The 226,017-nt window shown below is 69.4% G+C and carries 220 protein-coding genes, 1 pseudogene and 1 riboswitch; of the genes and pseudogenes, 120 read left to right on the top strand and 101 right to left on the bottom strand.

Annotated features, from left to right (window positions below):
* Nucleotides 1–341: 341 nt before the first annotated feature.
* The 7 genes from AC0685_RS22245 to AC0685_RS22215 form a co-directional block, all read right to left on the bottom strand.
* Nucleotides 342–1,088, bottom strand: a complete 747-nt coding sequence (locus AC0685_RS22245) for an SIR2 family NAD-dependent protein deacylase (RefSeq protein WP_478227281.1) — start codon at nt 1,086–1,088, stop codon at nt 342–344.
* 15 nt (nt 1,089–1,103) lie between these two features.
* Entirely contained in the window at nt 1,104–2,294 is a 1,191-nt protein-coding gene (locus tag AC0685_RS22240; protein WP_478227280.1) for a L,D-transpeptidase, read from the bottom strand.
* A 92-nt stretch (nt 2,295–2,386) separates the two neighbouring features.
* The gene (locus AC0685_RS22235) at nt 2,387–3,253 is read right to left on the bottom strand and encodes a patatin-like phospholipase family protein (protein WP_478227279.1); all 867 of its coding nucleotides are present in this window, start codon (nt 3,251–3,253) and stop codon (nt 2,387–2,389) included.
* Between the two features lie 9 nt (nt 3,254–3,262).
* Nucleotides 3,263–3,925, bottom strand: a complete 663-nt coding sequence (locus tag AC0685_RS22230; RefSeq protein ID WP_478227278.1) for a DedA family protein — start codon at nt 3,923–3,925, stop codon at nt 3,263–3,265.
* Nucleotides 3,926–3,986: 61 nt separating this feature from the next.
* Nucleotides 3,987–4,988 (bottom strand): lipoyl synthase, encoded by a 1,002-nt coding sequence (gene lipA, locus AC0685_RS22225; protein WP_400562947.1) that lies wholly within the window; start codon nt 4,986–4,988, stop codon nt 3,987–3,989.
* Nucleotides 4,989–5,025: 37 nt separating this feature from the next.
* Entirely contained in the window at nt 5,026–5,982 is a 957-nt protein-coding gene (locus AC0685_RS22220; RefSeq protein ID WP_478227277.1) for an oxidoreductase, read from the bottom strand.
* A gap of 43 nt (nt 5,983–6,025) precedes the next feature.
* A complete protein-coding gene (locus AC0685_RS22215; RefSeq protein WP_478227276.1) occupies nt 6,026–6,556 on the bottom strand; it encodes a hypothetical protein in 531 nt (176 codons plus the stop codon).
* Nucleotides 6,557–6,688: 132 nt separating this feature from the next.
* Between AC0685_RS22215 and AC0685_RS22210 the strand changes: the two genes are divergently transcribed.
* Nucleotides 6,689–7,306: a TetR/AcrR family transcriptional regulator gene (locus tag AC0685_RS22210; RefSeq protein WP_034324103.1), complete on the top strand. Its 618-nt coding sequence runs from the start codon at nt 6,689–6,691 to the stop codon at nt 7,304–7,306.
* 24 nt (nt 7,307–7,330) lie between these two features.
* On the top strand, nt 7,331–8,266 hold the full coding sequence (locus tag AC0685_RS22205) for an LLM class F420-dependent oxidoreductase (protein WP_478227275.1): 936 nt from the start codon (nt 7,331–7,333) through the stop codon (nt 8,264–8,266).
* A gap of 63 nt (nt 8,267–8,329) precedes the next feature.
* On the opposite strand, the gene AC0685_RS22200 is transcribed toward AC0685_RS22205, so the two are convergent.
* The 8 genes from AC0685_RS22200 to lpdA form a co-directional block, all read right to left on the bottom strand.
* Nucleotides 8,330–8,626, bottom strand: coding sequence for a hypothetical protein (locus tag AC0685_RS22200; protein ID WP_340687470.1), 297 nt, complete (start codon nt 8,624–8,626; stop codon nt 8,330–8,332).
* Nucleotides 8,627–8,686: 60 nt separating this feature from the next.
* Entirely contained in the window at nt 8,687–9,430 is a 744-nt protein-coding gene (lipB, locus tag AC0685_RS22195) for a lipoyl(octanoyl) transferase LipB (RefSeq protein WP_478227274.1), read from the bottom strand.
* A gap of 10 nt (nt 9,431–9,440) precedes the next feature.
* Nucleotides 9,441–10,055 (bottom strand): phosphatase PAP2 family protein, encoded by a 615-nt coding sequence (locus tag AC0685_RS22190; RefSeq protein ID WP_478227273.1) that lies wholly within the window; start codon nt 10,053–10,055, stop codon nt 9,441–9,443.
* On the bottom strand, nt 10,052–10,936 hold the full coding sequence (locus tag AC0685_RS22185) for a TIGR01777 family oxidoreductase (RefSeq protein ID WP_478227272.1): 885 nt from the start codon (nt 10,934–10,936) through the stop codon (nt 10,052–10,054). The genes AC0685_RS22190 and AC0685_RS22185 overlap by 4 nt, the downstream gene beginning before the upstream one ends.
* A 14-nt stretch (nt 10,937–10,950) precedes the next feature.
* Complete coding sequence (locus AC0685_RS22180; protein WP_478227271.1) at nt 10,951–11,442, bottom strand: ArsR/SmtB family transcription factor; 492 nt, start codon at nt 11,440–11,442, stop codon at nt 10,951–10,953.
* A 21-nt stretch (nt 11,443–11,463) separates the two neighbouring features.
* Nucleotides 11,464–12,546 (bottom strand): serine hydrolase, encoded by a 1,083-nt coding sequence (locus tag AC0685_RS22175; protein WP_478227270.1) that lies wholly within the window; start codon nt 12,544–12,546, stop codon nt 11,464–11,466.
* 198 nt (nt 12,547–12,744) lie between these two features.
* Nucleotides 12,745–14,514 (bottom strand): 2-oxoglutarate dehydrogenase, E2 component, dihydrolipoamide succinyltransferase, encoded by a 1,770-nt coding sequence (gene sucB / locus AC0685_RS22170; protein WP_478227269.1) that lies wholly within the window; start codon nt 14,512–14,514, stop codon nt 12,745–12,747.
* A gap of 56 nt (nt 14,515–14,570) precedes the next feature.
* Complete coding sequence (lpdA, locus tag AC0685_RS22165; RefSeq protein ID WP_478227268.1) at nt 14,571–15,944, bottom strand: dihydrolipoyl dehydrogenase; 1,374 nt, start codon at nt 15,942–15,944, stop codon at nt 14,571–14,573.
* 214 nt (nt 15,945–16,158) lie between these two features.
* Between lpdA and AC0685_RS22160 the strand changes: the two genes are divergently transcribed.
* Nucleotides 16,159–16,503, top strand: a complete 345-nt coding sequence (locus AC0685_RS22160; protein WP_020630431.1) for a hypothetical protein — start codon at nt 16,159–16,161, stop codon at nt 16,501–16,503.
* A 17-nt stretch (nt 16,504–16,520) separates the two neighbouring features.
* On the opposite strand, the gene AC0685_RS22155 is transcribed toward AC0685_RS22160, so the two are convergent.
* Together AC0685_RS22155 and AC0685_RS22150 are read right to left on the bottom strand one after the other, a co-directional pair.
* A complete protein-coding gene (locus AC0685_RS22155) occupies nt 16,521–17,504 on the bottom strand; it encodes an SMI1/KNR4 family protein (protein ID WP_478227267.1) in 984 nt (327 codons plus the stop codon).
* A 104-nt stretch (nt 17,505–17,608) separates the two neighbouring features.
* On the bottom strand, nt 17,609–19,111 hold the full coding sequence (locus AC0685_RS22150) for a leucyl aminopeptidase (RefSeq protein ID WP_478227266.1): 1,503 nt from the start codon (nt 19,109–19,111) through the stop codon (nt 17,609–17,611).
* A gap of 111 nt (nt 19,112–19,222) precedes the next feature.
* On the opposite strand from AC0685_RS22150, the gene AC0685_RS22145 reads away from it, so the two are divergent.
* Nucleotides 19,223–20,098, top strand: coding sequence for a hypothetical protein (locus AC0685_RS22145; RefSeq protein WP_478227265.1), 876 nt, complete (start codon nt 19,223–19,225; stop codon nt 20,096–20,098).
* The gene (locus AC0685_RS22140; RefSeq protein WP_478227264.1) at nt 20,091–20,717 is read left to right on the top strand and encodes a DUF402 domain-containing protein; all 627 of its coding nucleotides are present in this window, start codon (nt 20,091–20,093) and stop codon (nt 20,715–20,717) included. Before AC0685_RS22145 ends, AC0685_RS22140 begins: the two co-directional genes overlap by 8 nt.
* Here AC0685_RS22140 and AC0685_RS22135 read toward each other — a convergent pair.
* Nucleotides 20,714–21,025, bottom strand: coding sequence for a hypothetical protein (locus AC0685_RS22135; protein WP_478227263.1), 312 nt, complete (start codon nt 21,023–21,025; stop codon nt 20,714–20,716). The genes AC0685_RS22140 and AC0685_RS22135 overlap by 4 nt on opposite strands.
* Nucleotides 21,026–21,141: 116 nt before the next feature.
* Between AC0685_RS22135 and AC0685_RS22130 the strand changes: the two genes are divergently transcribed.
* Nucleotides 21,142–22,245: a branched-chain amino acid aminotransferase gene (locus AC0685_RS22130; RefSeq protein ID WP_378443085.1), complete on the top strand. Its 1,104-nt coding sequence runs from the start codon at nt 21,142–21,144 to the stop codon at nt 22,243–22,245.
* 175 nt (nt 22,246–22,420) lie between these two features.
* Here AC0685_RS22130 and cobT read toward each other — a convergent pair whose 3' ends face one another.
* Entirely contained in the window at nt 22,421–23,497 is a 1,077-nt protein-coding gene (cobT, locus tag AC0685_RS22125; RefSeq protein ID WP_125684478.1) for a nicotinate-nucleotide--dimethylbenzimidazole phosphoribosyltransferase, read from the bottom strand.
* Nucleotides 23,498–23,590: 93 nt separating this feature from the next.
* Between cobT and AC0685_RS22120 the strand changes: the two genes are divergently transcribed.
* Entirely contained in the window at nt 23,591–24,259 is a 669-nt protein-coding gene (locus AC0685_RS22120) for an IspD/TarI family cytidylyltransferase (RefSeq protein ID WP_478227292.1), read from the top strand.
* Here the strand turns inward: AC0685_RS22120 and AC0685_RS22115 are convergent.
* Nucleotides 24,256–24,660: a hypothetical protein gene (locus AC0685_RS22115; RefSeq protein ID WP_478227262.1), complete on the bottom strand. Its 405-nt coding sequence runs from the start codon at nt 24,658–24,660 to the stop codon at nt 24,256–24,258. The genes AC0685_RS22120 and AC0685_RS22115 overlap by 4 nt on opposite strands.
* A 170-nt stretch (nt 24,661–24,830) precedes the next feature.
* Between AC0685_RS22115 and AC0685_RS22110 the strand changes: the two genes are divergently transcribed.
* Genes AC0685_RS22110 through AC0685_RS22100 form a run of 3 tightly spaced genes read left to right on the top strand, consistent with a single transcriptional unit; the run spans nt 24,831 to nt 26,648 of the window.
* Nucleotides 24,831–25,580, top strand: a complete 750-nt coding sequence (locus tag AC0685_RS22110; protein ID WP_478227261.1) for a GntR family transcriptional regulator — start codon at nt 24,831–24,833, stop codon at nt 25,578–25,580.
* A complete protein-coding gene (locus AC0685_RS22105; RefSeq protein WP_340687485.1) occupies nt 25,577–26,428 on the top strand; it encodes a phosphoribosylaminoimidazolesuccinocarboxamide synthase in 852 nt (283 codons plus the stop codon). Before AC0685_RS22110 ends, AC0685_RS22105 begins: the two co-directional genes overlap by 4 nt.
* Nucleotides 26,421–26,648 carry a hypothetical protein gene (locus AC0685_RS22100; protein ID WP_219150104.1) on the top strand — a complete coding sequence of 76 codons (228 nt, stop codon included), beginning with the start codon at nt 26,421–26,423 and terminating at the stop codon, nt 26,646–26,648. Before AC0685_RS22105 ends, AC0685_RS22100 begins: the two co-directional genes overlap by 8 nt.
* Before the next feature lie 78 nt (nt 26,649–26,726).
* On the opposite strand, the gene AC0685_RS22095 is transcribed toward AC0685_RS22100, so the two are convergent.
* The gene (locus AC0685_RS22095; protein ID WP_340687486.1) at nt 26,727–27,716 is read right to left on the bottom strand and encodes an aldo/keto reductase family protein; all 990 of its coding nucleotides are present in this window, start codon (nt 27,714–27,716) and stop codon (nt 26,727–26,729) included.
* A 55-nt stretch (nt 27,717–27,771) separates the two neighbouring features.
* Nucleotides 27,772–28,428 carry a DUF3043 domain-containing protein gene (locus AC0685_RS22090; protein ID WP_340687487.1) on the bottom strand — a complete coding sequence of 219 codons (657 nt, stop codon included), beginning with the start codon at nt 28,426–28,428 and terminating at the stop codon, nt 27,772–27,774.
* A gap of 143 nt (nt 28,429–28,571) precedes the next feature.
* On the opposite strand from AC0685_RS22090, the gene AC0685_RS22085 reads away from it, so the two are divergent.
* A complete protein-coding gene (locus tag AC0685_RS22085) occupies nt 28,572–28,949 on the top strand; it encodes a HesB/IscA family protein (protein WP_007029861.1) in 378 nt (125 codons plus the stop codon).
* A 72-nt stretch (nt 28,950–29,021) separates the two neighbouring features.
* Here AC0685_RS22085 and AC0685_RS22080 read toward each other — a convergent pair whose 3' ends face one another.
* Entirely contained in the window at nt 29,022–29,210 is a 189-nt protein-coding gene (locus tag AC0685_RS22080; protein WP_101609500.1) for a hypothetical protein, read from the bottom strand.
* A gap of 141 nt (nt 29,211–29,351) precedes the next feature.
* Between AC0685_RS22080 and AC0685_RS22075 the strand changes: the two genes are divergently transcribed.
* Entirely contained in the window at nt 29,352–30,341 is a 990-nt protein-coding gene (locus tag AC0685_RS22075) for a carbohydrate kinase family protein (RefSeq protein ID WP_478227260.1), read from the top strand.
* Nucleotides 30,342–30,399: 58 nt separating this feature from the next.
* On the opposite strand, the gene AC0685_RS22070 is transcribed toward AC0685_RS22075, so the two are convergent.
* Both AC0685_RS22070 and asnB read right to left on the bottom strand, forming a co-directional pair.
* Complete coding sequence (locus AC0685_RS22070) at nt 30,400–31,053, bottom strand: alpha/beta fold hydrolase (RefSeq protein ID WP_478227259.1); 654 nt, start codon at nt 31,051–31,053, stop codon at nt 30,400–30,402.
* A 54-nt stretch (nt 31,054–31,107) separates the two neighbouring features.
* Nucleotides 31,108–33,042: an asparagine synthase (glutamine-hydrolyzing) gene (gene asnB, locus AC0685_RS22065; protein WP_478227258.1), complete on the bottom strand. Its 1,935-nt coding sequence runs from the start codon at nt 33,040–33,042 to the stop codon at nt 31,108–31,110.
* Between the two features lie 193 nt (nt 33,043–33,235).
* On the opposite strand from asnB, the gene ctaC reads away from it, so the two are divergent.
* The gene (gene ctaC / locus AC0685_RS22060; RefSeq protein WP_478227257.1) at nt 33,236–34,174 is read left to right on the top strand and encodes an aa3-type cytochrome oxidase subunit II; all 939 of its coding nucleotides are present in this window, start codon (nt 33,236–33,238) and stop codon (nt 34,172–34,174) included.
* Between the two features lie 40 nt (nt 34,175–34,214).
* Nucleotides 34,215–34,634 (top strand): cytochrome c oxidase subunit 4, encoded by a 420-nt coding sequence (locus tag AC0685_RS22055; protein WP_034321396.1) that lies wholly within the window; start codon nt 34,215–34,217, stop codon nt 34,632–34,634.
* A gap of 66 nt (nt 34,635–34,700) precedes the next feature.
* Here the strand turns inward: AC0685_RS22055 and AC0685_RS22050 are convergent, their stop codons facing one another.
* Nucleotides 34,701–35,588, bottom strand: coding sequence for a DMT family transporter (locus tag AC0685_RS22050; protein ID WP_478227256.1), 888 nt, complete (start codon nt 35,586–35,588; stop codon nt 34,701–34,703).
* Between the two features lie 82 nt (nt 35,589–35,670).
* Between AC0685_RS22050 and AC0685_RS22045 the strand changes: the two genes are divergently transcribed.
* On the top strand, nt 35,671–36,633 hold the full coding sequence (locus AC0685_RS22045; protein WP_478227255.1) for a GlxA family transcriptional regulator: 963 nt from the start codon (nt 35,671–35,673) through the stop codon (nt 36,631–36,633).
* Here AC0685_RS22045 and AC0685_RS22040 read toward each other — a convergent pair.
* Nucleotides 36,630–37,025: a cupin domain-containing protein gene (locus AC0685_RS22040; RefSeq protein ID WP_478227254.1), complete on the bottom strand. Its 396-nt coding sequence runs from the start codon at nt 37,023–37,025 to the stop codon at nt 36,630–36,632. The two genes, AC0685_RS22045 and AC0685_RS22040, sit on opposite strands and share 4 nt — an antisense overlap.
* A 52-nt stretch (nt 37,026–37,077) precedes the next feature.
* On the opposite strand from AC0685_RS22040, the gene AC0685_RS22035 reads away from it, so the two are divergent.
* A complete protein-coding gene (locus AC0685_RS22035; RefSeq protein WP_478227253.1) occupies nt 37,078–38,043 on the top strand; it encodes a helix-turn-helix domain-containing protein in 966 nt (321 codons plus the stop codon).
* Between the two features lie 223 nt (nt 38,044–38,266).
* On the opposite strand, the gene trpD is transcribed toward AC0685_RS22035, so the two are convergent.
* From trpD to AC0685_RS22020, 3 genes are all read right to left on the bottom strand, one after another.
* A complete protein-coding gene (trpD, locus tag AC0685_RS22030) occupies nt 38,267–39,298 on the bottom strand; it encodes an anthranilate phosphoribosyltransferase (RefSeq protein ID WP_478227252.1) in 1,032 nt (343 codons plus the stop codon).
* Nucleotides 39,299–39,302: 4 nt separating this feature from the next.
* The gene (locus AC0685_RS22025) at nt 39,303–39,713 is read right to left on the bottom strand and encodes a hypothetical protein (RefSeq protein WP_016336048.1); all 411 of its coding nucleotides are present in this window, start codon (nt 39,711–39,713) and stop codon (nt 39,303–39,305) included.
* Between the two features lie 61 nt (nt 39,714–39,774).
* Entirely contained in the window at nt 39,775–40,191 is a 417-nt protein-coding gene (locus tag AC0685_RS22020; protein WP_478227251.1) for a hypothetical protein, read from the bottom strand.
* A gap of 95 nt (nt 40,192–40,286) precedes the next feature.
* Here AC0685_RS22020 and ctaE point away from each other — a divergent pair, with 95 nt between their 5' ends.
* The 4 genes from ctaE to qcrB are packed head-to-tail and all read left to right on the top strand — an operon-like array spanning nt 40,287 to nt 44,578.
* Nucleotides 40,287–40,910 (top strand): aa3-type cytochrome oxidase subunit III, encoded by a 624-nt coding sequence (ctaE, locus tag AC0685_RS22015; RefSeq protein WP_478227250.1) that lies wholly within the window; start codon nt 40,287–40,289, stop codon nt 40,908–40,910.
* A 55-nt stretch (nt 40,911–40,965) separates the two neighbouring features.
* Nucleotides 40,966–41,784: a cytochrome bc1 complex diheme cytochrome c subunit gene (gene qcrC / locus AC0685_RS22010; RefSeq protein WP_192741101.1), complete on the top strand. Its 819-nt coding sequence runs from the start codon at nt 40,966–40,968 to the stop codon at nt 41,782–41,784.
* On the top strand, nt 41,781–42,914 hold the full coding sequence (qcrA, locus tag AC0685_RS22005) for a cytochrome bc1 complex Rieske iron-sulfur subunit (RefSeq protein ID WP_340687497.1): 1,134 nt from the start codon (nt 41,781–41,783) through the stop codon (nt 42,912–42,914). Before qcrC ends, qcrA begins: the two co-directional genes overlap by 4 nt.
* Nucleotides 42,911–44,578 (top strand): cytochrome bc1 complex cytochrome b subunit, encoded by a 1,668-nt coding sequence (gene qcrB, locus AC0685_RS22000; protein WP_340687498.1) that lies wholly within the window; start codon nt 42,911–42,913, stop codon nt 44,576–44,578. Before qcrA ends, qcrB begins: the two co-directional genes overlap by 4 nt.
* 77 nt (nt 44,579–44,655) lie before the next feature.
* On the opposite strand, the gene AC0685_RS21995 is transcribed toward qcrB, so the two are convergent.
* From AC0685_RS21995 to AC0685_RS21960, 8 genes are all read right to left on the bottom strand, one after another.
* Nucleotides 44,656–45,048, bottom strand: coding sequence for a hypothetical protein (locus tag AC0685_RS21995; RefSeq protein WP_478227249.1), 393 nt, complete (start codon nt 45,046–45,048; stop codon nt 44,656–44,658).
* Nucleotides 45,045–48,941, bottom strand: coding sequence for a nucleic acid/nucleotide deaminase domain-containing protein (locus AC0685_RS21990; RefSeq protein ID WP_478227248.1), 3,897 nt, complete (start codon nt 48,939–48,941; stop codon nt 45,045–45,047). Before AC0685_RS21990 ends, AC0685_RS21995 begins: the two co-directional genes overlap by 4 nt.
* 81 nt (nt 48,942–49,022) lie before the next feature.
* The gene (locus AC0685_RS21985) at nt 49,023–51,131 is read right to left on the bottom strand and encodes an AbfB domain-containing protein (RefSeq protein WP_478227247.1); all 2,109 of its coding nucleotides are present in this window, start codon (nt 51,129–51,131) and stop codon (nt 49,023–49,025) included.
* An 80-nt stretch (nt 51,132–51,211) separates the two neighbouring features.
* The gene (locus tag AC0685_RS21980) at nt 51,212–53,296 is read right to left on the bottom strand and encodes an AbfB domain-containing protein (protein WP_478227246.1); all 2,085 of its coding nucleotides are present in this window, start codon (nt 53,294–53,296) and stop codon (nt 51,212–51,214) included.
* Nucleotides 53,297–53,332: 36 nt separating this feature from the next.
* Nucleotides 53,333–54,412 carry a hypothetical protein gene (locus tag AC0685_RS21975; RefSeq protein ID WP_478227245.1) on the bottom strand — a complete coding sequence of 360 codons (1,080 nt, stop codon included), beginning with the start codon at nt 54,410–54,412 and terminating at the stop codon, nt 53,333–53,335.
* A gap of 54 nt (nt 54,413–54,466) precedes the next feature.
* Nucleotides 54,467–56,506, bottom strand: a complete 2,040-nt coding sequence (locus tag AC0685_RS21970; protein WP_478227244.1) for an AbfB domain-containing protein — start codon at nt 56,504–56,506, stop codon at nt 54,467–54,469.
* 140 nt (nt 56,507–56,646) lie between these two features.
* Nucleotides 56,647–56,931: an Lrp/AsnC family transcriptional regulator gene (locus tag AC0685_RS21965; protein ID WP_340687499.1), complete on the bottom strand. Its 285-nt coding sequence runs from the start codon at nt 56,929–56,931 to the stop codon at nt 56,647–56,649.
* A gap of 39 nt (nt 56,932–56,970) precedes the next feature.
* Nucleotides 56,971–58,689 carry a DEDD exonuclease domain-containing protein gene (locus AC0685_RS21960; RefSeq protein ID WP_478227243.1) on the bottom strand — a complete coding sequence of 573 codons (1,719 nt, stop codon included), beginning with the start codon at nt 58,687–58,689 and terminating at the stop codon, nt 56,971–56,973.
* An 85-nt stretch (nt 58,690–58,774) separates the two neighbouring features.
* Here AC0685_RS21960 and AC0685_RS21955 point away from each other — a divergent pair, with 85 nt between their 5' ends.
* The gene (locus AC0685_RS21955) at nt 58,775–60,163 is read left to right on the top strand and encodes an NYN domain-containing protein (protein ID WP_478227242.1); all 1,389 of its coding nucleotides are present in this window, start codon (nt 58,775–58,777) and stop codon (nt 60,161–60,163) included.
* Between the two features lie 263 nt (nt 60,164–60,426).
* Here the strand turns inward: AC0685_RS21955 and AC0685_RS21950 are convergent, their stop codons facing one another.
* Nucleotides 60,427–61,419, bottom strand: coding sequence for a hypothetical protein (locus AC0685_RS21950; RefSeq protein ID WP_478227241.1), 993 nt, complete (start codon nt 61,417–61,419; stop codon nt 60,427–60,429).
* A 194-nt stretch (nt 61,420–61,613) separates the two neighbouring features.
* On the opposite strand from AC0685_RS21950, the gene AC0685_RS21945 reads away from it, so the two are divergent.
* From AC0685_RS21945 to AC0685_RS21935, 3 genes are all read left to right on the top strand, one after another.
* Nucleotides 61,614–61,856, top strand: coding sequence for a hypothetical protein (locus tag AC0685_RS21945; protein ID WP_340687502.1), 243 nt, complete (start codon nt 61,614–61,616; stop codon nt 61,854–61,856).
* A gap of 445 nt (nt 61,857–62,301) precedes the next feature.
* Complete coding sequence (locus AC0685_RS21940) at nt 62,302–63,354, top strand: C40 family peptidase (RefSeq protein ID WP_478227240.1); 1,053 nt, start codon at nt 62,302–62,304, stop codon at nt 63,352–63,354.
* A 78-nt stretch (nt 63,355–63,432) separates the two neighbouring features.
* The gene (locus tag AC0685_RS21935; RefSeq protein ID WP_478227239.1) at nt 63,433–64,590 is read left to right on the top strand and encodes a glycosyltransferase family 4 protein; all 1,158 of its coding nucleotides are present in this window, start codon (nt 63,433–63,435) and stop codon (nt 64,588–64,590) included.
* A 4-nt stretch (nt 64,591–64,594) separates the two neighbouring features.
* Here the strand turns inward: AC0685_RS21935 and AC0685_RS21930 are convergent, their stop codons facing one another.
* Nucleotides 64,595–65,218, bottom strand: a complete 624-nt coding sequence (locus AC0685_RS21930) for a nucleoside/nucleotide kinase family protein (protein WP_478227238.1) — start codon at nt 65,216–65,218, stop codon at nt 64,595–64,597.
* 124 nt (nt 65,219–65,342) lie between these two features.
* On the opposite strand from AC0685_RS21930, the gene AC0685_RS21925 reads away from it, so the two are divergent.
* The 10 genes from AC0685_RS21925 to AC0685_RS21880 all read left to right on the top strand — a co-directional run bounded on the left by AC0685_RS21925 (nt 65,343) and on the right by AC0685_RS21880 (nt 77,267).
* Nucleotides 65,343–65,696 (top strand): SRPBCC domain-containing protein, encoded by a 354-nt coding sequence (locus AC0685_RS21925; RefSeq protein WP_478227237.1) that lies wholly within the window; start codon nt 65,343–65,345, stop codon nt 65,694–65,696.
* A gap of 24 nt (nt 65,697–65,720) precedes the next feature.
* Nucleotides 65,721–66,926 carry a cytochrome P450 family protein gene (locus tag AC0685_RS21920; RefSeq protein WP_478227236.1) on the top strand — a complete coding sequence of 402 codons (1,206 nt, stop codon included), beginning with the start codon at nt 65,721–65,723 and terminating at the stop codon, nt 66,924–66,926.
* 25 nt (nt 66,927–66,951) lie between these two features.
* Complete coding sequence (locus AC0685_RS21915) at nt 66,952–68,232, top strand: adenosylmethionine--8-amino-7-oxononanoate transaminase (protein ID WP_478227235.1); 1,281 nt, start codon at nt 66,952–66,954, stop codon at nt 68,230–68,232.
* 238 nt (nt 68,233–68,470) lie between these two features.
* Complete coding sequence (locus tag AC0685_RS21910; RefSeq protein ID WP_478227234.1) at nt 68,471–70,729, top strand: bifunctional SulP family inorganic anion transporter/carbonic anhydrase; 2,259 nt, start codon at nt 68,471–68,473, stop codon at nt 70,727–70,729.
* 438 nt (nt 70,730–71,167) lie between these two features.
* Nucleotides 71,168–73,375, top strand: a complete 2,208-nt coding sequence (locus tag AC0685_RS21905; RefSeq protein WP_478227291.1) for a SulP family inorganic anion transporter — start codon at nt 71,168–71,170, stop codon at nt 73,373–73,375.
* A 48-nt stretch (nt 73,376–73,423) separates the two neighbouring features.
* Complete coding sequence (bioD, locus tag AC0685_RS21900; protein WP_478227233.1) at nt 73,424–74,146, top strand: dethiobiotin synthase; 723 nt, start codon at nt 73,424–73,426, stop codon at nt 74,144–74,146.
* 84 nt (nt 74,147–74,230) lie between these two features.
* Nucleotides 74,231–75,247, top strand: a complete 1,017-nt coding sequence (bioB, locus tag AC0685_RS21895) for a biotin synthase BioB (protein WP_400562928.1) — start codon at nt 74,231–74,233, stop codon at nt 75,245–75,247.
* On the top strand, nt 75,234–75,437 hold the full coding sequence (gene bsaP / locus AC0685_RS21890; RefSeq protein ID WP_125684417.1) for a biotin synthase auxiliary protein BsaP: 204 nt from the start codon (nt 75,234–75,236) through the stop codon (nt 75,435–75,437). Before bioB ends, bsaP begins: the two co-directional genes overlap by 14 nt.
* Nucleotides 75,438–75,576: 139 nt before the next feature.
* The gene (locus tag AC0685_RS21885; protein WP_478227232.1) at nt 75,577–76,182 is read left to right on the top strand and encodes a DUF2567 domain-containing protein; all 606 of its coding nucleotides are present in this window, start codon (nt 75,577–75,579) and stop codon (nt 76,180–76,182) included.
* A gap of 44 nt (nt 76,183–76,226) precedes the next feature.
* A complete protein-coding gene (locus AC0685_RS21880) occupies nt 76,227–77,267 on the top strand; it encodes a M48 family metallopeptidase (protein WP_219150237.1) in 1,041 nt (346 codons plus the stop codon).
* A gap of 57 nt (nt 77,268–77,324) precedes the next feature.
* On the opposite strand, the gene AC0685_RS21875 is transcribed toward AC0685_RS21880, so the two are convergent.
* Both AC0685_RS21875 and AC0685_RS21870 read right to left on the bottom strand, forming a co-directional pair.
* The gene (locus AC0685_RS21875) at nt 77,325–78,041 is read right to left on the bottom strand and encodes an LON peptidase substrate-binding domain-containing protein (RefSeq protein WP_478227231.1); all 717 of its coding nucleotides are present in this window, start codon (nt 78,039–78,041) and stop codon (nt 77,325–77,327) included.
* 40 nt (nt 78,042–78,081) lie between these two features.
* Nucleotides 78,082–78,717 (bottom strand): NUDIX hydrolase, encoded by a 636-nt coding sequence (locus AC0685_RS21870; protein WP_478227230.1) that lies wholly within the window; start codon nt 78,715–78,717, stop codon nt 78,082–78,084.
* 115 nt (nt 78,718–78,832) lie between these two features.
* Here AC0685_RS21870 and nadA point away from each other — a divergent pair, with 115 nt between their 5' ends.
* From nadA to AC0685_RS21850, 4 genes are read left to right on the top strand one after another with little or no spacing between them, the layout of a single operon-like run.
* The gene (gene nadA / locus AC0685_RS21865) at nt 78,833–79,843 is read left to right on the top strand and encodes a quinolinate synthase NadA (protein WP_037344779.1); all 1,011 of its coding nucleotides are present in this window, start codon (nt 78,833–78,835) and stop codon (nt 79,841–79,843) included.
* Nucleotides 79,840–81,495, top strand: a complete 1,656-nt coding sequence (locus AC0685_RS21860; protein WP_478227229.1) for an L-aspartate oxidase — start codon at nt 79,840–79,842, stop codon at nt 81,493–81,495. Before nadA ends, AC0685_RS21860 begins: the two co-directional genes overlap by 4 nt.
* Nucleotides 81,492–82,382, top strand: a complete 891-nt coding sequence (nadC, locus tag AC0685_RS21855) for a carboxylating nicotinate-nucleotide diphosphorylase (RefSeq protein ID WP_478227228.1) — start codon at nt 81,492–81,494, stop codon at nt 82,380–82,382. The genes AC0685_RS21860 and nadC overlap by 4 nt, the downstream gene beginning before the upstream one ends.
* 46 nt (nt 82,383–82,428) lie before the next feature.
* On the top strand, nt 82,429–83,598 hold the full coding sequence (locus AC0685_RS21850; RefSeq protein ID WP_478227227.1) for a S8 family serine peptidase: 1,170 nt from the start codon (nt 82,429–82,431) through the stop codon (nt 83,596–83,598).
* A gap of 63 nt (nt 83,599–83,661) precedes the next feature.
* Here the strand turns inward: AC0685_RS21850 and AC0685_RS21845 are convergent, their stop codons facing one another.
* The 6 genes from AC0685_RS21845 to AC0685_RS21820 form a co-directional block, all read right to left on the bottom strand.
* A complete protein-coding gene (locus AC0685_RS21845) occupies nt 83,662–84,039 on the bottom strand; it encodes a hypothetical protein (RefSeq protein ID WP_478227226.1) in 378 nt (125 codons plus the stop codon).
* A 10-nt stretch (nt 84,040–84,049) separates the two neighbouring features.
* Nucleotides 84,050–85,396, bottom strand: a complete 1,347-nt coding sequence (locus AC0685_RS21840) for an alpha/beta hydrolase (protein WP_478227290.1) — start codon at nt 85,394–85,396, stop codon at nt 84,050–84,052.
* A gap of 30 nt (nt 85,397–85,426) precedes the next feature.
* Entirely contained in the window at nt 85,427–86,731 is a 1,305-nt protein-coding gene (locus AC0685_RS21835) for a WXG100 family type VII secretion target (protein WP_478227225.1), read from the bottom strand.
* Nucleotides 86,728–87,132: a hypothetical protein gene (locus AC0685_RS21830; protein WP_125684396.1), complete on the bottom strand. Its 405-nt coding sequence runs from the start codon at nt 87,130–87,132 to the stop codon at nt 86,728–86,730. The genes AC0685_RS21835 and AC0685_RS21830 overlap by 4 nt, the downstream gene beginning before the upstream one ends.
* A 111-nt stretch (nt 87,133–87,243) precedes the next feature.
* Nucleotides 87,244–87,546, bottom strand: coding sequence for a hypothetical protein (locus AC0685_RS21825; protein ID WP_005155348.1), 303 nt, complete (start codon nt 87,544–87,546; stop codon nt 87,244–87,246).
* A 21-nt stretch (nt 87,547–87,567) separates the two neighbouring features.
* A complete protein-coding gene (locus AC0685_RS21820) occupies nt 87,568–87,909 on the bottom strand; it encodes a WXG100 family type VII secretion target (protein ID WP_125684394.1) in 342 nt (113 codons plus the stop codon).
* Between the two features lie 230 nt (nt 87,910–88,139).
* Here AC0685_RS21820 and AC0685_RS21815 point away from each other — a divergent pair, with 230 nt between their 5' ends.
* Together AC0685_RS21815 and AC0685_RS21810 are read left to right on the top strand one after the other, a co-directional pair.
* Nucleotides 88,140–89,093 (top strand): hypothetical protein, encoded by a 954-nt coding sequence (locus AC0685_RS21815; protein ID WP_478227289.1) that lies wholly within the window; start codon nt 88,140–88,142, stop codon nt 89,091–89,093.
* Nucleotides 89,094–89,161: 68 nt separating this feature from the next.
* Nucleotides 89,162–89,917 carry a hypothetical protein gene (locus AC0685_RS21810; protein WP_478227224.1) on the top strand — a complete coding sequence of 252 codons (756 nt, stop codon included), beginning with the start codon at nt 89,162–89,164 and terminating at the stop codon, nt 89,915–89,917.
* A gap of 61 nt (nt 89,918–89,978) precedes the next feature.
* Here the strand turns inward: AC0685_RS21810 and AC0685_RS21805 are convergent, their stop codons facing one another.
* Nucleotides 89,979–90,677, bottom strand: a complete 699-nt coding sequence (locus tag AC0685_RS21805; RefSeq protein ID WP_478227288.1) for a S1 family peptidase — start codon at nt 90,675–90,677, stop codon at nt 89,979–89,981.
* Between the two features lie 204 nt (nt 90,678–90,881).
* Between AC0685_RS21805 and cpt the strand changes: the two genes are divergently transcribed.
* On the top strand, nt 90,882–91,403 hold the full coding sequence (cpt, locus tag AC0685_RS21800) for a chloramphenicol phosphotransferase CPT (RefSeq protein WP_478227223.1): 522 nt from the start codon (nt 90,882–90,884) through the stop codon (nt 91,401–91,403).
* A 386-nt stretch (nt 91,404–91,789) separates the two neighbouring features.
* Here the strand turns inward: cpt and AC0685_RS21795 are convergent, their stop codons facing one another.
* The 3 genes from AC0685_RS21795 to eccCa all read right to left on the bottom strand — a co-directional run bounded on the left by AC0685_RS21795 (nt 91,790) and on the right by eccCa (nt 98,071).
* Nucleotides 91,790–92,821 carry an HNH endonuclease signature motif containing protein gene (locus AC0685_RS21795; RefSeq protein ID WP_478227287.1) on the bottom strand — a complete coding sequence of 344 codons (1,032 nt, stop codon included), beginning with the start codon at nt 92,819–92,821 and terminating at the stop codon, nt 91,790–91,792.
* Between the two features lie 385 nt (nt 92,822–93,206).
* The gene (locus tag AC0685_RS21790) at nt 93,207–93,950 is read right to left on the bottom strand and encodes a serine hydrolase domain-containing protein (protein ID WP_478227222.1); all 744 of its coding nucleotides are present in this window, start codon (nt 93,948–93,950) and stop codon (nt 93,207–93,209) included.
* A 179-nt stretch (nt 93,951–94,129) separates the two neighbouring features.
* A complete protein-coding gene (eccCa, locus tag AC0685_RS21785; RefSeq protein WP_478227221.1) occupies nt 94,130–98,071 on the bottom strand; it encodes a type VII secretion protein EccCa in 3,942 nt (1,313 codons plus the stop codon).
* Nucleotides 98,072–98,224: 153 nt separating this feature from the next.
* Between eccCa and AC0685_RS21780 the strand changes: the two genes are divergently transcribed.
* Genes AC0685_RS21780 through eccD form a run of 6 tightly spaced genes read left to right on the top strand, consistent with a single transcriptional unit; the run spans nt 98,225 to nt 103,659 of the window.
* Nucleotides 98,225–99,004, top strand: a complete 780-nt coding sequence (locus AC0685_RS21780; protein WP_340687526.1) for a WXG100 family type VII secretion target — start codon at nt 98,225–98,227, stop codon at nt 99,002–99,004.
* 21 nt (nt 99,005–99,025) lie between these two features.
* A complete protein-coding gene (locus AC0685_RS21775; protein WP_478227220.1) occupies nt 99,026–100,069 on the top strand; it encodes a hypothetical protein in 1,044 nt (347 codons plus the stop codon).
* 17 nt (nt 100,070–100,086) lie between these two features.
* Nucleotides 100,087–101,436 carry a WXG100 family type VII secretion target gene (locus tag AC0685_RS21770; protein WP_478227219.1) on the top strand — a complete coding sequence of 450 codons (1,350 nt, stop codon included), beginning with the start codon at nt 100,087–100,089 and terminating at the stop codon, nt 101,434–101,436.
* 5 nt (nt 101,437–101,441) lie between these two features.
* Complete coding sequence (locus AC0685_RS21765) at nt 101,442–101,960, top strand: hypothetical protein (RefSeq protein WP_478227218.1); 519 nt, start codon at nt 101,442–101,444, stop codon at nt 101,958–101,960.
* Nucleotides 101,957–102,286 (top strand): YbaB/EbfC family nucleoid-associated protein, encoded by a 330-nt coding sequence (locus AC0685_RS21760; protein WP_016336001.1) that lies wholly within the window; start codon nt 101,957–101,959, stop codon nt 102,284–102,286. The genes AC0685_RS21765 and AC0685_RS21760 overlap by 4 nt, the downstream gene beginning before the upstream one ends.
* On the top strand, nt 102,283–103,659 hold the full coding sequence (eccD, locus tag AC0685_RS21755) for a type VII secretion integral membrane protein EccD (RefSeq protein ID WP_478227217.1): 1,377 nt from the start codon (nt 102,283–102,285) through the stop codon (nt 103,657–103,659). Before AC0685_RS21760 ends, eccD begins: the two co-directional genes overlap by 4 nt.
* A 142-nt stretch (nt 103,660–103,801) precedes the next feature.
* On the opposite strand, the gene AC0685_RS21750 is transcribed toward eccD, so the two are convergent.
* Nucleotides 103,802–104,875, bottom strand: a complete 1,074-nt coding sequence (locus tag AC0685_RS21750; RefSeq protein WP_478227216.1) for a type VII secretion protein EccE — start codon at nt 104,873–104,875, stop codon at nt 103,802–103,804.
* A gap of 100 nt (nt 104,876–104,975) precedes the next feature.
* Between AC0685_RS21750 and eccB the strand changes: the two genes are divergently transcribed.
* The 3 genes from eccB to AC0685_RS21735 are packed head-to-tail and all read left to right on the top strand — an operon-like array spanning nt 104,976 to nt 107,841.
* Nucleotides 104,976–106,451 (top strand): type VII secretion protein EccB, encoded by a 1,476-nt coding sequence (gene eccB / locus AC0685_RS21745; RefSeq protein ID WP_478227215.1) that lies wholly within the window; start codon nt 104,976–104,978, stop codon nt 106,449–106,451.
* A complete protein-coding gene (locus AC0685_RS21740) occupies nt 106,448–107,188 on the top strand; it encodes a response regulator transcription factor (protein WP_478227214.1) in 741 nt (246 codons plus the stop codon). Before eccB ends, AC0685_RS21740 begins: the two co-directional genes overlap by 4 nt.
* Nucleotides 107,185–107,841: a response regulator gene (locus tag AC0685_RS21735; protein ID WP_034319368.1), complete on the top strand. Its 657-nt coding sequence runs from the start codon at nt 107,185–107,187 to the stop codon at nt 107,839–107,841. The genes AC0685_RS21740 and AC0685_RS21735 overlap by 4 nt, the downstream gene beginning before the upstream one ends.
* A gap of 61 nt (nt 107,842–107,902) precedes the next feature.
* Here AC0685_RS21735 and AC0685_RS21730 read toward each other — a convergent pair whose 3' ends face one another.
* Nucleotides 107,903–108,799, bottom strand: a complete 897-nt coding sequence (locus AC0685_RS21730) for an SMP-30/gluconolactonase/LRE family protein (RefSeq protein ID WP_478227213.1) — start codon at nt 108,797–108,799, stop codon at nt 107,903–107,905.
* 68 nt (nt 108,800–108,867) lie between these two features.
* On the opposite strand from AC0685_RS21730, the gene AC0685_RS21725 reads away from it, so the two are divergent.
* Nucleotides 108,868–109,356, top strand: coding sequence for an Lrp/AsnC family transcriptional regulator (locus tag AC0685_RS21725; protein WP_478227212.1), 489 nt, complete (start codon nt 108,868–108,870; stop codon nt 109,354–109,356).
* Here the strand turns inward: AC0685_RS21725 and AC0685_RS21720 are convergent.
* Nucleotides 109,304–110,098: a carbon-nitrogen hydrolase family protein gene (locus AC0685_RS21720; protein WP_478227211.1), complete on the bottom strand. Its 795-nt coding sequence runs from the start codon at nt 110,096–110,098 to the stop codon at nt 109,304–109,306. The genes AC0685_RS21725 and AC0685_RS21720 overlap by 53 nt on opposite strands.
* Nucleotides 110,099–110,182: 84 nt before the next feature.
* Here AC0685_RS21720 and hisD point away from each other — a divergent pair, with 84 nt between their 5' ends.
* The 3 genes from hisD to hisB are packed head-to-tail and all read left to right on the top strand — an operon-like array spanning nt 110,183 to nt 113,201.
* Nucleotides 110,183–111,508: a histidinol dehydrogenase gene (gene hisD / locus AC0685_RS21715; RefSeq protein ID WP_478227210.1), complete on the top strand. Its 1,326-nt coding sequence runs from the start codon at nt 110,183–110,185 to the stop codon at nt 111,506–111,508.
* Nucleotides 111,505–112,605 carry a histidinol-phosphate transaminase gene (locus AC0685_RS21710; RefSeq protein WP_478227209.1) on the top strand — a complete coding sequence of 367 codons (1,101 nt, stop codon included), beginning with the start codon at nt 111,505–111,507 and terminating at the stop codon, nt 112,603–112,605. Before hisD ends, AC0685_RS21710 begins: the two co-directional genes overlap by 4 nt.
* Nucleotides 112,602–113,201, top strand: coding sequence for an imidazoleglycerol-phosphate dehydratase HisB (hisB, locus tag AC0685_RS21705; protein WP_007029930.1), 600 nt, complete (start codon nt 112,602–112,604; stop codon nt 113,199–113,201). Before AC0685_RS21710 ends, hisB begins: the two co-directional genes overlap by 4 nt.
* Before the next feature lie 58 nt (nt 113,202–113,259).
* On the opposite strand, the gene AC0685_RS21700 is transcribed toward hisB, so the two are convergent.
* The 3 genes from AC0685_RS21700 to AC0685_RS21690 are packed head-to-tail and all read right to left on the bottom strand — an operon-like array spanning nt 113,260 to nt 114,640.
* Complete coding sequence (locus tag AC0685_RS21700) at nt 113,260–113,829, bottom strand: dihydrofolate reductase family protein (RefSeq protein WP_478227208.1); 570 nt, start codon at nt 113,827–113,829, stop codon at nt 113,260–113,262.
* On the bottom strand, nt 113,829–114,299 hold the full coding sequence (locus tag AC0685_RS21695; protein WP_478227207.1) for an SRPBCC family protein: 471 nt from the start codon (nt 114,297–114,299) through the stop codon (nt 113,829–113,831). Before AC0685_RS21695 ends, AC0685_RS21700 begins: the two co-directional genes overlap by 1 nt.
* Nucleotides 114,300–114,301: 2 nt before the next feature.
* Complete coding sequence (locus AC0685_RS21690; protein ID WP_478227206.1) at nt 114,302–114,640, bottom strand: ArsR/SmtB family transcription factor; 339 nt, start codon at nt 114,638–114,640, stop codon at nt 114,302–114,304.
* Nucleotides 114,641–114,728: 88 nt separating this feature from the next.
* Here AC0685_RS21690 and AC0685_RS21685 point away from each other — a divergent pair, with 88 nt between their 5' ends.
* Nucleotides 114,729–114,884, top strand: coding sequence for a hypothetical protein (locus AC0685_RS21685; RefSeq protein WP_016335988.1), 156 nt, complete (start codon nt 114,729–114,731; stop codon nt 114,882–114,884).
* 642 nt (nt 114,885–115,526) lie between these two features.
* On the opposite strand, the gene AC0685_RS21680 is transcribed toward AC0685_RS21685, so the two are convergent.
* Nucleotides 115,527–117,707, bottom strand: coding sequence for an MMPL family transporter (locus AC0685_RS21680; RefSeq protein ID WP_478227205.1), 2,181 nt, complete (start codon nt 117,705–117,707; stop codon nt 115,527–115,529).
* Nucleotides 117,708–117,867: 160 nt separating this feature from the next.
* Here AC0685_RS21680 and AC0685_RS21675 point away from each other — a divergent pair, with 160 nt between their 5' ends.
* Together AC0685_RS21675 and AC0685_RS21670 are read left to right on the top strand one after the other, a co-directional pair.
* Complete coding sequence (locus AC0685_RS21675; protein WP_478227204.1) at nt 117,868–118,437, top strand: TetR/AcrR family transcriptional regulator; 570 nt, start codon at nt 117,868–117,870, stop codon at nt 118,435–118,437.
* A gap of 46 nt (nt 118,438–118,483) precedes the next feature.
* Nucleotides 118,484–119,356 (top strand): hypothetical protein, encoded by an 873-nt coding sequence (locus AC0685_RS21670; protein WP_478227203.1) that lies wholly within the window; start codon nt 118,484–118,486, stop codon nt 119,354–119,356.
* Here AC0685_RS21670 and AC0685_RS21665 read toward each other — a convergent pair.
* Nucleotides 119,353–119,901, bottom strand: coding sequence for an RNA 2'-phosphotransferase (locus tag AC0685_RS21665; protein WP_478227202.1), 549 nt, complete (start codon nt 119,899–119,901; stop codon nt 119,353–119,355). The two genes, AC0685_RS21670 and AC0685_RS21665, sit on opposite strands and share 4 nt — an antisense overlap.
* Nucleotides 119,902–119,947: 46 nt before the next feature.
* Nucleotides 119,948–120,409 carry a redox-sensitive transcriptional activator SoxR gene (soxR, locus tag AC0685_RS21660; protein WP_016335982.1) on the bottom strand — a complete coding sequence of 154 codons (462 nt, stop codon included), beginning with the start codon at nt 120,407–120,409 and terminating at the stop codon, nt 119,948–119,950.
* 52 nt (nt 120,410–120,461) lie between these two features.
* Between soxR and AC0685_RS21655 the strand changes: the two genes are divergently transcribed.
* From AC0685_RS21655 to AC0685_RS21645, 3 genes are read left to right on the top strand one after another with little or no spacing between them, the layout of a single operon-like run.
* Nucleotides 120,462–121,154 (top strand): transketolase, encoded by a 693-nt coding sequence (locus AC0685_RS21655; protein WP_478227201.1) that lies wholly within the window; start codon nt 120,462–120,464, stop codon nt 121,152–121,154.
* 4 nt (nt 121,155–121,158) lie between these two features.
* Nucleotides 121,159–122,049 carry a transketolase family protein gene (locus AC0685_RS21650; RefSeq protein ID WP_478227200.1) on the top strand — a complete coding sequence of 297 codons (891 nt, stop codon included), beginning with the start codon at nt 121,159–121,161 and terminating at the stop codon, nt 122,047–122,049.
* Nucleotides 122,050–122,059: 10 nt separating this feature from the next.
* Nucleotides 122,060–122,488: an NUDIX hydrolase gene (locus AC0685_RS21645; RefSeq protein WP_478227199.1), complete on the top strand. Its 429-nt coding sequence runs from the start codon at nt 122,060–122,062 to the stop codon at nt 122,486–122,488.
* Here AC0685_RS21645 and AC0685_RS21640 read toward each other — a convergent pair.
* The 3 genes from AC0685_RS21640 to AC0685_RS21630 form a co-directional block, all read right to left on the bottom strand.
* A complete protein-coding gene (locus tag AC0685_RS21640) occupies nt 122,474–123,142 on the bottom strand; it encodes an NIPSNAP family protein (RefSeq protein WP_478227198.1) in 669 nt (222 codons plus the stop codon). The genes AC0685_RS21645 and AC0685_RS21640 overlap by 15 nt on opposite strands.
* Nucleotides 123,143–123,182: 40 nt before the next feature.
* A complete protein-coding gene (locus AC0685_RS21635; RefSeq protein ID WP_478227197.1) occupies nt 123,183–124,355 on the bottom strand; it encodes an acyl-CoA dehydrogenase family protein in 1,173 nt (390 codons plus the stop codon).
* Nucleotides 124,356–124,427: 72 nt separating this feature from the next.
* Entirely contained in the window at nt 124,428–124,607 is a 180-nt protein-coding gene (locus AC0685_RS21630; RefSeq protein ID WP_478227196.1) for a hypothetical protein, read from the bottom strand.
* A 136-nt stretch (nt 124,608–124,743) separates the two neighbouring features.
* Here AC0685_RS21630 and hisH point away from each other — a divergent pair, with 136 nt between their 5' ends.
* From hisH to AC0685_RS21615, 3 genes are all read left to right on the top strand, one after another.
* Nucleotides 124,744–125,367: an imidazole glycerol phosphate synthase subunit HisH gene (gene hisH / locus AC0685_RS21625; protein ID WP_478227286.1), complete on the top strand. Its 624-nt coding sequence runs from the start codon at nt 124,744–124,746 to the stop codon at nt 125,365–125,367.
* A 9-nt stretch (nt 125,368–125,376) separates the two neighbouring features.
* Nucleotides 125,377–126,114, top strand: a complete 738-nt coding sequence (gene priA, locus AC0685_RS21620; RefSeq protein WP_007029948.1) for a bifunctional 1-(5-phosphoribosyl)-5-((5-phosphoribosylamino)methylideneamino)imidazole-4-carboxamide isomerase/phosphoribosylanthranilate isomerase PriA — start codon at nt 125,377–125,379, stop codon at nt 126,112–126,114.
* A gap of 80 nt (nt 126,115–126,194) precedes the next feature.
* Complete coding sequence (locus AC0685_RS21615) at nt 126,195–126,542, top strand: DUF1330 domain-containing protein (protein ID WP_219150319.1); 348 nt, start codon at nt 126,195–126,197, stop codon at nt 126,540–126,542.
* A gap of 47 nt (nt 126,543–126,589) precedes the next feature.
* Here the strand turns inward: AC0685_RS21615 and AC0685_RS21610 are convergent, their stop codons facing one another.
* The 8 genes from AC0685_RS21610 to AC0685_RS21575 are packed head-to-tail and all read right to left on the bottom strand — an operon-like array spanning nt 126,590 to nt 132,157.
* Nucleotides 126,590–126,976 (bottom strand): PPOX class F420-dependent oxidoreductase, encoded by a 387-nt coding sequence (locus tag AC0685_RS21610; protein ID WP_340687671.1) that lies wholly within the window; start codon nt 126,974–126,976, stop codon nt 126,590–126,592.
* 9 nt (nt 126,977–126,985) lie between these two features.
* Nucleotides 126,986–127,720: an ABC transporter permease gene (locus AC0685_RS21605; protein WP_478227195.1), complete on the bottom strand. Its 735-nt coding sequence runs from the start codon at nt 127,718–127,720 to the stop codon at nt 126,986–126,988.
* Nucleotides 127,717–128,439 (bottom strand): ABC transporter ATP-binding protein, encoded by a 723-nt coding sequence (locus tag AC0685_RS21600; RefSeq protein ID WP_478227194.1) that lies wholly within the window; start codon nt 128,437–128,439, stop codon nt 127,717–127,719. The genes AC0685_RS21605 and AC0685_RS21600 overlap by 4 nt, the downstream gene beginning before the upstream one ends.
* A 49-nt stretch (nt 128,440–128,488) precedes the next feature.
* Nucleotides 128,489–129,049, bottom strand: a complete 561-nt coding sequence (locus tag AC0685_RS21595) for a putative glycolipid-binding domain-containing protein (protein WP_478227193.1) — start codon at nt 129,047–129,049, stop codon at nt 128,489–128,491.
* Nucleotides 129,046–129,969, bottom strand: a complete 924-nt coding sequence (locus AC0685_RS21590) for an NADP-dependent oxidoreductase (RefSeq protein WP_478227192.1) — start codon at nt 129,967–129,969, stop codon at nt 129,046–129,048. Before AC0685_RS21590 ends, AC0685_RS21595 begins: the two co-directional genes overlap by 4 nt.
* Before the next feature lie 28 nt (nt 129,970–129,997).
* A complete protein-coding gene (locus AC0685_RS21585) occupies nt 129,998–130,996 on the bottom strand; it encodes a hypothetical protein (protein ID WP_478227191.1) in 999 nt (332 codons plus the stop codon).
* Nucleotides 130,993–131,502, bottom strand: coding sequence for an RNA polymerase sigma factor (locus AC0685_RS21580; RefSeq protein ID WP_340687677.1), 510 nt, complete (start codon nt 131,500–131,502; stop codon nt 130,993–130,995). The genes AC0685_RS21585 and AC0685_RS21580 overlap by 4 nt, the downstream gene beginning before the upstream one ends.
* A 28-nt stretch (nt 131,503–131,530) precedes the next feature.
* Entirely contained in the window at nt 131,531–132,157 is a 627-nt protein-coding gene (locus AC0685_RS21575; RefSeq protein WP_478227190.1) for a TetR/AcrR family transcriptional regulator, read from the bottom strand.
* A 39-nt stretch (nt 132,158–132,196) separates the two neighbouring features.
* Between AC0685_RS21575 and hisF the strand changes: the two genes are divergently transcribed.
* The 5 genes from hisF to AC0685_RS21550 all read left to right on the top strand — a co-directional run bounded on the left by hisF (nt 132,197) and on the right by AC0685_RS21550 (nt 134,675).
* Nucleotides 132,197–132,970, top strand: coding sequence for an imidazole glycerol phosphate synthase subunit HisF (gene hisF, locus AC0685_RS21570; RefSeq protein ID WP_340687679.1), 774 nt, complete (start codon nt 132,197–132,199; stop codon nt 132,968–132,970).
* On the top strand, nt 132,967–133,356 hold the full coding sequence (locus AC0685_RS21565; RefSeq protein WP_478227189.1) for a hypothetical protein: 390 nt from the start codon (nt 132,967–132,969) through the stop codon (nt 133,354–133,356). Before hisF ends, AC0685_RS21565 begins: the two co-directional genes overlap by 4 nt.
* Nucleotides 133,346–133,708, top strand: a complete 363-nt coding sequence (gene hisI, locus AC0685_RS21560) for a phosphoribosyl-AMP cyclohydrolase (protein WP_340687681.1) — start codon at nt 133,346–133,348, stop codon at nt 133,706–133,708. The genes AC0685_RS21565 and hisI overlap by 11 nt, the downstream gene beginning before the upstream one ends.
* The gene (locus tag AC0685_RS21555; RefSeq protein WP_478227188.1) at nt 133,705–134,067 is read left to right on the top strand and encodes a DUF1304 domain-containing protein; all 363 of its coding nucleotides are present in this window, start codon (nt 133,705–133,707) and stop codon (nt 134,065–134,067) included. Before hisI ends, AC0685_RS21555 begins: the two co-directional genes overlap by 4 nt.
* A gap of 296 nt (nt 134,068–134,363) precedes the next feature.
* The gene (locus AC0685_RS21550) at nt 134,364–134,675 is read left to right on the top strand and encodes a hypothetical protein (protein WP_478227187.1); all 312 of its coding nucleotides are present in this window, start codon (nt 134,364–134,366) and stop codon (nt 134,673–134,675) included.
* Nucleotides 134,676–134,877: 202 nt separating this feature from the next.
* Here AC0685_RS21550 and AC0685_RS21545 read toward each other — a convergent pair whose 3' ends face one another.
* Entirely contained in the window at nt 134,878–135,483 is a 606-nt protein-coding gene (locus AC0685_RS21545; protein WP_478227186.1) for a TetR/AcrR family transcriptional regulator, read from the bottom strand.
* A gap of 95 nt (nt 135,484–135,578) precedes the next feature.
* On the opposite strand from AC0685_RS21545, the gene AC0685_RS21540 reads away from it, so the two are divergent.
* From AC0685_RS21540 to trpA, 5 genes are all read left to right on the top strand, one after another.
* A complete protein-coding gene (locus AC0685_RS21540; protein WP_478227185.1) occupies nt 135,579–137,141 on the top strand; it encodes an anthranilate synthase component I in 1,563 nt (520 codons plus the stop codon).
* Nucleotides 137,134–137,691, top strand: a complete 558-nt coding sequence (locus AC0685_RS21535; RefSeq protein WP_478227184.1) for a Trp biosynthesis-associated membrane protein — start codon at nt 137,134–137,136, stop codon at nt 137,689–137,691. The genes AC0685_RS21540 and AC0685_RS21535 overlap by 8 nt, the downstream gene beginning before the upstream one ends.
* A 192-nt stretch (nt 137,692–137,883) precedes the next feature.
* Entirely contained in the window at nt 137,884–138,693 is an 810-nt protein-coding gene (trpC, locus tag AC0685_RS21530) for an indole-3-glycerol phosphate synthase TrpC (protein WP_340687687.1), read from the top strand.
* The gene (gene trpB / locus AC0685_RS21525) at nt 138,672–139,919 is read left to right on the top strand and encodes a tryptophan synthase subunit beta (RefSeq protein ID WP_478227285.1); all 1,248 of its coding nucleotides are present in this window, start codon (nt 138,672–138,674) and stop codon (nt 139,917–139,919) included. Before trpC ends, trpB begins: the two co-directional genes overlap by 22 nt.
* Nucleotides 139,916–140,707 carry a tryptophan synthase subunit alpha gene (gene trpA / locus AC0685_RS21520; RefSeq protein WP_478227183.1) on the top strand — a complete coding sequence of 264 codons (792 nt, stop codon included), beginning with the start codon at nt 139,916–139,918 and terminating at the stop codon, nt 140,705–140,707. The genes trpB and trpA overlap by 4 nt, the downstream gene beginning before the upstream one ends.
* 73 nt (nt 140,708–140,780) lie before the next feature.
* Here trpA and AC0685_RS21515 read toward each other — a convergent pair whose 3' ends face one another.
* Nucleotides 140,781–142,154: a type I glutamate--ammonia ligase gene (locus AC0685_RS21515; protein WP_478227182.1), complete on the bottom strand. Its 1,374-nt coding sequence runs from the start codon at nt 142,152–142,154 to the stop codon at nt 140,781–140,783.
* 96 nt (nt 142,155–142,250) lie between these two features.
* On the opposite strand from AC0685_RS21515, the gene AC0685_RS21510 reads away from it, so the two are divergent.
* The 3 genes from AC0685_RS21510 to lgt are packed head-to-tail and all read left to right on the top strand — an operon-like array spanning nt 142,251 to nt 145,629.
* Nucleotides 142,251–143,393, top strand: coding sequence for an amidohydrolase family protein (locus AC0685_RS21510; protein ID WP_478227181.1), 1,143 nt, complete (start codon nt 142,251–142,253; stop codon nt 143,391–143,393).
* Nucleotides 143,390–144,559 (top strand): M20 metallopeptidase family protein, encoded by a 1,170-nt coding sequence (locus AC0685_RS21505; protein WP_478227180.1) that lies wholly within the window; start codon nt 143,390–143,392, stop codon nt 144,557–144,559. The genes AC0685_RS21510 and AC0685_RS21505 overlap by 4 nt, the downstream gene beginning before the upstream one ends.
* A gap of 29 nt (nt 144,560–144,588) precedes the next feature.
* Nucleotides 144,589–145,629: a prolipoprotein diacylglyceryl transferase gene (lgt, locus tag AC0685_RS21500; RefSeq protein WP_478227179.1), complete on the top strand. Its 1,041-nt coding sequence runs from the start codon at nt 144,589–144,591 to the stop codon at nt 145,627–145,629.
* Between the two features lie 72 nt (nt 145,630–145,701).
* Here the strand turns inward: lgt and AC0685_RS21495 are convergent, their stop codons facing one another.
* From AC0685_RS21495 to AC0685_RS21485, 3 genes are all read right to left on the bottom strand, one after another.
* The gene (locus tag AC0685_RS21495; RefSeq protein WP_478227178.1) at nt 145,702–146,766 is read right to left on the bottom strand and encodes an NAD(P)H-dependent amine dehydrogenase family protein; all 1,065 of its coding nucleotides are present in this window, start codon (nt 146,764–146,766) and stop codon (nt 145,702–145,704) included.
* Nucleotides 146,767–146,955: 189 nt separating this feature from the next.
* Entirely contained in the window at nt 146,956–147,741 is a 786-nt protein-coding gene (locus AC0685_RS21490; RefSeq protein WP_478227177.1) for an SDR family oxidoreductase, read from the bottom strand.
* 65 nt (nt 147,742–147,806) lie between these two features.
* The gene (locus tag AC0685_RS21485) at nt 147,807–149,555 is read right to left on the bottom strand and encodes a hypothetical protein (protein ID WP_478227176.1); all 1,749 of its coding nucleotides are present in this window, start codon (nt 149,553–149,555) and stop codon (nt 147,807–147,809) included.
* A gap of 391 nt (nt 149,556–149,946) precedes the next feature.
* Here AC0685_RS21485 and gltB point away from each other — a divergent pair, with 391 nt between their 5' ends.
* Genes gltB through AC0685_RS21470 form a run of 3 tightly spaced genes read left to right on the top strand, consistent with a single transcriptional unit; the run spans nt 149,947 to nt 156,683 of the window.
* Nucleotides 149,947–154,515 (top strand): glutamate synthase large subunit, encoded by a 4,569-nt coding sequence (gene gltB, locus AC0685_RS21480; RefSeq protein ID WP_478227175.1) that lies wholly within the window; start codon nt 149,947–149,949, stop codon nt 154,513–154,515.
* Nucleotides 154,508–156,016 (top strand): glutamate synthase subunit beta, encoded by a 1,509-nt coding sequence (locus tag AC0685_RS21475; RefSeq protein ID WP_478227174.1) that lies wholly within the window; start codon nt 154,508–154,510, stop codon nt 156,014–156,016. Before gltB ends, AC0685_RS21475 begins: the two co-directional genes overlap by 8 nt.
* A 28-nt stretch (nt 156,017–156,044) precedes the next feature.
* Nucleotides 156,045–156,683 carry an alpha/beta hydrolase gene (locus tag AC0685_RS21470; protein WP_478227173.1) on the top strand — a complete coding sequence of 213 codons (639 nt, stop codon included), beginning with the start codon at nt 156,045–156,047 and terminating at the stop codon, nt 156,681–156,683.
* Here AC0685_RS21470 and AC0685_RS21465 read toward each other — a convergent pair whose 3' ends face one another.
* Complete coding sequence (locus tag AC0685_RS21465) at nt 156,684–157,088, bottom strand: hypothetical protein (protein ID WP_478227172.1); 405 nt, start codon at nt 157,086–157,088, stop codon at nt 156,684–156,686.
* A 177-nt stretch (nt 157,089–157,265) separates the two neighbouring features.
* On the opposite strand from AC0685_RS21465, the gene AC0685_RS21460 reads away from it, so the two are divergent.
* Both AC0685_RS21460 and AC0685_RS21455 read left to right on the top strand, forming a co-directional pair.
* Nucleotides 157,266–158,198 carry a trypsin-like serine peptidase gene (locus AC0685_RS21460; protein WP_478227171.1) on the top strand — a complete coding sequence of 311 codons (933 nt, stop codon included), beginning with the start codon at nt 157,266–157,268 and terminating at the stop codon, nt 158,196–158,198.
* Between the two features lie 78 nt (nt 158,199–158,276).
* Nucleotides 158,277–159,668, top strand: a complete 1,392-nt coding sequence (locus tag AC0685_RS21455; protein WP_478227170.1) for a class II 3-deoxy-7-phosphoheptulonate synthase — start codon at nt 158,277–158,279, stop codon at nt 159,666–159,668.
* Nucleotides 159,669–159,743: 75 nt separating this feature from the next.
* Here the strand turns inward: AC0685_RS21455 and AC0685_RS21450 are convergent, their stop codons facing one another.
* Nucleotides 159,744–161,048: a wax ester/triacylglycerol synthase family O-acyltransferase gene (locus AC0685_RS21450; protein ID WP_478227169.1), complete on the bottom strand. Its 1,305-nt coding sequence runs from the start codon at nt 161,046–161,048 to the stop codon at nt 159,744–159,746.
* 222 nt (nt 161,049–161,270) lie between these two features.
* Here AC0685_RS21450 and AC0685_RS21445 point away from each other — a divergent pair, with 222 nt between their 5' ends.
* Entirely contained in the window at nt 161,271–161,780 is a 510-nt protein-coding gene (locus tag AC0685_RS21445) for a DinB family protein (protein ID WP_340687703.1), read from the top strand.
* A gap of 158 nt (nt 161,781–161,938) precedes the next feature.
* Here AC0685_RS21445 and AC0685_RS21440 read toward each other — a convergent pair whose 3' ends face one another.
* Nucleotides 161,939–162,724 carry a DUF1295 domain-containing protein gene (locus AC0685_RS21440; protein WP_478227168.1) on the bottom strand — a complete coding sequence of 262 codons (786 nt, stop codon included), beginning with the start codon at nt 162,722–162,724 and terminating at the stop codon, nt 161,939–161,941.
* On the bottom strand, nt 162,724–163,995 hold the full coding sequence (locus AC0685_RS21435) for a class I SAM-dependent methyltransferase (protein WP_478227167.1): 1,272 nt from the start codon (nt 163,993–163,995) through the stop codon (nt 162,724–162,726). The genes AC0685_RS21440 and AC0685_RS21435 overlap by 1 nt, the downstream gene beginning before the upstream one ends.
* Nucleotides 163,996–164,082: 87 nt before the next feature.
* On the opposite strand from AC0685_RS21435, the gene AC0685_RS21430 reads away from it, so the two are divergent.
* From AC0685_RS21430 to AC0685_RS21380, 11 genes are all read left to right on the top strand, one after another.
* On the top strand, nt 164,083–165,360 hold the full coding sequence (locus tag AC0685_RS21430) for an NAD(P)/FAD-dependent oxidoreductase (RefSeq protein WP_478227166.1): 1,278 nt from the start codon (nt 164,083–164,085) through the stop codon (nt 165,358–165,360).
* A 5-nt stretch (nt 165,361–165,365) separates the two neighbouring features.
* Nucleotides 165,366–166,094, top strand: coding sequence for a DUF1365 domain-containing protein (locus AC0685_RS21425; protein ID WP_478227284.1), 729 nt, complete (start codon nt 165,366–165,368; stop codon nt 166,092–166,094).
* A gap of 19 nt (nt 166,095–166,113) precedes the next feature.
* Nucleotides 166,114–166,695: an ECF RNA polymerase sigma factor SigK gene (gene sigK, locus AC0685_RS21420; RefSeq protein ID WP_478227283.1), complete on the top strand. Its 582-nt coding sequence runs from the start codon at nt 166,114–166,116 to the stop codon at nt 166,693–166,695.
* Entirely contained in the window at nt 166,692–167,462 is a 771-nt protein-coding gene (locus AC0685_RS21415) for an anti-sigma factor (protein WP_478227165.1), read from the top strand. Before sigK ends, AC0685_RS21415 begins: the two co-directional genes overlap by 4 nt.
* A gap of 425 nt (nt 167,463–167,887) precedes the next feature.
* Nucleotides 167,888–169,210: a cell division protein FtsZ gene (ftsZ, locus tag AC0685_RS21410; protein ID WP_126733686.1), complete on the top strand. Its 1,323-nt coding sequence runs from the start codon at nt 167,888–167,890 to the stop codon at nt 169,208–169,210.
* A 76-nt stretch (nt 169,211–169,286) separates the two neighbouring features.
* Nucleotides 169,287–169,994, top strand: coding sequence for a peptidoglycan editing factor PgeF (pgeF, locus tag AC0685_RS21405; protein WP_478227164.1), 708 nt, complete (start codon nt 169,287–169,289; stop codon nt 169,992–169,994).
* Nucleotides 169,991–170,722 carry a YggS family pyridoxal phosphate-dependent enzyme gene (locus AC0685_RS21400; protein WP_478227163.1) on the top strand — a complete coding sequence of 244 codons (732 nt, stop codon included), beginning with the start codon at nt 169,991–169,993 and terminating at the stop codon, nt 170,720–170,722. Before pgeF ends, AC0685_RS21400 begins: the two co-directional genes overlap by 4 nt.
* An 82-nt stretch (nt 170,723–170,804) precedes the next feature.
* The gene (locus AC0685_RS21395) at nt 170,805–171,419 is read left to right on the top strand and encodes a cell division protein SepF (protein ID WP_478227162.1); all 615 of its coding nucleotides are present in this window, start codon (nt 170,805–170,807) and stop codon (nt 171,417–171,419) included.
* A 114-nt stretch (nt 171,420–171,533) separates the two neighbouring features.
* Nucleotides 171,534–171,809 carry a YggT family protein gene (locus tag AC0685_RS21390; RefSeq protein ID WP_005155180.1) on the top strand — a complete coding sequence of 92 codons (276 nt, stop codon included), beginning with the start codon at nt 171,534–171,536 and terminating at the stop codon, nt 171,807–171,809.
* Between the two features lie 54 nt (nt 171,810–171,863).
* Nucleotides 171,864–172,721 carry a DivIVA-like cell division protein Wag31 gene (wag31, locus tag AC0685_RS21385; protein ID WP_478227161.1) on the top strand — a complete coding sequence of 286 codons (858 nt, stop codon included), beginning with the start codon at nt 171,864–171,866 and terminating at the stop codon, nt 172,719–172,721.
* Nucleotides 172,722–172,818: 97 nt separating this feature from the next.
* Nucleotides 172,819–173,379 (top strand): hypothetical protein, encoded by a 561-nt coding sequence (locus AC0685_RS21380; protein ID WP_478227160.1) that lies wholly within the window; start codon nt 172,819–172,821, stop codon nt 173,377–173,379.
* Here the strand turns inward: AC0685_RS21380 and AC0685_RS21375 are convergent.
* Nucleotides 173,376–175,184, bottom strand: a complete 1,809-nt coding sequence (locus AC0685_RS21375; RefSeq protein WP_478227159.1) for an FUSC family protein — start codon at nt 175,182–175,184, stop codon at nt 173,376–173,378. The two genes, AC0685_RS21380 and AC0685_RS21375, sit on opposite strands and share 4 nt — an antisense overlap.
* 249 nt (nt 175,185–175,433) lie before the next feature.
* Nucleotides 175,434–175,646, bottom strand: coding sequence for a hypothetical protein (locus AC0685_RS21370; RefSeq protein WP_478227158.1), 213 nt, complete (start codon nt 175,644–175,646; stop codon nt 175,434–175,436).
* 402 nt (nt 175,647–176,048) lie between these two features.
* Between AC0685_RS21370 and ileS the strand changes: the two genes are divergently transcribed.
* The 9 genes and pseudogenes from ileS (at nt 176,049) to AC0685_RS21325 (ending at nt 187,967) form a co-directional block, all read left to right on the top strand.
* Nucleotides 176,049–179,210: an isoleucine--tRNA ligase gene (gene ileS, locus AC0685_RS21365; protein WP_478227157.1), complete on the top strand. Its 3,162-nt coding sequence runs from the start codon at nt 176,049–176,051 to the stop codon at nt 179,208–179,210.
* 212 nt (nt 179,211–179,422) lie between these two features.
* Nucleotides 179,423–181,028 (top strand): annotated as a pseudogene (locus tag AC0685_RS21360) (penicillin-binding transpeptidase domain-containing protein).
* Nucleotides 181,029–181,071: 43 nt separating this feature from the next.
* A complete protein-coding gene (locus AC0685_RS21355) occupies nt 181,072–181,755 on the top strand; it encodes an ArsR/SmtB family transcription factor (RefSeq protein ID WP_478227156.1) in 684 nt (227 codons plus the stop codon).
* Nucleotides 181,756–181,867: 112 nt separating this feature from the next.
* Entirely contained in the window at nt 181,868–183,346 is a 1,479-nt protein-coding gene (locus AC0685_RS21350; RefSeq protein ID WP_478227155.1) for a potassium/proton antiporter, read from the top strand.
* Nucleotides 183,347–183,477: 131 nt separating this feature from the next.
* Nucleotides 183,478–184,161: a M23 family metallopeptidase gene (locus AC0685_RS21345; protein WP_478227154.1), complete on the top strand. Its 684-nt coding sequence runs from the start codon at nt 183,478–183,480 to the stop codon at nt 184,159–184,161.
* A gap of 128 nt (nt 184,162–184,289) precedes the next feature.
* A riboswitch (SAM riboswitch) is annotated at nt 184,290–184,404 on the top strand.
* Between the two features lie 32 nt (nt 184,405–184,436).
* Nucleotides 184,437–185,801 (top strand): aminotransferase class V-fold PLP-dependent enzyme, encoded by a 1,365-nt coding sequence (locus AC0685_RS21340; protein ID WP_478227153.1) that lies wholly within the window; start codon nt 184,437–184,439, stop codon nt 185,799–185,801.
* A gap of 19 nt (nt 185,802–185,820) precedes the next feature.
* Entirely contained in the window at nt 185,821–186,456 is a 636-nt protein-coding gene (locus tag AC0685_RS21335) for a hypothetical protein (protein WP_478227152.1), read from the top strand.
* A gap of 24 nt (nt 186,457–186,480) precedes the next feature.
* Nucleotides 186,481–187,044 carry a signal peptidase II gene (gene lspA / locus AC0685_RS21330; protein WP_034319164.1) on the top strand — a complete coding sequence of 188 codons (564 nt, stop codon included), beginning with the start codon at nt 186,481–186,483 and terminating at the stop codon, nt 187,042–187,044.
* Nucleotides 187,041–187,967 carry an RluA family pseudouridine synthase gene (locus AC0685_RS21325; protein WP_340687722.1) on the top strand — a complete coding sequence of 309 codons (927 nt, stop codon included), beginning with the start codon at nt 187,041–187,043 and terminating at the stop codon, nt 187,965–187,967. Before lspA ends, AC0685_RS21325 begins: the two co-directional genes overlap by 4 nt.
* Nucleotides 187,968–188,069: 102 nt before the next feature.
* On the opposite strand, the gene AC0685_RS21320 is transcribed toward AC0685_RS21325, so the two are convergent.
* Nucleotides 188,070–189,053 carry an AsnC family protein gene (locus AC0685_RS21320; protein ID WP_478227151.1) on the bottom strand — a complete coding sequence of 328 codons (984 nt, stop codon included), beginning with the start codon at nt 189,051–189,053 and terminating at the stop codon, nt 188,070–188,072.
* A 136-nt stretch (nt 189,054–189,189) separates the two neighbouring features.
* Between AC0685_RS21320 and AC0685_RS21315 the strand changes: the two genes are divergently transcribed.
* From AC0685_RS21315 to AC0685_RS21300, 4 genes are all read left to right on the top strand, one after another.
* Nucleotides 189,190–192,501, top strand: a complete 3,312-nt coding sequence (locus tag AC0685_RS21315; protein WP_478227150.1) for a DUF885 domain-containing protein — start codon at nt 189,190–189,192, stop codon at nt 192,499–192,501.
* Between the two features lie 80 nt (nt 192,502–192,581).
* The gene (locus AC0685_RS21310; RefSeq protein WP_478227149.1) at nt 192,582–193,622 is read left to right on the top strand and encodes an LLM class F420-dependent oxidoreductase; all 1,041 of its coding nucleotides are present in this window, start codon (nt 192,582–192,584) and stop codon (nt 193,620–193,622) included.
* 203 nt (nt 193,623–193,825) lie between these two features.
* On the top strand, nt 193,826–194,782 hold the full coding sequence (locus AC0685_RS21305) for a Ppx/GppA phosphatase family protein (protein WP_478227148.1): 957 nt from the start codon (nt 193,826–193,828) through the stop codon (nt 194,780–194,782).
* A 39-nt stretch (nt 194,783–194,821) separates the two neighbouring features.
* Nucleotides 194,822–195,001: a hypothetical protein gene (locus AC0685_RS21300; protein ID WP_478227147.1), complete on the top strand. Its 180-nt coding sequence runs from the start codon at nt 194,822–194,824 to the stop codon at nt 194,999–195,001.
* Between the two features lie 81 nt (nt 195,002–195,082).
* On the opposite strand, the gene AC0685_RS21295 is transcribed toward AC0685_RS21300, so the two are convergent.
* From AC0685_RS21295 to AC0685_RS21285, 3 genes are read right to left on the bottom strand one after another with little or no spacing between them, the layout of a single operon-like run.
* Nucleotides 195,083–197,443 (bottom strand): glycoside hydrolase family 65 protein, encoded by a 2,361-nt coding sequence (locus tag AC0685_RS21295; RefSeq protein ID WP_478227146.1) that lies wholly within the window; start codon nt 197,441–197,443, stop codon nt 195,083–195,085.
* Nucleotides 197,440–198,174, bottom strand: a complete 735-nt coding sequence (locus tag AC0685_RS21290) for an HAD family hydrolase (RefSeq protein WP_478227145.1) — start codon at nt 198,172–198,174, stop codon at nt 197,440–197,442. The genes AC0685_RS21295 and AC0685_RS21290 overlap by 4 nt, the downstream gene beginning before the upstream one ends.
* A 44-nt stretch (nt 198,175–198,218) precedes the next feature.
* A complete protein-coding gene (locus AC0685_RS21285; protein ID WP_478227144.1) occupies nt 198,219–198,776 on the bottom strand; it encodes a TetR/AcrR family transcriptional regulator in 558 nt (185 codons plus the stop codon).
* 72 nt (nt 198,777–198,848) lie between these two features.
* Here AC0685_RS21285 and AC0685_RS21280 point away from each other — a divergent pair, with 72 nt between their 5' ends.
* Complete coding sequence (locus AC0685_RS21280) at nt 198,849–199,355, top strand: PaaI family thioesterase (protein ID WP_478227143.1); 507 nt, start codon at nt 198,849–198,851, stop codon at nt 199,353–199,355.
* Here AC0685_RS21280 and AC0685_RS21275 read toward each other — a convergent pair.
* From AC0685_RS21275 to AC0685_RS21265, 3 genes are all read right to left on the bottom strand, one after another.
* Nucleotides 199,352–199,705, bottom strand: a complete 354-nt coding sequence (locus tag AC0685_RS21275) for a nuclear transport factor 2 family protein (RefSeq protein WP_478227142.1) — start codon at nt 199,703–199,705, stop codon at nt 199,352–199,354. The genes AC0685_RS21280 and AC0685_RS21275 overlap by 4 nt on opposite strands.
* Before the next feature lie 136 nt (nt 199,706–199,841).
* Nucleotides 199,842–201,044: an ROK family transcriptional regulator gene (locus AC0685_RS21270; RefSeq protein WP_478227141.1), complete on the bottom strand. Its 1,203-nt coding sequence runs from the start codon at nt 201,042–201,044 to the stop codon at nt 199,842–199,844.
* A gap of 208 nt (nt 201,045–201,252) precedes the next feature.
* On the bottom strand, nt 201,253–201,981 hold the full coding sequence (locus tag AC0685_RS21265; RefSeq protein ID WP_478227140.1) for a zf-HC2 domain-containing protein: 729 nt from the start codon (nt 201,979–201,981) through the stop codon (nt 201,253–201,255).
* 58 nt (nt 201,982–202,039) lie between these two features.
* On the opposite strand from AC0685_RS21265, the gene sigC reads away from it, so the two are divergent.
* From sigC to AC0685_RS21240, 5 genes are all read left to right on the top strand, one after another.
* Nucleotides 202,040–202,609, top strand: a complete 570-nt coding sequence (gene sigC, locus AC0685_RS21260; RefSeq protein WP_034324554.1) for an RNA polymerase sigma factor SigC — start codon at nt 202,040–202,042, stop codon at nt 202,607–202,609.
* A gap of 245 nt (nt 202,610–202,854) precedes the next feature.
* Complete coding sequence (locus AC0685_RS21255) at nt 202,855–205,101, top strand: xanthine dehydrogenase family protein molybdopterin-binding subunit (RefSeq protein ID WP_478227139.1); 2,247 nt, start codon at nt 202,855–202,857, stop codon at nt 205,099–205,101.
* Nucleotides 205,102–205,128: 27 nt separating this feature from the next.
* Complete coding sequence (locus tag AC0685_RS21250; protein ID WP_340687736.1) at nt 205,129–205,584, top strand: (2Fe-2S)-binding protein; 456 nt, start codon at nt 205,129–205,131, stop codon at nt 205,582–205,584.
* 140 nt (nt 205,585–205,724) lie between these two features.
* Nucleotides 205,725–206,966, top strand: coding sequence for a PucR family transcriptional regulator (locus AC0685_RS21245; RefSeq protein ID WP_478227138.1), 1,242 nt, complete (start codon nt 205,725–205,727; stop codon nt 206,964–206,966).
* Between the two features lie 9 nt (nt 206,967–206,975).
* The gene (locus AC0685_RS21240) at nt 206,976–207,788 is read left to right on the top strand and encodes an aldo/keto reductase (RefSeq protein WP_478227137.1); all 813 of its coding nucleotides are present in this window, start codon (nt 206,976–206,978) and stop codon (nt 207,786–207,788) included.
* A 32-nt stretch (nt 207,789–207,820) separates the two neighbouring features.
* Here AC0685_RS21240 and AC0685_RS21235 read toward each other — a convergent pair whose 3' ends face one another.
* The 3 genes from AC0685_RS21235 to AC0685_RS21225 are packed head-to-tail and all read right to left on the bottom strand — an operon-like array spanning nt 207,821 to nt 210,618.
* Entirely contained in the window at nt 207,821–208,567 is a 747-nt protein-coding gene (locus AC0685_RS21235; protein WP_478227136.1) for a class I SAM-dependent methyltransferase, read from the bottom strand.
* Nucleotides 208,568–208,616: 49 nt separating this feature from the next.
* On the bottom strand, nt 208,617–209,651 hold the full coding sequence (mgrA, locus tag AC0685_RS21230; RefSeq protein WP_478227135.1) for an L-glyceraldehyde 3-phosphate reductase: 1,035 nt from the start codon (nt 209,649–209,651) through the stop codon (nt 208,617–208,619).
* A 10-nt stretch (nt 209,652–209,661) separates the two neighbouring features.
* Nucleotides 209,662–210,618, bottom strand: a complete 957-nt coding sequence (locus tag AC0685_RS21225) for a helix-turn-helix transcriptional regulator (protein ID WP_478227134.1) — start codon at nt 210,616–210,618, stop codon at nt 209,662–209,664.
* A gap of 62 nt (nt 210,619–210,680) precedes the next feature.
* On the opposite strand from AC0685_RS21225, the gene AC0685_RS21220 reads away from it, so the two are divergent.
* The 3 genes from AC0685_RS21220 to AC0685_RS21210 are packed head-to-tail and all read left to right on the top strand — an operon-like array spanning nt 210,681 to nt 214,366.
* Entirely contained in the window at nt 210,681–212,120 is a 1,440-nt protein-coding gene (locus AC0685_RS21220) for an MFS transporter (protein WP_478227133.1), read from the top strand.
* Nucleotides 212,121–212,141: 21 nt separating this feature from the next.
* Entirely contained in the window at nt 212,142–213,023 is an 882-nt protein-coding gene (locus AC0685_RS21215) for an AAA family ATPase (RefSeq protein WP_478227132.1), read from the top strand.
* Nucleotides 213,020–214,366, top strand: coding sequence for a vWA domain-containing protein (locus AC0685_RS21210; RefSeq protein WP_478227131.1), 1,347 nt, complete (start codon nt 213,020–213,022; stop codon nt 214,364–214,366). Before AC0685_RS21215 ends, AC0685_RS21210 begins: the two co-directional genes overlap by 4 nt.
* A gap of 41 nt (nt 214,367–214,407) precedes the next feature.
* On the opposite strand, the gene AC0685_RS21205 is transcribed toward AC0685_RS21210, so the two are convergent.
* Nucleotides 214,408–215,229, bottom strand: a complete 822-nt coding sequence (locus AC0685_RS21205) for a lytic transglycosylase domain-containing protein (protein WP_478227130.1) — start codon at nt 215,227–215,229, stop codon at nt 214,408–214,410.
* Nucleotides 215,230–215,503: 274 nt separating this feature from the next.
* Between AC0685_RS21205 and AC0685_RS21200 the strand changes: the two genes are divergently transcribed.
* Nucleotides 215,504–217,207: a cellulase family glycosylhydrolase gene (locus AC0685_RS21200; protein WP_478227129.1), complete on the top strand. Its 1,704-nt coding sequence runs from the start codon at nt 215,504–215,506 to the stop codon at nt 217,205–217,207.
* Nucleotides 217,208–217,277: 70 nt separating this feature from the next.
* Here the strand turns inward: AC0685_RS21200 and add are convergent, their stop codons facing one another.
* Complete coding sequence (gene add, locus AC0685_RS21195) at nt 217,278–218,252, bottom strand: adenosine deaminase (protein WP_478227128.1); 975 nt, start codon at nt 218,250–218,252, stop codon at nt 217,278–217,280.
* A gap of 153 nt (nt 218,253–218,405) precedes the next feature.
* Between add and AC0685_RS21190 the strand changes: the two genes are divergently transcribed.
* Nucleotides 218,406–218,621, top strand: coding sequence for an antitoxin (locus AC0685_RS21190; RefSeq protein ID WP_340687748.1), 216 nt, complete (start codon nt 218,406–218,408; stop codon nt 218,619–218,621).
* Here the strand turns inward: AC0685_RS21190 and recQ are convergent.
* From recQ to AC0685_RS21175, 3 genes are read right to left on the bottom strand one after another with little or no spacing between them, the layout of a single operon-like run.
* A complete protein-coding gene (recQ, locus tag AC0685_RS21185; protein WP_478227127.1) occupies nt 218,618–220,450 on the bottom strand; it encodes a DNA helicase RecQ in 1,833 nt (610 codons plus the stop codon). The two genes, AC0685_RS21190 and recQ, sit on opposite strands and share 4 nt — an antisense overlap.
* A gap of 48 nt (nt 220,451–220,498) precedes the next feature.
* A complete protein-coding gene (locus tag AC0685_RS21180) occupies nt 220,499–221,323 on the bottom strand; it encodes an SMI1/KNR4 family protein (protein WP_478227126.1) in 825 nt (274 codons plus the stop codon).
* Between the two features lie 10 nt (nt 221,324–221,333).
* Nucleotides 221,334–221,681, bottom strand: a complete 348-nt coding sequence (locus tag AC0685_RS21175) for an ArsR/SmtB family transcription factor (RefSeq protein WP_478227125.1) — start codon at nt 221,679–221,681, stop codon at nt 221,334–221,336.
* A 98-nt stretch (nt 221,682–221,779) separates the two neighbouring features.
* Here AC0685_RS21175 and AC0685_RS21170 point away from each other — a divergent pair, with 98 nt between their 5' ends.
* Entirely contained in the window at nt 221,780–222,292 is a 513-nt protein-coding gene (locus AC0685_RS21170; protein WP_478227124.1) for a mycothiol transferase, read from the top strand.
* Nucleotides 222,293–222,349: 57 nt separating this feature from the next.
* Complete coding sequence (locus tag AC0685_RS21165; protein WP_478227123.1) at nt 222,350–222,913, top strand: hypothetical protein; 564 nt, start codon at nt 222,350–222,352, stop codon at nt 222,911–222,913.
* Here AC0685_RS21165 and AC0685_RS21160 read toward each other — a convergent pair.
* Entirely contained in the window at nt 222,910–223,779 is an 870-nt protein-coding gene (locus AC0685_RS21160) for a hypothetical protein (protein WP_478227282.1), read from the bottom strand. The genes AC0685_RS21165 and AC0685_RS21160 overlap by 4 nt on opposite strands.
* 279 nt (nt 223,780–224,058) lie before the next feature.
* Between AC0685_RS21160 and AC0685_RS21155 the strand changes: the two genes are divergently transcribed.
* A complete protein-coding gene (locus AC0685_RS21155) occupies nt 224,059–225,009 on the top strand; it encodes a hypothetical protein (protein ID WP_478227122.1) in 951 nt (316 codons plus the stop codon).
* Here the strand turns inward: AC0685_RS21155 and AC0685_RS21150 are convergent.
* Entirely contained in the window at nt 224,999–225,625 is a 627-nt protein-coding gene (locus tag AC0685_RS21150; RefSeq protein WP_340688614.1) for a TetR/AcrR family transcriptional regulator, read from the bottom strand. The two genes, AC0685_RS21155 and AC0685_RS21150, sit on opposite strands and share 11 nt — an antisense overlap.
* A gap of 92 nt (nt 225,626–225,717) precedes the next feature.
* Nucleotides 225,718–226,017 (bottom strand): cupin domain-containing protein (locus tag AC0685_RS21145; protein ID WP_478227121.1); only part of this gene is annotated, 300 nt, incomplete at its 5' end.

Genomic DNA, 226,017 nt, shown 5'->3' with positions numbered 1-226,017 from the left:
GGTTGTGGGAGAGTAGGACACCGCCGGACTAACCTTGATAAAGGGTCCAGGCCCCGGTCGAGAACCACGAGTTCTCCCGGGGCCTGGACCCTTTTTTCATACCCGAAACCCGTCACACCCGTGCCTGAACCCGGAACACACGAGTTCCGGGTTCAGGCACGCGAGTTCCGGATTCAGGCACGCGAGTTCCGGATTCAGGCACGCGAGTGACGGGTTTGGGCACGCGAGTGACGGGTTCACGCACGTGAGATACGGATTCAGGCATGTGAAGGACTGGGTTGGGCACGTGAGGGAGGGGCAGGGCGCGTGCGAGGCGGGGCGGGCCGGACGCATTTAGAGGACTAAATGCGGGAGGGGGCGAGGGCCGGGAGGGTTTCGCTGAGGGGGCCGCGGACGACGGCAGTGGCCATGGAGTCGTAGGGGGTTTCGGAGCCGTTGCAGATCACGACGGCGGATCCGGACCGTGAAGCGACACTCACCAGCGAGGCGGCCGGCTGTACCCGTAGCGAGGACCCGGCCACCAGCAGGAGGTCGCTGTCGGAGACGGCGGTCCGCGCGGCCCGGAGCAGGTCCTGCTCCAGGTGCTGGCCGAACGAGACGGTGGCCGACTTGAGGATGCCGCCGCACACCAGACAGGTCGGATCGGTCTCGCCCGCTCGGACCCGCTCCAGTGTCGAGCGCATGTCCCGGTGGTCGTCACAGGACAGGCAGACGGACTCGAACATCGTCCCGTGAAGTTCCAGCACCCGCTCGGGCGGCGAGCCCGCCTTCTGATGGAGCCGGTCGATGTTCTGGGTGATGATCCGCGTCGGCGACAGGCGCTCGAGCGCGTAGTGCGCGGCATTCGGTGTCGCGTCCCAGCCGGGGTGCACCAGCCGAGCCTGCCAGGTCCGCTCACGGACCTCACGGCTGCCTTGGTACGCCTTGAGGTTCGACATCTTCTCCGCGGCCGGGTCGCGGGTCCACAGGCCCTGCGGGCCGCGGAAGTCGGGAATCCCCGAATCCGTGGAGATCCCGGCGCCGGTCAGTGCGACGACCCGGCCGGCGCCGGCCACGAGTGAGCGGGCGGTGTTCAGGGTGCTGGTCACCGGCCCATCATGCCTCTACTTGAGCGCGCTGCCCGCCTGCCAGTCCGCCCACGACTTGGACCAGTCGCCGTAGAGGTCCCATACCGGCAGCTGCGGGCCGCCGGAGTTGGTCACCTCGACGACGTCGCCGAGCCCCATGTTCTGGTAGAACCACTGGGCGTTGGCGGCGTTGAGGTTGATGCAGCCGTGCGACACGTTGGAGCTGCCCTGCGCGCCGACACTGTTCGGGTTCTCGTGGACGAACTCGCCGTCGTTGGAGATCCGCAGCGACCACTTCTCGTTCGCCTTGTAGTACCCCGGCTGGCCCTGGCAGACGCCGTAGGTGCACGAGTCCATCACGTAATTCTCGTGTTTGTCCGAAATGACGTGTGCGCCCAAATGCGTGGGTGTGGCGTCCTTGCCCATGGAAATGGGCATCGATTTCGCCAGTTGACCGTTATGGAAGACCTGCATCTGTTCGGTGTTGCCGTCGGCTTTCGCGACCCACGAATCGTGCGCTTTGTACGTTTCGGTGCGATCGGTCGCACCGTAGACGCCATTGCCGAAATCGACGCCGTAGATCATCGCCGAAACCTTGAGCGTCGTCCCCGGCTGCCAGTACTCCTTGGGGCGGTAGTGGACGTTCTTGTCGTCGATCCAGTACCAGGAGCCCTCCTGCTTCGGCGTGGACTCCACGGACAGCTTCTTCTCGACCTCGGCCTTGTTCTTCACCGGCTGGCCGAAGGCGAACACGATCGGCTGCCCGACGCCGACGCCGGCGGACGCCACCGCCGAGGGGGCCGGGATGAGGTTCGGGTTCGCCTGCTGCTTCGGACTCAGCGTGGAGACCCTGCTCTGCTGCTCGACGGGCTTCCCGTCGGTGCCCTGGGCATGCGCCACGATCTTGTAGGTGCTGCCGTAGCCGAGCGGTTCGGTGGTCTTCCAGCTGAGCCCGTCGTTCGCCAGCTCGCCCTTCACCTGGTTGCCCTTGTCGGCGTTGGTGACGGTGACGTCGATCAGCTTGCCGTGCTCGGCCTTGACCACCACCGGGGTCGCCGGATTGACGTTCGCCCCGCCTGCCGGATCGATGGTCACCGAAACCGGGCTCGTGTCCGGCTCGGAGCCGGTGCCGGGTGAATTGGTGCCGCCCGAGGGCGAACACGCCGCGATCACCAATACTGTGGCGAGTATTCCGGCGGTCGAAAGTAATGTCTTCTTGGGAAACATATGATTCTCTTTTTACGTCGCGCTATCAGCGGAAAGTTCTCTTTCAAAACTACGCGACGAAGAAGACGTGATCGATGCCGGTCGGTTGCTCGTCACGCCACGACGAGACCAGGGGCACCATAAAGACCGGGGCCATCGACATTCAATTCGCCCAAATAGGTCTTCGCGGCCTCATAAGCCTCGGCGGTGAGTGTCGTGGTGTGGCTGAAGTCCAGCGGGCTGACCCGCACCGGCTTCGGCCCGGGCACGTACACCACGGGCACTTCGGCCGCGGCGATCGGCGCCTCCAGGACCGCCTGGTTCCGCATGCTGATCATCGCGGTGAACATCAGCACCTCGGCGAAGGTCTGCGGAGTGCCGGGCATCTTGCCGGGGAAGGCGCAGTCGAGGACGACGAGCGATTTCGCGCCCATGGCGAGCGCCTGGCGCATCGGCACGTTCGCGACCAGTCCGCCGTCGTAGAGCATGCGCTCCCCGAGCGGCACCGGCGGATAGATTCCCGGAATCGCGCAGCTGGCCAGCAGGGGTGCCAGAACGGGTCCTGTGCGGATGAGCAGCGGCTCGGCGGTGTCGACGTCCGTCGCGACGACACCCAACGGCAGCGCGAGATCCTCGAATCGGGCGCCCTCGCCGATGTGCTCGTCGACGATCGCGGCGAGACCGGTGTTGGGGAACAGGTTGGTCTTGCTGTGCCGGAGCGTCCGCACCTGGCTGAGCACGCCACCGGGGAACGCCTCGTGCCGTGTCATCCGGGACCAGATCCGGTCCAGCCGGTCACCCGATTCATCCCCGAGTGCGAGCACGGCGGCGTTCAGCGAACCCACCGAGGTGCCGACGACGAGGTCCGGGGTGATCCCGGCTTCGGTCAGGGCACGCAGCATCCCGACCTGCATGGCACCGAGACTGCCGCCGCCACCGAGGACGAAACCGATGGGCTGGGGCAGGTTCAGGGCGGCCATGCCCGGAATCTAGTCCTCCGCGCCGACCTTCGCCGGGGTGGCTTCCTCGGCTGTGACGCCGAGCGCCTTCTTCTTTTTGTAGCGCAGCAGGAAGAACACCGCGACGCCGACGAGGACGCCGACGATCACCAGGCCGCCGGTGTTGAGCGCGCCTTCGACCTTCTTGGCGGCCTCGCCGAGAGCGGCGCCGATGCCGATGTGGATGGCCGACCAGCAGGCCGCGCCCGCCGCGGCGGCGGGCAGGAACTTGCGGAAGGGCAGGCCCGACGTGCCCGACGCCGCCGGAGTCAGCGTGCGGATCACCGGGAGGAACCGCGCGAAGAACACCGCCCACGCGCCTCGCCGTTCGAGCACCCCCGTCGCCTTGTCCCAGGCGTCGAGGCCGTACTTGCGGATCAGTTTCGTCTCGCGCAGACGCGGACCGAAGCGTTTGCCGATCGCGTAGCCGAGCGAGTCGCCGAGTGCGGCGCAGACCGTCACGACGGCCCACAGGGTCAGGAAGCGGGAGACCGACGTCGCCGTCGTGGCCGCGACCAGCAGCCCCGATTCACCGGGGGCGATGAAGCCGAGCCCGATGGTGCACTCGGCGAACACCAATCCGCCGGTCGCCGCGACCAGCCCCGGTTCCGGGAGACTCTGCAGCCAGTTCAGAAGATCAGTTACCAACGCCACCAGGTCACTTTACTGATTCGTGACCTGGTGGGTGGCGATGTCGCGAAGAGGGTGACCGGAGTCACCTGGCCAGCAGCGAGCTGGCTTCCTGCGCGGCCGGCCCTTCGGCGGCGAGATGGGCCAAGTTCTCCGACAGCGGCTCACCGCGGTGGGCCTTCGTCTGGGCGAACAGCCGCCCGGCGCGGTACGAGGAACGGACGAGCGGCCCGGCCATCACGCCGGCGAAGCCCATCGCCTCGGCGGCGTTCGAGTGCTCGACGAACTCTTCGGGCTTGACCCACCGGTCCACCGGGTGGTGCCGGGGCGAGGGGCGCAGGTACTGGGTGATCGTGAGGATCTCGCAGCCGGCGTCGACCAGGTCCTTCATCGCGGGCGCGACCTCTTCCGGGGTCTCGCCCATGCCGAGGATCAGGTTCGACTTCGTCACCAGGCCGGCCTCGCGAGCACGCGTGATCACTTCGAGCGACCGCGCGTAGCGGAAGCCCGGCCGGATCCGCTTGAAGATGCGCGGCACCGTCTCGACGTTGTGCGCGAGCACCTCGGGGCGGGAGCCGAAGACTTCGGCGAGCTGGTCCGGGTCGGCGTTGAAATCCGGGATCAGCAGCTCGACGCCCGTGCCCGGGTTCAACGCGTGGATCTGGCGAACGGTCTCCGCGTACAGCCACGCGCCGCCGTCTTCGAGATCGTCACGCGCGACGCCGGTGACAGTCGAGTACCGCAGGCCCATCGCCTGGACGCTCTCGGCGACCTTGCGCGGCTCGGTACGGTCCAGCTCGGCGGGCTTGCCGGTGTCGATCTGGCAGAAGTCGCAACGCCGGGTGCACTGGTCCCCGCCGATCAGGAACGTGGCCTCACGGTCTTCCCAGCATTCGTAGATGTTGGGACAGCCTGCTTCTTCGCAGACGGTGTGGAGGCCTTCACGGCGCACCAGGCCTTTGAGTTCGGTGAACTCCGGACCCATCCGGGCGCGCGTCTTGATCCAAGACGGCTTCTTTTCGATGGGAGTCTGGGAATTCCGGACCTCGAGCCGCAACAGCTTGCGGCCATCTGGGGCAGCACTCACACCGCCACCCTACGCCCGCCGGAGTAGTGGCCGCCGCTCACGCGGGGTCGGGGGTGACGCCCGTCAACTTGGTGGTCACGTCCCACAACGCGGCGCCCAGCGACTCGCTCCTCGCGGCGGCCAAAGGGCGCACCTTGACCGGCGCGCCGCGAAGCCCGCCGAGCCCGCGCGGGCCGATGTAATCGCCGCCTTCGGCCTCGGGGGAAGTCGCCGCGAACAGCTGCGGGAGCGTGCCCTGGCGGGCGTTCTGCGCGATGAAGATCTCGCCGATCCGGTTGCCGCCGGCGACGAGCGCGCGCACCACGGGGTTGCGGTAAGAGCGGGCCATCCCCGAACCGAGCCCGGTCCACGTGTAGCCAGGATGCGCCGCCACGCTGATGACGTCGTCGCCCGCGGCGCGCAGCCTGCGGTCCAGTTCCAGCGCGAACACCTGATTGGAGAGTTTCGACTGGCCGTAGGCCGAGCCGGGGTTGTACATCCGGCGCTCGAAGTTCGGGTCGGCGATGTCGATGCGTGCGCCCGTCGCCGCGACACTCGACAAGGTGACGACACGCGCTCCGGAGCCGTTCCGCAGGGACGGCATCAGCAGCCAGGTCAGCACCGCGTGCCCGAGATGGTTAGTGCCGAACTGGGTCTCGAAGCCGTCCTTGGTGTGGCCTCGCGGGGTCGCCATGACTCCCGCGTTGTTGACCAGGACGTCGAGCTTGCCGCCCGTGAGTTCCTGGACCTTCTTCGCGGCTTCGCGGACCGAGTCGATGTCGGCGAGGTCCAGCCGGACGAGTTCGGGCGCTTCCCCGGTCGCGGCCGTGCGCACCTGGTCCAGCGCCTTGGCGCCGCGCTCCGGTGATCGGCAGCCGAGCAGCACGCGGGCCCCCTTGCCCGCGAGCACCTCGGACATGCGCAGCCCGAGCCCCGAGTTCGCCCCCGTGACGAACACGGTCCGGCCGGTCTGATCCGGGATGTCGGCCTCGGTCCAGCGCGCGTGAGCAGCCATGCCGGTCACCTAACTACATCGTCGCCTGTGCCGCTACGCCAGGTCAGGCGCTCGGCGCGAGCAACCGGAGCAGGTGACCCATGGGGCTGCGGCGGCGGGCGGGCTTCGCGTGCCGTCCGTGCCGGAGCAGGGTGGCGAACGCGCTGCCGACCTTGGTGATCTCTTCGGCCGGTTCGTTGCCGTCGGCCAGCCCCGCCGTCAGCGCGAGGGTGCGCAGTTCGGCTTCGTGCGACGGGATCAGCGCGGGGCACCGTTCGAGGGCCGCGTCGAGAACGGTGCGGAGGGTCTCGTGCTCGGCCGTGGCGCTGTTCCAGGCGCGGGTGACGGCTTCGACCCGGTCGAGCGCGAGATCCTGGTCGGCGTAGTCCGGATCGGTCATCTCGGCGCGGAGACGACCTGCGAGCACCTGGTTCCACTTGTACCGAAGCGCGACCAGAAGCTCTTCCTCGGTCGCGAAGTACTGGGTGGCGCCAGGGATTTCTTCGAGTGAGATCGCGTCGGACGGGTGGTGACCCGCCTGGCGCAGTGCGGCTTCGAGGATGTCGCGCCGCCGGTAGAAGTCGTTCCAGCTCATGATGTGGGCTCCCCTCCGTGACCCGGTTCATACCGCAGGTTTGCGGCATACTCCCGGTACGGACCTGACAGCAGTCAACATACCATGGGTATGGAGTGGGACCGGCGGCGTAAAGTTGTGAAGGTGGCGACAATGAGGTCAAGGCGGCTGGACTATTCCGAGTCCACCCGGTCGGCACTCGTCGAGAGTGCCGTGGAGCTGTTCACCAAACGCGGGTACGCCGGCACGTCTCTCGACGAGATCGCCAAACGGGCCAGGGTGACGAAGGGCGCGCTCTACCACCATTTCAGTGGGAAGCAGGCGCTGTTCGAGGCCGCCTTCGACACGGTCGAGAGCCAGGTGTTCGACCGGCTCGAGAAGATCATGAACGGCCCGGCCTCACCGTGGGAGCGGGCGCTCTCCGGGCTGCGTGGCTTCCTGCAGAGCTGCCTCGACCCGGCGTACCAGCGCATCGCGATCCACGAGGCGCCGGTGGTGATGGGCTGGGAACGCTGGCGCGAGGCCGAGGAGCGGTGCAGCTTCGGCCTGGTCCGCACCGGGATCCAGTCGCTCATCGAGGTCGGCGAGGTCGACGACGTCCCGGTGGACGTCACCGCGCGGCTGCTGTTCGGCGCGCTGTCGAGCGCCGCCATCGAGATCGCGAGCTCGCCGGAGCCGAAGAAGGTCAGCGCCCAGGTCGAGGAGGTCCTGGTGCGGCTGCTCGTCGGATTCCGCCGTGTCCCGCCCGCCGAGCACGGGAAAGCGAGCTGACCGCGCCCTGGCTAGGGTGGCGGCGTGGACCTCAGGATCTTTACCGAGCCCCAGCAGGGGGCCAGTTACGAAGACCTGCTCCGGGTGGCCAAGGCCACCGAGGACGCGGGCTACGACGCCTTCTTCCGCAGCGATCACTACCTGAAGATGGGCTCGGCGACCGGGCTGCCGGGGCCGACCGACGCGTGGATCACCCTCGCGGGTCTCGCCCGTGAGACCCGCCGCGTGCGGCTGGGAACCCTCGTCACCGCCGCCACCTTCCGGCATCCGTCGGTGCTCGCGATCTCGGTCGCGCAGGTGGACCAGATGTCGGGCGGCCGCGTCGAGCTCGGCCTCGGTTCCGGCTGGTACGACGACGAGCACACCGCGTACGGCCTCGACCTGCCGCCGATGAAGGAGCGCTTCGACCGCTACGCCGAGCAGCTCGCCGTCGTCACCGGGCTGTGGGAGACGCCGGAGGGGGAGACGTTCTCCTTCGACGGCGAGCACTACAAGCTCGTCGACTCGCCGGGCCTGCCGAAGCCGGCGCAGCGGCCCCGGCCGCCGGTGATCATCGGCGGAGGCGGCAAGAAGCGCACCCCGGCGCTCGCAGCGCGTTACGCGGACGAGTTCAACCTGCCGTTCGTGGGCCCGGACGTCGCCGCGGCGCAGTTCGGCCGCGTCGACGACGCCGCCCGCGAGATCGGCCGCGACCCCAAGGAGATCATCCGCTCGGCCGCGCTCGTCGTCGCCGTGGGCCGTGACGACGCCGAGGTCGCCAAGCGCGCCGGCGTGCTGGGCCGCGAGGTCTCCGAGCTGCGGGAGAACGGGCTCGCGGGGACGCCGTCGGAGGTCGTCGAGAAGGTCGGGCAGTGGCGGGAGAAGACCGGGATCACCCGGCTCTACCTGCAGCTGCTGGACCTCTCGGATCTGGACCAGATCGAGCTGATCGCTTCCGACGTCGCACCTCAGCTGGACTGAAGTACATGAAGGCCCCCTTCCTTGCGTCAGGCGCAAGGAAGGGGGCCTTCATGTACTGGCGGGTCACTGAATGTCGACGCCGATGTCCAGGATCTTCGCCGGCCAGGTGATGGTGAGGCGGGACTCCGCCCCGTGGACCGCCCATTCGCCCACCGCGTTGCCGCAGACCGGGCTGCAGTTGTACGCGGTGACCCGGTACATGCGGTCGCCATACGCGGTACAGCTGGCCCAGGCGTACTTCGCCCCGTCGTGCCCGCCGGTGCAGCCGGGCGGCGGCGTGGCCGACGCCGCACCGGGCAGGCTCACCGAAGCGGCGACCGCGATACCGGCCGTCGCGAGAACGCGCGAAAACTTGCGCATGACTTCCTCCAGTACGACCACCGGCGTTTCCGGCGGTCGTACCGGTGATCTTCGCAGAGGTCAGTTCTGCAGAGCGAACGTGACGCCAGGGGCCGCGGGTGCCTCGGGGCGCGGCAGCCAGCGCTCGTCGCTCACCGGCAGGTTACCTTCCAGTGCCGCGAGCACGGCTTCGCGCGCCATCGGCAGCACCGACGCCACGGTGACCTCGCGGTCGAGCTCGTAGGAAAGCGACGTCACGCCCGCGTCCCGGATGCCGCACGGGACGATCTTGTCGAAGGCGCCCAGGTCGGCGTTGCAGTTCAGCTCGAAACCGTGCATGGTCACGCCGCGCTGGACGCGGATGCCGATCGCGGCGATCTTCCGCTCCGGGCCGCGGTCGTCGGCAGGGATCCAGACGCCGCTGCGGCCCTCGACCCGGCCGGTGTGCACGCCGAGCTGATCGCAGACGGTGATCAGTGCCTCTTCGAGACGCCGCACGTAGTGCACGACGTCGATCGGGTCGGCGAGTTTGATGATCGGGTAGCCGACCAGCTGGCCCGGCCCGTGCCAGGTGATCTTGCCGCCGCGATCGACGTCGATCACCGGGGTGCCGTCGGTCGGCCTGTCCTCGGCTTCCGTGCGCTTGCCCGCGGTGTACACCGACGGGTGCTCCAGCAGCAGCATGGTGTCCGGGCCATCACCGTCGGCACGGGCTGTCACGTGCTTTCGCTGGAGTTCCCAGGCTTCGGTGTAGTCGATCGTCCCGATCTCGCGGACGTCGACGGGCTCGGCGGAGGCGCGGCATGACGTGGTCGAAGAGCTCACGTCAGCGACACTACGCCGGGTCTTTCGGCAGGGGGAGCAGGCCCAGCCCGGCCGCCGCGATCAGGCCGACGCCACCCACCGCGAGCACGGATCCCGCGGTGTCGGTCAGCCAGTGCACGCCCAGGACGATGCGGCAGAGTGCGCCGGCCACCGTCGCCGCGGCGGCGACCGTGATCGCCAGGCGCGCGAGGTGCGGACGGGTCCAAGCGCACAGCAGTACCGCGACGAACCCGGTGCACGCGACGGCGACCACGTGCCCGCTCGGATAGCTCAGATCGGGGAATTCGCGCGGCCGCTCCCGGTAGAAGGCCGGTTTCGCGATCAGGCTGGTCATCCGGCACAGCAGCAGGACGACGGCGAGTTTGACGCACAACGCGGTCAGGTCCCGGCGGCGCCAGGCGAGTACCACCAGCACCGCGCCCAGCACGAACGGCAGGACCGGGCCGAGGACGTTCGTGACCAGGCCCGCCACCTGACCGGCGGGCCGGGTGTGCTGACCGCGGAACGCGTCGGCGAGCGCGACGTCCACCGGCGGCGGACGCTCGTCGACGGACAGCCCGAGGAGGACGAAACCGATCAGCAGGACGGACCCGGCGAGGGTGTACAGACCGCGCCGCACGGTCATGTCGCGGCGGCCAGCGCGTCCTCGAGGGTCGGATGGCGGAACGCGTAGCCCGCCTCCTCCAGTACACGCGGCAGGGCGCGCTGCCCGAACAGCGCCATCTCCTCGGCCGCCTGCCCGAGGGCGAACTTCATGGCGAAACCGGGTACCTGCCAGATCGCCGGCCGGTGCACGGCGCGGCCCAAGGCCTTCGTGAAGGCGGCGTTCGTGGCGGGCTGCGGTCCGGAGAGGTTGACCGGGCCGGACAGCGATTCGTTCTCCAGCGCGAAAACGATCGCGCCGACCTCGTCGTCGAGCGAGATCCACGGCATGTATTGCTTGCCGTCACCGAGTTTTCCGCCGAGCCCCAGGCGGAACAGCGGTCGCAGGACATCCAGGAGCCCGCCTTCGCGCGCGAGCACCAGCCCGGTGCGGATACGCACGACCCGGGCACCGGCGGTGGCCGCGGTCTCGGTGGCGCCTTCCCACGCGGTGCAGAGCCCGGCGAGGAAACCGCGTCCGACCGGGCTCGTTTCATCCACAAGGGACGGACCGGCGTCGCCGTAGTAGCCGACGGCGGAAGCGTTGACCAGCACGGGGATCCCGTGTTCGACGACGGCTTCCGCGAGGACCTCCGTCGGTTCGACCCGGCTGTCGAGGAGGACCTGTTTGCGGGCCGCGCTCCAGCGCCCCGGGAGCAAGGGCGCTCCCGCGAGGTTCACGACGGCGTCGACCCCGTCGAGCGCGCCGTCCGCGATCTCGCCGGCGGGGGGATCCCAGCGGCGTTCGTCGGCCGCCCGCTCCTCCCGGCGGACGAGACGGACCACTTCGTGCCCGGAACGGCGTAACCGTGTCGTGAGGGAGGCGCCGATCAGCCCGCTCGCGCCCGCGATCAGAACTCGCATGATCCGATCGTGTCCTATCCGCGATCCGGGCGCACGCTCAGGTTCTTCAGTTGCCCGGCGACGTCGGACGCGGCGGTGAGCAGCACCAGCACCGGGATCGTCGCGGAGGGCCGGAGCCGGTAACTGCCGCGTTTGTCCTGCTCGACGATTCCGGCGCCGGTCAGCGCTTTGAGGTGGTGGTACAGCTGGCCCGGCGATCCGAGTTCGGCGGCCTCCTGAAGGGTGGGCGCGGTCTGCGCGCCCTTTTCGGCCAGCGTCCGCACCAGTGCCACCCGTGCGGTGCTGGACAGGGCCGCGAGCACTTCGACCCGCGGCCCGTCCGCGAGCGCCAGCATCGGGCCGGGCGTGACGTTGATCGCCCAGCTCAGTTCGAACGGCTCGGTCAGCTCGCCCTGATAGCCGACCAGCCCGCCAGGGCCTGTCACCGGTTCGGCCTGCTGCTCGCCTTCAAGCGCGGCGACCCGTGCTTCGAGTGCGGCGATCCGGTCGGCGAGCTCAGCGTCCATATCGGTTATCTATACCGTCGATCAGCGGAGCGCTCGTTCCAGGGCGGTGAACCGGGCCGGGTCGGACAGCGCCGCGAGTACGAGTTCGATGAGCGGCAGGGCGTTCTGCATGTCCTGGTCGCTCACGCCGGTGAGCAGGACGGCCGCCGTGCCCGAACGCCCGCCCGGCCAGCGGACGGAAAGCCCGAGGGTCAGTGAACGCGGCAGGCTTCCGCCCTTGAAGAGCACTTCGTTCGCTCCGGGCGGTACGCGGTCCGCGAGCGGCTTCGCGAGGATCTCGCGCGCGGGTGCGTACATGCCCTTCGCGATGCTGCGGTGAAGCGTGAACAGATCCGACGCCGAGCCCTGGCCGTGCCCCTTGATCCACGGCCATTGAGCGTCGGAGGTGCCCGGCATGTCGGGCCAGCGTTTGAAGGCTTCGGCGCGGAACCCCGGATCGCGCACGAACCGGCGCGCGACCGCGTCACCCATCGCCCGCCGGACGGCGACCGGGCTGCCGGGTGAGGGCCCGTACTCCGGCATCATCAGCATCAGGACCTCGCCGCCGAGAGATCGGGTGTCCGGCCGGAACCAGCCGCCCCGCGCCGCCGTCCGCTGGAGGGCGGGGTCGCCGAGGCGGATACGGAGATAGTCCGTGGCGGCGTTGTCGCTGAAAAGGATCATCGCTTCGGCGAGCCTCGCCAGGGGGACACACTGCTCGGGATCCTTGGCGATGCCGTACTCGTCGCAAGGGACGCCCAGCCAGTTGAGCGCCTGGAAATGCGCGCGGCCGTCGGCGACGAAGGGATGATGGGCGTCCCAGTCGCCCACCCGGATCTGTTCCTTCGGGTCGAGCCTGCCCTCGGCGACCGCGACGGCGTACGCGCTGAGATGCACGACCTTGACCGACGAGGCCAGAACGCGCCGGACGTCGGCGTCGCGCGCGGCGCGGCGGCCCGCGCCGTCGTCGATCAGGACGGAGACATCGCTTCGATGGGTGGCGATCCAGTCGAGCCAACCCTGTTCGGTCTTCGTGTCCGGCTGGGCCGCGGTCGCGGTTCCCGGTAGCAGCAACGCGGCCGATCCCGCGGCGGCACCGGCCAGCAGATGGCGTCTGGTCAGCATGGGCGGCTCCCTCCTCTTGTTTTCCGTAATTCCGGAATACTAGAGTTCCGGCTGCCTGTCAAACCCTCGCATTCAGTCCTCTGAATGCGGTGGTTCGCGATGCCAACTACCGCATCGAGAGGACTAAATGCGGGAGAAAAGAGGAAGGCCCCCGCCCCGCCGAAGCGGAGCGAGGGCCTTTCGCGGACTACCGGAGGATCAGAGACCGAGCTCGTCCTCGAAGTTGCCCTCTTCCAGACGCTGCTTGATCGTGGTGACGAAGCGGCCCGCGTCGGCCCCGTCCACCAGGCGGTGGTCGTAGGTCAGCGGCAGGAACGCCATCGACCGGACGGCGATCGTGTCGTTGCCGTCGGCGTCCGCGATCACGACCGGGCGCTTCACGACCGCGCCGGTCCCGAGCATGCCGGACTGCGGCTGCACGATGATCGGCGTGTCGAACAGGGCGCCGTTGGAGCCGATGTTCGTGATCGTGAAGGTGCCGCCCGACAGCTCGTCCGGCTTGATCTGGCCCGAACGCGCGCGGCCCGCCAGGTCGGCGATGCGGTGCGCGAGACCGGCGAGGCTGAGCTCACCCGCGTCGTGGATGACCACCGACAGCAGACCCTTTTCGGTGTCCACCGCGATCCCCAGGTGCACCGCACCGTGGTAAGTGATCTCCTTCGTGTCCTCGTTGTAGGACGCGTTGACGTTCGGGTGCTGCTTGAGCGCCTCGACGGTGGCCTTCGCGAAGAACGGCAGGAACGTCAGGTTGACGCCCTCGCGCTCCTTGAAGGCCGCCTTCGCCCGCTGGCGGAGCTTGGCGATCTTCGTGACGTCCACCTCGTGGACCTGCGTGAGCTGCGCGGAAACCTGCAGCGACTCGCGGGTCTTCGTGGCGGTGATCTGGCGGATCCGGCTGGCCTTCTGGACGGTGCCGCGCAGGGCCGCGAGCTCCGGCGAAACCGCGGCCTTGCGCGGAGCCGACGGGGCGGCGGCGGGAGCCGGGGCGGCGGCAGCGGGCTGCGTGGCGGGAGCCGGGGCGGCCTTCTGCTTGGCCTCGGCGGCCGCGAGCACGTCCTGCTTGCGGATGCGGCCACCGACACCGCTGCCGGTCAGCGACGACAGGTCGATGCCGTGCTCCGAAGCGAGCTTGCGGACCAGCGGCGTCACGTACGGCGCGTTGTCCGAGCCGTTGTCGCTGCTCGCCGCCGGCTTCGGGGCCTCGGCCTTGGGAGCCGGGGCGGCCTGAGGAGACGGGGCGGGCTTCGGCGCGGGAGCCGCTTCGGCCTTGGGCTCGGGCTTCGGTTCCGGCTTGGGTTCCGGCTTCGGCTCGGGCTTGGGTTCCGGCTTGGGCTCGGCCTTCGGGGCCGGGGCGGAACCGGCGGCCCCGATCACCGCGAGCACACCGCCGACCTCGACGGTCTCGTCCTCACCGGCGCGGATCTCCAGCACGGTGCCGGCGACCGGGGACGGGACCTCGGTGTCGACCTTGTCCGTGGAGATCTCGAGCAACGGCTCGTCGACCTCGACGCTCTCGCCGACCTGCTTGAGCCACCGGGTGACCGTGCCCTCGGTGACGCTCTCGCCCAGCTCGGGCAGCTTCACCTCGGTGCCTTCGCCGCCCGAAGCCGGCGCGGTGTCCGGCTGGGACGGCGCGGAGGCCTCCTCCTTCGCGGGCTCCGGCTCCGGCTCGGGCTGCGCCTCTTCGGCGGCCGGCTCGGCGGAACCGGAGGACTCCGGCACCCCGCCGGTCCCGTCGTCGATGACGGCGAGCACACCGCCGACCTCGACGGTCTCGTCCTCCTGAGCGCTGATCTTCACGACCTTGCCGGCGACCGGGGACGGGACCTCGGTGTCGACCTTGTCCGTGGAGATCTCGAGCAACGGCTCGTCGACCTCGACGGTGTCGCCCTCCTGCTTCAACCACCGGGTGACGGTGCCCTCGGTGACGCTCTCACCGAGCTCCGGCAACGTGACGGAGTAGGCCATCGTTCGCTGACTCCCTTGATATGTCTTGCTTGGTCTGGTTCTTCGACGGTGAGACGTCAGCTGTGGACGTGCAGCGGCTTGCCCGCGAGGGCGAGGAACGCTTCACCGAGGGCCTCGGTCTGGGTGGGGTGCGCGTGGATGAGGGGAGCCACGTCCTCGGGGAACGCCTCCCAGCTGTAGATCAGCTGCGCTTCGCCGATCAGCTCGCCGACGCGGTCGCCCACCATGTGCACGCCCACGACCGGTCCTTCCGGAGCCTTGATCAGCTTGACCCCACCGGAGGTCTTGAGGATCTGGCTCTTTCCGTTGCCACCGAGGTCGTAGGTGAAGGTGGTGACGCCGGAGCCGTACTTCTCCTTCGCCTGCGACTCGGTGAGGCCGACCGAAGCGACCTCGGGGTGCGAGTAGGTGACGCGCGGGATGCCGCTCTCGTCGATCATGCGCGGCTCCTGGCCGGCGATCTCCTCCGCGACGAAGATGCCCTGCTGGAACCCGCGGTGCGCGAGCTGCAGGCCGGGGACGATGTCACCGACGGCGTAGACGTTCGGCAGGTTGGTGCGCAGGCGGTCGTCGGTGAGGACGAAGCCGCGCTCCATCTTGACGCCCGCCTCCTCGTAGCCGTGCCCGGCCGAGTTCGGGCCACGGCCCACGGCGACCAGCAGCAGGTCGGCTTCGAGCGTCTCGCCGGACTCCAGCGACACGCTGACGCCGTTGTCGTCCTGCTTGGCGCCGGTGAACCGGACGCCGGTCTTGAAGGCGATCTTGCGGCGGCGGAAAGCGCGCTCGAGCTGCTTGGACGCGTACTCGTCCTCGTTCGGGACCAGGCGGGGCAGCGCCTCCACGATGGTGACGTCGACGCCGAAGGACGCCCAGACGGACGCGAATTCGACACCGATGACACCACCGCCGAGGACGATGGCCTTCTTCGGGATGTAGTCCAGCGAAAGCGCCTGCTCGCTCGCGATGATGCGGCCGCCCAGCTCCAGGCCGGGCAGCGTCTTCGAGTACGAGCCGGTGGCGAGGATGACGTTCTTGCCGGTGTAGCGGGTGCCTTCGACCTCGACGGTCGTGCCGCCGACGAACGTCCCGGTGCCCTCGACGAGGTTCACCTTGTGCGCCTTGGCCAGACCCTGGAGGCCCTTGTACAGGCGCGAGATGATCCCGTCCTTGTACTTGTTGACGCCGGCGATGTCGATGCCTTCCAGCACGGCCTTGACACCGAAGGTCTCGGCGTCGCGGGTCTCGTCGGCGACCTCCGCCGCGTGCAGGAGGGCCTTGGTCGGGATGCAGCCTCGGTGGAGGCACGTCCCGCCAAGCTTGTCCTTTTCGATCAGGGTGACGGAAAGGCCCAGCTCGGCCGCGCGGAACGCGGCGGCGTAGCCGCCCGATCCGCCACCCAGGATCACAAGGTCGGCGGAGGTGTCGGTCACTTCAGTAACTCCTCGGCAAGCGGTAGGGGTGGTGCTCTGGCGCCGCTTCGCGCGGTATACGCGCGCGCGGACACTCGCCATCTTGTCACTACGTGCGGAGAGGCTGCGACCTAGGCCGCGTCCTGTGACCCACGGGACACGACCCGCCAGGGTCGCCACGGTGAGCACACACCCGAGTCGGGATAATGGACACTGGACGCGACTGGGAAGTGAGGTGGTCGGAGTGGGTCTGTTCGACTCGCTGCGCCGGCGCTCTAAAGGTGGGCAAAAGCCCGGCACGCTGCGGAAAGCCTCTTCAAACGACTTCAAGCATCTAGAGGAGTGGGCCTCTTCACGGACCGGCGTCGAGGCCTATGTCGAGCCGAAGACCAACGTCACGGAGACCACCGTCGTCCTCATCGCCCACGATGGTGAGTGGACCCGGCGCCGGATCGAGAGCCTGGACGCGGCGCAGCAGTTCGGTCACAAACGGTCGATCCCGGTGTACGAGGTGGCGCGGGTCGGCTACCCGAAGAGGATGCGGGAGTACACCGAGCGGAAGAAGCGCGGCGAAGCCTGAGGCGGGCCCGGCGGAGTTCACGCGGATTGCGCCAGAAGGAGTAGGTGCCGCTCCAGCAGCGCCCGGAACGTCGGATGCACCGTCGTGCCCAGCGCCGGGTCGATTTCGACCGTCCGCCACTCTTCGCCGGCGGCCGTCAGCAGCACGACGGCCGGCTCCGCGATCACGACGACACCGCCTTCGGCGCGGAGTTCCGCGGTCCCGAGCAGCCGCGGGAAGACGACGTCGGCGGGCAGGCCGTCGCAGGTCTGGAGGAACTCGCGGTAGTCGCCGGGCAGCCGGAGGCCGAGCCGCGCCTCGACGGCGCCGATGGTGCGAAGGGAAGCGGCAGGGGGAGCGGTGCCTCCGCCGCGCAGCCGCAGGATGCCCGCGATCATCTCGCGCCAGGAGCCGGTGTCCGGCGGGTAGCGTTCGTACAGCGCCGCGACCAGTGCCCCGGCGCAGACTTCCGGCCACTCGCCGAGCCCGAGCGGGTCGGCTCCCGCGACCAGACGTGGTGCGAGCCGTCGTGTCGCGGCCGCCATTGCGACGTCCGGGCGGCTCTGGCGCGACGCGATCTCCGCCCAGGCGTCCAGATCGCCTCGCGCGACGGCTTCGCGCAACCGGTCCGGGCGCGACGGCCCGAGACGCGTGACGGCCTCGCCGATCGGAGAGCCGCCGAACAGACCGTCGAAATCGGACGCCCGCCGGGCGAGGTGCTCGTCGTGCGCGCGTTCCTCGGCGTCGAGATCGAGCGGAGTCAGCGCCTCGGCCCACTCCGGCCGCGTCCCTTGTGCCTCGAAGAGCATCGCCCACGCGCGGGCCTGCAGCCCGCCGGGCACGAGTGCGGTGACGGGCCGTTCGGTGAGCGCGTGCCAATGCGTGATCAGCCTGTCGGCCTCCGCCATCGTCCCGGACGCGGCGAACAGCAGGGCCGCGTGCGCGATCCGATCGTCGAGCGCCGCGTCGTCACCGCTCAGCACGTCCCTGATCGCGCCTTCGAGGTACGCGTCCCTGTCCACGGAAACGACCTTGCCACACCACCGGACCGCGGTGGCCGTGAAGCGCGTGAAGGCCCCTTTCCCTCGGCTCAGCCGAGGGAAAGGGGCCTTCACGCGCGAAAGGGTCAGCCGTTCGCGGCGATGTCCGCGAGGACCGCGGCGATGGTGCGGACCGGGACGCCGGTGCCGCCCTTGCCGGTGTAACCCCACGGCCCGGAGGTGTTGAACGACGGGCCCGCGATGTCGATATGCGCCCAGGGCAGGCCCTCGGTGACGAACTCGCGCAGGAAGATGCCCGCGGCGAGCATGCCGCCCCAGCGGTGCCCGGTGACGTTGGCCAGGTCGGCGAGGCGCGAGTCGAGGTCGGCGCGCAACTCCTCCGGCAGCGGCATGGCCCAGCCGCCCTCGCCGGTGGCCTGCGCGATCGAGGCGACGCGGTCGCGGAACTCGTCCGAACCCATGACGCCCGCGGTCCGGTTGCCCAGCGCGACGACCTGCGCGCCGGTCAGGGTCGAGGTCTCGATCAGGTAGTCGGGGTTCTCCTCGCCCGCGCGCACGATGGCGTCGGCCAGCACGAGACGGCCTTCGGCGTCGGTGTTGAGCACCTCGACGGTCTTGCCGCCGTACATGCTGAGCACGTCGCCCGGCCGGTACGAGGTGGCCGAGGGCAGGTTCTCCGCCAGCGGGATGTGCGCGACGACCTCGAGCGGGTACTTCAGCTTCGCGGCCAGCACCACGGAAGCGAGCACGGCGGCCGCGCCCGACATGTCCGAGGTCATGTGGTCCATGTTCGCGGCGGGCTTGATCGAGATGCCGCCCGAGTCGAAGGTGATGCCCTTGCCGACCAGCGCGACCTTCTTCGAGGCCTTCGCGGGCTTGTAGGCGATGCGCAGCAGGCGCGGCTGCCGCGACGAACCGCCACCGACGCCGAGGATGCCGCCGAAGCCCTTGCGCTTGAGGGCCTTCTCGTCGAGGACCTCGAAGTCGAGGTTGTTCGCCTCGGCCAGCGTCTTCGCGCGGTCGGCGAAGGAGGCCGGGAACAGGTCGTTCGGCGGGGTGTTGATCAGGTCGCGGGCGATGATGACCGATTCGGCGATCAGGCCGGCGGCCTTCAGCGTCGCCTTGTGGTCCTTGGCGGTGCCCTCTTCGGGGCTCACGAAGTCGACCTTGGCGACCGGGGCGTCACCCTTCTCGGAGCGGTACTCGGTGAAGGAGTACGCGCCGAGCACGGTGCCCTCGACGGCGGCCTGGAGGTCGAGCGCCGACAGCGTGACGAACGCGCGGTCGGTCCCGCTCAGCGCCCGCGCGGCGGCCCCGGCGCCCCGGCGGACCTGCTCGGCGGTGACGCCGTCCGTGCCCGCCTTGCCGAGGCCGACGGCCAGCACGACACCGGCGGACAGCTTGCCCAGCGTCGGTACCTTGACGATCTCGTCGGCCTTGCCGGACGCGCCGAGGGTGCCGAGGACGTCGGCGAGCTTGCCGTCGAAGGCGGCGTCGGCGACGGAGGAGCCGGCGGCGAGCGCCAGGCCGTCCTCGCCCTGCAGGGTTCCGATGACGACGACGTCGGCGCGCGTCTTGGCAAGCGCCGCTTCTGCGTTCTCGGTCAGGGCAAGCTTCGGCACGGTCACTTCTGGCTCCTCGCGCGTTCGCGGTGGTACCGGGCGGCCGCCCGGTTGGATCGTGAGCCATGCTAATGACAGCGGGACCTGGGGTAACAGCGGGGCCGATCGGGTCACTCGGTGTACAGGAAGGGAGACGGCGTGCGGCTGGCGGGCGGTCTGCTCATCGCACTGGCGGCGGGCACCTCCGGAGCGGATTACTGGGTACTCGCCGCCGCCGTGGTCGCGGCCGTGCTCGCCGTCGCGGCGGAGGCGCTGCTGCCGCCGGTGGGCGACACCCGGCCCGATCGGATCGCGGGCTCCGTTTCGCGGCTGGGCCTGGTCCTGGTCTTCGCGACGACGTTCGGCCAGTACCTCTTCCCGTCCGCGCCGGGAGCCGCCGCCGCGGTGTTCGCCGCCGTGGTGACCGTCGCCGACCTGGCCGGGGTCCGCCTCGGCGACTACGCCGCCCGCTGGGTCACCGGCCTGCTGCTGGCCGCGGCCGTGTCCCTGATCGCGATCTGCGTAGGGATCCCGCCGCTGGCGCAGTTCATCGCGCCGGACCCGCCGTCCGTGCCCGGGCTCGGCCTCGCCGTGCTGGTGCTGCTGCCGTTCCTGCTGCCCCGCCGTCCCGGCGCGGGCCGCGCCGCCGCGGTGGGCGCCGTGGCCGTCGCGATCACCGCCGTCGCCCTCTATCAGCTGGGCCCGATCCGGCTGGGGCTTTCGGCGACGTCGTTCCGTGAGCTCCTCGCCGCGGCCGACGCGGTTTCGCTGCTGCCGGTGCTGACCGTCGTGGCCGCCGTGGCGACCGTCCCCGTCGCGGTGGACGCCTTCACCGACGGCCGCGAGCGGCTTTCCCCGGAACGTCCGAAGGCGACACTCGCTTGTGGACTGATCGTGGCCGTCGCCGCGGCCTTCGCTGGGCCGGTCGTGGCCCTCGGGCTCGCGGGAGTGGGAACGCTCGCCGAACTGGTTCTGCGGGTCCGCGCCCGTCGGTACCGTTCAAGGCGTGCGTGATCCTCACTGGACCCCGGGCGACACGGTCGTCGAACGCTTCCTGCGACCGGACGGCTCGATCGGCCAGCATCACCCGCTTCGCGTCATCTCCGACGACGGCACCGTGCTGCTCGGCTGGCTGCCCGCGGACACCCCGATCGTCGGCAGCAGGCTCGCCGACGGGCGCCTCTTCCGCGAGGCGCCGCTGGAGGAGCGGTTCCGGGTGCCGAGGGTGCGCGTGGCGGACCTCTGGCGCGACACCTCGACGCTGCGCCGCATCGCCGACGACGAATGGTCGTCGGTCTGGTGGTTCTTCGACGGCGGCGGCCGCTTCCTGAACTGGTACGTCAACCTCGAGGTCCCGCTGGGGCGCACGGCGTCTGGACCCGACCGCATCGACGGCATCCTCGACGTCGCCGTCGAGCCCGGCGGGCGATGGCAGTGGAAGGACGAGGACGAGGCCGAGGAGGCCGTCCTCGCCGGCCGCATCACCGCGGGGCAGCTCGAACGCCTGCGCGCCGAGGGCGAGCGGATCGGGGCACTCGCGGACGCCGGGCGGTTCCCCTTCGACGGGACGTGGACCGACTTCCGGCCCGACCCGGACTGGCCCGCGCCCGGCCTTCCCGACGGGTTGCTCTAGCTCACCTGCAGCAGCAGGAGCAGCACCAGCACCACGTTGATCACCGTCAGGATGACCACCGATTTGGTGGACAGCTCGCGCGGGAACACCTTGCCGTGGATGCTCTTCCACCAGAAGATGCCAAAACCGCCGGCGACCAGGCCGAGGAACGCACCGAAGCCGCTGTCGAGCAGGGCCCAGCCGTCCATCATCAGCACGCCGGTGCCGAAGGTGAGCAGCACGGCCGTCGCGAAGGTCTTGACGTCTGCCCCCGCGCCGGGGGCGGCGGGCTGGGCCGGTTGGGCGGGCTGCATCTGGTTGTACGTCACGCCGCCATCCTAGGGCGAAGGCCCTCCCGTGTTCGTCGTGACGGACAGATCGCGGGAGGTAAAGATATGCGGACGTCCGACTAACGTGGGTCCGACCAAGCGTTATCGTCTTAGCCATGACGACCTCGACGCAGTTCACCCACCTCCCGCACCCGAGCCCCGCGAGCCCGGAACGCGTCGCGGACGTATTGGCCGCACCCGGCTTCGGCCTGCACTTCACCGACCACATGGTGACCGTGAAATGGAGTGCCGAGCAGGGCTGGCACGACGCCACCGTCGGGCCGTACGCGCCACTCACGCTCGACCCGGCGACCTCCGTGCTGCACTACGGCCAGGCGATCTTCGAAGGCCTCAAAGCGTACCGCCAGCCGGACGGCACGATCGCGGCGTTCCGTCCCGACGCGAACGCGATCCGGTTCCGCAACTCGGCCGAGCGCCTCGCCATGCCGCAGCTGCCGGTGGAGACCTTCCTCGACTCGATCCGCGAGCTCATCGCGGTCGACGCCCGCTGGGTCCCGACGAAGCCGGGCGAGTCGCTGTACCTGCGGCCGTTCATGATCTCCACCGAAGCCGGGCTCGGCGTCAACCGGCCCGCGAACGAGTACCTCTACGCGCTGATCGGCTCGCCCGCCGGCTCGTACTTCGCCGGCGGCGTGAAGCCGGTGAGCGTGTGGCTCTCGACCGAGTACGTGCGCGCCGTCCCCGGCGGCACCGGCGAGGCGAAGTGCGCGGGCAACTACGCGGCGTCCTTCGTCGCGCAGGCGCAGGCCGTCGAGAAGGGCTGCGACCAGGTCGTGTGGCTCGACGCGGTCGAGCGGCGCTGGGTCGAGGAAATGGGCGGGATGAACCTGTTCTTCGTCTTCGGCTCCGGTGACGAGGCCCGCGTCGTGACCCCGGAACTGACCGGCTCGCTCCTGCCGGGCGTGACCCGCAAGTCGCTGCTGGAGCTGGCGAAGTCGTTCGGGCACCAGGTCGAGGAGCGGCGCGTCTCCACCGACGAGTGGGAGAAGGCGGCGGCCTCGGGCGAGCTGACCGAGGTGTTCGCCTGCGGGACCGCGGCGGTCATCACGCCGGTCGGGCACGTGAAGCACGCGGGCGGCGAGTTCTCCGTCGCGGGCGGGCAGCCCGGCGAGCTGACGATGAAGCTGCGCGGCGCGCTGACCGGGATCCAGGAGGGCACCCGGCCCGCGCCGGAAGGCTGGATGTACCCGCTGGGCTGAGGTTTCGGCGCCGGCAAGTCCGTGAAGGCCTCCTTCCCTACCTTGAGCGTAGGGAAGGAGGCCTTCACCACTTCGGTGGCCGGAGGTGCTCGGGATGCGATGAAAGGCTCCTTCCTTGCAAAATTTGCAAGGAAGGAGCCTTTCATCGCATCCCTGAGGCGGAGCGAACAGCGCGTCAGGAAGCGGGGGCCTCGATCAGCGGCCCGCTCACCCCGGCCTGCTCGTGCGTGGCCATCTCCGCGAGCACCCGCGTCGCCATGAACACCAGCGGCAGCGCCGCGACCGCGCCCGTCCCCTCGCCGAGGCGCACGTCCAGGTCCAGGATCGGGTCCAGGTCGAGGTGCTCCAGCGCCAGCGCGTGCGCGGGTTCGCCGCCACGCTGGCCCGCGGCCCACCACTGCCGCGCGCCGGGAACGAGTTCCTCGGCGACCAGCGCGGCCGCGGAGGCGACCAGGCCGTCCAGGATCACCGGCGTCTTCCGGAGCGAGGCCTGCGCGAGGAAACCCGCCATCGCGGCGATGTCCGCGCCCGCGGCGGTGCGCAGCAGCGCGACCGGGTCGGCCAGTACGGTCCGCGCGCGCCGCAGCGCGTCCCGGACCGCCGCGGCCTTGCGCATCCAGGCGTTGTCGTCGATCCCGGAACCGCGGCCGACGACGGCCACCGGTTCGCTGCCGGTCAGCGCCGCGACCAGCACCGAGGCCGGGGTGCTGTTCCCGATCCCGAGGTCGCCCGCGATGAGCAGGTCGGCCCCGCCGTCGACCTCGGCGTCGGCGATCGCCCGGCCCGCGCGGACGGCGGCACGCGCCTCCTCGTCGGTCAGCGCGTCCTCGACGTCGATCGAGCCGGAGCCGCGCCGCACCTTGAACTCGCCGATCGACCGCGTCGCGGGAGCGTCGCTGTCGACGGCCATGTCGACGACCCGGACGCTCGCGCCCGCCGAGGCCGCCAGGACGTTGATGGCCGCGCCGCCGGTCAGCATGCTGCCGACGAGTTGCGCGGTGACCTCACCCGGATAGGCCGAGACGCCCTTCGCGGCGATGCCGTGGTCCCCGGCGAACACCACGACCCGGGGCCGCGTGAACGGCCGTGGCGGCGACTGGCCCTGGCAGGCCGCGACCCACACGCCCAGTTCTTCGAGCCTGCCCAGCGAACCCGCCGGTTTGATCAGTTTCGAGTGCAGGGCGATCGCCGCCGAGCGCGCGTGTTCATCAGGCTGCTCGACTTCGGCGAACTCGAGGATTTCGTCGTCCAACGCCCTGCCCCTTCGGATCGCTTCGGTGGCCGGGCCCAACCTACCCACCCGCCTGTGCCAGAGTTGCCTGTGGCTCAGACGAAGGCCGCCGGGGTGGTGCTCGCGAGCGGAGCGGGCACCCGGGTCGGCGCCAAACTCAACAAGGTCTACCTGCCGGTGGCGGGCAAACGGGTCGTCGCGTGGTCGCTCGGCGCCTTCGCCCGCGTGCCAGGGATCGACGTGCTCGTGCTGGTCATCCGGCCGCAGGACACCGAACTCGCGCACGAGGTGCTCGCCGCGCATCCGGGCGAGGTCGAACTCGTCCACGGCGGCGCGACGCGCCAGGGCTCGGAGCTGAACGCCTTGCGCCACTTGGCTTCCCGTATCGAGAGCGGAGAGATCGACGCCGTACTGCTGCACGACGCGGCCCGTCCGCTCGTCACCCCGGAACTGATCGCGGACGTCCTCGCCGGCACGCGGCGCCACGGGGGAGCGGTGCCCGGCGTCGCGGCCGACGACATCGTGCGCGTCGACGGCGACACCGTTTCCGGCGCGCTGCCCGGGGCGATCAGGGTGCAGACGCCACAAGGCTTCCGCGCCGCCCCGTTGCTCGAAGCCTACGAAACGGCCGAGCGAGAGGGTTTCGTCGGCACGGACACGTCTTCGTGCATGGAAAGGTTCTCCGCGCTGCCGGTGCGGTGGGTTCCGGGCAGCGCGGAGAACCTCAAGATCACCTACCCGCACGACCTCGTTGTCGCCGAGCAGGTGATCGGCCGAGGTTAGGGATCTCCCTGGTCGGCCTTGGCCGGTATGGCGGGCAGGATGGTGACCGGCCGGCGCGCTTCCATCGGGATCACGCAGTCCGGATGTGGTTGCAGCAGCTGGATCGGCGCGGCGGACTCGCCGGGAGCCGGGATGGTGAGCACGGCGCGCAGGGTCCAGTCGGCCGTGGAGTGGTACTGCCATGAGACGAGTGCCGGCCGGAAGACATCCGTGTCGGCGACCGTGGTGACGCGGAAGGCGCTCGCCCGTTCCTCACCGCGGAGGATGAGGACGTCGGCGCAGGTGTCCCACTGGAACACGGCGGCCCAGACCTCCGGTTCCTCCCGGGGGCCGAAGATGTAGACGACCCACCGGCGTCTTCGAAGCTCTTCGAGCAGTTCGTCGATGCTCAGGTGGTTCATCGAGCCCCCTAACGGGTTTCGGGAACTTCTCGGAGAGTAACAGGTGTGCTAGAGCACCGTCCAGAATGTGTACTAGTACGTAATAATGGGGTGTGAGCAGGATCCTTGGTGCTCGCCCATTGGTGTGCTAGAACGCTTGTGCGCACCGCGCGACCTTGTGAGGAGTCACCTTGCCCGCCGTCGATCGACCCGAACCGCCGTATCTCCAGATCGCGGGAAGCATTCGCGACGACATCGTTTCGGGCAGGCTCAAGGAAGGCGACACGGTCCCGTCCGCGCGGGAGATCGCCAGGAACTGGAACGTCGCGATGGCGACGGCGATGAAGGTGCTCTCGACGCTCCGCGCCGAAGGTCTGGTCCGCGCGGTACGCGGGGTCGGGACAGTGGTGCAGACCAAGGCACTGCACCGCTCCGCGCACGATCGGACGATCTCGATCGCGCGAACCGGCAAGGTCTATCCACCGGGCCACTACGCGAAAATCCGCGAAGCAGGCCTCCTGTCCGCACCGGACCGGGTGGCGGGCGCGCTCGGAATCGATGAAGGTACTCCGGTGATCCGTCGGCGACGGACCACGTATGCGGGCGAAGGCCGGCCGGTGTCGACGTCGGTCTCGTGGTTCGACGGCGCTGTCGCGTCGAAGGCCCCGTTGCTCTTCGAGCCGGTGCGGATCGTCGAAGGCACGGTCAAATACGTGGCGGACCGGACAGGCCGTGTTCTGGCGTCGACTCATTCTCAGCACGCCGCGGGGCTGGCGGGTGCCGAGGAAGCGGCGGAACTCGGCGTGGCCGAAGGTTCGGCGATTCTGTTGAGTCGCAACAGGTTTCTGTCCGCCGAGGGTGACGTACTCGAGTACGGCGAATCGGCGGCCTTGCCGGACCACTGGATTTTTTACGAATACAACATCGAGGACGGGGCATGAAGCACATTCACGCGGGTAAGGTCCGGGACCTTTACGAAATCGACGGCGACATTCTGCTCGTCGCCTCGGATCGCGTTTCGGTCTACGACGTCTCGCTGCCGACCCCGATTCCGGACAAGGGCGCGCTGCTGAACCAGCTTTCCGCCTGGTGGTTCGAAAAGATGGCCGACGTGGTGCCGAACCACGTCATCTCCACGACCGACGTCCCCGCCGAATTCGCCGGCCGCGCCATGCGGTGCAAGCCGCTGAAGATGATCCAGGTCGAGTGCATCGCGCGCGGCTACCTCACCGGTCTCGGAATGCGTGAATACCGGCGCGACGGCAAGGTTTCCGGCGTCGAACTGCCCGCCGGTCTCGTCGAGGCGGACAAGCTGCCCGAGCCGATCTTCACGCCCACCACGAAGATCTCCGACACCGGCCACGACGAGTTCATGACCTTCGCCGACGTCGTGAACGAGATCGGCCAGGAGACCGCGGACCGCATCCGTGACCTGACGCTCGAGGTCTATACCAAGGGTGCGGAGCACGCGGCGAAGAACGGCATCATCATCGCCGACACCAAGATCGAATTCGGTTTCGACGCCGACGGTGTGCTGACACTCGGGGACGAGGTGCTCACGTCGGACTCGTCGCGTTTCTGGCCCGCCGACGAGTACGAGCCGGGCCGCACGCAGCACGCGTTCGACAAGCAGTTCGTCCGCGACTGGTCCACGACCACCGGTTGGGACAAGACGCCGCCCGGCCCGGCCATCCCGGACGAGATCGTCGAGGCGACCCGCAAGCGCTACACCGAGGTCTACGAGCGGATCACCGGGAAGACCTGGGCTCCCGGTGGTGCTCATGCCTGAGCAGCAGGTCTACGACCCGTACCGGTTGATCGACGACGTCGAGGGCCTGCTGATCCAGCGGGGTCACCGGCCGGAGCGGCTCGACGGCCGGACCGGCGACCGGGTCGCCGGCGCGAGCAGGTTGCTGCGGGGCTTGGGCATCGATCCCTTGCGCGCTCCCGGTGACGCCCTCGACCTCGACGGTCAGGTCGCGTATCACTCGCGCGTGCACGGCGACTGACGCACGGCGACCGTCGCGGTTAGCCGGCTGAATGCGGGAAAAGCGTCCGCATTCAGCCGGCTAACCGCGTTGCGGGGATCAGGGGGAGCGGGTCAGCGTCGGGTCGGTCTCGGCGACGCCGTCGAGGGCCTCGTCGATCGCGGCGAGCAGATCCGCGTCCAGCTTCACGCCTGCCGCCTTCACGTTCTCGTGCACCTGCTCCGGTCGCGAAGCGCCGATGATCGCCGAGGCGACGTTCGGGTTCTGCAGCACCCACGCCACGGACAGCTGGGCCATCGTCAGTCCCGCCTTGTCCGCGATCGGCTGAAGCCGCTGGACGCGCTCGAGGACGTCGTCGTTGAGGAAGCGGGCGACCATGTTGGCGCCGCCCTTCTCGTCGGTCGCACGGGAGCCCTCGGGCAGCGGCTGACCGGGCTTGTACTTACCGGTGAGCACGCCCTGCGCGATCGGCGACCAGACGATCTGGCTGAGCCCTTCGCGTTCGGAGGCCGGGATGACCTGCGCCTCGATCACCCGCCACAGGGCGTTGTACTGCGGCTGGTTCGAGATGAGGGGCACCTTCAGTTCGCGTGCGATCGCCGCGCCCTGGGTGATCTGCTCGGCGGTCCACTCGGAGACGCCGACGTAGAGCACCTTGCCCTGGCGCACGAGGTCGGCGAAGGCGAGGAACGTCTCTTCGAGCGGGACGGTCCGGTCGAACCGGTGCGCCTGGTAGAGGTCGACGTAGTCGGTGCCGAGCCGCTTCAGCGAAGCGTTCGCCGACTCCATGATGTGCTTGCGGCCGAGACCCTGGTCGTTCGGGCCCTTGGGGCCGGTCGGCCAGTAGACCTTGGTGAAGATCTCCAGGCTTTCGCGGCGCAGGCCCTTCAGGCCGCGGCCGAGTACCGATTCGGCGGCCGTGTTGGCGTAGACGTCAGCGGTGTCGAACGTGGTGATGCCGACGTCGAGCGCCGCCTTGATGCAGGCCTGGGCCTGGTCCTCTTCCACCTGGGACCCGTGGGTGAGCCAGTTGCCGTACGAGATCTCACTGACATTGAGGCCGCTGCGGCCCAGTCGTCGAAACTCCATGGGCGCGACTCTACCCCAGGCCGTTAGGCTGGCTAACGACCTGGGTTTCCCCTGCTCAGACCTTGTCGCCGGGGCTGACCCGCGGCTTCGGAACCCGCAGCTTGCGGATCTGGCTGGCGCGGATGAAGGAGTACCAGCCGACGGAGGTGCCCTTGATCGTCTCGTTCGGGAACTTCAGGCGGACCATCTTCGCGATCCGGCGCCCGCTGAGGAAACCCTCGACGATCATGCCGAGCAGCATCACGGTGCACAGGAGCGTCGCGTACCGCTGGACCTCGGGGTACGGCAGGATCAGCGCGACGAACACCAGGATCGCCAGCGGCATGAACAGGCCGAGCAGGTTGCGCCGCGAGTCGACCAGGTCACGGATGTACGCCTTGACCGGGCCGCGGTCACGGGGGAGCAGGTACTTGTCCTCGCCCGCCATCATCCGCTCACGGCGTTCCTTGGCGGCGTTGCGCTGCTTGAGCTTGTACTCCGGGTCGGCCTTCGCGGACTTCCGGAGCTCCTTGTTGCGCTTCATCGCCTCCCGCATGGTGGTCGGCGGGGGCGCCACCGGGCCGCGGCGCTTGGCCTCGGCCTCACGCCGCTTGGGCGTGGCCTTGCCCTTTCCGGGCGTGTACGACTTGGCCTGGACCTCGACGGCCTCGTCGCCGGGGGTCTCGGTGTCCGTCGTGGCGGAGTCTGTGGTGCTACGGCGCAGGAACCTCACCCCTCCAGGGTAGTCGCGGGCGTCACGGTGCCACGCACCAGGCCGAGCGATATGTCACCATGGAGGGGAACAGATCGGGACTCCGACGTGTTGGACCATGTGCAAGACGAGTACCCGCAGCGAGTTCGACCAGAGGGAGAACCATGACGACCGCTGAGCAGGCAGCCGCAGCTCAGGCCGAAACCGCCGAGGAGACCCACGGCGTCACGTTGACCGACGCCGCCGCCGCCAAGGCGAAGGCCCTGCTCGAGCAGGAGGGCCGCGACGACATGCACCTGCGCATCGCCGTCCAGCCCGGTGGGTGCGCGGGCCTGCGCTACCAGCTGTTCTTCGACGAGCGCACGCTCGACGGCGACCTGTTCCGTGACTTCGACGGGCTCCGCGTGGCCGTCGACCGGATGAGCGCGCCGTACGTGTCGAGCGCCGTGATCGACTTCGTCGACTCGATCGAGAAGCAGGGCTTCACGATCGACAACCCCAACGCGACCGGCAGCTGCGCCTGCGGCGACAGCTTCCACTGACTCGCGTCGAGGCATGAAGAAGGGCCGCGAACCTCGCTCGGTTCGCGGCCCTTCTTCATGCCCGGAACGGGATCAGACGTAGGCGTCCAGATCGGCGACCTGTGCGAGACAGCGCTCGTCCACGGTCCAAGGCGGAGCGATCTGCCGGGGCAGGGGCAGGTTCTCGGCCTGGAGGGACGACGGGATACCGGCACAGTCGGCGATGAGCTCGCCGATCGATTCCGGTTCGAGGTGATACGCGGAAGTGGTCACGAACGACAAGTTAATGACTCAGGTTGGAGTAGGACACCACTACCAACCGGTAGTGTTGATGGCCGTGCCCGAAGCAACCCGTATGGGGCATGACCTGCGGGTAACTTAGCCGTCCTCGCCTCGGCGGGGCCGACCGATCAAGGAGAACCGGTGGCAGACAGCGCCAGGATCGCAGTATCCGGCAGTATCGCAACCGACCACCTCATGCACTTCCCGGGCAGGTTCGCCGAGCAGCTCATCGCCGAGCAGCTGCACCGGGTGTCCCTGAGCTTCCTGGCCGACGACCTCGTCGTCCGGCGGGGCGGGATCGGCGCGAACATCGCCTTCGGCCTCGGTGTGCTGGGCAAGCGCCCGATCCTGGTCGGCGCGGTGGGCTCGGACTTCGCCGACTACCGCTCATGGCTCGAGCGGCACGGCGTCGACACCGCCGGTGTGCTGGTCTCCGAGATCGCGCACACCGCCCGCTTCGTCTGTACCACCGACGAAGACCTCTGCCAGATCGCCACCTTCTACGCCGGCGCGATGGCCGAGTCCCGCAACATCGAACTGGCGCCGGTCGCCGCGCACGCCGGTGAGCTGTCGCTCGTGCTGATCAGCCCGGACGACCCCGCAGGCATGCTCCGGCACGCCGAGGAGTGCCGCCAGCGTGGCTACACCTTCGCCGTCGACCCCTCACAGCAGCTGGCACGGATGGACGGCGCGCAGGTGCGCGCCTTCATCGAGGGCGCGAAGTATCTGTTCAGCAACGACTACGAATGGGAACTGCTGCTGCAGAAGACCGGCTGGTCGGAGGCCGAGATCCTCGACCGCGTCGGCATGCGGATCACCACGCTCGGGGAGAAGGGCGTCGAGATCGTCGGCAAGGACGGCCTCGCGCTGCAGATCGGCGCCGTCCCGGAACGCGGCAAGGTCGACCCGACCGGTGTCGGTGACGGCTTCCGCGCCGGGTTCATCGCCGGTATCGACGGCGGGCTCGGCCTGGAGCGTGCGGCACAGCTGGGCTCGCTGATCGCCGTGCTGGTGCTGGAGACCGTGGGCACGCAGGAATGGTCCTTCGACCGGGCCGACGTCCTGGGCCGCCTCAAGGAGGCCTTCGGACCGGAGTCCGCCGAGGAGATCGCGGCGATCCTGCCCGCTTGAGCTGAGTCCTAGCGCGTGAAGGCCCCCTTCCCTCGGCTCAGCCGAGGGAAGGGGGCCTTCACGCGCGGCGGGTCAGGATGGCGGCGACCTCGGCCGGCCGGGACATGTGCGGGCAGTGCCCGGCGTCGATCTCGATCGCGGTGACGCCGAGCCGCTCCCGCGCGGCCCGGCGCATCCACTCCGGCCGGAGCGTGCGGTCGCGGGTGGGGACGATCACCGTCGACGGGATCTCCGGCGCGGCTCCTGCCGGATGCGATGCAAGCACCGCGGGGTTGAACAGCCGCAGACTGTCCACCGCCAACCGTTCGGTCTCGGGATCGCAGTCGTGGAAGAGGAATTCCGACGCTTTCGCGGGATCCGCCGTCGGGTCCACGCCGATCCAGTCGGGTTCGAGCACGGCCGGTGCCTCGTCGCGCGGGCTCCGGCCGCCGGCGAAGTCGGGGATGTAGGCGGCGACCCACACCATGGCCCGCGCGTCGAGCGCTTCGGCGATCGCGGGAAGCAGCACCCCGGATCCGGAATGGGCCACGACGACCGGCCGTCCGCCGTCGTACTGGTCCCGCGCGTGCTGCGCGTAGCCCTCGATCGGCAGGTCCACCGGGGTCAGCAGGTCCACGGCGATCGCGCGGTGCCCGGCGGCGGTGAGCAGCTTGGCCACGCGGTCCCAGCCCGCCGGGCTCTGCGTCGTGCCGTGCACGAGGACGAAGTCCATCCCTCCATGCTGGCCTTCACCAGGTGACCGGTGAAGGCCAGCACGGAGTCGTGACTAGAGCTTCACCGGGTAGACGGGTTCCGGCACCTCGGGCTTGATGCGGTTCTCGACGAAGATGCCGTGCCACAGCATGAACACCAGCAGCGCCCACAGCTGACGGCTGCGGTCGAGCTGCCCGGCCTTGTGCTCTTCGAGCAGCGCCAGGACGGCCTTCTTGTCGAGCAGCGCGTCGGTCCGCGAGTCCGAGATGATGCCCTGCGCCCAGTCGTACATCTCGTTGCGCAGCCACAGCCGGATCGGCACCGGGAAGCCCAGCTTGCGCCGGTTCAGCACGTGTCCCGGGATGATCTTCGCCAGCGCCTGGCGCAGCGCGTACTTCGTGGTGCCGTGCGCGAGCTTCTGGTCGAGCGGGATGGTCGAGGCGACCTTGAACACCTCGGCGTCGAGGAACGGCACGCGCAGTTCCAGCGAGTTCGCCATGGTCACCTTGTCGGCCTTGACCAGGATGTCGCCGCGCAGCCAGGTGTAGAGGTCGACGTGCTGCATCCGCGCGACCGGGTCCCAGTTCTCGGAGATCTTGTACCAAGGCGCGGTGACGTCCTTGAAGCCGATCCCGTCCTCATACGTGCGCAGTACCTTGCGGAGCTGGTCGTCGCGGAAGTTGCGCGCGTTGCCGTAGTAGCGGTCTTCCAGCGGCAGCGCCCCGCGCCGCAGCAGGTCCTTGCCGCGGGTGCCTTCCGGGATCTTCGTGGAGACCTTGCCGATGATCTTCCGCATCCCGCCCGGGATCTTCTCGAACGGAGCCAGCGAAATCGGCTCGTTGTAGATCGTGTAGCCGCAGAAGAGCTCGTCGGCGCCTTCGCCGGACAGCACCGCCTTGACGTGCTTACGTGCTTCGCGGGCGATGAACCACAGCGGCACGAGCGCCGGGTCTGCCACCGGGTCGTCGAGGTACCAGACGATGAGCGGCAGCGCCTCCATCATCTCGTCCGCCGACACCGTGCGGACCACGTGCTTCACGCCGATCGCGGCGGCCGATTCGGCGGCGACGTCGACCTCGGAGTAGCCCTCGCGTTCGAAACCGGTGGTGAACGCGATCAGGTTCGGGTTGTGCTCCTTGGCCAGCGTCGCGGTCGCGGTGGAGTCGATGCCGCCGGACAGGAACGCGCCGACCGTGACGTCCGGGTCGGAGATCATGTGCTTGCCGACCGAGTCGCGCATCACATCGGCGATGCGCTCGTACAGCTCGTCGGCCTCGGCCTGGTTGTTGACCGGCTTCGCGTTGAACTGCGGGTGGAAGTAGCGGGTGAACTCGACCTCACCACCGGGAACCACCCGGAACGACGTGCCGGACTCGACGCGGCGGATCCCGGTGTGCATCGATTCGGGCTCCGGCACGTACTGCAGCACCAGGTAGTGCTGCAGGGCCGTCTTGTCCAGCTTGTCCTCGACCCCGAGCACGCCCGAGAGCTCCAGCAGGCTCTTCTTCTCGCTGGAGAAGGCGACCTTGCCGGGGCCGGCGGAGTAGAACAGCGGCTTGATGCCGAACGGGTCACGCGCGCCGAAGACGACCTTCTCCTGGGAGTCCCAGATCATGAAGGCGAACATCCCGCGCAGCTTCTTCACCGCGTCGTCGCCGAGGTAGTGGTACGCCGCGACGATCGCCTCGCCGTCACCCTCTGTGGCGAATTTCGCACCGTGCTCGGCGGCCAGCTCGTCGCGCAGCTCTTTGTAGTTGTAGATCTCGCCGTTGAAGTTCAGCGTGTAGCGCTCGGGTGCCTCCGGCGGACCCCAGATCAGCGGCTGGTGGGCGTGGTCGACGTCGATGAAGGCCAGCCGGTTGAAGCCGTAGACGACCTCGGCGTCGGCCCAGGTGTCGTGCTCGTCGGGGCCCCGGTGCCGCTGGCAGCGCATGGCCGCGTCGACGGCGTCACGGGCGCTCGCCGCGTCGGCTTCGGTCGAACAGATCAGTCCAAGCAGGCCGCACACGTCTAGTTCACACACCTCTTGTTGGCCGAGCGGGGGAGAAGGGCCCAGTATGCCGGTGGGTGTGTACACCCGGATGTGGTGGGGGATACGCGTGTTGGGGTCACCCCTTAGTCAGCGCGGCGCCGCAACTCGGCTAGGCTCCGCCTGTCACGAAGATCGGTCGAGGAGGCTCTGGGTGAAAGGGCAAGGCGCAGTGGGAAATCCAGAGCGCATCCCAGTTAAGCGGGCTGGTCGCGTCGCAGCGCTCGCCGCGCTGGTGATGCTGACGGCGACGGGCTGTTCCGGGGACGAGATCCTCCGCTTCGGCTGGCCGGTCGGGGTGACCCCGCAGGCGCACGACATGCGCACCCTGTGGACGTGGACCGTCATCGCCGCGCTGGTCGTCGGTGTGATCGTCTGGGCGCTGATCTTCTGGACCGCGATCTTCCACCGCAAGAAGAAGACCGCCGACGGCGCGGAGGAGGAACTGCCCCGTCAGTTCCAGTACAACATCCCGCTGGAGATCTTCACGGTCGTCGTCCCGACGATCATGGTCTGCGTACTGTTCTTCTTCACCGCGACCACCGAGAACCGCGTGCTCGCCGAAACGGAGAACCCGGACGTCACGGTCGACATCGTCGCGTTCCAGTGGAACTGGGAGTTCAAGTACAAGAGCGACTCCAAGAACCACGACGACCCCGAGATCACCACGGTCGGCAGCTCGACCGAGATCCCGCTGCTGGTCCTGCCGACGAACAAGACGATCCAGTACAACCTGCGGTCGGCCGACGTCATCCACTCGTTCTGGGTGCCGGAGTTCCACTTCAAGCGGGACGTCATGCCGGACCCGGAGAAGAACAACCAGGACTTCACCTTCCAGAACTCGATCGACAAGGAAGGTTCGTTCGTCGGCCGCTGCGCCGAACTGTGCGGCACCTACCACTCGGGGATGAACTTCGAGGTCAGGGCGCTCTCGCCGGACAAGTACGCGCAGTACATCCAGCTCCGCGGCACGGTGAACCCGAAGAGCGGCAAGCCGAACACGGCCTCCGAGGCGCTGACGGCGATGAACTGCGGCGAACTGTGCTCGCCCTACGCCGTCACCACCACCCCGTTCAACACCGACCGCACCGCGCGGGTCGCGTCCAACTGACCCGGCTGTTCGAGCCCGAAACAGGAGTGAGGCAACGTCCATGAAGGTCGAAGGACGGATTTTCTTCCTCGTCGCGGTCTTCTCCGTCGTCGTGGCGGGTATCTACGCGTACATGACCGGAACGATGACCCGGGACGGCGTCGAGCCGGTCGGTGTGGTGGCCCTGATCCTGACCGGTGGCCTGGCCTTCCTGGCCGGGAGCTACCTGCAGTTCGTGGCGCGGCGCATCGAGCCGCGCCCGGAGGACCGGGAAGACGCCGAGATCAGCGACGGCGCCGGTGAGCTGGGCTTCTTCAGCCCTGGCAGCTACTGGCCGGTCGGTCTCGCGGCGGCCGCCGCGCTGACCGGCGTCGCGCTCGCGTTCTTCCACATCTGGCTGCTGATCATCGCGCTGGGCCTGGTCATCGTCGCCATCGGCGGGCTGGTGTTCGAGTACCACACGGGCCCGAACCACGAGTGACGTCTTGACGCCGAAACGGCGCCCCGCTCCCCGGTGGAGCTGGGCGCCGTTTTCGCATTCAGAGGACTAAACGCGGGCAGGCCGGGGCTCGGGTTCAGGGGCCGGCGTGCGTTTCGGGGCCAGCGCCGCGGCCAGGACGGCCAGCATCCCGACGACCTCCGGCCACGTCGGCCGGTGCCGGTAGGCGAGGATGTCCACCACCACCGCGACCACCGGATAGACGTAGGACAGCAGCGCCACCGTCGTGGTCGGCAGTTTCCCGATGCTCGCGTACATCAGGACGTACATCAGCGCGGTGTGCACGGTCCCGAGTAGGACCAGCCACAGCAGGCCCGAGGTGTCCGTGGGCAGCGGCGTGACGAGCAGGGCGGGTGCGAGCACGATCGTGCCGGTCACCAGCTGGACGGCCGCCAGGACGTGCGGGCGAACGTGTTTGAGCTGCTTCGCGACGAAGGAAGCGCCGGCGTACAGCGCGGCCGCGCCGAGGGCGAGCGCGATCCCCTCCAGCCGCACGGGTTTGCCGTCGATGCCGTGCGCGGACAGCGAGATGAGCGTCACTCCGCCGAACGCGATCAGTGCCCGGACCAGCTGGCTCTTCGCCATTTTCTCGCCGAGGAACGCCGCCGCGAGACCGACCAGCATCAGCGGCTGGGTGTGGTACACGACGGTGCTGACCCCGATCGACGACAGCGTGTACGAGGCGAACAGCAGGACCCAGTTCCCGACCAGGAACAGCCCGCCGAGGATGGCGAGCAGCAGGTCGCGGCGGCTGAGTGTCCACGGGTGGAGCCAGCCTCGGGCGGCGCTCCACACCAGGAGCAGCAGGCCGCCGACAAGGCTCCTCGCGAACGCCACGGCGGGGGCGTCGGCGCCGCTTTCGAGAACGACGGCACCGATCGTGCCGGAGAGTGCCATCGCGGCGGTCCACTGCAACACGGGGTTGTTCTTGTTCATGGCGACCACTTTCGCGCTCGCGTCCGCGTTCAACCAGTGTCAGAGATGACATCGACCGCAAAACTTGTGACACACTGCCTCGATGGATGTGAAGAAGGTCGCGGTCGTGCTCGCCGACCAGGTGTCGCCGTTCGAACTCGGCGTCGCGTGCGAGGTCTTCGGCACCGATCGCAGCGCCGACGGCATCGAAGGCTGGGATTTCGCGGTGTGCTCGCCCGGCGGCGCGAACGTCCTGAGCTGGTCCGGCTTCGGGCTCGATGGCCTGGAGAGCCTGGACTTCGCGGCGTCGGCGGACCTGCTGATCGTCCCGACCTGCGCGCCGCGCAGCGCGAGCCCGCCGGAGCCGGTGCTCGAAGTCCTGCGTGACGCGGCGAGCCGGGGTGCCTGGGTCGCGGGCTTCTGCGCGGGTGTCTTCTCGCTCGGGTACGCGGGGCTGCTCGACGGGCGCAACTGCACCGTGCACTGGGTGTACGAGCAGGAGTTCCGGTCGCGCTTCCCGACGGCGAAGGTCGATCCGAAGGCGTTGTACGTCGACGACGGCGGCGTCCTCACCAGCGCGGGAACCGTCGCCGCCGTCGACCTCTGCCTGCATCTGGTGCGCGAATTGCGCGGCGTCGCCGCGGCCACCACGCTGGCCAGGCGGATGGTCGCGGCGCCGCACCGGGCCGGCGGGCAGGCGCAGTTCGTGCAGGCGCCGGTGCCCGAGACCGCCGCGCCGGACGACACCGTGCTCGCCGAAGCGCTCGAATGGATCGAGCGGCGCTTGGACCGGCCGTTCACTGTCGCGGAACTCGCCCGGCGCAGCGGATTGGGGGAGCGCACGTTCCTGCGCCGGTTCTCGGCGGCCACCGGGACGACGCCGCACCGGTGGCTCACCGAACGCCGCCTCGACCGCGCACAGTCCCTGCTCGAAGAAGGCCGTCTGTCCATTGAGGACATAGCGGTCGCCTGTGGATACGCCTCCGCCGCGGCGCTGCGGCATCAGTTCGGCAAGCTTCGCGGGACCAGCCCGAGTGCTTATCGCAGGACGTTTTCCGCCGGCTAGAAGGAGATTTCCTGCCCCACGGTGACGTGGACATGGTCGGGGACCTCGTCGTGCCGGTCGCCGACGGACAGCGTCCCGGTCGGCTCGAACAGCATCAGCGACGCACCGTCCACTGAGGACGGTTTGTGGAAAGTGCCGCGCGGGACGACGAACACGGAGCCGCGGGGGAGCGTGACGACCCGTTCGCCGCCCTCCTCGCGCAACGCGATGTCCACGGTGCCGTCGAGGACGAGGAAGAACTCGTCGGTGTTCTCGTGGACGTGCCAGACGTGCTCGCCCGCGACCTTGGCGAGGCGGACGTCGTAGTCGTTGACGTGGGCGACGATGCGCGGGCTCCAGATCTCGTCGAAGCCGGCCAGCGCGGTGCCCAGATCGATCGGTTGCTTGCTCATGTCCCGATCCTCGTCACTGGACCGCCGGAGGAGTGAGTGCTAGGAATCGCATATGTCGCATGATTCCTCGCACGAGGTCGCCGTCCTGGTCGACGAAGGGTCCAATCCCTTCGAAATGGGCGTCGCGACCGAGCTGTTCGGCCTTCGGCGGCCGGAACTGGGCAGGCCCTGGTACGGCTTCACCCTGTGCGCCGCCGAGCCGTCCGTGCGCATGCACCTGGGCATGTTCACGCTCACCGGGGTCGCCGGGCTCGACGCCGTCGAGACCGCGGACACGGTGATCGTGCCCAACCGGCCCGATCCGGAGAGCCCGGCCAGGGAGCCGGTACTGAGCGCCATCCGCGCCGCGGCCGGGCGGGGTGCCCGGCTGGTGAGCTTCTGCACCGGCGCCTTCACCCTCGCGCAGGCGGGCGTCCTGGACGGGCGGCGCGCGACGACCCACTGGAAGTGGGCGGGACTCTTCCGCGAGCTGTATCCCGAAGTACTGCTGGAGCCGGACGTCCTCTTCGTCGACGACGGCGACGTCCTGACCGCGGCGGGCAGTGCGGCCGCGCTCGATCTGGGGCTGCACCTGATCAGCCGTGACCACGGCGCCGAGATCGCCAACGCGGTGAGCAGACGGCTGGTGTTCGCCGGACACCGCGACGGCGGCCAACGGCAGTTCGTCGAGCGTCCACTGCCGCCGGTGCCGGACACCTCGCTGGCGCCTGTGCTCGCCTGGGCGCGTGAACGGCTGGACCGCCCGCTCACCGTCGCCGACCTCGCCTCGCGAGCGGCGGCCAGCCAGGCGACGCTGCACCGGCGGTTCCGCGCCGAACTGGGGACGACGCCGCTGGCGTGGCTCACCACGGAACGGATCGCGCTGGCGTGCCGGCTGATCGAGCGCGGGGAGCAACGGCTGGACAGGGTGGCGCGGGCATCGGGGTTCGGTACCGCCGCGAACCTGCGTACGCAGCTTCGGCGGGCTACGGGACTGACGCCTACGGCTTACCGGGCGCGGTTCAGCACCGCTTCGTAGCCGCTCGCCCGTGCAATGAAAGGTCCCTTCCTAGCAAAATTTGCTAGGAAGGGACCTTTCATTGCACGTCGTGAGTGGTACGCGCGAAGGAATTCTTCGTTGACCACGGGCTCCTGGAGCAAGAGAGCGCCGATGCTATGAAAGGTCCTTTCCTTGCAAATTTTGCAAGGAAAGGACCTTTCATAGCATTGCCAGGAGAGCGGACACTTGCGAGACCCAGGGGTCAGGCGAAGGCGATCCACCGGTTCAGCAAGTCGGCCGCCGCACCCGAGTCGATGGCCGAGGCCGCCCGCGCGAGCCCGGCGGCCAGGTCGTCTTCCAGCGATCCCGAGAACCCGGTGAAAGCCGCCAGCGCGGCCGCCGAGTTGAGCAGTACCGCGTCCCGTACCGGCCCGGTCTTCCCGGCCATCACCTGACGGAACACCTCGGCGTTGTGCGCCGCGTCGCCGCCACGCAGGTCCTCCGCGGTCACCCGGGGGATGTCCAGCGACGCGGGATCGAAGCTGCGCTCGGTGATCTCGCCGCCGGAGACCACCCACACCGAACTCGTGGTCGTGGTCGTGATCTCGTCCAGCCCGTCGTCGCCGCGCACGAGCAGCACGGTCATGCCGCGCCGCGCGAACACCTCGGCCAGCACGCGGGTCTTGTCCTCGTAGGCGCAGCCGATCAGCGAACTGCGCGGCTGCGCCGGGTTGGTCAGCGGGCCGAGCAGGTTGAACGTCGTCGGCACGCCGAGTTCGCCGCGGGTCGGGCCGGCGTGACGCAGGGCGGGGTGGAACTTCGGCGCGAAGCAGAAGCCGATGCCCAGTTCGTTCACGCTGCGCTGGACCGTCTCGGGCGGCAGGTCGATGGTGACGCCCAGCTCCTCCAGCACGTCGGCCGCGCCGGACTTCGACGACGCGCTCCGGTTGCCGTGCTTGGCCACCGGGGCACCTGCCGCGGCCGTCACCACCGTGGCCATGGTGGAGATGTTGACCGAGTTGGACCGGTCGCCGCCGGTGCCGACGATGTCCACCGACGGCCCGTCGATCGTCACCCGCCTGGCGTGCGCCAGCATGGCGTCGGCCATGCCGGAGATCTCCGCCGGTGTCTCACCCTTCGCGCGCAGCGCGACGGCGAACCCGGCGATCTGGGAGGGTGTCGCCGCCCCGCTCATGATCTGGTCCATCGCCCACGCGGTGTCCTCCTCGGACAGGTCCGCGCGCGCGATGAGCTGGTTGAGCAGGGACGGCCAGGTCTTGGCGGCCGAGCTCATCGGCTCAGCCGTGCACGGCCGGCACCCGCCGGGCGCGCAGCACGTCGGCGACGGTTTCGGCGGCGGTCAGCGGGTCGAGCGGGTGGACCAGCACCGCGTCGGCCTGCGACCAGGTCGCGAGCCAGCGGTCGTCCTTGCGCCGGACCGAGACCACGATCGGCGGGCAATCCTCGATCTCGTTCTTCAGCTGACGGGTCAGCCCGATGCCCCCGGTCGGCTGCGCCTCGCCGTCGAGGATGGCCAGGTCCACGTTGCCCGCGTCCATCTCGACGAGGACCTCGGAGATGCCGGACGCCTCGGTGTAGTCCACCCGGCCGAGGTCGGCGGCGGGCCTGCGGCCGACGGCGTTGATGATCGCCTCGCGCACCTCCGCCTTGTGGCTGAACACCAGGATCCGCATCGCCTGCTCGCCCATGAGCGCGCCTCCGCCTCGTCTAGTCATGTCGACCCCGCGATGTTATCCGCCATGACCGACATCACGTGGACGCACCCGACGGCTGGAGCGCGTCCCAGCCCAGCGAATCCCCGCCGAGCCGCTGCGCGAGGCCCGCCATCCGTGACCGTTCCTGCGCGCAGTGCAGCGCGTCGAGGGTCTGGACCCGCACCGCGTGCGTGAGGGCGAAATCCCCGTCGGGACCCTGTTCTCGCAGCTCCCAGCCGTCCTGGGCGAGGATCGAGGCCGCCTCTTCCACCTTTTCGGGCGGCAGTTTCAAGTGATGGCGCAGGATCGCGGGCGCTTCGGCGACCCAAGCGGGTGATCTCGCCAACGCCGAAGAATCCGCCTCGGCGGGATCGAAGGCCTCCACGACGATCTCCACGCCGGGCGTGTCGACCGTCAGGCCTGGGAGCTTCGGCTTCTTGACCAGGTCACGAAGCCGATCTAGTAAACCCATGAGTAGCCCTGTTCCCACTTTCGTTCAGATGTGACCCGACACGCACGCGACTTGCCGTGGACCCACCCGGCGGGCCCCGTGCGTGAGAGGACATAATGCGACGCGTGACAACGGCAGCTCCCACCATCAGCCAGCGGGTCCACTCGCTGAACCGGCCGAACATGGTCAGTGTCGGCACCATCGTGTGGCTGTCCAGCGAACTGATGTTCTTCGCCGGACTGTTCGCCATGTTCTTCACCGTGAAGGCGCAGAACGCGTCCGGCCAATGGCCGCCGCCGCTGCACGGTGAGCCCTTCCACCTGAACATCGCGCTGGCGATCCCGTTCACCGTGATCCTCGTGGCGTCGTCGTTCACCTGCCAGTTCGGCGTGTTCGCCGCCGAAAAGGGTGACGTGTTCGGCCTCCGCCGCTGGTACATCATCACGTTGATCATGGGCACGATCTTCGTGGGTGGCCAGGCTTACGAGTACCTGAACCTGATCCACGAGGGGCTGACCATCCCGTCCGGCGCGTACGGCACGGTCTTCTACCTCGCGACCGGGTTCCACGGCCTGCACGTCATCGGCGGGCTCATCGCGTTCGTGTACTTGCTCATCCGCACCAAGCTGAGCAAGTTCACCCCGGCTCAGGCCACCTCGGCGATCGTCGTGTCGTACTACTGGCACTTCGTCGACATCGTGTGGGTGGGCCTGTTCGCGGTGATCTACATCCTTCCGTGAACGAAGCCGCCACCACGACCTATCGGCCTGAACTGACAGCAAGGGTTGCCGCAAGATGACCTCCAGCAAGAACAACACGGAGCGCCGCTTCCGCAAGCGGTCGAAGGCTCGCAGGCGGTTCGCCGGCGCGCTGGCGCTCGGGATCGCGCTGCTGAGCGTGGGCGGGTTGTACGCCGTTTTCGCCCCGGAGCCGCAGACCGCGCAGGCGCAGGGCGAGTCCGCCCTCCTGCGTGAGGGCGAGAAGCTCTACAACAACACGTGTATCGAATGTCACGGGCCGAAGCTCGAAGGTGTCACCGACCGTGGCCCGAGCCTCATCGGCATCGGCGACGCGGCCGTGTACTTCCAGACCTCCACCGGCCGCATGCCCGCGGTGCGGCAGGAAGCCCAGGCGCAGCGGAAGCCGCCGAAGCTGACCGAGGCCGAGATCAACGCGCTGGGTGCCTACATCCAGGCCAACGGCGGTGGCGCACAGCGTCCCGCCGAGAAGGGTGACGCGCTGCGCGGCGAGGACGTCGCGCGCGGCAGCGAGCTCTTCCGTCTCAACTGCGCCTCCTGCCATGGCTTCACCGGCCGCGGCGGCGCGCTGTCCTCGGGCAAGTTCGCCCCGAACCTGGACCCGGCCACGGAAGAGCAGATCTACACCGCGATGCTCACCGGGCCGCAGAACATGCCCAAGTTCTCCGACCGGCAGCTGTCGCCGGAGGAGAAGAAGGACATCATCGCGTTCGTGAAGTCCGTGAGCAACGGGAACAACTCACCCGGCGGTAACTCGCTCGGCGGTCTTGGCCCGGCCTCGGAGGGCGCGATCGCGTGGATCGTCGGGATCGCCGCGCTGATCGGCGTGACGTTGTGGATTGGATCGAAGGCATGAGCGCCGAAGGGCCGAAGCCGCCGACAGAGGCGGAGTTGGCGGACATGGATCGCGACCAGCTGGTCAAGCTGGGTACCGCGCTCGACGGGGTCGAGATCGTCGAATACCCGACGCCCTGGCCGGTCGAGGGGACGAAGGCGGAGAAGCGCGCCGAGCGCGCCGTCGCCCTTTGGTTCGTGCTGGCCGCGCTGTCCGGCCTCGCGTTCGTGGTCCTCATCGCGTGGCCGCACTGGTTCGAGTACAAGGAGCCGGGCACGCACGGCTACACCCAGTACACGCTGTACACGCCGCTGCTCGGGATCACCCTCGGGCTGGCCGTGCTCAGCCTCGGTATCGGTGTGATCCTCTACACCAAGAAGTTCATCCCGGCCGAGGTCTCGGTCCAGGAGCGCGGGGACGGCGGTTCCAAGGAGGTCGACAAGGCCACCATCATCGCCCAGCTCGCCGACTCGGGCAGCCGCAGCACCATCGCGCGCCGTTCGATGATCAAACGGTCCGCGGGCGCCGGTGCCGGTGTGCTCGGCCTCGCCGTCGCGGCGCTGCCGGTCGCTTCCTTCATCAAGGACCCGTGGAAGGACACCGAGAACCGCGACTCGCTGTGGCACTCGGGCTGGAAGAAGAACTTCCCGGAAGAGAAGGTCTACCTGCGCCGCAACACCGGCCGTCCGCACGAGATCTCCCTGGTCAAGGCCGAGGACCTCGACGCGGGCGCGATGGAGACGGTGTTCCCGTACCGCGAGTCCGAGAAGGACGACGAGCACGCGCTGTCGGCCGCCTTCAAACGCGTCGACAACCCGGTCATGCTGATCCGTCTCCGCCCGACCGACGCCGCCAAGGTCGTCAAGCGTCAGGGCCAGGAGGACTACAACTTCGGCGACTACTACGCGTACACGAAGATCTGCAGCCACGTGGGCTGCCCGACCTCCCTGTACGAGCAGCGGACCAACCGCATCCTCTGCCCCTGTCACCAGTCCCAGTTCGACGCGCTCCACTACGCCAAGCCGATTTTCGGGCCGGCGACCCGGCCCTTGGCCCAGCTTCCGATTACAGTGGACTCTGAGGGCTACCTGATCGCGCGCGGAGACTTCAACGAGGCCGTCGGACCGGCCTTTTGGGAGCGTAAGTCATGAGTTCACTCACCACCCCGACGAAGGGGACGAACCCGGTCGAGAAGGCCGCGGGCGCTGGTGCGAAGTGGGCCGACGACCGGTATCACCTGGCCAAGGGCATGCGGCACCAGCTCAACAAGGTGTTCCCGACGCACTGGTCGTTCCTGCTCGGCGAGATCGCGCTCTACAGCTTCATCATCCTGTTGCTGTCGGGTGTCTATCTCACGCTGTTCTTCGACCCCTCCATGGAGGAGGTCGTCTACAACGGCAGCTACACCGGCCTGCAGGGCGTCGAGATGTCGCGGGCCTTCGCGACCACGCTGGACATCTCGTTCGACGTCCGCGGCGGTCTGTTCGTCCGCCAGCTGCACCACTGGGCCGCACTGATCTTCGTGGCCTCGATGATGGTGCACATGTTCCGGATCTTCTTCACCGGCGCGTTCCGGCGCCCGCGTGAGGCGAACTGGGTCATCGGCGCGCTGCTGCTGGTCCTGGGCATGTTCGAGGGCTTCTTCGGCTACTCGCTCCCGGACGACCTGCTCTCCGGTACCGGTATCCGCGCGACCCTCTCTGGCATCGTGCTCTCCGTGCCGGTCATGGGCACGTGGATCCACTGGGCGCTGTTCGGCGGGGAGTTCCCCGGCAACGAGATCATCCCGCGCCTGTACACGATCCACATCCTGCTGCTGCCGGGCATCATGCTCGGCCTGGTGGCCGCGCACCTCGCGCTCGTCTGGTACCAGAAGCACACGCAGTTCCCGGGCGTGCGCCGCAAGGAGACCAACGTCGTCGGCGTCCGCATCATGCCGGTCTTCGCGCTCAAGGGCGGTGCGTTCTTCGCGCTGGTCACCGGCATCATCGCGCTGATGTCGGGCCTCTTCCAGATCAACCCGATCTGGAACATCGGCCCGTACAACGCGGCGCAGGTCTCGGCGGGTTCGCAGCCGGACTGGTACATGGCCTGGGCCGACGGCATGCTGCGGATCTGGCCCGCGTGGGAGCTCTACCTCGGGAACTACACGGTCCCGGCCGTGTTCTTCCCCGGCGCGGTCGGGATGCCGCTGCTGATCGGGTTGCTGGTGATGTACCCCTGGATCGAGCGAAAGCTGTCCAAGGACACCGCGCACCACAACCTGCTGCAGCGTCCGCGCGACGTCCCGGTGCGGACATCGCTGGGCATCATGGCCCTGACGTTCTTCGCGGTCATCATGCTCTCGGGCTTCAACGACATCATCGCGTTCGCCTTCGACATCTCGCTGAACGCGACGACGTGGGCGGGCCGGATCGGTGTCCTGCTGCTGCCGCCGATCGCGTACTACATCACCTACCGGATCTGCCTCGGTCTCCAGCGGGCCGACCGCGAGGTGCTGGAGCACGGTGTCGAGACCGGCATCATCAAGCGCCTGCCGCACGGTGAGTTCATCGAGATCCACCAGCCGCTCGGCCCGGTGGACGACCACGGCCACCCGATCCCGCTCGAGTACCAGGGCGCGTCGGTGCCGAAGAAGATGAACAAGCTCGGCTCGGCCGGACACGCCGTCGCCGGTTCGACCTGGTCCCCGGACCCGGTCGAGGAGACGATCGCGCTGGAGCGCGCCCGGTCCAACGGGCACGGCAACGGCAAGGTCGACGACATCGGTGGCGAGCCGTCCGCGGAGCGCAAGGAGATCACCTCCGGGCACTAGCCTCGGTCACCGGAAAAGGCCCCCGCTCCCCGGCACTGCCGGGGAGCGGGGGCCTTTCCCGTTCCGTCACGCGACCGTCAGCCGAGGACGTGCAGCTCCAGCGGTCGCATACTGTCCTCGCTCGGCACCACGGTGAGGCCCGCGGCGGTGAGGACCGCGGTGAGCGCCGCCCTCACCGCCGCGTGTGCCGCGTTCAGTTGCCGCACCCTTGGGTGCTCGGTCTCCCCGGCCGTCAGGTGCCGGTAGACCTCCTCCTGCCAGGCGACGTTCATCAGCCAGTTCACGTAGACGCCGCCGGCTCCTTCGAAGAGGTCCACGTCGATCGCCGCGCCGCCCTCGTCGCTGAGGCCGGACAGGTCCGGTTCGGCGATCACCCGGAAGCCCGCCTCCCGCAGCACGGCCGCGGTCCGGCCGCCCAATGCGAGCAGCCGTTCCTGTTCGGCGGGGGAGACCCGTCGCGGCGACGTCATCCGGCACCCACGAGCACGCGTTCCTCCTTGGTCTCGGCGATCAGCGCGCCGGGGAAGTTGATGCCACGGTTCTTGTACGCCTTTCGCATGTAGCCCTGCAACATCTGCTTGTACGCCGAATTGAGCAGTTTGTCGTCGGTCCAGGCCACCGAGAAGGAAACCTTGAGATCGTCCCCCATTTCGGGCAACCAATCCCGGTCACAGTTCGGGCACGGCTCTCGTTCGGAGTACAGGGCCTTGATGTCCTTCGGGTTCTTCCCCTTGGCCCGCACCTTCTGGACGATGTCCCGCTCGGAGTGCCGGTCGTCGCCGTCGCTGTAACCGATCACGTAGTTCGGGTACTTGCCGTCGGGGTTGGTCCAGCCTTCCAGATAGGCGACCGCGATGTTGTGCCCGAGCCCGAAGCCGGACCCGACCCGCGCGTCCATCGCGATGGACGACATCCCGCCGCTGTCGTAGTCGACGAGTCCGCAGGTGAAGTCCGGCAAGTCCGCGGTTCTCGCCGCGGCCACCGGGACTTCGGAGAGCCGCTTGCACCATTTGCGGATGGTCTTGAAGACCGGCGTGACCTTCTCCACGACCTTGCGGAAGAGCGCGGATTTGCTCACGAACTTCTTGATGTTCTCGACGATCTTCACGACCGCCGAAGCCACCTTCGGCAGCTTCAGGAACACCGCGACCACCGACGCGACGTTGAGCACTGTCCAGATGCAGGCCTCGATGTTGCCGTCGCCGAAGCACCGTTCCGCGTCGCGCCAGCCGATGACCTCCAGCAGCACTTCGGCGCCGATCTCGACGAGGAATTCGAGGACCCCGCCGCCGTTCTGGGCCTTGTCCCTAGCCTGCCGGTATTCGTCCAGGAGCAGACGCCCGAAGTCGGACGTCGAGAGCATCGCGGCCTCTTCCGGCGTCAGGTCCGGGAGCTGCCCGGACGCCTCGGCCGCCTTGCGCCTTTCCTCCTCCTCTTCCTGACGTTGCCGTTCTTCGGCGCGGTCCGCGGCCTGCTGGGCCTCGGTCGCGCTCTGCCTGGCCCTCTCGGCCGCGGCGGCGGCGTTACGGGCGTGTTCTTCCGCGCGGTCGGCGGCGTCCCTGGCCTCGGCCGCCGACCTTTCGGCGTTCGTCGCCGCTTCCCTGGCCAGCCGCGCGTCGTTCTCGGCCCGGCTCGCGGCGTCACGGGCGGCCTGGGCCTCCCGCTCGGCGGCGGCCGCGCTCCGGCCCGCGATGGCCGCGTCGGCGTTCGCCTCGTTGGCGGCGGCCCTGGCGGTCTGCGCGTCGGCCCTGGCGGCCGCGTCGGACGCGTTGGCGCGCTCACCCGCCGCTCGGGCGAGTGCGCCTTCGCTCGCCGCGCGTGCCGCCGCTTCCTGTGCCTCGGCGGCGGAATTCGCCGCCGCCGCGGCCGACGACGCCGCGCGTGCGGCGGCCTCGAAGGCCGGTTTCACCGTGTCCGCCGCTTGCCTGGCGGCCTCCGCGGCGCGCTCGGCGGCCAACTGGGCCTCGCGGGCCCGGTCCCGGGCCGCCCTCGCCTGCTCGTCGCCGACGGCCCTGGCCTGGGCCGCGACCAGCATGACGAAGTCCGCGTCGATGTCCGTGCCCGCGTAGGGCGCGACGACGCGGATCGCGGTGTTCGCCGGATCTGTGATGGCCGCCGACGAAGAGCTCGCCGCCGTGGACGCCCGAAGTGCGACGGAGGCCTGCGTGGCCGCCGAAACCGACTCGTTGAAGGCCGCGTCGGCCTCGGCGCGGGTCCGTTCCGCCGCCATCAGGGACCGCATCGCCTCCTGGGAGGCCTGTTCGGCCAGCTGGACGGCCGAACGCGCGGCCTCGGCCGCCTTGGCCTCCTCCGCGGTCGCTTCGCTGGCTTTGACGTTGGCCTGGGTCGCGTGCTGGTGGGTTTCCGCCGCCGACGACTCGGCCTGACCCGCCGCCCTGTTCGCGGCCGAGGCGGCTGCCTTGGCCTCCTGTGCGGCCGCGCGCGCCCGGGCCGCGGCCCGGGTCGACTCGGTCGCCGCCTCCCGGGCGACCACGGCCGCCCCGGTCGCCAGGTTGGCCGCGTTCCGTGCCGCGGTGGCGGCCGACGCGGCCTGGCCCGCCTCCGCACGGGCCGCGTCGGCCGCCCTGCGCGCGTCGCCCTCGGCCGTCGTCCCGCGGGCCGCCGCCTCGGCCGCCGTGAGCGCGTCCGCCTTGGCCTGGGCCGTCTGCTTCCGCTGCTCGGCAGCGTAGGCGTTGTCACGGGCCGTCCGCGCGTTGCCTTCCTCGGTGACCGCCCGCTGTTCGGCGTCACTCGCGAGCCGCTCCTGGTGCTGCGCCCGCTGGTTGGCGTCCTCCGCGATCCCGGCCTGACGCTGGGCCTCGCCGCGTTGCCGCCGCGCTTCCGCCGCGGCCTGGTCGGCGCGCTGCCGGGCGTTGGCCGCGTTGACGCGTTCCGCCTCGGCGACCTGCCGGGCGCTCTTCGCCCGGTCTCGCTGACGCTGCGCCTCCTCCCGGTGCCCTCGGGTGCGATCCGCGGCGGCCCTGGCCGCCTCGGCCGCGGCTTCCGCCTGTTCGCGAGCGGACTTGGCGCGGACGGCGGCGTCCTTGGCCGCCGCGGCCTGCGCGGCGGCGGCATCGGCGACCGCCTTGGCCGCCTGCGCGTGCTGTTCGGCGTGCAGGCCCCACTGACGTGCCTGTTCCGCGTGCCGCTCCGCGCGCTCCTGGGCGTTGCGGGCCTGATCGGTCGCCTCGGTGGCGTCGATCGCGTGCTGCGCGGTCTCCGAAGCGTGCACGGCGCCCTGGGCGGCCGCGGCCATTCCCCGGGCCATGTCGCCCCACTGCGTGCCGTAGGGCAGGCCGGCGGCGATGAGTTCGGCCGCCTGGACGCCCGCCCGCTCGGCGGCACTGACGGCGTCGGTCGCCGCGGTCCGGGCGTTGGCCACCTGACGCGCGGCTTCGGCCTTGACGAGGGTGAACGAATCCGCCGGGTGGTTCCCCGCCGCGTCGTTGGCGTCGAGGATCTGCTTGGCCTTACGGGCTTCGTTGCCCGCCAGCACCATCGCGTTGGCCACCCGCTGCAGCGCCCGCAGCGCGTCTCCGTGTGCCACCACCAGCTGTCCGCGTGCGGTCATCGCCCTGGCGGACCGCCGGGCGAGATCGCTCAGCTGGTCGGCCGCGCGTTCGGCGGCTTCCTGGTCGCGGATCTGTTTCTCGCGATCTTCGGCGTCGCGTTTCGCGGCCGCCAGATAACCGGTGGCGAGGAATTCGGCGATCGCCGCGTCACCGGCGTCGAGCGCGGCCTGCGCCGCGGTCTTCACGTGGTGCCCGGCGACGCCGAGCAGGGCGGTGACCCGCGCGCGCAGCTGGTCGGCCCTGGCCTGCGTCCCGGCGGCCATCTGCGCGTCCCGTTCCTCCGCGATCTCCTTGCCATAGGCGAGGAACTGCTCGCGATCGGTGTCGGTGCCCGCCAGCACCCGCTGGACCTCGGCCCGGAAGATCGGGCCGCCGGTGCCCGTCATCGCCTGGATCGTGGCCCGGTTCTGTCTCGCCGTCTCGGTCACGCGTGCCGCGGCGCGGGCTCTGGCCGCGTCGAGACCGCGTTCGAGGAATTCCTCCAGCGCGGCGGCGGTGCCCGCGGCCAACGCGGCCGCGGCCGCCTCGCGGACTTCCGGCTCCTCCGCCAGTTCCGCGTGGTCGGCGACGATCTGACGGACGAAGGGTTCGCCCGCGAGCGGGGGGACACCCGCTTGCCCGTCCCAGTTGCGGTACGGGTCCTCCGGCATCGGCCGCGCGGGTGACGTCGGCGGCGGGGTGACCGGCGGTGGATCGTCGGCCGAGGCGGAACCGGGCTGGATCAGCCCGGCGAAAACGGTCAAAACCAAGAAGAGAACGAGCGCTCTCAGCGCGTGTTTCGTTCTGGACATCAGAAAACCCCCGGAAAATTCGATTCCTGGAAAGGGCGGGAGAAAAGGCGGCCTCGCCGATTCCCGGCGAGGCCACCGGCGTCACCTGCGGTACGCCCATGCTCCTTGCTGCGCGGTGTGGTCGATGTTCCCGAACTGGAACATGCTCCGGCGCTTGCCCGGTTCACCCGGGACGTCCATCTCGTCGGAGATCGGATAGCCGAGCCAGCTTCGTTCCCAGCCCATCTTTTCGTAGAGATCGCGGATGGCGCCGTAGATCAGCCGCGAATCGGTGTTGGGACTCCAATAGATGGAGCGGCCGCTTTCGAGATGGGTCGCCCGGCCGATCCCGTCCGGGAGGAAGAGATTGTCGACGACTGGCAGGTTGGCCGGGAGCTTGTGCCCGCCCATGGACCAGTACTTGGTCAGGATCGGGTACAGGATGTTCTTCGGCCCCTGCGTCGGGTTCCAGAAAGCCGCGCCGTTCTGGAACTTCCGCAGCCGTACTCCGTTTTCGATGTACTCCGGCGTGGTCGCCGGCCCGAAGTACTCACGCCACCAGTCCTCGTTGAGCAGGCGGAGGTCGATCTTCGTGGAGATGTTCGGGTTCGGGTCGACGGTCTTCCACGACGCGTCGGTCGCGAAATTGCCCGTGGTGTCGAAGTTGTTCTCGTTGCTCTGGCCGTGCGCGGCCCACAGCTCGCCCCAGAACTGCCGCAGGTACCGGCCGGGGTGCGCCTTCGACTGCAGGCTCACGTTGCCGGCACTGTTGTCCAGGCCCGGCCGCGCGCACCAGGTCGCGTTGAGTTTGAACCCGTCGGTGCCGTCGTTGCCCGCGAGCTGGACCCGCAGGTTCGCCCCGACCCGCAGGTAACTGCCGACCCGGGTGGCCGATTCGAGCGAGAAGCAGTTCGGGTCCGCCAGCCCGGTGACGACCTTCCAGCTGGCCTCGCCGAGCGGAGCGGTGACGGTGTTCGCCGGCTGCGTCCCCGGGGTCGCCCACGCGTCACCTCCACCGCTGCGCACGTGCCAGCCGCGGGTGTTCACGGTGACCCCCTGGAAGCCCTGGTCCAGCGGAACGTACTGGCCCTTGGCGAGGAAGTCCTTGACCTGGTCCCAGGTCCCGGTCGCCGCGACCGAAGCCGCCGCGGCCGAGAGCCGAGGACGCAGCCTGCTCGCGTCGGCCTTCGCCTTGATGTCCCGCACCTTCTGACGGTCGGCTTCCTCGCGCTCGCGCAGGATCCGGGCGTCGTCGCGGGCGCGGGCCTCGCCGATGCCGGTGGTGATGAACCGCGCCCAATCGGCCGCTCCGGCGATCAAGGCGGCGTTCGCCGCGTTCTTGATCTCGCGGTGCGCGGGATCGGCCAGCTCCGGGGTCTTCAGCAGTTCGCGGATGAAGTCGTCGTCGGTCATCACGAGCCAGCTCGCGACGGCGACGACCGGGATCTTGTGGCAGGCGTCCTTCTTGGCCGCGACGGCCTCGGCGCGGCGGCCTTCTTCCTCGCCCTTCTGTTTCTCCCGCTCGATGTAGTCGAGCTGGTCCTGGTGATGCAGCTCCCGGATCTTGTTCTCGATGAAGTCCTTCCAGACCGCCGCGTCGCCACCGAAGGCATCGAGGGCGCCGAGCTTGAGCTTGGTGCCGGCCGGGGCCCGTTGGTAGACCTTGTAGACGAAGTTCTGGTCGTTGTCGTTGAGGATGACGTCGTCGTAAGGGAGTTCGGCGTCGATCAGCACCTCCCGCCGGATGCGGACGGTCTCGTTCCACGCGTCCTGGCGGCGCTGCCGTTCGATCCGGTCCCGCGCGGCGAAGTCGAAGACCCCGGTGCGGATGAACGCCGTCGCGTCCGGCGCCGTGGGCGTCTGCACCATGATCCGGTAGACGCGGTACGACTCCTCCCTGGTGAGCGGGAAGTCGGTGCCGTTGATCCGGTCGTAGACCTTGAAGACGAAGTTCATGTCGGTGGCGTTGCGCCATTCGGCCGTCGCGTCGCCGACCTCGATTTCGTGGACCGCCCTGACCTTTTCCAGTTCGGTCGCGGCGGGGAGTTCGGCCGCCGCCGCGTCCGGGCTCTCCAGCGGTGCCTCGGGTGCGGGCGGTGGCGGTGCGGCGCTCGCGCCGGCCGGGGCGAGCAGTCCGGTCAGCGCGGTGGCGACGGTCAGGATCGCGAGGGTTCGGGTAAGTCTTCCGGTGTTCCCCAGTGTTCTTCGCATTTCGGAATACCTTCGTCGAGGTGAAAGAAGACCGGCCGGGGATCGGGATCGCCCGATCCCCGGCCGGATTCGGGCTGGACTCAGCCGATGGGGACGACGACGCGGCGAAGCACCTTCATTTCGCCGTCGGCCGCGTTCCAGGTGATGTACCAGCCGTTCTGGAAATCACTGCGGCGCCCGCCCGGGATGTCGTACTCGTCGCTGGTCGGGAAACCGAGCTGACCGGTCTCCGCGCCGAGCGAGTCCCATTTGCCGCGGATGGCGCCCATCACGAGCTTGGCCCCGGTCGCCGGGGTCCAGTAGATCGCGACGCCTTGCTGCAGCGAGATCTTCGCCGAACCGTTCCCGGTCACCTGATGGGTCAGCGGCAGCAGCCATTTGTGCCCGCCCATCGCCAGGTACCGCGCGTGGACCTCGCCGGTGACGAACCTGGACCCGGTGTCGGGACCCCAGTAGACGCGGCCGTTCTGGAAGTCCCGGTAGCGGACGCCGGCGTCGTGGACCTCGGCGGCCTTCGGGTTCCCGGCCAGGGCGCGCAGCTGGTCGTCGTTGTACCAGCCGAGCATCAGCGGGGTCGAGACCTCGGGGTTGGGGGCGACGACCTTCCAGCCCGAGTCCTCGTTGAACAGCCGGTCGGTGTCGAACCAGTTGCCGCCGCCGAGCTGGGCGACCCACAGCTGCGCGTCGATGTGCCGCAGGACCCGGCCCGGCTGCGCCTTCGACTCCAGCGCGATGCCCCAGCCGGTGCGCTTCGGGCACCAGGTCGCGTCCCGTTTGAACGCGTCCGTGCCGTCGTTGCCGTGCAGTTTGACCCGGAAGTCCTGCTGCCGCAGGTAGTTCCCGGTGCGATCGACGGATTCGAAGGAGTAGCAGAGCGGGTCGGCGAGCCCGTTCGCGACCTTCCACGTCGCGTACGGCAGCGGTTTGGTGCCGTCGGTGCCCGCCTGCCCGGGCGTGATCCAGGCGTCGCCACCGCCGCCGTGCGCGTACCAGCCCCGCACCCCGGGCGTCACGGTCTGGAGGGACTGGTTCAGCACCTGGTACTGGCCCTCGCGCAGGAACGCGACGACGTCGGCGCGCGAACCGGTGAGCGCGGTGTCGGCGGCCGCGACCAGCCGGGGCCGGACACCGCCGTTCTCCGCCCTGGTCTTGATCTCGCGGACGACGCGGCGGTTCGCCTCGTCCTCCTCGCGCTCACGGCGTGCCTTGCCGCGGTCGGCCGCCTCCTTGAGGCCGGTGTTGACGAACGTCCGCCACACGGCCGGGTCGATGCTGCGCGAAGCGAGATCGGCGGCGTCCTTGATCTCGACGTTCGCCGGGATCGCGAGTTCGGGCAGGCGCAGCAGCTCACGGATGAAGACGTCGTCGGGGGCCTGCAGCCAGACGGTCTGGAAGGTGGCGGGGATGGCGGCCACCGCCGAACGCCGCTTGAGTTCCCGCTCGACCCGCTGGGCCTCTTCCTCACCCTGCTGACGCGCCTTTTCGATGGCCGCGAGGTCGTCCTGCTCGGCGAGTTCGAGGACGGTGACCTCGATGAAGGTCTTCCACGCGGCGGCGTCACCCTGGTACGCGGTGGCGGCGCCCGCCTTGACCTTGCTGCCGGTGGCGGCCCGGCTGAAGACCTGGAACACGAAGTTGCGGTCGGTCAGGTCGAGCATCGCCGGGTCCGGGGCGATGTGCGCGTTCTCCATCGCCTTCATCCGCGTGGTGACGCGATGCTGCTTTTCGGCGTCGCGCAGCACCTGTTCGTCCTGGTCGCGCTGGACGAATTCGTGGACGCCGGTGCGGATGAACACCGAGGCGTCGGGCACGGTGAGCCCGTAGACCCGGGAGGCCTCGGCCTTGGTGCGGGGGAACGTGTCGATGCTGATCTTGTCGTAGATCCGGAAGACGAAGTTCTTGTCGGACAGCCGGAGCCAGTCGTCGGTCGGTTCCCCGACCTGGATGGCGTTGACGGCGTCGACCTTCTCCCGTTGCGTGGCGGCGGGAATGACCGTAGAGCCGACATCGGGTTCGGCCGTCGGGATCGCCGGCGGCACGGCCTGCCCTGGCGGTGGTTCGACCGCGTGGGCGGGAGAGCCCAGCAGTCCGGAAAAAGCGGCGGCGACGGCGGCCACCGCCAGGCCACGGCTCAACCGTGACGTGGACATAGTCGTTCTTCGCATACCCCAGTCACCTTTTCTCGAGTGAGACGGTCGTGATCAGCTCGGGTTCTTGATCCGCTGTTCGCCTTCGAGTGCCTGCCGCAGCAGCGATTCCCAGTACGCGGCCTGGTCGACGGCCATCGAGCGGTTGTTCTCCCAATCGGCCTCGGTCGTCTTCGCCGGGTCGATGATCGCGTTCCAGTTCGGGTTCTGCGCCTGCTGGGCCGCGAGCAGGATGGCGCGCCACGTTTCGGCCTGCTGCCGCGAGAAATCGCGCGCCTCCTCCCATTTGGACTGCGCGGGCGAGGCCTGCGTGCCGACGGTCCGCCAGGCCACCGCGGCCTTGTCCCTTGCTTCCTTGCCGGCTTCGCCCTCGGTCTCCCTGGCGGCCTTCTCCGCGGCTTCCGCGTCGGTGATCAGCCTTGCGATGGTGTGCAGCCACTGCTGGTTCTGGTCGAGCACCCGCTCACGGAACGACTCGATGTCCAGCCGTGCCGCGTGCGCCCAGCCCCAGGCGAAGAAGTCGGTCAGATCGTCGTCGGTCGACCCCGTCCGCACGGCGTAGGAGGCGGCGAACCGCACCTGCGCCCCGGGGTCGTTCTGCGCCAGCATCCGGATGTAGCGGCGATCCTCTTCGACCAGCGCCCGTTTCTGCTCACCGAGGTCGGCGCGGAACTTCAGGTCGCGGGCCTTGGCGGCCTCGTAGCCGCCGCCGTGGCAGAACTCTTCCCGTTTCGACGGCGTCTGGGTCAGGTAGTACGAGGCAGCTTTGTGGACCTCCGGCGAATACTGCCTGGTATGCGTTTCCAGCAGCCTGTTCAGGAAATCGATGTTGCGTTTGTCGAGGTTCTGCGCCCTTTCCTTCGCGAAGACGAGCCCGCCATCGGGAAGCCGCAGGAACTCGATGGCCGCCGCGTCCGGATCCTCGCTCAGCAGCGCCACCCACGCGTCGGTCCTCACCGTCGCGTACACGCCGTATTTCGCGTGGTACAGCACTTCCCTCCGGGCGACCTCACCCGGCGTCGAGGCCGCGACCGAGACGACGCCCGGCACGGCCGCGACCGCCACCGGGACGGAGACCGTCCCGGTGAACAGGACGGCCGCGCACAAGGCACAGGACAGCATTCGTTGATACACGGAAGCCCCCAATAACTTCGGTGCAGAATGGATATTCGGTTGTGTGTGGAATGGTCAGCGGCGATAGGCGAGCGTTTGCCCGGTCGCCGGATAGTGGACGATCCAGCCGCCCTGGAAGTCGCTGCGCCTGCCGTTGTCGATGGCGTACTCGTCACTGGTCGGGTAGCCGAGATAGCCCGTCCCGCCGCCTTCGGCGATCCACTTGTCCTGGATGGCGCCGTAGACGAGTTTCGGTTCGATCGACCTGTCGCCCCGGTAGAGGCTCGCCCCGTTCCGGAACTTCACGCGTTGCGCGCCGTCGGGGAGGGTCTCCTGGTCGGCCTCCGGGAACGAGAACTGGAGACTGCCGAAGGCGACGTACCTCGCGACGAACGGCGAGCCCATCCACCTCGTGGCCGCACCGAGCCGATCGTGGTAGTACATCCGGCCCTTTTCGAAGTCGCGGTACCGGAACCCGTTGCCGTCATAGCCTTCGAACACCTCGGGGGCGACGGGAGCGCCCACCGCCGAGGCGGCCGCGGCGTCGTTGTACCACCGGAGCATGAGGACCGTGGTGACCTCGGGATCCGGTTCCCGTGCCGTCCACGCGGTGTCGTCCATGAAGGACGGGCCGCCGTCGAAGGCGTTGGGCCCGGTCCGTGCCGCCACCCAGAGCTTGTTCTGGAAATGGCGGAGGAACCGGCCCGGCTGGGCCTTCGATTCCAGCGCGACGTGAGCCGAGACGGGTTTCGGGCACCAGGTCGCGTCGAGTTTGAACTGGTCCGTGCCGTCATGACCCTGCACCTTCACCGCGAGGTTCTGCTGCCGGAGGTAGGTGCCCACCTGACGGGTGGATTCCAGCGAGTAGCAGCCCGCGTCGGCCAGTCCGGTCACCACCCGCCAGTTCGCCGCGGGGAACGGCCTGGTCCCCGTCGGCCGGTTCGGGTTGTCCCCGGTGCTGATGGTCCCGTCGCCGACGACGTTGCCGGTCACGTAGAAGCCACGCCGCCCTTGGCCGGTGGCCATGAGCGACTGTGCCAGCGGCAGGAACTGCCCGTCCCGCAGGAACGCGGTGACTTCGGCGGGCGTGCCCCGCAGTGCCGCGTCGGCGGCTTGGACCAGCCGCGGCCGCAGCCGGGAGGTCTCGGCCTTCGCCCTGATGTCCCGTACCTTCTGGCGATCGGCCTCGTCGCGCGCGGCCTGGTCACGGGCGTTGTCCCGTTTGACCGCGTCGTGGACGCCGCGGTCGATGTACGCCCGCCACACGAGCCTGTCGCTGCTCTGCAGCGCGGCCAGCGCCGCGGCCCTGACCTCCGCGTGGACCGGATCGGCGAGCTGGACGGTCTTGAGCAGCTCGCGGATGAAGTCGTCGTCGGTGACGCCGAGCCACGCCGGGTTCAGCGTGATCGGGACGGCGTTGACCGCGTTGGTCCGCGCGAAGTCGGACTCCAGCTTCTTCGCGGCTTCTTCGTCCCGCTCGCGTTCGCGGGCGATGGCGTCGAGCTGATCCTGTGTGTGCAGGTCGTAGACCGCGGTGGTGATGAACGTCTTCCAGCCGGCTTCGTCCCCGCCCCAGGCTTCGAGCGCGCCGTTCTTCACCTTCGGACCGGCGGCGCGCTTCCAGACCTGATAGACGAAGTTCTGGTCGGTACCGTCGAGCATCGCGGCGTCCGCGGTGATCCCGACCCAGCGCGCCGCGTCCTCCCTGGCCTTCCTGGCCAGCGCGAGCGCGCGGTCACGCCTGATCTTCTCGTCGTGGTCGCGTTCGACGAATTCGTGGATCCCGGTGCGGATGAACGCCGACGCGTCGGCGACTTCTAGTTTGTAGACGCGGTACGCCTCGGTCCTGGTCAGCGGGTACTGCGCCGGGTCGGCCCGGTCGTACACGCGGAACACGAACGCCTTGTCGTCCAGTGAGGTCCAGTCGGCGGTGATCTCCTCACCGATGGCCGTGACGGCCCTGGCCTTTTCGAGAAGGCTGGCGGGCGGGACCTCCGACGCGGTGGCGCCGGTCGCACCTTCGGCGGCCGTCGGTGACACGATCGCGAGGTTTGCGGACAGGAAAACGGCAGCGGCCATCGCCGCGATCCCCAACGGGATCGATCTTCGATACATTTTCGGTTATCCCCAGTTTCCGAGATTCCCCCAGTGAAATCCCGGTCGAGGTTCACCTAACCGCTGATGTCCGATTCGCGCAAGATCCGCTTGGACGAGTCAGGAAATCACTCTTGTGGCGAGTGTCCGGACAGGAATTCTCAGGCGCCTTCGACGCCGATGTCGAACGCGGACTCGCTGTCGGCCTTCGAGTACGAGCGGAACGCGATATGCGTGACCGTGTTCAGCACGCCGGGGACCTTGCCGATCTTCGCCGGGATCAGATCCGCGAGGTCTTCGTGGGCCGCGACGCGGACCGAAGCGATCAGGTCGACGTCGCCCGCGCAGGAGTAGACCTCGCGGACGCCCTCGATGTCCGCGATCGCCTGTGCCGCCTCGGGGATGGCATCGGCCTCGACCTGGACCAGCACGATCGCGGTGATCACTACAGCGCCTCCTACGTCAATGAATCCGGTGCCGGAATCCTAGCCCGCCACCCGTTCCAGTGCCGTCGCGCTCGCCGCCAGGTCGAGCCACTCCTGCCAGCCGCCCGCGGCGGCGGGCTCCGCCCACGGATGCGTCGTGCGCACGAGCCGGACACCCGGGCGGGTCAGCCAGCGCAGGAGGATGCCGATCTCCTCGGGGATCGCGCCGAAGAGCGGGCCGGGTCCCGGGATCACCGTCTCCGCCGAGGCCACGAGCATCTCGACGACCGGCATCGGCGGCACCCCGCGCCGCGCGACACCCGCCGACGCGAGCCTGCCGTGCCGGATCACCGCCAGTTCCCAGCCGCCGTTCCCGTCCGGCCCGGCGGCGATCAGCTCCGGGATGCCCGCCAGCGCCGACTGCCGGTGCGCGCGGCCGACCGCGCGGATCAGCCCGGCCAGGTGATCGCGATGCTGGGCGGCCTGTTCGTAGTGTTCCGCCGCGGACAGCCGGGCCAGGTGATCGGCGGCGGCCCGCAGCGGACGTCCGTCCGTCCCGGCGATGAGCCCGGACACCGCCAGCACACTCGGCCGGTACGCCTCGACCGTCTGTTTGCCGGCGCACGGCGCCCCGCAGCGCCCGAGCTCGGCGAGGACACAAGGCGTCCCGTTCGGCGCGGTGGCCGAGATGCGCTGGGTGCACGTCCGCAGGCCCGAGGCACCGGCGAGGGTGTCCGCGGCGGTCCGGGCGTCGATCTGGGTGCGAAAGGGCCCCAGCATCCCGTCTCGCGGCATGCGGACCACCGACAGGCGGGGGAACGCCTCCTCGGTCAGCGCGACCCACCACGCGTGCCGTGGGTTCTTGGAACGGCGGTTGTACATCGGGCGGTGGGCGGCGATCAGCCGCAGCTCCCGGACGGCGGCCTCCAGCGCGTGCGCGCATTCCACCGCGTCGACCCGTTCGGCCAGCGCGACCATCTCCCGGATCCGGCCGCGGCTCTCCGAACCGGTGAAGTACTGCCGGACCCGGCGGCGCAGATCGGACGACGTCCCGACGTAGAGGACCTCGTCGCTCGGGCCGCGGAACAGGTAGACGCCGGGCCTCGATGGCAGATGCTCGGCCAGCGAGCGTTTGCGGCGCTGGGCGGCGGTCACCTCGGGCAGGTAGTCCAGCAGTTCCTCGAGAGTGTGGACGCCGAGGTTGCCCACCCGTTCCAGCAGGGCGTGCAGGACGTCGACGGTGGCGCGCGCGTCCGCGAGCGCGCGGTGGTTGGGCGTCGTGCGCGCGCCGAACAACGCGGCCAGCGCGGAAAGCCGGTAGCTGGGCGTCTCGTCGCGGGAGATGACCCGGCGGGCGAGCCGGACCGTGCAGACGACGGCCGTCTTCGGCCAGTGGTAGCCGTGGCCTTCGCAGGCCGCGCGCATGAAGCCGGTGTCGAAGGCGGCGTTGTGCGCGACGAGCACGGCACCGGAGATGAACTCGAGGAAGGCGGGCAGCACGCGCTCGATGCGGGGAGCGTCGTAGACCATCGCGCCGGTGATGCCGGTGAGCTCGACGATCTGCGGCGGGATCGGCATCCCCGGATTGACGAAGGTGGCGAATTCGCCGACGACCTCGCCGGCGCGGATCTTGACCGCCCCGATCTCGGTGATCCCGTCCGGACCGGGTTTCGTCCCCGTGGTCTCCAGGTCGAATACGACGAAAGTGATGTCCCGCAAGGGAGTTCCCAGCTCGTCGAAGGCGAGTTGCGCCGCGCCGGGCCGCCGTCCGGTGTCCATGGTCGGGCACAGTAGGGGCGGGCACCGACAATCCCGGGGTGTCCCATCGAGCGCGCCCCGAGGGGATGGGGCCTACGCTGGAGCGATGCAACCGCAGCCCGCAGTGCCCGAATCGCCCGAGGACGCCATCGGCGGCCTCTCGGGTGTCGTGGCGTCCGCGGGCGCGCAGGAGCCGTCCGAAGAGGTGCCCGCCGAAGGCTGGACGTCCTTGCCGGAGACCGTACGCGAGCGGATCGCCGAGCTGGCGGCCGCCGCCGTCGGCAAGCTGCCGGTCGCCGACGTGCCGAGGCAACTGCGCCCGGTCGCGAAGTTCGCCCCGGCGAAACGCGCGAAACTCGGCGGGACGGCGTTGCTCGCCGCGTTGGGGGAGTCGTCGCAGTTCCGGGTCGCGGTCACCGAATGGCTGCGCGACCACCGCAAGGACGCCCTCGACCCGAACGCCCCCGATTCCGTCGCCGCCGCGGCCGCCGCCGTGCTCCTCGGCGAGGCCGGCGCGGCCGGACGGGTCCGGCTGGTGGCGAAGAACGCCGAGGAGACGGCGTTGCGCGCCGAACGCGACGCCGCGCTGGCCCGCAACCAGCGGCTGGAGACCGAACTGGCCCAGCTGCGCGAAGAGTTGCGCGAGGCCAAGGAAATCGCCAGTGGTGCGCGGGGAGAACGCGACGCCGAGGTCGAGAAGCTGCTGAAGCGTTTGCGGGAACAAGGTGTCCAGCTGCGCCAGGCGAAGGACGCCGTCGCCGAGGCTCACGCTCGGATGGAGAGCGGAGGCGCTGAGAGCGCGGAGGAGATCAAGGCGCTGAAGGCCCAGCTGGACCGTGAGAGGCAGCGTGTCGCGGCGGAGCGGGCGCGGGCCGAGAAGGCCGTCACGGACGCCGAGATCGCCCGGCAGTCCGCCCGCGAGGCGCGTCAGGCCGACGAGGTCAGGCTCGGGCTGCTGCTGGACACGATCGAAGGCGCGGTCGGCGGGCTGCGCCGGGAACTTTCGGTGAGCGCGCGGGGGCAGCGACCGGCGGACATGGTCCGCGGCGCGACGTCGGGTATCGGGGCGGGCGGCAAGATCCAGGACGTCACCGGGCTCGACCGGCATCTCGCGCTGCCCAACGTGCACCTGATCGTCGACGGCTACAACGTCACGAAGACCGGATATCCGGAGCTGGCGCTGTCCGACCAGCGCGACCGGCTGATCCACCAGCTCTCCGCGCTCGCCGCGCGGACTTCGGCCGAGGTCACCGTGGTGTTCGACGGCGCCGGTGTGCTCTCCGTGCCCGCGGCGGTGCCGCGAGGGGTGCGGGTGCTGTTCTCCGAACGCGGTGTCCTCGCGGACGACGTCATCCGGTCCCTGGTCGCGGCGGAGCCGCCCGGGCGGCCGATGGTGGTCGCGAGCACGGACCGGGCGGTGGCGGACTCGGTGCGGCGCAAGGGCGCGCACCCGGTGCCTTCCGCGGTGCTGGTGTCGCGGCTCAGCCGAGTGTGAGGTGTGATCGCCACTTGAGCGATCGCGCGTCGAGTGGGCGTTGGGGCGCGTCTCGTGAGTGGTAATGACGGTTAGAGCCAACGGTGTCTTGCGTACCTACCGGAGGCGGCTGCCGGTCGGTCGCGGGTCCGTGAAGGCCTCCTTCCCTACGCTCAAGGTAGGGAAGGAGGCCTTCACGGACACCAGAACGCCGGCAACGGCACGTTAAGGCTGGTCCAGGTCCCCTCGTGAGTGGTAAGGACGGTTAGAACCGTCCTTACCACTCACGAGCAGGTCGGGCAGGTGACGCGTTCGGCCGTCGGTCGCCACCCCTCCCGCATGAGGACCATCCGCACCTCGGCCGCGACCTGGCACGGCGAATTCCGGACGTCCTGCCAGCCGTAGACCAGGCGTGCCCGGCCGGCGAGTTCGGCCGCGTTGTCCCGCCGACGGTCCCGGAACGCGACGGCGGCCATCGCGTGGGTGGCTCGCCCGTCCAGACGGACGGTCAGCGCCGCGCCTCGCGAGTCGTAGGTGACGTCCTCCCACAACGTCTTTCCGTCGACTTCGACCGCTGTCTGCCGGTCCCCCGGCGGCAGGCCGTGTCTTTCCTCGACCTGCTCCTTGAACTCCACTTCGAGTGCTGACATGAGACCTCCGGCCACCAGTTCGAGACCTCGCTGGATCTCGGCGCGGAAGCGGAAAGGCGGACGCATCGAGACGCAGTCCCGCATCGCGGAGACCGGGACTTTGCTCCGGCTGACAAGGTCGACGACGACGTTCACCGCGTCTCGTGCGTTGGCCTGGGAGGCCGCCAGATCGACGATCGTGTCCGTGGGTTTGGTACGCGGCGGCCATGCCTCGGCGGCGGAGTACGGGAGCGCTCGCGACCGGTGCACTTTCACCAGTGAAGGCTGGGAAATCGCGGAACTGGAATAGGGCACGGTGATCTCGATCGGCCCCTCCTGGACCGGCAGGAGGCGCCATTCCTCAGCCGCGGTGCGATGGCTCAGCACCGCGTGCCCGCCTCCGTAGCGGAGCGCGGCATGAATCCTGGCCGACCTCAGGAGAAGGCCTGTGAAAGTCGCGTAGACCCGCGGCAGAACACGCTGCCAGCGCCCTGCCTGCAAGTTCGCGACGATGTCGGCCTTGCTGTGTCCATAGGCCAGAAGCTGGGCCCTGGTCACTATGCCGTGCTGTTCCTGCAGGAGGACCGGCCAGCTCGGTCGTTGTTCGGCCGGGATGGCTTCTTCCGACCAGCGTTTGTGTAGGGGCACACGTCCACGGTGGCTGGGGAGGGAGGCCGAAAAGGAGGTACGGGCGAAAGTTGTGGATGGTGGGAGAGGTTGTGGACAACTCGGGCCTCGTGAGCGGTAAAGACGGTTCTAACCGTCTTTACCACTCACGAGGCCCGAAACTGTCGGTGGTCGCTCTTAATGTGCACCTCACCACTGAAAGTGAGGAGTCCGAGATGCATGACAAGGCCATCGCCGACATAGCGGACATAGAGACGCTCGTCATCGATTGCGACCGGTGCGCGGTCCGCGGTGACGCATGTCATGACTGTGTCGTCAGCGTCCTCCTCGGCGCGCCGCCGGCGCTCGAATGGGACGCCGACGAACGGAAAGCGGTCGACGCGCTCGCGGAGGCGGGGATGATCCCGCGCCTCCGGATGGTCGCGATCGTGGAGCAGGAGCGCCGGAAGTCGGCCTGAGACACGCCACTACCGGGACATTCGACGAGTGGTCGATCCGATCGGGTGAACGGTAGGTAGTCGCGACAGGTCCCAGGATGTAACGCCCGTCACATCTTTCCGCTCATGCTGGTCCGAAGGTGTTTCGGCGCATCACGGAGAGTTTTTGCGCCCGCCATGGTGGACGTCGTGCCCGCGGTTTCGTAACCTGTCCGAGATCTCGTGGCCGGAAGTCGTCGCCAGACGACGACACGGGATCGCCACCGAGGCAGCTTTGTCGGGGAGTTGCAGCAGAACCAGCCGTGCGTCAAACCTGTTGCGATAGCTCTCGGCCAGGCGCAAGGCGGGAACGCGGGGAACCGCGCGGGTCTCACGGCCGGCGTCGCGGCTCCGCGGAAGAGGGCCCCCGACCTCTTCGTTCCGGGTTCCGAGTCGGTGGCCGACAGCAAAGGAGACACGCGCGACCGTGCAGTCGCATCCAGTGAAGCGCGTGGTGTCAGGAGCTTTGGCCGCGGCCGCGGTGATCACCGCGGTGACCGTCGTCCAGGCCCCCGCCACTGCCGCCCCAGGCCCCGCCCTCCAACAACCCCCGTCCGGCTCGGACGCGCTCGCCAAGTACCGCGACCTCGCGGCACAGGCGGAGAAGGCGAACGAAGACCTCCTCAAGGCGAAGGACGACCTCGCCGCGAAGCAGAGCGAGCTCGACAAGGCGACCGCCGACGCCGCCGCCGCCAAGGAACTCGGCGTCAAGGCGGCCGGTGACGAGAAGACGTTCCAGGCCGAGGTGAACCGGTTCGCCGGTGCGTCCTTCACCAGCGGTGTGCAGCTGAACAAGCTGTCGTCGCTGCTGTCGGGCGCCTCGACCCAGGACTTCCTGGAGCGCTCCTCGGCGCTCGAGGTCCTCGCCGCGAACAAGAACACCGCCCTGAACAACCTGAGCGGTGCCGTCGCCCAGGCCGCGGCCGCGGCCAAGCAGGCGGCGGACGCGCAGAACGCGGCCACCGCCGCCCGTGACACGGCCGCCAAGCTGACCACGGACATCGAGGCGCGGCAGAAGACGCTGAACGACCAGCTCGCGGAGATCCAGCGGGCCAGCAACAACCTCAGCGCTTCGGACCGCAACGCCCAGAAGGACAAGGGCGGCGCGTTCCCCAACGTGCCCGCTCCGGGTCCCGCCGCGGCGACCGCCCTCTCGGCCGCGAAGAGCAAGCTCGGCAGCCCGTACGGCTGGGGCGACACCGGCCCGTCGTCCTTCGACTGCTCCGGTCTGATGCTCTGGGCGTACAAGCAGGCTGGGCTCACCCTTCCGCGGTCCAGCCGCCAGCAGTCGACCTTCGGCGCCGCGGTGCAGCGTTCGCAGCTCCAGCCGGGTGACCTGGTGTTCTACAACTCGCCGGTTTCGCACGTCGGCATGTACGTCGGCAACGGCATGATGGTGCACGCGCCGACCACCGGTGACGTCGTCAAGGTGTCGCCGCTGCAGAACAACTACGTCGGCGCCCGTCGCCCGACGGCCTGACGAACGACCGAAAACGGGGCGGTACCGCGCAGGCGGTGCCGCCCCTTTCGCGTGCCAGGGGCCAAGTAGCCTGCAGGGGTGCTGAGGACCCTGCTGGTGACCAACGACTTCCCGCCCCGGCCAGGCGGTATCCAGAACTACCTGAACTCGCTGGCCACCCGCCTGCCCGCGGACGACCTGGTCGTCTACGCGCCGTCCTGGGAATCGAGCACCGGCTCGCACGGCGAGTTCGACGCCGCCGCCCCCTTCGAGGTGGTGCGCCATCCGACGTCGCTGATGCTGCCGACCCCGGACGTCCTCAAACGGGCCAAGGAGATCATGCGTGCCCGCGACTGCGAGGCCGTCTGGTTCGGCGCCGCGGCGCCGCTGGCGCTGCTGGGGCATCCGCTGCGGTCGGCGGGCGCCCGCCGGGTGCTGGCGTCGACGCACGGCCACGAGGTCGGCTGGTCGATGCTGCCGGGCTCCCGGCAGGCGTTGCGGCGGATCGGCGACACCGTCGACGTGATCACCTACGTCAGCAAGTACACGCGCTCCCGGTTCTCGGCCGCCTTCGGCCCGATGGCGGGGCTGGAGATGCTCCCGTGCGGTGTCGACACCGCGCTCTACCGCCCGGATCCGGCCGCGGGCAAGGAGATCCGCGAGCGGCACGGGCTCGGCGACCGTCCGACGATCGTATGCGTTTCGCGGCTGGTCCCGCGCAAGGGCCAGGACATGCTGATCAACATCCTGCCCGAACTCCGCAAACGGATCCCGGACGTGGCGCTGCTGCTCGTCGGCGGCGGCCCGTACCGCAAGACACTCACCGGGCTCGTCGAGGCGCTGGGCGTCGAAGACAGCGTCGTCATCACCGGCTCGGTGCCGTGGAAGGAGCTGCCCGCGCACTACAACGCGGGTGACGTCTTCGCGATGCCGGCGCGGACGCGCGGGAAGGGGCTCGACGTCGAAGGCCTGGGCATCGTGTACCTGGAGGCCTCGGCGACCGGGCTGCCGGTCGTCGCCGGGAATTCCGGTGGCGCGCCGGAAACGGTGCTTGACGAGGTCACAGGGCACGTGGTCGACGGGCGTGACGGGCAGCAGCTGCGGGAGACGCTGGCCGCGTTGCTGGCGGATCCGGTGCGGGCGCGGCGGATGGGTGCCGCGGGCCGCGAATGGGTCGGCGAGAACTGGCGCTGGGACACCATGGCGGGCAGGCTTTCCGGGCTGCTCGACGGCGACCCCGTCGCGGCGGTGCGCTGAGGAGTCAAGGTTCGTAGCGCGCCGGATGCTTCGGATCGTCGACGCGGATCACCACGTCGGACAACGCTGACGGGCCGACTTCCCGTTCGTAGCGTTCGTAGGCGGGGAGCGCCCATTCCTCGGGCACCCGCCGCTTGAGTGCCGCGGGCGAGAGCCACAGGTGCACGCTCAGGTCGAAAGGGAGCCCGGCGCCGAAGAGAAACTCACCGTCCAGCAGGACGACGCCGCCCCCGGGCAGTGTGACGCGTTCGGCACGCGTGGCGCGATCACGGACCGGGTCCCACAGCGACGGGAGAACCAGGCCGCTGCCGTCTTCGGCGAGCGGGTCCAGCACCTCGCGACGCAGGGCGCCGAGGTCGAGCCAGTCGCTGTAGCGAGAATCCGGGTCCTCCTTGCCGCGTTCGAAGCGCAGCGAGGCCGACCTGAGGAAGTCGTTCGCCGAGACCCGCAACGCCGCGTGACCGGCGATCCGCAGGGGATCGACCAGGGCATCGGCGAGTTCTGTGGTGTTGGTCGCACCGGCCGCGCCGTCGATCGCGACCGCGATCCGGCGGCGGCCCGTGATCGCCGTGATGCGCTGGGTCAATTCGGAGACCAGCAGAGTGGGAGAAATCGGACGGTAGCGCACAGACAGAGATCCTCCACCCGGACCGGTGACTGTCGCACGGTACACCCGATGGGATGATGGCCCGGTGGCAAAAGCAACGGCCAAAACAGCCGGAAGTGGTTGGCAGGTAGGCGTTTCCCAGACGGTGCCGTTCACCAGCACCCAGGTCTGGGACTTCCTGGTCGGACGCGAGGGCGTGGGGATCTGGCTCGGCCCGGGCGCCGAGCTCGGCACCGAGCTGGGCGCGGCGTACGAGACGGCGAACGGGACGACCGGCGAGATCCGCGGCCGGTCCGAGGGCGACAAGCTCCGGCTGACCTGGCGACCGAAGGACTGGGACCACGACTCGACCCTGCAGATCACGGTGAGCGGCACCGAGCAGAAGACCACGCTCCGGTTCCACCAGGAATGGCTCGCGGGCGCCGACGAGCGCGAGGAACAGCGGGCATACTGGACGGAAGTGACCGAGCGAGTGGTGGCCGCGCTGGCCGAACGCTGACCCGCGCGCCGGGGAGGCGTACCGATGGGGGCAGCCGAAAGCGTGCGGAACCTGGCCGACGATCTCGTCCAGGAACACCGGGTCTCCGAGCTGTTGCGAGCGGAAGGCCCGGCCCGCAAGGTGCGGATGCCGCGCGGTCTGGACGTCTGGATCGTCACCGGATACGCCGAGGCCCGCGCGCTCCTTTCGGATTCCCGCGTGGGCAAGGATCCGGCGGCCATCCGGCGGCTCTTCGACCGGGACGGCTTCGAATCCGCGGCCGACAACGCCGTACGCGCGCTCGGCGGGCACATGCTCAACTCGGACCCGCCGGACCACACCCGGCTGCGCAAACTGGTCAACCAGGCCTTCACTTCGCGTACCGTTTCCCGGCTGCGGCCCAGGATCGAGCAGATCACCGCGGAACTGCTGGACGGCATCGACGACGCGGAGCGTGCCGACCTGCTTCCCGCTTTCGCGGTTCCGCTGCCGATCCGGGTGATCTGCGAGTTGCTCGGCGTCCACGCGGGCGACCAGCCGGCGTTCGCGACGTGGTCGAACACGATGGTCGCCTGGTCGACGCCGGAGGAACTCCAAGCCGCGGCGGCGAAGATGCACGCGTATCTCGTGGACCTCATCGAGGAAAAGCGCGCCGAACCCGCCGATGACCTGCTTTCGGGCCTGATCCACGCCAGCGACGAAGGCGATTCGCTCTCCGCGGAGGAATTGCTGGCCATGGCGTTCCTGCTGCTGGTGGCGGGGTTCGAGACGACGGTCAACCTGATCGCGAACAGCGTTTTCGCGCTGCTGCGCGAGCCGGACCAGCTGGCCGCGCTCCGTGCCGATCCCGCCCTGCTGCCCGGCGCGATCGAGGAGTTCCTGCGCTACGACGGCGCGATCCACCTGGCGACCATCCGGTTCACCCGTGAACCCGTCCCGGTCGGTGACGTCGAGATCCCGGCGGGTGAATTCGTGCTCGTCTCCGTGCTCGGCGCGAACCGTGACGCCGGGCGGTTCGAAGACCCGCACCGGCTGGACGTCACGCGGTCGGCGACGGGGCATCTCGCGTTCGGGCACGGTATCCATTACTGCGTCGGTGCCCCGCTGGCCCGGTTGGAGGCCGAGATCGCGTTGCGCGGGCTGCTGGAGCGGTTCCCGGCGCTGAGCCTGGACGCCGAGCCGGAAACCTTGCGGTGGCGGGAAAGCACTCTCGTCCACGGGCTGGAAACCCTCCCTGTGCGCCTGCGCTGAGGAGAGGGTGTCGTAGGGTCGCCGGATGGACGCCGCCGAACTCCTCGCGCTCGACGCGGAACACGTCTGGCACCCGTACGGGCCGATGCCGAGCACGATCGATTCCCTGCTCGTGCGGGAGGCGAGCGGGGTCCGGCTCACCCTCGACGACGGCCGTGAACTGGTCGACGGCATGTCGTCCTGGTGGGCGGCGATCCACGGCTACCGGAACCCGGTGCTGGACGCGGCGCTGGCCGAGCAGGCGGGCCGGATGAGCCACGTGATGTTCGGCGGGCTCACCCACGAACCGGCGATCAGGCTGGCGAAGACGCTGGTCGACCTCGCGCCGGAGGGCTTGCGGCACGTCTTCCTGTGCGACTCGGGGTCGGTGTCGGTCGAGGTCGCCGTCAAGATGTGCCTGCAGTACTGGCAGTCGTTGGGGCGCAAGGAAAAGCGGCGCCTGATGACCTGGCGCGGCGGTTACCACGGCGACACGTTCACGCCGATGAGCGTCTGCGATCCCGAGGGCGGGATGCACTCGCTGTGGCGCGGGATCCTGCCGGACCAGCTGTTCCTGCCCAAACCGCCCGGCGGTTTCGCCGACGAGCCGGATCCGGCGTACCTCGAACTGCTCGCGACCGAGATCGGGCGGCACGCGGGCGAGCTGGCCGCGGTCATCGTCGAGCCGGTCGTGCAGGGCGCCGGCGGGATGCGGTTCCACCCGCCCGCGTACCTGCGCGCGCTGCGCGAGATCACCGAGGCCAACGACGTCCTGCTCGTCTTCGACGAGATCGCCACCGGTTTCGGCCGCACCGGCACGATGTTCGCCGCCGAGCACGCCGGCGTCACGCCGGACGTCCTGTGCCTCGGCAAGGCGCTGACCGGTGGTTACCTCACGATGGCGGCGGCGTTGTGCACGCCGGAGATCGCCGACGGGATCTCGCGCGGTGAGCTGCCGGTGCTGGCGCACGGCCCGACGTTCATGGCGAACCCGTTGTCCTCGGCCGTCGCCAACGCCTCGCTGGGGATCCTGGCCGAAGGCGGCTGGAAGTCCGACGTCCCGCGGATCGAGGCGGCGCTGAAGGCCGGGCTCGAACCGGCTCGCGAGCTGCCCGCGGTCGCCGACGTGCGAGTGCTCGGCGCCATCGGCGTGGTGGAGCTGGACCATCCCGTGGACATGGCGGTGGCGACCGAGATCCTCACCGCGAACGGGGTCTGGCTGCGCCCGTTCCGGAACCTGATCTACACGATGCCGCCTTACATCTCCGAGGCGGACGACCTCGCCGCGATCACCTCCGCAATGGTCTCCGCCGCACAAAAAGCGTAAAACGGCGAAATTCAACCCAAAGAGTGTGACTGCGGCCACAGCAAACCGGAGAGGCCACGCTGGGTACAGAGCGTGGTCGCGAGTTGATCTTGGTCAAGCGAACGGGCGAGTCCGATCGAGGTCCAACTCGGGTGCTTTGTCGTGAAAGCGTGATATGTCCTAGTTCCCCGGCGCACAAGCAAACCTGAGAAACCTTTGCGTAGCGGACTTTTGCGCGCCGATCGGGTTTCCTGCCCCCATGATCGACATCGTTGGTGACGAGCACGACACCGGACCTCCGGGCCGCCGCAATCCCGCATCGACCCTCCTGAAGAACCTCCGCCACGACCTCCCGGCTTCGGTCGTCGTCTTCCTCGTGGCAGTCCCGCTTTCCCTCGGCGTCGCACACGCCGCCGGCGCACCCTTGCTCGCCGGACTCATCTCCGCCGTCGTCGGCGGAATCGTCGCGAGCCTCTTCGGCGCCTCCGTTCTGCAAGTCAGCGGTCCCTCCGCCGCGTTGACCATCGTCATCGCGGAGACCATCGCCACCTTCGGCTGGGCCGCCACCTGCGCGATCACCGCCGGGGCGGGCCTGGTCCAGATCCTCTTCGGCGTCTGCCGCGTCGCGCGGGCGAGCTTGGTGATCTCACCTGCCATCGTGCACGGCCTGCTCGCCGGGATCGGCCTGATCCTGGTCCTCGGCCAGCTGCACGTCGTGCTCGGTGGCACGCCGCGGAGTTCCGCGATCGAGAACGTCCTCGCGCTGCCGGGCCGGATCGTCGGGCACCACGACCAGGCCGCGCTGATCGGTGTCGTCACCGTCGGTGTTCTGCTGGCCTGGACGCGGATGCCGCGTTCGGTGCGCCGCGTCCCCGGCCCGCTCGCCGCCGTCGCGCTGGCGACCGGCCTTTCCGTCGCGGCCGGGATGGACCTGCCGCGCGTCGACCTCCCGAACGGCTTGCCAGGGCTGGGTTTCGTCCCCGAGGCGCCGTCCGGGTCCTGGGCCGCGATCATCGCCGCCGTCCTCTCCATCGCGCTCATCGCCAGCCTGGAGAGCCTGCTTTCCGCCGTCGCCATCGACAAACTCCGCGAGGGGCCACGCACCGACCTCAACCGTGAACTGATCGGACAAGGCCTGGCGAACGCCGCTTCCGGGTCGCTCGGCGGATTCCCGGTCACCGGCGTCGTCGTGCGCACCATGACCAACTTCGAAGCGGGCGCCCGCACCCGGATGTCGGCGATCCTGCACAGCGTCTGGATCCTCGGCTGCTGCCTGTTCCTGGCGGGCGCGCTGCGGCTGATCCCGCTCGCCGCGCTCGCCGGTCTCCTCGTCTACGTCGGCGCCAAACTGGTCAACCTCGCCAACCTCCGTGAGGTCCGCCGCCACGGTGACGTGCCGGTCTACCTCGCGACCCTGCTCGGCGCGGTCGCGGTCAACCTGCTCACCGGTGTCGCCGCGGGGATCGTGGTGGCGCTCGCGCTGATGCTGCGCCGGATGCTGTTCTCCGGGATCCACGTCGAACGGGACGGCCCGCGGATCCGCGTCGTCATCGAAGGGGCGCTCACTTTCCTTTCCGTGCCAAGGCTTACGACCGTCCTGGCCGAAGTCCCCGAAGATTCGGAAGTCACGCTCGAACTGTTCGTCGACTACCTCGACCACGCCGCTTTCGATTGCCTGCGCGGCTGGCAGCGCGCGTACGAACGCGCAGGGGGAACCGTGATCGTCGACGAGATCGGGCATCCGTGGTTCGGGCGCGGGAAGGCGGGCGTCCCGACCGTGCGCCGCGGCGTCGCCTCTCGCGTGGTGCCGCGATGGCTCGCGCCGTGGTCGCAATGGCAGGCCGAACATCTCGAACTGCCTAGCCAGCGCGGCGGCAGCGTTCCGTTGTGCCGTGGCGCTTCGGAGTTCCAGCGGCGGACGGCGCCGCTGCTGCGGAGCACGTGGGACGGACTGGCGAACGGGCAACGGCCGCACACGTTGTTCGTCACCTGTGGCGACGCGCGGATCGTGCCGAACCTGATCACCACCAGCGGGCCGGGAGACCTGTTCACCGTGCGGAACATCGGAAATCTCGTCCCGCACGCCGGCGCCGAAGCGGATTTCTCGGTGGGGGCGGCGATCGAGTACGCCGTCGGGCTGTTGCGGGTGCGGGAAGTGGTGGTGTGCGGGCATTCCGGCTGCGGGGCGATGAAGGCGCTGCTCGGTGACGCGCCCGCCGGTCTCACGCGCCTCGGTGGCTGGCTGCGCCACGGCGAGGCGACGGTGCGGCGAAGGGAAAGCGAAGGGCCGGTGCTGCTCGACGGTGTCCATCCCGGCTACGAGGCGGACCTGCTCGCGTTGCACAACGTGGTGCAGCAACTGGAAAACCTGCGCTCGTACCCGGTGGTGGAAGCCGCGCTGGCGCGTGGCGAACTCCGGCTGACGGGGATGTACTTCGACGTCGGGAAGGCGAACGTGTACCTGCTCGACGAGGCGCTGCGGTCGTTCACTTCGGCGGCGAGCCCGGTGAAGTCCTGAGCTTGCTGGGGTCGTGAGTGGCGATTCGGGTCAGGGCCGAGAGCGTCGTGGGTGCCTACTGGGTTTGGCTGGGGCTGATCATGTGTCCGTGAAGGCCTCCTTGCTTACCCTGAGGGTAGTGAAGGAGGCCTTCACGGACTTCAGGCGGGCACGGGCGCCGGTGCCGAGTGGGTCACCGGGGTCGTGAGTGGCGATTCGGGTTCTAACCCGAATCGCCACTCACGACCAACCCGACCCACCACGGTCCGGCGCTTGGTCATTGGCCGGGCGGCCGACCGATACATCCCAGGATTCGGGAGTCCGTAAGGCTTTTCGCAACGAGCGAGACATCTCCGGGCAACGAAACGGGCCGAAAGTGGGCCACACCACTCTCCTGTGGGGTGATATTCACTCGATAGGGTGGTGCATATCGGACAATTCACCAGTTTCCTGGTGATCATGATGGTGATCATCAAAAAGCCCCTCGCCGTGCTCCGGTACGACCTGCCCGCCTCGTTGGTGGTGTTCCTCGTCGCCGTCCCGCTGTCACTCGGGATCGCTCTCGCGTCAGGGGCGCCGATCGTCGCGGGGTTGATCGCCGCCGTGGTGGGAGGTGTGGTCGCCGGAGCCCTCGGCGGCTCACCGCTTCAGGTCAGTGGTCCGGCCGCCGGGTTGACGGTGATCATGGCCGAAACCATCGCGACCTTCGGCTGGGCGACCACCTGCGCGATCACCGTCGCCGCGGGCGCGCTTCAGATCCTGCTCGGGCTGAGCCGCATCGCCCGCGCGGCGCTCGCGATCTCGCCCGCCATCGTCCACGGCATGCTCGCCGGTATCGGCGTCACGATCGTCCTCGGCCAGCTCCATGTCGTACTGGGCGGAACGGCCCAGAGTTCGGCACTCAAGAACATCGCCGAACTGCCCGCGCAGATCGTCGGCCACCACGACACCGCCGCGTTGATCGGCGTGCTCACCATCGGTGTCCTGCTGCTGTGGCCGCGGCTTCCCGAGTCCGTCCGCAAGGTGCCCGGCCCGCTCGCCGCGATCGCGCTGGTGACCGTGCTGTCCGTCGCCGCCGGGATGACCCTGCCCCGCGTCGACCTGCCGGGTGATCTGCTCAACATCCGCTTCGCGCCGGAATTCCCGGACGCGGGCTGGGGCGCCTTCGCCGTCGCGGTCATCACCATCGCGCTGATCGCCAGCGTGGAAAGCCTGCTGTCGGCGGTCGCCGTCGACAAGATGCACACCGGGCCGCGGTCGAACCTCGACCGCGAGCTCATCGGGCAGGGCGCCGCGAACATGACTTCCGGCGCGCTGGGCGGCCTCCCGGTCACCGGCGTGATCGTCCGCAGCTCCACGAACGTCGCCGCCGGCGCCCGCACCCGCGTGTCCGCGATACTGCACGGCGTCTGGATCCTGGTGTTCGTCGCCGCGTTCGCCGGGCTGATCCAGAACATCCCGCTCGCCGCGCTGGCCGGCCTGCTCGTCCACGTCGGCGCGAAACTGGTGAACCCCGGACACATGAAGCAGGTCCTCAAACACGGCGACCTGGGGCTGTACCTCGTGACGCTCGCCGGGGTCGTCGTCTTCGACCTGCTTACCGGCGTCCTGCTCGGGATCGCGCTTTCGGTACTGCTGATGCTGCGCCGCACGGTGTGGTCCGGGATCCACGCCGAACGCGACGGCGACGATTGGCGCGTCGTCGTCGAGGGCGTCCTGACGTTCCTTTCGGTGCCGAGGCTCAGCCGGGTGCTCGCGACCGTGCCCGACGGCGCGAAGGTGACCCTGGAGCTGGTCGTCGACTACCTCGACCACGCCGCCTTCGAAAGCCTGTCGAACTGGCAGCAGGCGCACGAACGCTCCGGCGGGCAGGTGACCGTCGACGAGATCGGGCATCCGTGGTTCGCCAACGGCAAATCCGGTGATCCCACGCTGACCAGGACGGCCGCGATGCGTTCGGTACCGCGGTTCCTCGCGCCATGGTCGGACTGGCAGGCCAAGGACATCGAGGTGCCCGGCCAGCGTGGCGGGCCCACCCTGCGCGGGGCGACCGAGTTCCAGCGGCGCACCGCCGCGCTCATGCAGCCCGCGCTCAGCAAACTGGCGGGTGGCCAGTCGCCGCACACGCTGTTCATCACCTGCGGTGACGCTCGGATCGTGCCGAACATGATCACCACGAGCGGTCCCGGCGATCTGTTCACCGTCCGCAACATCGGGAACCTGGTGCCCGCCCGCCGGGCCGACCCGTCGATGGGCGCCACCGTCGAGTTCGCGGTCGGGGTGCTGAAGGTGCGCGAGATCGTGGTCTGCGGGCATTCCGGCTGTGGCGCGATGCAGGCGCTGGCCACCGGCGCCCCGGACGGCGCGCCGATGCTGGCTTCGTGGCTGCGGCACGCCGAGCCGAGCGCGAACCGCAAGGTGGCGGTGACCCTCGACGGCGAACGCCCGGAATCCGAGGTCAACCGGCTGGCCCTGCAGAACGTGCTGCAGCAGCTGGAGCACCTGCGCCACTACCCGCTGATCGCCGAGGCGGAGGCACGCGGCGAACTGCATCTGACCGGGATGTACTTCGACGTCGGGGCGGCGCAGGTCTACCTGTCCGACGACGAGAGCCCGGCGTTCACGCCGGTCGGTGTCGTCGCGGCGGTGCCCGAACAGGGGAGCTGACGGTCCCGTTCAGCGTTCCTTCACTCCGACCCACTAGATTCAACGCACGTGAGCATGCTGGTCATGACCGGCACCGGTACGGGTGTCGGCAAGACGATCTCCACCGCCGCCATCGCCGCTCTGGCCGCCGGTCAGGGCCAGCGTGTCGCCGTGCTGAAACCGGCGCAGACCGGAGTGGGCCCGGACGAACCGGGCGACCTCGCCGACGTGCTCCGGCTCGCCGGTCCGGTCACCACCCGTGAGCTGCGGAGATATCCGGATCCGCTGTCGCCGGAGGCGGCGGCCAGGCTCTCGGGACTGCCGACGCTGGGCCCGAGCGAGATTTCCGCCGCGGCGAGCGACCTCAACGGCGAGCACGACCTCACGCTCATCGAGGGCGCGGGCGGCCTGCTGGTCCGTTTCGACGCCGACGGGGCCACGCTGGCCGACGTCGCGTGGTCGCTGGGCGCGCTGGTCATCATCGTCGCCGAGGCCGGGCTGGGCACGCTCAACGCGACCGCGCTGACCGCCGAGGTCGCCACCAAACGCGGGCTCACCGTGGCCGGGGTGATCATCGGTTCGTGGCCGGACGAGCCGGATCTGGCGGCGGTGTCGAACCTGCGGGACCTGCCGGTCGCCGCCGGCGCCCCGCTGCTGGGCGTGCTGCCCGCCGGGCTGGGCACGGCCGGGCCCGAGGAGTTCGCCGACCGGGCCAAAGCCGGACTCTCGCCGTGGTTCGGCGGGGAGTTCGACCCGGAATGCTTCGTCGGCCGCGCGTCGGCGCAGAAGTGACCTGCGTCGCTGTGGCCGAGGCCCCCGGTCGTGCACGATGATGTGCCTTTGCTTCACCGCCCCACCCCGAACAGGAGCCGCCTCGTGACCACTGCCCCGGAGACCGTCGACATCCTCGCCGTGGCGCGTGACCAGGTCCTCGAGCGTGGTGTCGGGCTCAGCGAAGAGCAGATCCTCGAGGTCCTGCGGCTCGGCGACGATCACCTGACCGACCTGCTGGCCCTGGCCCACGAGGTCCGGATGCGCTGGTGCGGCCCCGAGGTCGAGGTCGAGGGCATCATCAGCCTCAAGACCGGCGGCTGCCCGGAGGACTGCCACTTCTGCTCGCAGTCGGGCCGCTTCCCGACGCCGGTGCGGTCGGCGTGGCTGGACATCCCCGGCCTGGTCAAGGCCGCCCGCCAGACCGCCGAGACCGGCGCGACCGAGTTCTGCATCGTCGCCGCCGTCCGCGGCCCCGACAAGCGGCTGCTCTCGCAGGTCCGCGAGGGGATCAAGGCCATCCGCGAGGACGGCAACGACATCCAGATCGCCTGCTCGCTCGGCATGCTCACCCAGGAGCAGGTCGACGAGCTCGTCGAGATGGGCGTGCACCGCTACAACCACAACCTGGAGACCGCGCGCTCGCATTTCGCGAACGTCGTCACCACGCATACGTGGGAAGAGCGCTGGGAGACCCTGCGCATGATCCGCGAGGCGGGCATGGAGGTCTGCTGCGGCGGCATCATCGGCATGGGGGAGAGCATCGAGCAGCGCGCCGAGTTCGCCGCGCAGCTGGCCGAGCTGAACCCGGACGAGTGCACGATGAACTTCCTCATCCCGCAGCCGGGTACGCCGTACGAGGGATACGAGGTCGTCGAGGGCAAGGACGCGCTGCGCACCGTGGCCGCGTTCCGGCTGGCGATGCCCCGCCCGCTGCTCCGCTTCTCCGGCGGCCGTGAGCTGACCTTCGGCGACCTGGGCACCAAGCAGGGGATGCTCGGCGGCATCAACGCGATCATCGTCGGCAACTACCTGACCAACCTCGGCCGCCCGGCCACGGCGGACCTGGCGATGCTCGACGAGCTGAAGATGCCGGTGAAGGCCATCAGTGACGTCCTCTGACCGACCGGCGTTCTGTGTCCACTGTGGACAGCCGTCCGACGGTGGCGCGGAACATCCCGCCTGCCACAACCCGAGAACGGCGCTCGAACCGCCGCGCTACTGCACGTACTGCGCGCGGCGGATGGTCGTCCAGATCACCCCGGTCGGCTGGACGGCCCGGTGCAGCCGTCACGGCGAACTCGCCGGCTGACTTCGCCCATTTCGTCCTCTGAATGCGGTGGTTGCACGCGCAACCACCGCATTCAGAGGACGAAACGCGGTGGAGGCGCGTGCGCTGGGGGCGTCATTGGTTACGCTCTGCACAAGCAGCACGAGGGAGGAGTCCGGGGTTGGGCGAGACGACCGGTAAACCGGCGCACCTGTCTTCCAGCGTGCCCGACCCCTGGTCGGTGCCCGTGCTGCCGAGGCCGCGCCGTCCGTACCCCAAGGTCGTCGTCAAGGCCGATCTGCTGCCGGCGGTCAGCGTCCTGTCCACGGCGGGGCTGCTCGGCTTCCCGCTGGCCTGGCTGTGGTCGAGGCTCGCGCCGCCCCAGCGGATGCGCGTGATCAACGACCGCGGCACCCTCGCCCCGCTGGAACTGGAAAGCTGGCACCGCTTCGACGACCTGGCCGTCTACGGTTTCCTCGCGCTCGGCGCCGGGCTGCTGATCGGCATCGTGACCTGGCTTCTTCGGGAGCGCCGCGGCCCGGTCGTGCTGATCGCCGCGACCGGCGGCGCGACCCTCGCGGGCTGGCTGGGGACGACGATGGGCGTCGCGTTCGCCAACGGCCGTTACGAGATCGCCGCGGCGCCCGCCATCGGCGACGTCATCGCGAAGGCGCCGCAGATCGAATCCCCGTGGATCATGCTCGCCGCGCCGTTGATGACCACGCTGGCGTACACGTTGCTGACCGCGTGGAACGGACGGGAAGACCTGGGCCGCCGCCTCGGCTGACGAATTTCCTCTAGGGTGGGCGGCAACTTCTCTAGGGGGCTTTCTTGACCGACGACATCGAGGTTTCCCGGCACAACGCCGTCCGCTTCCCGGGTATCAGCCCGCGCGCCTACGAACACCCCGTCGACCGCGGCGCACTGGCCACGCTGCGCGCCGTTCCCGGGTTCGCTCAGGTCGTGAAGGCGGTTTCGGGCTTCTACGCCGAACGCGGGGAGCGGCTGATGGCGCTCGCGTCCGCGATCAGGGTCGGCCCGAAGCAGTATCCGGAACTGGACAAGCTGCGCAACGAATGCGCCGAAACGCTCGACCTCGACCGCGTGCCGAACCTGTTCGTCGCCCGCAGCCCCGAGGTCAACGCGCAGACGATCGGCATGGACGAGCCGTTCATCGTGCTCAACACCGCGGCCGTCGAGGCGATGGACCTCGCGTCGCTGCGGTTCGTGATCGGGCACGAGATGGGGCATGTGCTTTCCGGGCACGCGGTGTACCGCACGATCATGATCCGGCTGATCGGCCTGCAGATGTCGATGTCGTGGACGCCGGTGAGCGCGATCGGCATCCGCGTCGTCATCGCGGCGCTGCGCGAGTGGTATCGCAAGGCCGAACTGTCCTGCGACCGCGCCGGGCTGCTGTGCTCCCAGGACCCGACGGCGGCGCTGCGCTCGCAGATCCTGGTCGCGGGCGGGATCGATCCGTCGAAGATCGACATCCCGGCCTTCCTGCAGCAGGCGGCGGAATACGAGTCGGTCGAGGACATCCGGGACAGCTACCTGAAGCTGCGCTACGTCGAGACGATGTCGCACCCGCTGGCCGTCGTGCGCGCCGCGCAACTGCAGAAGTGGGCCGCGTCGGAGGAGTACCGGGGGATCCTGGCCGGCGAGTACCCGCGCCGCGACGAGGACGCGCCCTCGTCCAACTGGACCGACGACCTGAAGTCGGCCGCGAAGTCGTACAAGGATTCCTGGAACAGCTCGGCCGACCCGTTGACCAAGGTTTTCAGCGACGTCGGCGAGGCGGTGTCCGGGGCGGCGGGCAAGGTGTGGAGCAAGTTCGGGTCCGAGAAGGGGCCGGAGTCCGGTAAGTAGTGGGTCTCGTGAGTGGTAAGGACGGTTAGAACCGTCCTTACCACTCACGAGGTCCGCTCAGTTCAGGTTCGAGGGGCGCGTGAACTCGCCGAGTTCCCCCGGCGGCATCGGGACCGCGCCGAGCGTGCTGAGGAACCCGGCCTCCCGCGTCAGCAGCCGGCACGCGATCCGCAGCCGCCGCAGCGGGTTGGTCTCCTCCAGCAGACGCTGCCGGTCCTCCAGCGGGAGCAGGCAGTCCGCGGTGAGCCGGTACGCGAGTGCCGCGATGTCACCGTCGTCGGGCGGCGTCGTCCAGTCGTCGGCGTCCCAGGCGGATTCGCAGTAGCGCCGGTGCGCGGCCTTCGCGACGTCGGCGAGCCTGGTCACGGTGTCGCCGTGCACCGTGGCGACCTTGTCGTCGGGCACCCACTCGACCGAGCCGATCAGGTACGGCGCGGAAACGCGGTCGATCTCGAGCAGGCGGAACCGGCGCCGCGCGGTGGTGACGACGTCGAATCTGCCGTCCGGCAGCCGTTTCGCCTCGCGCAGCACCGTGCTGCAGCCGAACTCGTGGATGTGCTCCGGCCCGCTGACCTCCCTGACCATCGCCGAACGCAGGGCGACGACCCCGAACTCGCGGTCCGGGACGACCTCGCCGACGAGGTCGGCCATCAGCTGCCGGTATCGCGGTTCGAAGATGTGCAACGGAAGGTGTGTTCCGGGCAGCAGCACGGTCTGTAGCGGGAACAGCGGCAAGATCGCCTTCCCGGTGGACTCCTCGCTCGGCTCGGTCACCCGTTCAAGGTACGGGGACCGGGAGGACTTCGCAGGACGGTCACTTCGCGGTGGGCGGGCGGAAGACCGCGAACGGGTCGGTGATCTGCATCCCCTTGCCCGCGAAGGAGAAGAGTGCCGCCGGACGTCCGCCGCTGCGCCCGGGTGGGGCGGTGTGCCCGGTGGGGACGAGCAGCCCGCGCCGGGACAGCACCCGCTGCAGGTTCGTCGCGGACACCCGGTAACCCAGCGCAGCCGAATACAGGCCCCGCAACGCCGATACGGTGAACTCTTCCGGGGCGAGCGCGAACCCGAGATTCGTGTAGCAGAGCTTCGAGCGCAGCCGGTCCCGCGCGCGCAGCACGATGGACTCGTGGTCGAACGCCGTCCGCGGCAGCTCGGAAACGTCGTGCCACTCGGTGTCTTCGGGGACCTCGGGGTCCACATCGGACGGTACGAGGCCGAGGAACGCCGTCGCGACCACGCGGGGTCCCGGCACCCGGTCCGGCGCGCTGAAGACCGCCAGTTGCTCCACATGCTTCAACTGGCGTACGTCGACCTTCTCCGCGAGCTGCCGCCGGATGGACGCCTCGACGTCTTCATCCGGGCGAAGCCTGCCGCCGGGAAGGGACCAGCGGCCCAGATGCGGATCGAGCGCGCGCCGCCACAGCAGGACCCGGAGTGTGTCGGAGCGCACTTGCAGGACCGCTCCCAAAACCTCGTGGGCGAGGGGGGTCTGGGTGTTAAGATGACTTCGCACGGTTTTCGATTGTAAGGCGAAAACCGGAGATCGGTCCAGGAGGGCCAGAACGATGACGAGCACCCTGCAGAACGACCTGACCCCGTACGGCGGAGTTGTCGCCGACGCCGCTTGGGCGGAGGAGGTGCGGAGTCTCGCTCGCAAGCGTGACGCCGTCCTGCTCGCGCACAACTACCAGGTCCCCGAGATCCAGGACATCGCCGACTTCACCGGCGACTCCCTCGCGCTCAGCCGCATCGCGGCGAGCAGCGACGCGTCCACCATCGTCTTCTGTGGCGTGCACTTCATGGCCGAGACGGCGAAGATCCTGGCGCCGGAGAAGACGGTCCTGATCCCGGACGCGCGGGCGGGCTGCTCCCTCGCGGACTCGATCACCGGCGACCAGCTGCGTGCTTGGAAGGCCGAGCACCCGGGCGCGGTCGTCGTGTCGTACGTGAACACCACGGCCGAGGTCAAGGCGGAGACCGACATCTGCTGCACCTCGTCGAACGCCGTCGACGTGGTCGCCTCCATCCCCGCTGACCAGGAGGTTCTCTTCCTGCCGGACCAGTTCCTCGGCGCGCACGTCAAACGCGTGACCGGCCGGGAGAACATGCACATCTGGGCCGGGGAGTGCCACGTGCACGCCGGGATCAACGGCGCCGAACTGGCCGAGCGTGCCTCGGAGAACCCGGACGCCGACCTGTTCATCCACCCGGAATGCGGCTGCGCGACCTCGGCGCTGTACCTCGCCGGCGAGGGCGCCGTCGCCCCCGAGCGGGTCAAGATCCTCTCGACCGGCGACATGGTCCACGCCGCCCGCGACACCAAGGCGAAGTCGGTGCTCGTGGCCACCGAGATCGGGATGATCCACCAGCTGCGGAAGGCCGCGCCGGAGATCGACTTCCGCGCGGTGAACGACCGGGCCTCCTGCCGGTACATGAAGATGATCACGCCGGCGGCCCTGCTGCGGTCGCTGCGCGAGGGAGCCGACGAGGTCCACGTCGACGCCGAGACCGCCGCCCGTGCCCGCGCTTCCGTGCAGCGCATGATCGAGATCGGGCAGCCTGGCGGCGGAGAATGACCGACTCGGTTACCGCTCTTCAGGCGAAAACCCACCCGGTCTGGGAGGCCGCCGCCGATCTCGTGGTGATCGGCAGCGGCGTGGCCGGGCTGACCGCGGCGCTGCGCGCACAGGAGCTCGGCCTGCACGTCCTGGTGGTCACCAAGGCCGCGGTCTCCGACGGGAACACCCGCTGGGCGCAGGGCGGGGTCGCGGTCGTGCTGGAGAACGAGCACGAGCGAGGCGACTCGGTCGGCAAGCACGCCGCGGACACGCTCACCGCCGGTGCCGGGCTCTGCGACGAGGACGCCGTGCGGTCGATCATCGCCGGTGGCCCCGCCGCGGTGGCCAGGCTGCGCGCCGAGGGCGCTCGTTTCGACCCGGCGGCCGAAGGACGGCCCGAGCTCGCCCGGACGCGGGAAGGCGGGCACAGCGCGTTCCGCGTCATCCACGCCGGTGGCGACGCGACCGGCGCGGAGGTCGAGCGGACGCTGGTCGCGACGGCCGGTGACCGGCGGATCCCGGTACTGGAGCACCACATCGCCGTCGATGCGATCCGCACGCCCGCGGGCGAGGTCGCCGGCGTGACCGTCCTGGACCGCAACGGCGTGCCCGGGGCAGTCCGGGCGCCGGCGGTGCTGCTGGCCAGCGGCGGGCTGGGGCAGCTCTACCAGGCGACGTCGAATCCGGAGATCGCCACGGGGGACGGGCTGGCGCTCGCGTTGCGCGCGGGGGCGCAGGTCGCGGACGTCGAGTTCGTCCAGTTCCACCCGACGGTCCTGTTCACGCCCGGCGCGCGCGGCCGTCTCCCGCTGGTCACCGAGGCGGTGCGGGGCGAGGGCGCGACGTTGCACGACGCGACGGGCGCTTCGGTGATGCGGGGAGTCCATCCGCTCGGCGATCTCGCGCCACGGGACGTCGTGTCGGCGGCGATCACGCGCCGGATGGTGCGGGCACCCGGCGGTATCGACGACCACGTGTTCCTTGACGCGACTGGGATCTCCGGGTTCGCCAAGCGGTTCCCGACCGTGCACGCGGCGTGCGCGGCGATCGGATTGGACCCGGAGAAGGAGCCGATCCCGGTCACGCCCGCGGCGCATTTCGCCTGCGGTGGTGTCGTGACCACTGTGGACGGACGCTCCGGCGTCCGCGGTCTCTACGCGGCGGGCGAGGTCGCCAGGACCGGTCTGCACGGCGCGAATCGGCTGGCCTCCAACAGTTTGCTCGAAGGACTGGTCGTCGGGCAGCGGGTGGCGGAAGCGGTCGCCATCGATCTCGCCGCCGGCTTGCTGGCCGACCCGCGCCGCGGCGTGCTCATGCCTCCGGCGAAGGTCGCGGTGGCCGATCGTGACGCGTTGCAGCGGGCGATGAGCCGGTACGCCGCCATCGGCCGGGACGCGGAAGGTCTTTCGGTCGTGGGTTCGGTGCTGGATCTCTCGGTCATCGAAAGTCCTTTGTGGACTCCGCAGGTCGTGGAGGACGCGGCGCTCACCTTGGTGGCGGAGGCACTGGTCGCGGCGGCGGCGCGCCGGACGGAGTCCCGCGGCTGCCACGTGCGGACCGATTTCCCCGAACGCGACGACAACGTCTGGCAACGCGGCCAGCTCATCCGGCTCAGTCCGTCGGGGCAGCCGGTACTGGCCGATCCGATCGCTTTGGAGGGTGTGGCATGAGCGAATTCTCCCCGTGGGTCACCAAGGCGCTGGCCGATCACGGTCTCGACGTCGCCGATGTGCACCGTGTCGTCACGACGGCGCTGGCCGAGGATCTGCGGTACGGGCCCGACGCGACGACGGACGCCACCGTGCCCGAATCCGCCCGCGCGCTGGCCGAGCTCACGCCGAGGACGGCCGGTGTGGTCGCCGGGATCCCGGTGGCGCTGGCGGTGTTCGACGTCGTGCTCGGCTCGTGCCTGGAGATCCTGGCCGCCCGTGACGACGGCGACCGGCTGACCGCCGGCGAGCCCGCGCTGGTGCTCCGCGGCCCGGTGCGCGGTCTGCTCACCGCCGAACGCACCGCGCTGAACCTGCTCTGTCACCTGTCCGGTATCGCCACCGCGACCGCCGCCTGGGTGAGCGCCCTGGAGGGAACGGGTTGCCGGGTCAGGGATTCCCGCAAGACACTGCCCGGGCTGCGGTTGCTGGAGAAGTACGCCGTGCGGGCGGGCGGCGGGGTGAACCACCGGCTCGGGCTCGGTGACGCGGTGCTGATCAAGGACAACCACGTCGTCGCCGCCGGTTCGGTGACCGCCGCGCTCACGGCCGCGCGCGAGCACGCGCCGGAACTGCACTGCGAGGTCGAGGTCGACGACCTGGCCCAGCTGGAGGAGGCGCTCGCCGCGGGCGCCGACGAGGTGCTGCTGGACAACTTCACCCCCGACGAATGCGCGAAAGCCGTCGACCGGCGAGACGAGGTTTCGCCGAAGACGAGGCTGGAATCCTCGGGCGGCCTGCGGCTGGACGTCGCGCGGGCGTACGCGGAGTCCGGTGTGGATTTCCTCGCCGTCGGAGCGCTCACGCATTCCTCGCCCGCGCTGGACCTCGGGATGGACCTCCGCTGACCTCCGGCACTAGAATTCCCTTGTGTGACAAGGGAATTCTGGAGGAATGGTGGGCTTTGCCGGTAAAAGTGCCGTCGCGGGATGCGTGGCTTTCATGGCATCGCTCGGCATCGGAGTCCCGTCGACGGCGGTCGCCGAACAATGCGCGAACCCGACGGGCACCTACACCGCGGCGGTCCCGTGGGGACAGCGGCTGATCGATCCCGTGCGGATCTGGCCGCTGTCCCGCGGCACCGGCCAGCTGGTCGCGGTGATCGGCACCGGGGTCGACGGCGGCAACGGGCAGTTCGCGCCCGGTCAGCTCCTCGGCGGCCAGGGCACCCAGGCCGACGACTGCGACGGCCGGGGCACCATCGCCGCCGGGATCGTCGGCGCGCAACCGGATCCGTCCACCACGTTCACCGGTATCGCGCCCGGCGCCAAGATCCTGCCGATCCGCTACACCCAGGTGAACGGCGGCGGTGACCCCGGGCAGCTCGCGTCCGCCATCGAAACCGCGCTGAACCGCGGCGCCGGGATCATTCTGATCGCCGTCCCGGCCGCTTCCGACAGCCCCGCGCTGGCCGGTGCCGTATCGCGTGCCAGGGAGAAGGGCGCGCTGATCGTCTCGCCCGCCGCGGGGTCGCAACAGGGCCAGACTTCCTACCCGACCGCGACACCCGGCGTGCTCGCCGTGGGATCGACCAACCAGGCCGGTGAGGCGGTGCAGACGGAAGCCGGTTCCTACGTGGGGATCTCCGCACCCGGCGCCGAACTGGTCAGCACGTCCGCGGGCGCGGGTGGGACGGTGGCGCACCGGTGGCCGGTGAGCGACCCGAGCCTGGCCGCCGCGCATGTCGCGGGTGTCGCCGCGCTCGTGCGCGCGTATCATCCGGGGCTGTCGCCGGAGCAGGTCGTCACGCGGCTGACGCTGACCGCGCACCGCGGCCCGAGCGGCGGGCACGATCCCCGGCGGGGCTGGGGCGCGATAGACGCCTACGCCGCCGTTTCCGCCTCGATCCCGGCCGGCACACCCGGTCCGGGAGGGCCGCCGAGTACCGGCCCGGACACCTTCGTCGTCCCCGCCGCCGCGCCCGCGCGGGCCAACGCGGACAAGGTTTCCGGTGTGCTCGCCATTTCCGGGGTGGCCGCGGCCATCGCGGCGGGCGTGGTGGTGGCCGCGGTCCGGCGGGGCAGGCGCCGGGGTTGGAAACCTTCGCGATTCCGTGCCTCGTGAGCGGCAGCGGTGTACTGGGGGACACCGCCGCCACTCACGAGGTCTTTTCGCGACCCCTGGGGTTTAGGGGACGGATACGCAGGCCGTCGAGCCCACGATGGCCACGCCGTCGCCGGCACGGGAGACGTGCACGTTGAAGTCGGCGCCGTCGCGGCTGAACTGCGCGATCAGCTCACGCGGGTTGCTGCGGTCGCGTGAGCGCCAGCCCTGGCTTTCCAGCATCGGCAGGACGACGTCGACGAGTTTGCGGATCGCGTCGGTCGCGTCGTCCACCCGGAGGCCGTACTGCCAGCAGAGCAACCGGCCCGGCTGGGTCGGGTCGCAATCCAGCTCGCCTTCCACGGTGCGCTCCGCGGCGGAGCCGAAGGTGCCCGCGACACCGTCGATGACCGCCGTCAGGTCCTCGGCCAGCGGGTCGAGCTCGGTGTTCCTGGTGATCATGACCAACCCCTCACAAGCCTCGTCCGACGCCTTCGATGACCATCTCGCGCAGCGAGCCACCGGTGAAGCCCTCGTGCGTGACCGCTCCGCCCGTGATCACACCGTAGATGTTGTTCCACGAATCGGAACCCGGCTTGAGCACACCGCTGTGGGACTCGAAGCCCCACTGCAGATCGCCGTTCGCGTCGCGGCCGGTTTCCAGTTCGACGACGCCGGGGAAGCGGTCGGGGTCCGCTCCGTGCCCGGCGCCGAGCCATTCGAAGAGCCCCGCGTTGCCCTGTGCCACCACGATCGGGTCGAAGGGGGCCGTCATGGAGTACCGCTGCACACCGGCCTGGCTGGCCGGGAGGTCGTCCGGGCTCCAGATCCCGTGTCCCATCCCCGCGGACTCGACGTGCAGCACCTGGTCGGCCCTGAGCCCGAGCTGCTCGGCGAGCCCCACGGTCGCGCCGCCGTAGCTGTGCCCGACCGCCGTGACCACGACGCCCGGCCCGGCGTGGCTGTCGATCTGGCCGCGCAGTTCGTCGCCGAACGCCTTGAGATCGGGCGCCATCGTCTGCGCGTAGTGCGCGGCCGGCCCTTCGGTGACGACGTTCTGCGGGAAGACTCCGTCGGCCCAGACCACCATCGCGGTCCGTCCGGTGGCGTCCGCGGCGACCAGGCTCTTGCCGAGGTCGGCGTAGCTCTGGAAGTTGTCGAACGAGGTGTTGACGCCGGGGACGAACAACCCGACGTTGCGCGTGCCCGGCTCGATGCGGCCGACCAGTTCGACGATGCGCCCGTTGCCAGACGGGTCGAACCGCAGGATCTGCCGGTCGTTGGCGAGGATGTCCTCGTACAGCGCGATCCGGGTGCGGGCGCTCGCGATGTCGTCGGCTTTTCCGCCGTGTGCGAGGAGGTTCGCGAGCCGTTCGCGTTCGGCGGTCAGCGCGTCGGTGACCTTCGTGCGGTTTTCGGCGATCGCGGTGGCCCACGAGCCGGTGTCGGCCGCGCCGCCGACGCCGGACGGATTCCCGGCCTTGGGCAACGGGTTCTCCGGCATCAGCGACCGGTACGCGGCGGCGATCTGGACGTCGGTGCGCCGGTAGCCGCCACCCGCTGAGGTGAGGCCTTGGTGGATCACCGTCGCCTTGGTGATCTGGCCGTCGAGTTTGCCGGCGACGTCCTTGATCGTCTTGGTGTACGTCGCCGAAGCCGCGCTGGAAGCCGAAACCTGGCCGAACGCGGTGGCCGGGACGTTCTCACCCGCCAGCGCGGTCTGCGCGGTCTTGAGCACACCGGCGCGCTGTTCGAGTTCGGCCGCCGCCGCTTCGAGCCTGGCGGGGGCGACTCGGTAACCGCCCGCACTGGATGCCATCACCGAGCCGCCTCTCCTGTTCGGGAAAAATCAGTACTGTTCGGGTTCTTCGCCGAGCACGGCGGGAGCGACCGGGGACGACTGACCCCAGACGTTCTCGGTCTCCACGAGCCACGGCGGGATACGCCGTCCGGAACCCATGTCGCCGCCGGCGCCCATGCCCATCGGCATCATGGGCATCATCGGCATCGCGCCCTTGGCCGCCGCCGCGCCCGCGGCACCGGCCGCTCCGCCCGCCAGGCCGCTCATCGCGCTGCCCGAGCCGCCGTCGCCTGCCAGGCCGGAGAACGCGGCCGGGACCTCACCGGGGCCGGAGACTCCGCCGCCGCCCGCGCCGATCGCGCCGCCGTCCAGCGACGGCGCTCCGCCACCGCCGATCGGGATGCCGCCGCCGGCGCCGCCCGCGGTCGCGCCCGCCGCACCGGCGCCTCCGCCCGCGGGTTCGCCGTTCTTGTCCTTGCCGTCGTTCTTGCCGCCGGCCCACGGGGGCACCCGCGGCATGATCGAACCGAACCGGCCGAACGCGGCGGCCGAGGCCGCGGCGAGACCGGCGGTGAACATGTCGCCGAACAGCGGATTCGACTTGGGGACCTGACCCGGCTGCCCGGTGGTGGGCGGCGTGGAGCCGTCCGAGGGCAGCGGGTGTGTGTTGTCGCCGGGAACCAGCCCGACGCCGGGCGTTCCGCCGATGTTGTTGCCGACCGAGCCACCCGGGGCGGTGCCGCCACCGGTGACCGGCGGCGGGGTGACGGCGTTCGGCGAGGCCGGAATGGACTCCTCCACGGAGGAGTACTCACCCGCGAGCTGGGTCATCACCACGATCGCCTTGCTGTGCGCCGCGCTGGCCGCGCCCGCGGCCTGCTGCTGCGCTTCGACGTTCGCGATGGCCTGCTGCCGCTGCTGGGCGGCGCTGATGATCGTCGACGGCGACGAATCCGGGGGCAGGAGCGGAGGATTGACGGCCAGCGCGAGGTCGGCGGGGGAGACGTCGGGCACCGCGACCGGCGGCGGCATCTCCTTCTTGGCCTTCACCAGCGCGTCCGCCGCGTCCTCGAGGAGGTTGTTCATCGCGTGCGCGGTCTGGGCGACCTTGCGGATTCCGCCGACGAGGTCGCTGATCATCGTGTGGTACTTGTCGGCGGCGCCACCGGTCCAGTTGCCGGAGAAGTCCTTCAGCTCGCCGGTCAGGTTCTCGGCCTGTTCGAACAGCCCGGTGCCGGTGGACTGCCATTTGTGGGCCGCGTGACGCGCCGTGTTGGGGTCGCCCGCCTGCAGCATCGCGTAGAGCTGCTGGTGCGAGTACGCGGCGAAGTTCGTGTGCGCGGTCTCGGTCATCCCTTGTTCCCCCCGCCGTTCGAGCCGCTGTTACCGCCCAGCACGCCCCCGAGGACGTTGAGCAACGGATCGAGCAGCCCGGTCTGCTGGCTCGAGTGGTGCATGTCGCCCGCCACCGAGTCGTCCGCCGCCGCGTAGCCGTCGGCGACGGTCGTCGTGACGTCCTGCGCGAAGGTGATCGCGCCCTTGACCTGGTCCAGCAGGCCCTGCATCTCGGCGACGGCCGCCTGGTGCGCCTTGTTGAGTGAGCCCGCCTCCCCGAACTCGCCGAACAGCAGCGGCTGCTCGCCGAGGGTCAGCAGGAAGTCGTTCGGCTTGGACATCGCGTGGATCTGGGTCTCCAGTTCCCGCACGAAGTCCTTCAGTGATTCCAGATGGACGTAGTACGACTGGTCTTGCATTGATCCCGGCTCTCTCGTGAACGGCCACGCCGACAAGGGGGACGACTACGCGCAAAGCCGGCCGGCCGGTGCCGAGGGGGGTGAAAGCACCGGCCGGCCGACGGATGGGGATCAGCCGGCGAACAGGCCCTGGTTACGGTTCTCCAGGCTGTGCTGGAGATCGTGGGCGTCGCCGACCTTGCCACCGAACTGCGCGATGATCGCCACGATGTCCGCGGTGGCCTGGCGCAGGCGGGTTTCAGACGCACGGGCGGCCTCACCGGCGGAGCTGCCGGAGGCGTACCAGGTCTGGGTGATCGGCTGCAGGTTCGTGTGCAGCTGTTCGAGCTGGGACGTGAGCGCCTTGGCCTTGGCGGCCAGCGAGGCCGAGCTGTGCTGCAGCGCGGCGAAGTTGATTTCGACGACGTCAGCCATGATTGGTGGTCCTCTCGCGGATCAGGGGTTCAGCCGGTGGATCACGGTCTGGTCGACGACTCCGCTGACCCCGGTGAGGCTTTCCCGGACCTGCTCGTCACCCGAGTTGTAGTTCCGGTTGCTCTCGTGCACGAGGCGCGACATCGTGTTGAGCTCGTTCACGGCGATGGTCATCTTCTCCTGCAGACGACGCTGCAGGTCCCAGAACGCGATCGCCTGGTCACCCTTGTAGTTGTGCAGGGTCTGGGTCAGCTCGCTCTCCAAGCTGGCCATCGTGGTCTTGGCGTTCGACGCGGTCTCCTCGAACCCCTGGACGGCGCGCGCCATCGCAGCTGCGTCTGCCTGATATCCCGTACCGGTCATTGATGGGCCACCTCCTCTCATCTCGCTGGAAATCCCGGTGAGCACCAGGGGACGCCCTGTCTGCTCTTGTGAAGGACACGCTAGAAAAGAGGTGAGTGCGGTCAAACGGCACAACTGCCGGTCGCACTGACGGCACTATTACCCACAGGTCGGTGGTAGGGCCTTCCCCACCCCCGATCAGGGGGAGCGCTCCAGTGTCCGGATCGGAGCTTCCCGGCACGCTCGATCCCATGGTGGACAGGGGAACCAGGGTTGTTCTGCATCGACCGTTGATGATCTTGGCGGCGGCGATGGCGGTACTCGGGGTCATCGCGCTCGGCGGTCTCGTTTTCGACGACCGCAGCCTCGTCAACGCGCCCATTTGGCTCAAACCGCTCAAGTTCACGATTTCCGTGGGACTCTACGCGGTGACGCTGGCCTGGCTGATCGGGCAGCTGACCCGGGGTAAGCGGCTCGGCTGGTGGCTCGGGACGGTGTTCGCCGCCGGGCTCGGCCTGGACATGGCGTTGCTGTTCTGGCAGATCGCCATCCGCGGCCGGACACTCCACTTCAACCGGGAGACACCCGCCGACCAGTGGATCAACAACATGGTCGCGAACGGCGCCTTCACCGGCTGGGGAGCGACGGCGGCCATCGCGCTTCTCCTGCTGTTCCAACGTCTTCCCGACCGGGCGATGAACTCCGCGTTACGCGCGGGTGCCGCATTGTCGGTCGCCGGAATCGGGGTCGCGTTGCTGATGTTCGGGCCGAACGAGCAGCAAATGGCCCAGTTCCGCGCCGGCGAACGGCCGTCGATCCTCGGCGCCCACGCGGTCGGTGTACCCGACGGCGGCCCGGGATTGCCGGTGCTGGGATGGAGCACCGTGGGCGGGGACATGCGGATCCCGCACTTCTTCGGCATCCACGCGATCCAGGTGCTGCCACTGGTCGCCTTCGGGCTGCTCAAGCTCGCCCGGCGGTATCCGGTGCTCGAATCGGAATTCGTGCGGCGGAATCTGGTGCGGACCGCTTCGGCGGGCTTCGCGGGGGTGCTCGTGCTGCTCACCTGGCAGGCTCAGCGAGGACAGTCCATCGTGCACCCTGATTTCTGGACGCTGGTCGCGGGTGCGGGAATCATCGCCGTCGTGGCCGCCGGTTCGGCACTTTCGCTTCGGGCTTCGCGGCCGATGCATCACTTGACGTGACCACTCGCGAAATCCACTCGGGACTTCCTTCGTGATCGGCTAGTTTTCTGGTGATGAAGGGGGTATGCGTGTACAGAACACGTACGATCAGGCGGATTTCGGGCGTGGTGTTCACCGCCGCGGCGGTGGTGATCGGCGGGACGGCTTGTTCGTCGGCTTCGCCCGGCGCGGGCGCTCCGGCGGCACCGGAGTCCTTCGGCCCGGCCGGCTATCGCGGGCTGGCCTTGGGGATGGCCAAGGACGCCGCGTTGGCAGGCGGGAAGCTCGCCACGGCGCCGACGTCCACTTTGGACGGGTGTGCCGATTTCTCCTACACCGGCGGTCCGGCACCCGACCCGGCGCGGATGAAGGCGGAGACCGACGCCGAGACCAAGGCCAAGGAGCTGAACAAGAAGGCCGACGAACTCCAGGCCGATCCGGAGCCGAAGCCGGGTGCCTCCGCGGAGGAGAGCGCCAAAGCGGCGGAGAAGTCAGCCGCGGACACCCGGTTGTTCGCCGACGCCGCTCAGGCGTCCGCCGATCTGGCGGGCAAGCGGGAGGAACGCGACAAGGCCTTCGTGGCCGCCGGTGGTGCCTCGTTCGGCAAGGACGGGCTGCGTGAACTCGCCGCTCCTCCGGACGCGAAGACGGCGGAAGGGATCGGGGCCGGTTCGTCGCTGGCGGAACTCAAGGCGGCCTACGACGCCAAGGGATTGAAGGCCGGCGACAACGGCCGGTTCCAGGCGCCTGTCGACGGGAAGCCGGACCGGGTCTACGAGTTCACCGTCAACGGGGAGAAGGTCGGCTCGGTGTCGATGATCGACCCGAAGGCGAAGTGCGCCTGAGCCATCCGGGTTTCGGGCAGGGAAAGGGCTGCTCGTTCCCGGACGGCCCTTTCCCGTCGGCTCAGACTCCTGCGGTGGTGCGGATCCAGTCGCGGCTCGCCGCGACGCTGGCGTAGTTCTGGGTGCCCTGCGGGTTCGTGCCGGAGTTGCTGCCGGTCGAGCAGACACCGACCTGGACGCCGTTCGCGAGCTGCGGGCCGCCCGAATCGCCGTGCCAGGCCGAACCGTTGACGCCGACACTGGCGATGGCCTGGCCGCCGTACGCGTCGCTGCTGGTTCCGGTGATGCGCACGTTCGCGGTCTTCAGGACACTCGACGGCGGGTTGTTGCCCTGGGTCCGGCCCCAGCCGTAGATCTGGTTCGTGGTGCCGTTGGCCGGGTTCGCGGTGCCGAGCTTCATGTACGTCGTGCTGACCGCGGTCGTGAGGTGCAGCAGCGCGACGTCGCCGCTCGGGGCGGCCTTCTGCTGGTCGACGTCGGCCTCGGTGCCCTGGTTCAGGTTGACGTCGCCGACCTTGACGTGCATGCCGGGCTCGTTGAGGCAGTGCTTCGCGGTGAGGACCCACTGCGGGGCGATGATCGTGCCGGAGCAGTTGAAACCGCCGAACGCGGTGGCGTCGTCCCAATAGATCTGGGCGCCCCACGGCGCGGAACTCACGGTGCCGCCGCCGATGATGTCCTGGCTCGCGTTCGCGGCGGGGGTGGCGGCGAGGGTCAGCGCCGCGGCGGCACCGGCCACCGTGGCGACGATCTTGGACATACGCATGAATAAGCCCTTCAGCCTGCGTCGGGGATTCCGTGTCGAGTTGAAACGGTTTCACCAAGTTAGGACGCGGTAAGGATTTTTGTAACCTACCGAAGTCGGTTGTCCGTCCTGTGTGAATTCCATAATTGGGTGGATGCCGCCTTTTGCCGTGGACGTCCGTTGTATCCGGATTCGCGGGCCGGCGTCTAGGGTGTTCGCGTGACGACAGTGATCGTGCTGAACGGCGGCTCCAGTTCGGGTAAGTCGGGAATCGCCAGGTGCCTGCAAGCGGTGTTGCCGGATCCCTGGCTCACCCTCGGCGTGGACACCCTGATCGACGCCATGCCGTCCACTGTGGACGACGGGATCGACTTCGCGGCGGACGGTGCGGTGAATGTCGGATCCGGTTTCCGGCGGCTCGAGAACGCATGGATGGTCGGTGTCGCGGCGATGGTCCGGGCCGGGGCCCGGGTCATCATCGACGACGCGTTCCTCGGTGGGGCCGCGTCGCAGCAGCGGTGGCGTGACGCGCTGGACGGGCTCGACGTGCTGTGGGTCGGGGTCCGGTGTGCCGGCGTCGTGGCCGCCGGGCGGGAGATGGCGCGGGGGGATCGGGTCACGGGGATGGCGGAGACGCAGGCCGAAATCGTGCATCGAGGCGTGGTTTACGACTTCGAAGTGGACACTGGGGTGAATGAAGCCTTGGTCTGTGCGCGGGAGATCGCCGCACGGATCGGGTGATTTTCCCTGGGGCGAGGCGGCGATCGAGAGGGTCTCCGAGCGTGTCGCCGCTTCTTTGTTCAGCGTGCAGAGCCGGGCTCCGCCCGCGTTTTCGCTCGTCGGCGGTTTGAAGGTCCCGTAGGACGCCAGGTCCGCCGGGCTGACGAGCGAACACGGGTCGATCGACGCGGTGTCCTGCGCCGGAGGAGCCGACGGCCTGCTTACGGCAGGTGGACTGGCGGTGATCTGCCGTGGCGTCGACCGAGGCCGAGGAAGGGCGCAGTGCCAGCGCGACGCATCTTGACGGCCTGTCTTGCTCGTGGCTCCAAAGTGGACAGAGTTGACAGGGCATGCCCCATCCACGAAGGCGCCTCAAGAGTGCCTTCGTCGAAGTCTGGCGCCACGCTTCAGAAGGGTGGGGTGTCGTCCTCCGGTCGTGGGTCGTGGAGTGGCTCCGGGGTTGCGGTGTAGGTGCGGCCGGTGGGGGTGGTGATGGTCATGCCGCCGTTGCCGGTGGGTTCGGTGGTCCAGCCGGGTTCTTCTTTGAGGAGGTTGTGGATCTTGCAGGCGGCGTGGCAGTTGTGGTGGTCGGTGTTGCCGTGGCGGGCCCAGGTGGTGATGTGGTCGATTTCGGAGAACTCCGCCGGGCGGTGGCAGCCGGGGTGGGTGCATTCGCGGTCGCGGGCTTTGATGAGGCGGGCGAGTGAGGCGGGGGATCGGTAGGTGCCGGGGCTGGCTTCGAGGAGTTGCCCGGTGGCGGGGTCGGTGATCAGCCGGGACCAGGTGGAGGCGGGGTCGGCGGCGATCTCGCGGGTGAGCCAGCCGGGAACGGGGCCGTAGCCGGCGAGGGTGGCGGGGTCTTCGCGGGCGCCGGTCAGGGTCAGTAAGTCGACATAGACGTGGACGTGTGCCCGCGGTGTGCCGTGGCCGTCTTCGGCGAGCAGCCGTTCGGCGAAGACGTCCGCCCGGTGCTGATCCAACGTCCGGGACATGTCGGCCTTGCGGCGTTTCTTGGCCGCGTGGCTGAGCGACGCGTAAATCGAACTCGCCACTTCGGCGGGCAGCCAACCGGACAGCTTCGACATGGTCTCGTCCTCGTGCTCCAGCGACACATGCCGTAACGCGCGTTTGGCCGCGGCGCGTTCCCGGTAGCCGCCGGGATCGAACTTCTGCACTGCGTGATCCACCGATTTCCGGATCGCCCCCGGATCACGCCCGGCCAAACGCGTGGCCATCCACGCATCCACCCGGGCGGCGACCTCATCGGAGACTTCACGGGTCAGCTGGGACACCTTCGACGCCTTGTACAGATCGATATCACCGTTCTCCAACGCCGCCAACGTGGCCGGCAACCGCGCCACTAACGCACACGACGTTTCGACCAGCAGATACGCCTGATTACGAGAGACCGAGAAAGCCAACGCGACCTCCTCGGTCACCGATCTTCGCGAACCACCCACCCCAGCGAACCCCGCTATCGAACGCACCTGCCGCCCCTGCGCACGACGAAGCACAACCTCCTCGCTATACGCGGCATCCAGCAAACGAGCAGCCATCGGATTGAAAACAAAAGACGTGGTCATGACCAAGATCATACTCGAACATAAGTTCGACCGCTACTGAATCGATGGCTTCGCGGAAATTGCGCGAGATTCTCTTGGGGGTAAGGCAAATGTGGTGTGATCCGGTAGTGAGAGTGGGCTAGTCAAAAGATGTCTGGCTGGACATGGCCGACGTTATTCCGGGTCGGCGAGCCCGATTTGGAGTACTGCGCGTGTTCGCGAGGAGATATGCGCCGGAGCTACCGATCGACCGAAGGTCACCTCACAACAGGAACAGCATCCGAAACAGCGCGAACCAGTTCCTCGACGCCCTGCCCCACCGGGAAACGATCACGAGATCACGATCGGGATCGATCCACAACAAGTGCTGATCCGCGCTGCCACGCGCGAACCGGCCGGTCGGCGGCGCGGACGGGAACCCGTTGAGCCACCAGAGATAGCCATAGTCGGGGTTCCGGGGACAGGGCGTCCAACTGCGCTCGATCCAGCTCTTGCTGAGCAACCCGTTGTGGAGAAAGAGCAGCCCGAGCAGGGAGAGGTCGGCGGCGGAGATCCAGAGCCCGCCTCCCCAGTGGGCGCCACCGCTGACCACCGGGACGGTCTCGCCGTCGATGGTGGTCAGCGAGTTCCGGTAGCCGTGCCAGGACCACGTATCGGACGCGCCGAGCGGGCCGAGGACGTGTTCCTCCAGCACCGAAGGCAACGCTCGGCCGAAAAGGTGAGTGAGGGCAGGGCAAAGAAGGTTGGCGCGAACGTCGTTGTACTCCCAGGCCGAGCCCGGCGTGCCTTCTCGGTGAGGGCCGTCCAGCCGGGCCGGTTTACCCCAGAGTTCGCCGTCCCATTCGCTGGTCTGCTGCAACAGGTGATGCCAGGTGACCGAGGTCCCGGCCAACTCCGGCAGGTCGACGGTGTCCGCCATGGGCCGGTGCGGGTCGGGGATCAGCCCGCGGTCGAAGGCGATCCCGGCGACGATCGATACGACGCTTTTCGTGACGCTGAAGGCCATTTCCGGCGTATCGGGATCACCCCGCTGGTTCCGGACGCCGGCAGCAGCGGTCCCAGCACCTCACGGTGAGTACGTTCTCTCACCTGACTCGCCAGGTACGCGCTCATGTTGTCGATGCCCGGCGTGACGCGCTCGGCCTGTGCCGCCACGGCGGCCTGAACAGCGGACAGATCCAGTGCCTAGTCCTCCACAGGCTTCGTCCAGGCAACCTGAACGAGCCCGGTCCCATGCCGCCGCGACACCAGCACGCCCCGTCCCGCGGGCTGAGGCCCGGGCTTCACGTCCCCGAGCAGTGCCCCTTCGTCCCGCGACCCGGACATCACGAGGCCAGGGGAGCCCAGCTCCCGGATCCGTTGCAGCACAGGTTCGAACAGGGAACGCCCGGCACCGCCGCTCCCGCGCGCGATGACGAGGTGGAGCCCGATGTCCCGCGCCTGTGGCAGGAATTCCAGCAGCGGCTGCAACGGGTTCCGGCCGACGGTCGCGACCATTTCGTAGTCGTCGACGAGCACGAACAGCTCCGGCCCTCGCCACCACGACCGGTTCCGCAGCTGGTCCGGCGTGACGTCCGCGCCGGGGAGCCGGTTCCGCATGGCCTGCTGGCATTGGTCGATCAGCCCGGTCAGCACGGTTTCGGAACCCGCGTAGCCGAGCAGATGCGAATCCGGCACCGCGCCCAGCATCCCCCGCCGATAGTCGGCGACGACGATCGCGGCTTCTTCCGCCGAATACTTCGACACGATGCCTTGCGCGATGGCGCGAAGGAGCGAGCTCTTGCCGGATTCCACGTCACCGAAGGCCAGGAAATGCGGTTCGGTGGCGAAGTCGAGGTGCACCGGCCGCAGATTCGATTCCGCGATACCGAGCGTGACCTGCTTGCGCGGACCGGCTTCCAGCGAGTCCAGCGGCACTTCGGCGGGCAGCAGACGGACGGCGGGCGCGGGATTCCCCTTCCAGGCGGCGGAAATCCGGCGGTTCAGGTCCAGGCCACCGGCGCCGACGGTGTCCGGGCGCTGGTCTGAGTCGATACGCGGGAGCGCCGCGAGGAAGTGCAGCTTGTCGGCGGTCAGCCCTCGGCCCGGCCGGTCCGCCGGGACGTTCTGCGCGATCTTGCGGTCGATGAGCGAGTCCGCCGGTTCACCGAGCCGCAGTTCGAACTTGGTGCCGATGGCGTCGCGCAGCGTCGCCCGCATGCCCATCCACTGGTTGATCGAGACGACGACGTGGATGCCGAAACCGAGCCCGCGCGAGGCCAGGCTGGTGATCTGTTCCTCCAGCTGTTCGTATTCCTGGCGGATCGTGGTCCAGTTGTCCACGAACAGGAAGACGTCGCCGAACTCGCGGCCTTCCGTGCTCTCCCGGAACTCCGAACGCCGCTGGCGGAACGCCGTGATCGACTCGATCCCGTTGGCGGAGAAGAACTCCTCGCGCTGTTCGAGCAGGGTCGTCAGTTCCGCCACCACCCGGCGGCAGCGCTGGGCGTCGCGCCGGGTCGCGTAGCCGGACACGTGGGGCAGCCCGGCGATCGGCGCCAGCGCGCCACCGCCCATGTCCAGCACGAACAGCTGGACCTCTTCCGGCGTGTGGGTGAGCGCGAGCATCGCGGCGATGTCGCGCATCAGCGTGCTCTTGCCGCTCTGTGGCGCCCCGACGATCAGCGCGTGCCCGGCGGCACCGGAGAAATCGGCCCACAGCATGTCGCGCCGCTGTTCGAAGGGCTTGTCCACCAGGGCGACCGGGATCATCAGCTTGCCGTTGCCACCCCAGCCCAGCGGGCACAAGCCGCGCACCGGGTCTTCGCCGAGCGGAGGCAGCAGCTGGTCCAGCGTCGGCGGTTCGGCCAGCGGCGGAAGCCAGATCTGGTGCGCTTCCGGGCCTTTGCCTTCGATCCGCGAGATCATCGCGCCGATGATGGTCTCGCCGGTGCCCTTTTCGACCGGCGCCTCGGCCTCGACGGTCACCGGGATCTCGACCGGTGCCAGTGTGAACGGCATCAGCCCGAGACTCTGCCCGTCCTTGCGCACGATCTTGCTGCGCGGCGGCAGTTCCCCCGAGACGTACGCGGCCTTGAGCCGGATGAGGGTGTCGTTGTCGGACTTCAGATACGCCGAACCCGGCACGGGCGGCAGCTGGTAGGCGTCGGCGACACCGAGCACCGCGCGGCTCTCCGACGCGGAGAACGTCCGCAGGCCGATCCGGTAGGACAGGTGCGAATCCAGCCCGCGCAGCCGTCCCTCCTCCAGCCGCTGCGAGGCCAGCAGCAGGTGGATCCCGAGACTCCGCCCCAGCCGCCCGATCGCGACGAACAGGTCGATGAACTCCGGCCGCGAGGACAGCAGCTCGCTGAATTCGTCGATGATCACCAGCAAGGACGGCAACGGCCGCAGGTTGGCGCCCGATTCCCTGGCCTTCTCGTAGTCCCGCACGGACGCGTAGTTCCCGGCCGCGTGCAGGAGTTCCTGACGCCGCAGCAGTTCGCCGTTCAGCGCGTCCGCCATGCGGTCGACCAGCGCGAGATCGTCGGAAAGGTTGGTGATGACGGCGCAGGTGTGCGGCAGCCCGGTCATCCCGGCGAACGTCGCACCACCCTTGAAGTCGATCAGCGCGAGGTTCAGCTTCTCCGACGAATGCGTCACGGCGAGCGCGGTGACCAGCGTCCGCAGCAGCTCGCTCTTGCCGGATCCGGTCGCGCCGATGACCAGCCCGTGTGGCCCCATCCCGCCTTCGGCCGATTCCTTCAGGTCGAGTTCGACCGGCCTGCCTTCGGGGTTCACGCCCAGCGGGATGCGCAGCCGGTCCCGCGCGGACCGCGGCGCCCAGGTGACCTCGGTGTCGGTGTCGCGCGGATCGCCGATACCGAGCAGCCCGGCCAGTCCGAACGTCGCCGACATCGGCGCCTCACTGACCACCGCCGTGCCCTGGAACAGCGGCGTCAGCATCCGGGACAGCGCTTCGGCGGCGCCGCGGTCCAAGGTGTCCGGCTTGCCGAGGAAACCGAGCCGTTGCTCCGTACCGTCACCGACGACCATCCCGAGCTGCTCCGGGCTCATGTGCAGGCTCAGCAGCCGTTCCGACGAGACCGACCGCGGCTGCTCCGCGCCGATCTCGATCACGGTGACACCGAGCCTGCCCTCCTCGGCGACGAGCCGCGTGTCGCCGTGGGTGTGCCCGCCGTCCACGATCACGACGATCTGGGGCAGGTCCAGCCGGGCGTCCGGCCGCCGGGTGAACGCGGGCCGGTCGCCGAGGTCGGGGCCGAGCAGGTCGGCGAGCTTCCCGGAGCCAGCGTCGACGAGCCGCCGCGGACCGGCGGCGTCGGCGGCGGTGGAGGCGACGTGCGGCAGCCACTTCGCCCATTCCCAGTCGTGCAGCCGGTCGTCCTTGACACACAACGCGATCCGCAGATCGCCGGGCGAGTGGAACGTCGCCAGCTGGGTCAGCAGCGCCCGCGCGGTCCCGAGCGTGTCCGGGCGGCGGCCGGACAGGACGACCTGCGCGAACGACCGCAGCGAGACCGCGACCGGGAGCCCGTCGACCGTCGAATAGGTGCGGATGAAGTGCTTGAGGTTCGTCGAACACACCGGATCGAGGTCTTCCAGCGGGACGGTCTGCGGCGCCTTCAACGGTGTCGCCAGCCGCTGCGGCCCTGTTCCGATCCGCACCTGCCCGAACTGGGCGTCGGACCGGCGGCGATCCCACAGCCTGCCCGTCTCGACGTAGGCCCACAGATCCGCCGGGTCGGGTTGCAGCGCCGCCATCGCCGCTCGCTGGTTGTCCGCGATATCCCGGACCTGGCCGCGCAAACCGGTCAGATACCGCTGGTAGTCCCGGCGTTCCTCGTTGATCTGAGCCTTCTTCTGTGCGCCGCCGCGGCCGAGCGACATCACGACCATGCCCACCATCGCGGTGAGGAACAACGCGCCGAAGATGTACGTCATCACGCCACCGTCGCGTCCGATGTAGACGAACGACATGGCTCCCATGCCCAGCATCATCGGCATGAACATCAGCAACTGCATGGCTCCGCCGGAGGAGCCCTTCGGCAGCATCGGCGGGGACTGCAGGACGATTTCACCGGGCTGCTCGCCCAGGGCCGGCAGGCGGTCGCGAGTGGCGCTCATCAGGGTCTTTCTGGCCGCTTGTGGGTAATCCTGCCGATCATTCTGGCCACTCGTGCCGCCCTCTTGGTGGGTACTTTTGCCGTCCGCTCACGTCTGGTGGCGAACTTACGCTGCTGGTCAACGCAGACGTGGGGGAAGAGAGTAAGGAGAGCCATGGTCGGCACGGGCGAGTACCGGGCGGAGCCCGAGGCCATGCGCTCGGCGGTCGGGAACCTGGGCGGCATCATCATGCAGGGCATCAACGTCGTCGCCGACCTCGAACGCACCGTCCTCCAGCCGATGTCGTTCGCCACGTTCGGCAGCGCGGTGGCGGCGGCCAACACGGCCATGCAGAGCCAGCAGGTGGTCGCGGTCCGGACGCTCCTGCAACTGCTGCAGCAGATCAACGGCTTCATCAAGAGCAGTGCCGACGCCTACCAGGCCGCCGACGAGGCGGTCGCGGGCGGATACGGCGGCCGTCCGGGCGGCGGCGCGGGATCGACGTCGTCGTCGATCTGGGGCAACTCGCACGCCTCCGAACTGGCGACGCTGGCCATCAACGACAGCGCCGGCGGCGAGGGCGAGCCGTCGTCGGTCGGCAACGTGCTGCGCTACCTGGGGGACGCGCGGCTGGGGCAGCTCGGCGACCACCCGATCACCGACACGCGGTTCCACGGCGTCTCGGATTTCAACGACTGGCTGGCCGGTGACGCCGACAACCAGGCGCGGGTCGGGGTCATCGAGGTCTACGCCGGTACGGCGCGCAACTTCGGCGACGTGCCGGGCGGGGTGCACAGCGGCGACGTCGTCGTGGTCGAACCGCTCCTGTTCTCCGACAGCAAGCCGATCATCGCCATCGCCGGAGAGGGCGGGCTGCTCTACAACCACGGAATCGTCGACGCGGACATCAACGGCCTGGCGAAGGTCAGTGTCTACCGCCCGGCTTCCGTCTGACTTCCGGCCTGAGGAGCGACCATGCTGACTTACCCCAATTCCAGCGCGATGGACGCCACGGCGTCCTCGGGCGGACCGATCACGATCCTGCCGCAGATCCTCACCGGTCAGCCGGAGCAGATCGCGAAACACGTCCTCGAAGTGCTCAAGAAGGCCAACGAGTTCCTCACCATGTACAACGAGGTGACGAAGGCCGCCGAGCAGCTGGGCAAGATCTGGTCCGGCGCCGCGTCGGATTCCGCGTTGAAGAAGATCACCGACTCCCTGAACTCGCTGACCAAGATCATCCAGGTCGTGCAGAAGGGCGCCGAACTGCTCGGCATCGCCGGGACGCTGATCAAGACCGCGCAGACCGCCTACAAGGCGGTGGTCTCGGCGGTGAACCCGACGGTCGCGGGCCTGATGTCGAATCCGTGGACCTACGGCGCCGCCGTCGCGCTTTCCACCGCCACCAGTGCTTCGCTGCGCGCGTTCATCACCGCGATCGGCGCGCTGCTGAAGGCGCTCGGCGTGGTCGACCTCGCCAACCAGATCACCCAGATCGCCACCATCATCGGCGAGGTCCAGAAACTGTTCGGGCACAACGACGCCGGTGACAACGGCGCGGCGGGCAACTCGGCGGTCTCGGGCACCCCGGTCACCAACCCGCAGGCGCCGGGCTCGGTCGCCAGCGGTTCGGGACAGGCCGCCATCGGCGGTTCCGGTGGCGGTGCGGGCGGTGGTTCGACGCCGGGCGAGACGCCACCGTTCACCCAGTACCGGCCGCCCGCGCTGGGCGGGAACGGCTCCCAGGGCAACTGGCCCGGCGGCGCCGACGCCTGGATCCCGGTGGACAGACCCTCGGGTGGCGGTGCGGGTTCCGGATCCACCGGTGGAGCGCTGCCCAGCGCGGGCAACGGGAACACGGTCACCATCACCACCGACCTGAGCACCGGGAAGTCCACCGTGCAGGCGCCGGGTGGGCAGGACATCGATATCGACATCGACATGAACTACGGCGGCAAGCACTTCGAGCAGCACATCGATATCGATGCGGGAGCTGACTCACCGGCGAAGGGCAGGTAGCCGTGTGGGGGAGCGGTGTGGTCGACGCGTCGGGCGTCGTCAGTTCGATCCTGTCGAATTACCGGCGGCTCGTGGTCGAATACCAGCGGCGGGTCACCGGTGATCCTTCGGCGCTGACCGCGGCGGGCCAGCGGTGCGGCGATCGAGCGTCGACGGTTTCGGGCCGGGCGGACGAGATCGGCAAGGCGGCGAAGGCGCTCAACGCGTCTTGGGAGGGCGACGCCTACACGGCGTTCTCCACCTCCGCCGCGAAACTGAGCCAGGAACTCGGGGAGCTCGGCGCGAAACTGAGCGACCAGTCGAGCCGGCTGCGGGCGGGCGCGCAGGCCCTGCAGGGTGCGAAGTCCTGTGTGGACTCGATCCTCGCCCAGTTCGACCAGTACGCCGCGCAGCTCATCAGCCAGGCGCGGACGGCGAACGCGAACGCGGTCAACGCGTTCATCTCCGCCGCCCGGCAACTCGGTGAGCGTGCCGCGCAGGCGGCGCAGGAGATCGCCGACGAGCTGAGCGAAGAACTCGCGCTGCTGTTCCCGCCGGAGGGCGCCGGCCGGATCGAGCACGAGCTCGGCAAATGGGGCCGCGGCCCGTTGTACTGGCTCAACGGTGAAGCCCTCGACGGCCGCAAACGTCCGCGCTCGCATCCTTCATGGTTCGGCAACTCGGGCTGGAAGAAGCTCACCTGGGACGGTCTCGAAGGCACGCGCGCCCCGCGCGCGGGTGACACCCCGTTCGGCAGGCCGAAGCCGGAAGGCCTGCGCGACAAGGCCTGGGGCAACACCGAGATCACCTACGCCAAGTGGAAGCAGGAGCAGGACGGCTTCACCCCGGGTTGGGACGCCAAGATCTCCTCGCAGGGCTGGGACGTCAAGGCGTCCGGGCACGCGGAACTGGCCGCCTTCAAGGAAGAACTCGAACGCAAGGGCGAGTGGGGCGTCGCTTCGGGCAGCGCCAAGGGAACCGCGTTCGTCGGCGGTGAGGTGAACGGATCGCTGCAGGCGGGCGCGCACGGGGTCGGTGTGCACGCCAACGCCTTCGTCGGCGGCAAGATCGAAGGCGAAGTCGCGGCGGACGTGGCCGGCGTCGGCGTCGGCGCGAGCGGAACCCTCCAATATGGACTCGGTGCGCAGCTCGACGGCCAAGCCGTCTACGACGCCGGGCATATCAAGGTCAACTTCAAGGCGGGTGTCGCGCTCGGCCTCGGTGCCGGGATCGGCGCGAAGATCGACATCGATCTGCCGAAGATCGCGGACACCGTCGGCGAATACGGCGGCGCGGCCGTCGACGCGGTGAGCGGCGCGGCGGGCCAGGCGGCGGACGCCGTCGGCGAGGCGTGGGACGACGCGATCACCTACGTGGGCACGTGGTGACGGGGATGGGCGAAACGATGACGCAGGACCGGGTCTCCCTCCCGCTCGGATTCGACATCCCCGAGGGCTGGGTGCCGGTCGAGCCGGCGTCCGTCGGTGCCGAGGGCGCGGTCTTCGTGGCGGTGCACTCCGGGACGTACGCGGAGTTCACCCCGAACATCACCCTGAGCATCGGGCAACGGCCCGACCCGGCGGAGATCACCGGCATCGCCGACGAGGCCGTCGAACGTCTCGGCCGGTCCATGGCCGCGCTCGAAGTGGTGCGGCGCAAGGTGATCGGCACCGGGATCGCGCCAGGGGTGACGCAGGTGCTGCGCATCCGCACCGGCGAAGGACAGGATCTCGTACAGACGCAGGTGCTGCTGACCGTGCCGGGGGCGACCCCGGCCGAGCGGCTGATCCTCGAAATCGCTTGTACCGCAATGCCCGAGGCGGCCCGTGGCCTCGGTGACGACTTCCGGCGGTTCGTGGGCAGTGTCCACGTCCGGCGGGATTTCACCGCAGATGAAGGAGAAGACTCGTGACCACCGACCCCTACGCCATGCCGGACATGGACGAGTTGCTGGACCAGGTCCGCAAGCAGACCGAAGAGGTGCAGCGCATCCAGCGTTCGGTCGAGGCGATGGAGGTCAAGGCGCACTCGCGGCAGAACGAGGTCACCGTCGTGCTGCGTGGTGACGGCCGGTTCACCTCGATCGACATCGACCCGCGCGCGGTGCGTCAGTACGACGCGCGCAACCTCTCGGAGATCGTGCTGGAGGCGGTCAACAACGGGCTGCAGAAACTGGCCGAGGCCAGCAGCGCCAAGTTCGCCCCGGTCATCGAGTCCGCCAAGTCGATCGAAGCATGACGGCCGCGATCGCGGGCTCCACCCGGCGCGTCACGGTGGTGACACCGCGGGCGCGCGTCGATGTGGCCCTGCCGCAGCAGAGCACGTTCGCCGAACTCGTCCCGCAGCTCGTGCGGCTCGCGGGCGCGTCGGGGCAGGCGTCGGCCGAGCATCCCGGCTGGGTGCTGTCCCGGCTCGGCGGCGCTCCGCTCGCGCTCGGGCTCACGGTCGCCGCGGCACAGGTGCGCGACGGCGAAGTCCTCCATCTGACCCCGCGGGAACGCCCGCGGGGTCCGCTGCTGTTCGACGACGTCGTCGACTCGATCGCCAGCGTCGCCGAGTCGGGCACCGGGCGGTGGGGGCCGCCGGTGGCGCGCAAGGCGGGCATCGTCGCGTCGGTGGTGCTGCTGCTCGTCGGTGGGTTGCTGGTGCAGGCCGCCGCGTCCGGCAGTGTGCTGGCGCCGATCGGGACCGGGCTGCTCGCGCTCGTCCTGGTGCTGGGCGGCGGCGCGCTGAGCCGCGCGTACGGCGACGCGGAGGCCGGTGCCGCCGGCGCGCTCGCCGGGGTCGGCGCGGCGCTTTTGGCGGGGATGTCGATCCTGCCGCCGCATCCGCTGTTCTCACTGTCGGCCGGACCGCTCGCCGCCGGGCTCGCGATCGTGACCGTCTATGGCGTGATCGCGGCCGTTTCGGTGGCGGACCGGTTGCCGTGGTTCGTCGCGGTGACCGTGTCGGCCGGGCTCGGCGCGATCACCACCGCCATCGTCCTGCTGGCCGATGTCCGCCCGGTTTCGGCGGCCGCCGTGGTCGCCGTCGTGGCGACGGCGCTGGCCGCGGTCGCGCCGATGATGGCGCTGCGGCTCGGCAGGCTGCCGCTGCCCCGGGTGCCCGACGACATGGACTCGTTCCGTGCCGACGAGAACCCTTCGCTCGGCGAGGACATGGTCGGCGGCACGACGTACGCGCAGGCGTTGCTGACCGGGCTGCTCGTCGCGCTCGGGCTCGTCGTGGTTTCGGCGTCGGTGGTCCTGTCGTCCTCCGGCGGGGCTTGGGAAGCGGGCTTGTGCGCGCTGCTGGGGCTGGCGCTGATGCTGCGCTCGCGCGCCTTCGCAGGCCGCTCGCAGCGGGTCGTGCTCATCGGTTTCGGCGCGGCGGCCCTGGCGGCGGCCGGATTCTGGCTCGCCGCGAGCGGTCCGCGTTCGTTCGTCTTCGCCGCGGGCTGCGCCGTCGTCGTCGCGGCGGGCGTCTGTCTCACCTACGCGACGCGTGTCGTGAAGGGACGTCGTTCTCCTTATTGGGCAAGGACTCTCGATATCGTCGAGTTCCTGGTGCTGCTCTCGCTGATCCCGTTCGTCGGCATGATCGCCGGGGTCTACGAGGCCGTGCGGGGCTGACCCCTCTCTTCACGCATTTAGTCCTCTGAATGCGGTACTTGCGTCACGCAACTACCGCATTCAGAGGACTAAATGCGTCACGTCCGTGAAGGACTCCTTCCCTACCCTCAGAGAAGAAAGGAGTCCTTCACGGACCGTCCCCTCAGTTCTCCAGCGCCAGCGGCAGGGTCCGCCGGACCGCCGCCGCGTGCCGTCCGTGCAGCGGGGTCACCGCGATCCCGCTCGGCCGCACCGGTTCCGCTCCCGGTCGTCCGCCGACCCGGATGGCCACCTCGGACTTCTCGCGTCCGCCGGGCGAGCGGTACAGCGTGTACGAAGTCGCGGTGAACGCCGAGCCAGGGACGTGAAGATCCAGTGTCCGCGCGAGATCCCGCTCCGACCGGGGCCGGTAGCAGACCTGCGACGCCCCGCCCCAGTCCCAGGAACGCCAGCCGTCCACCGGCGCGTCCTGGCCGCTGCCGAGCGCGACGCGCAGGTTTTCCGTCACCTCACCGGCTTCGAGCACGGTGCTCTCGAACCCGGCTTCGGCGAGCGCGCCCATCAGGGAGAGCGCCGCGCAGGCGGTGCTACGCAGCGCGCCGAGTTCTCCGCCGCCTCTGGCGAGCGCGGCGATCGGCGCGTCCTCGGGACGGTACCGGACGGTGAGCCAGCGGACGCGCAGCAAGGACTGTCCATTGGGGACGGTCCAGGTCAGCAGTTGCGCGCTGGACAAAGGGATCCCGGTGCTCGTGTACGCCTCGCGCAGGATGCCGACGAGCGTGTCCGGCGCGGGTGCCACGGCGCCGGGGGTGAGCCGGACGATGGCGCTCCACCCGTCGCTGACCTCGGCGACCCCGAAGCGGTTGCCCGCGCGGTCGACGTGCTGGCGCACCCGGACAGGACCGGCGAGCCGGTGCAGCGGATCGGGGACTTCGTGTTTGTCGCGGCCCCTCAGTCGATACGCGGCCCAGGTGAGCGCCCAGCCGGCGGCGTGGTGTCCGGCGAAGCGGACCGAAGTCGTCAGCACGAGGACGCCGGCGACGGCGACGATGCTGATCCACGCGGCCTGCGGGATCCCGTCGACGGTGAGGGCCAGCAGGATCGCGATCCCGGCGATCTCCCAGAGCGCCGCCTGCAGCGGACGGATCGGCAGCAGCCAGGGCAGCGGCGCCGCGCCCGCGATCCCGCGCGCGGGCGCCTGTTCCGGGACCGGGCGGGCCGGGGCTTCAACCGACAAGGAATTCCCCTCCTCCGTGCACGCGCACGACGGTAGCCCCGCCCCGCGCGGGGGAGGGGCGTAAAAAATACCCTCACCGCGAACCTGGCCGGAACCTAACGTGAGCACCCTCGAAACGGGTGGGCTCGAACGGCGGGGGACGGGGAGCGTGTGGACGCAGCGGGACCAGATCCAGGCCTACCAATTCCTCCGCAGGAGACTGGTTTCGGCACTGGTCTCGGCTGACGCCAACCATCCGGTCGCCCCGAGCCGCAGGCTCGTCATCGGGACTCTGTGCGGGCTCGGCGTGGCGCTGCTGGTCACCGCGGTCTTCGGCGTGATCGGCCTGCTGAACCCCTCCGGCGGCAAGGACTGGCTGGCGGGCGGCAAGGTGATCGTCGAAGAGGGCACGGGCGCGCGCTACATCCTCGGCCAGGACGGCGCGCTGCACCCCGTGCTCAACTACGCCTCCGCACGGCTGATGGCGGGCGGCAACGGTGAGGCCACCGTCACCGTCCCGTCGGACAAGCTCGCAAAGGCGCCGCGGGGTTCGCAGATCGGCATTCCCGGCGCCCCCGATTCGCTGCCCGCGGCGGCCGCGCTGGTGAACACGCCGTGGACGAGCTGCTCGCGGACGACCCAGGACGCGCCCGCGTCGGCCGAACCGGAGACGACGGTGCTCCTCGGCGCGCCCGCCGCCGGGGTCGACCTGCCGAGGGACCAGGCCGTCGTGGTCCGTGTCCCCGACGGCGAGCGCTACCTCGTCACGGCGGGACGCCGCTACAAGCTCACCCCGGAGGCCGCCACGGCGCTGCAGTTCGACACCTACCCGGTGATCGCGGTGTCCTCCCGGTGGATCGGTACCGTCGCCGCCGGACGCGATCTGGCCTACCGCGCGGTCGAAGACGCCGGGCGGCCCGGCCCGAAGGTCGGCGGCGCCGCGACGAAGGTCGGTTCGGTGCTCGGCGTCATCGACGCGATGGCGTCGCCCAGCGACGCGACGTCCTACTACCTCGTCCGTGCCGAAGGGCTCGAACCGATCGGCCAGACCGAGGCGAGCCTGCTGATCAACACGCCGGAGAACGCGGACGCCTACACCGGCGTCCCGGCGCCCGTCGCGGTGCGCGCGGCCGACGTGGCCGCGGTGCCGAAGGTCGCCAAGGCGAGGACGGGCGGGGCCGATCCCGCGGAGTATCCGGACCGAATCCCGCGAAAAGCGCCCGTTACCGGACAGTCCGTGACCTTATGCGCACAGGGTTCTCGAATCGTTATCTCCGCACAGGTCCCGTTGCCGCAAGGTGCGAAGGCGATCCCGGTGACGGCGCGCACGGACGCGCTGGTCGCCGACGCCGTCTTCGTGCCTCCGTCGGGAGGCGCGGTGGTGGCGGAATCCGGTTCCGGCACGGTCTACGTCGTCACCGACACGGGCCTGAAGTACCCGGTGGCGAGCACTGAGGCACTCGCTTCCCTCGGGTACGGCCAGGCCGAACGGCAACCGGTTCCGAATGGATTGCTGGCGCTGGTGCCGCGCGGGCCCGCGCTGGATCCGGCGCAGGCAGGCCGTGCGGTGTCCGCGGCGGTGGGTGGGACGGGGTGATCGGGAACGTGCAGAGGACCGAAGACAGGCCGGAGACCGACCGGATCGACGTCGCGGTGATCGAGGACCATCCGCTGTACCGGCACGCCGTGGTGCGGGTCCTCACCGAGGCCGAAGGGATCGAGCTGGGCGCCGTGGTCGATTCGGTCGCCCGGTTCCACGTCCATCCGCAGCCGCCCGGCAGCGTGGTGCTGCTCGACCTCGGCCTGCCGGGGATCGCCGGGTCGGCCGCCGTGCTGCAGGTGGCCGAACTGGGACATCACGTGCTCGTCGTGTCCGCGCAGGCCGAGCCCGAGCAGGTGCTCGGCGCGATCGCCGCCGGCGCCAAGGGTTTCCTGTCCAAGGACGTCGACGTCGACGAGCTGCTGACCGCGATCAGGACGGTCGCGCGGGGCAGGGCCTACGTTTCCGCGGTGGTGGCCGGGATGATCATCAAGGACAACGCCGACCGTCCCGCGCCCGCTCCGGACGTCGCGCTCTCCGCGCGGGAGAAACAGGTCCTGCGGCTCGTCGCGGCGGGCGAACGCGACGTCGACATCGCCCGCAGCCTGGGCATCGGAGTTCGGACGGTCCGCGGTTATCTGGACCGGATTCGTGACAAACTCGGAGAGAGAAGGCGGGCCGGTCTGGTCCGCAAGGCCATCCAGTTCGGGCTCGCGTCTCCGCCGGAGGTGCCCGGCCCGTCTCGGCCGGTCGCGCCCCGCGCCGACGCGGGCGGATTCGAAGGACGCCGGTGAACGCAGACGAGCAGCAGCCGAAACGCACCACGCCGATCAACGTCGGGGTGATCGAAGATCATCCGCTGTACCGGGACGCCGTCGCGCGTGTTCTCACCGAAGCGCCCGACATCGCGCTGGGCGCCGTCGCCGACTCCGTCGCGCGGTTCGCCGTCCAGGAGCAGCCGCCCGGCAGCGTCGTCGTCCTCGACCTCAAGCTGCGCGGCGTCCAGGACGCCGCCGCCGTGCTCGAAGTGGGGCAGATGGGGCACAAGGTGCTCGTGGTGTCCGCGCACGCCGAGCAGCCCGAGGTACTGGGCGCCATGCAGGCCGGGGCGAAGGGCTTCCTGTCCAAGGACGTCGACGGGGACGAACTCCTGCGCGCCATCCGCACCATCGCCGAGGACAACGCGTACGTGTCGCCGACGCTGGCCGGGATGATCATCCAGGACAGCGAAGACCGCCACGCCGGGCCCAAGATCGTCCTGTCCGAGCGGGAGAAGCAGGTCCTGCGGCTGGTCGCGGCGGGCGAACGGGACGTCGACGTGGCGGAGATCCTGAACATCAGCGTGCGGACCGTGCGGTCCTATCTCGACCGGATCCGGGACAAGACCGGGGAACGGCGGCGGGCCGGATTCGTGCGCGTCGCGATCCGGGAAGGCCTGCTGCGCTAGACCCCCGCATTTAGTCCTCTAAATGCGGTACTTGCCAAGCGCAAAGACCGCATTCAGAGGACTAAACGCGGGGGGCCGAGAAGTTCACCCGCAGCGTGTAGACCGAACTGCTCGCCGTGATGAACAGATCGTTCCGCCGCGGCCCGCCGAAGGTCAGGTTGGAACAGACCTCCGGCACCCGCAGCTTCCCGATCCGCGTGCCGTCGGGCGCGAAGCAGTGCAGGCCGTCGTGTGCGGCGGCCCAGACCCGGCCCGCGGCGTCCACGCGCACGCCGTCGAAACCGCCGGCGTCGCAGGTGGCGAAGATTCCGCCGCCGGAAAGCCGCCCGTTGCCCACCGAGAAAACCCTGATGTGGCTGGGTTTCTGCCGCGTGTCCGCGATGTAGAGCAGCGATTCGTCCACCGAGAACGCGAGCCCGTTCGGGCGCGAGAAATCGTCCGCGACGATCCGCACCGCACCGTCCACCGGATCGACCCGGTAGACGTGGCAGGCGCCGATCTCGCTTTCCGCCTGATGACCTTCGTAGTCGCTGTCGATGCCGTAACTCGGGTCGGTGAACCAGATCGCGCCGTCCGAGGACTCGACGACGTCGTTGGGGCTGTTGAACCTCTTGCCCTGATAGGTGTCCGCGAGGACGGTGGTCGTGCCGTCGTGTTCGGTGCGCGTCACCCGGCGGCCGCCCTGCTCGCAGCTGACGAGCCTGCCCTGACGGTCGACGGTGTGCCCGTTGTGGAATCCGGCGGGTTCGCGGAACACGCCGACCGCGCCGGTGGTCTCGTCCCAGCGCAGGACCCGGTCGTTCGGGATGTCGCTGAACACCAGGTACCGGCCTGCCGGGAAGTAGGCGGGCCCCTCGGTCCACCGGCAGCCGGTGTGCAGGCGCTGCATCCACTCGTCCCCGTTGACGCGGGCGAACCGCTCGTCGAGCATCTCGAAATGTGCCTTGACCATGTCCATGAGAACCCCAGTGTTCCGAATGAAATATTGCGATCATCATGAAACGCCGAACTTGATATGGTCAACCCATGGATGACGTGGATCGCATGTTGCTCACCGCGTTGCAGCAGGACGCGACCCAGGCGTACGCCGCGCTCGGCAAGGCGGTCGGCCTGTCCGCGGGCGCCGCGCACGAACGGGTCCGCAAACTACGCGAACAGGGCGTCATCCGGCGCACGACCGTCGACGTCGACCCGGCGGCGGTCGGCCGGGGAGTGATGGCGTTCGTGCTGGTCGAGGCGGGCTCGTGGATGGGCGACGCACCGACCAAGGCCGCGCTGGAGGCGCTGCCGGAGGTCGTCGAGGCGCATATCATCGCGGGCCCGGCCTCGCTGCTGGTGAAGCTGCGCACGCCGACCACCGAGGAACTGCAGGCGTCACTGCGCAGGCTGTACGCGATCGAGGGCGTCACCGGGACGCAGACGATCGTGGTGCTCGAATCCTTCTTCGAGCGATCCGTGGACGCTACAGCCGGCGGTTCGCCAGAACGCCCGTCGCCGCCCGCGCCTTCCCGCTGACCGCGGGGTCCACGTCGACGACCACCAGCTCCGGCCCGGCGCCCAGCTGGGTGTGGACGCGGCCGAAACCGTCGGACACCGTGGAGTAGCCGATCCCGGTGGGCGCCTTCGGGTTCACCGGGGTCGAGGTCGTGGCCGGATCGGCCTGCCCGCAGCCGAGGACCCAGCAGCCGGAGTCGAGCGCGCGGGCACGCACCAGTACCTCCCACTGCTCGCGTTTACCCTCGCCCGCACCCCAGGACGTCGGCACGAGGACGATGTCGGCGCCGTCGTCGGCCAGCTTCCGGAACAGTTCGGGGAAGCGGATGTCGTAGCAGGTCGCGACGCCGAACGTGATCTCGTCGACCTCGAAGGTGGCAGGCGCGGTACCGGGCGCGACCGTGTCGGACTCCGCGAACCCGAACGCGTCGTACAGATGGATCTTGTCGTAGCCGAAGTGATGCCCCGCGCCGGTGACGAGCAGGGTGTTGCTCACCCGCCCGTCGGGTGACGGCGTGAACATGCCCGCGACGACCACGACGCCGTGTTCCTCGGCGAGCGCGGCCACAGTGGACGCCCACGGCCCGTCCAAAGGTTGCGCGACGGGCCCGAGCGGGATGCCGAAGCGCGCCATCGCCGCCTCCGGGAACACGACGACCCGGGCGCCTTCGCCCGCCGCGGCCGTCACGCCCTCGCGAATCAGCTTCAGGTTCGTCTCGGGATCCTCGGCGGCCGTGAGCTGGCACAACCCGATTCGCGGCACGGAGGCCTCCCTCATCGTGGGATCGCTGGTCACCACCCCAGTGTGCCTGCTCGGGGCGATCCGGCCACCTCGTACCCTTGACCCATGCTGAACCGTACCGACCTGCGTGGACAGGTCCCGTCCGTTGCCGAGCTCAGGCGCACGCTCCCGCGTGCCGAGTACGACGTGGACGCGGCGCTGCATCACGTTCGGCCGGTGGTCGAGGCGGTCCGCGATCGCGGCGTCGAGGCGGTTCTCGAGTTCACCGAGAAGTTCGACAAGGTCCGTCCCGGCGGCGTCCGTGTGGCCGCCGCGGAGCTCACCAACGCGCTCGAGAACCTGGATCCGGCCGTCCGCGAGGCGCTGGAGGAGTCCATCGTCCGCGCCCGGAAGGTCCACGGCGACCAGCGCCGTCAGGACGTCACGACCGAGGTCGTCGACGGCGGCACCGTCACCGAGCGCTGGATCCCGGTGGACCGTGTCGGGCTGTACGCGCCGGGCGGGCTCGCGGTGTACCCCTCGACCGTGGTGATGAACGTCGTCCCGGCGCAGATCGCCGGCGTCGGCACGCTCGTGCTGTGCTCGCCGCCGCAGGCCACGTTCGGCGGGCTCCCGCACCCGACGATCCTGGCCGCCGCCGAACTGCTCGGCGTCGACGAGGTCTGGGCCGTCGGCGGGGCGCAGGCTGTCGCGCTGCTCGCGTACGGTGGCACCGACACCGACGGCACGACGCTGGAGCCGGTCGACGTCGTCACCGGTCCCGGCAATATCTATCTCACCGCGGCCAAGCGGCTGCTGCGCGGGATCATCGGCATCGACTCCGAGGCGGGCCCGACCGAGATCGCCATCCTCGCCGACGAGACCGCCGACCCGGTGCACGTCGCCGCCGACCTGATCAGCCAGGCCGAGCACGACCCGCTCGCCGCGAGCGTCCTGGTCACCACGTCCGAGGAGCTCGCGGACGCCGTCGACAAGGAGCTGACCGGCCGGGTCGCCGCGACCAAGCACTCCGAGCGAGTGACGGAGGCCCTGGGCGGCAAGCAGTCCGGCATCATCCTGGTATCCACTGTGGACGACGGGATCCGCGTCGTGGACGCGTACGCCGCGGAACACCTGGAGATCCAGACCGCGGACGCGCCGACGGTGGCGGCCCGCGTGCGCAACGCCGGCGCGATCTTCGTCGGGGCGTACGCGCCGGTCTCGCTCGGCGACTACTGCGCCGGGTCGAACCATGTCCTGCCCACCGGCGGATTCGCGCGGCACTCGTCCGGGCTTTCGGTGCAGAGCTTCCTCAAGGGCGTGCACGTCGTCGACTACAGCCAGGACGCGCTGCGCGAGATCGCCGGCCGCGTCGTCGCGCTGGCGAACGCCGAAGACCTGCCCGCCCACGGCGAGGCCATCACGGCGCGGTTCGAGGGGGAGCGGGCATGAGCATCGGCGAGGAGGTCACGCTCGGCTCGCTCCCGCTGCGGGACGACCTGCGGGGCAAGACCCCGTACGGCGCACCGCAGCTCGACGTGCCGATCCGGCTCAACACCAACGAAAACCCGTACCCGCCGCCGGACGCGCTGGTGGCCGACGTCGCCGAGGCCGTCCGCGCCGAGGCCGCTTCGCTGCATCGCTACCCGGATCGCGACGCCGTCGCGCTGCGCCAGGACCTCGCGGACTACCTCGCGGTGTCCACCGGCGTACTCGTGTCGGAGTCGAACGTGTGGGCCGCCAACGGGTCCAACGAGATCCTGCAGCAGATTTTGCAGGCCTTCGGCGGCCCCGGCCGCTCGGCGCTGGGCTTCGAGCCGTCGTACTCGATGCACCCGATCATCTCGGCGGGCACCCGCACCGACTGGCTGCCGGTGCCGCGCCGCGACGATTTCACGCTCGACACCGAGAAGGCGGCCGCGCTGGTGCGCGAACGCCGTCCGGACATCGTGTTCGTGACCAGCCCGAACAACCCGACCGGCGGGTCGATCCCGTTCGACGAGCTGCGCGGGCTGCTCGAAGCGGCGCCGGGCATCGTGGTGGTCGACGAGGCGTACGCGGAGTTCTCGTCGCAGCCGAGTGCCGTCGAGCTTCTCGAGGAGTACCCGGCGAAGCTGATCGTGTCGCGCACGATGAGCAAGGCGTTCGCCTTCGCGGGCGGGCGGCTCGGGTATCTCGCGGCCGCGCCGGCGATCGTCGACGCGCTGCAGCTGGTGCGGCTGCCGTATCACCTCTCGAAGCTCACGCAGGCCGCCGCGCGCGCCGCGCTACGGCACGCGGACGCCACCCTCGCCTCGGTCGCCAAACTCGCGGCCGAACGCGACCGCGTGGTGGAAGCGTTGCTGGGCTTGGGATTCACGCCGGTCCCGAGCGACGCGAACTTCGTCCTCTTCGGACGGTTCGCGGACGCGCCCGCGACCTGGCAGTCCTATTTGGACAACGGCGTGCTGATCAGGGACGTCGGCATCGAGGGGCACCTGCGGGTGACCATCGGGACGCCGGAAGAGAACGACGCCTTTCTCGAGGCCAGCAAGGAGGTGCCGCGATGAGTCGCGTCGGCAAGGTGGATCGCACCACCAAGGAATCGTCCATTTCGGTCCAGCTCGACCTGGACGGCACGGGACAGGTGGAGATCGACACCGGTGTCCCGTTCTACGACCACATGCTCACCGCGTTCGGCGTGCACGGCTCGCTCGACCTCAAGGTGCAGGCGACCGGTGACGTGCACATCGACGCGCACCACACCGTCGAGGACACCGCGATCGTGCTCGGCCAGGCGCTGCGGCAGGCACTCGGCGACAAGAGCGGTATCCGCCGCTTCGGCGACGCGTGGATCCCGATGGACGAAACCCTCGCGCACGCCGCGATCGACGTCTCCGGGCGCCCGTACTGCGTGCACCTGGGCGAGCCGGAGCAGTTCAACAGCTTCACCATCGGCGGGAACTACCCGTTCGTGCTGACGCGGCACGTGTTCGACTCGCTGTCGTTCCACGCGCAGATCGCGCTGCACGTGCGGGTGCTGCACGGCCGCGACCCGCACCACATCGCGGAGGCCGAGTACAAGGCCGTCGCGCGGGCGCTGCGCGCCGCCACCGAGCCGGACCCGCGGGCGGGCGGCATCCCGTCGACGAAGGGCGTCCTCTAACCCCGCGTTTAGTCCTCTGGATGCGTTCCTTGCGCGTGCAACTACCGCATCCAGAGGACTAAATGCGTCCGGTGGGCTGGTAGGTGGTGAGGAGCACGCCGGACGGGGTCGCGGTGGTGCCGGCGAACTCCAAGGAGCATGCCGGGGTTCCTTCGGCGAAGAAACGCTTGCCTGTACCCAAAAGGAGCGGGTAGACGGCCAGCAGAACCTCGTCCGCGAGCCCGTTTTCGAGCAGCGCCGAGGTCAGCGTGGAGCTGCCCGAGAGGATGAGGTCCGGGCCGTCCTGCGCCTTGATGTGGCGGACGCCTTCGACGAGGTCCGGGCCGGCACCTTCGAACGGGCCCCATTTCAGGCTTTCCGGCCGATGGGTGACGACGTATTTCGTCGCCGCCTTGAGCCGGTCCGCGAACGGGTCGCTTGGCGCGTCCGGCCAGTATTCCGACCAGAGGTCGTAGGTGCGACGGCCGAGCAGCAGGTCGAACCTTTCGGGGTGCGCGGCCATGATGGCCTCCCGGCCGGCGGGGGTCCGGTACGGCATGTTCCAGCCGCTGTACGGGAAGCCGTTCTCGTCCTCGGAGTGCTGGATCACGCCGTCGAGCGAGATGTGCTCGATCTTGAGCTTCCTCATCACGTCTCCAGCAACGCGTCGAGTTGGGGCATCGCGGCGCGGAAGCCCTCTTCCATCCCCGGGATCGTCTTCTCCATGGCTTCGATACTGGAAAACCGGGTCACGTGGATCAGGCGTGATCCCGTCGGCGTCGACTCGAAGGTGAATGTCATCGAGGACGGCATGTTCTCGTCGTCGGCGTTGTCCTCGCCGTCGTGCACCTCGAACGAGTCGATGGGGTTCACCGTGGTGAACTTCCAGGAGTCGGCCCACTTTTCGCCGTTCGGCCCGGACAGGTAGTACTCGGCGCGGCCGCCGGTCCGGAAATCGTGTTGGGTGAACGTGGCGGGTGCGAAGGGCGGCCCCCAGAAGCGTTCGAGTTGTCGTGGATCGGCCCAGGCGTCCCAAAGGCGTTTCCGCGGAACGGGAAAGTCCGCCACGACGGTGATGCTGAGCTCTTCGGGCTTCTTGGTGACGGAGGTGATCGGCATCGTCATTCCCCTTCTCGCAGGACATCGTCGAGCTGCGCCACACGTTGGCGCCAAAGGGCTTCGTAGGAGTCGAGAAGCTCGCTGGCGCGCTGGAGCCGCTCGCGGTCGGTCGAGACCAGTTGTTCGCGTCCGCTGGCACGTTTCCGGATCAGGCCCGCGCGCTGGAGCACGGCGACGTGTTTCTGCACGGCGGCGAAGCTCATCTCGTAGCGCGCGGCGAGTTCGGACACCGACGGTGCTTCCGCGATCGCCCGCGCCAGGATGTCGCGGCGGGTGCCGTCGGCCAAGGCGCGGAAGAGCTGGTTGAGCGACTCCTCGCCCTCCCCTCGAAGTACAACCATGTGGTTGTACGTTAGCCGTGCCCGGTCGCGCGGGCAAGGCCCGGGCCCGGCGCGGTCGTGATGGGGGACGTGTGGCAGGGTGGCGGTCGTGAGTAACACGACCATCGCTGTGCTGCTGTTCGCGCTCGGCGGCTTCCTGATCGGCGGCGTCTACGCGACCTGGAAGAGCGTCAAGTTCATGGCCGTCGTGCTGGGGATCGGCGCGCTGCTGGCCATCGGCGGCGCCATCGCCTGGCTGGCCTGAGCGCCGTCCGGTGAATCGGCTGCGCGCCGGGAGCCGCGTCAAGTTCCTCTTCTTCTGAAATCGGCGTGACGGCGCGATCGGGCCGGAGTGCTTCAGTCAGCGGTGGCCCGCCCGGTTCACCACCGGGGCGAAACTTCCCGACGGCCGAGCGCTCCATGATGTGGCGGAAAGCGGTCCTGTGCGACGCCGCCGAGGGCGCGCCATCCGCGCGAGGCCAAACCGCTGCGCGTGAAGGCCCCCTTCGCCGCGCTAGACGTAGTGAAGGGGGCCTTCATGTACTTCGGGGCCGGCAGGGCACCGGTACCGAGTGGGTCACCGGGGTCGTGAGTGGCGATTCGGGTCAGGGCCGAGAGCGTCGTGGGTGCCTGCTGGATTTGGCTGGGGCTGATCATGTGTCCGTGAAGGCCTCCTTGCCTACCCTGAGGGTAGTGAAGGAGGCCTTCACTACCCTCAGGCGGGCACGGGCACCGGTGCCGAGTGGGTCACCGGGGTCGTGAGTGGCGATTCGGGTTAGAACCCGAATCGCCACTCACGACCAACCCGCACCAAACGACCTGCACGGGGCCTTCGCGTACCTATCGAGGAGTAAGCGAAGCGGGCGTGTCGCACCGGGCCCGGGCCGAAGAAACCCGCGACCAGTACCTACTTCGAGGCGTCGACCAGCTCCCGCTCGTCAGGAGCGTCCAGCTGCTTCGCGAGCTTCTCGCCTTCGACGTCCACATCGGGCAGCACGCGATCCAGCCACTTCGGCAGCCACCAGGCACCGCGTCCGAGTAGCGACATCAGCGCCGGCACGATGGTCATCCGGATCACGAACGCGTCCACCAGCACCCCGAAGGCCAGCGCGAACCCGATCGACTGGATCAGCGACGACTCCGCGAGGACGAATCCGGCGAACACGCTGATCATGATCAGCGCGGCGGCGACCACGACGCGGGAGCCGTGCCGGAAACCGGTCACCATCGCCTGCTGCGGGTCGGCGCCGTGGACGTATTCCTCCCGCATCCGGGTCACCAGGAACACCTGGTAGTCCATCGCGAGCCCGAACAGCACACCGATCAGCAGGATCGGCAGCATGCTCATGATCGGCCCGGTCGTCTTCACCCCGAGCAGGTCGGTGAGCCAGCCCCACTGGAACACCGCCACCACGGCGCCGAACGTCGCGACCACGGAGCCGAGGAAGCCCAGCGTCGCCTTCAGCGGGACCACGATCGAGCGGAACACCAGCATCAGCAGCAGGAACGCGAGCCCGACGATCAGCGCGAGATAGGGCAGCATCGCGTCGGCGAGTTTCTCCGAGACGTCGATGTTGGCCGCGGTCTGGCCGGTCACCGCCAGCGACGCGCCGGTGGCCGTGCCCAGCCCCGCGTTCAGGCCGCGGATGTCGCTGACCAGGTCTTCGGTCGCGGTGCTGCTGGGGCCGCTCTTCGGGATGACGGTCAGCAGCGCCAGGTCACCGTCCCGGTTGGTCTTCGGCGGCGTGACGATCGGGCGTTCGGGGAGCCCGCCGATCCCCGCGGCCGCCTGCTGGAGCGCGGCCTGCCGGTCGGTGCTGGCGCTCAGGTCGACGACGATCACCAGCGGCCCGTTGGCGCCCTCGCCGAAGCTGCGGGCGACGGTGTCGTAGGCCTTGCGCTGGGTGGTGTCCGGCGCGGCGGTGCTGTCGTTCGGCAGGCCGAGCTGCATGCTCGCGGCCGGGATGGCGACGATCGCGAGACCTGCGATCGCGGCGATCAGCACCGGGATCCGGTGGCGGGCCACGAACTTCGCCCAGCGCTCGCCGTGCGTCGTCGCACTTTCCTTGCGGCGCAAGCGGATCTTGCCGCCCGCCAGTTTGCCGCCCGCGAACCCGAGGACGGCGGGCAGCAGGGTGAGCGCGATGACGACCGCGATGGCGACGGTGATCGCCGCGGCGATGCCCATCTCGCCGAGGAACGGGATGCCGACGACGGTCAGGCCCGCCAGCGCGATGATCACGGTCAGCCCGGCGAACACCACCGCGGAGCCCGCCGTGCCGGTGGCGCGTCCGGCGGCTTCCTCGGGATCTCGGCCGATCGTGAGTTCGTGCCGGTAGCGGGAAACGATGAAGAGCGCGTAGTCGATGCCGACGGCGAGGCCGATCATCAGCGCGAGCACCGGCGTGTTCGTGTTCAGTTCGAGGAAACCGGACGCCGTCGTGATCCCCGCCATGCCGATGCCGACGCCGATGAGCGCGGTCAGCAGCGGGATCCCGGCTGCGAGCAGCGAGCCGAAGGTGATGATCAGGACGACCGCGGCGACGGCCACACCGAGGCCTTCGGTGGCGTTCGTGGCGGGCATCGCCTGGACGGCGTCACCGCCGAATTCCACGGTGTACCCGGCGGCCTTGGCGGAATCCGCGGCGGCCATCAGGCCGTCGCGGTCGGCGTCGGTGAGCTCGAAGCCCGGGACGCGGTAGCTGACCTGCGCCAACGCGACGTGCTTGTCGGGCGAAATCGCCTGCGCCTGCAGCGGGTCGACCACGCCGGCGACCTTCGGCGCGTCCTTGAGCCCGGTGACGAGACGGGCGATCGCCGCCTGCCCACCGGCGTCGGTGATGTCACCGGACGTCGAGATGACGACGCGCGCCGTCGCGCCACCGGCGGCGGCTTCCGGGAACCGGTCGGCGAGCTGGTCGATCGCCTTCTGCGACTCGGTGCCGGGGATGGTCACCGAGTTCGAAAGCTGGCCGGACAGGGTCAGCGCGCCCGCGCCGAGGGCCACCAGGACGGCGGCCCACACCGCCGTCACCAGTGCCCGGCGCCGGAACGAGAACCGGCCCAGGCGGTACAGGAAGCTGGCCACGAAAGTCTCCCGTTCACTCGTTCAGGTTCATTTCAAGCTAGCCGATCGGCTAGGGCGCTACAAGCCGATCGGCAAGTGTGTGACTAGCCGCACGGCTAGTACTCGTTTGGCCAGGCGGCCACGCTTGACGTAATCTCCGACGGCTGAACGAGGAGGGAACATGGACGTCGTCCACGCGGAGGACACCCGCACGCGACTACTGGGCACGGCGTTGCGGCTGTTCACCGAACACGGCGTGGAAGGCACCTCGCTGCAGATGATCGCGGACGCCCTCGGCGTCACCAAGGCCGCCGTCTACTACCACTTCAAGACGAAGGCGGAGATCACCGAATCCGTCGCCGAACCCGTGCTGCGAGAGCTCGAAGGCATCGTCGACGACGCCCGCGCCCAGCGCACCCGGGGCGCGCAGATCGACCACCTGCTCGACGGTTTCGTCGATCTCGTGGTGCGGCACCGCGCGCTGGTCGCCCTGTTCTCCAGCGACCCCGGCATCGCCCGCGCGATCGAGAAGTCCGTGCACAGCTCGGACAGCTTCAAGAACCGGCTGCTGGAGATCCTCGTCGGCCCCGATCCGGATCTCACCGCGATCGTGACCGCGCAGGTACTTCTGGCGGGCATCGCCATCGCCGGCGGTTCGCCCGAGGTCGCGTCGCTCGACGACGAGACGCTGCGCGAAACGCTCCTCAGCGTCGGTCGCAAGCTCTACAACCGCCCGCGCCGCCGTTCGTGACCGATGTGTTCAAGACAGGCGCCGCGATCCGCGCGACCCTGTCGGCATGAACATCGATCTGAAGGCGGCGGCCACGTTCATGGCCACCCAGGCCCGGCTGCTCGACAGGCGGCGCTTCGAAGTCCTCTTCCGCTCCGATGACCCGGCCGCGGCGCTCGCCGCGCTCGAGGCGTACCGCAATCCCGACGGCGGCTACGGCCACGGACTCGAACCGGACTGCCGCTCGGTGACCAGTCAGCCCGCCGGTGCGCTGCACGCTTTCGAGGTCTTCGCCGACGTCGGCAAGTCGACAAGTCCGCGCGCGGCCGAACTCTGTGACTGGCTCGCCTCGATCTCCTTGCCCGACGGCGGGATCCCGTTCGCGCTGCCGATGCCGGATCCGGAGGGCGGCGCGCCGTTCTGGACGAGCGCGGATCCGGCGGTCTCCTCACTGCAGATCACCGCGATCGTCGCGGTGACCGCGCATCGCGTCGCGGCACACGATCCGGCGGTCGCCGCGCATCCCTGGCTCGCGAAGGCAACGCGCTACTGCCTAGATGAGATCGAGAAGCTCGACGAGGCGCCGCACGCGCTCGTGCTCGCTTTCGCGATGAAGCTGGTGGACGCGCTCGGCGACACGCGCCTGGTCGAGAAGCTCGGCCGGTTCGTCCCGGACGACGGTGTGGTCGCCGTCGGCGGCGGGATCGAGGGCGAGGCCATGCGCCCGCTCGACTTCGCGCCGGAACCCGGTGGCCCGGCACGGAAGCTCTTCCGGCCGGAGATCGTCGAAGCGGATCTGCGGCGGGTGGCGGGCGGGCAGCACGACGACGGCGGCTGGCGGGTCGACTACACGAGCTATTCGCCGGCCGCCGCGCTGGAGTGGAACGGGATGTTCACCGTGAACACGTTGTCGCTCCTGCGGAACAACGGCTTGGTCTAAGGAAGTCTGCGGAGGAACTCCGGCGGGACGGCGGCGGTGAGCCAGACGCCGTTCGCGCTCACCTGGAATTCGTGACCGGCGGCGGACATCTCCCGGGCGTCCACGGCGAGCAGCACCGGGACGCCGCGCCGCGCCCCGACGGCCCGCGCGGTGTCCACGGTCGCCGAGAGATGCACGGCATGCCGCTTCATCGGCCGGAGTCCCTCGTGCAGGATCGCGTCGAGGAACCGGGAGACCGTGCCGTGGTAGAGCACCTCCGGCGGGATCGCGGCGGGCAGTGCGAGGTCGACGTCGACACTGTGGCCCTGGCTGGCACGGATCCGCAGCCCGGCCTCGTCGAAGGCGAAGCGCCGTTTGTCGTTGCCCTCGACCACTTCGTCGAGTTGGGTGCGGGTGAGCGGCAAACCGTTGCGCCGCAAGGCCGCCAAGAGCGTGTCGACGTCGACCCAGCCGTCAGGGGTGAGGGTGATCCCGATGTCGCCGGGTGCGTGCCGCAGGTGCCGGGAGAGCCGTTTCGAGACTCGGATGAGGTTCTTCTTGTCCATTTCGAGTCACAGTGACGCACATCCGGCCCCCGCGTGGCAAGGGAATTCAGATGCCGCCCTCGGAAGCCGGGCGCAGTTTCCCCGCGCCGGGGCCGAAGCGGGACATCTGGTCGTCGGCGTTGTAGAGCCCGCAGCTGCGCAGGGAGAGGCAACCGCAGCCGACGCATCCGGTCAGCCTGTCGCGCAGGCGCTGCAACGCGTCGATCCGCGCGTCGAGCTCGTCCTGCCAGCCCCGCGAAAGGCGGGCCCAGTCGGCCTTGGTGGGCGCGTGGTCCTTGGGTAGGGTCTCCAGTGCCGAGCTGATGTCGTCCAGGCTGAGCCCGACCCGCTGCGCGGCGCGGATGAAGGCGATCCGGCGCAGCACCGAGCGCGAGTACCGGCGCTGGTTGCCCGCCGAGCGCTCGGAGCTGATCAGTCCCTTGTCCTCGTAGAAACGCAAAGCCGTATGGGGCACGCCGCTGCGGTCGGCGACCTGCCCGATGCTCAGGTGTTCAGCCAGTCTCGTCACGTCGCCAGATTAGCCTTGACTTCGACCTAAGTCGAGGTTGCAACCTCGGTTCATGACCACCGACACCAAGACCGGCTACGAGGATCTGCCGAGGCTGATCTCGTTGATGACCGGGGACGAGAAACACCAGGCGGCCGCGGAGTCCACTGTGGACGTCCTGTGGGTGCTCTACGACCGTGTGCTCGACATCACCCCGGAGAACGTCCGCGATCCGGGCCGCGACCGTTTCCTGCTGTCGAAGGGGCACGGTCCGATGGCCTACTACGCGGTGCTGGCGAAGAAGGGCTTCCTCCACGAGGAAGAACTCGCCGACTGGACTTCGGCCGAGTCCCGCCTCGGTCACCATCCCGACCGGGCGAGGCTTCCCGGGGCCGAGATCTCCAGCGGTTCGCTCGGGCACGGGCTCCCGCTGGCCATCGGTACCGTGTTCGGCCTGCGCGCCAAGGGATTCCGCGACGCCAAGGTCGTCACCCTCATCGGTGACGCGGAGCTCGACGAGGGCTCCAACCAAGAGGCCATCGCGGTCGCGGGCCGGATCGGCATGCCGCAGCTGACCGCCGTCGTCATCGACAACTCCTCGGCCACACACGGCTGGCCCGGCGGGATCGCGCGCCGGTTCGAGGTCGAAGGCTGGACGACCCGCACCGTCGACGGCCGCGATCACGACGCGCTCCACGAAGCCTTCACCACACCTCATCCGGACCGGCCGCTCGCCGTGGTCGCGACCGTCGAGCGAAAGGCTTGAGCCCGTGAACATGCGTGAAACGTTCCTCGAAGCCGCCGCCGAAGCGCTCGACGCCGACCCGAACGTCGCCGTCGTGCTCGCCGACATCTCCGCGGCACAACTCGCCTTCGCCGCGCGGAAACATCCCGACCGGGTGCTCAACGTCGGCATCCGCGAACAGCTGATGATGAGCACCGCGGGCGGACTCGCGCTGGCCGGCATGCGGCCGATCGTCCACACCTTCTCGTCGTTCCTCGTGGAGCGGGCGTTCGAGCAGGTCAAACTCGACCTCGGGCACCAGGACGTCGGGGCCGTGCTGGTGTCCTCGGGCGCGTCCTACGACATGCCGACCGCCGGGCGGACCCACCAGGCGCCCGGAGACGTCGCCCTCATCGACACGCTGCCGGGCTGGACCGTGCACGTGCCGGGGCATCCCGCAGAGGCACGACGGCTGCTGCTCGAGTCCATCCCTGGCGACGGGCGCGTCTATCTCCGGCTTTCCGCGCAGGAGAACGCGAAAGCCCATCTGGGGGCGGGTCTGCAAACGCTGCGCCAAGGCAGGCGAAGTGTGGTGGTGGCCGTCGGGCCGATGCTCGACCGGACGCTGGAGGCGACCGCCGATCTCGACGTGACCGTGCTCTACACCTCGACCATCCGGCCGTTCGACGCCGCCGGGCTGCGCGCGGCCGTCGACGCCACCGGGGCCACCGACGTCGTGCTGATCGAGCCGTACCTCGCGGGGACGTCGGCGCACGCGGTGACGGACGCTTTGTCCGAAATGCCGCACCGGCTGCTCTCCCTCGGCGTCCGGCGTGACGCGGAAGTGCGGATCTACGGCGAAATGGCCGATCACGACCTCGCGCACGGCCTCGACGCCGGCTCGATCACCTTGTCCGTCAAGGAATTCCTCCGCTAGCGTCACCAGGATGACGAAGATCCGCCCGCTCTCGCTCGGGGTCATCCGCCGCGGTGAAGACCTTCTCGTGTTCGAAGGCCGCGACCACACCAAGGGCGTGACCTACCATCGCCCGCTCGGCGGCGGGATCGAGTTCGGGGAGACCGCCGCCGAGGCGCTGCACCGCGAATTCCAGGAGGAACTCGCGGCGGAGCTGACCTCGGTCGAGCAGATCGCCGTACTGGAGAACGTGTACACCTACGAAGGCAGGCCGGGGCACGAGATCGTGTTCCTGTTCACCGCGGACCTGACGGACAAGGCGTTCTACGAGCGCGACGAGGTCGGCGTGGTGCTCGACGACGGCGCGCGCGTGCACTGGCTGCCGATGGCCGACGTGTCGAGCGGCAAGGCGATCCTGTACCCGGACGGACTCGCGGACCTCCTTTCAGCGCAGGACTGACCGCGCGGTCGGCGCCAGTTCCCGTTGTTGCCAAGGGCGTTCGAGTTTGCCCGCGAGTTCGGTGCCTGTCCGGTCCAGGAGTTCGCGGTGTTCTTCCGTGAACTTGGAGAACCAGACGAACACCGTCTCGTTCTCCCGCACGGGAAGACGGGGAAAGGTGTTCTCCGCGGGCTCTGTTTCGAAGTGGCCGAACGTGTCCACGCCTGATTCCCGCAAGGCGGGCGCCACGTTGTCCGCGAAGTACTCGGAGAACTCCTTGACCGGGACGGCAGGATGGCACACCGTCACCAGAATCCGGGAATCCCCAGCGCCGCCCGGAGCGGGGAACCCCGGCCCGGACGGGCGCAGCAACAGGACGTCCGATGCGTCGATCATCGTCTCGTTCGCCGCCGGGCCGTGCTCTCGCCACACGGGCCCGTGGTAGAACGATTCGAGCGCGGCACGCCTGGTCTCCATGTCCCGGAAACCGCGCAGCCACACGAACTTGTCCGGCTCCGCAGGCTCGCGGAAGAGGCCGAACAGGCGCATGCCGCAGGCTTCCTGGCTCTCCACGAACTCGCGCTCGAAGAGCTCGATCAGCCCGTCCCGGCGGCCGGGGTGCAGCGTGTACCGGCGCAGTTCGACGACGGACTGGAACTCGGGGGAAACGGTCATACGCGGACCATAGAGGTCCGCACCGACAGTTTCCGGCGGCTCAGCGGAAGGCGGCCAGACCGGTGACCGACTGGCCGAGCGAGAGCGCGTGCATCTCTTCGGTGCCTTCGTAGGTCAGCACGGTTTCCAGGTTCGACATATGCCGCATCACCGGGTATTCCAGCGAAATCCCGTTGGCGCCGAGCATGGCGCGCGCGGTCCTGGCGACCTCCAGCGCAGAGCGGACGTTGGCGAGCTTGCCGAAGCTGACGTGGTTGTGGTGCAGCGTCCCGGCGTCCTTGAGCCGCCCGATCCGCAGCGCGACCAGACCGGCGCGGTTGACCTCGACGACGAGATCGGCGAGCTTGCGCTGGGTGAGCTGGAACCCGGCCAGCGGTTTGCCGAACTGTTCCCGGCTCAGCGTGTACTCCAGCGCGGATTCGTAGCAGGAGCGAGCGGCGCCGACGACGCCGAACAGGATCCCGTAGCGCGCTTCGTTCAGGCAGGACAGCGGCCCGCGCAGGCCCCTGACCTCGGGGAACGCGGCGGAATCCGGCAGGCGGACGCCGTCGAGCACGAGTTCCGCGGTCAGCGAGGCGCGCAGTGACAGCTTGTGCTTGACCTCGTTCGCGGTGAAGCCCGGCGTGTTCGTGGGGACGACGAAACCGCGCACACCTTCGTCGGTCCGCGCCCAGACGACCGCGACGTCGGCCACGGTTCCGTTGGTGATCCACATCTTCGTGCCGCTCAGCACCCAGTCCGAGCCGTCGCGCACCGCGCGGGTCCGCATGCTGCCGGGGTCGCTGCCGGCGTCCGGTTCGGTCAGGCCGAAACAGCCGAGCGCCTCACCGGCGGCCATCCGGGGCAGCCACTCCTGTTTCTGCTCCTCGGTGCCCCATTTGTGGATCGCGTACATCGCCAGCGAGCCCTGCACCGAGACGAAGCTGCGCAACCCGGAGTCGACGGCCTCCAGCTCGCGGCAGGCGATGCCGTAGGCGACGGCGCTGGTCCCGGCGCAGCCGTAACCCTCCAGGTGCATGCCGAGCAGTCCGAGCCGCCCGAACCCCTTGGCGAGCTCGGCGGCGGGCAGAGCGCCCGACTCGTACCACTCGGCGACGTTCGGCAGGAGCTGGTCCTGGGCGTAGGAGCGCACTGCGTCACGCATGGCCCGGTCCTCGGCGGTGAGCTCGGCGTCGAGATCGAGGAAGTCGCGCGGATCCGGACTGCTGCTCATGCGGTCACTCCTGGTCGGCTCGGTGGGGCGTCTTCCTATGAAGAAAACCACACACGCGACCGGAGTCGAGTGTCAGCGATCCCGCCCTCCGGTGGTCTTCGTCACCTGAACCGATGCCGTGGCCGTCCGAGCCGGGGCGGAGCGCCGCTTCTGCGCCGGGATCAGCAGCTCCGCGAAGGTAGGGAAAGGCACGCTGTCGATGTCTTCGCGCCAGGCGCTGAGCAGGCGGGTCAGGTCGTCGGCGTCCTGCATCGTTCCTCCAAAAGTGCAGGGCGGTCCTGCGCCGGCCTTTCACTTGGAGGCGTTATTACCCAGAAGAGTGAACGTCGAAACAGGAAATCCGGAGAAAATCCGGTCCGCTAACCTGGGACGCGTGGCTACTCCTCGCGTGGTGATCCTGGACTACGGGTCCGGCAACCTCCGGTCCGCCGAACGCGCTGTTCAGCGCGCCGGCGCCGACGTCGAGGTCACCGCCGACCCGCATGCCGCCCTCGAGGCCGACGGCCTGGTCGTCCCCGGTGTCGGCGCCTTCTCCGCCTGTATGGAGGGGCTGCGGTCGGTGTCGGGGGAGAAGATCATCGGCAAACGCCTCGCCGGCGGCCGTCCGGTGCTGGGCATCTGCGTCGGCATGCAGATCCTGTTCGAACGCGGTGTCGAGCACGGCGTGGAGGCCGAGGGCGCCGGTGAGTGGCCGGGCACGGTCGACAAGCTGGAGGCCGACGTCCTGCCCCACATGGGTTGGAACACCGTCCGCGCCCCCGAGGACTCACAGTTGTTCGCCGGTCTGGACGCGGACACGCGGTTCTACTTCGTGCACTCCTACGCCGCGCGGACCTGGGAACTGGACTCCGGCCTCGCCGGACAGCAACCCAAGGTGACCTGGGCGAACCACGGCCAGGACTTCGTCGCCGCCGTCGAGAACGGGCCGCTCTGGGCGACCCAGTTCCACCCCGAGAAGTCCGGGGACGCCGGGGCGCACCTGCTGCGCAACTGGCTGAACACCCTGTCTTAGAGTGGGCGCGTGACTTTCACGCTCCTTCCCGCCGTTGATGTGGCCGATGGCCAGGCCGTGCGACTCGTCCAGGGCGAGGCCGGCACCGAAACCTCCTATGGCAGCCCGCTGGAGGCGGCGCTCGCCTGGCAGCGCGACGGTGCGGAGTGGATCCATCTGGTGGACCTCGACGCCGCGTTCGGCAAGGGTTCCAACCGCGAACTGCTCGCCGACGTCGTGGCCAAGCTCGACGTCCAGGTGGAGCTGTCCGGTGGCATCCGCGACGACGCCTCGCTGGAGGCCGCGCTGGCCACCGGCGCCCGCCGCGTCAACCTCGGTACCGCGGCGCTGGAGGACCCGGAGTGGACCGCGAAGGTCGTCTCCTCCTACGGCGACCGCGTCGCCATCGGGCTGGACGTGCGGATCACCGAGGCCGGGCACCGGCTGTCCGCCCGCGGCTGGACGCAGGACGGCGGTGACCTCTGGGAGGTCCTCGACCGGCTCGACCGCGACGGCGCGCAGCGCTACGTCGTCACCGACGTGAGCAAGGACGGCACCCTCCAGGGGCCGAACATCGACCTGCTCCGCGAGGTCGCCGCCCGCACCGACGCGCCGGTCATCGCCTCCGGTGGTGTGTCCAGTGTGGACGATCTCCGCGCGCTGGCCGCGCTGGCCCGCGACGGTGTCGAGGGATCCATCGTCGGCAAGGCGCTCTACGCCGGCGCGTTCACCCTGCCCGAGGCGCTCGCGGCCGTCGCGGAGTTCTGAGCTTTACCTCCCGGGTAATCGACGCCACGCGCCGGCTCGGTCAGGATTCCTTCCAAGACAACGAAACCTGGAGGGACATCATGACCGCCTACGGACTCGCCCACCTTCGCCCCGCCGCTGTGCTGGCCGAAGAGGTCTTCGAGTACATGGAACGGATCCAGGCCACGCTCGATCCCTTCGGCGGCAGGTTCCTCGTGCACGGAGCCGGGGTCCACGTCGTCGAGGGGGAGTGGCCGGGGGCGCTCGTGCTCATCGAGTTCCCGAGCCTCGACGCCGCGCGGGAGTGGTACGACTCGCCCGCGTACCGGGAGATCCTGCCGCTGCGGGCCGACCACATCCCCGGCGATCTGATCCTGGTGGAGGGATGCGGGCCGGACCACGACTCGGCGGCGCTGGCGGCCTCGCTGCGGGCGCTGCAGGCCTCGTGAGTGGTGAGGACGGTTCTAACCGTCCTCACCACTCACGAGACCCAGGGCTACTCCGCCAGCTTGATCGCGATGCCCACGGTCCGGTCCTTCGGCCCCCGCAGCCTGCTGAAGAACATCGTGACCCGCCCGGTGATCCCGTACTTCCGCGCGATCACCTTGCGCACCCGTTCGGTCTCGTCGAGGTCCAGCAGCCGAGCCTCACCCGCGACGACGTCGCCATGGGTCTTGGCACCGCGGAAGTCGCAGGCCTGGACCTCGACCCGGCCGCTGTTGCGGATGCGCTTGACCTTGCCCGCCTTCCGCTCGGACCAGAGCACCAGCTCGCCGCCGTCGCCCGCCGCCCAGACCGGGGTCGGCACCGGGGTGCCGTTCTTGCGGAAGGTGGTCAGGACGACGTACTTCTCGGCGGCGATCCGCTCGAACTCCGATCCCATGTGGAAAGTCTAGGCTGTCCGCCTGCGCAAGGTCGCCGCGCCGAGCACCAGCGCGGCCAGTGCGCACGCCCCGACGATGATCAGGTTCCAGAGGAGTGTCGCGTCCACGGTGCCCGACGTGGTGACCCGCGTGAGCGCTTCGACGGCGTACGAAAGCGGCATCACGTTCGAAAGCCAGTTCAGGAGCCAGCCCATTTCCCCGCGCGGCACGAACAGCCCGCACAGCAGGATCTGCGGCAGCACGAACAGCGGCATGAACTGCACCGCCTGGAACTCCGTCCGCGCGAACGCGCTCACGAACAGGCCGAGCGCCATCCCGAGGAGGGCGTCGAGGACGGCGATGAGCAGCAGCATCCCGATCGAGCCCGCGATGTCGAGGCCCAGCCAGGCGAGCGAAATCCCGGCGGCGACGCCGACCTGCACGATCGCGATCGAACCGAACGCGATCGCGTAGCCGAAGAGCAGGTCCATCCTGCCGATCGGCAGGGTCATCAGTCTTTCCAGTGTCGCCGTGGTGCGCTCGCGCAGCGTGGTGATCGAGGTGATCAGGAACATGATCAGGAACGGGAAGACGCCGAGCAGCGCCGGAGCGACCCGGCTGAACACCGCTTCGGAGTTGAAGACGAAGCGCAGCAGCACCATCAGCAGCGACGGGACGACGATCAGCATCGCGACGGTGCGCGGATCGTGCCGTAGCTGAAGGAGGATGCGGCGGGCCGTGGCGAGTGTCAGCGTGGGGTTCACGAGGTCATCTCCGTCTCCCGGACGAGCCGCAGGAACGCCTGTTCCAGATCGGTCGTGCCGGTGCGTTCGCGAAGCCCGGCCGGGGTGTCGTCGGCGAGGACGCGGCCTTCGCGCATGAGCAGCAGCCGGTCGCATCGCGCTGCCTCGTCCATGACGTGGCTGGACACGAGCAGCGTCGTCCCGCCCTCGGCGAGGCGGCGGAACAGCGCCCAGAGTTCGTCGCGGAGTAGGGGATCGAGGCCGACGGTCGGTTCGTCGAGGACGAGCAGTTCGGGTTTTCCGAGCAGTGCGACGGCGAGGTTGGCGCGGCTGTGCTGTCCGCCCGACAAGGAGCCGACCAGCTTGCCCGCGTGGTCGGTCAGCCCGACTTCGGCGATCACCCTGTCCACATCGGACATCGGCGCGCGGAGGACGGAGGCGAAGTAGCGCAACGCTTCCGTGATGGTGAGGTCGGCGTAGATGGCCGGGTTCTGGGTGGCGTAGCCGATCAGGCGCCGCAGCGGCGGGCTGCCCGCGGGATGGCCGAGCACGGTGACCTCGCCCGCGGCGACGATCTGCACGCCGACGATCGAACGCATCAGCGTCGTCTTGCCGCAGCCGCTCGGCCCGAGCAGGCCGGTGACGCGCCCGCGCGGCGTCCGGAACGCGATGTCCTTGACGACCTCGCGACCGCCGCGGACGACCCTCAGTCCTGTCACGGAGATCGCCGAATTAGCCATGTGTTTAATTCTGCGCTCGTTGAGAAGCGTGAGTCAAGGGGTGCGTGTTTCAGGACAGCCGGACGGCGATGCCCGGGTAGTCGTGCACCAGCAGGTGCCGGTCGTAGCGCAGTACGCAGGAGAAGTCGAAGACCGGTGCCGCGTAGGCGAAATCGCGGTCACCGATCCGCTCGTAGCGCTGCTCGAGCCGCTCCACGGCGAGGTCGCCCGCACGGACGTACACGGCGGGCGCCTCGGCGGCGGCGCCCGGAGCGAGGCCGAGCCGGTGCACTGGCAGCGTGTTCGTCATCGACGACGACTCGAGGTCCACGTCGAAACAGCCGTCGAGCCGCGGATCCGCGACCCCGTCCACCCGCCATCGTCCGTCACCGCCGGATTCGAGCACCGTGCGCCGGGCGCCGCTCGCCGACCGGCCGGAGATCTCCGCCGACCTCGTATGCCAGGCGGCGTCGACGGTGATCGCGTACTCGACGAACCAGGATTCGCCGTCCTCGACCGCTGTCGTTGCCCCGCTGATCCTCCAGCCGCCTTCGTGTTCTTCGAAGAACGCGACCTCCAGGCCGGTCCTCGCGTCCCGATGCAGCCAGCTCGCCGTCGCGGGAAGGCTCACGGGACCAGGACGAGCTTGCCCCGGACGTGGCCGCCTTCGCTTTCGCCCTGGGCCGCGGCCGCTTCGGCGAGCGGGTACACGCGGGCGATCGGCAGGTCGAGCTTGCCTTCGGCGGCGAGCGCGGCGCCTTCGGCCAGCGAGCCGGGGACCTGCTCGGCCGGAGAACCCGACGTGAAGCGGACGCCGTGGTCTGCCGCGTCCGGCGCGGCGATGGTGATGACCCGCTTCGGGCCACCGGTCAGCTCGACGAGGGTGGCGAGCGAGCCGCGTCCGGAGGCGTCGAAGGACGCGTCGACGCCCTGCGGCGCGACGTCGCGTACGCGCTCGGCGAGGCCTTCGCCGTACTGCACTGGGACGGCACCCAGCGAGCGCAGGTAATCGTGGTTCGCTTCGCTCGCGGTGCCCACGACGGTGAGCCCGCGCGCGACGGCGAGCTGGACGGCGATGGTGCCGACGCCGCCCGCCGCGCCGTCGATGAGCAGCGTCTCGCCCTTCTGGAGATCCAGGAGGGCGAGGGCGCGGTAGGCGGTGTTGACGACCGCCGGCAGCGCCGCGGCCAGCTCCCAGGAGAGTGCCCCGGGCTTGCGGATCAGGTTCGCCGGATCCGCGAGGACGTATTCCGCGTACCCGCCGATGCCGGACCCCAGGACCTCGTCGCCGGCCGCGAACCCGGACACTCCCTCGCCGACCGCGTCGATCACGCCCGAGATGTCCCCACCGGGCACGGCGGGGAACTTCGCGGGGTACACCTCCGCCATCAGCCCGGACCGGATCTTCCAGTCGATCGGGTTCACGCCCGCGGCCCGGACGGCGACCCGGACCTGGCCGGGTCCCGGCGCGGGAAGCTCACGTTCGAGGACGCGCAGGACCCCGGAGTCGCCGTACTCGGTGAACGCGATGGAGCGGTAGGTGTCCGTCATGCCGTCGACAACCGCCGCCCGCCCGTCACTATTCCGGCGGCTTCCCGAACCAGCTGTAGTCACCGGGGATGATCTGCAGGCCCTCGGCGATGTCGGCCAGCGTGGCCCGGTCCCGTTTGCCCGACACGGTGAGCCAGCGCCCGCCTTCGACCTGGACGGCGACCGTTTCGTCCAGCTTCCCTCCCCGCCCGTTCCGCGCGGGGAGGGCGAAACCGTCGAGGCCCCTGATCTTGAGCGGCACGGGCGCGGCATCGCCCGCGTCCGGCGGTTGGCCGCCGAGCCTCGCCGTGACCACCGCCGCCGCGCTGGGCTGCCCGGCACGGGTGGCTTCGAGCTCGGTCGTGCCCCCGTCGACCATCATGGCCAGGTTCACCCCGGACGGCTCCAGGCCGGCGGGCAACCTGCCGAACCGCAGTTCGCCCGACACCCGGGCACGGCCGTCCCCGACCATCTCGTCCGCGATCCGCTGACCCACGCCGCGCGCGTCGCGCACACCGTGCAGGGTCAAGTTCAGCACGTACGCGTCGTCGGGTGACCAGGTCAGCATCGTCGCGTCGCCGTAGACCTCCGAGACCATGCCGACCCTGCCGTGCACGATGATCTGGTTCGGGGCGGGCGCGATCGTCCACGGCCCGCGCCGCTCGTCCAGCGGAGTGGTGGTCAGCTGGACCTGGCCCGCCTCGCCGCCACTCCACGTCCTGGTCTGAGGCGCCGGATAAGGCTTCGCGGAGCGGCTCATCTCCTTGAAACCGTCGGGAAGCCAGCCCGGTTTGTACGGCAGCACCGCCCAGTCCGCGTCGCGCGGCGAGGCGGGCGTGACCGTTGTGTAGGCCCGCAGGCCGAGTGGCACGCCGAGCGCGATGATCGCGACCGCCGCCGCGACCAGCGCCAAAGCCATCTTCGGACGGCTGCGCGACCGTTGGGCCAGCGCGTCGCGGACCTCGGCCCCGTCGGGCGCCCGCGTCGCCAGGTGTTCGAGGCTCTCCCGGATCAGGTCCTCGGTGTGCTCGTCACTCAGTCGGGTCATTTGCGGGCTCCCGTGGGCTGCACGGACGGGGACGGCCCGGTTTCCCGCAGCGTCGCGAGCGCGCGCGAAATCTGGCTGCGCACGGTCGACGTCGCGCAGCGGAGTACCGCGCCGATCTCCTCGTCGGAGTAGTTCTCGTAGTAGCGGAGCACGATCGCGGCGCGTTGTTTGCGCGGGAGCTTCGCGAGCCGGTCCAGCATCGCGTCGCGTTCGTCGTACTCGATGGCGTGATCGGAGACCGGCGGGCTCATCAGGTCGAGCGCTTCCGGTGACGACGGCGTCACCCGGCGGACCGCCAGCCGCCTCCGCCACGAGAGGTACTCGTTGGTCACCATCCGGCGGACGTACGTCGGCGGCGAGTCGATCTTCGGCCAGCGTTCCTGAGCACGCAGCAGCACCTCCTGGACGATGTCCTGCGCCAGGTACGGATCGTCGGTCAGGACGGTCGCGTAGCGCAGGAGGCCGTCCAGGCGATCCGCGACGAACTCGTCGAAGGTCGCAGGCACGTGTCCCCCTCAGCCGGTGGTCTCGCTACTAGTGACGCGCGAGACCACCCCGCTGATGCATCGGGAGCCGAACTTTCTCGGCGCCGGGGGTCAGGTAGTACTGCGCGACCGGGGCCAGCATCGCGACGATCTCCTCCTCCGAGGCGTTGACCAGCGGCGGGAGCCCGATGACGTAGCGCAGCAGCGCGAACCCGATCATCTGCGCGGCGATCCCGGCCACCCGCACCTTCGGCACGCCGCGCGCTTCGGCGACCCGCGCCAGTACCGCCCGCTCCAGGAACTGCCGCATCATGGTCGCGACCTGCTCGTTGGTGGTCGCGGAGCGGATCATCGCCAGGAACGGCGCGCGGCCGTCCGGGGCCTGCCAGAGGCCGAGGAACGCGCGGACGAGGCGCTCGCCGATCTCTTCTTCGGGGCCTTCGAGGATCCGGGGGACCAGCTCGCCAGGGTCCACCGGCAGATTCATCGACGCGGCGAAGAGCCGTTGCTTGGTGCCGAAGAAATGGTGCAGCAGGGCCGCGTTGACCCCGGCGTCGGCCGCGATGGCGCGGACGGTCGCCCCGTCGTAGCCCTGTTCGGCGAACCTGCGCCTCGCCGCGTCGAGGATCTCCTCCCGCGTCTCGGTCTGCCCCGGCCGCCGCCCCGCCTGTGCCATCCCGCGAGCTTAGAACGGGTCTTGACTACGCTTGTCCCCATGTCAGTCGCAGTCAGGGTCATCCCGTGTCTCGACGTCGACGCGGGCCGTGTGGTGAAGGGCGTCAACTTCGCCGACCTGCGCGACGCCGGCGACCCCGTCGAACTCGCCAGGCTGTACGACGCCGAGGGCGCGGACGAGCTCACGTTCCTCGACGTCACGGCGTCCTCCGGGGACCGTGAGACCACCTTCGACGTCGTCCGCCGGACCGCGGAACAGGTGTTCATCCCGCTCACCGTCGGCGGCGGCGTGCGCACGAACGACGACGTCAACCGGTTGCTGCGCACCGGCGCGGACAAGGTGAGCATCAACACCGCCGCCATCGCGCGGCCGGAGTTCCTGCGCGAGGCGTCCCGCCGGTTCGGCGCGCAGTGCGTCGTCCTGTCGGTGGACGCGCGCCGGGTCCCCGAGGGGACCGAACCGACCCCGTCCGGTTTCGAGGTGACCACGCACGGCGGGCGCCGCGGCACCGGGATCGACGCCGTCGAGTGGGCCGCGCGCGGCGAGGAACTGGGCGTCGGCGAGATCCTGCTCAACTCGATGGACGCCGACGGCACCAAGAACGGCTTCGACCTCGAACTCCTGAGCCAGGTGCGGGCGGCGGTCCGGGTCCCGGTGATCGCCAGCGGTGGCGCCGGCGCGCTCGAGCACTTCCTGCCCGCCGTCGAGGCGGGCGCGGACGCGGTGCTCGCGGCCAGTGTGTTCCACTTCGGACAGTTGAAGATCGGCGAGGTCAAGAGCGCGCTGCGCGCCGGGGGAGTCGTGGTCCGGTGATCCTGGCCAAATGGAAGGCCTCCACCGAGGTCAAGGTCGTCTGCGCGCTGCTGCTCGGGCTCGCCCTCGCCTACCTCGCGATGGCCGCGATCCTCATGTTCGCGCCGTACTCCACCGCGCGGACGTTCCTGCTGCCGGGGACGTCGCTGGTCCTCGGCGGACTCGTCGTGGCGGGATTGGTGCTGAAGATGTCTTCGGCGCGGTTCGCCGGTTTCGGCGTCAGCTTCCTGTTCGGGTTGCTGCACGCGTTGTCCATGCTGGCGGCGGAACTCTTCTGGGTGAAGATCGTCTCCGGGCTGCTGTTCGCCGGGTACATCTACACGGCGGTCCTGCTCAACTCGATGCCGGTGAAACGGCACCTTCTCGGAGCCACGAATGACGCTTGACCCCGCCCTCTCGGATCGCTTGAAGCGCAACGCCGACGGGCTGATCGCCGCCGTCGTCGTCGAACACTCCACATCGGACGTCCTGATGATGGCGTGGATGGACGACGAGGCGCTCGAACGCACCCTCACGACGCGGCGCGGCACCTATTATTCGCGCAGCCGCAAGGAACTGTGGGTCAAGGGCGAGACATCCGGCCATGTCCAGCACGTGCGCGAGGTGCGGATCGACTGCGACGGCGATACCGTCCTCCTGCGCGTCGACCAGACCGGCCCGGCCTGTCACACCGGCACGCACACCTGTTTCGACACCGACGAACGGCTGCTGCTGGCCGACGAGAGCGAGAACCCGTGAATATCGTCGCCAACGTGCTGGTCGGCATCGTCGCCCTGATCCACCTGTACATCGTCGTGCTGGAGATGTTCCTGTGGACCACCCCGCGCGCCCGCGCCTCCTTCGGCACGACCGAGGAGTTCGCGAAGGAGACCACGACGCTGGCGGCCAATCAGGGGCTGTACAACGGTTTCCTGGCCGCCGCGCTGATCTGGGGCCTGATCGCGACCGGCAGCACCGCCTGGCAGTTCAAGATCTTCGGCCTCGCCTGCGTGATCGTGGCGGGGCTCTACGGGACGGCGACGGCGAGCAAGAAGATCTTCTTCGTGCAGGTGGTCCCCGGCACGCTGGCGCTGATCGCGGTGCTGGCCGCGGGCTGACCGGCGGTGGGAAGGCGAAGACCGGCCGAGCGTGACCGTCCGAGACGACGACCGCGCGTCGCCGGGCGACCTCGGTCCACTTCGGATGGTGATGCCGTCGAAGGCATTGCCCCGCTGACGATCCATGACGATGTGGCCGTCCCCCTGATCGAGAACCTGACGCGTTTCAAGGTGCGCGCGCTGGCGTTGTCGGTGTTCTGGATGGTCTTCTTCATCTCCTGCCGGATAGTCGCCGACGGGACCGGATACGAGTTGCTGATTCCGTTGTCCACGGCGGGCTTCTTCGGCTTCCCGGCGTGCCTGTACGCCGCCTGGATCTGGCGGGGCCGGTATCGCTCGGCCTTGAAGACCGGCTTGCGCGAGGCCACGGCGACGGTGGGCCCGGCTGGTTGTTCCCTGGGATCGACGTCTATCCCGAGCGCGGTTACAAGCTGCTTCAGACGCGACGGTCGCTGCGGATCGCTCCTCGCTTCGAGGGACTCGAGAAAGTCCCCGTCTTCGTCGGCGGCGAGGAAACGGACATGATCGTGATCTTCCCGCGCGGACGGTTCTTCAAGGACCGGCTCCGCACCGTTCCCGTCAAGGAGATCGAGCCGGACACGGCCTGATCCGACGACACCGATCGGGCCGGATGACACTCGGCCCGCGAGTTCCGCCTCCAAGCACGCGAGTCGCGCCTCTGGTCACGCGTGTCGCGCCTCCAAGCACGCGTGTCGTCCGCCTCACAGGATTCGTCGCCATTCGCCCGGCGGGTAGTGAAGGCCTCCTTCGCTACCTTCAGGGTAGGCAAGGAGGCCTTCACGGCCGGGCTCAGTCGACCTTTCCGGTCAGATACCGCTGCATCGTCGGCGCGATCGCGGTCACCAGCGGCTCGATCTCGCTCGAAGCCATCGGCTCGAACCTCGCGACGTACCGGATCATCCCCATCCCGACCAGCTGTGACGCGCACAGGGTCGTCCGCAGTTCGACTCGGTCCGAGCCCAGCTCACCGATGACCTTCGTGAAGAAGCTCTGGAAGAACCCGCGCAGCACCAGCGCGGCCTGCTCGTGCCCGGCGACGCTGCGGACGAGCGCCTGGAACACGTCACCGCCCGCGCCGTCCCACCGGGTGAGGAAGGTGCGCACGATCCGGCGGCCGAACTCCTCGTCTGGCCCGTCCCGAAGTTCCGCGAGGAGTTCGTGCGGCTCGAACGGCAGTTTCAGCACGGCCTGGGCGAACAGCCCTTCCTTGCTGCCGAACCAGTGGTTCACCATCGCCGCGTCGACCCCGGCGCGCGTCGCGATCGCGCGCACCGTCGCGCCGTCGAAGCCGCTCTCGCCGAACACCGCGCGGGCCGCCTCGAGCAGCGCGGTGCGGGTGTCCTGTCCGCCGGGCCGCCGTCCCCGGCGCCGAGCGGTAGTGTCTTCACCAGCCATGGCGTCATCATGGACGGACCCGGCCCGAAATTCAACATTCCTTGAATTCATCCCCGCGTCCCGCCTCCCACGGGCGTTGCAGCACAATGAGCGACATGGTCAGCGCCGCAAACGCCAGCCCGTCGGGGCTCGGCTCGGTCAGCCCTTCGCGCGACGAGTTCCGCGCGCTCGCCGAGGGCCGTCGCGTCATCCCCGTTGTCCGCCGCGTGCTCGCCGACGGTGAGACCCCCATCGGGGTCTACCGCAAGCTCGCCGCCGACCGGCCGGGGACGTTCCTCTTCGAATCGGCGGAGAACGGCGCTTCCTGGAGCCGATGGTCGTTCATCGGCGTGGACAGCCCCGCCGCGCTGACCGTGCGTGACGGCCAGGCTGTCTGGACCGGCACCCCGCCGGTCGGCCTGCCGACCGAAGGCGACCCGCTCACCGTGCTGCGTGAGACCGTCGCCGCGCTCCACACCGAGCAGCTGCCCGGGATGCCGCCGCTCACCGGCGGCATGGTCGGCTACATCGGCTACGACGCCGTCCGCTGGCTCGAACGGCTCCCCGAACTCGCCGAACGCGACCTCGACATCCCCGAGCTCACCATGCTCCTGGCGACCGACCTGGCCGCCTTCGACCACCACGAGGGCACCGTCACGCTGATCGCCAACGCGGTCAACTGGGACGACTCGGCCGAGCGCGTCGACGCGGCGTACGACGACGCCGTCGCGCGTTTGAACGCGATGACCAAGCAGCTGCACGTCGCGGCCCCGGCCACGGCCGCCGTCTTCGACCGTCCCGCGCCCGAATTCACCCGCCGCCGCTCCAAGCCGGACTTCCACGCGGCCGTCGAGAAGGCGGTCGAGGCGATCAAGGCGGGCGAAGCGTTCCAAATCGTGCCGTCGCAACGATTCGAGATCGAGACCCAGGCCGACGCGCTGGACGTCTACCGTGTCCTGCGCACGTCCAATCCGAGCCCGTACATGTACCTGCTGCGCCTGGACGGCTTCGACATCGTCGGGTCCAGCCCGGAGTCGCTGGTCACCGTGCGGGACGGCCGCGCGACCACGCATCCGATCGCGGGTACCCGCTGGCGCGGCGCCGACCCGGAGGAGGACGCGCAGCTGGCCAAGGACCTGCTGGCGGACGAGAAGGAACGCGCGGAGCACCTGATGCTCGTCGACCTCGGCCGCAACGACCTCGGCAAGGTCTGCAAGCCCGGCACCGTGCGCGTCGTCGACTTCTTCGACGTCGAGCGCTACAGCCACGTCATGCACATCGTCTCCACGGTCACCGGCGAACTCCTCGACGACAAAACGGCTTTCGACGCCGTCGCCGCCTGCTTCCCGGCGGGGACGCTCTCCGGCGCGCCGAAGGTCCGCGCGATGCAGCTGATCGAGGAGCTGGAGCCGACCCGCAGGGCGCTCTACGGCGGCGTCGTCGGATATCTCGACTTCGCCGGGGACGCCGACACCGCGATCGCGATCCGCACCGCGCTGATGAAGGACGGCACCGCGTACGTCCAGGCGGGCGGGGGAGTCGTCGCCGATTCGGTGGCCGACTACGAGGACAACGAGTCGCTCAACAAGGCCCGCACCGTGCTGTCCGCCGTGGCGGCGGCGCAGACGATGATCGCGGCGGACGAACTCGACCCGGCGGGTGACCGCACTCGTGTCTGAGGCCCCGGCGAAGAAGGCCAAGCGTCCACTGTGGATCGCCGTGGTGGGGCTGCTGCTGGGGGCGGTCGCGCTGTGGGGTTCTTCGCAGCTCGTGTGGTTCGCGGAGTTCCGCGACGGCGGTGTGCGCGGCACGGTGCTGTACACGGAAACCGGTTCACAGCGTGCGGTCGCGCTGATTCCGCTCGCGTTGCTGGCGCTCGCCGGCACGGCCGGGCTGATCGCCACCGGCGGCCGGCCACGCCGGGTGCTCGGCGTGGTACTCGCCGTGGCCGGTGTCGCCGCGGTGTGGATCGGCGTGGCGGGCGGCTCGTTGAGTGGCTTCGCCGACGGTCTGCCCGTCGCTCAGCTGGTGGGAGCCCGCGGTCTCGCGATCCTCGGGGGAATTCTCGTGACGGCGGGTGGGTTGGCAGCCATCAAGGGTGCGGGCCGGATGCCTCGTCTCGGCGCGAAGTACTCGGCGCCGGGGGCGAAGAAGAAGGCCGCCAAGGATCTGGAAACCGAGCTGTGGGAGGCGCTGTCCGAAGGCGAAGATCCCACCGCGACCCGGTGATGGCCGCGGAAAACGCGCGTTTTCGAGATCTACGCCGCGAAAGATGACACGGTTGGCATTCGGAGTAACGGACATACCCGGAACCAGGCCGTATCCGTGCGGGGGTTAGCATCGTTTCGGCGGGAAGGGGAAGGTTTTTGTGAGCGACCTTGCGAAGGAATCCGTGAGTACGACGGCCGGTGAGGAACTCCGGTGAGCGTGCTCGATGACATCGTCGCCGGCGTCCGTGCCGATCTCGCCGAGCGCGAGGCGGTTCTGCCGTTCGACGAACTGAAGAAGCGCGCGACCCAGGTCGCGCCCCCACGTGACGTGCTCGCGGCCCTGCGTGAGTCCGGTATCGGCGTCATCGCCGAGGTGAAGCGGCGCAGCCCCTCCAAGGGTGACCTGGCCGAGATCCCCGATCCGGCCGCGCTGGCGAAGGACTACGCCGACGGCGGCGCCAGGGTGATCAGCGTGCTGACCGAGCAGCGCCGGTTCGGCGGTTCGCTCGCCGACCTCGACGCGGTCCGCGCGGCTGTCGACATCCCGGTGCTGCGCAAGGACTTCATCGTCAGCCCGTACCAGGTCCACGAGGCGCGGCTGCACGGCGCGGACATGGTCCTGCTGATCGTGGCGGCCCTGGAGCAGAACGCCCTGATCGCGTTGCTGGACCGGGTCGAATCCCTCGGGATGACCGCGCTGGTCGAGATCCACAACGCCGAAGAGGCCGACAAGGCCCTCGAAGCCGGCGCGAAGGTGATCGGCGTCAACGCCCGCAACCTGCACACCCTCGAGGTCGACCGGGACGTCTTCTCGCGGCTGGCCCCCGGTCTGCCGATGGACGTCTTCAAGATCGCCGAGTCCGGTGTGCGCGGCCCCGGCGACCTGATGTCTTACGCGGGTCACGGTGCCGACGCCGTCCTGGTGGGCGAAGGGCTCGTAGCTTCGGGCGACCCCAAGGGTGCGCTGGTCAAGCTCGTCACCGCCGGATCGCACCCTGCCTGCCCGAGGCCTTCCCGATGACCATTGAGTACCACGAAGAAACCCACGGCAAGCACGATCCGGACGACCGGGGCTACTACGGCCCGTACGGCGGCCGGTTCATGCCGGAGGCCCTGATCGGCGTCGTCGACGAGGTCGCGGCCGAGTACGACAAGGCGCGGAACGACCCGGACTTCGTCAACGAGTTCCGGCGTCTGCTGCGTGACTACGCCGGTCGCCCGTCGCTGCTCACCGAGGCCAAGCGCTTCGGTGAGCACGCCGGCGGCGCCCGGATCTTCCTCAAGCGCGAGGATCTGAACCACACCGGTTCACACAAGATCAACAACGTGCTGGGACAGGCGTTGCTCACCAAACGGATGGGCAAGAAGCGGGTCATCGCCGAGACCGGGGCCGGGCAGCACGGCGTGGCCACCGCCACCGCCTGCGCGCTGCTGGACCTGGAATGCATCGTCTACATGGGTGAGGTCGACACCGAGCGGCAGGCGCTGAACGTGGCGCGCATGAAGCTGCTCGGCGCCGAGGTCGTCCCGGTGAAGACCGGTTCGCGCACGCTCAAGGACGCGATCAACGAGGCCCTGCGCGACTGGGTCACCAACGCCGACACCACGCACTACCTGTTCGGCACGGCGGCGGGCCCGTACCCGTTCCCGATGATGGTGCGGAACTTCCACAAGATCATCGGCGAGGAGTCCCGCGTCCAGATCCTGGAGCAGGCCGGGCGCCTGCCGGACGCCGTCGCGGCCTGCGTCGGCGGCGGGTCGAACGCGATCGGCATCTTCCACGGCTTCATCGACGACCCGGAAGTCCGTCTCGTCGGTCTCGAGCCGGGCGGCGAGGGCATCGAGGGCAACCGCCACGGCGCCACGCTGACCAAGGGCACACCGGGCAACCTGCACGGCGCGATGACGTACCTGCTGCAGGACGAGGACGGCCAGACCGTCGAGTCGCACTCGATCTCCGCGGGCCTCGACTACCCGGGTGTCGGCCCGGAGCACTCGTGGCTCAAGGACAGCGGCCGCGCCGAGTACCGGCCGGTGACCGACGCCGAGGCGATGGACGCGTTCAAGCTGCTTTCGCGCACCGAGGGCATCATCCCGGCGATCGAGTCGGCGCACGCGCTGGCGGGCGCGCTGGTGCTCGGCCGCGAACTCGGTCCCGAGGGGCTGATCATCGTGAACCTGTCCGGTCGTGGCGACAAGGACATGGACACGGCCGCGAAGTACTTCGGCCTGGTGGAGAACGCATGAGCGGGTTGAAGGAGCTCTTCGCGGCGACGCGCGCGGAGGGGCGTGGAGCGCTGATCGGGTATCTCCCGGCAGGTTTCCCGACGGTCGACGGGTCGAAGGACCTGCTGGCCGCGGTGGTCGACGGCGGCGCCGACCTGGTCGAGGTGGGCGTGCCCTACTCGGACCCGGTCATGGACGGCCCGACCATCCAGGCCGCGTCGGTGAGCGCGCTTTCCGGCGGCTTCAGGCTCAAGCACCTGTTCGAGGTCGTCGAGTCGGTGTCGTCGCGCGGCGGCAAGGCCGTCGTGATGACCTACTGGAACCCGGTGCACTGCTACGGCGTCGACCGCTTCGCGCGGGACCTCGCCACCGCGGGCGGGCTCGGCATGATCACCCCGGACCTGATCCCGGACGAGGCCGACGAGTGGATGGCCGCCTCCGAGCAGCATGGTCTGGACCGGATCTTCCTGGTCGCGCCGTCCTCCTCGGAGGAGCGGATCGCGAAGACCGTCGAGGCCGCATCCGGTTTCGTGTACGCCACCGCGGTGATGGGCGTGACAGGCGCTCGTGACCAGGTCGGCGTGCACGCCGAGGATCTGGTCGCGCGCACCCGCGCGCATACGGACCTGCCGATCGGCGTCGGGCTCGGCGTCCGGTCCGGCGAGCAGGCGGCGCAGGTCGCCGGTTTCGCGGACGGTGTCATCGTCGGCTCCGCGCTGGTGACCGCCGCCGCGAGCGGACTGGACGCGGTTCGGGAGCTTTCGGCCGAGCTGGCCGCGGGTGTGCGGAAGACCGTCGCCCCCGCTTGATCCTCACGCTGGTCGTGAGTGGCGATTCGGGTTCTAACCCGAATCGCCACTCACGACCAGCTGGACCGGCCGCTCAGTGCCGCCACCGCTGCGCTTCGGTGATCTCCTCCGGGGTCGCGAGCGCGAACCGCTCGATCTCCGCCCGCCGCAGGCCCACGATCGTCGTCGCCAGCGGAGCGCCGAACGCGGCAGTGAGGGCCTTGTCCGCCTCGAACGCCGCGACGGCGTCCTCCAACCGCAGCGGCAGCCGCTCGATCCCGCGGGCGGCGCGCGCCTCGTCGGTCAAGATCCCGGGATCGACGTCGAGCGGCTCCGGCAGCACCGCCTCCTCGTCGGTTCCGGCCATCCCGGCGAACAGCAGGGCGGCCGCCAGCAGATACGGATTCGCGGTCAGGTCGAAGCATTTGACCTCGAGGTTCGCCGCCGAGTCACGGTTCCCGGCGACGCCGCGTACCAGCCGCAGCGGCGTCTCCCGGTTCTCCAGCCCCCACGCGGCGTACACGCCCGCCCAGTGGTGCGGCTCCAGTCGCAGATAGCTGACCACCGACGGTGCCCCGATCGCGAGCAGCGCGGGCAGCCGCCGCAGGATGCCCGCGCTGAACGACTCCGCGACCGGCGTCAGCCCGAAAACCCTTTCCCCGCCGAAGAAAAGGTTCCGCGCGCCGTCACAGACACTCAGATGCACATGCCCGCCGTTGCCGACGCCGGCGGGCGCGAACTTCGGGGTGAAGGACGCCTTCAGCCCGTGCCGGTGGCTGAGCGCGCGGATCGTCTCCTTCGTCAGGACGGCGATGTCGGCCGCGCGCACCGGGTCCGCCGCCGCGACCGACAGCTCGAACTGGCCGTCGGCGTACTCGGGGTGGATCTGTTCCACGCCGACCCCCTGTTGGTCCAAAGTGGACACCAGGGCGCGGAGATAGTCCGCGTGCTCGGAAAGTCTCGCGTAGCCGTACGCCGGGCCCGCGGTGGCCGAGGTCGGATCGTCCGGCGCGTCGGCGCCGGTGATCACCCATTCGATTTCGAAACTCATCCGCGCCCGGTGACCGCGCGCGGCGAGCCGGTCCACCGCCGTCGCCAGCAGGGCCCGCGCGTCCTGCGGGTGCGGCTCGCCCTCCTGGTCGAGTTTCGTCACCGGAGCCCAGGCCCAGCCAGGCTGCCCGGCGAGCACGGTCAACGCGTCGAGGTCCGGATGCAGCCGCAGGTCACCGACCGGGCCGAGGGAATACTCGCCGCCGCTGATGACGTCGTCCGAGCCGAAGAAGTCGAAGGACTTCGAAGCGCCGACACCCCAAGCGGCCGCGGACGGCAACTTCCGCAGCGGTACCGCCTTGACCCGCGCGATCCCGGCGTTGTCCACGAAGGTCAGCGCCACAAGCTCGACACCCCGGGCCCGGAGTTCCCCGGTGAGGGCGGTCGCGCGGGCGGTCAGTGCTTCCCGGTTCACCATGGTTCCTCATCCTGGCCTCGATCGGAGTCCCTTGCCACGCCTGGATCCGGTCATAGGGTGAGGCCGCACTCGTCGACCACGAGAAGGGACGCGCTCATGCCGGGAACCCAGATCCTGCCGTTCGTCGCACGGACGAGGCTCGTGGACCACCACTGCCACGGCGTCGTCACCGGTGATCTGGGCCGGATCGAGTTCGAACAGCTGCTCACCGAGGCCGACACCGTCTCGTCACTGGGCACGACCCTGTTCGACTCGCTGATCGGGCTCGCGGTGCGGGCCCGCTGCGCCCCGGTGCTCGACCTGCCGCCGCACGTCCCGGCCGAGGACTATCTGGCCCGCCGAGCCGAACTGGGCGCCACCGAGGTCAACGCGCGGTTCCTGCGCGCCACCGGCACGACCGAATTCCTGCTCGACGGCGGCTTCCTGCCGGACACGCTGACCACGACCGAGCAGTTCGCGGCCCTGTCCGGCGCCCGCGCGCGGGACATCGTCCGCCTCGAACAGGTCGCCGAAACGGTGATCGGCTCCACCACCGCGGCCGGATTCGCGCCGGCCTTCGCCTCGGAGCTGGCGAAACGCGCCACGACCGCGGTCGGGTTCAAGTCCATCGCCGCCTACCGCGTCGGCCTCGACCTGGCGGGGGAGCGGCCGACGGACACCGAAGTCACCGAAGCGGCGGGCCGCTGGCTCGCGCGGATCGAGGCGGGCGGACCGGTCCGGCTCGCGGACGAGGTCCTGCACCGGTTCCTGTTCTGGACCGGGATCGACCTGGCCCTGCCGATCCAGTTCCACGTCGGCTTCGGCGACGCGGACGTGGACCTGCACCGCTGCGATCCGCTGCTGCTCACCGGGCTGCTGCGGGCCACCCGGTCACACGGGGTGCCGATCATGCTGTTGCACAACTATCCCTTCCACCGGAACGCCGCGTATCTGGCGCAGGTCTTCGAGCACGTGTTCATCGACGTGGGACTCGCGACGCACAACGCCGGTCATCGTGCGCCCGCGATCATCGCGGAGACAATGGAGATCGTGCCGTTCGGGAAGCTGCTGTTCTCCACGGACGCGTTCGGGCTGGCCGAGCTGTACCACCTCGGTACGGCGCTGTTCCGGCAAGGACTGTCCGACTTCCTGTACGCGGGGCTCACTTCGGACGTACTGTCCGAAGTGGACGCGCATCGGATAGCGGCGCTGGTGGGGCACCGCAACGCCGAACGGGTGTACGGGCTGGAGGGGACATGACGGAACTGGACGACCTGCAGGACCGGTGGGAGGCCGCCGTCGAGGCGGAACTGCCGTCGGCGATCGAACTGCGGCACCGGGTGCACGCCGATCCGCGCGCGTCGGGAGACGAAGAGGACACCGCACGGGTCGTCGTCGAGGCGCTGGGAATCGACGAAGGGGTCCGGGTCGCCAAGACCGGGCGCGCCGTGCTGCTCCCGGGTACCGCGCCGGGCCCGGCCGTGGCACTGCGCACCGAACTGGACGCGCTGCCGGTCACCGAACGCACCGGCGTCCCGTGGGCCTCGGAGACGCCGCTGATGCACGCGTGCGGGCACGACGTCCACATGGCCGCGCTCGTCGCCACCTGCCGCGCGGCCTCCGTGGTCGGGGTGCCCCGGCCGCTCCTCGCGCTCCTGCAGCCGCGTGAGGAGACGTCGCCGTCCGGCGCGCTGGACATCGTCGACTCCGGCGTGCTCACCGAGTACGGCGTCGAGTCGGTCATCGGCGCTCACGTGCAGCCCAGGCTCGCCGCGGGGGTGGTTTCGGCGGTGCCGGGACCGGTCAACGCCTCCACCGACGAGTTCGACGTCGTCGTCCGCGGTCAGGGCGGGCACGCCGGCTACCCGCATCTGCTGCGGGACCCGATCCTCGCGCTCAGCCAGATCGTGGTGAGCCTGCAGCAGCTCGCGAGCCGCCGGGTCGACCCGGTGTTCGGTGCGGTCTGCTCGGTCGGGCGGATCGAAGCCGGGACGACGGCGAACGTCGTGCCGAACGAGGCCCGCCTGTCGGGCTCGCTGCGGCTGATGCGCGCCGAAGACCGCGACCTCGCCCTGGAGGGGCTCGCCGAGGTCGTCCACGGCACCGCACAGGCGCACGGCTGCCGGGCGGAACTGGAGATCAGCCCGTGCGAACCGGTGCTGCACAACGACGCCGGGCTCACCCAGCGCGCGCACCGGCGACTCGTCCGGACGGGGGCAGTCGTGGACACCGACTTCCGGTCGTTCGGCGCCGACGACTTCGCGCACTACTGCGGGATGACCCGCGGGCTGATGATGTTCGTCGGCCTCGGCGACACCGCCGGCGCGCCCAGCCTCCACGACGAGGTGTTCCTGCCGCCCGACGCCGCCATCGGGCACGTCGCGTCCGCGCTGATCGCGGGCTATTTGGCCGCCGTCGAGGGCTGACGCCCCCAAGAAGTGGACGAAGCGCTACGGTGGCCGACGTGAATACCGCCTCGGCAGCGTTCCTCGCGACCATCCCCAGCCCCGACCAGGGCGTCTGGCATATCGGGCCGGTCCCGATCCGGGCCTACGCGCTCTGCATCATCGCCGGCATCATCGTGGCGATCTGGCTGGGCGAGCGGCGCTGGGTCAACCGCGGCGGCACGAAGGGCACGGTCATCGACGTCGCGGTCTTCGCGGTGCCGTTCGGCCTGGTCGGCGGGCGGTTGTACCACGTCATCACCGACAACCAGCTGTACTTCGGCGAGGGCAAGAACCCGCTCAACGCGCTGAAGATCTGGGACGGCGGGCTCGGTATCTGGGGCGCGATCGCGCTCGGCGCGGTCGGCGCGCTGATCGCCTGCCGCCGGCGGGGGATCCCGCTGCCCGCGATGGCGGACGCGCTCGCGCCGGGGATCGTGATCGCGCAGGCGATCGGGCGGCTCGGCAACTACTTCAACCAGGAACTCTACGGCGCGCACACCGACCTGCCGTGGGGCCTGGAGATCTACCAGCGCTACAACCCGGCCAACCCGGACGACTTCCTGAACGGCGTCGCGCTCGGGCACGTCCCGCTGCCGGACAGCCCGGTGCACCCGACGTTCCTCTACGAGCTGATCTGGAACCTCGGTGTCGCGCTGCTGGTCATCTGGGCGGACAAGAAGTTCCGCCTCGGCCACGGCCGCGTGTTCGCGCTGTACGTCGCCGGGTACACCGCGGGCCGGTTCTGGATCGAGATGATGCGGACCGACACCGCGAACCACATCCTCGGCCTGCGGGTCAACGTGTGGACCTCGATCCTGCTGTTCGCCGCGGCGATCGCGTACTTCGTCCTCGCCGCCAAGCGTGGACCGCGGGAAGCGCCGGAAACGTTGTGGAGCAAGGACGTGCCGCGAGAGGACTCCGGTACCTCTTCCTCCTCAGGGCCGTCCGATGAGGAGACGCACGCGGACGTCGCGGCGGCTCCGGACACCGTCCGGGACTCGGCCGCGGACAAGGCGACCGAGGACCCGAAGCCGGACCCCGAGAAGTAGCGCCGCAAGTCCGTGAAGGCCTCCTTGCCTACCCTCAAGGTAGGCAAGGAGGCCTTCACGGACGTCGCGGCGTCAGCGAGAGACCAGGCCTCGCCCCGTCACCAAGGGCAGGTCCAGCGCCGTCAGCAGCCCCGGCGGAGCCGCCACCACCGCCGGGATCGCGTTCACCAGCCGCATCGCGGTCGCCTTCAGCCCGGCCGTGTTGTGGTCACCGTCGCTGCCGACCAGACGGAGGTCCAGCACGTAGTCGGGCTCCCCGGTCACCTGGACGCGGTAGCAGCCCTGCCCGGTCGGCTGCGGCCAGTCCGGCCCGAGGTCGCCGCGCAGGCGCGTGATGTGCTCCAGCACGCACACCGCCCGCCCGCCGCGCATGCCGCGCACCTCGAACCGCAGCGCCGCGGCCGTGCCCTCGTTGATCGTCCCCGACGCGATCTCGAACGTCTCCGGAGCAGGAAGCCGTTCGTAGACCTCCTCGACGGCATCGAGTTCGACGTCCAGCCCGGCCGCGAGCTGCCGCACGACGCTGCCCCAGGCCAGCGACAGCACACCGGGCTGCAACAGCAAGGGCAGATCGTCCATCTCCCGGCCGAAGCCCATGATCTCGAACAGCACCTTGCCGTTGTCGTACGTCGAATAGTCGAGGATCTCCAGGCAGCGCACCTCGTCGATCCGTTCGCACACGCCGGTGAGCACCAGTGGCAGCCAGTCGTTGGCGAAGCCGGGGTCGACACCGTTGACCCACAGCGAAGCACCGCCTTCGCGAGCGGCCTCCCGGATCGGCTCGATCATCTCCGGCGGGACGACGCCTTCGGGATACTGGAGGAACACCGGGCTGCTGGACACCACGTTGATCCCCGCGCGCAGGAAGCGTTTCAGGTCTTCGACGGCCTCGGGCAGCCGGTCGTCGGCCATCGCCGTGTAGAGCACGCAATCGGGCTTCAGAGCGATGAGTGCGTCCGCGTCGGTCGTCGCGGTGACACCCAGCGGGCGACCGAGCCCGGCCAGATCCCCAGCGTCCACGCCCACCTTGGCGTCGCTCGAAACCCAGACTCCGGCGAGTTCGAGATCCGGCCGCGCGGCTATCCCCGCCAGCGCGTGGCGGCCGACGTTCCCGGTACTCCACTGGACCACGCGCACGGCGTTCGCCTCCTGATGTCTGGTTGGTGAACCCGCGTCCGCGATCGACGTCGGCAGGACGCTGCCTGGGAGACCACGTCACGGTTGACGAGCAGGGCGTCCTGCCACCGCGATAGCGGGGCCTTCGGCCAGGGCGGGTTCACGCGTATGGTCATTTTCCCGATATCTCTCAGCTCCGCCGACAGTCTCCTACAGATCGGGCAGGCCCAGCTCGAGGTTCGGGGCCTGCAATCCACCGTCGACTTCGATGATCTTGCCGGTGACGTACCGGCCCGCGCCCGACGCCAGGAACACGACGGTGGCCGCGATGTCCTCGGCCTCGCCGATCCGGCGCAGGGGAGTGGCGGCCTCCATCCGGCCGCGCAGTTCATCGTTGCCCACCACCACTTCGAGCGCGGAAGTCGCCACCGAGCCGACCGAGATCGCGTTCACCCGCACCTTAGGCGCGAGATCAGCCGCCGCGAGCCGGGTGTAGTGCGCCAGCGCGGCCTTCGCCGTCCCGTACGCGGCGAAGCCACGGCCGGTCACGCGGCCCATGACCGACGAGATGTTGACGACCGATCCGCCCGTCTCCAGCAGGGACGGGGCCGCCGCGACGGTCAGTGCGTGTGCGGTGGAGACGTTGAAACGAAAGGCTTCTTCGAGGAATTCGGCGGTGGTTTCCAGCAGCGGCCGGGGATAGGTTCCGCCGACGTTGTTGACCACCAGGTCCAGCCGCCCGAATTCCGCCGTCGCGATCCGAGCCAGCTCGCCCGCGGCGGCCGGGTCGCTCAGGTCGGCGGGCACCACGTGCGCGCGCCGGCCGGTGGCGGCGACCAGGGCCGCCACGTCGTCGAGCTGGGTTTCGGTGCGGGACGAGATCATCACGTCGGCACCGGCCTCGGCGAGCGCCACGGCCGTCGCCGCGCCGATCCCGCGTCCGGCGCCGGTGACCACGGCGACCTGGTCGGTGAGCCGGAAACGGTCCAGGATCATGCGCGGAACTGTAACACGTTCTAGTGGTTGCCGGTCCCGCTCGCGCGGAGCGGGACCGGCTCCGGCTAGCCGTTCACGATGAACGAGTAGTACCGCGGATCACCGAAATTGCCGTCGGCCAGGATCGCCTGGACTTCGAGCTGGTGTGGTCCGGCACTGGCCGGGGTGACCGTGATCGTCGCCGTCCCACCGGTCGCCGCGACCCACTGGGGCGCTCCGTTGTCCACGGTGTAGAGGAAATCGGTGACACCGGGGACCGCCGAGGAGAAGACGAACTCGCCCGGTACGCCGACCCCGCCGCCCGGCTGGCCGGCCGGATAGGTGGAACTGGTGACGACCGGGGCGGTGTTCTGCTCGATCCGATCCTCCCAGCGCTGGGATGTCCAGCCTTCCTTGGTACGGCTCGACACGACCAGGTAGGTCATCGGCTCCCGCGGGGTCACCGTGGTCGTCGCCATGCCGTCCGGCCCGGCCGGGACCACGACCTCACCGGTCCAGCCGAAGTCGTAGACGTACTCGACGACCCCCGGCATCGCGCCGGGAGTGAAGTCGAGGCGCAGCGGCTTGCCCACGGCGACGGCCTGGGCATCGAAGGTGACACCCGGCTCCGACGGTGTGGCGGTGAACCCGTAGTGCGTGCCGGGACCGCTGTTGCCCGCCTTGTCCCTGCCCCAGGCGCTGAAGGTGTCGAACTCCGTCTTCGGCGTGTACTGGACGGTCGCGACACCGCCGGGGCGGTCCGCGGGTGCGTAACCGTTGCCGGTGTTGAAGCCGATGATGTCCTGATCACCCTTGGCATCGATCGTGAAGGTGCCCGGGATGCCGATGGCGCCGTGCCGCTCGCGGTCGTTCGGGTAGTCCGCCGACGTCACGACCGGCGCGGTGGTCGGTGCCACCCGGTCGATGATGAAGGAACACGGCGCGCTGACCGGTCCGGCCAGTCCCTCTTCGACCCCCTGCATCGTCCACCGGTACTCGCGGCCGTGGGTGGTGAACTCGGACGGTAACCAGTAGCGCACGTGACGCGGCGCGGCGGAGAAGTAATCAGGGCCCAGTTCCAGCCGCTTCGCGGGGTCGTCGGCCGCCCAGACCGTCACCTTGGCGGAGACCGCGGACCGGTCGGGGTCGTCGACCCGGCCGGTGACCTCGACGGGATTGTCCGCCGTGTACACCGGATCCGCGCCGCACGGCTTGAGCCCGACGTGCAGGTCGGTCGGCACGGTCGGCGGCCGGTTGTAGTCGACGTAGAGATGCAGGCGGTTCTCGACGCGCCTGCCGTAGGCCGGGTCGAACTGCCGGTCGTCCGGCATCCGCAGCGCGAAGGTCACAGACTCCTTGCCCGCGGCGAGCGCGGCCGTGATCGCCTGTCCCGCGTCCCATTCGACGCGGTTCCACAGGCAGCCGCCCTGGGCGCCCGGGCCGGGAAGCTTGGTTCGCTCCTTCGGCTGACGCAGCCAGGTCGGCGCCGTCGCCGGGTCGGTGACCCACAGTTCGGTCGCACGCGGCTTGGTGCAGTCGTTGGCGGCGGTTTCGGTCGCGTACGCCTCGGCGTAGCCGATCGTGGCCCCACGATAGGGGCGCAGGTCGAAGGTGAAGTACGCCTTCGAAGCGTGGAACCCGCGGTCGGTCCAGGCGCCGACCGGAACGTCATTCCCGGTGGTGAAGGACTTCGTCGGCGCCTTGAGGTCGATGTAGACGGCCGGCGCCGAAGTGGCCGTCTCGGAGGTGGCCAGCGCGGGCGTGGCCGAGAGCAGGGCGGAGAACGTGAGCGCGGCCGCGCCGAGCACAGCGGTTCTTCGGATCAACTTGAGCATCAAGCCCCCAGAGGTGAGGTGATTTCACCTCTAGGTCGATCTAGAGCGGTGTCAGGTTGCCGTGAAGCGCAGGATTGGGCCGGACGGCCTAATCGGCCCAGGGTTCGCGCCGGGCGCCCGGAGTGACTAGGGTCGCCTCACCGCGTCTCGTGACATCCCGGAACGGGACATATACTTAGCGGAACGAAGTACTGTGCCCTCATCAGGAACTGTGTCGTTCCGGGCGTCCAGATCGTTACCCATCGGCGGGCTTTCGCGACCGCCGAACTGATGCCGACGTGTTTCACAGGTGTTAAAGTCGCGCTAACGAACGGGCCATCGTCGTCCCGTGCGCATTCCCCCGGCCGGCCCCGCCCGGCCGCTGAGCACAGACGACGAAGGAGGTCCCTTCATGATCTTCTCCGCCATTCCAGGCAAACAGGGTCTCTACGATCCCGAATCCGAACAGGACTCCTGCGGTGTGGCCATGGTGGCCGACGTCCGCGGGCGGCGTTCGCACGGCATCGTCACCGACGGCCTGTCCGCGCTGACGAACCTCGACCACCGCGGCGCCGCCGGCGCGGAGCCGACCAGTGGTGACGGTGCGGGCATCCTGCTGCAGCTCCCGGACGAGCTGCTGCGGGCCGAAGTGGACTTCACTCTGCCCGAGGCGGACGCCGACGGCCGGCAGACCTACGCGACCGGGATCGGTTTCCTGCCCTCGGACATCGAGGAGCGGACCAAGGCCATCGCCCTGATCGAGCGGATCGCCGGTGAAGAGGGCCTCGACGTCCTCGGCTGGCGTGAGGTCCCGGTCGACGCCGACCGCGCCGACATCGGCCCGACGGCGCGTTCGGTGATGCCGCATTTCGCGATGCTGTTCGTCGCGGGCGCCGAGGCCGACGGACGATGTCCCTCCGGGCTCGAGCTGGACCGCCTTGCCTTCTGTCTCCGCAAACGCGTCGAGAACGAGAGCGTGACCGCGGGCTGCGGCACCTACTTCCCGTCGCTGTCCTCGCGGACCATCGTCTACAAGGGAATGCTGACCCCCGAGCAGCTCCCGCTCTTCTTCGCCGACCTGACCGACACCCGGCTCACCAGCGCCATCGCGCTCGTGCACTCCCGGTTCTCCACCAACACCTTCCCGTCGTGGCCGCTGGCGCATCCGTTCCGGTTCGTCGCGCACAACGGCGAGATCAACACCATCCGGGGCAACCGCAACCGGATGCGCGCCCGTGAGGCGCTGCTCGAATCGGACCTCATCCCCGGCGACCTGACCCGCCTGTACCCGATCTGCTCGGCCGACGCGTCGGACTCCGCCTCCTTCGACGAGGTGCTGGAGCTGCTGCACCTCGGCGGCCGGTCGCTGCCGCACGCGGTGCTGATGATGATCCCCGAAGCGTGGGAGAACCACGCCGGGATGGACGCACAGCGTCGTGCGTTCTACCAGTTCCACGCCAGCCTCATGGAGCCGTGGGACGGCCCGGCCTGTGTCACCTTCACCGACGGCACCCTCGTCGGCGCGGTGCTGGACCGGAACGGCCTGCGCCCCGCCCGCTGGTGGCGCACCGCCGACGACCGTGTCGTGCTGGCCAGCGAGGCGGGCGTGCTCGACGTCGCCCCCGCGGACGTCGTGGCCAAGGGGCGCCTCAAGCCCGGCCGCATGTTCCTGGTGGACACCGAGGCGGGCCGGATCGTCGACGACGAAGAGGTCAAGTCGGAGCTGGCGAAGCAACTCCCGTACGAGGGCTGGCTGCACGCCGGTCTCCTGCAGATCGCCGACCTCCCGGACCGCGACCACATCGTGCAGAGTCACGATTCTGTGCTGCGGCGCCAGCTTTCCTTCGGCTACACCGAAGAAGAGCTGAAGATCCTCCTCGCGCCGATGGCGGTCAAGGCCGCCGAGCCGATCGGTTCGATGGGTTCCGACACCCCGCCCGCCGTGCTGTCGCAGCGTTCCCGGCTGCTCTACGACTACTTCAAGCAGAACTTCGCGCAGGTCACCAATCCGCCGCTGGACGCGATCCGCGAAGAGCTCGTCACGTCGATGAGCCGGATCATGGGCCCCGAGCGCAATCTGCTCGCCCCAGGCCCGGCCTCCTGCCGCCACGTGCAGCTGCCGTATCCGGTGATCGACAACGACGAACTCGCCAAGCTGATCCACATCAACGACGACGGCGACCTTCCCGGCTTCGCGTGCAGTGTCCTTTCCGGACTGTACGAAGTGGACGGTGGAGCCGAGGCGCTGGCGTCCGCGATCGAGCGGGTCCGGCGCGAGGCCTCCGAGGCGATCGCGGCCGGCGCGCGCACGCTCGTGCTGTCCGATCGCGACTCCGACCACCGCATGGCGCCGATCCCGTCGCTGCTGCTCGTTTCCGCGGTGCACCACCATCTGGTGCGTACCAAGGAAAGGCTCCGCGTCGCGCTGGTCGTCGAGACCGGTGACGCCCGCGAGGTCCACCACATCGCGCTGCTGCTCGGCTACGGCGCCGCGGCGGTGAACCCGTACCTGGCCTTCGAGACCATCGAAGACATGATCTCGACCGGTGCCGTCACCGGCATCGAACCCGCCAAGGCGATCCGCAACTACGTCAAGGCGCTCGTGAAGGGCGTCCTGAAGATCATGTCGAAGATGGGCATCTCGACCGTCGGCGCGTACACCGCGGCACAGGTCTTCGAATCCTTCGGCCTGGCCCAGGATCTGCTCGACGAGTACTTCACCGGGACGTCGTCGAAGCTCGGCGGCGTCGGGCTGGGCGTGCTCGCCGAAGAGGTCGCCACGCGCCACCGCCGGGCGTACCCGGACAACCCGACCGACCGGGTCCACCGTGGACTCGAGACCGGCGGCGAATACGCGTACCGCCGCGAGGGCGAACTGCACCTGTTCACCCCGGAGACCGTCTTCCTGTTGCAGCACGCGACGAAGACGGGCCGGGAAGAGGTGTACAAGAAGTACTCCGACGAGGTGCACCGCCTGTACCGGCAGGGCGGCGCGCTGCGCGGGCTGTTCTCCTTCCGTGAGGGCGCGCGCGAGCCCGTCCCGCTGGACGAGGTCGAGCCCGTGGAGGCGATCTTCAAGCGCTTCAACACCGGCGCGATGTCCTACGGCTCGATTTCGGCCGAGGCGCACGAAACGCTCGCCATCGCGATGAACCGCATCGGCGGCCGGTCCAACACCGGTGAGGGCGGGGAAGACCCCGAGCGGCTCTACGACCCGGCGCGGCGCAGCGCGATCAAGCAGGTCGCGAGCGGCCGGTTCGGTGTCACGAGCGAGTACCTGGTCAACGCCGACGACATCCAGATCAAGATGGCGCAGGGCGCGAAGCCGGGCGAGGGCGGGCAGCTGCCGCCGAACAAGGTCTACCCGTGGATCGCGCGCACGCGGCATTCGACGCCCGGCGTCGGGCTGATCTCGCCGCCGCCGCACCACGACATCTACTCGATCGAGGATCTCGCCCAGCTGATCCACGACCTCAAGAACGCCAACGAGAACGCCCGCATCCACGTGAAGCTGGTGTCCTCGCTCGGTGTCGGCACGGTCGCGGCGGGCGTGTCCAAGGCGCACGCCGACGTCGTGCTGATCTCCGGCCACGACGGCGGCACCGGCGCCTCCCCGATGAACTCGCTCAAGCACGCGGGCACCCCGTGGGAGATCGGGCTCGCCGAAACGCAGCAGACGTTGCTGCTCAACGGTTTGCGCGACCGGATCACCGTGCAGGTCGACGGCGCGATGAAGACCGGCAAGGACGTCGTCATCGCCGCGCTGCTCGGCGCGGAGGAGTACGGCTTCGCGACGGCGCCGCTGATCGTCGAGGGCTGCGTCATGATGCGTGTCTGCCACCTCGACACCTGCCCGGTCGGCGTCGCGACCCAGAGCCCGGATCTGCGCAAGCGGTACACCGGCCAGGCCGACCACGTCGTGAACTATTTCCGGTTCGTCGCCGAAGAGGTCCGGGAAACGTTGGCGGCGCTCGGTTTCCGCACCCTCGACGAGGCCATCGGGCACGCCGAGATGCTGAACACCGACGAGGCGATCGAGCACTGGAAGGCCTCCGGCCTCGACCTCGCGCCGATCTTCGAGATGCCGGCCGAGACTCCGTACGGCGGGGCGAAGCGGCGCACCCGGAACCAGGACCACGGCCTTGAGCACGCGCTCGACCGGACGCTGATCCAGCTCGCCGAGGCGGCGCTGGAGGACGCGCATCCGGTCCGGCTCGAACTGCCGGTGCGGAACGTGAACCGGACCGTCGGCACACTGCTCGGTTCCGAGATCACCCGCCGCTACGGCGGCGAGGGCCTGCCCGAGGACACGATCCACGTGCTCCTGACCGGTTCCGCCGGGCAGTCGCTCGGGGCGTTCCTGCCGCGCGGCATCACGCTCGACATGGTCGGCGACGCGAACGACTACGTCGGCAAGGGCCTTTCGGGCGGGCGGATCATCGTGCGCCCCCATCCGGACGCGAAGTTCGCCGCCGAAGGCCAGACCATCGCCGGGAACACGCTCGCCTACGGCGCCACCGGTGGCGAGATGTTCCTGCGCGGCCAGGTCGGCGAACGGTTCTGCGTGCGGAACTCCGGCGCGGTGGTCGTCGCCGAGGGCGTCGGCGACCACGCCTTCGAGTACATGACCGGCGGGCAGGCCGTGGTGCTCGGCCCGACCGGGCGCAACCTCGCGGCGGGGATGTCCGGCGGCGAGGCCTACGTGCTCGACCTCGACCGCGGCAAGGTCAACGAGGAGATGGTCAACCTCCTGGCTCCGTCCTCGGAAGACCTCGCCTGGCTCAAGAAGACCGTGCAGAAGCATTACGACCTCACACGTTCGGCCGTGGCCGCGTCGCTGCTCGGCGACTGGCCGCGTCGCTCGGCGGCGTTCACCAAGGTGATGCCCCGCGACTACCAGCGTGTCCTTGACGCGGCGAAGGCGGCGCGTGCCGCGGGCCGCGACGTCGACGAAGCGATCATGGAGGCCGCTCGTGGCTGATCCGACGGGTTTCCTGAAGTACGACCGTGAAGAGCCGAAGAAGAAGTCCAAAGAGGACCGTCTCGCCACCTGGGGCGAGGTGTACGCCGACGTGGAGCCCGCCGAGCGCAACGAACAGGTGCGCAAGCAGGCTTCGCGGTGCATGGACTGCGGCATCCCGTTCTGCCATTCCAGTGGTTCCGGCTGCCCGCTGGGCAACCTGATCCCGGAGTGGAACGACCTCGTGCGCCGCGGCGACTGGGCCGCGGCGAGCGACCGGCTCCACGCCACCAACAACTTCCCCGAATTCACCGGGAAGCTGTGCCCCGCGCCGTGCGAGGCGGGCTGTGTCCTGTCGGTCTCGCCGCTGTCCGGCGGCCCGGTGGCGATCAAGCGGGTCGAGCAGACGATCGCCGACCAGTCCTGGGAAGCGGGCTACGTGCAGCCGCAGGTCTCGGCCGTTTCGTCGGGGCAGCGGGTCGCGGTCGTCGGCTCCGGCCCCGCCGGGCTCGCCGCCGCGCAGCAGCTGACCCGCGCCGGCCACGAAGTGACCGTCTACGAACGGGACGATCGCCTCGGTGGCCTGCTGCGGTACGGCATCCCCGAGTTCAAAATGGAGAAGAAGGTCCTCGACCGGCGGCTCGCGCAACTCCGCAAGGAGGGCACGAAGTTCGTCACCGGCTGCGAGGTCGGCGTCGACCTCACCGTCGAGGAACTGCGGGCGGGCTACGACGCGGTGGTCCTCGCCGTGGGCGCGCTGCGCGGCCGCGACGACAAGACCACGCCCGGACGTGAGCTGGCCGGGATCCACCTGGCGATGGAACATCTGGTCCCGGCCAACAAGTACGTCGAGGGCGACGGCCCGTCGGCGGTGGACGCGGCGGGCAAGCACGTCGTCATCATCGGCGGCGGCGACACCGGGGCCGACTCCTACGGCACCGCGACCCGTCAGGGCGCGCTTTCGGTGACCCAGCTGGACCAGTACCCGACGCCACCGTCCACAAGGGACGACGAGCGGTCGCCGTGGCCGACCTGGCCGTACATCCTGCGCACCTATCCCGCGCACGAAGAGGCGGGCGAACGCAAGTTCGCCGTCGCGGTCACGCGGTTCATCGGTGACGACGAGGGCAACGTGCGCGCGGTCGAGCTCCGTCAGGTCCGCGTGGTCAAGGACCCGGAGACCGGCAAGCGCATGGTGACCCCGGTCAACGACGAGGTCGAGGAACTGCCCGCCGACCTCGTGCTGCTCGCGATCGGCTTCGAGGGTGTCGAGCACATGCCGCTGCTGGACGGGCTCGGGCTCTCGCTCACCAAACGCGGCACGCTCTCGTGCGGCGCGGACTGGCAGACGGAGTCGCCCGGCGTGTTCGTCTGCGGCGACGCGCACCGCGGTGCGTCGCTGGTCGTGTGGGCGATCGCCGAGGGACGCTCGGTGGCGAGCGCGGTGGACGCGTACCTGACCGGTGCTTCGGACCTGCCCGCTCCGGTACACCCGACTGCGCTGCCGCTCGCGGTGGTCTGAGCCCGGACAGCGTAGCGCCTCGTGAGTGGTGAGGACGGTTAGAACCGTCCTCACCACTCACGAGGCTCAAGACCAACGTTTCGCGGACGGCTTCGATGACCGCTTCGGCGACTTCACGGCTTGGGCGTCGGCGCGGGAAATCCGGACCGCCACCTGGGGAGCCCTGTACGACGACGCGAGCTTCCCCGGTCTCGCCGAGCTATGGTCGGCTCCGGCAACGAAGGCACAGGGTGGGCCGCTCGACGCCGACAATCACGCCGCGCTCCGGCTCCAGGTGCTCTGCAACGACTCCGACTGGCCGGAAAGCGTGCGCTACTGCCAGAAGGCGGTCGAGCCTGCCCTCGTGACGCACCCGATTTTCGGCCAGGCCGCCGCCAACATCACCCCCTGCGCGTTCTGGCCGGTCGAGCGCCGCGAACCGCCCGTGCGGATCCACGACCGCGGACTGTCGAACATCCCGCTGGTGCAGAACCTCCGCGACCCGGCGACTCCGCTCGTCGGCGCCCGCGAAATGCGATCGGCACTGGGCGCGCGGGCGAAGTTCGTCACCGTGGACGCCGGCGGACATGGCGTCTTCACCATGGGGAACGCCTGCGGGAACGACGCCGTCGTGCGGTATCTGCGGGACGGCGTCCGTCCGGCCGCCGATACGCACTGCCCGGCTTGATCAGGAGAACAGGAAGACGATCAAACCGATCCAGCCGAGGCCGCCGACCAGGATCCCCAGCAGGACCCCGGCGGCGGCTTCGGCGAAGGTGTCTTCGCCCAGCCTCACGCGTGCCCAGCACACCCAGGCCACCAGCAGGCCGCCGAGCAGCATCACCGGCCCGAAAATGAACACCAGCACGGTGACCGCGGCGGATTCGGGTGAGGTGCGCGGCGAAATCCTGAAGCCGGATCCGTGCTTGATCATCCATCCCACGGCGAGGGTCACGAGCACCGATCCGGCCAGTGCCAGCAGTGACGGCCAGGTCAGGCGACCGTTGTCGCCGAGGACGATCGTGATCGGTGCCAGAAGGGTCCAGGCGATCGGAGCCACCAGGTGCGTGCCCAGCCGGGCGAAGCCGTTCACGGATATCCCCACGAGCAAGGCTAACCCGCCCCCGTTTCGCCGTATCTGGGCCGAACGGCCCATACGCCACCTCGGATGCGGCCGAACGGCCGCTTGTACGCCCGGCAGCAGGACAAATACTTTCGAAATGTCGTGCAAGTCATACGGCAATTCACCGGTGGCGAAAGGTGGTACGCCATGAAGAGGACGGCTTCCCGGACGGGGATCCTGGCGGCGCTCGTCGGGCTGGCGGTGACGGGGCTGACAGCCGTCGCGAGTCCCGCTCACGCCGGACCGGTCCAGCATCAGGCAGCGACCGACGCACAGGCGGTGGCGGCCTACTGGACGCCCGAGCGGATGCGATCGGCGGTGCCGATCGAACAGCTGGTCCAGGCGCCCGCTTTCACCCCGAAGGACGTCGCGAAGGGCAAGAGCACGGTGATCCAGAGCATTCCCAACGGTGGCGGCGCGTGGACCGGGGCGGGCAAGGTCGTCCAGACCGCGGGCCGGGTGTTCTTCACCATGGGCGGGCGGAACGCGTCGTGCTCCGGTGACGCGGTCACCAGCACGAACGGCAGTGTCGTGATCACCGCCGGGCACTGCGTGAAGTACCAGGGCGCCTGGCACACGAACTGGACCTTCGCGCCCGGCTACAACAACGGCAACACGCCCTACGGCACCTGGGCCGCGAAGAGCACGCTGACCACTCCGCAGTGGGAAGCGAGCGAGGACATGAACTACGACATCGGCGCGGCCGTGGTCAACCCGCTCAACGGGCAGAAGCTGACCGACGTCGTCGGCGCGCAGGGGATCGCGTTCAACCAGGCGCGCAACCAGTCGATGTACACGTTCGGGTATCCGGCGGCGGCGCCGTACGACGGCTCGAAGCTGATCTACTGCAGCGGGAGCACGATCACCGACTTCCTGCTCACCAAGGACCACGGGATGAACTGCAACATGACCGGTGGTTCGAGCGGCGGCCCGTGGTTCCTCAACTTCAGTGAGGCGACCGGCGCGGGTGTCCAGGCCTCGGTGAACAGCTTCGGCTACAACTTCCTGCCGGGTTACATGTTCGGCCCGTACTTCGGCACGGACGCGCAGAACCTCTACACCAAGGCGCAGGCCGCCTGATCAGCCCGCCGCCCGTCCACCTTTTGGGACTTTCGTCCCGGTGGGCGGGCGGCTTTCGGCGCGGCATATCCTGGTCCGGTGAACTGGACAGTGGACGTTCCCGTCGACACGCTCCCCGAACTGCCTCCTCTGCCTCCCGAGCTGCGTGATCGGCTCGACGACGCGCTTTCCCGGCCCGCGGCGCAGCAGCCCGAATGGCCGGACGCCGAGCTGACGAAGCGTGTGCGTGGCGTGCTGGAGAGCGTGCCGCCGATCACGGTTCCCGCCGAGATCGACCGCCTCTCCGACCGGCTCGCCATGGTCGCCCGCGGCGAGGCGTTCCTGCTCCAGGGCGGTGACTGCGCGGAGACGTTCGAATCGAACACCGAACCGCACATCCGCGCCAACCTGCGCACCCTGCTGCAGATGGCCGTCGTCCTCACGTACGGCGCCAGCCTGCCGGTGGTGAAGGTCGGCCGGATCGCGGGCCAGTACGCGAAGCCGCGTTCGGCGTCCACCGACGCGCTCGGCCTGCCGGTGTACCGCGGCGACATCATCAACTCGCTCGTCGCCAAGCCCGAACTCCGCGTGCCCGACCCGGGCCGGATGATCCGCGCCTACGCGAACGCGGGCGCCGCGATGAACCTCGTCCGCGCGCTCACCGGCGCCGGCATGGCGGACCTGCACCAGGTGCACGACTGGAACAAGGACTTCGTGAAGTCCTCGCCCGCCAGCGAGCGCTACGAGGCGCTGGCCTCGGAGATCGACCGCGGCCTGCGGTTCATGTCGGCCTGCGGCGTCACGGACGCCTCGCTCCAGTCCACCGAGATCTTCGCCAGCCACGAGGCGCTGCTGCTGGACTACGAGCGCTCGATGCTGCGGATGGACCGCGCGGACGCGGCGAACCCCAAGCTGTACAACCTGTCCTCGCACTTCCTGTGGGTGGGCGAGCGGACCAGGCAGCTCGACGGCGCGCACATCGCCTTCGCCGAACTGCTGGCCAACCCGATCGGGCTCAAGATCGGCCCGACGACCACGCCGGAGCAGGCCGTCGAGTACGTCCGCCGTCTCGACCCGCGCAACGAGCCCGGCCGCCTGACGCTGATCGCCCGGATGGGCAACGGCAAGGTCCGCGAGGTGCTGCCCGCGATCGTCGAGAAGGTCGAGGCGTCCGGGCACAAGGTCATCTGGCAGTGCGACCCGATGCACGGCAACACGCACGAGTCGTCGACGGGCTACAAGACCCGGCACTTCGACCGGATCGTGGACGAGGTGCAGGGCTTCTTCGAGGTGCATCGCAAACTCGGCACGTACCCGGGCGGCATCCACGTCGAGCTGACCGGCGAGGACGTCACCGAATGCCTCGGCGGCGCGCAGGAGATCTCGGATCTGGACCTTTCGGGCCGCTACGAGACCGCGTGCGACCCGCGCCTGAACACGCAGCAGTCGCTGGAGCTGGCGTTCCTGGTCGCGGAGATGCTGCGCGGCTGACCTGCCCCCTTACGCGCGCTATGAAAGGTCCTTTCCTTGCAAATTTTGCAAGGAAAGGACCTTTCATAGCGTTCGCTAGGCGGTGTCCAGCAGTCGCGCTGCCGACTTGAGTACCCCGTCTCGCAGCGAACCCATGTCCGAGACCGCCGCCCCGTTCGCCTGAAGTCCGATGTGGACCGAGTCGCGATAGGTCGCCACCGCGATCCCGACCGCCTGCCGCGGCGCCAGCGGCACGAACGGGTACACGCCGACGACCTTCGTCCCGTCGAGGGTGAGCCGGTTGGGCGGCACCGGCACCGTGGTGATGACGAGGTCGAACAGCAGCGGCGCGGCCAGGCCGGCGGCCTTCGAACCGAGCCGGTGCAGCATCGGCGGCATCCGGTCGGCGAGCAGCGGGAACGCGCCCGCGCCCCGTGCCGGGCCCGCCGCCTTGTTCCGGCTCATTTCGCGTTGGACGGCCAGCAGCCGCTCCACCGGATCGTCGAGGCCGATCGGCAGGTCGCAGAGATAGCCGGACAGCTTGTTCCCGCCGAGTTGCTCGGCGGAGCGTCCGCGCACGCTGACCGGGATGAGCGCCCGCAGCGTCCGGTCGTCGGCGCGCTGGCCGCGGTTGATCATCCAGTCGCGCAGCGCGCCGCTGAGGATCGCCAGCACGACGTCGTTGGCGGTCCCGCCGTGGGCCCGGCGGATCCGCCGGATCTCGGCGGTGTCCAGCCGGACGAGGCCGAGCCGTCGTTCGGTCGACGGCGGCGCGCTGATCGGCGACAGCGGCGAACGGGTCGCGCGGACGACCGAAGACGCGATCCCGGCCTGGGTCAGCGTCGAGCCGACGGCTTCCTTGACAGCGTCCACAGGGGACCGAGGTGCGGGCGGCCCGGACCCGCCGTGCGGACGCCTCGGCGCGCGGGGGAGTTCGTCGAGCAGGCCCACGGCGACGGCGTACGCGCCCGCCCCGTCGGTGAGCGCGTGGTGCAGTTTCAGCAGCAACGCGAACTCGCCGTCCGGCAGGCCGGTGACGAGATGCAAGTCCCACAAGGGTTTTCCGGTGTCGAGTGGCCGCCCCATCCAGCGCGAGGCGTAGGCGGAGAGCGGGTCCGGTTCGTACAGGGAACTCAGGTGATGATGTGAAATATGTTCACTGGCAACGAAATTCGGGTCCTCGGCCCAGATGGCGGCGCCGGGCGGGAACAGCGCGGTGCGGGGGCGCTGACGCAGCTTCGGGAGCCGTGCGGCCCGCTCGGCCAGCAGCGCGGTCAGCTTACGCGCGTGCACCTGCCCGTGCGGCCGGAAGGTGACCACCGCGCCCATGTGCATGGGCGTCGTTTCGCTTTCCAGGCAAAGGAAAGCGACATCGAGTGCGCTCAGCTGGGGGCCTGACATCAGTGACCTTTCTCGGAACCGGCGGCGATGGGCACAACTGCACCAGCCTGACATGACGAGCGGGTGGTCGTCATGTTTCAGGGGCGCTAACTACCGCTGGTTTCACTCGAACGATGGGATCACGTTCGGACATGGACCACGGCTGTGCGGCAGATGGTGGACAGTGCGTCCTGGGGTAACTCGTTAGCGGATCATCCGAGGAAACCGGCAGACTGCACCACCATGACCGACGAACCGAAGCGCCCCGAACCGCCGCTCACCGGCGACGAGCGCACGCAGCTGAACGGCTTCCTCGACTTCCTCCGCGCCACTGTCGTGTGGAAGTGCTCCGGCCTCACCGACGAGCAGGCCCGCCGTCCGCTCGTGCCCAGCGAACTGACCACCGTCGCCGGCCTGCTCGGGCATCTGACCCTCGTCGAGCAGTACTGGTTCAACGTCGTGCTCAACGGGCAGGAGGACGTCTGGAAGGAGGCGCTGGAGGCCGATCCGGACGCCGAGTTCCGGGTCGCCATGCAGACCCCGATCGAGCAGCTGATCGCCGCCTACGAGGCCGAGTGCGAGCGGAGCCGCAAGATCGTCGCCGCGATGGGGCTGGACGACGAGGTCCCCTTCCGCGGCGATCGCAAGGTCAACGTCCGGTTCGTGGTCACGCATATGATCGAGGAGACCGGCAGGCACGCCGGCCACCTCGACCTGTTGCGTGAGCTGACCGACGGTCTCACCGGGGAGTAGCACGGCTGCGTCGTTCAAGGCGCGTTTTCGGATTTCCGTGGCCGGGCCGCGGCACGGCTGGTCACTTACTCCAGCCTTTCAGCGGCCCGCCTCCGCGAATCCGAGGCCTCCGGCCGACAAGAAACGCGCGCGCGTCCCCTCGAGTGGCCGGCCTCGGTTCAGGAGGCACCCCCTCGGCGAGGGGGCAGCGGGAAGAACCCGCTGGTCCGCTCGACGTACGCCGCGTATCCCGGCCGGGAACGCCGCAAACCCTTCTCCAGCAAAGGTTTTCCGGTTCCCTTGGCCAGCGTGTACGTCATCGCGATCGGTGACAGGATCGTCGCCGCCCCCACCCAGCTCGTACACGCCAGCAGGTACAGGCCCCACCACACGCACGCGTCGCCGAAGTAGTTCGGATGCCGGGTGTAGCGCCACAGCCCGCTGTCGAGGACCTTCCCCTTGGTGGCCGGGTCGGCCTTGAAACGCCGCAGCTGTTCGTCGCCGATCGTCTCGAATCCGAAGCCGACCAGCCACAGCGCGACACCGAGCCACGCCGTCACCCCGAAGGTGTCGCCGTACATCGCGAACTGGACCGGCAGCGAGACGAACCAGAGCACCACCGCCTGGACCAGGTACACACGGACGAAGAGCTTGAGCGCCGGATTCTCCCCGGCGTTCTCCGCCATTCGCACGTAGCGCGGGTCTTCGGGCAGCTTGTGGTTGCGAAGGTGGAGGTGGACGCCGAGGCGCACACCCCAGATCGTGGTCAGCAGCGCGGTGACCACGCGCAGCGCCACCGACCCGTCCCCGAGCGGCGCCGCGACCAGCGCGACGAGCGCGAAGCCCGGCCCCCACAGCGTGTCGACGGTGTCATAGCGCTTGCGCCACCGCGCGATCCCGAAGGTGACGACGAAGGCGAGCAGCGTCGCGCCCGCCGTGACCGCGAGTGTCCCGCCAAGGGGCATCAGGACCACTCCCGGGTGGCGGGCATCGCGCTCAAGCCCTCGTCCGACGAACGGACCGCGAGGATCTGGTCCACGCCCATCCGGTTCTCCTCGAACGCGAGCGCCCCACCGACCAGGTACAGCCGCCAGACCCGCGCGCCGGATTCACCGATCAGCGCCACGACGTCGTCCCAGTTGTCCTCGAGCGTCCGCTCCCATGCCCTGACCGTACGCACGTAGTGCTCGCGCAGCGCGTGGACGTCGCGGATCTCGAACCCGGCGCTCTCCAGATGCCCGAGCGTGCGGCTCAGCGGCCGCATCGTCATGTCGGGGGCGATGTAGCGCTCGATGAACGCGCCGCCGCCGGGGGCCACCGCGCCGCGGGACATCTGCTGCAGGACCAGCCGTCCGGTGGGCTTGAGCATCCGGTACAGCGTCCGCGTGTACTCGGGGTAGTTCTCCTCGCCGACGTGTTCACCCATCTCGATGGAGGCGACCGCGTCGAACGGCTCGTCGGTCAGCTCGCGATAGTCCTGCCGCCGGACCTCGACCCGTTCCTCCAGGTCGTGCTGGACGAGGCGGCCGCGGATGTGTTGCTGCTGCTGCGCCGACAGCGTGATCCCGATGGCCTGGACGCCGTGGTGCTTCGCGGCGTGCACCAGCAGCGAGCCCCAGCCGCAGCCGACGTCGAGCAGCCGCATCCCCGGCCGCAGGCCGAGCTTCCGGCAGATCAGCTCGAGTTTGTCCCACTGTGCCTGCTCTACGCCGTACCCGTCCTCGTCGGAGGTCCAGTAGCCGGACGAGTAGGCCATCGATTCGTCGAGAAGCAGCTGGTAGAAGGCATTGCTCAGGTCGTAGTGGTGCGCGATGGCCGACTTGTCGCGGAGCAGTGTGTGCAGCTTCCCGGACAGCCGGGCCTCTTCGGCGGGCGGTTTGGGCGGCGGCCCGACGACGCCGAGACCCACCGCGATCCGCAGCACCTCCGCCCATTCGCGCGGACCGAGCTTCGCACCACGCACGGCACCCGATCGGGTCAGCGCCCAGATCCGGCGGAATCCGTCGGCGAGGTCGCCTTCGACATCGAGATCACCGGAGACGTAGGCCCTGGCCAGGCCCAATTCGCCGGGGGCGTAGAGGAGACGGCGCAGGGCACGCCGGTTGCGGAGTACCACGGTCGGCGCATCCGGCGGACCGGCACGTACGCCATCCCAGGTACGCAGACCGACCGGCAGGGAGCCGCCGAGGAGCCGCTCGGCGAACGGGACTAGGCGGGACGCGGGACTGTTCGGCATAGTCGTCATTCGCTCCCGGACCGGAAAGGGATGGGTCGGATGCTCAGCCGGTTCACGAGATCCAATCCTCGCCCGATCCGGCTCCGAATGCCTCATGTGCACACCAAGGGTCAACGCATCGGAGTCATCGGCAGCGGCGTCGCCGGCCTCACGGCGGCATACCTGCTGCAACGCCGTTACGAGGTACTGCTGTTCGAAGCCGACGACAGGCTGGGAGGCCACGCGCACACCCACGACGTCCCGAGCGCGCACGGTGGCACCGTCGGCGTCGACTCCGGGTTCATCGTGCACAACGAGCGTACCTACCCGAATCTGCTCCGCCTGTTCGCCGAACTGGGCGTCGCCACCCGTGACACCGAGATGTCGATGAGCATCCGCTGCGACGGCTGCGGTCTCGAGTACGCCGGTGCCAAGGGCCTGAAGGGCCTGTTCGCCCAGCCACGCAACGTCGCGCGCGGCAGCTATCTGCGGATGCTCGCCGACGTCAAGCGCTTCCACCGGCACGCGAAGCGCGTGCTCGAAGCGCCCGAGGCCGGAGACGTCACCCTCGGCGCCTTCCTCGCGATCGGCGGGTACACGAAGTACTTCGTCGACCACTTCATGCTCCCGGTCGTCTCGACCGTCTGGTCCGCGGACCGCACCGACACCCTGAAGTACCCCGCGCGGTACCTGTTCGAGTTCCTGCGCAACCACGGGATGCTGTCGGTCGGCGGATCCCCGAGGTGGCGCACCGTCGTCGGGGGCTCGCGCGAATACGTCGAACTGGCCGCCAAGCAGCTGACCGCCGTGCATCTGTCGACGCCGGTCCGCTCGGTCAAGCGCACCGCGCGAGGGATCGAGGTCCGCGACGACGCCGACACGCGCCACCGGCTCGACAAGGTCGTCCTGGCCACGCACGCGGACCAGGCGCTGAAGCTGCTCGCTTCACCGACCGAGGCCGAGCGCGAGGTTCTCGGCTCGTTCCGGTACTCCAGCAACGAGGCGTGGCTCCACACCGACACCGGCGTGCTCCCGACGGCGGAATCGGCGCGGGCGGGCTGGAACTACGCCACGCCGTCCTGCGGTGCCGGCCAAGGCGCGGTCCAGGTGTCCTACGACATGAACCGCCTGATGCGGCTCGACGAACCGACCGGCTACGTCGTCACGCTCAACCCCGGCACCGCGCCCGACGCCGGTTCGGTCCTGGCCAAGATGACCTACGAACACCCCGTCTACACCCCGGAATCCGTGGCCGCCCAGCGTCGTCTGCCCGAATTGAACGACGACACGGTCGCCTTCGCCGGCGCGTACCACGGCTGGGGGTTCCACGAGGACGGCTGCGCGTCCGGTGTCCGCGCGGCCGAGAACTTCGGGGTGCGCTGGTGACCGTCATGGCCGTGCTCTACGACTCCACGGTGGCTCATGTCCGGCGCGACGCCCCGCCGATCTCGTTCGCCCACCGGATCTACCTGTGGTTCGTCGACCTCGACGTGCCGCCGAAGCTGCCGTGGTGGCTGCGCCCTTTCGCGCGCTTCGACCCGCGAGACCACTTCGCGCCCGAGGACACTTCCAGCATCAGGTCCAAATTGGACCGCTGGCTCGCGGCGCGCGGCGTCGACCTCCGCGGCGGGCGGGTGCTGATGCTGGCCGGCGCGCGGATGCTGGGCCACAACTTCAACCCGATCACCCTGTACTGGTGCTACCGGCCCGACGGGATACTCGAATGCGTCGTCGCCGAGGTCCACAACACCTACGGCGGCAGGCACGCGTACCTCCTGCGGCCCGACGCGGACGGGAACGCCTTCGCGGACAAGGAGTTCTACGTTTCGCCGTTCCAGTCGATGGACGGCGAGTACCGGATGGAGGTGCCAAGGCCGGAGTCGCTGCTCTCGGTCAAGATCGCCCTCCGCCGGGACGGGCGGACGCCGCTGACCGCGTCGCTGCGCGGCGTGCGGCGGCCCGCCACTACGAAATGGCTGGCGCACATGCTGATCACCCGCCCGCTCATGCCGCACCGGGTCTCCGCGCTGATCCGGCGGCATGGGGTCAAACTGTGGTTGAAGAAGGCGCCGATGACCACGCGGACGCCGCAGACGGCCGGAGGCAGACTTGATCGATGAAACGGCACGTCCGCGCCGGATGGCGCCCGTACCCGGTGACGGCGAACCGGCCGGACCGACGGCCGAGGATCTGCTCGTCCGGGTCGCGAAGGGCGACGAGCGCGCTTTCGACGCCCTGTACGACCGGCTCGCCGGCCCGGTCCTCGGCCTGGTGCGGCGGATCCTCCGTGACGCCGCGCAGTCCGAAGAGGTCACCCAGGAGGTCATGGTGGAGCTGTGGCGCACGGCCACGCGCTACTCCCCGGAGCGGGGGAGCGCGCTGAACTGGGCCATGACGCTCGCGCATCGCCGTGCGGTCGACCGCGTCCGCTCGGCGCGCGCCAGTTCGGATCGCGAGGTCAAGGCGACCTTCGAGGCCGCCCGCGCCCGGCCCTTCGACGAGGTGGCCGAGGCCGTCGCGGCCCGCTGGGAACAGTCGCAGGTGCGCCGCTGTCTCACGACCTTGACCGAGCTGCAACGGGAATCCGTGTTGCTCGCGTACTACCAGGGCTATACCTATCGCGAGGTCTCAGAGGTGCTGCAGACCCCGCACGGAACCATCAAGACCCGGCTCCGGGACGGCCTGATCAGGCTCCGGGACTGTTTGGGGGTGACGGCATGACCATGCCCGAGATGCACACGCTCACCGGCGCCTACGCCGTCGACGCGCTGTCCGAAGTGGAGCGTGCCCAGTTCCAGCGGCACCTCGCCGAGTGCGCGTCGTGCGCACAAGAGGTCCTCGAACTGCAGATGACCGCGACCCGGCTCGGTGCCGCGCTGGCCGAGGACCCGCCGCCCGAGCTCAAGCGCCGCGTGCTCGCTGAGGCGATGGCGACCAGGCAGCAGCCGCCGAAGACGCGGTTAGCCGCCGGGGAGCGCGTCAAGGACCGGCGGCGCGCCCCGCGCTGGGCGATCGCCGCGGTCGCGGCGGCGGTCGTCGGGCTGGCGGGCACCGCCGTGTTCGGCGGGATCGCCTACGACAACCACTCGCAGCTGACCGCCGCGCGGGAGCGGGCGGCGGAGTACGCGAACCGGTACGCCCCGGTCGCCGACGTCCTTTCGGCCGTCGACCTCCGGACCGGGCACGCCGAGACCTCGGCGGGCGGCGGCGGGACTGTGATGATGTCGCGCGCGAAGGACCGGCTGGTGTTCATGGCGGCGCAGCTGCCGAAGAACGAACCGGGCCGGATCTACCAGGCCTGGCTGATGTACCCGGGCACCGCGCCCAAACCCGCCGGGCTCATTTCCGGTGGTCAGGACGGTGCACTGCTGGTCGCCGACGGTCTCGGCGGGGCCGAGAAGTTCGCGCTCAGCGTCGAACAGGCGGGCGGATCGCCGACGGGATCGCCGTCGAAGGACGTCGTCATGGTCATGTCCATGCCCACCTGATCTCCGCCCTTACCGTCTGTCAGTGAACCCGCGTCCGCGATCGACGTCGGCAGGGCGCTGCTTGGTCGAACCTCTCACGTCTGTGGGTAAGGCGCCCTGCCACCGCGATAGCGGGGCCTTCGGCGGGCGGGTTCACGCGTTATGCCCATTTCACAGTACGTCCTCAGCTCCGCCAATGGCCTCCTTACCAGGCCGCCGTTCGCCGCCGCGACCGGGTCTCGCTCTTGCGCCAGCGAACATGTTGTGGCAAAACACCTTTGCGACACACGGCGTGGCTACTGGATTCAAGCCAGCCTGGTGCATACCGTCCTGCTTCAACGTCGGCAGTTGACATAACTCTCAATCTGAACTTCAGCTCGAGGGTTCGGCCCAGGCTCAGCGACCGGCGGGCAGCACGAGCACACACGATCAGGAAGGCGGCTCCGATGACGCCCCCGCACAACTACCTTGCGGTGATCAAGGTCGTCGGTATCGGCGGCGGCGGAGTGAACGCCGTGAACCGCATGATCGAGGTCGGCCTCAAGGGTGTCGAGTTCATCGCGGTGAACACCGACGCTCAGGCACTGCTCATGTCCGACGCCGATGTCAAGCTCGACATCGGCCGGGAACTGACCCGCGGCCTCGGTGCCGGCGCCGCCCCCGAGGTGGGGCAGAAGGCCGCCGAGGACCACCGCGAAGAGATCGAAGAGGTCATCAAGGGCGCCGACATGGTGTTCGTGACCGCGGGTGAGGGCGGTGGCACCGGCACCGGTGGCGCGCCGGTCGTCGCCCAGATCGCCCGCAAGCTCGGCGCGCTGACCATCGGCGTCGTCACCCGCCCGTTCACCTTCGAGGGCAAGCGCCGCAGCAAGCAGGCCGAAGAGGGCATCCAGCAGCTGCGCAACGAATGCGACACCCTCATCGTCATCCCGAACGACCGGCTGCTGCAGCTGGGCGACATCGGCGTCTCGCTGATGGACGCCTTCCGCTCGGCGGACGAGGTCCTCCTTTCGGGTGTCCAGGGCATCACCGACCTGATCACCACGCCGGGTCTGATCAACCTGGACTTCGCCGACGTCAAGAGCGTCATGTCCGGCGCGGGCTCCGCGCTGATGGGCATCGGCTCGGCGCGCGGCGAGGGCCGGGCGATCCAGGCGGCGGAGAAGGCGATCAACTCGCCGCTGCTGGAAGCGTCGATGGACGGGGCGCACGGCGCGCTGCTGTCGATCGCGGGCGGGTCGGACCTCGGCCTGTTCGAGATCAACGAGGCCGCGTCGCTGGTACAGGAATCCGCGCACCCCGACGCCAACATCATCTTCGGGACGATCATCGACGACTCGCTCGGCGACGAGGTCCGGGTCACCGTGATCGCGGCCGGTTTCGACGCCGGCACCCCGACCCACAAGAAGCTCGACCCGCCGGCGTTCGGTTCCCGGTCGAACTCGACCGCGTCCGCACAGGCCGGTCAGGTCAACGGCGGCGGGGCGACCCCGGTGCAGAGCCCGCCTTCGGGTGCCACGCCGGTGCCGTCGACCGGTTCGAACGGCTACCCGGTCGCGCCGCCGCGCACGCACACGCCGATGCCGTCCGCCCGTAACGAGGGCAACGGTTCGATGACCGGCGGGCTCCCGCAGCCCGGCGGCGGCTCGCGCGGCTACTCGCCGATCGGGTCGAACTCGAACCACGGCAGCCTGCCCGGCCGCGCCACCCCGGTGCACGACGACCCGTCGGACGACGAGGTCGACGTTCCCCCGTTCATGCGTCGATAGCACTCGCCAGTACGTTCCGTGAAGGCCTCCTTGACTACAGTCGAGGGGGCCTTCACTCAGGTCTAGGAGGAAACGCGTGCGGGTACGGCGGGTTGTCACGACAAGGGCGGGCGGGGCTTCCCGGCCGCCTTACGACACCTTCAACCTCGGTGATCACGTCGGTGACGACGCGGGCGACGTCTACGCCAACCGCAAACGCCTCGCCACCGAACTCGGCCTCGCCGAGGACAGGCTGGTGTGGATGGAGCAGGTCCACGGCCGGACCGCCACCGTCGTCGACGGTTCGGAGACCTCCGCCGCCGAAGCGACCGACGCGCTCGTGACCGCGGAGCCCGGCCTCGCGCTCGTGGTGCTCGTCGCCGACTGCGTCCCGCTTCTGCTGGCAGACGCCGAAGCCGGTGTCGTCGCCGCCGTCCACGCGGGCCGGGTCGGCGCCAGGGTCGGCGTCGTCCCCGCGGCGATCGAGGCGATGCGTTCGGTCGGCGCCGAACCGGCCCGTACCGAAGCGCTGCTCGGTCCCGCGATCTGCGGCGACTGTTACGAAGTCCCCGCCGACATGGCCGCCGACGTCGAAAAGCACGTACCGGGCAGCGCCTGCAAAACCCGCAAGGGCACGCCGGGGCTCGACCTGCGCGCCGGGCTCTGGCGGCAGCTGGCCGACCTCGGCGTCGGCAAGATCGGCGTCGATCCGCGCTGTACCAACGAAGACAAGACTCTCTTCAGCTTCCGCCGCGACGGCACCACCGGCCGGATCGCGGGCATCACGTGGCTGGACGCGTCGTGAGTGACACCCGCCGGGAGGAATTGGCCGCGTCCCTCGCCGAAGTGGAAGAGCGGATCGCCGCCGCGTGCAAGGCCGCCGGCCGGGCCCGCGACGAGGTCAAATTGCTCGCGGTCACCAAGACCTTTCCGGCGCTCGACGCCGCGCTGCTCGCCGACCTCGGCGCGCTCGACCTCGCCGAGAACCGCGATCAGGAGGCGGGCGCGAAGGCCGAAGAGGTCGCCGCTCTCCGCCCGGACGCCCGGATCCGCTGGCATATGGTCGGCAGCCTGCAGCGGAACAAGGCCAAATCGGTCGTGCGCTGGGCGGACGAGGTCCAGTCCGTCGACTCCGAGCGGCTCGCCGACGCGCTCGCGAAGGCGACCAAGTCGGCGCTGGATTCCGGGCAACGCGAGCACCCGCTGGACGTCCTCATTCAAGTAAGTCTCGATGACGATCCGAAGCGCGGGGGCATTCGGTTGAGCGAAGTGAGCCATTTGGCGGCGCGGATAGCCCATGTGGGTGATATTCGCCTCCGAGGGCTTATGGCGGTGGCGCCGTTGGGTACTGATCCCGCGGAGGCGTTCGGGAAACTCGCTCGCGCGTCGGAGCGTCTACGGGAAGAACACCCAAATGCCCGTGAGATCTCCGCCGGAATGAGCAATGATCTCGAGCAGGCGATCACGCACGGCTCGACCTGTGTGCGTGTCGGAACCGCGTTGCTCGGTGGGCGCGGTTTAGCCTCGCCCTAGGGAATACCGTCTCGTCGTTACGGGGAGTGGTGGCGAGGGCGGGGGAGTACGGTGCGGGACGCGGCTAAGGCTAGGGAGAGGCATGAGCGCGCTGCAGAAGCTGAAGGCCTACTTCGGGATGGTGCCCGCGGACGAAGACGGCTATGACGTCGAGGATGACTACCGGCGAGGCTACGCCCCAAAGGAATATGCCGACGACGAGTACGACTACGACGACGAGCCACCGGCCCGGTCACGGGGGGGACGTTACCGGGATGTCGATGACACTTATGACGAGCCCGCGCCGCGGCCTCGGTCACGCTCCGTGGCCAGTCCGGAGCCTGCCGTCCACGGAGCGCTGGCGATGGACCGTCAGCCGGAGCCGGTCGCGCGGCTGCGGCCGGTCACGGAGCCGGTCCGTCCGGCGGTCCGCGACCCGTTGAGCCGGATCACGACGCTGCACCCGACGAGCTACGCGGAAGCGCGGGCGATCGGGGAGCACTACCGGGAAGGCATCCCGGTGATCATGAACCTCACGGAGATGGAGAACGCGGACGCGAAACGTCTCGTCGACTTCGCCGCGGGGCTCGCGTTCGCGTTGCGCGGATCGATGGACAAGGTCACCAACAAGGTGTTCCTTCTCTCACCGCCCGATGTGGATGTCACCGCGGAGGACCGCCGACGGATTGCCGAAGGCGGATTGTTCCTGCGCGGCTGATCACCCGGTGACCGCTGAGCGCAGCCGGATGTGATTTTGTCGACTCATCGCCATCCGCGGCCCGTCAACTGCGTCTTTTGACGCGAGGCATGGCAGAGTGGTTACGTGAATGCTGTGTTGCTGGTCGTCTGGTACGTGCTGTTCGCTTTCTGGCTCCTGCTGACGGCACGGATCGTCGTCGAGCTCGTGCGTGCTTTCGCTCGCGAGTGGCGTCCTGCCGGAGGGGTTGCGGTAACGCTCGAGACCATCTACACAGTGACCGACCCACCGGTTCGTCTGTTCAGACGAATCATCCCGACCGTACGAATCGGCGGCGTCGGACTGGACTTATCGATTATGGTGCTGCTGTTGGTTGTGTTCTTCGCGATGCAGCTGGCAACGCCAGGGTGATTTTCGGGGAAGCCCCGGTGGACCTGCAGGCCATGGAGTGCGTGAGGTGATCTGATGTCGTTGACCCCCGCTGACGTGCATAACGTCGCGTTCAGCAAGCCGCCCATTGGCAAAAGGGGCTACAACGAGGACGAGGTGGACGCGTTCCTCGACCTGGTGGAGACCGAGCTTGCCCGGTTGATCGAGGACAACAACGAGCTGCGGCAGCAGGTCGAACAGCTCGACAACGAGCTCGAGACCACCCGTGGTGAGCTCGAGAACGCCAAGGCCGGCGCCGTCGGCCCGCCGCCGCAGGTACGCGACGAGCCGTCGCGCCGCCTGGCGCCGGTGCCGCCGCAGTCGGCGATGGAGCAGACCCAGGCCCACTCGATGGTGCCGGACAACGGGGAGCCCAACGTTCAGGCCGCGAAGGTGCTCGGGCTGGCGCAGGAAATGGCCGACCGGCTCACCGCCGAGGCCAAGACCGAGTCGGACGGCATGCTCGCCGAAGCCCGGACCAAGTCCGAGCAGCTGTTGTCGGACGCGCGGTCCAAGTCGGACTCGATGGTGAACGAGGCGCGCACGCGCGCCGAGACGATGCTGAACGACGCGCGAACCCGTGCCGAGACCTTGGAGCGCCAGGCGCGCGACAAGGCGACGACCATGGAGCGCGAGGCTCAGCGCAAGTACACCGAGACCATGAACAACATGAACGCGGAGAAGGGCTCGCTGGGCAAGAAGATCGAGGAGCTGCGCACGATCGAGCGGGAGTACCGCACGAGGCTGCGCGGGTTCCTCGAGTCCCAGCTGCGTGAGCTCGACGACCGTGGTTCGGCCGCTCCCGCGTCGGCGTCTTCGTCGACCTCGGGGCAGTCCTCGTCCTCCGGTAGCGGACAGGGTTACTCGTTCGGCCCGCGGGCCGAAGCGGGCTGATCCGGTTCCACCCGGTTTGTTTCTACACAGTGGAACGGCCTCGGCACTCTCCGGAGGGTCGGGGCCGTTTCGCTTGGCCCTCGTGTTGTAATTCACCGTGCTCTACATCGTCCTGGTACTGGTACTGGCGGCTCTGGGGCTGCTCGTCGCGGCGCTCATCACCGCGAACTCCCTGTGGGCTTGGATCTCCATCGGCGTCTCCGTCGTCGCGGGGTTGCTGCTCCTCTTCGACCTGCTGCGCCGCCGGAAGAAGCGCGCTCCCGCGGAGGAAGAGGCGGATGATTCGGCCGAAGACGCTTCCGACGACGACGAGTCCGCCGAGGGTGAGGAAAAGAAACCTGAGGACGTCGAGCAGACCGTCTTGATGCCCGCCGCCGGTGAACTGGGCGACGCGGAAGACACCCCGGAGCCTCAGCGTGGGGGCGACCCCGGCGAGGAGAAGAGCGACCCCGCGGATGTGGCGGTCGTCTCCGAACTCGAGATCGAGGTCGTCGTCGTCGACGAGTACCCGCGCTATCACGTGACATCGTGCGAGTGGCTCGAAACCCGGGACACGATCCCGCTCGGCATCGGCGAGGCGCGGCAGCTCGGCTTCACGCCGTGCGCGCTGTGCACGCCCGACGCCGAGATCGCCGGACAACACCGCGAGAAGGCCTAGAGTTTCTGGGCCGCTTCGCCGACAGCCACGACGTCGGCGGCGATCGTGTCGAGCACCAGGCGCAGCTCCTCGTCCGCGTCGTGTGGCGCGGGGATCTCCGCCGCCTCCTCGGTCCCGAGCGTGCGCGCCGCCTCGGCGACGGCGTCCGCCGCTCCGGCCGAACCAGGCCGCAGCAAGAGCGACGACGCCGTGACGGACAGACCTCGCAAGGCTTCGGCCGCGTTCTCCAGCGCGTCCCGCTGGCCGGGCGCGGGTTCCTTGGTACCCGGCTCCGCGGCGAGCAGGCCGTGGTGCGCGACCGCGGCGGTACGGAACTCGCGGCCGAGTGTCCGCGGGTCGACGTCCTCGCCGCGTAGTTTCCGCGCCACCGAACCGAGCAGTGCGCGGGTGGCGCTGACGGCGCTTTCGAACCGTTCCGCAGGGCCGGGTTTCGGCACGCCGGGGATCGCGGCGAAACCGAACAGCAGGGCGATGGCGCCGGCGAGGACCATCAGGAGCAGGTACTCGACGAGTACGTAGCGCGGGTCGAGATGTCGGGTGGTCGCGTTCATGCCGACCGACATCAGCACCATGCAGCCGTTGAAGATCGACGGACGCGTCCGCATGAACGAGAACCCGCCGAGCAGCGCGACGAGCCCGATCGGCAGCAGAAACCCTTGTGGCAGAAGCCAAAGAACGAGAGTGAGCACGACGGCGCCGCCGAGTGAGCCGCCGATCCGCTGCCAGGCCTTGCTGAGGCTGTCCCGCCATTCCGGTTGCATGATGGCGAAAGTGCCGAGCAGGAACGACACGGTGAGCGGGTCGCCGGGCCGGAAACTCGCGACCACCAGCGCCACCCCGACGCCGAGCCCGCAGCGGAGCGCGTGCCGGAACTGTGCCGACCGCCAGGAAAACGCGCCGCTCAACTCGATCCGGCGCAGTTCCTTGCGGAGTCCTTTCGGCACGTCCACACGCGACTCGTCCCGTTCGGCCGCTGCGGTCCGGATGGATTCGAGAGCCTCCCAGAGCGCGGTGACGAGCCTCGCCGTGGCACCGGGAAGTCCGGTGGGTTCCTTGCGCCGCACCGGTTCGACTTCGTCCGGTGCCGCCGGGCCCCGAACGGCGTCGGCGAGCCTGGCGGCTTCTTCCTTGGCGGCGTCGAGCGTTTGGACGATTTCTTCGCTGTTCAGTCGTCTCCGGCGGATCTCCAGCAACCCGGTGGCCGCGCGATAGCGGAACATGCCGCCGAGGACCCGGCCGGTCCAGCGACGAGGCCGGTCCGCGAGCCAAAGCCTCGCCGCGCGCTCCTGCGTTTCCGACGAGCCCGCCGCGAGCGCGTCGGCCAGCGCCTCACGGGTCGGCTTGGCCGGATCCTTCGCGCCCATCAACGCCCGCAACAGGATCACGACGCCCGCCGCGAGCGTGGGCGCGCCCAGGATCTGCCCCGCCGACGCCGTCCCCGTCAGCTGGAAGCCGTACCCGAACAGTGACGCCATCCCGAGCCCCAGCCCGACCGTGACGAACCGTGCCCCGAGCACGGGCAACAGCCCGGCGACGACCACGATCGCCACCAGCAGCCCGATCGCCGCCCACTGCGACACCTCGCCCAGCAACCGCGGCACCCCGACCGTGAGGATCAGCGCGGGCGCGAACCACGCCAGCAACCGCAGATCCGCCCAAAGTGGCTCGCCCACCGCCGCCAGGAGACAGAAGAGCGCGGTGAGGGCCGCCAGGATGGCCGCGTTGCCCAGTCCCAGGGCGAACCCGAGCCCGCTGACACCGCCGAGGACCACCAGCAGGACGATGAGGAGTCCGGGCCCTTTCACCGGGCCTCGCAGAACGACATACCCGTCAACCTAGATGCGGTGGCGGGGACGGCAAGTCGGGCCTTCTGCGGGACTGCTCGGTGGTTGCAGTGGCGCGCCTTGATCAAGGTCCGTGAGCGGATGACCGTGCGTTGATGAAGGAATCGGGACACTCAACGTCCCGATTCCTTCATCAACGGCGCCTGTATAACGACCTGCACGCCCGCGCGCCAAGGGATCCGGACAGGATTTCTTCGTGCCGGAGGACGGTCACCTGCTCGATGAGCTGCTGCGGAGGCCGAATCCGTCGTCGTCCTGGTAAGTGCCGATCCCCATCGCGCCGCCGTCGGCCGGCCAAGCTTGAAGCCAGTACAGCTGGAGGCAAGGAATGTCGGGGTCGGCGAACTGCGGGCTGGTTCCCGCCACGTCCTCCCGCAGAGCCATTTCCACGCCGACCCAGGCCTCGATGTGTTCACCGGTCAACGCCGTTGAACTCCCCGACTGCCGGGTCAACCACTCGGCTCGCCCCATGTCCGCAGTATGGCGCTGAGGCGGAGCAGGAGTACGTCGAGATCGAGAACGGGCGCTGCGCGATCCGGGCCCCGGATAACCCGCTTGCCCCCGCGCGCTACCCTTGAATCAACTGGCACCGATCCGGCCATCACCGGGGAGCCTCCGGAAGAACAGGGCCCGTGTCCTCAACAGACGAGCCCTCAGTAGAACCGGACGGGTACGGCCCGTCACAGCCGTCGAATGAGCGGCCCAGCCGGAACACCACCGGCCGGGCAAGCGGGGTGGTACCGCGGAACGCGCCGGAAACGGCCGTCTCGTCCCCGTGTGGGCGCGAGCCCGTACGAGAGAGACGAACCGCGAGGAGCACCGAAGATGTATCCCAAGGCACAGATGGACGGCGAGACCGGCGTCCCGTCCCAGCCTTCGTTCCCCGAGTCGGAAAAGCGCGTCCTCGCGTACTGGGAAGCCGATCGGACCTTCCAGGCTTCGATCGACGCCCGCGACCCCGGCGTCAACGGTTCGAACGAGTACGTCTTCTACGACGGCCCGCCGTTCGCCAACGGTCTCCCGCACTACGGTCACCTGCTCACCGGGTACGTGAAGGACCTGGTTCCCCGTTACCAGACCATGAAGGGCAAGCGCGTCGAGCGCCGCTTCGGCTGGGACACCCACGGCCTGCCCGCCGAACTCGAGGCCATGCGCCAGCTCGGGATCACCGAGAAGTCCGAGATCGACGCGATGGGCATCGACGTCTTCAACGAGGCGTGCCGCGAGTCCGTGCTGCGCTACACCGGCGAATGGCAGGACTACGTCACCCGCCAGGCCCGCTGGGTCGACTTCGGCAACGACTACAAGACGCTCGACCTGTCCTACATGGAGTCGGTCATCTGGGCGTTCAAGCAGCTGTGGGACAAGGGCCTGGTCTACGAGGGCTACCGCGTCCTGCCCTACTGCTGGCGCGACGAGACCCCGCTGTCCAACCACGAGCTCCGCATGGACGACGACGTCTACGCCAGCCGCCAGGACCCGGCCGTCACGGTCGGTTTCCGCTTGGAGGGCAATGACAACGAGCTCGACGGCACCTACCTCCTGATCTGGACCACGACCCCGTGGACGCTGCCGTCCAACCTCGCGACCGCGGTGCACCCGGACGTGCGGTACGTCGTGGTGGAAAGCGACGGCAAGCGGTTCCTGCTCGCCGAAGCGCGCGTCGCCTCGTACGCCCGCGAGCTCGGTGAAGAGCCGACCGTCGTCGGGCACTACACCGGCACCGAACTGCTCGGAACCCGTTACGCCCCACCGTTCCCGTACTTCACCGGACACGAGAACGCGCACCGCGTGCTGTCCGCGGACTACGTCACCACCGAGGACGGCACCGGTGTCGTCCACATCGCGCCCGCCTATGGTGAAGAGGACAAGGTCGTCACCGACGCGGCCGGCATCGTGCCGGTCACCCCGGTGGACGCGCAGGGCAAGTTCGACGCGACCGTCTCGGACTACGCGGGCCAGCAGGTGTTCGACGCCAACCCGAACATCATCAAGGATCTCAAGAACGGCACCGGTTCCGCCGGCCGTCAGGGCGCGGTCCTGCTGCGCCACGAGACCTACGAGCACCCGTACCCGCACTGCTGGCGCTGCCGCAATCCGCTGATCTACCGCGCCGTCTCGTCGTGGTTCGTCGCGGTGACCGAGTTCAAGGACCGGATGGTCGAGCTGAACCAGCAGATCACCTGGTACCCGGAGAACGTCAAGGACGGCCAGTTCGGCAAGTGGCTGGAGAACGCCCGCGACTGGTCGGTCTCCCGCAACCGGTACTTCGGCACGCCGATCCCGGTGTGGCAGTCGGACGACCCGGCGTACCCGCGCACGGACGTCTACGGCTCGCTCGACGAGATCGAGCGCGACTTCGGCGTGCGGCTGGAGAACCTGCACCGGCCGTTCATCGACGAGCTGACCCGGCCCAACCCGGACGACCCGACCGGGAAGTCCACCATGCGCCGGATCGAGGACGTGCTGGACGTCTGGTTCGATTCGGGTTCGATGCCCTACGCGCAGGTGCACTACCCGTTCGAGAACACCGAGTGGTTCGAGCACCACTACCCGGGTGACTTCATCGTCGAGTACATCGGCCAGACCCGCGGCTGGTTCTACGTCCTGCACGTGCTGGCGACCGCGTTGTTCGACCGGCCGGCGTTCCGCACCTGCATCTCGCACGGGATCGTGCTCGGCTCGGACGGCCAGAAGATGTCCAAGTCGCTGCGCAACTACCCGGACGTCAACGAGGTCTTCGACCGCGACGGTTCCGACGCGATGCGCTGGTACCTGATGGCGAGCCCGATCCTGCGCGGCGGGAACCTGGTCGTCACCGACAAGGGCATCCGCGACGCCGTCCGCCAGGCCGTGCTGCCGCTGTGGAACTCGTACTACTTCCTCGCGCTCTACGCGAACGCCGAGGGTGTGGAAGGCCAGTGGCGCACGGATTCGAAGCACATCCTCGACCGGTACGTGCTGGCGAAGACGCACGAGCTGGTGACCGATGTCGAGCACGCGCTCGACACCTACGACGTCGCCGGTGCCTGCTCGACCGTTCGTGACTTCCTCGAGGTGCTGACGAACTGGTACGTGCGCCGGTCGCGCGACCGGTTCTGGGCGGGCGAGCAGGACGCGATCGACACCCTGCACACCGTGCTGGAGGTGACGTCGCGGGTGGTGGCACCGCTGCTGCCGCTGACCACCGAGGTCGTCTGGCGCGGGCTGACCGGCGGCCGTTCGGTGCACCTGACCGACTGGCCGAACGCGCTCGACCTGCCCGCCGACGCGGCGCTGGTGACGGCGATGGACCGGGTGCGCCAGGTGGCGTCTTCGGCGCTCTCGCTGCGGAAGTCGAACAAGCTGCGGGTGCGGCTGCCGCTGGCCAAGCTGGTCGTCGCCGCGCACGAGGCCGACTCGCTGCGCGACTTCACCGACATCCTGCGCGACGAGGTCAACGTCAAGTCCGTCGAGCTGACCACGGATGTCGCCGCGCACGGCGGTTTCGAGGTCGCGGTGAACGCCCGCGCCGCCGGGCCGCGGCTGGGCAAGGACGTCCAGACGGTGATCAAGGCCGTCAAGGCCGGTGAGTGGACGACCTCGGAGAGCGGCGCCGTCGTGGCCGCCGGGATCGAGCTCGTCGAAGGCGAGTACGACCGGCGTCTGGTCGCCAAGGGCGGCGGCGCGGCCGCGGAACTGCCCGGCGGCGCCGGACTGGTGCTGCTCGACACCGAGGTGACCGACGAACTGGCGGCCGAAGGCCTCGCCCGTGACCTGGTCCGGGTCGTGCAGCAGGCCCGCCGTGACGCCGGGCTCGACGTCGCCGACCGGATCGCGCTGACGGTCGACGCGCCGGAAGAGGTGGTCACGGCCGCGAAGACGCACGAGGAGTTCATCGCTTCGGAGACGTTGGCGACTTCGGTCGCCTACGGCGATGTCGCCGACGGCTCGGCCGGGACGGTCGGGGAGGGCACCAAGGTGACCGTGGCGGTCGCCAAGGCCTGACCTCGCGCGAGCGCTATGAAAGGTCCTTTCCTTGCAAATTTTGCAAGGAAAGGACCTTTCATAGCATTCCGGGGCGGGTCCCGATCACCGGGATCACGAAAAGGATTCGGTATAGCCGCTTTCCCGCCGGAAGCGCGCCTTGCGCGGGGGAAATCGGCAGGCTGGCGCCCGGGGGCGCGCGAGGGGCGCGCCGTATGGGGGAGAGCGAATCCATGAGTCCTGCCCGGAAAAGAGGGATCCTGATCGGCGCCGCGCTGGCGGTCGTCGCCATCGTGGTGGCCGCGGTGGTGCTGCTGGTCAAGGAGGACCGGGCGCCTGCGGCCGCCGTCGGCCCGGGGGAGTCCACCGCGAACGCGCAGGACAGCCCCGCGCAGGTCGCCGGCCGGTTTCTGCGGCTGTTCGACATGGGTGACCTGACCACCGCCCCGGTCGACGATCCGGCGGAGGCCACGACCGCGTGGGCGGGGACGCGCAACACGCTCAACGGGGCGTCCGTCAAGACGTCTCTCGGCGAGGTCCCGACGACGCCGGGTGACGCGCCCTCGACGTCGGCCACCTTTCCACGCCGCGTGGACGTTCGCCGGCGGCAGCGTCTGGAAATACGAAGGCAAGCTGGACCTGGTGCGCAACGCCGGGAAATGGGTCGTCCGCTGGGCGATGTCGGTGATCCACCCGAAGCTCGAAGCCGGGCAGCGGCTCGCCGTCGCCCCGGTTTCGGCCAAACCGGTCGTGGCCGACCGCGACGGCAAGGCCCTCGTCGGCGGCGACGCGGCGGGCGTCGCGCCGATCCTGCAGGGGGCCTTGGCCAAGGTCGCCTCCGAGCAGAACGGCGGCAGCGGAACCCCGGCCACCGTCACCGTGTCGCGCGTCGACGCCTCCGGGAAGCCGGTCGAAACGCTCTTCGGGCAGACCGCTGAGACCGGCAAACCGTTGACCTCGACCTTGAGCGTGGCTTCTCAGGCAGCCGCCCAGAAAGCCGTCGACGGCTTCGGAGGGCCGGCGATCATCGTCGCGATGAAGACTTCGGGCGAACTCCTGGCGGTCGCGCAGAACGGCGCGGCCGGGAACCGGCCGGATGCGCTCAACGGCCTGTACTCGCCGGGTTCGGCTTTCAAGATCGCCACGGCGACCGCGGCGTTGCAGCAGGGCGGGGTCACCGCCGACTCCCCGTTGGCCTGCCCGGGCAGTGAGCAGATCGGGACCCGCACGCTCAAGAACGACAACGGGTTCGACCTGGGGACCGTCCCGCTGAAGACGGCGTTCGCCGCGTCGTGCAACACGACCTTCGGGCGGCTCGCCAAGCAGCTGCCCGCGGACGGACTCGCGAGGGCCGCAAGCCAGTTCGGCCTCAACGCCGACTTCGAGATCCCGGGCCTCGCGACGGAGACCGGGAAGGTGGAGCCGTCCGGCAGCGGTGACGAGCAGGTCGAAGCCGGGATCGGGCAGGGCAGGGTCCAGGTCAGCCCGCTGGGTGCGGCGCTCATGGCCGCGACGGTCGCCACGGGGAAGCCGGTGGTCCCGAAGCTGTGGCAGGGGCTGGAGACCAAGGTCAACGCCGGGTACCAGGCCCCGCCGGCCGGAGTGCTGAACCAGGTCCGCGCGATGATGCGCGAGGTCTGCACGACAGGGACCGCGAAGGCGCTGAAAGGCAGCGGGGCGGTCTTCGGCAAGACGGGGACGGCGCAGTTCGGGTCGGGCGCGGACGCCAACGGCTGGTTCGTCGGCTATCGCGGGGACGTCGCTTTCGCCGTCATGCTCGAAGGTTCCAACGACTCCAAACCCGCGGTGCAGCTGGCGGCGAAGTTCCTGGCAGGCTGACGCTTCGGCGGTCGCCGAACCGTGGGTCTTCTACGGTGGACGCATGGAGACGATCGCCCTGGCCGAGGTCGCGGCCGTGCTCGCCGATCCGAGCCGCGCGTCGATGTGCCTCGCGCTGCTCGACGGGCGTGCCTGGACGGTGACCGAGCTGGCAGGCGCGGCCGAGGTGGCCGCGTCGACGGCGAGCGAGCACGTGACGAAGCTGACCGAGGCAGGCTTCGTCGTGCGGGTCAAGCAGGGGAGGCACAGTTACGTCCGGATAGCCGACCCCCGGGTGGCGGAACTGATCGAGCGTCTGGCGCAGCACGCCGAGCATCGGCCGGTGAAGGGGCTGCGGTCGTCCGTGCGGGTGAAGCGGCTCGGGTTCGCCAGGACCTGCTACGACCACCTCGCCGGGACGGTCGGCGTCGCGCTGCGGGACGGGATGCTCGCCACTGGGCTGATCGACGACGCCGGCGGCCTGACGCTGACCGATCGCGGCCGCGAGGTGCTCGGCGCACTCGGGGTGGAGATCGACGGCGGCCGCCGCCCGATGCTGCGTGACTGTCTGGATTGGACGGTCCGGCGTGATCATTTGGCGGGCCGGGCCCCCGCGGCGTTACTGTCTCACGGAGTGAGCGCCGGCTGGTTGTCCCGTGAGGGCAACCGCGCGGTGAAAGTCCTGCCCGCGGCGGAAGAACCGTTCGCGGAACTCGGCGTCGACCTGGTGGCCCTGCGCAGTCCGTAATGGACAGTCTGTAACACAGGCTGTCCGGACGGTTTTCGGCCGGTACACGGACGAGTGACGAGCACCGCCTCACTATTCTGGAGCCCTCACGGCGACCGGAACGGGAGGCGACATGGAGCAACTCCCGCTCATTCTCGGCACCGGCGGGGCCGTGCTGCTCGTCGCCGTGATCGCCGTCCGGGTGTCGATCCGGGTCGGCCTTCCTTCGCTGCTGTTGTACCTGGGCATGGGGGTCCTGCTCGGCGAAGCCGGGTTCGGCATCCAGTACGACAACCCCGAGCTGACCCAGTCGCTCGGCCTCGCCGCGCTGGTGATGATCCTGTCCGAAGGTGGCCTCACCACCCGGTGGTCGGCCGTGAAACCCTCGCTGGGCATCGGAATCGCACTGTCCACAGTGGCCGTGGTGGTGAGCATCGCGGTCACCGGCGCCGCCCTGCACTGGTTACTGGGCCTGGACTGGCGGATGGCGTTGCTGTGGGGCGCGGTACTGGCCTCGACCGACGCCGCCGCGGTCTTCTCGGTGCTGAGATCCGCGGGGATCGGCAAGCGGCTCGTCGGCGCGCTGGAGATCGAGTCGGGGATCAACGACGCCCCGGCCTACATCGCCGTCGTCGTCCTCGCCGAGGGGACGACCATCGACTGGTCGCTGCCGCTGCTGGTGGTCTACGAACTCGCCGCCGGGCTGGTGATCGGCCTGGCCTTCGGCTGGGGCGGGGTGTTCGCGCTGCGCCGGGCGGCGCTTCCCGCCACCGGTCTGTACCCGCTGGCCACGGTCGCGGTGTGCGTCGTGGCGTACTCGAGCGGGCAGCTCGCCCACGCGTCGGGCCTGCTCGCCACCTACGTGGCGGCCCTGGTGCTGGGGAACTCGAAGCTGCCGCACCGGTCGGACACGCTGTCCTTCGCCGAAGGGCTCGGCTGGCTCGCGCAGATCGGCCTGTTCGTGCTGCTCGGCCTGTTCGCCTCGCCGAGCAGGATCTTCGAAAGCCTGGTCCAGGGCCTGGTCGCGGGTGCGGTCGTGCTGCTGCTCGCCCGCCCGCTGTCGGTGCTGCTGTCGGCGCTGCCGTTCAAGATCCCCTGGCGAGAACAGGTGTTCCTGTCCTGGGCCGGGCTGCGCGGTGCGGTCCCGATCGTGCTCGCGCTGATCCCGCTGTCGTCCGGGGTGCCGGGCGCGCAGCAGCTGGTCGACGCGGTGTTCGTGCTGGTCATCGTGCTGACACTGCTCCAAGGGGCGACGCTGACCCCGCTCGCGAGAATCCTCGGGCTGGCCCAGCACGCCGAGGCGCACGAGATCGACGTCGACTCCGCGCCGCTCGACGAGATGGGCGCGGAACTCCTGCAGGTCCGGATCCACGCGGGATCGAAGATGCACGGCGTGTACCTGGCCGAACTGCGGCTGCCGGTGGGGGCGACGATCAGCCTCCTCGTCCGAGACGGCTCCGGCTTCACGCCGAACAAGAACACCAGGCTCCAGGAACGCGACCAGTTACTCGTCGTGACGACCGCCGAAGCCCGTGACGCGGCCGAACGACGCCTGCGGGCCGTCGACCGCGCAGGCCGCCTCGCCAGGTGGAAGGGCGAATCCGGCCAGTAGGTCACGAACCGGCACCAGCTGTTCGTCGGTTGATCTCAGAAAATTCTTCCCTTTCGTACTCCCTTTGAATTACTTTCCCCGCAACTGACTCCATCGAATGGGTGAGTGTCACGGGGTAAGGAGTACGCAAGGTGACGAAACTTCCTGTGCGGTTCGCCGGTCTGGGGGCCGCTGTGGCGCTCGTCGGAGTGGTTCTCGCCGCCCCGACTGCGACGGCGGCCGGGGCCTTTCCCGCGTTCGGGCTCCCCTTCGACACGGGCCAGTCGGTCTACTCGGCGGGGATCCACTCGGACAACGGGACGTCCGGAGTGAAGAACGCCATCGACTTCAGCCCCGGGGACAAGACCGTTCGCGCCCCGCTGGCGGGCACGGTCCGGATCCAGCACTGCTCCGGTGGCGACTGGGTGACCGTCGACCACGACGGCGGCTGGCGGACCGGGTACTACCACCTGGAGAACATCGCGGTCACCGACGGCCAGAAGGTCGCCCCCGGCGACGCGCTCGGCCGGACCGGTAACGCGCTGCCCTGTGGTGGCAGCAGCACCGGCGCCCATGTGCACTTCACCCTGTGGACCCTGCCCACGGCGGCCGTGCAGGGCGGCGACTCGCGCGACTTCGGGGTCGGCGCGGGCAACTGGAACGGCCTGTCCTACGACGAGGTCTCGACCAAGGTCGCCGAGGCCTACGGCGAAGCCGTCGACGGCAAGACCTTCGGCGGCTGGCGGTTCACCGCGGGCACCGATCAGTACTCCGGCACAGCGACTGAGGTCTCCTCCCGCGCGACCGTCCCGCTGCCCGGCCGATTCCGGGTCTGACCGGCCGTTGCCCGGCGCGGCGCGGCGCCGGGCAGCGGTTCTTCCCGCTTGCGGAGCACGTGAGCGGCGTCTCAAGATGCGGACGAGGGCTGGCTCGATCGCCCGCTCATCCGCTAACTTCGTTCCTAGGTCACGAGTGTCAGCGTCAAGCCCCGGCTAGCTGACCGGCAACCCTCCTACCGCGGTGGGGTGCCCCGGGTGAGGACCTGGCTCGTCGCGTGGTGCGACGGGCAAGCGCGGGATCCTCGTCGGGTCCCCTGACCCGGAGGATGACGATGACTCTCGCACTCGAACGCACCAGCGCTCCCGCTGAAGTTGCTGAAACCGTTGCCACGCACCAAATCCCGACGGTCGCGTGCGCCGATCTGCGGGTCCCGCTGGTCACCGGCGGCGACATCGGCTACGCCAACCTCGATCACGCGGCGAGCGCCCCCTGCCTGGACAAGGTGCGTGCCGCGGTCGACGAATTCCTGCCCTGGTACGCCAGCGTGCACCGCGGCGCCGGGTTCGCCTCGCAGGTCTCGACCAAGCTTTACGAGCGCACGCGCGGAATCCTGCGCGGCTTCGTCGACGCGCGGTCGACCGACACCGTCGTGTTCACCCGCAACACCACCGATTCCTTCAACCTTCTCGCGCGCAGCCTGCCGAAGCACACGTCGGTCGTCGTGTTCGACACCGAGCACCACGCCGCGCTGCTGCCGTGGAAGGGACCGAACGTCCGCCGGATCGAAACCCCTCGGACCCGCCTCGCCGCGGTGTCCGCCGTGGACGAAGCGCTCGCGGACTGCCCGCAGGGCCCGCGCCTGGTGGTGCTCACCGGAGCGTCCAACGTGACCGGGGAACTATTGCCGGTCAAGGAGATCGCGGCCGTCGCGCGACGGCACGGCGCCCGGATCGCGCTCGACGCGGCGCAGCTCGCGCCGCACCGCAAGATCTCGATCCGCGATCTCGACGTCGACTACGTCGCGCTGTCGGGGCACAAGCTGTACGCGCCTTTCGGTGCCGGCGCGCTGATCGGCCGCGCCGACTGGCTGCGCGCGGCTCAGCCGTACCTCGCCGGTGGCGGCGCGACGAAGCTCGTCACCCGTGACTCCGAAAACCTCGGCGTGGTCTGGAATTCCGGCGCCGAGCGGCACGAAGCCGGTTCGCCCAACACCGTCGGCGTCTACGCGCTCGGTGTCGCCTGCGAGACCCTGGCCGCGAACTGGGGCGGGATCGTCGCCCACGAGGAGGAGCTGCTGGCGCGGCTGCGTCGCGGCCTCGCCGCCATCCCCGGTTTCGCCGAACTGCGGCTGTTCGACGCGCCGGTCGACCGGGTCGGCACGCTCAGCTTCGTCGTCGACGGCTTCGACCCAGGCTGGCTCGCCGCGGTGCTGTCCGCGGAGTACGGCATCGGTGTGCGGGACGGCGCGTTCTGCGCGCACGTGGCGACGAAGCGGCTGATCGCCGTGGCCGGTGCGACGGGGCAGCAGGCCGTGCGGGTCAGCCTCGGCCTCGGCAGCACCACCGAGCACGTGGACCGGATCGTCCTGGCGCTGCGCCAGATCGTCGCCCGCGGCGCGCGCTGGCAGTACGAGAAGCCGGAGGGCCGCTGGGTGCCGGAGAACGATCCGCGCGAACTTCCCCCGTTCTGCGCCTGACCCACTATCCTCTCCCCGCATGGGGAACGAGCGACCGCGTTACTGGTTTCCGCTGGCGTTGCTGGGTTTCGCTCAGCTGATCGTGGTGGCCTTCGGCGGGATGTGGTCCGGGGGCTGGTTCGCCTACGCGCCCGCCGGTGAGCAGCAGTTCCTGACCCAGAATCTGTATGGGGTCGGTGATGGTGGGGTTTTCGGATCCTTGCGCGGGGTCGAGATGAGCCGCGAGACCGCCGCCGCGCTGGACACGTCGTTCGACATCGCCGGCCGGAACGACGACTGGCTGTTCGCCGTTCTCGCGGTCTACCTCGGCACGGTGCTGTTCTACGCCATCCGGACAAAGACCATGCGCTGGTGGAAGGTCGCCGCGATCGCGCTCGGCGGACTGGTCGCCATCGTGCTGGCGGATCTGGTCGGCTACTGGGAATTCGATCTCGACGGTGACACCCGGAGCGCGATCCTGTTGACGCTGGGCCTCGTCGGGCTCGCCTGGCTGGAGCGCAGCGTGCTGGTACTGGTCGTGGCCGCGGCGTTCGTGCTCTGCGCGGTCGTGCTCGCGCAGGGACAGCTCGCGCTGGTGCTTTCGTCGCTGGTCGTGCTCGCCGGGGCGTTCGCGGCCCTGCTGAGCAGGCCGAAGACGGCCGCCGAGGAGTCCTGAACACGCTCAGTGGACAATGGGGCTGTGAGTACTGAGCCCGAAACGGCGCCACCGTCGCCACCGCTGCCCAAGAAGCGCGTCGCCGTGGTGTTCGCCGTCGCCGCGGTGCTGTGGGGGATCGACCTCCTCACCAAGCAGATCGCCGTGTCCACGCTGGAGGGCAAGCAGCCGGTCGAGTTCCTCGGCGGGCTCGTGTACTTCCAGCTGGTGCGCAACCCCGGTGCCGCCTTCTCGATGGCGACCGGGCTGACCTGGGTGCTCGCGCTGGTCGCGATCGCCGTCGTGATCGCCATCGTCTGGCTGTCCCGGCGGCTGCGCTCGGTCGGTTGGGCCATCGGCCTCGGCCTGGTGCTGGCGGGCGCGCTCGGCAACCTGACCGACCGGATCTTCCGCGCGCCCGGCCCGCTGCAAGGGCACGTGGTCGACATGATCTCCGCGTTCGCGCCGAACGGGCAGGGCTGGGCGATCTTCAACGTCGCCGACTCGGCGATCTGCGTCGGCGGCGTGCTCATCGTGATCCTTTCCCTGCTGGGAAAGGACTACGATGGAACGTCTACAAAGGACAAAAAGAAGGCGGCGAGCGAATGAGCGCGCGGATGTTGCCCGTTCCCGACGGGCTCGACGGCATGCGCGTCGACGCGGGGCTGGCGAAACTACTGGGACTTTCCCGCACGGTCGTGGCGGAGCTGGCCGAATCCGGTGAGATCCTCCTCGACGGCAGGCCCGCCGGGAAATCGGACCGGCTGACCGCCGGCGGACTGCTCGAAGTGACGCTGCCCGATCCGGCCTCAGCCGTCGAGGTCGTCGCGGAACCCGTCGAAGGCATGAAGATCCTGCACGACGATGACGACATCGTGGTGATCTCAAAGCCGGTCGGTGTCGCCGTGCACCCGAGCCCCGGCTGGGCCGGGCCGACCGTCGTCGGCGGGCTCGCCGCCGCCGGGCTGCGCATCGCGACCTCGGGCGCCGCCGAACGCCAGGGCGTCGTGCACCGGCTGGACGCCGGCACCACCGGCGTCATGGTCGTGGCGAAGAGCGAGCACGCGTACACCGTGCTGAAGCGGGCGTTCAAGGAACGCACCGTCGACAAGGGCTACCACGCCATCGTGCAGGGCCACCCGGACCCGACACGCGGCACCATCGACGCGCCGATCGACCGGCACCCCCGGCACGACTACAAGTTCGCCGTCGTCCAGGGTGGGCGGCCCAGCGTCACGCACTACGAGGTCGTCGAGGCCTTCCGCGCCGCGTCGCTGGCCCAGATCAAACTGGAGACCGGGCGCACGCACCAGATCCGCGTGCACTTCTCGGCGCTCAAGCACCCGTGCGTCGGCGACCTGACCTACGGTGCCGACCCGGTGCTGGCGCGCAAGCTCGGGCTCTCCCGGCAGTGGCTGCACGCGAAGACGCTCGGCTTCGCCCACCCGGCCGACGGGCGCTGGGTCGAGTTCGAGTCGGAGTACCCGGACGACCTGGCCAACGCGCTGCGGATCCTGCAGGACGAGAACTAGGCGCGAGTCTCCTGTCCGTGAAGGCCTCCTTCCCTACCTTGAGAGTAGGCAAGGAGGCCTTCACGGACCACAAGTCACGAAGGCACCGGGAGCCGCCGCGAGCTAATCGTCGATCGACCAGGTCAGCGTGCGCTCGTCCGGCTCGGGCCGCGGTGACCAGCGCACGGCGACCACGCGCGTCGAGTCCGGCAGCACGTAGACGGTGTGCCCGCCCAGGGTCTCCCCGGGCCGGACGCCGATCTTGTGCGGCGGCCGCGACGTCAGCGAGACCGGCGCCTTCGCGATCGGCTTGCCGTCCGCGGTGAGCAGTTCGAGGTAGTTGTCCGGGAGCGACACGAACGGGATGTTCCCGCGGTTGGTGATCTCGGTGTGCACCACGACCGACCGTTCCCCGGCTTCCAGCGAGTAGCCCGCGGCGCTGAACAGGTAGTCCGCCGGGTCCTGGACCTCGAGCAGCTGGACGGTGAGCTGCTCGCCCTCCAGGCCCTGGGTCTCCATCACGTCACCGGTCCGGCCCTTCTTGCCCTCCGGGGCGGGCTGCGGCATGACCTGCTGTTCGTCGCCGCGTGCCCAGGACGCGGTCTGCGGGACGCCCCAGGTGCTCATCACCGGGTCGGCGGGCGCCATCGGGGGCGGCGCGAACTGCTGCTGCGGCGGGGCGGGCGGTCGCGGAGGCGGCGCCATCGGCTGGCGTACCGGGGCCGAAGGCGGGCCGGGGTAGCGGCCCGACGGCGTGCCGTGCACGTTGTACGCGCCCGACGGCGTCCCCTGGACGTTGTATGGCCCGGAGGGGGTGCCCTGGACGTTGTGCGGTCCCGAATGCCCCGGCGGACGCTGGGGCTGCGGAGGTTGCTGGGGCTGCTGAGCCCAGGAAGGCGGCGCGCTCGCGATGGCGGCCCGTAGCCCGTTCGGGTCGCTCTCCACGCCCACGAGCAGCGGCAACCCGCTGCCGGAGAGGGCGACCAGGCGGTACGCGACCTCGCGCGGGTCCATCCCGACCTTGGCCGCGAGTTCGTGTACGGCCGCCTTGCCCAGGTCCGCGAGGGCGGCGAGCAGGCGGATGTCCACGGGATCGGTCACGGCCACGTCCGGGAACGCTACCGTCTCGCTCCCGGCGCCGCGGGGAGAGGCCGTCCGAGTGCGGCAAAACCCGGCTTCGGTAGTACGCGGTCTCCATTAGGGTCGGGGATACCGCCTCCATCGACCTCTGGGGAAAGCAAACATGAGCGAAGTCTCCGCCCTCGCCGACGAGTTCGTCGAAGCCCTCTTCGACGCCGAGCCGGTCATGCCCGCTTTGCAGGGCTTCCGTCCGGAATCGACCGGGCTCAGCGATCTCAGCGAGGCCGCGGGGGACGCCTTCCGCGCGCGGCTGGCCGGGTTGGCCGAGCGGGCCGAGGCACTCGCCTCCGACGGTTTGAGCGCGGAGGAGAAGACCACCCGTGATGTCCTGATCGCGATGGCGCGGGCGAGGATCGCGCTGCTGGACTCCCGGTTCGTCGAGTTCACCGTCAGTGACCTGTTCATCTCACCCGCCGCCGAGGTGCTCACCGTGCTGCCGATGATGTCGGTCGGGACGGGCGCGCAGGCCGAGGCGCACCTCGGGCGGATCGCCGCGATTCCGGAGTACCTGCGGCAGGCCGCGCAGCGGCACCGTGACGGCGTCGCCCGCGGGCTGGTCCCGGTCGCGTACCTCGTCGACGCCGCCGTCGCGTACCTCGACCGGCACCTCGCCGAGCCCTCGGCCGATCCGTTGCTGCGCCAGCCCGCGCCCGACGACGACTTCGAGACCCGCCGCGCCGCCCTGCTGCGTGACGTCGTCCGGCCCGCGATCGCGGAGTACCGCGAGGTGCTCGCGAAGGAGATCGCGCCGCACGGCCGTCCCGAGGACAAGCCCGGCGTCTGCTGGCTGCCCGACGGCGAGCGAATCTACGCCCTGCTCGCCGAGATGCACACGACGACCGACCGCACCCCGCGTGAGCTGCACCAGACCGGGCTCGACGTGATCGCGGGCCTCGCCGACGAGTACCGCGAGTACGGCTCGCGGGTCTTCGGCACCAGCGACCTCCAGGAGATCTTCACCAAGCTCCGCTCCGACCCGGCTCTGCGCTGGTCCGGTGCCGACGAGATGCTCGACTCCGCCCGCGCGGCCATCACCAGGGCCGAGGCCGAGGCGCCGAAGTGGTTCGGCCGGATCCCGCCGCAGCCGTGGACGGTCGAGCCGGTTCCCGCCGAATCCGCGCCCGGCGCGCCCGCCGCGTACTACATGTGGCCCGCGGTCGACGGCTCCCGGCCCGGCATCTACTTCGCCAACACCCACAAGGCGGAGGAGCGGTTCCGGCACGCGGCGGAGGCGACGGCGTTCCACGAGGCCATTCCCGGCCACCACTTCCAGCTGAGCCTCGCGCAGGGACTCACCGAACTCCCGCTGCTGCGCCGAATCGGCGACTTCACCGCGTACGCCGAGGGCTGGGGCCTGTACACCGAGCGCCTCGCCGACGAGATGGGCCTGTACTCCGACGACGTCGCGAAGCTCGGCATGCTGACCATGGATTCGATGCGCGCCGGACGGCTGGTCGTCGACACCGGGCTGCACGCGCTGGGCTGGAGCCGCCGCCAGGCCATCGACTTCCTCACCGAGAACACGCCGATGGCGCCGGTGGAGATCGAGTCCGAAGTGGACCGGTACATCGCGTTCCCCGGCCAAGCGCTGTCGTACATGGTGGGACGGCTGGAAATCCAGCGCATCCGTGCCGAGGCGGAGCTGACGCTGGGCAGCCGGTTCGACATCAAGGCCTTCCACGACGTCGTGCTCGGCGGCGGTGCGCTGCCGCTCTCGGTGCTGGACGGCGTGGTCCGCGACTGGGTCGCCGGCCACGGCGACACCCCGAACGGTCTCGCCGACGAGCTGATGGAGCTCAAGTTCGAGGAGCTTCCGCTGTGGCGCTCGCTGCTCGGGCTCCCCGGCGACGAAGGCGCGCTGCCCGATCCGAGCGCGGAGGCCGCGGCCGCGCAGCGCGCGACGGCGGTCGTCATCGCCGAGCGCGCCGAAGCCCTCGACTCCGAAGGGCTTTCCCCCGCCGAGGTGGTCACCCGCGAGGTCGTGATCCAGCAGGCGAAGGCGATGGTCGACGTCCTCGATTCGCGGGCCGCGGAGTTCTCGGTCAGCGATGGGCTGGCGTCGCCCGCGCTGTTCATGCTCAACGAACTCTCGGTGCTGTCGCTGAACGACGAGGAAAAGGTCCGCGGCTACCTGAAGCGGCTGGAAGGCATGGGCGCCTATCTCGACGCCCTGATCGTGCGCCAGCGCGCGGCGGCGGCCGACGGGCTGGTCCCGCCCGGCTTCCTCGTCGAAGGCGGGATCGCCTACGTGGAGCGTTATCTCGGTGACGAGGCGGGGGATCCGCTGGCGCTCACCGCGTCCGTTTCCGTGGAGGGCTACGAAACCGAACGGGACCGGCTGCTGGCCGAGGTCGTCCGGCCCGCTTACACGCGGTACCGCGACTTCCTCGCCGACGAGCTGCGTCCCGTGGCGAAGCCCGAAACCGAGCCGGGTCTCTGCGCGCTCCCTGGCGGGCAGGAGAAGTACGCCGCGCTGATCCGGGCGCACACGTCGACCGAGCGCACCGCGCGGGAGCTGCACGACACCGGCCTCGACATGATCGCGAAACTGGCCGACCAGTATCGCGAGCTGGGCGAGAAGATCTTCGGCACCAAGGACCTCGACGCGATCTTCGAGCGGCTGCGCACCGACCCGGCCCTGCGCTGGCGGGACGGTGAAGAACTGCTCGACGCCGCGCGTGACGCCATCACCCGCGCCGAAGCCGTCGCCCCGCAGTGGTTCTCGACCGTGCCCGAGGAGCGGTGCCAGGTCGAGCCGGTCCCGCCGGCCGAGGCGCCCGGCGGCACGCTGGCGTACTACATCGAGGCGTCGCTCGACGGCTCGCGGCCGGGCACCTACTACGCGAACACCCACGAGGCCGAGCAGCGCCCGAAGCACACGAGCGAGGCGATCGCCTTCCACGAAGCCGTTCCGGGGCACCACTTCCAGATCTGCATCGCGCACAAGCTCAAGGGCCTGCCGATGTTGCGCGGGCACGCGGACGTCAACGCCTACGTCGAGGGCTGGGGGCTCTACTCGGAGCGCCTCGCCGACGAGATGGGCCTGTACTCCAGCGACCTGACCAGGTTCGGCATGCTCACCCAGGATTCGATGCGCGCCGGGCGGCTCGTCGTCGACACCGGGATGCACGCGCTCGGCTGGAGCCGTCAGCAGGCCGTCGACTACCTGGCCGAGAACACGCCCATGGCCAGGGTGGAGATCGAGGCCGAGATCGACCGCTACGCCGCCGTTCCCGGGCAGGCGCTGTCGTACATGGTGGGGCGGCTCGAGATCGAGCGGATCCGTGCCGAGGCCGAGGCCGCGCTGGGCGACCGGTTCGACATCAAGGGCTTCCACGAGGTCGTGCTGAGCAACGGGATCCTCCCGCTGCGGGTGCTGGACGACGTGGTGAAGGCTTGGGTGGCCGCGCAGTGAGCCGGGACACAGGCGAAAGGCGGCGTCCCGGCGCATACTGTCGCTAAGCGAGCGCTCAGTAACCAACGAGGGAGATGCCGATGAGGATCGGGACCGCGATCAGCTACGCCGGTGGTTTCGCCGACAGCGTGGCGGACATCGTCGAGCTGGAGAAGGCCGGGCTGGACATCGTCTTCGTCCCCGAGGCCTACTCGTTCGACGCGGTCAGCCAGCTCGGCTACGTCGCGGCGAAGACCGAACGGGTCCAGATCGCCTCGGGCATCTTCCAGATCTACACGCGGACGCCGACGCTGACCGCGATGACCGCCGCCGGGCTCGACTTCGTGTCCGACGGCCGGTTCACGCTCGGCATCGGCGCGTCGGGTCCGCAGGTCATCGAGGGTTTCCACGGCGTGAAGTACGACGCGCCGCTCGGCAGGACCCGCGAGATCATCGACATCTGCCGTCAGGTGTGGCGGCGGGAGAAGGTGGTGCACTCCGGCACGCACTACTCGATCCCGCTGCCACCCGAGCAGGGCACCGGCCTCGGCAAGCCGCTGAAGCTGATCAACCACCCGGTGCGCGAGCGGATCCCGATCCTGCTGGCCTCGATCGGCCCGAAGAACGTCGCGCTCACCGCCGAACTCGCCGAGGGCTGGGAGCCGATCTTCTTTCACCCCGAGAAGGCCGCCGAGGTCTGGGGCGCGTCGCTGGCCGAGGGCAAGGCGAAGCGTGACCCGTCGCTGGGCGAGCTGGACACCTTCGTCGGCACCGCGCTGGCGATCGGTGACGACGTCGAAGGGCTGCTGGACCACCTGCGCGGCATGCTGGCGCTCTACATCGGCGGCATGGGTGCGCGCGGCAAGAACTTCTACAACAGTCTCGCTCAGCGGTACGGCTACGAGGCCGAAGCGAAGCTCATCCAGGACCTCTACCTGGACGGCAAGAAGGACGAGGCCGCCGCGGCGGTGCCGAAGGAACTGATCAGGGCGATCTCGCTGATCGGGCCGGAGGGCTACGTCAAGGAGCGCCTCGCCGCCTTCCGTGAGGCCGGCGCGACCACGTTGGTGGTCAACCCGATGCTGCCCGGCCGGGAGGCGCGCGTGGCGCAGGTTTCGAAGCTGCGCGAACTGGTCGGCTAGGCACGCGGCGGGGAGGCGAACCTCTCACCTGTATCGATCCGGTATACTTGACCTGCGCTGGCGTACCCCCTTCGTGGTCAAAAAACGGCCTCCCGGTGGAAAGGGAACGTAAACCACGCCTGAACGGCGAGAAAATACGCCATTATCAGGAGTGAAAGCGAGACCTCGGGGAATCCGTTCGCGACGAAGGTGAGGTGCCTCGCGTGCGCAAGCAGATCGGCGAGCCGTCCGCCGCGGTCCTGGACGTCGGTTCGTTCAGTGCACGGCTGGTGGTTCTTGCCAAGGGCGGTTCGCCGCTCGACCCCGCACTGAGCCACCAGACGCGGCTGCGGCTGGACCGGGAACTCGACGATGACGGGAACCTGACCCGGCGTGGTATCGACGCGGTCTCGTCCGCGGTCGAGGCGGGGATGACGATGGCCGCCAAGCACGGCGTCGAAAACGTGTACCCGCTCGCCACCTCGTCGATCCGCGACGCGGGCAATGTCAAGCAGGTCGTCCGCGACGTCCAGAAGGCCACCGGGGTCAAACTGCGGTTCCTCACCGGCCGCCGCGAGGCCGAACTGGCCTACGTCGGCGCGCGCCGGTGGTACGGCGCTTCCGCCGGCGGGCTGCTGGTGCTCGATATCGGCGGCGGGACCGTCGAACTAGCCGCGGGGGACGGCGAGGAGGCCGGGTTCGCGCACTCCCTGCCGCTCGGCGCCCGGTCACTGACCCGGGACTGGTTCGCCACCGAATGTCCGTCGCCCAAGGTCGTGCGGGCGATGCGGGAACACGTGCTCGACGAGTTCCGCGACGCGATGCAGGACGTCCTCCCGCGGATCCGCGACCATCGCGCCGTCGGCTGCTCCAAGGTGCTGCGGCAGCTCGCCCGGCTCGCCGGGGACCGGCCGTCCCGCTCCCGGGAACTGCACCTCGACGACCTGCGCGCGTGGATCCCTCGGCTGGCGAAGCTGCCCGCCAAACGCCGCGCCGAACTGCCGGGTATCTCGCGGCAGCGCTCCCACCAGGCTCTCGCGGGCGCGATCGTCGCCGAGGCGCTGCTGACGCTGGCCGGTGGCCAGGTCGCCATCTGCCCGTGGTCCACCCGGGACGGGCTGCTGCTCGGCATGCTCGACGGGCTGGTCACCCCGGAGGGTGAATCGGCCAAAGCCGCCTGAAGACTGGCGCATCCGGCCGCGAGCGGGTACCCCGGACACATGAGGGAAAGCAAGAAGAGCTTCGGGCAGGACGACGAAGAAGACCTCGACGACCTTCGCGGAATCCAGCCGAAGACCGACGTGCCCGGCGTGCCCAATCGTGACGTCGGGCCGCACGGCACCAAGGAGGTCGACGACGTGCCGGGCGGCGGCGAAGTGCCCGTCGAACCCCCGGACTGAGCTCGCCGCGCGTGCTATGAAAGGTCCTTTCCTTGCAAAATTTGCAAGGAAAGGACCTTTCATAGCACGCGAAGGGACCGGTCACGCGTCCTTCGGCTGCCTCCGCGCCGGTGCGCGGCCCGCGGGCTGCACCGGCGCCGGCCCCGGGTCGAGCGCCGGGATCGGCAGCCGCACCGGCTCGGCGGTCACCGTGAACGTGTCGCCGTGGTGCACCAGTTCCAGCGGTGCCCCGGTGATCACGTGGTACGTCGCGCCCTCGCCGTCGATCTCGACCTGGAACCGGGTGCCGCGGAAGGTCAGCCGGAACGCGATCCGCCGGAGTTGCGGCGGCAGCCTCGGCGCGAAGCTCAGCCGGCCGCCGTAGTCGCGCAGCCCGCCGAAACCGGCGACGGTGCCCTGCCACGCGCCCGCCAGCGACGCCAGGTGCAGACCGTTGCGGACGTTGTTGTGCACGTCGTGCAGGTCGGTGAGCGCCGCCTCGGCGAGGTAGTCGTAAGCCAGTTCGAGATGCCCGACCTCGGCCGCCACCACCGCCTGCGTTCCCGCCGACAGCGAGGAATCCCGTACGGTTCGCGCCTCGTAGTAGGCGAAGTCGCGCGCTTTTTCCTCGGGGGTGAAGGAATCCCCGCATAGATGCAGCGCGAGCACGAGATCCGCCTGCTTGACCACCTGTTTGCGGTACAGGTCGAAGTACGGGTAGTTCAGCAGCAGCGGGTAGAAATCCGGGTCCGTCGCCTCGAAATCCCACTCGTCGTGCTCCAGGAACCCTTCGGACTGCGGGTGTACGCCGAGATCCTCGTCGTAGGGCACCAGCATCGCGTCGGCGGCCTTGCGCCACGACGCGACCTCGTCCGCGCCGACCTCGAACCGGCGGGCGACGTCGTCGTGCTGGCCGACGATCTCGGCGGCGTAGAACAGGTTCCGGCGGGCCATGAGGTTCGTGTAGACGTTGTTGTCCGCCACCGCGGAGTACTCGTCCGGCCCGGTGACGCCGTCGATCCGGAACCGGCCCCGCCGGTCGAAATGCCCGAGTGACAACCACAATCGCGCGGTTTCGAGGAGCAGTTCGGCGCCGCAGGTCCGCATGAACTCGTCGTCGCCGGTGGCGTTGAGATAGCGCACGACGGCGTCGGAGATGTCCGCGCTGACGTGGAACGCCGCCGTGCCCGCCGGCCAGTACGCGGAGCATTCCGCGCCGTTGATGGACCGCCAGGGGAACGCCGCGCCGCGCAAACCCAGCTGTGCCGCCCTTTCCCGTGCTTTGTCCAAAGTGGAGTGACGCCAGCGCAGTGCGTCGCGGGCGGCGTCCGGGATGCTGTAGGTGAGCACGGGCAGGACGAACGTCTCGGTGTCCCAGAACGCGTGCCCGTCGTAGCCGGGGCCGGTCAACCCCTTGCCCGCCAGCGCCCTCGCCTCGCCGCGGGCTCCGGCCTGCAGGAGGTGGAAGAGCGCGAACCGCACGGCCTGCTGGAGTTCCGGGTCGCCGTCGATCTCGATGTCCGACGTCTCCCAGAAGTCGTCGAGGAACTCCTTCTGTTCGGCGAGCAGCCCCTTCCAGCCGGTCTGCCGGGCCCCGGCCAGCGCGGCCTCGACCTGCGCGCGCACGGCGGGCACCGAACGCTGCGCGGACCAGCCGTAGGCGAGGAACTTGGTGATCCGCAGCCGTCCGCCCTGGGGCACGTCGACGGCGATGGTGAGCCGCGCCAGGTCTTCCTCGGCCTCGATATGCGTGCGCACGCCGTCGGAGACGTCGATCTTGTGGTCCATCGCGGCGGCCATCCGCAAACCGGATCGGCGGGTCTGGTGCACCAGCACCGCGTGATACGCCTCCGCGTGGTGGTATTCCCCGATCAGCGGCGACTCCAGCGCCGCCGCGACCCGGGGGTCACGCGTGTCGGACTCGATCGGTTCGTTCGCCAGCAGATCCGACTGCACCACCAGCTGGAGGTCGTCGTCGAGCGGTTCGACCTCATACCTGATCGCCGCGACGGCCCGCTGCGTGAAGGAGACCAGGCGTTCGGTCTTCACCCGGACCCGGCGGCCGGTCGGCGAAGACCAGACGGTGTCGCGCGCGAGGGTGCCCTTCCGGAAGTCGAGCACGCGGTCGTGTTCGGTCGCCTGGCCGTACCGCATGTCGAGCGGTTCGTCCTCGACGAGCAGCCGGATGACCTTGCCGTCGGTCACGTTGACGACGGTCTGTCCCTCTTCGGGATAGCCGTAACCGCTTTCCGCGTAAGGAAGATCGTGCTGTTCGTAGAAACCGTTCAGGTAGGTGCCCGGAAGGCCGCGTGGCTCGGCCTCCTCAAGCGTGCCGCGCAGGCCGATGTGCCCGTTGGACACCGCGAACGCCGATTCGGTGCGCTGCAACGCGTCGACGTCCATTCCGTGCCAGCGCAGCTCCCAGGGCGCGACCTCGTAGCCGCGGAGAAGCGATTCGGTCACTTGCGATCCTCCAGGAGTTCGGCGAGGTCCTCCACCACGACGTCGGCGCCGTGCGCGAGCAGCTCGCCCGACTGATGCGCGCGGTTCACCCCTACCACGTAACCGAAACCGCCGTCCTTGCCCGCCTGCACGCCCGCGAGGGCGTCCTCGAAGACGGCCGCGTTCGCCGGTGCGACACCGAACGCCTCGGCGCCGGCGAGGAACGAGTCGGGGGCGGGCTTGCCGCGCAGGTTCTTCTCGGCGATCACGATCCCGTCGATCCGCGCTTCGACGAACTTGGTCAGGTCGGCGGCGTCGAGCACCTTCGCGCCGTTGGCCGACGAGGTGACGACGCCGATGCGCAGCCCCGCCGCCTTGGCGGCCTCCAGATACCGGACGGAACCCGGGTACGGAGTCACGCCCTCTTCGTCGATGATCTTCAGCACCAGCTGGTTCTTCCGGTTCCCGATCCCGTTGACGGTGGCGGCCTCGATGTCGTCGTCCGGGCTTCCCTCTGGCAGTTCGATCCCGCGCGAGGTGAGGAACGTGCGGACGCCGTCGGCCCTCGGCCGTCCGTCGACGTAGGCCGCGTAATCGGTGTCGGTGAACGGCGAGAACGCGTCACCGTCGCGGGCGCGCAGGAACTCGTCGAACGTGCGTTTCCACGCTTCGCGATGCTGGGCCGCGGTTCCGGTCAGCACGCCGTCGAGGTCGAAGAGACAGGCCGTGATGGTGTCGGGCAGACCGATCATGTCTGGCCACGCTACCCGTGCCGGCTGGTGCTCGCTCGGCTTCGTCAGGCGGTGCGGATCACGAGCGCGACATGCCGCGCGGCCCGGTCCAGCGGGTCGGACGACCGGTGGACCCGGCTGACCAGCAGGGCTCCTTCGAGGTTGTTCATGATGGCCGTCGCGACGTCTTCGGGATCCTTGACATCACTGAGCAGTTCGACGAGCAGGGCATGCCAGGCGGCGAACGCGTCCTGGCACGCCTTGGTGATGGCGGGCGAGGCGTGCGCCATCTCCAGGGTGATCGTGGCGAGCGGGCAGCCACCGCGGTAGTCGTCGGCGGCCAACGCCTCACCCGCCTTGCGATACCACCAGGCCACGGCGTCTTCGACGGTCTCGGTGCGCTCGAAGGCACGGCGGACCGTCTTCGCCACGACGGCGGTGCCGAGTTCGATGGCGGCGACCGCGAGTTGCTCTTTGCCGCCGGGGAAGTGGTGGTACGCCGACCCCCACGGCGTCCCGGCCTGCTCGACCAGCCGCCGCCACGAGGTGGCCTGGTAGCCCTCGCGGCGGAAGAGCGTCATCGCGGTCGAGATCATCCGCTCGCGAGTGGTGGTGTCGGACACGTCGCTCAGCATAGCCCTTGACTAGGACGACCGTCTTAGGAAACTCTAGGACGATCGTCTTAGGAGGCGGCCATGACCACCGATGTCACCGGGCAGACCAGGCAGAAGACCGTGACCTGGCAGGATCCGCTGCCCACCGCCCGGCTCGGCCGGGAAATGTCCGGCCTCGACTACCTCACCGGCATCGCCGAGGGGCGGATCCCGCCGGCACCGATCTCGGCGCATTTCGGCATGCGCTGGGTGAGCGTGGCCGAAGGCGACGTCGTGATCGCCGCGACGCCGGACGAGTCGCTGTACAACCCCATCGGGACCGTGCACGGCGGGGTCGCGGCGACCCTGCTCGATTCGGCGGTGGCGTGCGCGGTGCACTCGACCCTGCCCGCCGGGATCGGCTACACCTCGGTGGAGCTGAAGGTGAACTACCTGCGCGCCATTTCCGGCTCGGTGGGGGAGATCCGCGCCCACGGCTGGGTCGTGAAGGCCGGTTCGCGCGTCGCGTTCGCCGAGGGCGACATCCGCGACGGTCAGGGCAAGGTGCTCGCGACGGCGTCGAGCACCTGCCTGATCATCAAGCCCTAGAACATTTTCGCGCCGGGCGGCACCGGCTGTTTGACGTCCCAGTGCTCCACGATGAGCCCGTCCTCCACGCGCACGATGTCGACGACGGCCGCTCCGGGTTCCTCGCCCGGGCGGACGACGTGCAGGTGCACGACGACGTGCTCGTCGTCGGCGATCACGCGTTTCACCGAGACGTCCGCGCCCGCCATCGGCGAATTCCGCATCGCTTCCACGAAAGCGTCACGGCCGGAGGGAAATCCCGGGCTGTGCGTGACGAAATCCGGGTGCACGTTCGTGCCCGCGGCGGCGAAGTCCTTGCGCACGAACAAGTTCTCGAAACAGTCGAGGACGATCTTCTTGGCTGTGGTCATACGGACATCGTTCCGCGCGGGCTCCGCAGCCGTCGATTACCGCGCAGGTAAAGCCCCACGACAGCGAGCGCGCCGGAACGTGGCGGGACGACCACCTCCCCAGGTGCAAGCCGACGCGAACTTCCGACCCGGCCGCTCAGGCCGCGCCGACCTTGCGTTCGAAGACCAGGCCTTCGGCGGCGCGCAACCCGACGCTGATCGCGCCGGTCAGCACCCCGTCGTCGCCCAGTTCGCCCTGGACGACCGACGGGACCAAGGGAGTGAACGAGCGCAGGGCGCGGTCGATCGGGTCGAGCAGCAGATCGGCCGCGGTGCCGATCCCGCCGCCGAGCACGATCAGTTCGGGATCGATCACCGCGGCCACGGACGCCACGGTGTACGCCAGTCTGTCGGCCTCCGCCTCGACGGCACGCAGGGCGAGTTCGTCGCCGTCCCGGGCGAGCCGGAAGACCTCGCGGGCCGATTTCGCTGTGCCGAGGCCGAGTTCGCGCGCGCCGCGGACGACGGACTGCGCCGCCGTCGCCTCTTCGAGGTGGCCGCGGACCGGCGGCGAGTCCTCGCCTTCGCCCGCCGCGTCCGACTGTCCGTACGGCAGGTAGCCGATCTCGCCCGCCGCGCCCGTCGCGCCGCGGAAGACCTGGCCGTTGACCATCACGCCCATCCCGACGCCGGTGCCGATGGTGATGCAGCCGAACACCGACGCCCCGCGCGCGGCGCCGCGTTCCCATTCGCCGACGGCGGTGAGGTTCGCGTCGTTCTCGACCATGAGATCCGGGCCGAGGACGGCTTCGAGTTCGTCGAGCAGGCCCGCCTTGCCCCAGCCGGGCAGGTTCGGCGCGTGCCGGAAGCAGCGTTTGTCCGGGTCGGCGACGCCGGGGGAGCCGAGGACCCGCACGACGATGTCGGCCTGGCTCAGCCCCGCTTCGCGCACGGTCGCCGCGGCGAGGGCGCCCACCGCGCTGACGAGCGCGGTGCCCGAACGTGAGGTGTTCCGCTCGTCACGGCGGGCGACCACGGTATGGCCGAGATCCGAGACGGCGACGCGGAGGTGCTCGCGTCCGATGTCGACACCGAGGACGTAGCCCGCCGTGGGATCCGCTTCGTAGAGGACGGCGGACCGGCCGGTGCCGGTCGAGGTGTGCCCGGTCGCCCTGGCGAGACCCGCCGCTTCGAGCGCCAGTAACGCTTGGCTCACCGTGGGTTTCGAAAGACCGGTGTCCTTGGCGACTTGGGGTCGCGTCGCCGGGCCGCTGCGGCGCAGGAGGTCCAGCACGGCGCGCTGATTGATCTTCCGCATCCCGGCGGGGGTGCCGACGGGTGGGTTTTCTGCGCCAACCACGAGCTTCGCCTCCTGTCGAACCAAGGTGTTCCACCAAAGTTATCCGCCTCCGGCCCGAAATGGGCAAGAAGGTTTACATTCGGTGGTTCCAGGCGACGATAAACGTGTCCGCGCCGCGAATCGCGCACGCCGCGCGCGAAAAACCGTGATTCACCCGGTATCCGGGCGCGTGCTCCCAGTGACCGGTAATGGTCTAGACCAGATGGCTTCAAGCGACGTGGCGGCTCGCAGGCCTCCGGAATCCCCTGTGCTGCCGGGGTCGTTCGGGGGCTTCACCGGTCTCGTGGTCCGTTTCCGCGCTGTGAGAACCCGGATGGTCGGCCGTCGTCGCCGGGCTGGGGCGGTTGCGCAGCCGGTGCTGCCGGTTCACCACGTACAGCAACAGCAGTCCGGCGACGACCAACCCGTGGGTGAGCACGCGTCCGGCGGTCACCTGCCCGGTGACGAGGTCACCCGCCGACAGCGCCAGGAGGAGCGCGACGAAACCGGTCAGCGCGGGCAGCTGCCCGGACGCCGCCTTCGTGCGGACGGCCGCCCAGCCGAGCCCGACACCGACGGCGAGGTTCCACGCGCTGCTTTCATGCGAAAGGTGCCCGATCAGGGATTCCGTGCCGTGCCCCGCGGTGTGGTCTTCGACGCCCAGCAGCTGGGCGAAGGCGAGGGCGAGCTGCGCGATCGCGACCAGCGCGAGCGCGATCCTGGCAGGCCAGCCCTCGCTCGGCGGGGCTGGGGTGCGTTCGAGGATGACGGCGGTGAGGTCCGGGACCGGGGGAGCGGGCCGCACCAGCATCGCCCGGTGCATCCGCTCGGCGCGAGAGAGCCACGACCGGCATGCGGGGCAGCCCGCCACGTGCCGGTCGACCACCTCGGGCGGGGCGGGTTCGGTTTCGCCGTCGAGCCGGGCCGACAGGGCCTCGCGGCAGGTCTCGCACTTCACGTCTCACTTGTCGGGCGCGGGCCTGCCCCGGTTCCCGGGACGCTGCTACGTTTCTCGTATGGCCGGGCCGCGCAACCACGACGACGAGCGGGTGACCGAGCTCGCTCTCGCCGCCGCCCGCGGCGACCGGCGGGCGCTCGAGGACTGGGTGCGTGCCACCCAGGCCGACGTCTGGCGCTTCGTCGCGCACCTCGCCGACGTCGGCGCCGCGGACGATCTCACCCAGGAGACGTACCTGCGCGCGTTCGGCAGCCTGCGGCGGTTCGCCGGCCGGTCCTCTTCGCGGACCTGGCTCCTGTCGATCGCGCGCCGCGTCGTCGTCGACCGCATCCGGGCGGCTTCGGCGCGTCCGAAGCTCGCCGACGTCGACTGGGAGGCCACCGCCGAGCGGCGCGGAGCTCGCCAGGCGGAGGGTGTCGCCGGCTTCGAGGACCTGGTGGAGCTGCGGATGCTGCTCGACGGGCTCGACCCGGAGCGGCGCGAGGTCCTCGTCCTCACCCAGGTGCTCGGGCTTTCGTACGCCGAGGCCGCCGAGATCTGCGGCTGCCCGGTCGGCACCGTGCGTTCGCGTGTCGCGCGTGCCCGCGAGGACCTGCTCGAAGCGGGCCGGGAGCGCGACTCCATCTGACGCGTTTAGTCCTCTGAATGCGGTAGTTCGCGCTGCCAACTACCGCATTCAGAGGACGAATTGCCCCGCGTGCTGTGGCGCGCCACACATTCGGGGCCGTTCGTTGTCATCTCGTCACACAGATGAGCCGACCCGACTACTCCGCGTTGACTAGGCCGAATGCCGATGCCTAGCGTGTCGCCATCCGACCCCAGGCCGCGCGAGGGTCCCCGCCTTCTCCGCGCGCTCTCGAAGGGATCTTCCCGATGGCCAGTCCCACCACTGGAACCCCAGGCGAGGCCCCGGACCCCGGAGGCCTCGGCCGTCGCCGGTTCCTGACCTTCCTCGTCGCCGCGCCCACGCTCACGATCGCCACGAAGATCGGTATCGACACCGTCGCGCCCGAAGAGGCCGAAGCCGTCATCCCGACCCCGCCCGGGCCGGCCGAGATCCTCGACCTCGGCGACGTGCTGATCCTGTCGAACGCCCCCACCGCCGGTCTTCTCGTGCTCGAAGTCCGCGAAGACGGCCGCGTGCGGCTGGAACTGCCGCGGACCGAGGTCGGGCAGGGCATCACCACGGCGAACGCGATGCTGGTCGCCGAAGAGATGGACCTGCCGCTCGACCGCGTCGACGTCGTCCTCTCCGACGCCCGCTCCGAGCTGCTGTTCAACCAGCTGACCGGCGGTTCCAACACGATGCGCTCGCTCTACACCCCGGTGCGGACCGCGGCGGCCGCAGCGCGCGCCCGCCTGGTCGCGACCGCCGCCCAGCAATGGGGCGCCAAGGCCGACCGGCTGTCCACAAGGGACGGTTCGGTGATCGCCCCCGACGGACGCCGCGCGGACTACGGCGCACTGGCCAAGCCCGCCGCCCGCGCCGACCTCGGCAAGCTCACCGCGGCCCCGAAGGCGGAGTCCGCGCACAAGCTGGTCGGCACGCCGCAATCGCGCAAGGACGCCCGCGCGATGGTCACCGGACAGCTGCAGTACACCCTCGACCTGGACATCCCCGGCGCGAAGCCGGTCATGGTCCGCCGCCCGCCGACGATCAACGGCACGGTCAAGCAGGTCAACAACGAGGCCGCCGTCCGCGCGATGCCCGGCATCATCGACATCGCCGTGATCAAGACCGGGGTCGCGGTGATGGCCGAGACCTTCGGCCAGGCGCTCGACGGCAAGAACGCCCTCGACGTCACCTGGAACGGCGGCACCGTCGACGGCGAGAACAACGCGACGATCAAGAAGAAGCTGCAGGCCGCCGCGCTCCCGTTCATCGTGCCGCCGCTGCTGACCCAGTACGTCGACGGCGAGTTCGACTTCGCCTTCGCCAGCCACGCCCCGCTGGAGACCAACTCGGCCGTCGCCGACGTCCGGGAGGACAGCGCGACCATCTGGTCCGGGATGAAGGTGCCGATCCTCGCGAAGCAGAACATCGCGCAGGAACTCGGGCTGCCGGAGAACAAGGTGACCGTGCACGTCCAGCAGGCGGGCGGTTCCTTCGGCCGGCGGCTGTTCTCCGACGGCGCCATCGAGGCCGCGCGTGCGTCCAAGGCGTTCAAGCGGCCGGTGCGGCTGATGTGGAGCCGCATCGACGACATGCGCCACGGCCGCGCGCGGGCCGCGAGCCACCACAAGATCCGCGCCACCTTCGCACTCGGCCAGGTGCTCACCTTCGAACACCGGGTCGCCAGCGTGGAAACCGACTGGAGCCACGGGCTCGGCGAGGTCCTCACGGCGTTCGCCTCCGAACTGCCCGTCGGCGGCAACCTGAGCTTCGCGCAGACGGTGTTCCTGCTGACGGTGAAGTCGCCGTACAACTTCGGCGTCACGACGCAGCTGCTCAACGAGGTCCCGGTGGACTTCCACACCGGTGCCTGGCGGTCGGTGTACTCGTCGAGCACGCGCGGTGCGGAAGAGATCATGGTCGACGAGATCGCCGCGAAGCTCGGCAAGGACCCGGTCGAGTTCCGGCGTGAGTTCATCAAGGACGACCGGCAGCGCGCGGTGCTGGACAAGGTCGCCGAACTCGGCGAGTGGGGCAAGAAGATGCCCAAGGGCTTCGCGCAGGGTGTCGCCGTGCACGGGGAGTACAAGTCGTACACCGCCTGCCTCGTTGAAATGGACGCCCGTGACCCTAAGAAACCGCGTGTCACCAAGGCGACCATCGCGGTCGACGTCGGCAAGCCGATCAACCCGCGCGGGATCGAGGCGCAGATGCTCGGCGGCCTGACCGATGGCATCGCCACGACGCTGACCGCGGGTCTGCACATCGACAAGGGTCTGCCGCTGGAGGGCAGCTACTCGCAGTTCCATTACGCGCGGCAGAAGAACTCGCCGACGGACGTCAAGATCCACGTGATGCCGGAGACGGGCGAGATCGGCGGCGCCGGGGAGCTCGGCGTGCCCGCGCCGGTCGGCGCGATCGGGAACGCCTACGCGCGGGCCACCGGGATCAAACCGCGCAGCTTCCCGATCAACTTCCCGATCGACTTCGAACCCTTCCCCCGCTGACTTTCCTTCCCCGCCAAGGAGTTTTCGATGCCCAATTACACCTTCACGGTGAACGGGAAGACCGTCACCGTCGACGCTCCCGCGGATCTGCCCATGCTGTGGGCGCTGCGGGACAAGCTCGGCGTCCGCGGCCCGAAGTACGGCTGCGGGATCAACGTCTGCAAGGCCTGCACCAGCCACCTCGACGGCGAGGCGTTCAACCCGTGCGTGACGCCGGTGTCCGACTGCGCGGGCAAGGAGGTCACCACGATCGAAGGTCTCGCCGACGGTGACGACCTGCACCCGGTGCAGGAGGCCTGGCTGGAGCAGGACGTCGCGCAGTGCGGCTACTGCCAGCCGGGGCAGATCATGGCGGCGGTGGCGCTGCTGAAGAAGACGAAGAACCCGACCGACGCCGAGATCGACGCGATCCAGAACGTCTGCCGGTGCGGCACCTATTTCCGGATCCGCGAAGCCATCAAGAGCGCGGCCGCGAAGCTGTGAAACCCCGCCGGTGCGGTGGAAATCTCGATTTTCCGCCGCACCGGCGGCGCCTCGCGGTTTCGACAGGCCACCTCCGGGCAAGTCGTGTTAGATGACGTCCCCAGGGCCTCGACGAGGAGTCCCTGCCCCGGAGGACGTCCATGCACTACCGAACGGTGCTCCGCGAAGGTTCGGCCGCCGTCGTCGCCGAACTGGCCGTGGAGGTCGAAAAGCAGCTGCCGGCGCTCATCGACAGCACTGTCGGGCAGATCCGTGCCGAGATGCCGGTGTACCGCGACGCGCAGTTCGTCAGCCACGCCGAACTGCGGACGTCGGTGCGGAACAACCTCGAGTTCGTCATGCGGACCCTCCGCGGCACGGAGGAACCCGACCTCACCCAGGCGAGGGCCACCGGGCGTGCCCGCGCGTTGCAGGGCGCGCCGCTGCCGGAACTCCTGCGGGCCTACCGGATCGGGCTCACCGAGGTGTGGAACCGGTTCGTCGACCTGACCGCTTCGAGCGAGCATCAGGACCTCCGCGGCCTCGTCGCCGCGACGTCGGCGATCTGGGCGCTGATCGACGACTACGCCGAGGCGCTGACGACGACGTACCGCGACACCACCGCCGAAGTCATGCTGGCGCACCAAAGCAGGCGCTCCGCGTTGGTCGAGGCACTGTTCGCCGGCGGCGCGGCCACCGAGGGCACGCTGTGGGACATCGCGCGCGTGCTGGAACTCTCGCTCGACGGGTCGTATGTGGTCGTCGCCGCCGAGACCCCGCGCGTCGGGCACGAACCGTTGCCCCAGATCGAAAACCGGCTCCGCGAACGGCATCACGCGTCCGCCTGGCGGCTCACTCCGGACCTGCAGGTGGGCGTGGTCTCGATGCGGGATCCGGCGGCGTCCCAGGTGATCATCGAGCTGTTGCGGGAGAACCAGACCGGCCGGATCGGGGTCAGCCCGGTGTTCACCGGACTCGGGAACACCTCCCGCGCACTGCACCTCGCCCGTGTCGCGCTCTCCAGCATGATGCCGGGGTCGACGGGAATGGTGCAGTTCAACGAATCTCCGCTGGCCGGTCTCGTCGCCAGCGCGCCCGAGGCGTCGGTCCAGCTCGCGCACCATGTGCTGCGGCCGATCCTGGACCTGCCCGGCGACGACCGGAACGTGCTCCTGCTGACGTTGCGGGCGTGGTTCGAATGCCAGGGCTCCACGAAACTGACGTCCGAGCGGATGTTCTGTCATCCCAACACGATCCGGCACCGGCTGAAGCGGATTTCCGAGGAACTGGGGCGTTCGCTGACCGACCCGGCCGACATCGCCGAACTCGGTGCCGCCCTGCGCGCGCTCCACATGTTCCCGGACACCTCGCATTTGCCCTCGCCGAGGGATCCGCTGCGCTAGGTTCGCGGCATGGAACAGTTCGCCATCGGCGGAGACCTGCCCGTACACCGTCTCGGTTTCGGCGCCATGCACCTGCCGACCGAAGCAGGACCCGGACGCGACAACGCGATCGCCGTCGCGCGGCGCGCGGTCGAACTCGGCATCACGCTGATCGACACCGCGCATCTCTACGGCGGGGGAGCGAACGAGGAACTCCTCGCGGAAGCGCTGTACCCGTACCCGGACGACCTGGTGATCACCACCAAGGTCGGCGTCGTGAGGACCGGCGACGACTGGAAGTACGACGCCCGGCCGGAATCGCTGCGAGTGCAGGTCGACGAAGGGTTGCGGCGGCTGCGCGTCGAGCGGATCGAACTGCTGCAACTGCACCGGATCGACCCGGAAACCTCGCTGGCCGACCAGCTCGGCGCGCTGCGGGACCTGCGCGACGAGGGCAAGATCGGCCGGATCGGGCTGTCCGAGGTCACCGTGGACGAACTCGCGCGGGCACGGGAGATCGTGGACATCGCGAGCGTGCAGAACCGCTACAGCCTGCTCGACCGCGAGCACGAATCGGTGCTGGACGCGTGCGAGGCGGCCGGGATCGCTTTCCTGCCATGGCGTCCGGTGCACGGCTCCGCGTCTTCCGCCACCGCCGCGCTCGCGGCCGTCGCTTCGGAACTCGGGGTGACCACGGCGCAGGCCGGGCTCGCGTGGCTGCTCGCGCGGTCGCCGGTGATCCTGCCGATCCCGGGGACGGCGAGCCTCGCACACCTGGAGGAGAACTTCGCCGCCGCCGACGTCAAGCTGACCGCTGAGCAGCTGGAGCGCTTGGGCTCGTGAGTGGTAAGGACGGTTAGAACCGTCCTTACCACTCACGAGGGTTTGACGGCCTCCACGAGCACCCGCCGCGAGTGCGCGACGAACTTCCCATCGGCCTCGATCATCCGATGGAGTTCCGCGAGCCTGTCGCGGTACTTCTCCACTTCGAACCCCGGCACGATCCAGATCACCTTCCGGAGGAAGTGGACCACCGCGGCGAGGTCGAAGAACTCCATCCGCAGTTTCGCCGGTTCGAGGCGCTCGACCCGCAGCCCGACGGCCTCCGCCTCGACGCGCAGCACGTCGGGCGTCCAGCCGCCGTAGTCCTGCGGGCCGAGGAAGAACTCCTTCAGCTCCCGCACGGTGCCGGCACCGATCTGTTGCGACAGAAAGGTTCCGCCCGGACGTAGCACGCGGGCGATCTCCCGCCACGGGTTCTCGATCGGATGACGGCTGCTCACCAGATCGAAGGACTCGTCGGGGAACGGCAAAGGCGCGTCGTACTCGGCCTCGACCACCTCGCCGCCCAACGGCGAGAGGGTCCTCCGGGCGACCTCGACGTTCGGCGGCCAGCCTTCGGTGGCGGCGAGGACCGGTGGCGGTTTCGGGATGCCCGCGAGCACCTCGCCGCCGCCGGTCTGCAGATCCAGCCCGGCGGCGGCCGCCGCCATCCGCTCGCCGAGCAGCCGCGAGTAACCCCACGGTGGCCGTTCCTCCGTGGCCCGGCCCTCGAACCACGAGAAGTCCCAGCCTTCGACCGGGACGGCCTCTCCCTCGGCGAGCAGCTCTTCGAAAGTCATGCCCGCAGTCTCGGCTCCCCGGCTTGGCGGGGCAACGCGATTTCGGGTGCTATCCGGCGTCGGTCGAGCGCTTCCAGAGGTTGATGTCGGCCTCGGTGGCGTAGCGGTCGATCTCGGCCAGCTCTTCGTGGGTGAAGTGCAGGTTCTTCAGCGCGCCGACGTTGTCCTCCAGCTGGGCGACGCTGCTCGCGCCGATCAGCACCGACGTCATCCGCGGGTCACGCAGGCCCCACGCGAGCGCGAGCTGCGCCAGCGTCTGCCCGCGCCGCTGGGCGATCTCGTTCAGCGCCCGGATCTTGCCGAGGGTGCTCTCGGTGATCGTGTCCGGGTTGAGGGACTTCCCTTGCGCCGCACGGGAATTCTCGGGGACGCCGTTGAGGTAGCGGCTGGTCAGCAGTCCCTGCGCCAGCGGCGAGAAGGCGATGCAGCCCGCGCCTTCGGCTTCGAGCGTGTCGAGCAGCTTGTCGCCTTCGAGCCAACGGTTGAACATCGAGTACGACGGCTGGTGGATGAGCAGCGGGGTGCCCAGCTCGCGCAGAAGTCGCGCGGCCTCGGCGGTCTTCTCCGACGAGTACGACGAGATGCCGACGTACAGCGCGCGTCCGGAGCGGACGGCGGTGTCGAGCGCGCCGACCGTCTCCTCGAGCGGCGTCTCGGGGTCGAAGCGGTGCGAGTAGAAGATGTCGACGTAGTCCAGGCCCATCCTGCCGAGCGACTGGTCCAAAGAGGACAGCAGGTACTTGCGCGAGCCCCATTCGCCGTACGGGCCTGGCCACATGTCGTAACCGGCCTTGGTCGAGACGACCAGTTCGTCACGGTAGGGCTTGAAGTCCGAAGCCAGCAGCCTGCCGAAGTTCTGCTCGGCCGAACCGTAGGGCGGGCCGTAGTTGTTGGCGAGGTCGAAATGGGTGATGCCCAGGTCGAACGCGCGCCGCGCGATGTCCCGCTGGGTGCCCAGTGGCTTGTCGTCGCCGAAGTTGTGCCACAGGCCCAGCGAGATCGCGGGCAGCTTCAGGCCGCTGCGCCCGGTGCGGCGGTAAGGGATGCTCTCGTATCGGCCCTCGGCCGCGACATAGGTGCTCACCGGGCCGATGCTAGTCGCCGGAAGCGCGGGAGAAGAGGGTGGCGACGGCGCCGAGGTGATCTTTGAACGCCGAAGGGCTCTCGACCTGGAAGGGTGCGCCGATGGCGGCGAGGATCAGGACGGGCCAGTCGAAGGTGTCGACGTTCATCGTCAGACGGCAGGACGTCTCGTCGATCGCTTCGAGCGCGCCACCGAGGTACCGCACCGCCGATTCGACCCGGTCCTTCGGCGCGTCGACCCGGACGACCAAGGTGTGGGTGGTCGGCCTGGCCTTGATCCGCGCCTCGACGAACTTGACCGCGTCGCCGCCGGGGATCTCGCGCGGCCGGTAGCGCGCGCCGGTCGTGCGAGGATCGCTGAGCCTGTCGACGCGGAACGTGCGCCAATCCACCCGGTCGAGGTCCCACGCCACCAGATACCAGCGCCGTCCGAGCGAGACGAGCCGATGCGGCTCGACCAGCCGCGCGGACTCCTCGCCGCCGCGTGCCGCGTAGTCGAACTTCAGCCGCTCGTCGTCCCGGCACGCCTGAGCGATCACCGTCAGGCTGGCCGCGTTGACCCGGGGGCCGGTGACGGCCGCCGGCGTCGTGTACGCCTGGAGCGCGTCGACACGTCTGCGCAGCCGGGGCGGCATCACCTGGACGACCTTCGTCAGCGCCCGGACCGAGGTCTCCTCGATGCCTTCCACCGAACCGCTCGCCGCCGTCCGCAGGCCGACCGCGATCGCCACGGCCTCCTCGTCGTCCAGCAGCAACGGCGGCATGACCGTGCCCGATCGCAGCTGATAGCCGCCCGCGACGCCGCGGCTCGCGTTGACCGGATAACCCAGCTCGCGCAGCCGCTCGACGTCGCGCCGCAGCGTCCGCTCGCTCACCTCGAGTTTGTCGCTCAGTTCGGTCCCCGACCAGAAGCGGTGTGTCTGCAGCAGCGACAGCAGCCGCAGCATCCGCGCACTCGTATTCGCCATGAATCCAGGTTCGCTCCGATTCCGGTCAGAAAGTGGCCGGAATTGACTTTAGCGTTCGTCCCATGACGATGACACTGGACACCCCGAGCGGTGTGACCACGGAAAACGTGGAGAAGTCCTACCGCTGGCGCTGGCCCGCGCTGTTCGTGATCCTGACCGGCTCGGTGATGGAACTGCTCGACATGACGGTCACGAGCATCGCCGGACCGGTCATGCGGGAGTCGCTCGGTGGCGGCACGGCGATGATCCAGTGGCTCGGTGTCGCCTACACCCTCGCGATGGTGTCCGGCCTGCTCACCGGCGGGCGGCTCGGCGACATCTTCGGCCGCAAGCGCATGTTCCTCATCGGTGCGATCGGTTTCGTCGTCGGCTCGCTGTTCTGCGCGATCGCGGTGAACCCGGAAATGATCATCACCGCGCGGGTCGTGCAGGGCCTGTTCGGCGCCGCGATGGTCCCGCAGGGCCTCGGCATGATGAAGGAGATGTTCACCGGGAAGGAGCTTCAGTCCGCGTTCGGCATGTTCGGCCCGGTGATGGGGCTCGCCGCGGTCGGTGGCCCGATCCTCGCGGGCTGGCTGGTCGACGCCGATTTCTTCGGCACCGGCTGGCGGATGATCTTCCTGATCAACCTCCCGATCGGCGCGCTGGCCGTGCTCGCCGCGCTGAAGTTCCTCCCCGAATCCCGGCCCGGCGGTTCGCTCACCCTCGACATCCCCGGTGCGCTGCTCGCCACGACCGGCGCGCTGCTGATCGTCTTCCCGCTGGTGCAGGGCCGCGAGTACGGCTGGCCGCTGTGGACGTTCGCGATGATGGCCGCCGCAGTCGTGGTCTTCGGGGTCTTCGCGTGGTTCGAGAAGCGCAAGAGCGGCCGCGGCGGTGATCCGCTGGTGGAGCCGAGCCTGTTCCGCAAGCGCAGCTTCCTCGCCGGGATGGCGACCGGGACGATCTACTTCGCCGCGTTCTCCGGCTTCGGCCTCGTCTTCACGCTGTACCTGCAGCTCGGGTTGGGATTCTCCCCGCTGAAGGCGGGGCTGACCGGGGTGCCGATGTCGCTGGGGATGATCGTCGGGATGGGCCTGGTGCAGGCGGTGCGCAAGCACGGCCGCAAGGTGCTGCACACCGGTGCGCTCATCATGACCGCCGGCGTGGTCGCGTTGCTGCTGCTCCTCGGCCCCGAGACGGGTCCGTGGCAGATCGCGCCCGCGTTGCTGGTGGTCGGGATCGGCTCCGGCCTGATCATGGGGCCGTACTTCGAGATCGCGCTGTCCGGAGTGGAACCGTCCGAGGCCGGATCGGCGTCAGGCGCGTTGACGTCGCTCCAGCAGGTCGGTGGCGCGCTGGGGCTGGCGTTGCTGGGCACGGTGTTCTTCGACGCCGGGACCGCGGATCCGACCGGCGCTGCCCAGCGGACGTTCTGGGTGGTCGCGGTGATGGTGATGCTCACGTTCGCGGTCGGGTTCCTCCTGCCGAAGCGGATTCGCGACGTAGAGTCGGCCGGGTAGGCGATCGAGCTGGGAGGCCGCGTGGCTGGGACCGGGTACTTCACATCCGTCGAAGACGTGACGGCGAAGCTCGCCGACACCGGCTACCTGGCCTCCGCGGCCGTCGCCACCACGGTGTTCCTCGCGGACGCCCTCGGCAAGCCGTTGCTGATCGAGGGCCCCGCGGGGGTGGGCAAGACCGAGCTGGCGAAGGCGGTCGCGCAGGCCAGCGGCTCCCGGCTCGTGCGGTTGCAGTGCTACGAAGGCGTCGACGAGTCGCGGGCGCTGTACGAGTGGAACCACGCGAAGCAGCTTCTCCGGATCACGGCCGGTAAGGACGAGACCTGGGACGAAGCCCGCAACGACATCTTCGGTGAAGAGTTCCTGTTGGCCAGGCCGCTGCTGACGGCGATCAAGGGCGACGAACCGACCGTCCTGCTCATCGACGAGACCGACAAGGCCGACGTCGAGATCGAGGGGCTGCTGCTGGAGGTGCTCGGCGACTTCCAGATCACCGTCCCGGAACTCGGCACGATCACCGCCGGGCGCAAGCCGTTCGTGGTGCTGACCTCCAACGCGACCCGCGAGCTTTCCGAGGCGCTGCGACGGCGTTGCCTGTTCCTGCACATCGATTTCCCCGACGCGGCACTGGAACAGCGCATCGTGCGGCTCAAGGTGCCGGGCGTCGACGACGCGCTCGCCGCGTCCGTCGTCAAGGTGATCACCGGGCTGCGGGCGATGGAACTGCGGAAGGCGCCGTCGGTCGCCGAAACCATCGACTGGGCCCGCACTCTGCTGGCGCTCGGCGCGGACAGTCTCGGCGAGGACGTCGTCCGCGCGAGTCTCGGCGTCATCCTCAAACACCAGGACGACGTCGTGAAGGCGGAAGCGCGGCTGGAACTCGGCAAGGTCCTCGACTCGTGAGCGGTGTGCCGGGCAGACTCGTCGAGTTCGTGGAAGCGTTGCGGGAGCACGGGATCCCGGCGGGTCCCAGTGAGACGGTCGACGCCGCCGCGGCACTGGAAGTACTGGGCCTGGCCTCCCGTGAGCAGATGCGCGAAGGGCTCGCGGCGGCGCTGGTCCGGCGCGGCGGCCAGCGCGCGGTGTTCGACGCGACGTTCGACATCTACTTCCCGCTCGGCGTCGGCGCGCCCTCGCAGGACCCCGTCGAAGACCTGGCCGCGTTGCGGGACCGGCTCGCCTCGGCACTCGCGGCCAACGACCAAACCGAACTGACGCAACTGGCCGGGCTCGCCGTCGACATGCTGGGGGAGTACGGCGGTACGGCGGGCACCGGCGGGTGGTCGGCGCACCAGACCCTGGAACGGCTTCAGCCGCAGACGCTCGTGGTCCGCGTGCTCGAAGCGATCCGCGCGGGAGCTTCGGACGATTTCACCGACAGACTGGACCGCGACGACGTCCGGCGTCGGGTCGAGGGTTTCCGTGGGCTGGTGCGGACCGAAGCTCGCCGCCGAGTGGCGGAAGTCCGTGGCAGGGAAAGGGTTTCGCGGCACGCCGTCCCGCCGGCGGCCGACCGCGTCGACTTCCTGCTCGCCAGCCGCGCGCAACTCGCCGAACTCCGCCGCGTCGTCCAGCCGTTGTCGCGCAAACTCGCCACCCGGCTTGCCTCCCGGCGACGGCGGCACGCGCGCGGGCAGATCGACCTGCGCCGGACGCTGCGGCGCTCGCTGTCCACCGGTGGCGTCCCGATGCGGCCGTCGTACCGGCGGCACCGGCCGGGGAGGCCGGAAATCGTGCTGCTGTGCGACATGTCGGGCTCGGTGGCCGGATTCGCGAACTTCACCATGCTGCTGGTGCAGGCCTTGCGCGACCAGTTCAGCAAGGTGCGGGTGTTCGCGTTCATCGACGCGTGCGACGAGATCACCCATCTCGTCGACACCGGTGCCGCCGATCCGGAGGACCTCGGCGCGCGCATCCTCGCCGACGCGGAACTGACCCGCTGGGACGGGCACAGCGACTACGGGCACGCGCTCGGCGAGTTCGCCGAGCGCTACTCGGACGCCGTGGGGCCCAGGACATCCCTGCTCATCCTCGGGGACGCCAGGACCAACGGCGGCGACCCGAACCTGGAGGCGGTGCGCGGAATGGCCGCCGCCGCGAGGCATACGTACTGGCTCAATCCCGAGCGGACCGCGCTGTGGTCCACCGGGGACTCCGAAGCGCACGCGTACGCCCAGGTCGTCGAAATGCACGAATGCCGGAACGTGCACCAGTTGACGCGGCTGGTGGCTCGTCTGGTCTCGTGAGTGGTAAGGACGGTTAGAACCGTCCTTACCACTCACGAGGTTCAGGGTTTGAGCGCGGCCTTGCCGTAGGCGTCGGCGTTGCTGAACACTTCCTGCCCGTACGCGGTGGAGTTGTTGTAGGTCAGCACCGCGGTCCACCAGCCGGCGGGGTCTCCGAGGTCGCCGCCCCGCGCGCACATGTACCGCGCGGTCGTCATGGCCGCGTCGTCGATGTTCTGCGGGTCCGGCGCGGCGCCGTCGCCGCTCGCGCGGACGCCGTACCGCTTCCAGGTGGCGGGCAGGAACTGCATCGGCCCGACCGCGCGATCCCACTTCGGATCGCCGTCGAGGGCGCCCTTGTCCGTGTCGACGATCGCCAGCACGCCGGGGGAGCCGTCGAGCGGGATGCCGATGATCGGCGGCGTCACGACACCGTCCTCACCGGCGCGGGAACCGTCGTGCCGGGCGTGCTGGGACTCGGTCCGGCCGATCCCGGCGATGGTCGCCCAGGTGATTTCGCAGCGTGGAGTGGTCTTCGCGGTCTTTTCGGCGGCGTTCACGTAGGCCCGCAGCGCGCGCGAGGGGATGTCCGTATTCTCCGCCACCTTCGCGATCCAGGCGTCCTTCGCGGGCTCCGCGGGCAGCGATCCGGCTTCGCCAGGGATTGCCGACCGGGGGGCGGGTTTGAGCGCGGGGACGACGAATTCCGGTTTCACCGGAACCGGCTCGCGGTCGGTGAGGCTCACCACGACCCAGACGGCGGCGGCCACCAAGGCGCCCACGACCAGGAGCGCGAGCATCACGCAGCCACGCGGGCCGCGTTTCCTGGGCGGCTGTTCCCACTGGTCCATGAGGTCCAGTGCCGAAGGGGACGAAGCGGTCACCCGCTCCACGGTACGTGACGATTGTGGAGAACTTGTGTGGCCCGCCGTCCGGGTGACCCGGCCCACCTCCGCATTTCGTCCTCTGAATGCGGTCCTTGCGCGTGCAACTACCGCAAGTAGAGGACTGAACGCGGGGTGCGATCGCCCCCTTTGACCGGTTGACAGCGCTTCGGTCGGATGGTGAGACTAGTCCGCGTTAGGAAGGTTTCTTAACGAGGGCTCGCCGCGCCCCCTGCTTCACGGAACGCAACGACGCTTCTGAAGGAGGCACAAAGTGGTACGCCCAAGATGGCGGGCGGCGCTGGTCACGGTGCTCGCGACCGCCTCGGTCCCGATCTCCGCCCAGGCCGTTTCCGCGGCTCCAGTCCGCTACGAAGCCGAGAACGCGACGATCTCGCGCGGCGTGGTCGAATCCAACCACACGGGCTTCACCGGATCCGGCTTCGTCAACTACGACAACGTCACCGGTAGCTACGTCGAGTACACCGTCAACGCGGCGCAGGCCGGACAGTACACGCTGACCTTCCGCTACGCCAACGGCACCACCGCCAACCGCCCGCTCGACATCACGGTCAACGGCTCGATCGCCGTCGACGACCTCGGGTTCGCCGGCACCGGCGCGTGGACGACCTGGCGCACCGTCACCACGACGGTGAACCTCGCCGCGGGCGCCAACAAGATCCGCACCACCGCCGTCACGGCGAACGGCGGCCCCAACGCGGACTCGCTGTCGGTCGAGGCCGGCGGCGGTTCCGACGACACCGAAGCGCCGTCGGCGCCGGGCTCGCCCACCACGTCGAACGTGAGCTGTGGCAGCGTGACCCTGACCTGGCAGGCGTCGTCCGACAACGTCGGCGTCGCCGGGTACCGCGTCCTGCGGAACGGGCAAACCGTTGCCACGACGGCGAATCCGCCCGCGACGGTGACCGGTCTCGCCGCGTCGACGGCCTACTCGTTCACGGTGGTCGCCTACGACGCGGCGGGGAACACGTCCGCGCCGAGCGCCACCGTCTCCGCCACCACGCCGGCGTGCGGTACCGGGACACCGGTGTCCATCAACGGAAAGCTCCACGTGTGCGGTGTCAAACTGTGCAACCAGTACGGCAAGCCCATCCAGCTGAGGGGGATGAGCACGCACGGGATCCAGTGGTACAGCCAATGCGTGAAGACCGCCTCGCTGGACGCGCTGGCCAACGACTGGAAGGCCGACATCCTGCGCGTCGCCATGTACATCCAGGACGACGGCTACGAGAGCAACCCGCGCAAGTTCACCGACATGATGCACAACTACATCGAAGAGGCGACGAAACGCGGCATGTACGTCCTCGTCGACTGGCATCAGCTCGACCCGGGCGACCCGAACGCGAACACACATCTCGCGAAGACGTTCTTCACCGAGATCGCCCAGCGGCACAAGGACAAGGTCAACATCATCTACGACGTCGCGAACGAACCGAACGGCGTCAGCTGGGCGGACGTGAAGCGGTACGCCGAAGAGGTCATCCCGGTGATCCGCGCCCAGGACCCGGACAGCGTCGTGTTCCTCGGCACGCACGGCTGGTCGACCTTCGGCATCTCCGACCAGCGCGACGAGACCGACATCCTGAACAACCCGGTCAACGCCACCAACATCATGTACACGTTCCACTTCTACGCGGCGTCGCACCAGGACGAGCACTACGACGCCCTGGCGCGGACGGCCGACCGGCTCCCGGTGTTCGTCACGGAATTCGGCACCCAGACCTACACGGGCGACGGCGGGAACGACTTCACGTACTCGCAGAAGTACCTGGATCTGCTGGCCGCCAAGAAGATCGGCTGGACGAACTGGAACTTCTCCGACGACTTCCGCTCCGGTGCCGTGTTCAAGACCGGAACCTGCGCCGGGAACTCCTTCACCGGCACTTCGATGCTGAAGCCCGCCGGTGTCTGGGTGCGGGACCGCATCCGCACGCCGGACGACTTCCCGACCGGCTGATCCCCTCGCGTTTCGTCCTCTGGATGCGGTACTTGCACGCGCAAGGACCGCATCCAGAGGACTAATTGCGTCAGGAGAGCCAGGCATCGATCTCTTGGTGGATCGAACGTTTGAGTTCGGCGGGTGCGAAGGACGAGTCGACGGACGCCCTGGCGAGGCCCGCGAGCGCGAGGTCGTCGTAGGCGAACGCTTCGCGAGTGCGCAGGAACTCGTCGGTCAGCGTCGTCCCGGTGACCGAAGGGACATCGGTGCTGAGCGTGACCACGAGCCCGGCGTCGACCAGCCGGGGGAGCGGGTGCTCCTCGAACGAGGGAACCAGCCCGAGCGTCACGTTCGACGACGGGCAGACCTCCAGCGCGATACCGCGTTCCCGCACCTCGGCGACCAGCGCGACGTCCTCCAGGATCCGGATGCCGTGGCCGATCCGTTCGCTGTGGCCGACCTCCAAGGCCTCGCGGATGCTCGCCGGGCCGGCGTCCTCGCCCGCGTGGTGGATCAAGTGCAGCCCCGCCTCTTCGGCCTCGTCGCAGATCCCGGCGAACGGCGCGAGCGGGTACTTCTCCTCCCCGGCGAGCCCGATCGCGAACACCCCGTCCGGCGCGTACCGGCGTGCCAGGTCGAGGGTGAGCCGGGCACGTTCGACCGACCGGCGGCGCGAGTGGTCCAGCAGCACCCGCCAGTGGAGGCCGTATTCGGCCGCCCCCACCGAGAGTCCTTTGAGGACGGACGCCAGCGGCATGTCCGGCTCTCCCAGCCGTTCGCCGTGCGAAGCCGCCGTGAAGGTGACCTCGGCGTAGCGGACGCCGTCCGCGACCTGGTCTTCGCAGAACTCGCGCGCCACCCGTTCGAAGTCCTCGGACCTCCGCAGGCAGGACCGCAGCAGCCCGTTGTAGTCACCGAACGCACGGAAGCCGTCGAACACGGGTTGTTCCGCGGGTACCGCGACGCCGTTCGCTCCGCCGAGGTCACGGAGCGTGTCCGGCCGGATGGTGCTTTCCAGGTGAACGTGCAGATGCGCCTTGGGCAGCAGAGAAAGGTCCCGCATGAGCACCAAGTTAGTGGTCACGGCCCCCGTCTCGCGCCCGGTTTTCCGGCGGCCGGATATCCGAAATGAGTGATTCGGCTCGCCGCGGGGAACCCTCGGGGCACCACCGGACGTTGAGCAGGACACCAGACGACCCCGAGGAAAGGGACCACAGTGCCTCTACTGCGGAAGTTGACCGCCCTGGCCGGCACCGCCGGGGCCGTGCGCGCCTACGTGCGGAAGAACCCCGAGAAGGTCTCCAAAGTCGTGAACAAGGCCGCGACCTTCGTCGACCACAAGACCAAGGGCAAGTACCACAGCCAGATCGACGGCGCGGTGCGCAAGGTCGACGGGATGACCGGGCGGCCGCGACGCCCCTACCAGCCCTAAGCTTCAGCGAGCGTCTCGAGGATCTGCTCGCCGTATTTGGCGAGCTTGTTCTCGCCGACGCCGCTGACGGTACCCAGCTCCTGCAGCGTGGTGGGCCGTTTGGTGGCGATCTGGCGCAGGGTCGCGTCGTGGAAGATCACGTACGCGGGCACTCCCTGCTCCTTCGCCGCCGCGGCCCGCCACGACCGCAGCATCTCGAACACCGGCGCCGCCTCGGCGGGCATGTCGGCGGCCGCGGCCTTCTTCGCGCTGGACCGGGCCGCCGCCTTCGCCACCCGCTCCGGCTCGCGCCGCAGCTGGACCTTCCGCTCCCCGTTCAGCACCTCGGCACTGCCCTCGGTCAGCACGAGCGAGCCGTAGTCGCCCTCGACCGCCGCGAGCCCCTGCGCCAGCAGTTGCCGCACCACGGCCCGCCACTCGGGCTCCTTCAGCTCCGTGCCGATCCCGAAGACCTTCAGGGAATCGTGCCGGTGCTGGGTCACCTTCGGCGTCGACTTGCCGAGCAGGATGTCGATGATCTGCCCCGCGCCGAACTTCTGGCGCCGCTCGTTCTGCAGCCGGACGATGGTCGACAGGATCTTCTGCGCCGGGATCGTGCCGTCCCAGGTCTCCGGCGGCGCCAGGCAGGTGTCGCAGTTGCCGCAGGGCTCGCTCCGCTGCCCGAAATAGTTCAGCACCTGCACACGACGGCATTCGACCGTCTCGCACAGCGCCAGCATCGCGTTGAGGTGGGCGCTCAGCTGCCGCTTGTGCGCCTCGGACCCCTCCGACATGTCGATCATCTTGCGCTGCTGGACGACATCCTGGAGGCCGTACGCCAGCCACGCCGTCGACGGCAGCCCGTCACGGCCCGCGCGGCCGGTCTCCTGGTAGTAGCCCTCGACGGACTTCGGCAGGTCCAGATGCGCGACGAACCGTACGTCGGGCTTGTCGATGCCCATGCCGAACGCGATCGTCGCGACGACGATCAGCCCGTCCTCGCGCAGAAACCGCGACTGGTGCTTCGCGCGGGTCCGCGCGTCCAGCCCGGCGTGATACGGCACCGCCGGAATCCCGTTCTCCACCAGGAAATCCGCGGTCTTCTCGACCGAGTTCCGCGACAGGCAGTAGACGATCCCCGCGTCACCCTTGTGCTCGGTGCGCAGCAGCTCCAGCAGCTGCCGCTGCGGCGAGTTCTTGCCGACGATCCGGTACTGGATGTTCGGCCGGTCGAAGCTCGCGACGAAATGCCGCGCGTCCTCCAGATTGAGCCGGGACGCGATCTCGGCGTGCGTCGCCTTGGTGGCGGTGGCGGTGAGCGCGATCCTCGGCACGTCCGGCCAGCGCTCGTGCACCGCGGACAGCATCAGGTAGTCGGGGCGGAAGTCGTGACCCCACTGGGAGACGCAGTGCGCCTCGTCGATCGCGAACAGCGAGATCTTGCCGCGGTCGAGCAGCCGCACCGTCGACTCCACCGAGAGCCGCTCGGGTGCCAGGTACAGCAGGTCCAGCTCGCCGGCGACGAACGCGGCCTCGACCCTGTTCCGCTCGGCGTAGTCCTGCGTCGAGTTGAGGAAACCCGCGCGGACGCCGAGGTTGCGCAGCGCGTCGACCTGGTCCTGCATCAGCGCGATCAAGGGGGAGATCACCACGCCGACGCCCGGCCGCACCAGCGCCGGGATCTGGTAACACAGCGACTTGCCGCCGCCGGTGGGCATGAGGACGAGCGCGTCACCGCCTGCGATGACGTGTTCGACGATGGCGTGCTGGTCGCCGCGGAAGTCGTCGTAGCCGAAGACGCGGTTCAGCGTTTCGAGGGCTTCCGAGGTACCGATGTCGGGGACTGCCACCCGGACGATTCTAGGGGCGGGGTCCGACAGTCGACGCGCCCGCGCACCTCAGCGCGGGAACTCCCAGTCCAGCGCCCGGTTTCCGGTGACGACCGGCCGGTAGCCGCCGTCGACGGGCCCGCCGGTCTCGAGCGCGGTCGCGGTCTGCTCCAGCAGTTCGGTCAGGGTCGCGGGCCGGTGATCGAAGCTCACCGAACCCTCGTGGTTCCAGTCGCCGAGCCGCCCGGTTCCGGTGCGCTGGTCGAGGAACAGCCCGTCACCACCGCCGTCGACGGCGACGGGCACGAATCGCCCGTGCCACCACGAGCCGACGCTGTCGTCCCACCCGCCCGAGATCAGCACGTCGCACATGACCTTCGCTTGGCTCGCGATGGTTTCGGTGGAAGCGAGGTGGTGGAACGGGGGCAGGGCGAAGCTATCGCCGATGCCCGAAACGCCGTCGTGCCGCAGTAGGAAGGCGACGAGTTCGGCGGGCAAGGGGATGCCGGTCTCCCGTTGTGCCTGGGCGATCCGTGCGAGCGTCGCGGGCGGGCGGAGGCTCGCCGCCGTCGTCGGCGCGTGGGCCTTGAGCCACCGCTCGACGCGCTCCCAGGCGGCGTTCACCCGGCGGGTGGTCGCCTCGGGGACCGGATCGAGCGCGGCCGGGCCCTGTCCCAGGCGGCAGCCGCTGTCGACGGTGAGCGTCGGCCGGGTCGTGGGCGCGGGCGCGGCGGTCGAGTAGGACGGCGTACGTGGTGTCGTCGGCGGGGCCGCCGGGTACCACTGCGCTCCCTTGTCCCGCCCGCCACGCACCGTGACCGCGAAAACGAGCCCCAGCACGATGACGACACTCGCTACGGCGATCACGACGGCACGCCCCCACCCCTTGCGCATGGGGGCGACCCTAGTCGCCGTCTTCGGCGGCCTTCCGGCGTTCACGGCGGCCGCGCGCGATCTCGGTGGCGAGCGCGTCGAGCGGACCGGTCCAGAACCGCCGGTACTGGTCCAGCCAGCCGTCGATCTCCTTGAGCGGGCCCGGATCGACCGAGTACAGCCGTCGCGCGCCCTCGGCGCGGACAGTGGTGAAGCCGTTCTCGCGCAGGACGCGCAGATGCTGGGAGACCGCGGGTTGCGAGATCCCGAACTCGGCGCGGACCACCGCGGTCACGTCGCCGGAACTCTGCTCCCCGCCCGCCAGCAGTTCCAGGATCCGGCGGCGCACCGGATCCCCGAGGACGTCGAACGCGTGCATCCGGCAACTATCACGGCGTGGGCTTATATAAGTCAAGGTTGTAAGGCAGGGGTCACCTTGCGGTGGCATCGTGGGCGGGGACGCAGGAAGGGGATTCGATGAAACTGGCCGAAGTGGTGGCCGACGGGTTCGGCCGCGTCCAAGAAGTCGTGCACGACGCCGTCGAGGGGTTGAGCGCCGACCAGCTGACCGCGAGCCCGGCGCCGGGCGCGAACACGATCGCCTGGCTGGTCTGGCATCTGACCCGGGTGCAGGACGATCACGTCGCCGACCTGATGGGTACCGAGCAGATCTGGACCGCGCAGGACTGGATGGGCCGCTTCTCGCTGCCTTTCCCGGCGTCGGACATCGGTTACGGGCATCGCCCCGAGGACGTGGAGGCCGTTCGTGCCGGCTCCGCCGACCTGCTGACCGGCTACTACGACGCGGTGCACGAAGCGACGACGGCATGGGCCGCCGGACTCGGCGAAGCCGACCTCGACCGTATCGTCGACGAGGCCTGGGATCCGCCCGTCACTCTCGGGGTTCGCCTGGTCAGCGTGCTTTCCGAGGACCTCCAGCACGCCGGGCAGGCGGCGTACGTCCGAGGGCTCGTACTCCGCGATACGTAGGCGAGGTGCCGCTCCGCGACGGACGACGGGAACGCCGCCCGCGGAAACACTGGTCGCATGAGTACTTCCACAGTGCGGCGACCGCCGATGACGCTCACCCCGCGGTGGCGGAAACTCGTCCTCGTCGTCCATGTCGTTTCGTCACTCGGCTGGCTCGGGATCACCATGGTGAACGCGGTCCTGACCATCACCTCCGTGTTCACCGACGACCCCCGCCGCCAGCACGCGGCCATCCTGATGATGGAGCAGATCGGCGGCTATCTCCTGCTGCCGGTCAGCATGGCCGCCCTGGTCAGCGGGGTCGTGCTCAGCCTCGGCACGAAATGGGGCCTGATCCGGTACAAGTGGGTCGCGATCAAACTGGTCCTGACCCTGATCGCCACCGGGCTGACGCTGTTCTCGCTGCTGCCGGGCATCCGGGAACTGGCGGCCGCCGCAGAGTCCACTTTGGACGGTGTGTTCGTGGAGGCGGGACGGCGCGTGGACGGGTTCTACCCGATCATCGTGTCCACGACGATGTACGTGACCATGACCGTGCTGTCGGTGTACAAGCCGGGCGGCAAGACCCCGTACGGACGCCGGGTGACCGCCACGCGGGTTCGTGACCGGCAGCCCGCTTAGAACTCCTCGAGGGCTTCGTCGATCCGCTCGGCTTCGGCGCGCAGATCGTCCAAGACGGTCTGCGCGGCTGCGGTCTCCCCGTTCGCCGTCTCTTCCTCGAGTTCGGCGTCGGCGAGCCGCCGCCGGAGGTCGTTCGCCCTCTCCGTGGCCTTTTCCGCCCGGCGTTCGGCGCGGGCCACGTCGATCTCGGCCTGTTTGCAGGCCTTCGCGAGCTCGGCGGCCTCGCGCCGAAGCCGGTTGAACTCCGCCACCCGCTTCTGTTCGCGTTCGGCCTCCTCGCGGGCCTTGTCGATCCGCTCCTGCTCGGCCTTCTCGGCGGCTTGCCGCTTCGCCTTCCGCCGATCGTCCAAATGCGACACGGTGGCGGGTTTCTCCCGCTCCGGCGCGGGCTTCCGCTTCGGTTGCGGGGTGAACCCGCTGGTCAGCCACTGGTCGCCCGTGCTGTCCGCCCCGCTGCTCAGCCGCCCGGCGAGTGCGAGCGCCGCGACCTCGGGATCGGCCACGACGGCTTCGAGGGTGGCTTCGACCTCACGGGCGACCGGCTCGCTCATCGAACGTTCGTCCCGCAGGATCCGGTTCACCAGCTCCTGCCGCCGCCGGGCGAGTTTGCGCAGGTCCTCGCCTGCCAGCGCCGAATGCGCCTTGCGCAGATCGTCACCGAGCCTGGCCAGTTCCGCCAGCTCAGGGGAGCCGGCCCGGCGGTTGAGGATCGAGGCCGCGAGCGTGGGCTTCCGCAGGGCGCGGATGCGCTCGGCCAAGGCGGGGTCCCCCGCTGCCTTGGCCTCTTTCGCCCGTTGGTTGCGCACCGACACGAACTCGGCCGGATCGCCGGCGTAGAGCTCGTCCGCGACCTCGTCGAAGTCCATCGCCCTCCGCAGGGTCAGTGGCCGGTCAAGGCCGGATCGGGTGGCCATGCTGCCGTACACCTCCGATGATGATCCCACGAGATTCCGGAGCTTTCACCTTTTCGGAGCTATTCGGCCGCCTAGCGGATCGGGCGTTTCGGCGGCACCCGCCGGACCGGTGAATCCGGATTGCCCGGAGCCGGTCGGACCAAGGCAAGATCGGCACTTTGGAGGTGGCTTCCTCCCGATGGCGGAACAACGATGGGATCAGGGGAAGCCATCGGCCGCTGGAGGCACCGAATGTCCGTCACCGAACACGTTCCCGTCTCACCGCAGGCGGGTTTCCTCGGTTCCGGACCGTATCCGGAACACCGATGGCGGGTGGTCCTCTGGTCCGTCCTGGCGGGATTCGCGCTGACCGTGGTCTGGTCGGCGCCCTTTGTGGACAGTGTGATCGGTGACAGCGTCGCCGACACCCTGCTGGGACACGACGCCAAGGCGACCCCGATCGGCGGAGTGCTGGCCGGAACGTTCTTCGCGTTCGTCTCGGGGCTGGCCGGAACGTTCACCGCGTGCAACATCGCCGCTTTCGGCGCCGTCGCCCCGCTCGTCGGCGGACGAACCACCGGGCGGCCGAAGTTCACGGACACACTGAAGCCACTGGGCTGGATCGCCGCGGGAATGCTGACGGTTTCCGTGGTGTACGGCGTCATCGTCGCGCTGGTCGGCACACGGATGCCGCAGTTCTCGACGGCTTCGTCATCCGGTGGGCTCACCCCGCGGAACATCCAGTCGATGATCGTCTACGGCGTGATCGGGATCGTGTTCATCGTGCTGGGCCTGGCTTCCGTCGGTATCGTCCGCAACCCGATCGCCGGGCTCACCCGCCGGTTCCCGCACACGCCGCTCGTGCTGATGGGCGCGCTCATCGGCGGTTTCCTGATCGGCAGGCCGTTCCCGCTGTTCCGGATGATGTTCCGCAGCGCGGCCGAAAGCCACAACGTGTTCTACGGCGCCGCTGCCTTCGCCCTGCAGTCGGTCGGCAACATCCTGGTGATGGCGCTGTTGTTCCTTCTGCTCACGCACGGCACGGGCGGGCGGCTGCAGCGATGGATGCTCGCGAAGCCCACCAGGATCGCCGTGGTGACCGGTGCCGCGTTGCTGGTCGCCGGCACGTTCACGCTGCTGTACTGGGATCTGCGCGTGCTGGGCCGGACGGGCGTCATCTGGTACCCGACGATCAAGTGGTGAAGAGCCGGGCCAGTACCTGCTCCACCGAATCCTGAAGGCACCTCGCCGCGTCCTCCCGGCCGGCGAGGTGTTTCAGCAGGCCTTGCTGGAACAGGCCGTCGAAGAGCGCATACGTCGTCGACGGGGAGAAATCCGTCGGCTTGCCCAGTAGTTCCGCGTATCGGGAGACGACCCGCCAGATCATCAGTTCGAGGGTCTCGTCGATGGCGAGAACGTCGGCCTGGAAAAGCTTCTCGAACAGGCTCTGGTTGCGCAGGTCGTACCAGAGCCGGTGCAGCCGCGCGTTTTCCCGCAGCGTGGCCGCCGTCGCGGCACCGAAGGCCGTTCTCAGTTCTTCGGCCGTTTCCGCGGTTTCGACTATCCGGTCGTACCGGGTGACGCATTCGGCCTTGTACTGCTTGACGCAGTAGGTGATCAGCTCGGCCTTGTCACGGAAGTAGTAGTGCAGGACCCCGTGGGAGAACTCGGAGTTCTGCGCGATCTCCCGAAGGCTCGTACGCGCGTAGCCCAGCTCGGACAACGTGACCAGCGCCGACCTCGCCAGCTGCGCACGCCGTTGGCCGAACCTGTCCACCGTGCGGGTCTCGTCCCCGCTGCGGCCCGCCACGTCGGTCACAGTTCCCGGTTCCCGTCGCCTCGGGTGCCCGCCGTCCGCGAGCACGTCGTCGGATTCTAGCCCGGGAAAGGGTTTTCTTGCGCTCGACAGAATTACTCGAGCCACTCGGTGATGAAGTGGTCGCTCTCGTGGATGTGGACGGCTTCGTAGATTTCCGGCCCGATCACGGCGAACTTGTGCGGGGTCTCCGCGGGCACGACCAGGACGTCACCCGCCCCTCCTTCGCGTTCGGTGTCCCCGATGGTGAACCTGGCCCGGCCGCGGATGACGACGAACCTGGATCCACCGGTGTTGTGTGGTGTTTGGGGTGTGTCCGGGTACGCAAATGCCCTCTGGCTTGGGATGATTGTTCTTGCGACGGAACAAAAACCACGGAGCGAGAGGGCATCTGC

It is taken from the genome of Amycolatopsis sp. NPDC043889 (genome assembly GCF_056435645.1).
The sequence above is the reverse complement of the archived record's forward strand: the minus strand, read 5'-3'. Positions and strand labels throughout refer to the sequence as shown.

Bases quoted from the DNA above. Each gene is read 5' to 3' on its own strand.
- AC0685_RS21670 (WP_478227203.1), top strand. From the start codon at position 118,484: ATGAACATCGATCTGAAGGCGGCGGCCACGTTCATGGCCACCCAGGCC.
- sucB (WP_478227269.1), bottom strand. From the start codon at position 14,514: ATGGCCTACTCCGTCACGTTGCCGGAGCTCGGTGAGAGCGTCACCGAG.
- AC0685_RS21485 (WP_478227176.1), bottom strand. From the start codon at position 149,555: ATGCTCAAGTTGATCCGAAGAACCGCTGTGCTCGGCGCGGCCGCGCTC.
- AC0685_RS21505 (WP_478227180.1), top strand. From the start codon at position 143,390: ATGACGGAACTGGACGACCTGCAGGACCGGTGGGAGGCCGCCGTCGAG.
- AC0685_RS21850 (WP_478227227.1), top strand. From the start codon at position 82,429: ATGGTGGGCTTTGCCGGTAAAAGTGCCGTCGCGGGATGCGTGGCTTTC.
- qcrC (WP_192741101.1), top strand. From the start codon at position 40,966: ATGACCTCCAGCAAGAACAACACGGAGCGCCGCTTCCGCAAGCGGTCG.
- AC0685_RS21275 (WP_478227142.1), bottom strand. From the start codon at position 199,705: ATGACCACAGCCAAGAAGATCGTCCTCGACTGTTTCGAGAACTTGTTC.
- AC0685_RS21460 (WP_478227171.1), top strand. From the start codon at position 157,266: ATGAAGAGGACGGCTTCCCGGACGGGGATCCTGGCGGCGCTCGTCGGG.
- trpA (WP_478227183.1), top strand. From the start codon at position 139,916: ATGAGCGGGTTGAAGGAGCTCTTCGCGGCGACGCGCGCGGAGGGGCGT.
- AC0685_RS21325 (WP_340687722.1), top strand. From the start codon at position 187,041: ATGAGCGCGCGGATGTTGCCCGTTCCCGACGGGCTCGACGGCATGCGC.
- AC0685_RS21765 (WP_478227218.1), top strand. From the start codon at position 101,442: ATGGGCGAAACGATGACGCAGGACCGGGTCTCCCTCCCGCTCGGATTC.
- AC0685_RS21610 (WP_340687671.1), bottom strand. From the start codon at position 126,976: ATGGGATCGGAGTTCGAGCGGATCGCCGCCGAGAAGTACGTCGTCCTG.
- AC0685_RS22235 (WP_478227279.1), bottom strand. From the start codon at position 3,253: ATGGCCGCCCTGAACCTGCCCCAGCCCATCGGTTTCGTCCTCGGTGGC.
- AC0685_RS21730 (WP_478227213.1), bottom strand. From the start codon at position 108,799: ATGGACATGGTCAAGGCACATTTCGAGATGCTCGACGAGCGGTTCGCC.
- AC0685_RS22115 (WP_478227262.1), bottom strand. From the start codon at position 24,660: ATGAACCACCTGAGCATCGACGAACTGCTCGAAGAGCTTCGAAGACGC.
- AC0685_RS22035 (WP_478227253.1), top strand. From the start codon at position 37,078: ATGTCGCATGATTCCTCGCACGAGGTCGCCGTCCTGGTCGACGAAGGG.
- hisF (WP_340687679.1), top strand. From the start codon at position 132,197: ATGTCAGTCGCAGTCAGGGTCATCCCGTGTCTCGACGTCGACGCGGGC.
- AC0685_RS21725 (WP_478227212.1), top strand. From the start codon at position 108,868: ATGGATGACGTGGATCGCATGTTGCTCACCGCGTTGCAGCAGGACGCG.
- AC0685_RS21450 (WP_478227169.1), bottom strand. From the start codon at position 161,048: ATGTCAGGCCCCCAGCTGAGCGCACTCGATGTCGCTTTCCTTTGCCTG.
- AC0685_RS21180 (WP_478227126.1), bottom strand. From the start codon at position 221,323: ATGCGCAAGGGGTGGGGGCGTGCCGTCGTGATCGCCGTAGCGAGTGTC.
- AC0685_RS21340 (WP_478227153.1), top strand. From the start codon at position 184,437: ATGACTCTCGCACTCGAACGCACCAGCGCTCCCGCTGAAGTTGCTGAA.
- AC0685_RS21160 (WP_478227282.1), bottom strand. From the start codon at position 223,779: ATGGACTTCGACGAGGTCGCGGACGAGCTCTACGCCGGCGATCCGGCC.
- AC0685_RS21425 (WP_478227284.1), top strand. From the start codon at position 165,366: ATGGCCGTGCTCTACGACTCCACGGTGGCTCATGTCCGGCGCGACGCC.
- AC0685_RS21165 (WP_478227123.1), top strand. From the start codon at position 222,350: ATGAGTACTTCCACAGTGCGGCGACCGCCGATGACGCTCACCCCGCGG.
- AC0685_RS21915 (WP_478227235.1), top strand. From the start codon at position 66,952: ATGGACGCCGCCGAACTCCTCGCGCTCGACGCGGAACACGTCTGGCAC.
- AC0685_RS21970 (WP_478227244.1), bottom strand. From the start codon at position 56,506: ATGTATCGAAGATCGATCCCGTTGGGGATCGCGGCGATGGCCGCTGCC.
- AC0685_RS21155 (WP_478227122.1), top strand. From the start codon at position 224,059: ATGTCCGTCACCGAACACGTTCCCGTCTCACCGCAGGCGGGTTTCCTC.
- AC0685_RS21430 (WP_478227166.1), top strand. From the start codon at position 164,083: ATGCCTCATGTGCACACCAAGGGTCAACGCATCGGAGTCATCGGCAGC.
- AC0685_RS21655 (WP_478227201.1), top strand. From the start codon at position 120,462: ATGACCACCGACACCAAGACCGGCTACGAGGATCTGCCGAGGCTGATC.
- AC0685_RS21690 (WP_478227206.1), bottom strand. From the start codon at position 114,640: ATGGTTGTACTTCGAGGGGAGGGCGAGGAGTCGCTCAACCAGCTCTTC.
- AC0685_RS22215 (WP_478227276.1), bottom strand. From the start codon at position 6,556: ATGAGCTGGAACGACTTCTACCGGCGGCGCGACATCCTCGAAGCCGCA.
- AC0685_RS22070 (WP_478227259.1), bottom strand. From the start codon at position 31,053: ATGGACTTCGTCCTCGTGCACGGCACGACGCAGAGCCCGGCGGGCTGG.
- AC0685_RS21585 (WP_478227191.1), bottom strand. From the start codon at position 130,996: ATGACCCGACTGAGTGACGAGCACACCGAGGACCTGATCCGGGAGAGC.
- AC0685_RS21310 (WP_478227149.1), top strand. From the start codon at position 192,582: ATGAGGATCGGGACCGCGATCAGCTACGCCGGTGGTTTCGCCGACAGC.
- AC0685_RS22050 (WP_478227256.1), bottom strand. From the start codon at position 35,588: ATGAACAAGAACAACCCCGTGTTGCAGTGGACCGCCGCGATGGCACTC.
- AC0685_RS22055 (WP_034321396.1), top strand. From the start codon at position 34,215: ATGAAGGTCGAAGGACGGATTTTCTTCCTCGTCGCGGTCTTCTCCGTC.
- AC0685_RS21395 (WP_478227162.1), top strand. From the start codon at position 170,805: ATGAGCGCGCTGCAGAAGCTGAAGGCCTACTTCGGGATGGTGCCCGCG.
- AC0685_RS22175 (WP_478227270.1), bottom strand. From the start codon at position 12,546: ATGCTGACCAGACGCCATCTGCTGGCCGGTGCCGCCGCGGGATCGGCC.
- AC0685_RS21710 (WP_478227209.1), top strand. From the start codon at position 111,505: ATGAGCATCGGCGAGGAGGTCACGCTCGGCTCGCTCCCGCTGCGGGAC.
- AC0685_RS21635 (WP_478227197.1), bottom strand. From the start codon at position 124,355: ATGAGCAGCAGTCCGGATCCGCGCGACTTCCTCGATCTCGACGCCGAG.
- AC0685_RS22105 (WP_340687485.1), top strand. From the start codon at position 25,577: ATGAAGCACATTCACGCGGGTAAGGTCCGGGACCTTTACGAAATCGAC.
- hisB (WP_007029930.1), top strand. From the start codon at position 112,602: ATGAGTCGCGTCGGCAAGGTGGATCGCACCACCAAGGAATCGTCCATT.
- add (WP_478227128.1), bottom strand. From the start codon at position 218,252: ATGCGGGACCTTTCTCTGCTGCCCAAGGCGCATCTGCACGTTCACCTG.
- AC0685_RS21920 (WP_478227236.1), top strand. From the start codon at position 65,721: ATGGGGGCAGCCGAAAGCGTGCGGAACCTGGCCGACGATCTCGTCCAG.
- AC0685_RS21845 (WP_478227226.1), bottom strand. From the start codon at position 84,039: ATGATCACCAGGAACACCGAGCTCGACCCGCTGGCCGAGGACCTGACG.
- gltB (WP_478227175.1), top strand. From the start codon at position 149,947: ATGATCTTCTCCGCCATTCCAGGCAAACAGGGTCTCTACGATCCCGAA.
- AC0685_RS21175 (WP_478227125.1), bottom strand. From the start codon at position 221,681: ATGCACGCGTTCGACGTCCTCGGGGATCCGGTGCGCCGCCGGATCCTG.
- AC0685_RS21645 (WP_478227199.1), top strand. From the start codon at position 122,060: ATGACGAAGATCCGCCCGCTCTCGCTCGGGGTCATCCGCCGCGGTGAA.
- trpD (WP_478227252.1), bottom strand. From the start codon at position 39,298: ATGAGCTCGGCCGCCAAGACCTGGCCGTCCCTGCTCAACCAGCTCATC.
- AC0685_RS22240 (WP_478227280.1), bottom strand. From the start codon at position 2,294: ATGTTTCCCAAGAAGACATTACTTTCGACCGCCGGAATACTCGCCACA.
- eccCa (WP_478227221.1), bottom strand. From the start codon at position 98,071: ATGAGCGCCACTCGCGACCGCCTGCCGGCCCTGGGCGAGCAGCCCGGT.
- AC0685_RS21590 (WP_478227192.1), bottom strand. From the start codon at position 129,969: ATGACGGACACCTACCGCTCCATCGCGTTCACCGAGTACGGCGACTCC.
- AC0685_RS21220 (WP_478227133.1), top strand. From the start codon at position 210,681: ATGACGATGACACTGGACACCCCGAGCGGTGTGACCACGGAAAACGTG.
- AC0685_RS22100 (WP_219150104.1), top strand. From the start codon at position 26,421: ATGCCTGAGCAGCAGGTCTACGACCCGTACCGGTTGATCGACGACGTC.
- AC0685_RS21255 (WP_478227139.1), top strand. From the start codon at position 202,855: ATGGCCAGTCCCACCACTGGAACCCCAGGCGAGGCCCCGGACCCCGGA.
- hisD (WP_478227210.1), top strand. From the start codon at position 110,183: ATGCTGAACCGTACCGACCTGCGTGGACAGGTCCCGTCCGTTGCCGAG.
- AC0685_RS21615 (WP_219150319.1), top strand. From the start codon at position 126,195: ATGACCGCCTACGGACTCGCCCACCTTCGCCCCGCCGCTGTGCTGGCC.
- AC0685_RS21955 (WP_478227242.1), top strand. From the start codon at position 58,775: ATGCAACCGCAGCCCGCAGTGCCCGAATCGCCCGAGGACGCCATCGGC.
- AC0685_RS21780 (WP_340687526.1), top strand. From the start codon at position 98,225: ATGGTCGGCACGGGCGAGTACCGGGCGGAGCCCGAGGCCATGCGCTCG.
- AC0685_RS21905 (WP_478227291.1), top strand. From the start codon at position 71,168: ATGATGGTGATCATCAAAAAGCCCCTCGCCGTGCTCCGGTACGACCTG.
- AC0685_RS21960 (WP_478227243.1), bottom strand. From the start codon at position 58,689: ATGGACACCGGACGGCGGCCCGGCGCGGCGCAACTCGCCTTCGACGAG.
- AC0685_RS21640 (WP_478227198.1), bottom strand. From the start codon at position 123,142: ATGACCGTTTCCCCCGAGTTCCAGTCCGTCGTCGAACTGCGCCGGTAC.
- AC0685_RS21820 (WP_125684394.1), bottom strand. From the start codon at position 87,909: ATGACCGGTACGGGATATCAGGCAGACGCAGCTGCGATGGCGCGCGCC.
- AC0685_RS22130 (WP_378443085.1), top strand. From the start codon at position 21,142: ATGACGACCTCGACGCAGTTCACCCACCTCCCGCACCCGAGCCCCGCG.
- AC0685_RS21700 (WP_478227208.1), bottom strand. From the start codon at position 113,829: ATGAGGAAGCTCAAGATCGAGCACATCTCGCTCGACGGCGTGATCCAG.
- AC0685_RS21985 (WP_478227247.1), bottom strand. From the start codon at position 51,131: ATGCGAAGAACACTGGGGAACACCGGAAGACTTACCCGAACCCTCGCG.
- AC0685_RS21805 (WP_478227288.1), bottom strand. From the start codon at position 90,677: ATGTCCAAGATCGTCGCCACGGTGGCCGGTGCCGCCGCGGCGCTGACC.
- qcrA (WP_340687497.1), top strand. From the start codon at position 41,781: ATGAGCGCCGAAGGGCCGAAGCCGCCGACAGAGGCGGAGTTGGCGGAC.
- AC0685_RS21540 (WP_478227185.1), top strand. From the start codon at position 135,579: ATGGTCAGCGCCGCAAACGCCAGCCCGTCGGGGCTCGGCTCGGTCAGC.
- AC0685_RS21250 (WP_340687736.1), top strand. From the start codon at position 205,129: ATGCCCAATTACACCTTCACGGTGAACGGGAAGACCGTCACCGTCGAC.
- AC0685_RS22200 (WP_340687470.1), bottom strand. From the start codon at position 8,626: ATGCGCAAGTTTTCGCGCGTTCTCGCGACGGCCGGTATCGCGGTCGCC.
- AC0685_RS21945 (WP_340687502.1), top strand. From the start codon at position 61,614: ATGCATGACAAGGCCATCGCCGACATAGCGGACATAGAGACGCTCGTC.
- sigC (WP_034324554.1), top strand. From the start codon at position 202,040: ATGGCCGGGCCGCGCAACCACGACGACGAGCGGGTGACCGAGCTCGCT.
- AC0685_RS21435 (WP_478227167.1), bottom strand. From the start codon at position 163,995: ATGCCGAACAGTCCCGCGTCCCGCCTAGTCCCGTTCGCCGAGCGGCTC.
- AC0685_RS21545 (WP_478227186.1), bottom strand. From the start codon at position 135,483: ATGGCTGGTGAAGACACTACCGCTCGGCGCCGGGGACGGCGGCCCGGC.
- AC0685_RS21860 (WP_478227229.1), top strand. From the start codon at position 79,840: ATGACCGACTCGGTTACCGCTCTTCAGGCGAAAACCCACCCGGTCTGG.
- AC0685_RS22210 (WP_034324103.1), top strand. From the start codon at position 6,689: ATGAGGTCAAGGCGGCTGGACTATTCCGAGTCCACCCGGTCGGCACTC.
- AC0685_RS21835 (WP_478227225.1), bottom strand. From the start codon at position 86,731: ATGACCGAGACCGCGCACACGAACTTCGCCGCGTACTCGCACCAGCAG.
- AC0685_RS21510 (WP_478227181.1), top strand. From the start codon at position 142,251: ATGCCGGGAACCCAGATCCTGCCGTTCGTCGCACGGACGAGGCTCGTG.
- AC0685_RS22190 (WP_478227273.1), bottom strand. From the start codon at position 10,055: ATGACCGTGCGGCGCGGTCTGTACACCCTCGCCGGGTCCGTCCTGCTG.
- ftsZ (WP_126733686.1), top strand. From the start codon at position 167,888: ATGACGCCCCCGCACAACTACCTTGCGGTGATCAAGGTCGTCGGTATC.
- AC0685_RS21280 (WP_478227143.1), top strand. From the start codon at position 198,849: ATGACCACCGATGTCACCGGGCAGACCAGGCAGAAGACCGTGACCTGG.
- AC0685_RS21995 (WP_478227249.1), bottom strand. From the start codon at position 45,048: ATGACGTCGCCGCGACGGGTCTCCCCCGCCGAACAGGAACGGCTGCTC.
- AC0685_RS21830 (WP_125684396.1), bottom strand. From the start codon at position 87,132: ATGCAAGACCAGTCGTACTACGTCCATCTGGAATCACTGAAGGACTTC.
- AC0685_RS21355 (WP_478227156.1), top strand. From the start codon at position 181,072: ATGGAGACGATCGCCCTGGCCGAGGTCGCGGCCGTGCTCGCCGATCCG.
- AC0685_RS21170 (WP_478227124.1), top strand. From the start codon at position 221,780: ATGAAACTGGCCGAAGTGGTGGCCGACGGGTTCGGCCGCGTCCAAGAA.
- AC0685_RS21675 (WP_478227204.1), top strand. From the start codon at position 117,868: ATGGACGTCGTCCACGCGGAGGACACCCGCACGCGACTACTGGGCACG.
- AC0685_RS21775 (WP_478227220.1), top strand. From the start codon at position 99,026: ATGCTGACTTACCCCAATTCCAGCGCGATGGACGCCACGGCGTCCTCG.
- AC0685_RS21235 (WP_478227136.1), bottom strand. From the start codon at position 208,567: ATGACTTTCGAAGAGCTGCTCGCCGAGGGAGAGGCCGTCCCGGTCGAA.
- AC0685_RS22045 (WP_478227255.1), top strand. From the start codon at position 35,671: ATGGATGTGAAGAAGGTCGCGGTCGTGCTCGCCGACCAGGTGTCGCCG.
- AC0685_RS21245 (WP_478227138.1), top strand. From the start codon at position 205,725: ATGCACTACCGAACGGTGCTCCGCGAAGGTTCGGCCGCCGTCGTCGCC.
- AC0685_RS21815 (WP_478227289.1), top strand. From the start codon at position 88,140: ATGGTGGACAGGGGAACCAGGGTTGTTCTGCATCGACCGTTGATGATC.
- AC0685_RS22220 (WP_478227277.1), bottom strand. From the start codon at position 5,982: ATGGCTGCTCACGCGCGCTGGACCGAGGCCGACATCCCGGATCAGACC.
- ctaE (WP_478227250.1), top strand. From the start codon at position 40,287: ATGCGACGCGTGACAACGGCAGCTCCCACCATCAGCCAGCGGGTCCAC.
- AC0685_RS22020 (WP_478227251.1), bottom strand. From the start codon at position 40,191: ATGGGTTTACTAGATCGGCTTCGTGACCTGGTCAAGAAGCCGAAGCTC.
- AC0685_RS21825 (WP_005155348.1), bottom strand. From the start codon at position 87,546: ATGGCTGACGTCGTCGAAATCAACTTCGCCGCGCTGCAGCACAGCTCG.
- AC0685_RS21290 (WP_478227145.1), bottom strand. From the start codon at position 198,174: ATGATCGGTCTGCCCGACACCATCACGGCCTGTCTCTTCGACCTCGAC.
- AC0685_RS21335 (WP_478227152.1), top strand. From the start codon at position 185,821: ATGGGGAACGAGCGACCGCGTTACTGGTTTCCGCTGGCGTTGCTGGGT.
- AC0685_RS21630 (WP_478227196.1), bottom strand. From the start codon at position 124,607: ATGCAGGACGCCGACGACCTGACCCGCCTGCTCAGCGCCTGGCGCGAA.
- AC0685_RS21225 (WP_478227134.1), bottom strand. From the start codon at position 210,618: ATGGCGAATACGAGTGCGCGGATGCTGCGGCTGCTGTCGCTGCTGCAG.
- AC0685_RS22180 (WP_478227271.1), bottom strand. From the start codon at position 11,442: ATGGACGCTGAGCTCGCCGACCGGATCGCCGCACTCGAAGCACGGGTC.
- AC0685_RS21600 (WP_478227194.1), bottom strand. From the start codon at position 128,439: ATGGCTAATTCGGCGATCTCCGTGACAGGACTGAGGGTCGTCCGCGGC.
- eccD (WP_478227217.1), top strand. From the start codon at position 102,283: ATGACGGCCGCGATCGCGGGCTCCACCCGGCGCGTCACGGTGGTGACA.
- AC0685_RS21350 (WP_478227155.1), top strand. From the start codon at position 181,868: ATGGAGCAACTCCCGCTCATTCTCGGCACCGGCGGGGCCGTGCTGCTC.
- AC0685_RS21695 (WP_478227207.1), bottom strand. From the start codon at position 114,299: ATGCCGATCACCTCCGTCACCAAGAAGCCCGAAGAGCTCAGCATCACC.
- AC0685_RS21440 (WP_478227168.1), bottom strand. From the start codon at position 162,724: ATGCCCCTTGGCGGGACACTCGCGGTCACGGCGGGCGCGACGCTGCTC.
- AC0685_RS21575 (WP_478227190.1), bottom strand. From the start codon at position 132,157: ATGGCACAGGCGGGGCGGCGGCCGGGGCAGACCGAGACGCGGGAGGAG.
- hisI (WP_340687681.1), top strand. From the start codon at position 133,346: ATGACGCTTGACCCCGCCCTCTCGGATCGCTTGAAGCGCAACGCCGAC.
- AC0685_RS21490 (WP_478227177.1), bottom strand. From the start codon at position 147,741: ATGATCCTGGACCGTTTCCGGCTCACCGACCAGGTCGCCGTGGTCACC.
- AC0685_RS21300 (WP_478227147.1), top strand. From the start codon at position 194,822: ATGAGGGAAAGCAAGAAGAGCTTCGGGCAGGACGACGAAGAAGACCTC.
- qcrB (WP_340687498.1), top strand. From the start codon at position 42,911: ATGAGTTCACTCACCACCCCGACGAAGGGGACGAACCCGGTCGAGAAG.
- AC0685_RS21445 (WP_340687703.1), top strand. From the start codon at position 161,271: ATGACCGACGAACCGAAGCGCCCCGAACCGCCGCTCACCGGCGACGAG.
- nadA (WP_037344779.1), top strand. From the start codon at position 78,833: ATGACGAGCACCCTGCAGAACGACCTGACCCCGTACGGCGGAGTTGTC.
- nadC (WP_478227228.1), top strand. From the start codon at position 81,492: ATGAGCGAATTCTCCCCGTGGGTCACCAAGGCGCTGGCCGATCACGGT.
- AC0685_RS21990 (WP_478227248.1), bottom strand. From the start codon at position 48,941: ATGTCCAGAACGAAACACGCGCTGAGAGCGCTCGTTCTCTTCTTGGTT.
- AC0685_RS21240 (WP_478227137.1), top strand. From the start codon at position 206,976: ATGGAACAGTTCGCCATCGGCGGAGACCTGCCCGTACACCGTCTCGGT.
- sigK (WP_478227283.1), top strand. From the start codon at position 166,114: ATGGCGCCCGTACCCGGTGACGGCGAACCGGCCGGACCGACGGCCGAG.
- ileS (WP_478227157.1), top strand. From the start codon at position 176,049: ATGTATCCCAAGGCACAGATGGACGGCGAGACCGGCGTCCCGTCCCAG.
- AC0685_RS22025 (WP_016336048.1), bottom strand. From the start codon at position 39,713: ATGGGCGAGCAGGCGATGCGGATCCTGGTGTTCAGCCACAAGGCGGAG.
- AC0685_RS22095 (WP_340687486.1), bottom strand. From the start codon at position 27,716: ATGGAGTTTCGACGACTGGGCCGCAGCGGCCTCAATGTCAGTGAGATC.
- AC0685_RS21790 (WP_478227222.1), bottom strand. From the start codon at position 93,950: ATGGCCTTCAGCGTCACGAAAAGCGTCGTATCGATCGTCGCCGGGATC.
- AC0685_RS21415 (WP_478227165.1), top strand. From the start codon at position 166,692: ATGACCATGCCCGAGATGCACACGCTCACCGGCGCCTACGCCGTCGAC.
- AC0685_RS21315 (WP_478227150.1), top strand. From the start codon at position 189,190: ATGAGCGAAGTCTCCGCCCTCGCCGACGAGTTCGTCGAAGCCCTCTTC.
- AC0685_RS22185 (WP_478227272.1), bottom strand. From the start codon at position 10,936: ATGCGAGTTCTGATCGCGGGCGCGAGCGGGCTGATCGGCGCCTCCCTC.
- wag31 (WP_478227161.1), top strand. From the start codon at position 171,864: ATGTCGTTGACCCCCGCTGACGTGCATAACGTCGCGTTCAGCAAGCCG.
- AC0685_RS21840 (WP_478227290.1), bottom strand. From the start codon at position 85,396: ATGGCATCCAGTGCGGGCGGTTACCGAGTCGCCCCCGCCAGGCTCGAA.
- AC0685_RS21980 (WP_478227246.1), bottom strand. From the start codon at position 53,296: ATGCGAAGAACGACTATGTCCACGTCACGGTTGAGCCGTGGCCTGGCG.
- AC0685_RS21515 (WP_478227182.1), bottom strand. From the start codon at position 142,154: ATGGTGAACCGGGAAGCACTGACCGCCCGCGCGACCGCCCTCACCGGG.
- AC0685_RS21665 (WP_478227202.1), bottom strand. From the start codon at position 119,901: ATGGACAAGAAGAACCTCATCCGAGTCTCGAAACGGCTCTCCCGGCAC.
- AC0685_RS22085 (WP_007029861.1), top strand. From the start codon at position 28,572: ATGACGACCGCTGAGCAGGCAGCCGCAGCTCAGGCCGAAACCGCCGAG.
- AC0685_RS21910 (WP_478227234.1), top strand. From the start codon at position 68,471: ATGATCGACATCGTTGGTGACGAGCACGACACCGGACCTCCGGGCCGC.
- AC0685_RS22040 (WP_478227254.1), bottom strand. From the start codon at position 37,025: ATGAGCAAGCAACCGATCGATCTGGGCACCGCGCTGGCCGGCTTCGAC.